The organism is Flavobacterium chungbukense (assembly GCF_020805785.1).
Classification (GTDB): Bacteria; Bacteroidota; Bacteroidia; order Flavobacteriales; family Flavobacteriaceae; genus Flavobacterium; species Flavobacterium chungbukense.
Genome location: NZ_JAJGZV010000003.1, coordinates 57672 through 288357, shown reverse-complemented (window position 1 = coordinate 288357; position 230686 = coordinate 57672). Strand labels below are relative to the sequence as shown.

At 33.5% G+C, this 230686-nt stretch carries 201 protein-coding genes, 4 tRNA genes and 1 pseudogene (2 of these 206 only partly in view); 84 read left to right on the top strand and 122 right to left on the bottom strand.

Annotation, left to right across the window (positions count from 1 at the left end; genetic code table 11):
- Positions 1-679, bottom strand: partial view of an L-threonine 3-dehydrogenase gene (locus tag LL966_RS11530; RefSeq protein ID WP_229353317.1) — the 5' portion only. 260 nt of this gene lie to the left of the window's left edge; 679 of the gene's 939 nt are visible here — the first part of the coding sequence; it begins with the start codon at positions 677-679; its stop codon lies off the left edge, out of view.
- Between the two features lie 310 nt (positions 680-989).
- Between LL966_RS11530 and LL966_RS11525 the strand changes: the two genes are divergently transcribed.
- Together LL966_RS11525 and mfd are read left to right on the top strand one after the other, a co-directional pair.
- On the top strand, positions 990-1604 hold the full coding sequence (locus LL966_RS11525) for a hypothetical protein (RefSeq protein ID WP_229353315.1): 615 nt from the start codon (positions 990-992) through the stop codon (positions 1602-1604).
- Positions 1597-4962: a transcription-repair coupling factor gene (gene mfd, locus LL966_RS11520; protein ID WP_229353313.1), complete on the top strand. Its 3366-nt coding sequence runs from the start codon at positions 1597-1599 to the stop codon at positions 4960-4962. Before LL966_RS11525 ends, mfd begins: the two co-directional genes overlap by 8 nt.
- Before the next feature lie 69 nt (positions 4963-5031).
- Here mfd and LL966_RS11515 read toward each other — a convergent pair whose 3' ends face one another.
- Both LL966_RS11515 and LL966_RS11510 read right to left on the bottom strand, forming a co-directional pair.
- On the bottom strand, positions 5032-5538 hold the full coding sequence (locus tag LL966_RS11515) for a DUF6169 family protein (RefSeq protein ID WP_229353312.1): 507 nt from the start codon (positions 5536-5538) through the stop codon (positions 5032-5034).
- Entirely contained in the window at positions 5522-5671 is a 150-nt protein-coding gene (locus LL966_RS11510) for a hypothetical protein (protein ID WP_229353311.1), read from the bottom strand. The genes LL966_RS11515 and LL966_RS11510 overlap by 17 nt, the downstream gene beginning before the upstream one ends.
- A 180-nt stretch (positions 5672-5851) precedes the next feature.
- Here LL966_RS11510 and LL966_RS11505 point away from each other — a divergent pair, with 180 nt between their 5' ends.
- The gene (locus LL966_RS11505; RefSeq protein ID WP_229353310.1) at positions 5852-6406 is read left to right on the top strand and encodes a DUF5683 domain-containing protein; all 555 of its coding nucleotides are present in this window, start codon (positions 5852-5854) and stop codon (positions 6404-6406) included.
- 94 nt (positions 6407-6500) lie between these two features.
- Here LL966_RS11505 and LL966_RS11500 read toward each other — a convergent pair whose 3' ends face one another.
- From LL966_RS11500 to LL966_RS11455, 10 genes are all read right to left on the bottom strand, one after another.
- On the bottom strand, positions 6501-8648 hold the full coding sequence (locus LL966_RS11500; RefSeq protein ID WP_229354099.1) for a glycoside hydrolase family 97 protein: 2148 nt from the start codon (positions 8646-8648) through the stop codon (positions 6501-6503).
- 80 nt (positions 8649-8728) lie between these two features.
- Positions 8729-10111: an alpha-amylase family glycosyl hydrolase gene (locus LL966_RS11495; protein ID WP_229353309.1), complete on the bottom strand. Its 1383-nt coding sequence runs from the start codon at positions 10109-10111 to the stop codon at positions 8729-8731.
- A gap of 97 nt (positions 10112-10208) precedes the next feature.
- Entirely contained in the window at positions 10209-11288 is a 1080-nt protein-coding gene (locus LL966_RS11490) for a SusE domain-containing protein (RefSeq protein ID WP_229353308.1), read from the bottom strand.
- 13 nt (positions 11289-11301) lie between these two features.
- Positions 11302-12810, bottom strand: a complete 1509-nt coding sequence (locus LL966_RS11485; protein WP_229353306.1) for a RagB/SusD family nutrient uptake outer membrane protein — start codon at positions 12808-12810, stop codon at positions 11302-11304.
- A gap of 8 nt (positions 12811-12818) precedes the next feature.
- Complete coding sequence (locus LL966_RS11480) at positions 12819-16022, bottom strand: TonB-dependent receptor (RefSeq protein WP_229353305.1); 3204 nt, start codon at positions 16020-16022, stop codon at positions 12819-12821.
- A 190-nt stretch (positions 16023-16212) separates the two neighbouring features.
- Positions 16213-17388, bottom strand: coding sequence for a FecR family protein (locus LL966_RS11475; protein WP_229353304.1), 1176 nt, complete (start codon positions 17386-17388; stop codon positions 16213-16215).
- 361 nt (positions 17389-17749) lie between these two features.
- A complete protein-coding gene (locus LL966_RS11470; RefSeq protein WP_229353303.1) occupies positions 17750-18313 on the bottom strand; it encodes an RNA polymerase sigma factor in 564 nt (187 codons plus the stop codon).
- A 363-nt stretch (positions 18314-18676) separates the two neighbouring features.
- Positions 18677-19333, bottom strand: coding sequence for a hypothetical protein (locus tag LL966_RS11465; RefSeq protein WP_008466087.1), 657 nt, complete (start codon positions 19331-19333; stop codon positions 18677-18679).
- 115 nt (positions 19334-19448) lie between these two features.
- On the bottom strand, positions 19449-19820 hold the full coding sequence (locus LL966_RS11460; RefSeq protein WP_229353302.1) for a YraN family protein: 372 nt from the start codon (positions 19818-19820) through the stop codon (positions 19449-19451).
- Between the two features lie 165 nt (positions 19821-19985).
- Complete coding sequence (locus LL966_RS11455) at positions 19986-20885, bottom strand: S66 peptidase family protein (RefSeq protein ID WP_229353300.1); 900 nt, start codon at positions 20883-20885, stop codon at positions 19986-19988.
- 230 nt (positions 20886-21115) lie between these two features.
- Between LL966_RS11455 and LL966_RS11450 the strand changes: the two genes are divergently transcribed.
- The 3 genes from LL966_RS11450 (at position 21116) to LL966_RS11440 (ending at position 23312) form a co-directional block, all read left to right on the top strand.
- Complete coding sequence (locus tag LL966_RS11450) at positions 21116-22210, top strand: endonuclease/exonuclease/phosphatase family protein (protein ID WP_229353298.1); 1095 nt, start codon at positions 21116-21118, stop codon at positions 22208-22210.
- 120 nt (positions 22211-22330) lie between these two features.
- Positions 22331-22870 (top strand): 3-hydroxyanthranilate 3,4-dioxygenase, encoded by a 540-nt coding sequence (locus tag LL966_RS11445; RefSeq protein ID WP_229353296.1) that lies wholly within the window; start codon positions 22331-22333, stop codon positions 22868-22870.
- A gap of 130 nt (positions 22871-23000) precedes the next feature.
- On the top strand, positions 23001-23312 hold the full coding sequence (locus LL966_RS11440) for a hypothetical protein (RefSeq protein WP_229353290.1): 312 nt from the start codon (positions 23001-23003) through the stop codon (positions 23310-23312).
- A 350-nt stretch (positions 23313-23662) separates the two neighbouring features.
- On the opposite strand, the gene LL966_RS11435 is transcribed toward LL966_RS11440, so the two are convergent.
- A complete protein-coding gene (locus LL966_RS11435) occupies positions 23663-24619 on the bottom strand; it encodes an MBL fold metallo-hydrolase (RefSeq protein WP_229353288.1) in 957 nt (318 codons plus the stop codon).
- Positions 24620-24801: 182 nt separating this feature from the next.
- On the opposite strand from LL966_RS11435, the gene amaB reads away from it, so the two are divergent.
- Complete coding sequence (gene amaB / locus LL966_RS11430; protein ID WP_229353286.1) at positions 24802-26355, top strand: L-piperidine-6-carboxylate dehydrogenase; 1554 nt, start codon at positions 24802-24804, stop codon at positions 26353-26355.
- Between the two features lie 52 nt (positions 26356-26407).
- Here the strand turns inward: amaB and LL966_RS11425 are convergent, their stop codons facing one another.
- The 18 genes from LL966_RS11425 to aspS all read right to left on the bottom strand — a co-directional run bounded on the left by LL966_RS11425 (position 26408) and on the right by aspS (position 46454).
- Positions 26408-29260: a pectate lyase family protein gene (locus LL966_RS11425; RefSeq protein ID WP_229353284.1), complete on the bottom strand. Its 2853-nt coding sequence runs from the start codon at positions 29258-29260 to the stop codon at positions 26408-26410.
- A 467-nt stretch (positions 29261-29727) separates the two neighbouring features.
- Positions 29728-30498 carry a Bax inhibitor-1/YccA family protein gene (locus LL966_RS11420; RefSeq protein ID WP_229353282.1) on the bottom strand — a complete coding sequence of 257 codons (771 nt, stop codon included), beginning with the start codon at positions 30496-30498 and terminating at the stop codon, positions 29728-29730.
- A 157-nt stretch (positions 30499-30655) separates the two neighbouring features.
- Positions 30656-32047, bottom strand: coding sequence for an NADH-quinone oxidoreductase subunit N (locus LL966_RS11415; RefSeq protein ID WP_229353279.1), 1392 nt, complete (start codon positions 32045-32047; stop codon positions 30656-30658).
- Positions 32048-32113: 66 nt separating this feature from the next.
- Positions 32114-33553: a complex I subunit 4 family protein gene (locus LL966_RS11410; protein WP_229353277.1), complete on the bottom strand. Its 1440-nt coding sequence runs from the start codon at positions 33551-33553 to the stop codon at positions 32114-32116.
- Between the two features lie 10 nt (positions 33554-33563).
- The gene (gene nuoL, locus LL966_RS11405) at positions 33564-35447 is read right to left on the bottom strand and encodes an NADH-quinone oxidoreductase subunit L (protein ID WP_229353276.1); all 1884 of its coding nucleotides are present in this window, start codon (positions 35445-35447) and stop codon (positions 33564-33566) included.
- A gap of 6 nt (positions 35448-35453) precedes the next feature.
- A complete protein-coding gene (gene nuoK / locus LL966_RS11400) occupies positions 35454-35774 on the bottom strand; it encodes an NADH-quinone oxidoreductase subunit NuoK (protein ID WP_008466103.1) in 321 nt (106 codons plus the stop codon).
- Positions 35774-36313, bottom strand: a complete 540-nt coding sequence (locus LL966_RS11395; RefSeq protein ID WP_091490517.1) for an NADH-quinone oxidoreductase subunit J family protein — start codon at positions 36311-36313, stop codon at positions 35774-35776. The genes nuoK and LL966_RS11395 overlap by 1 nt, the downstream gene beginning before the upstream one ends.
- Positions 36314-36859, bottom strand: a complete 546-nt coding sequence (locus LL966_RS11390; protein ID WP_229353275.1) for a NuoI/complex I 23 kDa subunit family protein — start codon at positions 36857-36859, stop codon at positions 36314-36316.
- An 84-nt stretch (positions 36860-36943) separates the two neighbouring features.
- Positions 36944-37996 carry an NADH-quinone oxidoreductase subunit NuoH gene (gene nuoH, locus LL966_RS11385; RefSeq protein WP_229353269.1) on the bottom strand — a complete coding sequence of 351 codons (1053 nt, stop codon included), beginning with the start codon at positions 37994-37996 and terminating at the stop codon, positions 36944-36946.
- Between the two features lie 3 nt (positions 37997-37999).
- Complete coding sequence (locus LL966_RS11380) at positions 38000-39028, bottom strand: 2Fe-2S iron-sulfur cluster-binding protein (protein ID WP_229353267.1); 1029 nt, start codon at positions 39026-39028, stop codon at positions 38000-38002.
- A 93-nt stretch (positions 39029-39121) separates the two neighbouring features.
- The gene (gene nuoF, locus LL966_RS11375; protein WP_179003261.1) at positions 39122-40492 is read right to left on the bottom strand and encodes an NADH-quinone oxidoreductase subunit NuoF; all 1371 of its coding nucleotides are present in this window, start codon (positions 40490-40492) and stop codon (positions 39122-39124) included.
- Position 40493: 1 nt separating this feature from the next.
- Positions 40494-41024: a complex I 24 kDa subunit family protein gene (locus LL966_RS11370; RefSeq protein ID WP_229353266.1), complete on the bottom strand. Its 531-nt coding sequence runs from the start codon at positions 41022-41024 to the stop codon at positions 40494-40496.
- 79 nt (positions 41025-41103) lie between these two features.
- A complete protein-coding gene (locus LL966_RS11365) occupies positions 41104-42342 on the bottom strand; it encodes an NADH-quinone oxidoreductase subunit D (protein WP_229353263.1) in 1239 nt (412 codons plus the stop codon).
- A gap of 21 nt (positions 42343-42363) precedes the next feature.
- Entirely contained in the window at positions 42364-42885 is a 522-nt protein-coding gene (locus tag LL966_RS11360; protein WP_229353261.1) for an NADH-quinone oxidoreductase subunit C, read from the bottom strand.
- A 1-nt stretch (position 42886) separates the two neighbouring features.
- Positions 42887-43435 (bottom strand): NADH-quinone oxidoreductase subunit B, encoded by a 549-nt coding sequence (locus LL966_RS11355; RefSeq protein ID WP_184158426.1) that lies wholly within the window; start codon positions 43433-43435, stop codon positions 42887-42889.
- Between the two features lie 157 nt (positions 43436-43592).
- Positions 43593-43958, bottom strand: a complete 366-nt coding sequence (locus tag LL966_RS11350; protein WP_229353259.1) for an NADH-quinone oxidoreductase subunit A — start codon at positions 43956-43958, stop codon at positions 43593-43595.
- 242 nt (positions 43959-44200) lie between these two features.
- Entirely contained in the window at positions 44201-44395 is a 195-nt protein-coding gene (locus LL966_RS11345; RefSeq protein WP_007137066.1) for a cold-shock protein, read from the bottom strand.
- Between the two features lie 307 nt (positions 44396-44702).
- Positions 44703-46454: an aspartate--tRNA ligase gene (gene aspS / locus LL966_RS11340; protein ID WP_229353257.1), complete on the bottom strand. Its 1752-nt coding sequence runs from the start codon at positions 46452-46454 to the stop codon at positions 44703-44705.
- Between the two features lie 157 nt (positions 46455-46611).
- On the opposite strand from aspS, the gene LL966_RS11335 reads away from it, so the two are divergent.
- The gene (locus LL966_RS11335) at positions 46612-47607 is read left to right on the top strand and encodes a TlpA family protein disulfide reductase (RefSeq protein WP_229353254.1); all 996 of its coding nucleotides are present in this window, start codon (positions 46612-46614) and stop codon (positions 47605-47607) included.
- A gap of 211 nt (positions 47608-47818) precedes the next feature.
- Positions 47819-48166, top strand: coding sequence for a toxin-antitoxin system YwqK family antitoxin (locus tag LL966_RS11330; RefSeq protein ID WP_229353252.1), 348 nt, complete (start codon positions 47819-47821; stop codon positions 48164-48166).
- Positions 48167-48216: 50 nt separating this feature from the next.
- Here LL966_RS11330 and LL966_RS11325 read toward each other — a convergent pair whose 3' ends face one another.
- The 7 genes from LL966_RS11325 to LL966_RS11295 all read right to left on the bottom strand — a co-directional run bounded on the left by LL966_RS11325 (position 48217) and on the right by LL966_RS11295 (position 58545).
- Positions 48217-49329, bottom strand: coding sequence for a PepSY-associated TM helix domain-containing protein (locus LL966_RS11325; RefSeq protein WP_229353250.1), 1113 nt, complete (start codon positions 49327-49329; stop codon positions 48217-48219).
- A gap of 209 nt (positions 49330-49538) precedes the next feature.
- The gene (locus LL966_RS11320; protein WP_229353249.1) at positions 49539-51089 is read right to left on the bottom strand and encodes a PepSY-associated TM helix domain-containing protein; all 1551 of its coding nucleotides are present in this window, start codon (positions 51087-51089) and stop codon (positions 49539-49541) included.
- Positions 51090-51094: 5 nt separating this feature from the next.
- A complete protein-coding gene (locus LL966_RS11315) occupies positions 51095-51394 on the bottom strand; it encodes a hypothetical protein (RefSeq protein WP_229353247.1) in 300 nt (99 codons plus the stop codon).
- A 20-nt stretch (positions 51395-51414) separates the two neighbouring features.
- Positions 51415-51747, bottom strand: a complete 333-nt coding sequence (locus tag LL966_RS11310; protein WP_229353245.1) for a hypothetical protein — start codon at positions 51745-51747, stop codon at positions 51415-51417.
- Positions 51748-51810: 63 nt separating this feature from the next.
- Complete coding sequence (locus LL966_RS11305; RefSeq protein WP_229353243.1) at positions 51811-54255, bottom strand: TonB-dependent receptor; 2445 nt, start codon at positions 54253-54255, stop codon at positions 51811-51813.
- 189 nt (positions 54256-54444) lie between these two features.
- Positions 54445-55695 carry a 2-oxoglutarate dehydrogenase complex dihydrolipoyllysine-residue succinyltransferase gene (odhB, locus tag LL966_RS11300; RefSeq protein WP_229353241.1) on the bottom strand — a complete coding sequence of 417 codons (1251 nt, stop codon included), beginning with the start codon at positions 55693-55695 and terminating at the stop codon, positions 54445-54447.
- 75 nt (positions 55696-55770) lie between these two features.
- Positions 55771-58545, bottom strand: a complete 2775-nt coding sequence (locus LL966_RS11295) for a 2-oxoglutarate dehydrogenase E1 component (protein WP_229353239.1) — start codon at positions 58543-58545, stop codon at positions 55771-55773.
- A 116-nt stretch (positions 58546-58661) separates the two neighbouring features.
- Between LL966_RS11295 and LL966_RS11290 the strand changes: the two genes are divergently transcribed.
- Both LL966_RS11290 and LL966_RS11285 read left to right on the top strand, forming a co-directional pair.
- Positions 58662-59213 (top strand): hypothetical protein, encoded by a 552-nt coding sequence (locus LL966_RS11290; protein ID WP_229353237.1) that lies wholly within the window; start codon positions 58662-58664, stop codon positions 59211-59213.
- Positions 59214-59264: 51 nt separating this feature from the next.
- Positions 59265-59831, top strand: a complete 567-nt coding sequence (locus tag LL966_RS11285; RefSeq protein ID WP_229353235.1) for a hypothetical protein — start codon at positions 59265-59267, stop codon at positions 59829-59831.
- Between the two features lie 28 nt (positions 59832-59859).
- On the opposite strand, the gene LL966_RS11280 is transcribed toward LL966_RS11285, so the two are convergent.
- Together LL966_RS11280 and LL966_RS11275 are read right to left on the bottom strand one after the other, a co-directional pair.
- Positions 59860-60213, bottom strand: a complete 354-nt coding sequence (locus LL966_RS11280) for a hypothetical protein (protein WP_229353233.1) — start codon at positions 60211-60213, stop codon at positions 59860-59862.
- Positions 60214-60276: 63 nt separating this feature from the next.
- Positions 60277-61251: a polyprenyl synthetase family protein gene (locus LL966_RS11275; RefSeq protein WP_229353231.1), complete on the bottom strand. Its 975-nt coding sequence runs from the start codon at positions 61249-61251 to the stop codon at positions 60277-60279.
- Between the two features lie 266 nt (positions 61252-61517).
- Here LL966_RS11275 and LL966_RS11270 point away from each other — a divergent pair, with 266 nt between their 5' ends.
- The 5 genes from LL966_RS11270 to LL966_RS11250 all read left to right on the top strand — a co-directional run bounded on the left by LL966_RS11270 (position 61518) and on the right by LL966_RS11250 (position 68519).
- Positions 61518-62039 carry a YceI family protein gene (locus tag LL966_RS11270; RefSeq protein WP_229353229.1) on the top strand — a complete coding sequence of 174 codons (522 nt, stop codon included), beginning with the start codon at positions 61518-61520 and terminating at the stop codon, positions 62037-62039.
- 110 nt (positions 62040-62149) lie between these two features.
- Positions 62150-62749 carry a TetR/AcrR family transcriptional regulator gene (locus LL966_RS11265; RefSeq protein WP_229353227.1) on the top strand — a complete coding sequence of 200 codons (600 nt, stop codon included), beginning with the start codon at positions 62150-62152 and terminating at the stop codon, positions 62747-62749.
- A gap of 87 nt (positions 62750-62836) precedes the next feature.
- The gene (locus LL966_RS11260) at positions 62837-64171 is read left to right on the top strand and encodes a TolC family protein (protein WP_229353226.1); all 1335 of its coding nucleotides are present in this window, start codon (positions 62837-62839) and stop codon (positions 64169-64171) included.
- A 12-nt stretch (positions 64172-64183) separates the two neighbouring features.
- The gene (locus LL966_RS11255; RefSeq protein WP_229353222.1) at positions 64184-65251 is read left to right on the top strand and encodes an efflux RND transporter periplasmic adaptor subunit; all 1068 of its coding nucleotides are present in this window, start codon (positions 64184-64186) and stop codon (positions 65249-65251) included.
- 91 nt (positions 65252-65342) lie between these two features.
- Positions 65343-68519, top strand: a complete 3177-nt coding sequence (locus LL966_RS11250; RefSeq protein ID WP_229353221.1) for an efflux RND transporter permease subunit — start codon at positions 65343-65345, stop codon at positions 68517-68519.
- 5 nt (positions 68520-68524) lie between these two features.
- On the opposite strand, the gene LL966_RS11245 is transcribed toward LL966_RS11250, so the two are convergent.
- A complete protein-coding gene (locus tag LL966_RS11245; RefSeq protein ID WP_229353220.1) occupies positions 68525-68812 on the bottom strand; it encodes a hypothetical protein in 288 nt (95 codons plus the stop codon).
- A gap of 555 nt (positions 68813-69367) precedes the next feature.
- On the opposite strand from LL966_RS11245, the gene LL966_RS11240 reads away from it, so the two are divergent.
- Positions 69368-70597 (top strand): TCR/Tet family MFS transporter, encoded by a 1230-nt coding sequence (locus LL966_RS11240; protein ID WP_229353219.1) that lies wholly within the window; start codon positions 69368-69370, stop codon positions 70595-70597.
- A gap of 190 nt (positions 70598-70787) precedes the next feature.
- Here the strand turns inward: LL966_RS11240 and LL966_RS11235 are convergent, their stop codons facing one another.
- The 5 genes from LL966_RS11235 to LL966_RS11215 all read right to left on the bottom strand — a co-directional run bounded on the left by LL966_RS11235 (position 70788) and on the right by LL966_RS11215 (position 77563).
- Positions 70788-71225 carry a retropepsin-like aspartic protease gene (locus LL966_RS11235; RefSeq protein ID WP_229353218.1) on the bottom strand — a complete coding sequence of 146 codons (438 nt, stop codon included), beginning with the start codon at positions 71223-71225 and terminating at the stop codon, positions 70788-70790.
- Positions 71185-73836 (bottom strand): CHAT domain-containing protein, encoded by a 2652-nt coding sequence (locus LL966_RS11230; RefSeq protein ID WP_229353216.1) that lies wholly within the window; start codon positions 73834-73836, stop codon positions 71185-71187. The genes LL966_RS11235 and LL966_RS11230 overlap by 41 nt, the downstream gene beginning before the upstream one ends.
- A gap of 201 nt (positions 73837-74037) precedes the next feature.
- Entirely contained in the window at positions 74038-75990 is a 1953-nt protein-coding gene (locus LL966_RS11225) for a PKD domain-containing protein (protein ID WP_229353214.1), read from the bottom strand.
- Positions 75991-76101: 111 nt separating this feature from the next.
- Entirely contained in the window at positions 76102-77073 is a 972-nt protein-coding gene (locus LL966_RS11220) for a hypothetical protein (RefSeq protein ID WP_229353207.1), read from the bottom strand.
- 190 nt (positions 77074-77263) lie between these two features.
- Complete coding sequence (locus LL966_RS11215) at positions 77264-77563, bottom strand: hypothetical protein (RefSeq protein ID WP_229353205.1); 300 nt, start codon at positions 77561-77563, stop codon at positions 77264-77266.
- A 131-nt stretch (positions 77564-77694) separates the two neighbouring features.
- On the opposite strand from LL966_RS11215, the gene LL966_RS11210 reads away from it, so the two are divergent.
- The 6 genes from LL966_RS11210 to LL966_RS11185 all read left to right on the top strand — a co-directional run bounded on the left by LL966_RS11210 (position 77695) and on the right by LL966_RS11185 (position 82571).
- On the top strand, positions 77695-78279 hold the full coding sequence (locus tag LL966_RS11210; RefSeq protein WP_229353203.1) for an RNA polymerase sigma factor: 585 nt from the start codon (positions 77695-77697) through the stop codon (positions 78277-78279).
- 2 nt (positions 78280-78281) lie between these two features.
- Positions 78282-79007, top strand: coding sequence for a tetratricopeptide repeat protein (locus LL966_RS11205; RefSeq protein WP_229353202.1), 726 nt, complete (start codon positions 78282-78284; stop codon positions 79005-79007).
- Positions 79008-79136: 129 nt separating this feature from the next.
- Entirely contained in the window at positions 79137-79325 is a 189-nt protein-coding gene (locus LL966_RS11200; RefSeq protein WP_229353201.1) for a hypothetical protein, read from the top strand.
- Positions 79326-79573: 248 nt separating this feature from the next.
- On the top strand, positions 79574-80353 hold the full coding sequence (locus LL966_RS11195; protein ID WP_229353199.1) for a TatD family hydrolase: 780 nt from the start codon (positions 79574-79576) through the stop codon (positions 80351-80353).
- A 63-nt stretch (positions 80354-80416) separates the two neighbouring features.
- On the top strand, positions 80417-81553 hold the full coding sequence (locus LL966_RS11190; protein ID WP_229353198.1) for a 1-acyl-sn-glycerol-3-phosphate acyltransferase: 1137 nt from the start codon (positions 80417-80419) through the stop codon (positions 81551-81553).
- A complete protein-coding gene (locus LL966_RS11185) occupies positions 81543-82571 on the top strand; it encodes an asparaginase (RefSeq protein ID WP_229353197.1) in 1029 nt (342 codons plus the stop codon). Before LL966_RS11190 ends, LL966_RS11185 begins: the two co-directional genes overlap by 11 nt.
- 117 nt (positions 82572-82688) lie before the next feature.
- On the opposite strand, the gene LL966_RS11180 is transcribed toward LL966_RS11185, so the two are convergent.
- Positions 82689-83933, bottom strand: coding sequence for an MFS transporter (locus LL966_RS11180; RefSeq protein WP_229353196.1), 1245 nt, complete (start codon positions 83931-83933; stop codon positions 82689-82691).
- Positions 83934-84024: 91 nt separating this feature from the next.
- Here LL966_RS11180 and LL966_RS11175 point away from each other — a divergent pair, with 91 nt between their 5' ends.
- The 10 genes from LL966_RS11175 to LL966_RS11130 all read left to right on the top strand — a co-directional run bounded on the left by LL966_RS11175 (position 84025) and on the right by LL966_RS11130 (position 91842).
- Positions 84025-84903, top strand: a complete 879-nt coding sequence (locus LL966_RS11175; protein ID WP_229353194.1) for a LysR substrate-binding domain-containing protein — start codon at positions 84025-84027, stop codon at positions 84901-84903.
- 51 nt (positions 84904-84954) lie between these two features.
- Positions 84955-85041 (top strand) — tRNA-Ser (locus LL966_RS11170).
- Positions 85042-85178: 137 nt separating this feature from the next.
- On the top strand, positions 85179-85541 hold the full coding sequence (locus LL966_RS11165) for an S-adenosylmethionine decarboxylase family protein (protein WP_229353193.1): 363 nt from the start codon (positions 85179-85181) through the stop codon (positions 85539-85541).
- A 3-nt stretch (positions 85542-85544) separates the two neighbouring features.
- Positions 85545-86777, top strand: a complete 1233-nt coding sequence (locus tag LL966_RS11160; RefSeq protein WP_229353192.1) for a DUF4178 domain-containing protein — start codon at positions 85545-85547, stop codon at positions 86775-86777.
- On the top strand, positions 86770-86949 hold the full coding sequence (locus tag LL966_RS11155; protein ID WP_229353191.1) for a hypothetical protein: 180 nt from the start codon (positions 86770-86772) through the stop codon (positions 86947-86949). The genes LL966_RS11160 and LL966_RS11155 overlap by 8 nt, the downstream gene beginning before the upstream one ends.
- Positions 86950-86962: 13 nt before the next feature.
- Positions 86963-87178 (top strand): DUF350 domain-containing protein, encoded by a 216-nt coding sequence (locus LL966_RS11150; RefSeq protein WP_229353190.1) that lies wholly within the window; start codon positions 86963-86965, stop codon positions 87176-87178.
- Positions 87171-88691: a polyamine aminopropyltransferase gene (locus LL966_RS11145; protein ID WP_229353189.1), complete on the top strand. Its 1521-nt coding sequence runs from the start codon at positions 87171-87173 to the stop codon at positions 88689-88691. Before LL966_RS11150 ends, LL966_RS11145 begins: the two co-directional genes overlap by 8 nt.
- Positions 88666-90294 (top strand): NAD(P)/FAD-dependent oxidoreductase, encoded by a 1629-nt coding sequence (locus LL966_RS11140; protein ID WP_229353188.1) that lies wholly within the window; start codon positions 88666-88668, stop codon positions 90292-90294. The genes LL966_RS11145 and LL966_RS11140 overlap by 26 nt, the downstream gene beginning before the upstream one ends.
- Positions 90272-91291: a hypothetical protein gene (locus LL966_RS11135; protein WP_229353186.1), complete on the top strand. Its 1020-nt coding sequence runs from the start codon at positions 90272-90274 to the stop codon at positions 91289-91291. Before LL966_RS11140 ends, LL966_RS11135 begins: the two co-directional genes overlap by 23 nt.
- 29 nt (positions 91292-91320) lie before the next feature.
- Positions 91321-91842 carry a DUF6438 domain-containing protein gene (locus LL966_RS11130; protein ID WP_229353184.1) on the top strand — a complete coding sequence of 174 codons (522 nt, stop codon included), beginning with the start codon at positions 91321-91323 and terminating at the stop codon, positions 91840-91842.
- A 137-nt stretch (positions 91843-91979) separates the two neighbouring features.
- Here the strand turns inward: LL966_RS11130 and LL966_RS11125 are convergent, their stop codons facing one another.
- From LL966_RS11125 to LL966_RS11115, 3 genes are all read right to left on the bottom strand, one after another.
- On the bottom strand, positions 91980-92741 hold the full coding sequence (locus LL966_RS11125) for an SGNH/GDSL hydrolase family protein (RefSeq protein ID WP_229353183.1): 762 nt from the start codon (positions 92739-92741) through the stop codon (positions 91980-91982).
- A 65-nt stretch (positions 92742-92806) separates the two neighbouring features.
- Positions 92807-93589, bottom strand: coding sequence for a DUF3050 domain-containing protein (locus LL966_RS11120; protein WP_229353181.1), 783 nt, complete (start codon positions 93587-93589; stop codon positions 92807-92809).
- A gap of 88 nt (positions 93590-93677) precedes the next feature.
- Positions 93678-94856, bottom strand: a complete 1179-nt coding sequence (locus tag LL966_RS11115; protein WP_229353179.1) for an acyl-CoA dehydrogenase family protein — start codon at positions 94854-94856, stop codon at positions 93678-93680.
- Positions 94857-95022: 166 nt separating this feature from the next.
- Here LL966_RS11115 and LL966_RS22880 point away from each other — a divergent pair.
- Both LL966_RS22880 and LL966_RS22875 read left to right on the top strand, forming a co-directional pair.
- Positions 95023-95943, top strand: a pseudogene (locus tag LL966_RS22880) (helix-turn-helix domain-containing protein); the annotation flags it as partial.
- Between the two features lie 543 nt (positions 95944-96486).
- Positions 96487-96798 carry a helix-turn-helix domain-containing protein gene (locus LL966_RS22875; protein ID WP_394799462.1) on the top strand — a complete coding sequence of 104 codons (312 nt, stop codon included), beginning with the start codon at positions 96487-96489 and terminating at the stop codon, positions 96796-96798.
- A gap of 180 nt (positions 96799-96978) precedes the next feature.
- Here the strand turns inward: LL966_RS22875 and LL966_RS11105 are convergent, their stop codons facing one another.
- From LL966_RS11105 to LL966_RS11080, 6 genes are all read right to left on the bottom strand, one after another.
- A complete protein-coding gene (locus tag LL966_RS11105; RefSeq protein ID WP_229353175.1) occupies positions 96979-97137 on the bottom strand; it encodes an rSAM-modified peptide in 159 nt (52 codons plus the stop codon).
- Positions 97138-97200: 63 nt separating this feature from the next.
- Entirely contained in the window at positions 97201-97359 is a 159-nt protein-coding gene (locus LL966_RS11100) for a hypothetical protein (protein WP_229353173.1), read from the bottom strand.
- A 65-nt stretch (positions 97360-97424) separates the two neighbouring features.
- Positions 97425-97583, bottom strand: coding sequence for an rSAM-modified peptide (locus LL966_RS11095; protein WP_229353171.1), 159 nt, complete (start codon positions 97581-97583; stop codon positions 97425-97427).
- Between the two features lie 65 nt (positions 97584-97648).
- Positions 97649-97807 (bottom strand): rSAM-modified peptide, encoded by a 159-nt coding sequence (locus tag LL966_RS11090; RefSeq protein WP_229353171.1) that lies wholly within the window; start codon positions 97805-97807, stop codon positions 97649-97651.
- Positions 97808-97870: 63 nt separating this feature from the next.
- Positions 97871-98029, bottom strand: a complete 159-nt coding sequence (locus tag LL966_RS11085; protein ID WP_229353171.1) for an rSAM-modified peptide — start codon at positions 98027-98029, stop codon at positions 97871-97873.
- A 63-nt stretch (positions 98030-98092) separates the two neighbouring features.
- Positions 98093-98251 (bottom strand): rSAM-modified peptide, encoded by a 159-nt coding sequence (locus LL966_RS11080; protein ID WP_229353169.1) that lies wholly within the window; start codon positions 98249-98251, stop codon positions 98093-98095.
- 661 nt (positions 98252-98912) lie between these two features.
- On the opposite strand from LL966_RS11080, the gene LL966_RS11075 reads away from it, so the two are divergent.
- From LL966_RS11075 to LL966_RS11055, 5 genes are all read left to right on the top strand, one after another.
- The gene (locus LL966_RS11075; RefSeq protein ID WP_229353167.1) at positions 98913-100394 is read left to right on the top strand and encodes a vitamin K epoxide reductase family protein; all 1482 of its coding nucleotides are present in this window, start codon (positions 98913-98915) and stop codon (positions 100392-100394) included.
- Positions 100395-100441: 47 nt separating this feature from the next.
- Positions 100442-100624, top strand: a complete 183-nt coding sequence (locus LL966_RS11070) for a hypothetical protein (protein WP_229353165.1) — start codon at positions 100442-100444, stop codon at positions 100622-100624.
- Between the two features lie 770 nt (positions 100625-101394).
- A complete protein-coding gene (locus LL966_RS11065; RefSeq protein WP_229353163.1) occupies positions 101395-103587 on the top strand; it encodes a peptidase domain-containing ABC transporter in 2193 nt (730 codons plus the stop codon).
- Between the two features lie 2 nt (positions 103588-103589).
- Positions 103590-104879, top strand: coding sequence for an HlyD family secretion protein (locus LL966_RS11060; protein WP_229353162.1), 1290 nt, complete (start codon positions 103590-103592; stop codon positions 104877-104879).
- 45 nt (positions 104880-104924) lie between these two features.
- Positions 104925-106562: a S41 family peptidase gene (locus LL966_RS11055; RefSeq protein WP_229353160.1), complete on the top strand. Its 1638-nt coding sequence runs from the start codon at positions 104925-104927 to the stop codon at positions 106560-106562.
- A 43-nt stretch (positions 106563-106605) separates the two neighbouring features.
- Here the strand turns inward: LL966_RS11055 and LL966_RS11050 are convergent, their stop codons facing one another.
- From LL966_RS11050 to LL966_RS11035, 4 genes are all read right to left on the bottom strand, one after another.
- Positions 106606-107313, bottom strand: a complete 708-nt coding sequence (locus tag LL966_RS11050; protein WP_229353159.1) for a tRNA1(Val) (adenine(37)-N6)-methyltransferase — start codon at positions 107311-107313, stop codon at positions 106606-106608.
- Between the two features lie 127 nt (positions 107314-107440).
- On the bottom strand, positions 107441-107794 hold the full coding sequence (locus tag LL966_RS11045; protein ID WP_229353157.1) for a four helix bundle protein: 354 nt from the start codon (positions 107792-107794) through the stop codon (positions 107441-107443).
- Positions 107795-108040: 246 nt separating this feature from the next.
- Positions 108041-108565: a ribosome maturation factor RimM gene (rimM, locus tag LL966_RS11040; protein ID WP_229353156.1), complete on the bottom strand. Its 525-nt coding sequence runs from the start codon at positions 108563-108565 to the stop codon at positions 108041-108043.
- 15 nt (positions 108566-108580) lie between these two features.
- On the bottom strand, positions 108581-109147 hold the full coding sequence (locus tag LL966_RS11035; protein WP_229353155.1) for a 30S ribosomal protein S16: 567 nt from the start codon (positions 109145-109147) through the stop codon (positions 108581-108583).
- A gap of 201 nt (positions 109148-109348) precedes the next feature.
- On the opposite strand from LL966_RS11035, the gene LL966_RS11030 reads away from it, so the two are divergent.
- Together LL966_RS11030 and LL966_RS11025 are read left to right on the top strand one after the other, a co-directional pair.
- Entirely contained in the window at positions 109349-109837 is a 489-nt protein-coding gene (locus LL966_RS11030; protein ID WP_229353154.1) for a DUF6252 family protein, read from the top strand.
- A gap of 113 nt (positions 109838-109950) precedes the next feature.
- Positions 109951-110298, top strand: coding sequence for an RNA recognition motif domain-containing protein (locus LL966_RS11025; RefSeq protein ID WP_229353153.1), 348 nt, complete (start codon positions 109951-109953; stop codon positions 110296-110298).
- Positions 110299-110405: 107 nt separating this feature from the next.
- Here LL966_RS11025 and leuB read toward each other — a convergent pair whose 3' ends face one another.
- From leuB to leuC, 4 genes are all read right to left on the bottom strand, one after another.
- Entirely contained in the window at positions 110406-111461 is a 1056-nt protein-coding gene (leuB, locus tag LL966_RS11020) for a 3-isopropylmalate dehydrogenase (RefSeq protein ID WP_229353152.1), read from the bottom strand.
- Positions 111462-111577: 116 nt separating this feature from the next.
- Positions 111578-113098: an alpha-isopropylmalate synthase regulatory domain-containing protein gene (locus LL966_RS11015; RefSeq protein ID WP_229353151.1), complete on the bottom strand. Its 1521-nt coding sequence runs from the start codon at positions 113096-113098 to the stop codon at positions 111578-111580.
- Positions 113099-113220: 122 nt separating this feature from the next.
- On the bottom strand, positions 113221-113817 hold the full coding sequence (gene leuD / locus LL966_RS11010) for a 3-isopropylmalate dehydratase small subunit (protein WP_095929714.1): 597 nt from the start codon (positions 113815-113817) through the stop codon (positions 113221-113223).
- 150 nt (positions 113818-113967) lie between these two features.
- Positions 113968-115362 carry a 3-isopropylmalate dehydratase large subunit gene (gene leuC, locus LL966_RS11005; RefSeq protein WP_229353150.1) on the bottom strand — a complete coding sequence of 465 codons (1395 nt, stop codon included), beginning with the start codon at positions 115360-115362 and terminating at the stop codon, positions 113968-113970.
- Positions 115363-116027: 665 nt separating this feature from the next.
- Here leuC and dnaE point away from each other — a divergent pair.
- Positions 116028-120563: a DNA polymerase III subunit alpha gene (dnaE, locus tag LL966_RS11000; RefSeq protein WP_229353149.1), complete on the top strand. Its 4536-nt coding sequence runs from the start codon at positions 116028-116030 to the stop codon at positions 120561-120563.
- Between the two features lie 178 nt (positions 120564-120741).
- The gene (locus LL966_RS10995) at positions 120742-121683 is read left to right on the top strand and encodes an outer membrane beta-barrel protein (protein ID WP_229353147.1); all 942 of its coding nucleotides are present in this window, start codon (positions 120742-120744) and stop codon (positions 121681-121683) included.
- 178 nt (positions 121684-121861) lie between these two features.
- Here the strand turns inward: LL966_RS10995 and LL966_RS10990 are convergent, their stop codons facing one another.
- From LL966_RS10990 to LL966_RS10975, 4 genes are all read right to left on the bottom strand, one after another.
- Entirely contained in the window at positions 121862-122857 is a 996-nt protein-coding gene (locus LL966_RS10990) for a Gfo/Idh/MocA family protein (protein ID WP_229353145.1), read from the bottom strand.
- Between the two features lie 252 nt (positions 122858-123109).
- Positions 123110-125212, bottom strand: coding sequence for a prolyl oligopeptidase family serine peptidase (locus LL966_RS10985; protein ID WP_229353144.1), 2103 nt, complete (start codon positions 125210-125212; stop codon positions 123110-123112).
- Between the two features lie 141 nt (positions 125213-125353).
- Positions 125354-127561 carry a TonB-dependent receptor gene (locus tag LL966_RS10980; RefSeq protein WP_229353143.1) on the bottom strand — a complete coding sequence of 736 codons (2208 nt, stop codon included), beginning with the start codon at positions 127559-127561 and terminating at the stop codon, positions 125354-125356.
- Between the two features lie 161 nt (positions 127562-127722).
- A complete protein-coding gene (locus LL966_RS10975; RefSeq protein ID WP_229353142.1) occupies positions 127723-128076 on the bottom strand; it encodes a hypothetical protein in 354 nt (117 codons plus the stop codon).
- A gap of 221 nt (positions 128077-128297) precedes the next feature.
- Here LL966_RS10975 and LL966_RS10970 point away from each other — a divergent pair, with 221 nt between their 5' ends.
- The gene (locus LL966_RS10970; RefSeq protein WP_229353141.1) at positions 128298-129002 is read left to right on the top strand and encodes a porin family protein; all 705 of its coding nucleotides are present in this window, start codon (positions 128298-128300) and stop codon (positions 129000-129002) included.
- On the opposite strand, the gene LL966_RS10965 is transcribed toward LL966_RS10970, so the two are convergent.
- On the bottom strand, positions 128997-129602 hold the full coding sequence (locus LL966_RS10965; RefSeq protein ID WP_229353140.1) for a hypothetical protein: 606 nt from the start codon (positions 129600-129602) through the stop codon (positions 128997-128999). The genes LL966_RS10970 and LL966_RS10965 overlap by 6 nt on opposite strands.
- A gap of 133 nt (positions 129603-129735) precedes the next feature.
- Here LL966_RS10965 and LL966_RS10960 point away from each other — a divergent pair, with 133 nt between their 5' ends.
- The 3 genes from LL966_RS10960 (at position 129736) to LL966_RS10950 (ending at position 133943) form a co-directional block, all read left to right on the top strand.
- Entirely contained in the window at positions 129736-132204 is a 2469-nt protein-coding gene (locus tag LL966_RS10960) for a bifunctional UDP-N-acetylmuramoyl-tripeptide:D-alanyl-D-alanine ligase/alanine racemase (RefSeq protein WP_229353139.1), read from the top strand.
- 190 nt (positions 132205-132394) lie between these two features.
- Positions 132395-132778: a large conductance mechanosensitive channel protein MscL gene (mscL, locus tag LL966_RS10955; RefSeq protein ID WP_229353138.1), complete on the top strand. Its 384-nt coding sequence runs from the start codon at positions 132395-132397 to the stop codon at positions 132776-132778.
- Positions 132779-132953: 175 nt separating this feature from the next.
- A complete protein-coding gene (locus tag LL966_RS10950; RefSeq protein ID WP_229353136.1) occupies positions 132954-133943 on the top strand; it encodes an aspartate-semialdehyde dehydrogenase in 990 nt (329 codons plus the stop codon).
- Positions 133944-134074: 131 nt separating this feature from the next.
- Here the strand turns inward: LL966_RS10950 and LL966_RS10945 are convergent, their stop codons facing one another.
- The 3 genes from LL966_RS10945 to LL966_RS10935 all read right to left on the bottom strand — a co-directional run bounded on the left by LL966_RS10945 (position 134075) and on the right by LL966_RS10935 (position 136050).
- Positions 134075-134392 carry a 2Fe-2S iron-sulfur cluster-binding family protein gene (locus LL966_RS10945; RefSeq protein ID WP_091490641.1) on the bottom strand — a complete coding sequence of 106 codons (318 nt, stop codon included), beginning with the start codon at positions 134390-134392 and terminating at the stop codon, positions 134075-134077.
- A gap of 192 nt (positions 134393-134584) precedes the next feature.
- Positions 134585-134824: a NifU family protein gene (locus LL966_RS10940; RefSeq protein WP_057116000.1), complete on the bottom strand. Its 240-nt coding sequence runs from the start codon at positions 134822-134824 to the stop codon at positions 134585-134587.
- Between the two features lie 95 nt (positions 134825-134919).
- Positions 134920-136050 (bottom strand): Mrp/NBP35 family ATP-binding protein, encoded by a 1131-nt coding sequence (locus LL966_RS10935; protein WP_229353132.1) that lies wholly within the window; start codon positions 136048-136050, stop codon positions 134920-134922.
- Positions 136051-136455: 405 nt separating this feature from the next.
- Here LL966_RS10935 and LL966_RS10930 point away from each other — a divergent pair, with 405 nt between their 5' ends.
- Entirely contained in the window at positions 136456-138045 is a 1590-nt protein-coding gene (locus LL966_RS10930; protein ID WP_229353131.1) for a L,D-transpeptidase family protein, read from the top strand.
- A 66-nt stretch (positions 138046-138111) separates the two neighbouring features.
- On the opposite strand, the gene LL966_RS10925 is transcribed toward LL966_RS10930, so the two are convergent.
- The 3 genes from LL966_RS10925 to LL966_RS10915 form a co-directional block, all read right to left on the bottom strand.
- Positions 138112-140544, bottom strand: coding sequence for an ABC transporter permease (locus tag LL966_RS10925; protein WP_229353130.1), 2433 nt, complete (start codon positions 140542-140544; stop codon positions 138112-138114).
- A 124-nt stretch (positions 140545-140668) separates the two neighbouring features.
- Positions 140669-141376 (bottom strand): ABC transporter ATP-binding protein, encoded by a 708-nt coding sequence (locus LL966_RS10920; protein WP_184158257.1) that lies wholly within the window; start codon positions 141374-141376, stop codon positions 140669-140671.
- A gap of 110 nt (positions 141377-141486) precedes the next feature.
- The gene (locus LL966_RS10915; RefSeq protein ID WP_229353129.1) at positions 141487-142725 is read right to left on the bottom strand and encodes an efflux RND transporter periplasmic adaptor subunit; all 1239 of its coding nucleotides are present in this window, start codon (positions 142723-142725) and stop codon (positions 141487-141489) included.
- A 158-nt stretch (positions 142726-142883) separates the two neighbouring features.
- Between LL966_RS10915 and LL966_RS10910 the strand changes: the two genes are divergently transcribed.
- Both LL966_RS10910 and LL966_RS10905 read left to right on the top strand, forming a co-directional pair.
- On the top strand, positions 142884-144245 hold the full coding sequence (locus tag LL966_RS10910) for a sigma-54-dependent transcriptional regulator (RefSeq protein WP_229353128.1): 1362 nt from the start codon (positions 142884-142886) through the stop codon (positions 144243-144245).
- Between the two features lie 79 nt (positions 144246-144324).
- Complete coding sequence (locus tag LL966_RS10905; RefSeq protein WP_229353126.1) at positions 144325-145650, top strand: sensor histidine kinase; 1326 nt, start codon at positions 144325-144327, stop codon at positions 145648-145650.
- Positions 145651-145832: 182 nt separating this feature from the next.
- Here the strand turns inward: LL966_RS10905 and LL966_RS10900 are convergent, their stop codons facing one another.
- From LL966_RS10900 to LL966_RS10880, 5 genes are all read right to left on the bottom strand, one after another.
- A complete protein-coding gene (locus tag LL966_RS10900) occupies positions 145833-146159 on the bottom strand; it encodes an MGMT family protein (RefSeq protein ID WP_229353124.1) in 327 nt (108 codons plus the stop codon).
- 166 nt (positions 146160-146325) lie between these two features.
- Entirely contained in the window at positions 146326-146964 is a 639-nt protein-coding gene (locus LL966_RS10895) for a LysE family transporter (protein ID WP_229353122.1), read from the bottom strand.
- A gap of 41 nt (positions 146965-147005) precedes the next feature.
- Positions 147006-147683, bottom strand: a complete 678-nt coding sequence (gene trmB, locus LL966_RS10890; protein ID WP_229353120.1) for a tRNA (guanosine(46)-N7)-methyltransferase TrmB — start codon at positions 147681-147683, stop codon at positions 147006-147008.
- Positions 147684-147853: 170 nt separating this feature from the next.
- Complete coding sequence (locus LL966_RS10885) at positions 147854-149236, bottom strand: ammonium transporter (protein WP_229353119.1); 1383 nt, start codon at positions 149234-149236, stop codon at positions 147854-147856.
- A 260-nt stretch (positions 149237-149496) separates the two neighbouring features.
- The gene (locus LL966_RS10880; RefSeq protein ID WP_229353117.1) at positions 149497-149985 is read right to left on the bottom strand and encodes a nuclear transport factor 2 family protein; all 489 of its coding nucleotides are present in this window, start codon (positions 149983-149985) and stop codon (positions 149497-149499) included.
- A 244-nt stretch (positions 149986-150229) separates the two neighbouring features.
- Between LL966_RS10880 and LL966_RS10875 the strand changes: the two genes are divergently transcribed.
- On the top strand, positions 150230-150877 hold the full coding sequence (locus LL966_RS10875; RefSeq protein ID WP_229353115.1) for a hypothetical protein: 648 nt from the start codon (positions 150230-150232) through the stop codon (positions 150875-150877).
- Between the two features lie 155 nt (positions 150878-151032).
- Here the strand turns inward: LL966_RS10875 and LL966_RS10870 are convergent, their stop codons facing one another.
- The 3 genes from LL966_RS10870 to LL966_RS10860 form a co-directional block, all read right to left on the bottom strand.
- Complete coding sequence (locus LL966_RS10870; RefSeq protein ID WP_229353113.1) at positions 151033-151347, bottom strand: HPF/RaiA family ribosome-associated protein; 315 nt, start codon at positions 151345-151347, stop codon at positions 151033-151035.
- Between the two features lie 140 nt (positions 151348-151487).
- Positions 151488-152240, bottom strand: coding sequence for an HNH endonuclease (locus tag LL966_RS10865; RefSeq protein ID WP_229353112.1), 753 nt, complete (start codon positions 152238-152240; stop codon positions 151488-151490).
- A 171-nt stretch (positions 152241-152411) separates the two neighbouring features.
- Complete coding sequence (locus LL966_RS10860) at positions 152412-154886, bottom strand: AsmA family protein (protein ID WP_229353110.1); 2475 nt, start codon at positions 154884-154886, stop codon at positions 152412-152414.
- 244 nt (positions 154887-155130) lie between these two features.
- Between LL966_RS10860 and trxA the strand changes: the two genes are divergently transcribed.
- Entirely contained in the window at positions 155131-155448 is a 318-nt protein-coding gene (trxA, locus tag LL966_RS10855) for a thioredoxin (protein WP_008466289.1), read from the top strand.
- Between the two features lie 238 nt (positions 155449-155686).
- Here trxA and LL966_RS10850 read toward each other — a convergent pair whose 3' ends face one another.
- A complete protein-coding gene (locus LL966_RS10850; RefSeq protein ID WP_229353108.1) occupies positions 155687-157762 on the bottom strand; it encodes a tetratricopeptide repeat-containing sensor histidine kinase in 2076 nt (691 codons plus the stop codon).
- Positions 157759-158463, bottom strand: a complete 705-nt coding sequence (locus tag LL966_RS10845; protein ID WP_229353107.1) for a LytR/AlgR family response regulator transcription factor — start codon at positions 158461-158463, stop codon at positions 157759-157761. The genes LL966_RS10850 and LL966_RS10845 overlap by 4 nt, the downstream gene beginning before the upstream one ends.
- Positions 158464-158682: 219 nt before the next feature.
- Here LL966_RS10845 and LL966_RS10840 point away from each other — a divergent pair, with 219 nt between their 5' ends.
- From LL966_RS10840 to LL966_RS10830, 3 genes are all read left to right on the top strand, one after another.
- Positions 158683-159219, top strand: a complete 537-nt coding sequence (locus LL966_RS10840; protein ID WP_229353106.1) for a hypothetical protein — start codon at positions 158683-158685, stop codon at positions 159217-159219.
- 71 nt (positions 159220-159290) lie between these two features.
- A complete protein-coding gene (locus LL966_RS10835) occupies positions 159291-159869 on the top strand; it encodes a DUF4082 domain-containing protein (protein WP_229353104.1) in 579 nt (192 codons plus the stop codon).
- A gap of 125 nt (positions 159870-159994) precedes the next feature.
- Entirely contained in the window at positions 159995-160468 is a 474-nt protein-coding gene (locus LL966_RS10830; protein WP_229353103.1) for an SgcJ/EcaC family oxidoreductase, read from the top strand.
- Between the two features lie 86 nt (positions 160469-160554).
- Here the strand turns inward: LL966_RS10830 and LL966_RS10825 are convergent, their stop codons facing one another.
- Genes LL966_RS10825 through LL966_RS10810 form a run of 4 tightly spaced genes read right to left on the bottom strand, consistent with a single transcriptional unit; the run spans position 160555 to position 165448 of the window.
- The gene (locus tag LL966_RS10825; protein ID WP_229353101.1) at positions 160555-161775 is read right to left on the bottom strand and encodes a hypothetical protein; all 1221 of its coding nucleotides are present in this window, start codon (positions 161773-161775) and stop codon (positions 160555-160557) included.
- A 50-nt stretch (positions 161776-161825) separates the two neighbouring features.
- A complete protein-coding gene (locus LL966_RS10820; RefSeq protein WP_229353100.1) occupies positions 161826-164033 on the bottom strand; it encodes a TonB-dependent receptor in 2208 nt (735 codons plus the stop codon).
- A gap of 10 nt (positions 164034-164043) precedes the next feature.
- On the bottom strand, positions 164044-164511 hold the full coding sequence (locus tag LL966_RS10815) for a DUF4625 domain-containing protein (protein ID WP_229353098.1): 468 nt from the start codon (positions 164509-164511) through the stop codon (positions 164044-164046).
- 16 nt (positions 164512-164527) lie between these two features.
- Positions 164528-165448, bottom strand: a complete 921-nt coding sequence (locus tag LL966_RS10810; RefSeq protein ID WP_229353096.1) for a DUF4625 domain-containing protein — start codon at positions 165446-165448, stop codon at positions 164528-164530.
- Positions 165449-166415: 967 nt separating this feature from the next.
- Between LL966_RS10810 and LL966_RS10805 the strand changes: the two genes are divergently transcribed.
- The 10 genes from LL966_RS10805 to LL966_RS10760 all read left to right on the top strand — a co-directional run bounded on the left by LL966_RS10805 (position 166416) and on the right by LL966_RS10760 (position 177868).
- On the top strand, positions 166416-168989 hold the full coding sequence (locus LL966_RS10805) for a M1 family metallopeptidase (protein ID WP_229353094.1): 2574 nt from the start codon (positions 166416-166418) through the stop codon (positions 168987-168989).
- A complete protein-coding gene (locus LL966_RS10800; protein ID WP_229353093.1) occupies positions 168986-169912 on the top strand; it encodes a DUF58 domain-containing protein in 927 nt (308 codons plus the stop codon). Before LL966_RS10805 ends, LL966_RS10800 begins: the two co-directional genes overlap by 4 nt.
- Positions 169913-169998: 86 nt before the next feature.
- A tRNA-Asp gene (locus tag LL966_RS10795) sits at positions 169999-170072 on the top strand.
- Positions 170073-170779: 707 nt separating this feature from the next.
- Positions 170780-170853: transfer RNA gene (locus LL966_RS10790), tRNA-Asp, on the top strand.
- A gap of 64 nt (positions 170854-170917) precedes the next feature.
- Entirely contained in the window at positions 170918-171163 is a 246-nt protein-coding gene (locus LL966_RS10785) for a GIY-YIG nuclease family protein (RefSeq protein WP_229353092.1), read from the top strand.
- 300 nt (positions 171164-171463) lie between these two features.
- Complete coding sequence (locus LL966_RS10780; RefSeq protein ID WP_229353091.1) at positions 171464-172288, top strand: helix-turn-helix transcriptional regulator; 825 nt, start codon at positions 171464-171466, stop codon at positions 172286-172288.
- Positions 172289-172706: 418 nt separating this feature from the next.
- The gene (locus LL966_RS10775; protein ID WP_229353090.1) at positions 172707-174011 is read left to right on the top strand and encodes a TolC family protein; all 1305 of its coding nucleotides are present in this window, start codon (positions 172707-172709) and stop codon (positions 174009-174011) included.
- Positions 174012-174247: 236 nt separating this feature from the next.
- The gene (locus tag LL966_RS10770; protein WP_229353088.1) at positions 174248-175300 is read left to right on the top strand and encodes an HlyD family secretion protein; all 1053 of its coding nucleotides are present in this window, start codon (positions 174248-174250) and stop codon (positions 175298-175300) included.
- 1 nt (position 175301) lies between these two features.
- Positions 175302-176885, top strand: a complete 1584-nt coding sequence (locus tag LL966_RS10765) for an MFS transporter (protein ID WP_229353087.1) — start codon at positions 175302-175304, stop codon at positions 176883-176885.
- Between the two features lie 323 nt (positions 176886-177208).
- On the top strand, positions 177209-177868 hold the full coding sequence (locus LL966_RS10760) for an HAD family hydrolase (RefSeq protein WP_229353085.1): 660 nt from the start codon (positions 177209-177211) through the stop codon (positions 177866-177868).
- Between the two features lie 69 nt (positions 177869-177937).
- On the opposite strand, the gene LL966_RS10755 is transcribed toward LL966_RS10760, so the two are convergent.
- From LL966_RS10755 to LL966_RS10745, 3 genes are all read right to left on the bottom strand, one after another.
- Positions 177938-178867, bottom strand: a complete 930-nt coding sequence (locus LL966_RS10755) for a WD40/YVTN/BNR-like repeat-containing protein (RefSeq protein ID WP_229353083.1) — start codon at positions 178865-178867, stop codon at positions 177938-177940.
- A gap of 293 nt (positions 178868-179160) precedes the next feature.
- Complete coding sequence (locus tag LL966_RS10750; RefSeq protein WP_229353082.1) at positions 179161-179469, bottom strand: hypothetical protein; 309 nt, start codon at positions 179467-179469, stop codon at positions 179161-179163.
- 190 nt (positions 179470-179659) lie between these two features.
- The gene (locus LL966_RS10745; protein WP_229353080.1) at positions 179660-180451 is read right to left on the bottom strand and encodes a hypothetical protein; all 792 of its coding nucleotides are present in this window, start codon (positions 180449-180451) and stop codon (positions 179660-179662) included.
- A 411-nt stretch (positions 180452-180862) separates the two neighbouring features.
- Here LL966_RS10745 and LL966_RS10740 point away from each other — a divergent pair, with 411 nt between their 5' ends.
- The 3 genes from LL966_RS10740 to LL966_RS10730 all read left to right on the top strand — a co-directional run bounded on the left by LL966_RS10740 (position 180863) and on the right by LL966_RS10730 (position 182996).
- The gene (locus LL966_RS10740; RefSeq protein WP_229353078.1) at positions 180863-181435 is read left to right on the top strand and encodes a helix-turn-helix domain-containing protein; all 573 of its coding nucleotides are present in this window, start codon (positions 180863-180865) and stop codon (positions 181433-181435) included.
- 483 nt (positions 181436-181918) lie between these two features.
- Positions 181919-182548: a Panacea domain-containing protein gene (locus LL966_RS10735; protein WP_229353077.1), complete on the top strand. Its 630-nt coding sequence runs from the start codon at positions 181919-181921 to the stop codon at positions 182546-182548.
- Positions 182535-182996, top strand: coding sequence for a hypothetical protein (locus LL966_RS10730; protein ID WP_229353075.1), 462 nt, complete (start codon positions 182535-182537; stop codon positions 182994-182996). The genes LL966_RS10735 and LL966_RS10730 overlap by 14 nt, the downstream gene beginning before the upstream one ends.
- A gap of 95 nt (positions 182997-183091) precedes the next feature.
- Here LL966_RS10730 and LL966_RS10725 read toward each other — a convergent pair.
- Positions 183092-183173: transfer RNA gene (locus LL966_RS10725), tRNA-Leu, on the bottom strand.
- Between the two features lie 109 nt (positions 183174-183282).
- Here LL966_RS10725 and LL966_RS10720 point away from each other — a divergent pair.
- The 6 genes from LL966_RS10720 (at position 183283) to LL966_RS10695 (ending at position 189386) form a co-directional block, all read left to right on the top strand.
- Positions 183283-184671 (top strand): dipeptidase, encoded by a 1389-nt coding sequence (locus LL966_RS10720; protein WP_229353074.1) that lies wholly within the window; start codon positions 183283-183285, stop codon positions 184669-184671.
- Between the two features lie 420 nt (positions 184672-185091).
- Positions 185092-186108: a glycosyltransferase 61 family protein gene (locus LL966_RS10715; RefSeq protein WP_229353072.1), complete on the top strand. Its 1017-nt coding sequence runs from the start codon at positions 185092-185094 to the stop codon at positions 186106-186108.
- A 222-nt stretch (positions 186109-186330) separates the two neighbouring features.
- Positions 186331-186753 (top strand): hypothetical protein, encoded by a 423-nt coding sequence (locus LL966_RS10710; protein WP_229353071.1) that lies wholly within the window; start codon positions 186331-186333, stop codon positions 186751-186753.
- A gap of 17 nt (positions 186754-186770) precedes the next feature.
- Positions 186771-187751 carry a DUF6624 domain-containing protein gene (locus tag LL966_RS10705; protein ID WP_229353066.1) on the top strand — a complete coding sequence of 327 codons (981 nt, stop codon included), beginning with the start codon at positions 186771-186773 and terminating at the stop codon, positions 187749-187751.
- A 46-nt stretch (positions 187752-187797) separates the two neighbouring features.
- Positions 187798-188169, top strand: coding sequence for a BlaI/MecI/CopY family transcriptional regulator (locus tag LL966_RS10700; protein ID WP_229353065.1), 372 nt, complete (start codon positions 187798-187800; stop codon positions 188167-188169).
- A complete protein-coding gene (locus tag LL966_RS10695; protein ID WP_229353064.1) occupies positions 188166-189386 on the top strand; it encodes a M56 family metallopeptidase in 1221 nt (406 codons plus the stop codon). The genes LL966_RS10700 and LL966_RS10695 overlap by 4 nt, the downstream gene beginning before the upstream one ends.
- Before the next feature lie 222 nt (positions 189387-189608).
- Here LL966_RS10695 and LL966_RS10690 read toward each other — a convergent pair whose 3' ends face one another.
- On the bottom strand, positions 189609-190973 hold the full coding sequence (locus LL966_RS10690) for a saccharopine dehydrogenase family protein (protein WP_229353063.1): 1365 nt from the start codon (positions 190971-190973) through the stop codon (positions 189609-189611).
- A 185-nt stretch (positions 190974-191158) separates the two neighbouring features.
- Between LL966_RS10690 and LL966_RS10685 the strand changes: the two genes are divergently transcribed.
- Positions 191159-191545, top strand: coding sequence for a DUF423 domain-containing protein (locus LL966_RS10685; RefSeq protein ID WP_229353062.1), 387 nt, complete (start codon positions 191159-191161; stop codon positions 191543-191545).
- 300 nt (positions 191546-191845) lie between these two features.
- Positions 191846-193450 (top strand): phosphoenolpyruvate carboxykinase (ATP), encoded by a 1605-nt coding sequence (gene pckA / locus LL966_RS10680; RefSeq protein WP_229353060.1) that lies wholly within the window; start codon positions 191846-191848, stop codon positions 193448-193450.
- A gap of 142 nt (positions 193451-193592) precedes the next feature.
- Here the strand turns inward: pckA and LL966_RS10675 are convergent, their stop codons facing one another.
- Both LL966_RS10675 and LL966_RS10670 read right to left on the bottom strand, forming a co-directional pair.
- Positions 193593-194651, bottom strand: coding sequence for a phytase (locus tag LL966_RS10675; protein ID WP_229353059.1), 1059 nt, complete (start codon positions 194649-194651; stop codon positions 193593-193595).
- Between the two features lie 76 nt (positions 194652-194727).
- Positions 194728-197538: a TonB-dependent receptor gene (locus LL966_RS10670; protein ID WP_229353058.1), complete on the bottom strand. Its 2811-nt coding sequence runs from the start codon at positions 197536-197538 to the stop codon at positions 194728-194730.
- Positions 197539-197775: 237 nt separating this feature from the next.
- Here LL966_RS10670 and LL966_RS10665 point away from each other — a divergent pair, with 237 nt between their 5' ends.
- The gene (locus LL966_RS10665) at positions 197776-198876 is read left to right on the top strand and encodes a DUF4407 domain-containing protein (RefSeq protein WP_229353057.1); all 1101 of its coding nucleotides are present in this window, start codon (positions 197776-197778) and stop codon (positions 198874-198876) included.
- 145 nt (positions 198877-199021) lie between these two features.
- Here LL966_RS10665 and LL966_RS10660 read toward each other — a convergent pair whose 3' ends face one another.
- From LL966_RS10660 to ruvC, 7 genes are all read right to left on the bottom strand, one after another.
- Positions 199022-199723 carry a PH domain-containing protein gene (locus LL966_RS10660; protein WP_229353056.1) on the bottom strand — a complete coding sequence of 234 codons (702 nt, stop codon included), beginning with the start codon at positions 199721-199723 and terminating at the stop codon, positions 199022-199024.
- 69 nt (positions 199724-199792) lie between these two features.
- Positions 199793-200164 carry an MmcQ/YjbR family DNA-binding protein gene (locus tag LL966_RS10655; protein WP_229353055.1) on the bottom strand — a complete coding sequence of 124 codons (372 nt, stop codon included), beginning with the start codon at positions 200162-200164 and terminating at the stop codon, positions 199793-199795.
- Between the two features lie 6 nt (positions 200165-200170).
- On the bottom strand, positions 200171-200521 hold the full coding sequence (locus LL966_RS10650) for a DUF4260 domain-containing protein (protein ID WP_229353054.1): 351 nt from the start codon (positions 200519-200521) through the stop codon (positions 200171-200173).
- Complete coding sequence (locus LL966_RS10645) at positions 200518-200919, bottom strand: GNAT family N-acetyltransferase (protein WP_229353052.1); 402 nt, start codon at positions 200917-200919, stop codon at positions 200518-200520. Before LL966_RS10645 ends, LL966_RS10650 begins: the two co-directional genes overlap by 4 nt.
- 192 nt (positions 200920-201111) lie before the next feature.
- Entirely contained in the window at positions 201112-201891 is a 780-nt protein-coding gene (locus LL966_RS10640) for a cyclase family protein (protein WP_229353050.1), read from the bottom strand.
- An 80-nt stretch (positions 201892-201971) separates the two neighbouring features.
- Positions 201972-203138: a radical SAM family heme chaperone HemW gene (hemW, locus tag LL966_RS10635; RefSeq protein ID WP_229353048.1), complete on the bottom strand. Its 1167-nt coding sequence runs from the start codon at positions 203136-203138 to the stop codon at positions 201972-201974.
- Positions 203139-203255: 117 nt separating this feature from the next.
- Positions 203256-203810 (bottom strand): crossover junction endodeoxyribonuclease RuvC, encoded by a 555-nt coding sequence (gene ruvC, locus LL966_RS10630; RefSeq protein ID WP_031454255.1) that lies wholly within the window; start codon positions 203808-203810, stop codon positions 203256-203258.
- Between the two features lie 139 nt (positions 203811-203949).
- Here ruvC and LL966_RS10625 point away from each other — a divergent pair, with 139 nt between their 5' ends.
- Positions 203950-204894 (top strand): hypothetical protein, encoded by a 945-nt coding sequence (locus LL966_RS10625; protein WP_229353046.1) that lies wholly within the window; start codon positions 203950-203952, stop codon positions 204892-204894.
- Positions 204891-205994 (top strand): glycosyltransferase family 2 protein, encoded by a 1104-nt coding sequence (locus LL966_RS10620; protein ID WP_229353045.1) that lies wholly within the window; start codon positions 204891-204893, stop codon positions 205992-205994. Before LL966_RS10625 ends, LL966_RS10620 begins: the two co-directional genes overlap by 4 nt.
- Before the next feature lie 2 nt (positions 205995-205996).
- On the opposite strand, the gene LL966_RS10615 is transcribed toward LL966_RS10620, so the two are convergent.
- Positions 205997-206482 carry a hypothetical protein gene (locus LL966_RS10615; protein ID WP_229353043.1) on the bottom strand — a complete coding sequence of 162 codons (486 nt, stop codon included), beginning with the start codon at positions 206480-206482 and terminating at the stop codon, positions 205997-205999.
- 156 nt (positions 206483-206638) lie between these two features.
- On the opposite strand from LL966_RS10615, the gene LL966_RS10610 reads away from it, so the two are divergent.
- The gene (locus LL966_RS10610; RefSeq protein ID WP_229353041.1) at positions 206639-207139 is read left to right on the top strand and encodes a DUF456 domain-containing protein; all 501 of its coding nucleotides are present in this window, start codon (positions 206639-206641) and stop codon (positions 207137-207139) included.
- 266 nt (positions 207140-207405) lie between these two features.
- Complete coding sequence (locus LL966_RS10605; RefSeq protein ID WP_229353040.1) at positions 207406-208008, top strand: DUF937 domain-containing protein; 603 nt, start codon at positions 207406-207408, stop codon at positions 208006-208008.
- Positions 208009-208073: 65 nt separating this feature from the next.
- Here the strand turns inward: LL966_RS10605 and LL966_RS10600 are convergent, their stop codons facing one another.
- The 5 genes from LL966_RS10600 to LL966_RS10580 form a co-directional block, all read right to left on the bottom strand.
- Positions 208074-208982 carry a pseudouridine synthase gene (locus tag LL966_RS10600; protein ID WP_229353038.1) on the bottom strand — a complete coding sequence of 303 codons (909 nt, stop codon included), beginning with the start codon at positions 208980-208982 and terminating at the stop codon, positions 208074-208076.
- A 334-nt stretch (positions 208983-209316) separates the two neighbouring features.
- A complete protein-coding gene (locus LL966_RS10595; RefSeq protein ID WP_229353037.1) occupies positions 209317-210273 on the bottom strand; it encodes a geranylgeranylglycerol-phosphate geranylgeranyltransferase in 957 nt (318 codons plus the stop codon).
- Between the two features lie 61 nt (positions 210274-210334).
- Positions 210335-210925 carry a DUF502 domain-containing protein gene (locus tag LL966_RS10590; protein ID WP_229353036.1) on the bottom strand — a complete coding sequence of 197 codons (591 nt, stop codon included), beginning with the start codon at positions 210923-210925 and terminating at the stop codon, positions 210335-210337.
- Between the two features lie 65 nt (positions 210926-210990).
- A complete protein-coding gene (locus LL966_RS10585; protein WP_229353034.1) occupies positions 210991-211929 on the bottom strand; it encodes a mevalonate kinase family protein in 939 nt (312 codons plus the stop codon).
- Positions 211930-211977: 48 nt separating this feature from the next.
- A complete protein-coding gene (locus tag LL966_RS10580) occupies positions 211978-213090 on the bottom strand; it encodes a diphosphomevalonate/mevalonate 3,5-bisphosphate decarboxylase family protein (protein WP_229353033.1) in 1113 nt (370 codons plus the stop codon).
- A gap of 144 nt (positions 213091-213234) precedes the next feature.
- Between LL966_RS10580 and LL966_RS10575 the strand changes: the two genes are divergently transcribed.
- Positions 213235-213711: a TspO/MBR family protein gene (locus LL966_RS10575; RefSeq protein ID WP_229353032.1), complete on the top strand. Its 477-nt coding sequence runs from the start codon at positions 213235-213237 to the stop codon at positions 213709-213711.
- A 56-nt stretch (positions 213712-213767) separates the two neighbouring features.
- Complete coding sequence (locus LL966_RS10570) at positions 213768-214745, top strand: tetratricopeptide repeat protein (RefSeq protein WP_229353031.1); 978 nt, start codon at positions 213768-213770, stop codon at positions 214743-214745.
- On the opposite strand, the gene LL966_RS10565 is transcribed toward LL966_RS10570, so the two are convergent.
- From LL966_RS10565 to LL966_RS10510, 12 genes are all read right to left on the bottom strand, one after another.
- On the bottom strand, positions 214729-215451 hold the full coding sequence (locus LL966_RS10565) for a hypothetical protein (RefSeq protein WP_229353030.1): 723 nt from the start codon (positions 215449-215451) through the stop codon (positions 214729-214731). The genes LL966_RS10570 and LL966_RS10565 overlap by 17 nt on opposite strands.
- 10 nt (positions 215452-215461) lie before the next feature.
- Positions 215462-216184, bottom strand: coding sequence for a hypothetical protein (locus LL966_RS10560; RefSeq protein ID WP_229353029.1), 723 nt, complete (start codon positions 216182-216184; stop codon positions 215462-215464).
- 92 nt (positions 216185-216276) lie between these two features.
- A complete protein-coding gene (locus tag LL966_RS10555) occupies positions 216277-216924 on the bottom strand; it encodes an HAD family hydrolase (protein ID WP_229353028.1) in 648 nt (215 codons plus the stop codon).
- Between the two features lie 4 nt (positions 216925-216928).
- The gene (locus LL966_RS10550) at positions 216929-218137 is read right to left on the bottom strand and encodes a BaiN/RdsA family NAD(P)/FAD-dependent oxidoreductase (RefSeq protein WP_229353027.1); all 1209 of its coding nucleotides are present in this window, start codon (positions 218135-218137) and stop codon (positions 216929-216931) included.
- Between the two features lie 204 nt (positions 218138-218341).
- Positions 218342-219019 (bottom strand): glycerophosphodiester phosphodiesterase, encoded by a 678-nt coding sequence (locus LL966_RS10545; protein ID WP_229353026.1) that lies wholly within the window; start codon positions 219017-219019, stop codon positions 218342-218344.
- 227 nt (positions 219020-219246) lie between these two features.
- Positions 219247-220914 carry an alpha-amylase family glycosyl hydrolase gene (locus LL966_RS10540; RefSeq protein ID WP_229353024.1) on the bottom strand — a complete coding sequence of 556 codons (1668 nt, stop codon included), beginning with the start codon at positions 220912-220914 and terminating at the stop codon, positions 219247-219249.
- Positions 220915-221189: 275 nt separating this feature from the next.
- Complete coding sequence (locus tag LL966_RS10535) at positions 221190-223052, bottom strand: glycoside hydrolase family 13 protein (protein WP_229353022.1); 1863 nt, start codon at positions 223050-223052, stop codon at positions 221190-221192.
- Positions 223053-223157: 105 nt separating this feature from the next.
- The gene (locus LL966_RS10530) at positions 223158-225272 is read right to left on the bottom strand and encodes a glycoside hydrolase family 97 protein (protein ID WP_229353020.1); all 2115 of its coding nucleotides are present in this window, start codon (positions 225270-225272) and stop codon (positions 223158-223160) included.
- Between the two features lie 28 nt (positions 225273-225300).
- The gene (locus LL966_RS10525; protein ID WP_229353018.1) at positions 225301-227604 is read right to left on the bottom strand and encodes a glycoside hydrolase family 65 protein; all 2304 of its coding nucleotides are present in this window, start codon (positions 227602-227604) and stop codon (positions 225301-225303) included.
- Positions 227605-227744: 140 nt separating this feature from the next.
- Positions 227745-228401 carry a beta-phosphoglucomutase gene (gene pgmB, locus LL966_RS10520; RefSeq protein ID WP_229353017.1) on the bottom strand — a complete coding sequence of 219 codons (657 nt, stop codon included), beginning with the start codon at positions 228399-228401 and terminating at the stop codon, positions 227745-227747.
- The gene (locus tag LL966_RS10515; RefSeq protein ID WP_229353015.1) at positions 228394-229914 is read right to left on the bottom strand and encodes an MFS transporter; all 1521 of its coding nucleotides are present in this window, start codon (positions 229912-229914) and stop codon (positions 228394-228396) included. Before LL966_RS10515 ends, pgmB begins: the two co-directional genes overlap by 8 nt.
- A 177-nt stretch (positions 229915-230091) precedes the next feature.
- Positions 230092-230686, bottom strand: the 3' portion of a protein-coding gene (locus tag LL966_RS10510; protein ID WP_229353014.1) for a LacI family DNA-binding transcriptional regulator. 437 nt of this gene lie beyond the right edge of the window; 595 of the gene's 1032 nt are visible here — the last part of the coding sequence; the start codon falls outside the window, past its right edge — the gene reads right to left on this strand; the stop codon is at positions 230092-230094.

Genomic DNA, 230686 nt, shown 5'->3' with positions numbered 1-230686 from the left:
TAATGTTTATTGTCGCATCAATCGCATCATCCATATACATCATCGGCATTTTAGTTTCTGATGATAAAAAGCATTCGTATTTTTTGTCAGCAATTGCTTTGTAGAAAATATCAACAGCATAATCTGTTGTTCCGCCGCCTGGAGGTGTAGACCAGCTAATTAAACCAGGGTAACGAATACTGCGTACATCAACGCCATAAATATTATGATAGTATTCGCACCATCTTTCTCCTGCTTGTTTACTAATTCCGTAAACAGTTGAAGGTTCCATTACGGTATATTGAGGCGTATTTTCTTTTGGGGTCGTTGGTCCGAAAACGGCAATACTCGATGGCCAGAAGATTTTCTTAATTTTTTTTGCTTTCGCTAAATTCAAGACATGAAAAAGCGAATTCATATTTAAATCCCAAGCAAATGCAGGATTTTTTTCGGCGGTAGCAGACAAAAGTGCCGCCATTAAATAAACATCTGTAATTTGATGTACTTCTACCAGATGTTCGATTTGATTAAAATCTAAAGCATTGACCACTTCAAAAGGTCCTGAGTTTACAACATCAGTATTTAATTTACGAATATCAGAAGCGATAACATTTTCTGTTCCGTATATTTTGCGCAGCTTTTGGGTCAGTTCTGTTCCAATTTGACCGCAAGCGCCAATGATCAATATTTTTGGATTCATTTCTTAATGATTTTTAGAGAAACAAATATAACGTTTTCGCAATTACGTATGCTTTTTTGAATCATAAATTATTAATTCAATAATGAAAAAGTTTGTTTGTTGGATAATTCTCTTTTAAGAGTGTGTCTTTGTGCCTTTTTTAAAATCCTTGAAAAAGCGCATTTTTATTGAGAAACTGCAAAAGAAAATAATTTTTAAAGTGTTTAAATTAAATCAAAAAAATAACAATCATTTACCGAATCTTTAGCAACAATCAGAATTCGTAATTGTAAATTTACTTTGTAACTTTGTAGCTTAATGTTTTTATCAAATGAAATATAAAATATCTCTTTTTCTGCTTTTGACAGCTGTATTGTTTTCTTGCCAAAATGAAGACGAAAAACGCCGTGCAGAAAATGCCAAAGAAGCTAAAAAGAAAGAAGCTATTTTTAATAATATAAATAAAGGCTGGACGTTTATAGATGAGCCGATTAATGAAATTTCAGAATCGCAATTAAATTCATGGACAGAATGGCGTGAATTTATGAAGGAAATCGGAGATAAGCCAAGAAAAACAATTGGAGCTTTTCAGAAGAAATCGGCAGCGATTTCTAAAAAAGCGATGGCTTTAAATAATAGTATTCCAACAGAATTTAGCCAGCCAGCTATAAAAAGCCGTATTTCCATTTTAATTACTAAAATCAAAATGCTGGATTTGTTTATCCATTTGAATAAAATTCCAGATGATAAAGTGGTTTTTTGGGTTCAAGAAATCAATAAAGAACTGATTTCATTAGAACGACAAATGGATAAAATTGTGGAAAGAGCTAAAGTTCCAAAAGAAGAAGGAGAAGAAGATTTTCTTCGAATGTTAGATACGGCACGCGCAATTCCAAATGCTGTTGCGCCGCCTCAAATAGATCAAAAAGTACCTAGACTTGAGTAAAAACGCCTTATATACAACCTACGATAATCTGCCGAAAGCGCAGCAGATTGCTACAAATTTACTGGAAGGAAATCAGATAAAAATGAACATCAGCGGATTGTTAGGATCTGCAGTTTCATTTATAATTCGTTCCGTTTTTAAGAAAACAGAATTGCCTTTTTTAATTGTTTTAGACAATAAAGAAGAGGCTGCCTATTACTTGAACGATTTGGAACAGATGATTGGAGAGCAAGATGTTTTGTTTTATCCTGCCTCATTTCGTCGTCCTTACCAAATTGGTGAAACCGATAATGCTAATGTGCTGCTTCGCGCTGAGGTTTTAAATAGAATCAATTCAAGAAAAAAACCGGCAGTTATTGTTACTTACCCTGAAGCGCTTTTTGAAAAAGTAGTTACCAGAAAAGAACTCGATAAAAACACTTTAAAAGTAGCTTTAAACGACAAAATTTCGATCGATTTTATCAACGAAGTTTTGTTCGAATACGAGTTTAAAAGAGTCGATTTTATTACGGAACCTGGCGAATTTTCGGTTCGTGGAGGAATTGTCGATGTATTCTCGTTTTCAAACGATCATCCTTACAGAATTGAGTTTTTTGGAAATGAAGTGGACAGTATCAGAACTTTTGATGTGGAAACGCAGTTATCGGTTCAGACTCATAAAAAAATTACGATTATTCCCAATGTGGAGAACAAGCTTTTTCAGGAAAATCGAGAGAGTTTTTTAGATTATATTGCCGAAAAAACAGTTGTTTTTATTCAAAATACCGAAGGACTTTTTAGTCAGTTAGACAAACAGTTTGCAAGGGCAGAAGAAGCTTTTGAGAAATTGTCGAAAGAAATAAAACATGCCAGGCCAGAACAATTGTTTTTAAATCAGGCATCATTTATAAAAAGATCTTTAGACTTTTCAGTTGTAGAATTGGCTTCAAGACCAGTTTATAAAACCACTAAAAAGTTTGAATTCCATATTCAGCCTCAGCCTTCTTTCAATAAACAATTTGATTTGCTGCTGAATAATTTAAGCGAAAATCATTTTAACGGATATGTTAATTATCTATTTTGTTCGAATGAAACGCAGGCTAAAAGGTTTCATGATATTTTTGAATCTCTAGACGAAGCAAATTCAGAAAATATTAGAAAACAATATCATACGATTGTATTGCCTCTTTATCAGGGTTTTATTGATGAAGAAAATCAAATAACAGCGTATACCGATCATCAGATTTTTGAACGTTATCATAAATTCAACATCAAAAATGGCTATTCTAAAAAGCAAAATATTACGCTTAAAGAATTAACGGCACTTTCGGTTGGCGATTATGTAACACACATCGATCACGGAATTGGAAAGTTTGGCGGATTGCAGAAAATTCAGGTAGAAGGAAAAATGCAGGAAGCCATAAAATTGGTTTATGCCGATAATGATATTGTGTATGTAAGTATTCACTCGCTTCATAAAATTTCAAAATACAACGGAAAAGACGGAACACCTCCAAAAATATACAAATTAGGATCGAACGCTTGGAAGATTTTAAAACAGAAAACCAAAGCGCGTGTTAAGCATATTGCGTTCAACTTGATTCAGTTGTATGCCAAACGAAGATTGGAAAAAGGTTTTCAATTTGCGCCTGATAGTTATCTTCAAAACGAATTAGAAAGTTCGTTTATTTACGAAGATACTCCCGATCAAACCAAATCGACAGCAGAAGTAAAAGCCGATATGGAAAGCGATCGTCCAATGGATCGTTTGGTTTGTGGCGACGTTGGTTTTGGAAAAACAGAAGTTGCCATTCGTGCCGCGTTTAAAGCGGTTGACAATAGTAAACAAGTTGCGGTTTTAGTTCCGACAACTATTTTGGCTTATCAGCATTATAGAACTTTCTCAGAACGTCTGAAAGATATGCCGGTTACAATTGGCTATTTAAACCGATTTAGGACTGCAAAACAAAAAACACAGACTTTAAAAGATTTAGCCGAAGGAAAACTGGATATTGTCATTGGAACACATCAATTGGTAAACAAAAATGTAGTTTTTAAAGACTTAGGTTTATTGATTGTCGATGAGGAACAAAAGTTTGGTGTTAACGTAAAAGATAAATTGAAAACTATTGCGGCCAATGTCGACACATTGACATTAACAGCAACGCCAATTCCGAGAACGCTTCAGTTTTCGTTAATGGCAGCTCGTGATTTATCTGTAATTACAACACCTCCACCAAACCGTTATCCTATTGAAACAAATGTGGTCGGTTTTAATGAAGAGATTATTCGTGATGCGATTTCGTATGAAATTCAAAGAAACGGACAGGTTTTCTTTATCAATAACCGAATCGAAAATATAAAAGAAGTCGCAGGAATGATTCAGCGTTTGGTTCCAAATGCAAGAGTCGGAATTGGTCACGGACAAATGGACGGTGCCAAACTAGAAGAATTGATGTTAGGTTTTATGAACGGAGATTTTGATGTTTTGGTTGCAACCACAATTATCGAAAGTGGTTTGGATGTTCCAAATGCCAACACGATTTTCATTAATAATGCGAATAATTTCGGACTTTCAGATTTGCACCAAATGCGCGGTCGAGTAGGGCGTAGCAATAAAAAAGCATTCTGTTACTTTATTTGTCCGCCGTATTCATCCATGACCGAAGATGCCAGAAAACGTATTCAGGCTTTGGAGCAATTCAGCGAATTAGGAAGCGGTTTCAACATTGCAATGAAAGATTTGGAGATTCGTGGAGCTGGAGATTTATTAGGTGGAGAACAAAGCGGTTTTATTAATGAAATCGGTTTTGATACGTACCAAAAAATCATGAATGAAGCGATTGAGGAATTGAAGGAAAACGAATTCAAAGATTTATATCCTGAAGAAAATGATATTGATACTAAAGAATACGTAAAAGACATTCAAATCGATGCCGATTTTGAGCTTTTATTCCCAGATGAATATATCAATAATGTTTCTGAACGTTTGGTTTTATACAACGAATTGGGAGCGATAAAAGACGAAGCTGGATTACAAGAATTCGAGAAAAAACTAATTGACCGTTTCGGACCATTACCAAAACAAGCGGTTTCTTTATTAAACAGTATCAGAATAAAATGGATCGCAACCAAAGTCGGAATCGAGAAATTGGTTTTGAAACAAGGTAAAATGATTGGCTATTTTGTATCCGATCAGCAATCTGATTATTACCAATCTTCTAAGTTTAGAAATGTTTTGAGTTTTATTCAAAAACATAGCAATCTTTGCAAAATGAAAGAAAAACAAACTGTAAACGGATTACGTTTGTTATTGACTTTTGAAAATGTGAAGTCGATTAAACGTGCGCTGGAATTGATGGAATTGTTTGAGGAGTAAAATTTATTTAGTTTTTTAAAATAATGAAACCGATATATAGAAGTATATCGGTTTTATCATTAATTGGAACTATGGCTTTTCTCCATCTAATGCATTCCTAATATTATTAAATGCTATTTTTATGTTTTCAATATTGCGATTATCTTTATGAAACATCAAAGAAGTATAAAGCTTAATCTTTTCATTATCAGAATCAAATTCTATAATATTATTAAGCTTTGTTATATGACCTGTCATTGAGCTATTATTGTACCATCTATCAAAAGCAGAAAATCTCTGAAAGGCTTTTTTGTCATTATCATCACAAATATAAATCAATGCATCTTCAATACTTTCAAAAAAAGAAATTATAATATTTTTGATTGTTTCTGAAACCTTTCTATCATAAAAAGCAGGTTTAGTGCCAATTTTATCAATCGTAATTTGATAGATATTTCCGAGTTTTTTGTCATCACTAATACATGATTCTAAAGTGAAATCCTCATAAAAGGCAACTCTGTATTCAATCTCCCTTATTGTAAAAAAACTATAATAACCAGAGTCAGCGTTAAAAGTATAATTATATCGTTTTAACAAGCTTGATACCTTTTGAAGTTAAGGTTTCGATCGATGCTGTTCCTTGTAAAAAAGAACGCACAGCAATTTTATCTTCTCTCATTTTGATAATTGCAGCTTTAATGACTTCTTTATTTACTGTTGTAGATTTCATAATGCAAAGTAACAGATTTAAGTTGAATATTGCAAAAATTGTAGTATTATTTTTATTTTTAATGCATATATGATTGAGTACTAGGCTAATTAAAAATTGGCTTTTATTTATCTATAATTTAAGAAAATTCTTAGAACTAAAAAGTTTTCTTTGAAACAAATATTTAAAAGAAAACTTTATATGCAGAATCAATTCATACTTCTATTATTATTTTTGGGATTAACTTCAGTATTTGCTCAAGAAAAAACACAAATCATTTTAAAAGACACTTTTAAATCGGAAGAAATTGATCCGCTTCGTCCTGCAAAAGCTGCATTTTATTCTGGAGTTCTTCCTGGTTTAGGACAGATTTATAATAAAAAATACTGGAAAGTTCCTTTGGTTTATGGTGCAATTGGTACAAGTGCCTATTTATACATTGATAATCAGAAAAATTATAATGTTTATAGGGATGAATATAAAAACAGATTGGAAGGAATCAAGAGTGATTCTCAATTTTTAGCAAATTTAAGTGAAAGCCAATTAATTTCTGCTCAAAAAATATATCAGAGAAATAGAGATTTATCAGCCTTATTTATCGTTGGATTTTATGTCTTAAATATTATAGATGCCAATATTGATGCGGCACTTTCACAATTTAATGTAGATGAAAAATTGGCATTTAAGCCTGCTGTCATTAAAAACGATATCACATTAAAGAATGATTTTGGGGTTGTGCTCAATTATTCTTTCTAAAAAAAATATTGCCACGAATTTCACGAATTTACACAAATTCATTTTAGAGAATTATAATTGGTGTAAATTAGTAAAATTCGTGGCAAAAAAATATTTATAATTTCTTCATTCCCTTTAACTCGGCAGCACTTCCTTCTTTAATACTAATGGCAACTCCACCGCCATAAGCTAAATACTGTTTCAATTTGCTTTTTGAGTTTACGATAACTTTAGAAACCGTATACTTTTGCGGATTTTGATTCCAATTAGCATCTTTTGCGTCAGCATAAATTGTGGCAACGAAATTTTTTCCTGCAGGTAAATAATCAAAAGAAATGTTGGCAGTTCTTGCATTTTCATCTGTAATTCCGCCAATAAACCATTCGTTTTTACCTTTTGCTTTACGGGCAATCGTGATATAATCTCCAGGTTCTGCTTCTAGAATATAACTATTATCCCAATCAATCGCTACGTCCTTAATGAACTGAAAAGCATCTGGAAAACGCTCGTAATTCCCAGGAATATCAGCCGCCATTTGCAACGGACTGTACATCGTAACATAATATGCCAATTGTTTTACCAAAGTAGTATTTACGCGTTGCGTACTTCCTGTTCCATAATACGAAAGATCAGTTTGGAAAATTCCAGGTGTGTAATCCATCGGACCTCCCATTAATCTTGTAAATGGCAAAATTGTCGTATGATCTGGCGCTAAACCTCCCATAGATTCGAACTCCGTTCCACGAGCAGATTCCTGAGCAATCCAGTTTGGAAAAGTACGGTTTAAACCCGTTGGGCGAACCGCTTCGTGACTATTCACCATAATTTTATAATCAGCAGCACGTTTGGCAACATTGATATAATGATTCACCATCCATTGTCCGTCATGATGTTCACCACGCGGAATAATCTGACCTACATAACCTGTTTTTACGGCATCATAACCATTATCATTCATAAACTGAAAGGCGCGATCTAAACGACGTTCGTAATTGGTTGCAGATCCTGATGTTTCGTGGTGCATAATAATTTTCACTCCTTTTGAAGCCGCATAAGCATGAACCGCTTTAACATCAAAATCTGGGTAAGCTGTTACATAATCAAAAACATCTTCTTTCCAGTTGCCAATCCAGTCTTCCCAGCCAATGTTCCATCCTTCGATAAGAATCGCATCAAAACCATTTTTAGAAGCAAAATCGATGTATTCTTTTGCACGTTCTGTAGTGGCTCCGTGTTTTCCGTTTGGTGTAAGTTTCGTAAAGTCATCCGTCATTTTTACGTTGTTTTCTTTTCCGAAAGCCCATGTGCTTTTTCCAGCAACAAAATATTCCCACCAAATTCCGATGTATTTCACAGGTTTAATCCAAGAAACATCTTTATAACTTGTTGGTTCATTAAGATTCAAAATTAATTTTGAAGCCAAAATATCAGTTGCTTTATCACTTACTACAATAGTTCTCCAAGGTGTTTGCGCATCGGTCTGCATATAACCTTTTGCGCCAACTGCATCTGGCGCTAAATGACTTACCATTTTATTGGTTTTAGCATCAACTTCAAGATACATTGCCGGATAATTGATTAACCCCGCTTCGTGAATGTTGATGTATAAACCGTCATCAGATTTCATCATTGAAGGCGTTTGCACAGAAAGTGCTGCGATTGGCTGCTGTGCATTAATTTCAATTGTTGCCTTTTTCATCAAAGAAGGAATTTCTGAAATCTTTGAAGTCGTATAAGCGTATTCATTAGTGTCATAATCTCCTGGAATCCAGAAAATTTTATGGTTTCCTGCCAATTGAAATTCTGTGCGTTCTTCTTTAATTACAAAATAACTCAGCTCATCTTGTTTTGGGAATTCATATCTAAATCCTAATCCGTCGTTGAATAAACGGAAACGAATACGAATAAATCTATTGTTGTTTTTCGCTTGCGCTAAAGTGACAACCAATTCGTTATAATGATTGCGAATTGTTTTTTCTTCTCCTAAAACCGGATTCCAATTTTCATCAACAGAAGTTTGTTTTGTGTTTGAAACGGTAAAACCATCCATAAACGAAGCTCTGTTTTGAAGTTCTAAACCTAATGAACTTGGCTTAATAACTGCTTTCTGTTTGTATGATAATTGGTAAGACGGAATGCCGCCCTTTTTTAATTCAAATTTTAAAGTTAGATTTTTGTCTGGCGAAGTTATTTCTTGTGCTTTAAGCGAAAATACACTTAGGACTACAAAAAATAAAAGCGCTGTTTTTTTGTTCAAACGCATTTGAAGCAATGATTTTTGGAATTGAAAATTCATGTTATTTTATTTTGTTGCAAATTTAGTCTTTAAAGTTGCTGTGAGAGTTAATTTTTCAATACTAAATATTGAAAAGGTTGAAGTGCTACATCAGAACCTACTGTGACTGTAGCACCTGTAAAAGCATCTTTCCAGTTTCCTTTTAATGTTGAAGGAATCAGATGTTTAACCGTTGAGCCTGTTAAATTAGAAAGAACAAAAACTTTTTCGGCATCTTTTATCATCGTGAAAGCACTTACGGCATTACTGCTGTAACCTGTAAATTCTCCTGTTTTAATTGCGTTGCTTGTGTTTCTGAAAGCAATGATTTTTTTGTATTCCGCCAGCATCGAAGCATCAGCAGTTGACCAATCGATTGGAGTTTTAGCGAAATAATTTAATCTTTTGTCGTAACCAATTTCCTGTCCGTTGTAAATCATTGGAATTGATTTTAAATAAGCCGCTACAACAAACATTGCTACAGATCCTTTTTTTCCTCCAAAAAGTTCTAGTGGAGTTCCGTCCGAAAGATTTACGTCGTGATTGCTTGTATAACGAACCACTTTATTTGATGGATCGTAAACGTTGGCATATTCTGTTGCGTTCGAATCCTGAATCGTTGTTGCAGGTTTATTTTCTTTAAAAAGCTGTTCGATTGTATAAAAGAAATTGAAACCAAAAGTAAAATCAAAACCTGAAGCAAAATGATTGTATTTTGAACCTTCAGCCAGCATTAAAATTTCTTGATTCTTTTTGATTTTTCTTAATTTGGTAATGGCATCTGACCAGAAATTGTTTGGGACAAAATCAGCATAATCGCATCTAAAACCATCAATATTGGCGTTGTAAACCCAATAAGACATAGCGTCGATCATAGCGTCTTTCATTTCAGTATTATTGAAATTTAATTGTGCAACGTCATTATAATTTGTTCCTGGAGGAATAATAATATTTCCGTTTGCATCTTGCTGATACCAGTTTTTATGCTGTGTAATCCAAGCATTATCCCAAGCGGTATGATTGGCAACCCAATCAAGAATAACAGCCATATTTTTTTTGTGCGCTTCTTCAACCAAAGTCTGAAGATCTTGTAAAGTTCCGAAATCTGGATTTACAGCTTTATAATCTTTTACGGCGTAAGGAGATCCTAATTCGCCAGTTGCTCTTTCTTTCCCAACAGGAAAAATAGGCATCAAATAAATGACATTTGCACCCAATTCTTGTATTTGAGTTAATCTATCCTGAACGCCTTTCAAATTTCCTGCTTGACTAAAAGCACGAATGTTTACCTGATAAATTATGGCATCTTCTTTCTTTGGCATTTTATCAAAAGGAGCGCCGTATTGTGTATAAGGAGATGGCGGAGTTTTGTTTTCGTCATCAGAAGAACTGCACGAAACAAAAGCTAAGGCAAGCAATAATCCGTAAACGATTTTTATATTGAATTTCATGATTTTACTTTTTTATGTTTTTAAATGGCTGAAAAGTAACCTGCCTTTCGAAGTAAAAAGGCAGGTAAACTCAAACCAAACTAAACTTAATTTTTATCTATTTTTTTGTGATGGTATACGTTAGCGTTTGAGGATATCCAAGACTTGCAGGATCTACATCATTGATCTTCATTGTGATTTCGTAAGTACCACCTTCACCAATATAGTGCGCTCCTGGATCATCTAAATAAGCGATTCCGTCTGTTGCATTCTTAGATCCGTAATTGATTGTCCAGCTATTGTTCAATCTGAATTTTACGTTTCCAGGAACTAAAACAGCAGTCACTTTCCAAGTTTTGGTCTGATGATCGTAATTCATTGGCGTACTGTTATCCCAGCTTCCAGAAGTTGCGTCACCTACAATTCCCCAAGAATAAGGAGTTGCAGTCCATTTTAAAGTATTTAAATTCACTTTAATCTGATAAGAACCAGTAGCAGGAAGTTGAAAATCAGTATCACTCATGTTTTTCAAGTCACTATTTGTAGCACCTGCGCCATAAAATTGTGCCCAGTTTCTCTCAGTATTCAATTTGAATCCAAGTCCAGCTCCAACAGCAGCCGTCATATAACCTTGGTAAACACCTTTTTGAATTGCAGTTAAAACCGCGGCAGTTTCAATTCCCCAGCCTTGATAACTTCCTGGCATATAAATTTCACCAAAAACAACACTTTTTTCATAAGGCGTAATAGTTAAAGTAATTGGGTTAGAAAACACTTTACGATCCATAGCCGCTTCAACGCGAACGACTAATTTTCCTTCAACATCAATTGGAAGTCCTAAATCGACAGCAATTTTATTTAATTCCTGACCAATTAAAGTTTTGCTTAAAACATCTGTTCCAACTTCAATTCGTTTAGCTTTTTGCCAAGCATTTGCACCGCTTGTATCTCCAACCAAATCAAATTGAAGCGCATACGTTACAGGAGCTTCGATAGGAAAAGTAACTTCAGGCCATGAAACCAGTAAAACTTGATCGTCTGCAGTATCTTCTGTTAGAACAATTTTGCTAGATGAAACAGTAATTTCTGAAGGGAAATTAACAGCCTCTAGCGTTGTTAATTCGGCATCGCTGTCGCAGGATGAACCCAAGAACAGCAAACTGCCTAGTATGAATAATTTATTGATATATTTTTTCATGATAGTTTTGTTTTTAGTAACCAGGGTTTTGTTTTAATCCACGATTAGCATCTAAAGCTGAGGTTGGAATTGGGAACAATTTTCTGAATGCAGGAGACGCAGGTCTGAATTCGTTTGCCAATAAAAATTTGTCAAAACGAATCATATCTTGTCTTCTGTGACCTTCCCAGCTTAATTCAAATCCTCTTTCGTTATAAATCTCATCAAGAGAAGGATTATGATCTAAAGCACTTAATCCAGCACGCTGTCTGATTTGATCTATAAAAGGTTTTGCAGCTGCAGCATTTCCTAAACGAGCGTTACATTCTGCCATCATTAAAATTACATCGGCATATCTAAAAATAGGGAAGTCGTTAGAAGCTCCTCCACCGGTTCTTGGTGCAACTGGATAAAATTTCACATTACGAACTCCCGCCTGCGGATCTGCTCCTGGATTATCAAGTGAAGCCACATCAAGTGTGTAATTGAAACCGCCTGGCTGCTCTCCAAATAGATATTGTTTTCTACGAATATCATTCGCATCATATTTTAAGAAAAATGCTTTAGGAACAATTGTACCATTCCAACCGCTGAAACCAAACAAATTCTGAGCATGCGGACCATATAAACTTCGAACAGCATAAACATTACGGGAAACGATATCTAGTGTTGCATAAATTGGAAGAATAGTTTCATCTTCTGGAAGAACATCTCCGAATAACTCAAAATACTTACTTCCTAACGGATTTGCAGCATCTGTAGCGCCAGAGTGAAGCGTAAATCCGCCTTCGGCAACTTTGTTACAAGCCGCTAAAGCTTCGTTCCATTTTGGAGTTCCAGTATAAACTTGTGCATTCAAATACACTTTTGCTAGCAAAGTATAACCTGCCCATTTATTGAATCTTCCGTAGTAATTTCCGCCTCTTGTTCCTGATAATAAATCAACGTTTTCAGTCAATTCTTTTACAATAAAATCATAAACTTCTTTACGGCTTGATTGTGGAATTTTATCAACTGTAATATTATTATCTGTGAAGAAAGGAACATCTCCATAATCATCAATTAATAAATAATAAAAGAATGCTCTCAAAGTCTTAGCTTCGGCAATTTTTGAAGCATCGGCATTTGCTTTTTGCAATAAATCTACCGCTAAATTGGCATTGAAAATAGATTTGTAAAGCCAGTTCCATGTATTATTAATGATAAAGTCTGTTGGAAGCCATTCGTGTTTGTGCAAACGTGCAAAATCCATTTGCCAGTCACCTGTATTTCTGTGCGGAATAACCTGTTCATCAGAAGACATACAGTTCATGTCGTACCAGCCATTATCTGCACCAGCATAACCAACGCCACTTGCGCCGTCTCTAATAAATTCTCCTGGAACTTGTGCATATACATTTGCAAGGGCAATATCAGCTCCAGCAGGTGTTCCGTAAAAATCTTCTGCGGGATATTTATCGTACACATTTTCTTCGATATCTGTACAACTAAAAAGTGTCAAGAAACAAATGCTTCCTGTCAATACTATATTTTTGATTTTCATTTCTTTTACTATTTAAATTTTACAGTCAAACCAAACGCCACGCTTCTGGTACGAGGGTAAATCCCTCTATCGCCACCGAAGTTATCACCACCACCGCTTACATTCAATTCTGGATCAATACCTGAATAATCTGTTATTAGGAACAAATTATTTCCTGTAAGTGAAAGTCTAATAGTATCAATATATTTATCTGTAAAACGGAAAGTATAACCCGCTGTAAGATTTTCTAAACGAACAAAAGAACCGTCTTCTAACCATAAATCAGAACCGTAAGGAGAAGTATAAATTCCTGTTTCTACAGCGCTCGCTAAAACATTCGATTTACCAATATTTTCCAATCTGCTTAAGTTAGAGCGTAATCCATTATAAATTTTATTTCCTCCAGAACCTCTCACTAACATAGAAGCATCGAAATTTTTATATCGGTAAGACGGATTAAAAGAGAAAGTGTAAGTAGGTAAAGCTGATCCTGCATAATAACGGTCTGGACTTTTAACTCCTTGATCGATTATGCCGTTTCCATCACGATCTAAAACAGTTTCAACATTGTTTTCGTTTTTGCCTGTATGTTCTAAAATATAAAACGCTCCAATTGGTTTTCCTTTTACTAAATAAGAGTTTGCTGCTCCCCACGGAACATAATCTGTATTTAAAGGAACTCCGTTAATGCTTCCGTTTAGATTAAGCACTTCGTTTTTCATAAAAGAAACATTTCCGCCTAAAGTAAGTGTGCTGTTTTGCGATTTAATCACATCATAAGCAAGCGAAACTTCGATACCTTTGTTTGAAATGCTTCCAACATTTGCCTTAATAGTATTGTAAGGATATGGAGGTTGAGGTACTGTATAATCAAACAATAAATCTTCTGTTTTTGAAGTATAAACGTCAACCGTTCCTCTTAGTCTATTGTTTAAAAGAGCGAAATCTAGACCTAAATTGGTTTGTTTTTTTGTTTCCCATTTCAAATCAGCATTTGAGTTTTGGTAAATGCTGTAATTGGTAATCGGCTGACCTCCAAAATATGTAATTCCTGAACTTCCGACCAATGAAAGTGATTGCTGAGGAAGAAGACCTTGCTGATTACCAGTTGCTCCATAACCAACGCGAACTTTTAACTCATTAAATAAATTTTGTTTCTGCATGAAAGGCTCTTTGTCGATTTGCCATGCAACAGATGCTGAAGGGAAATTCCCCCATTTGTTGTTTGCGCCAAATACAGACGAACCGTCACGACGAATACTCGCTGTTACTAAATAACGGTCTAATAAAGAGTAATTTACTCTCGCTAAAAAGGAAACTAACGTTCTGTCATTTTTATATGATTCAATATCTCCAGGTCGAATTTTAGTTAAATCTCCTAACTGAAGTGCATTAAACGTTGCCTGATCATTCATAAAACCTCTAACCTGTGCAAAATTTCCTTGATAAGCCTGATTTTGCCATTCGTACAACCCTAAAACATTTACGTTGTGTACGCCAAATGTCCTTTTGTAGTTTAAACTAAAGTTGGTTAGTTTTTCATTTTGTCTATTGTTTCTAACATTTCCATAACCATTTTGATCAATCGCATAAGCACTAGTAGAAACTACAGGAAGATAGTATCCTTCGGTTGTATTCGTTTTTCTCCAGCTTCCAAACCAGCTTGCCATTAAGCCTTTAGCTAAATCTAAATCTCCTTTTAAACTTGCAAATAAGTTGTCATTTTCACGTTCATTGGAAACTGTTTGTGCAGTTGCATATGGATTTAAATATTGAAATACGTTTGGATCTGTAAAATAAGTTCCATCTGTATTAAAAACTGGATCTGTTGGTCTAACTAAGTATGCATTTGTAATTAAATTTGAGGTATAAGCAGCCGTTCCAATACTTTGAATAATACTCGTTGTATTATTAATCCCTGTATTTAAATTAAAAGTCAATTTTAATTTATCATCCAAAGCCAATTGAGTTGCCTGAATGCGTCCGATATATTTTTTATTGTTTGAATTAATTACAACTCCATCTTGTAAAATTGCACTTAAAGAAGCTCGATAATTAAATTTATCTGTTCCTCCGCCAAAAGATAAAGTATGGGTTTGCGAAATTCCAGTTTGTGTTAAAAGTCCATACCAATCTGTATTTGAACCATGATTGGCAGATGCAGGAACACCAACACTTTGCGCCGCCGCCCACCATTCATCAGCATTTAACATATGTAATTTCTTTGGAATAAAATCTAAAGAAGTAGAACCAATATATTCCATTGTAGTTTTACCCGCTTTATTCTTTTTTGTCGTAATGATAAGCACACCAGGCGCACCGCGAGAACCATAAATTGCAGTTGCGGAAGCATCCTTTAAAATATCAAAACTTTCAATTTCGCTTGGCGGAACTTGATTTAATAAATCCATATTTCCTTGAATTCCATCTACAACTACCAAAGGATCACTTCCTCCAATTAAAGATGAAATTCCACGAATACGAACGCTTGGGCCATTACCTGGCTCACTTCCTAATTGCGTAATGTTAACTCCGGCTGCTTTTCCAGCAATTAATTGCAACGGATTCACAATCGCACCTTGATTCATATCTTTTGAAGCAATAGAAGAAACCGCACCCGTCACATCTCTTTTTGTAGATGTACCGTAACCCACTACTACAATTTCTTGTAAATCAGTCGCGTCTGGAAGAAGCTGAATATTGATTACACTTTGACTAGCGATAACTTTTTTCTCTTTATATCCCACAAAAGAAACTACAATAACAGATTGGCTGCTTTCAACAGTAAGTTTGTATTTACCGTCAAAGTCAGTTACCATTCCATTTTTCGTTCCTTCTTCAATCACAGAAGCTCCAGGCAAAGGCATTCCATTTTCATCCGTAATTACACCGGTTACGGTTTGTTTTTGAAATTCAATTACTTGTGTTTTAAGTTCTGGCTTTTTTAGAATAATTTGTGTATCACGAATTTTAAATTCGGTTGGGGTTCCTTTAAAAATTCGATCCAAAACAACATATATAGACTGATCTTTTACAGAAATTGAAACGGTTCGATCTAAGTCAATATCGTTCAATTTGTAAATAAATCTAAAGTCGGTTTTTTGCTCAATGGTCTCAATAACCTTTTCGATGGTTGAATTGTTTAATTCCAGAGTAACTTTTGTCTTTTGGGCATAAGTATTCCCTCTAATATTAAACATGGCGACCAAAATAAGTAGTGTAGTTAGTTTCAATTTTAGGTCTTTTTGGAACAATGAGTATAGAAACCCATTATTCTTAGATTTTTTTTTCATAATTTTGTTAATTGATTGTAGTTAATTCGTTATATTCAATCACTTAGTTAATCGGAAATTGTTCGCAGCTCTTTCCGATTTTTTTATTTAGCACTCTTTTTTCTTCATAATTTTGGGATGGTTTTAGTGGTTATTTAATTAGTATTTGATTGTTTTTTATGGTGTAATTGATGCCATGAATTTCGTTGAAATAACTCATCACATTGTCGATAGATTCTTCTTTAAAACTTGCGTTGAATTTTTCGTTAGCCAATTTTTCATTTTTATTGATAATCGTAACGTTGTAGCGTCTTTCCAGTTTGGTAATAATGTTTTTGAAAGTCATATTTCTAAAAGTCAATCCGCCATTTATCCATGAAGTATAGATTTCCGTAATAACTGGTTTTGTAAAGATTGAAGCATTTTCTTTGTTGAAACTTCCTCTATAACCGGGTTTCAAAATAGTATTTTTATTAGCATCAAATTCTTCGTTAGAACGGTACATTCCAACAGAACCTTCAACCAAAACAACGTCGGTAAGAGCATCTTCGGGATAATTAGAAACATTAAAATGAGTTCCTAAAACACGAACGTTTAATTCGTCAGCATTTACAATAAAAGGATGTTTTTTGTCTTTTGCGACATCAAAAAAAGCTTCGCCATCAAGAAATACTTGACGATTTTCTCCTGCAATAAATTTGACAGGATATCTCAAAGTGGTTCCAGAATTTAAATGAACCATAGTTCCGTCTGATAATTCTAAGCGAAATTTTTTGCCGTATGGAATTTTAAGTGTGTTGTAAACTAATTGATCAGAACCAGCTTCTTTTTCGTAAACCAATTTGTCTCCGTCTTGATTTCCAACAATATTTCCGTTTTTATCCTGAACTTTAACTTTGCCATTTTCAGAAATGATCTGAACAGTTCCATCCTCCATTTGTAAAACAATATCGGTACTTTTAAAATCGAAAGGAACTTCTGCAGGTTTATTCAAAAACACTTGTTTGTAAGCAAAACCAATTCCAAGTAAAACCAAAAGAGATGCAGCAATAGAAATGTATTTACGTCTATTCGATTTTTTAGGATGAAGTTCGATTACCGTTTCTTCTTTTGCAGTAGCTAAAATATTGTTGAAAATAGAATCTGCTTTTTGAGCCTCCATTTTTGGCATTTCGTTCAACAGCTTTTGAACGTCTTCTACAGTCGGAAAATCCTCCGTAAGATTAGTATTGCGGCAATAAGCAATTACTTGCTCAATTTCTTCGGCAGTACATTGATTGAGAATAAACTTTTGTAAAAGCGTTTTTATTTCAGAATTCGAATTCATTAAGAATGTTTTTAGGTTCTGTGTTTAGATAATACAGTTGAAAGAGATTTGAGTACTACTCAAACGTTGTAAATTTTTAAATTTTAACATTTTAGAAAAACAAAAAGACTTGTTAAGTGTTGATTTTGTGTGGATTAAAGTAAAAATATTGTTCAATTTTTAAACGAATTATTTTGTCATTTCGACCGAAGGGAGAAATCTCACTAGAAACTCCACAAAGAAATTGCCAATCTTTGTAGAAGTACGAGTGAGATTTCTCCCTTCGGTCGAAATGACAAAAATTTTGCGAAATTTAAAATGAGTACTAATCAAAAAAAAATCACTCCGAAGAGTGATTTTAATGGCATTATTGTGGTTTTGGTTAGATAATTTCATCGTGAAGTTGAAAAAAACCGCGCATCGATTCGAGCGCTTTACTCATCTGGTTCCGGACCGTATTTATTGAAATTCCTAGTTCCTTACTTATTTCTTCATAGCTCATTCCTTTTTTCCGGGACATCTTAAAAATCTGCCGTCGTTTTGGAGGAAGCCGCTTTATAGCTTGTTTTTGGAGTTTCTTGCAATCGGCTTCGCGAATGGAATAATCTCCGTATTCATGTGATTTCTGACTTTCATAAAAAACAGCTTCTTTTAAAAGAATTTCGTTTGCTGCTTTGTTCAAAACATTAAAAGCCTGATTTCTTGCAATGGTGAAAATATAGGCTTTAAATGACTGGTCTATATCTAAACTTTCGCGGTTGAGCCAAACCTTCATAAAAACATCCTGCACATTCTCTTCTGCCGCCTCTTTTGATTTTAAAAGACTAATGCTGTAACCATAAATATCTTGGTGGTATAAATCAAAAAGTTTTCGAAAAGCTTTTTCGTTTCCGTTTTTGAGTTCACTCACCAATAATTTTTCACTATGGTTTGCTGCTTCTAACAATTTAATTCGCTTTATTTAATTCTAATGGTATTAAACTATCAAAATAGAGGTCTGGTGTCTGACTTCTTGGCAAATATATAAAAATATTATTCGCAACAAATCATATATAAAAAAACTTAATTCATATTTTTTGTTAGTTTTTTAAATCAAACAGTCAAAAACAACTGGCAAGTGGCTTTTATACAAGTAAGTGTTATTATGACGCTTTACCTCAAGAAAATTTATTAAGAATTTGACTTTTGAGAATATTCTTATGTAAGAAATATGAAATTAAGATTTACGCTGCGTACATTCAAAAAAAAATCCTTTCGTCTTCCTAAAAAGAACAAAAGGATTTCAATATATATAACTCTGATTTTCGAATTAGTTTTTCAAGTCTTTAATTACTTTAAAAGCAACATCAACTTGATCTTCTCCAACTAAAATGGTAAATTCATTTGAAGTAGAAATAACTTCGTTTATAATAATTCCTTCCCAAGCTAAACGTTGGAAAATGAAGTAGTAAATACCAGGAACAACGATATTTTCTTTTGGTAATTTTACTGTAATTGAAGCTAAATTATCTAGTTTCTGAATCAATTTCTCTCTCATAAAATGTTTTTCAACTAAGTGATTCACACTGCTGCTGACAACGATATTAGTTTCGTTTACACCACGAGATGAGGTATAAAAAATGTCAGATAAAGCATTAATATCAGAAATTAAATCTGCTTGTTTGTTTAGAACAGTTTCAGAAGCTGCAAATGTGTAATCTGTAAGCTCAGAACGAACTGTAATTTCGCCGATGTTTTTGATTACTTTATTGATTTTGTGGTTTAATTTAAAATCTAGTTCTTCTGTCAGTCGTTTTAAAGACATTACTACAGCGCCTTGTTTTACTTCTTTTCCAAACTCACTTTCTAATTCGGTCATAATATTTCGCGAAAGTGAAGTCAGATTAATAATTCCGAGCGAGAGGGCATTTAATAAAAATGGTTTTGTTTTAATGTAGTTTTCTACAATAGAAGACACAGTTTTCATAATTTTTTTTTTTTTGTAATTCGGTTGGTTGTTAATTTAACATTGCGATGTTATAATTCTCTGCAAATATAAATAAAAAAACAAATTGTTACAATTATAACAATAGAAAATTATGTTAAAAATGATAAAAAGCATCAGTAAGATGTTCAATTGCAAATGATTCGCCATTTTTATGAATGCCAATGATGTCAAAACGGATTTCTAAATCATCTTTAAAATCCTTTTCCCTATCGTTTATGTAGGCATTTACTGCTTTTATGAGTAATTGAATTTTTTTTGGCTTCACAAAATCCTGCGGAGAACCAAAATCTAGGCTTGAACGTGTCTTTACTTCAACAATTGCTAAAATGGAATCTTTCTGCGCAATTATGTCTATTTCTGCCTTTTGGTAAACAAAGTTTCGATCTCTAATTGTGTATCCATTTTCTTCCAGATGTGCAACAGCCAAATCTTCTCCTAATTTCCCTAAATCATTATGTTCTGCCATGGTTTTTTGTTTCGAGTTTAAAGTTTCAAGTTTCAAGTTGTTCGCTTGATGTTTTTTGCACGCAAAGACGCGAAGTCGCAAAGTTTTAAGTACCCTTTGCGACTTCGCGTCTTTGCGAGATTTTAATATGTGGTATTTTAAGTTTCCTTAAAAAGGATTGTAGTTTTATCTTTTAAAAGTAAGCGTACTTCCAGTAGCAGTAACTTCCATCGTAACGGTATTTCCCATAATTAAAGCTCTGTTATCTCTAATATGACCAGCTGGGAAATTAAAAATTACAGGAATATTGTATTTTTTAGTAACGTCATCGATAATCTCTAAAGCATTTTTGCCCCACGGAACTTCATTGTCTTTCATGCTTGTCATGCCGCCAATAATAATTCCTTTTAGATTTTCGATGCATCCATTTCTTTTCAAATTCATCATCATACGATCAATATGATACAGATATTCATCTAAATCTTCAATAAATAATATTTTATCTCGACAGTCAATTGCAGACGGAGATCCTAATAAACTATATAAAATAGATAAATTACCTCCAACTAATTCGCCCGTAGCATTTCCAAAACGATTCATTGCAGTTGGGCTAATAGAATACGAAACTGGCTCTCCAAACAAACTTGCTTTTAAGGAACTTACAGCATCTGGCGTTGCTCTAGGAACCGTTACGGGCATAATTCCGTGAAGTGATTTGTAACCCATTGTATTCAGATGATTGTGCAAAACGGTAACATCACTAAATCCAATAACCCATTTTGGATGTTGTTTGAATTTAGTAAAATCTAATAAATCTAACATTCTCACCGTTCCATATCCACCCCTAACGCACCAAATTGCTTTAATGTTCGGATTGTCTAATTGCTTTTGAAAATCTGCAGCTCGTTGTTCGTCAGTTCCTGCCAATTGGTGATAATCTAATCCGATTGTTGATCCAACAATGGCTTCTAATCCCCAGCTATGCAATAAGTCAATAGTTGGTTTTAAGTTATCGTCGATATTTTTTCGAGCAGTTGCTAAAAGTGCAACAGTATCTCCTTTTTGTAAATAAGGCGGTGTTATCATGTTTTGTTGAGATTGACAAGTGAACGATTGAAAAGCAAAAATAAGAAATGCGACTTTATAATAGGGAAAGAGTTTTTTATTGAAGAAAGAGTTTTTCATTGCCATAAGTTGTTTGCTTTTTCATTTTGAATGAAAAACAAATATAGAAAATTTAGAGCTTAAAATTATTTGAATTTTCTTACAATTAAATAAAATGCTTAATATTGAAAGTTTTTTTTAAAGTAAAATATATGAAGTCGATTAGAATTAGTTTTTGCATCATAATGCTTGGCGTATTTCAAGCTTATTCGCAATCAAAAAAATACAAAATACATAGTATTGCCTTTTATAATCTTGAAAATTTATACGACACTGTAGATGATGCTTTTACAAACGATGATGAATGGACACCTAATGGAAGTCAGCATTGGACAACAGAAAAATACGAACAAAAATTAAAAAATCTAGCGAGAGTAATTTCTGAAATTGGAACGCCTGAAAATTCTAATGCACCGGTTTTATTAGGCTGTGCTGAAGTAGAAAATCGGGTCGTTTTAGAAGATTTAATTAAAGAACCAAAATTACAGCAATTTGATTTCGGAATTATTCATTTTGATTCGCCAGACAAACGCGGAATTGATGTGGCATTGCTTTATCAGAAAAAGTATTTCCGTCCGACTTCCTTTTCCAATATTCCTTTAATTATTTATAAAAAGAATATTCCAAAAGCAGAAGTACAGTCCGAAATTTTAGACGATGAAATAGAAATTAAAAAAGAAAATAAAAATCGTGTTTTTACACGAGATCAGCTTTTGGTTTCCGGTTTTTTAGAAAATGAAGAAATACATATTATTGTTAATCATTGGCCATCAAGATCTGGTGGCGAAAAAGCGACAACGCTATTTCGGGAAGCGGCTGGAAAATTAAACCGAAAAATTATTGATTCCTTACAGCAGATTAATCCAAAAGCAAAAGTGATGACAATGGGAGATTTTAATGACGGCCCGCTCAATAACAGCATAAAAATAGCTTTAGGAACAGAAGGAAGAAAGAATGAAGTATTAGAATTTGGTGTTTTTAATCCGTTTGAAGAAATGGCCAATAATGGAATGGGAACAATTGCTTTTCGGGATTCGTGGAATATTTTCGATCAAATTATGATGACTAAATCTTTTCTTGAATCAGATTTTTCGAATTTTAGTTTTTGGAAAGCAGGAATTTTTAAGGCTCCATATCTTATTGAGACTTCGGGACAATATAAAGGTTATCCGTTGCGAAATACTTTGGCGAAGGCAGGTTTTAGCGATCACTTTCCCGTTTATGTTTATTTGATAAAAGAATTTTAATGTAGAAACGCACCGCAGTGCGTCTAACTTTTTTCTCGAGATGAAATTAGAAACCTACAGACGCACTGCAGTGCGTCTCTACAAATTCATTACCTTAGCTTTTCATAAATTTTGAATAAAATGGCTATAGCAAAACCTTTCAACCTAACTAAATGGATTGACGAAAACCGTCATTTACTAAAACCACCAGTTGGAAATAAAAACCTTTATGTAGATTCTGGAGATTATATTGTAATGATTGTGGCGGGACCAAACGCTAGAAAAGATTATCATTACAACGAAACAGAAGAGCTTTTTTATCAATTAGAAGGCAGTATAAAAGTCGTTATTCAGGAAGATGGCGAGCGTAAAGAAATGGAACTCAATGCTGGCGATATGTATTTGCATCCGGCTAAAGTGCCACATTCTCCAGTTCGCTCAGAAGGCTCAATAGGTTTAGTTATTGAGCGTAAACGTGCAGGTCAAGGTTTTACAGATGGATTGCTTTGGCATTGCGATAATTGCAATCATAAACTTTACGAAGTATATTTTGAACTTCATAATATAGAAAAGGATTTTCTTCCTCACTTCGAACATTTTTACAATTCAGAAGAATTACGAACTTGCGATAATTGCGGAACCATGATGGAAAGTGATCCTAGGTTTGTGGCTAAAAAGTAATATATAATAACAGTATCGAACCCGACAAGTTTTTAAAACCTGTCGGGTTTACTTTTTTTGTTAAAAGAGATAATTTTGTATCATTTTTGATATATATTTGTATCATAAACGTTATTAAAAAGTAATATAAATGATACAAGAAATTATCGCATACAAAAATATAGTTGAAAATATTGAGAGTCTAATTGATAAATCAACTTATAAGAGAAACTATATTATTGAAAAAGTTGGTATTTCGAGTCCAACGTTTTATAGAAAATTGAAATCACATTCATTTACTCCTGATGAAATGTTTTCAATTGCAAAAATTCTTTCTCCAGAGGAAAATTTTAAAATACAATTAAAAGCCGACATTGCACAGGGGAAACTTGATTATATAAATGGAGATTATATAACTCATGAAGAAATGCTTGCAGAATTAAAAAGTAAAAATCTTATCTAAAAATTTTGCAGATTTAAAAAACTCAAAGGCTTTTGACGATTATTTGAGAAAGCTATTAATATTATGTCATCTTCGTTTATTTCATAATATAATTTAACCTGTTTTGAAAGAACAATTTCTCGGCATTCCAGTTTTGCATTGTATTTGCCCAATTCAGGATTATTTTCGAGTAAATTGATAATATGCAAAGAGTCCTTTATGAATTTTTGTAATATCGCTAAAGTCCAATATTGTTCTAAATAATATTGAATGTTATAAAATGTATAATTCGCTTTTTTTGACCAAACAATTCTCATTATAAAGTTTAGATTATCTGGTAAAAATATAAAAAATAACTTACAAAATAATTTCTATAACTCGAACTTTTTCCCTTGTTCCGGATAAATAATCTTCAACCCTAAATCATTTTGCGTTTTTAACTGATCTTTGATTTTGGCAATATTCTTTGCTGGGGGCTTCAAATGTGTAATAATGATTTTGAAGTTTTCTAAAGAACCTTTTCCTGCCAAATCTTCTAGAACATGAAGTTCTTTCATTAAATAATTTGGAGTTAAATGACCAAATAAAAATTTATCTGGTTGTTCATTTGGAAATGAAACTTCAATAAAAATTCCTTTCAATTGTTTTGCTTTAACTAATGGCGCAATTGCTGTCCATAAATCACGAAGATTATTGCTTTTTTCTACTTCATCTGGACCTGTATCTCCTAAATATAAAGCGTAATTGTTTTCGCTTTTAATTAAAAAAGCAGTACTCTCAAACGGATTGACATGACTTAAAGGAAAAGCTTTAACAGTCATAGTTGTGTTGGTAAGAGGAGTTTCTTCATTTAAATTTAAAGTCTGAAAATGATATTTTTTTAAAGGAAAACCTAGACCTGCATCTCCAAAATTTGCCCAAGTTTGATCGTTGAAATAGTGATTTTCCATCATTTCCATACATTTATTTGTAGCATAAACTGTCTTTGAAGAATCGGCGGGAGAATTAATAATCAAACCCGAAACATGATCTAAATGCGCATGAGAAATCAAATAGCCTTTTATGTATTTTTTTAAAACTTCGCTAACAGAAACTTTAAAAGTTTTCTTTTCGATTGCTTTTTCAATTCCGGCATTTATTGTTCCCGCATCCAAAGAAATAAAATCATTTGTGTTTGAAGGGGCAAGTAAATAAGCCGATAGATTTTTTTCGTCAATTCCGCCTTTTACTCCTAACGGAACTACTTGAAAAGAAGATTTGTCTTTTTGAGAAAAAACATTTGTAGAAATTAAAAGAAAGCAAAGTAGAAGTGAACCAAAAAATTTCATATTTTTTTATTTGAGAATGCAAATTTCATTAAATAAACTGAATAAATAGGAACTTTACTTCTCTTATTAGTATTAAATAACCTTAAATTTACTCTCATTTATGAATTAAGTTTCAATCAAAATTAATTTTAAAACAATATCTTTACAATAAAAATATAACAATTTTAACCAAAAAAGTTACAATGACAACAATAGCATCACAATTTGGAATGACGGAAGCTCTTGAAAAATTGGGCATCAAAACGATAAATGAAGGGACATCAACAGGGATAAATAACTTTTCTTCTGGAGAAATCTTAGAAAGTTATTCGCCAGTTGACGGCAAACTAATTGCTTCTGTAAAAATGTCTACAGCTCAAGATTATGAAAAAACAATCCAAAAGGCTGCTGAAGCTTTCAAGACTTTTAGATTGATTCCAGCGCCACAGCGTGGTGAAATTGTGCGTCAGTTTGGAGAAAAATTGCGTGAGAATAAAGAAGCATTAGGTAAATTGGTTTCTTACGAAATGGGAAAATCATTGCAGGAAGGATATGGAGAAGTTCAGGAAATGATTGATATCTGCGATTTTGCTGTTGGTTTATCTCGTCAATTGCACGGATTAACTATGCATTCTGAAAGACCAGGGCATCGTATGTATGAGCAATACCATTCTTTAGGAATTGTCGGAATTATTTCTGCCTTTAATTTCCCAGTTGCGGTTTGGTCTTGGAATACAGCGCTGGCTTGGATTTCTGGTGACGTTTGTGTTTGGAAACCTTCTGAAAAAACTCCCCTTTGCGGTATTGCATGTCAAAATATAATTGCTCAAGTTATTAAAGAAAATGATCTTCCAGAAGGAATTTCTTGTTTAATAAATGGAGATTTCAAAATCGGAGAATTAATGACTGCAGATACGCGTATTCCGCTTATTTCTGCAACGGGTTCAACTCGAATGGGAAAAATTGTTGCACAAGCCGTTGCCGGTAGATTAGGAAAATCACTTTTAGAATTAGGAGGAAACAATGCTATTATAGTAACTCCAGATGCAGATATAAAAATGACGGTTATTGGTGCTGTTTTTGGAGCTGTAGGAACGGCTGGACAACGCTGTACTTCTACTCGAAGATTGATTATTCATGAAAGTATTTATGATAAAGTGAAAGACGCTTTAGTAGCTGCATATAAACAATTACGAATCGGAAATCCGCTTGACGAAAATAATCACGTTGGACCGCTGATTGATACTCATGCTGTTGAAATGTATGCGGCAGCTTTGAATAAAGTTGTGGCTGAAGGCGGAAAAATTTTAGTTGAAGGCGGAGTGCTTTCGGGAGAAGGTTACGAAAGTGGTTGTTATGTAAAACCAGCAATCGCAGAAGCCGAAAATTCATTTGAAATTGTACAGCATGAAACCTTTGCTCCAGTTTTATATTTGATTAAATATTCTGGTGAAGTTGAAAATGCGATCGAAGTGCAGAATGGTGTTGCGCAAGGTTTATCTTCTGCAATCATGACGAATAATTTACGTGAAGCCGAAAGATTTTTATCTGTTACGGGTTCTGATTGTGGAATTGCAAACGTAAATATTGGAACTTCTGGTGCAGAAATCGGTGGTGCTTTTGGCGGAGAAAAAGAAACTGGAGGCGGACGCGAATCTGGTTCTGATGCATGGAAAATTTATATGAGACGCCAAACAAATACAATCAATTATACAACAAATCTTCCTTTAGCTCAGGGAATTAAATTTGATTTATAGGTTTAGATTATAAGAGAAAAAGGCTTCCAATTTTGGAAGCCTTTTTTAGTTTTTATTTTTTAATTAGTGTTTGGTTAAATGATCCGTCTGCTGTGTAAATTTTGGCTAGATAAGTTCCAGGAATTAGACTGCTGGTATCAATGCTTTCAGATTTTCCAGATGTAATTACCAAATTTCCAGAAATATTGTAAATAAGTATTTTTTCTACTTTTTGATTGGCATCAGATACATGTAAAGTGCTTGAAAAAGGATTTGGATACAATACGATTTTAGTATTTTCAATTACTACAGAATCTGTTACTGGTGCAACTTTTAAAGTAGTTCCTCCGCTGTAAGCTGTACTGATATAAAACAGATTAGCGACAGAACCTTTTGTTATAGTGTGCGAACCAGCAGCAATAGATGCAGTGACAATACCGGCAGAAGCTGTGTATGACACATTATCTACTTTGATAGTTCCTGTAAAATTAGAGTCAAAAACTAAAGTTAAAGTTGATGAACTTGTAGTTGTATATGTTATCGTTGTATTTGATTCAATTTTTAAGCGTTCTGTTAATGTTAATCCGTTATAAGTTACAGATCCAGTCGTAGAATTCATATTTCCAGTGATAGAGTAGAAGCTGCTCGTTTTACCTGAGGTAGTAAAATTATGAATTTCATTTCCTCCACCAGATCCTGTTGTAACTGTTATATTTCCTGATACTGTTACTGGAGAGCCTGCAGTTCCTGAAGTCGTTATAGAATAAGAAACATTTGCTGTTGGCGTACCAGAAATTGTAACCGTTTTTGATGTTGAATTTTTTACAAAAGTTAATCCAGAGGCAGGTAATCCTGTAACGGTTGCGTCAGTTGCATTTCCGCCCCAAGTAAATACAATAGAAGCAATTGCAGTTCCAGAAGAAACAGTTTGATTATTGTTTCCTGTAGAAGTTAAAGTTTGATTTCCAGCTGCAGTAACTGTCACCGTTCCTGAGCCAGAGGCAGGCGCACCACTAGTTCCAGAAGTTGCAATCGAGTACGAAATTGTTGCAGTTGGAGTTCCCGAAATAGTTATGGTCTTAGCTGTTGAATTTTTTACAAAAGTCAATCCAGAAGCTGGTAATCCTGTTACAGTTGCATCTGTTGCGTCTCCTCCCCAAGTAAATACAATTGCAGTAATTGAGGTACCGCTAACAACTGTTTGATTGTTGTTTGAAGAAGATGTTAAAGATAGCGTTTGGGTTCCAGCAGGCGGATTTCCTTCTCCTTGTACAGAAACTACTGTTCCAGTGTAGTTGGTAAGTGCCGATTTTAGTGCTGTAATAACTAATGAAGAAGTATCGTCAGTTGCGTTGTTGAAAGTCCATTGTAAATCTCCTCCAGTAATACGACCCGCATATTGCATGGTTTTGGTTTTAGCTGCAGCAGGCTGATCGATCACCAAGTTTTTTACATATAATGCAGCGTCAGTATCGAAGTTGTTATAAGTATTTGCACCAGATTTAGATTTTACAGTATTGCTAACTACTTCTCCTCTTGTAGCAGCTAGATAAGCATCGAAATCTGTTGTAGAACTAATTTTTCCAGATATATTATATAATGGATTTGTATCATTATAAGCCACAAAACGCATATTGTTTGTTCCATTTGAAGCATCAAATATATTGTTAAAGGCTTTTATGCTTCCGCCTGCTTCGCCAGAAAAAGTTCCCATTGTTCCAGCATTATTGACTTGATTGGTTTCATCCCAAATGTCAGAACCCTGAAGCGATGTTAGCATCGGATGTTTACTATTTCTAAAGTAATTTCCCTCAACAAAAAGAGAAGAACCCATTGTAGATCCTGCTCCGTATTTAGAAACACCATCATAATAATTATTATAAATGTGTGCTGAATAATAGCGAACGCGCGGATGACGAGAATCAGAATGATCAAACCAGTTGTGATGGTAAGTGATATATAATCCAGAAGTTGTTCCTTCACTTAAACACAATAAACTCGCTTTGCCATTATCCCAAAAGTGATTGTAAGAAAGTGTAATATACGTCGAAGTTTTATTGTCTAAAGCGCCATCACCTTTTATCTGGTCGGCATCACTTCCTGCATTTCCATAGAATAAATCACAGTTGTGAACCCAGATATGATCATTATCTTGTTGCATTCCAACATTGTCTCCCGCTGTACTGTCACAATTCATGAATCCGATGTTGTTTACTTCAATATTCGAAGCAGATTTAAGACGTACGCCCCAGCCATTTGCAACGGCATCATTACCAATACCTTCAAAAGTAACATAACTTGAAGCGTTGTTATTATTTTCTATAACGACGTCGCCACCTTCCATAACAGTCATATCGGTTATATTTCCAATTAAGCGAATGATAAACGGTCGAGTATCTTTTCCTTTTTTGATAGCATAAAGAATATTTTGTAAACCAATGCAAGGATTTGAACTTGCCCCATTAATATTCATGGAAATTGTGTTTTTTGTATTTTGCGTAATGTAAAGTATTACCGCATTATCCTTTGGAGTTCCATCGGCTTTATAACCTCCTGGAGTGCGGCCGCCTTCAAAAGCAAAGCCATTTCTATCGTGAGCAGATACTGTTAAAGTTCCTGTAGTAGCGCCAGTTCCTTCTGTTCCATTCACAACTGGTTTTACTTTCACAGTGTAAGATCCTGCTTTAAGACCCGGAATATCAGCACGGAAATAAGAACCATAACTTCTAATAAGCTGATCGTCTATTTTCTTGTCTGTAAATCCGTTACCAGTGTAATACACATTGTAAGTTTGTGCTCCACTGACAGGTTGCCATTTTACAAATGCGGTTTCTAACCAGCCCGATGCTTCATTAATTTGAATAGTTTGTGCCCATAGCTGTACGGTCATGAGAAAGACCGCTACGAAAAGTAGGTTTTTTTTCATAAGTGTTTGTTTAAGATAGTTAATAATAAGTAAGTGGCTTTACTTTCAACTACAAGTGATTTAATTGTAATCGATTACACAAAATTATATAATAATTTTTATTAATATAATTTTTTGTTGAATATTTAAATAATAATTTATTTATAAAGCTATTTGGTTGTTAAAAATGTAATAAATTGCATAAATTGTAATTTATTACATGGTTGTTTTTTTGCTAAAAACGTTATAGTCATTAGCTTTTAAGAATTTTACTGAATTAGGATCAATAATGTATTAAAATGATAATAAATTTTAATTACATAAATTACATTTTAATTTTTATAGGAAAAATATTCTGTTTTGTTTTTGAATAAAAGAATATTCTGAAATTTTTTTAGATAATTTGTATTGAAAATTAAAAATTTGAAAGAAAAAAAGCCTTTTTGATTTACTCAAAAAGGCTTTAGTTTTATTATTAAGAAAGAGTATTAGTCTTTGCTTGAAAGTTTTAATAGAAGTCTTAAGAATTCGATATACAACCAAACTAATGTAATCATTAATCCCATTGCTCCATACCATTCCATAAATTTTGGCATTCTTTCTCTTGCACCTTTTTCAATTAAATCAAAATCTAAGAATAAATTAAGAGCGGCAATAATAATAACAAAGACACTGATACCAATGCTTGCCATAGAATTTCCATAGTGTATAGGTTGAAAATTGAAAACCAATGAAGCAAGCCAAGAAAATAAATAGTAAGTTGCGATTGCTAATGTTGCAGCAACAACGACAGATTTAAATTGTTCTGTAACTTTAACGATTTTGAATTTGTATAATCCAAGACAAACTAAAAAAGTAACCAAAGTTGCTCCAACAGCATTGATAACAATTCCAGGAAATTTTAATTCAAAGATGGCAGAAATTCCTCCAATAAATAAACCTTCAAATAAAGCATATCCTGGTGCTAAATAAGGTGAAGCTTGAGGTTTAAAAGCAGAAACAATAACAAGTATGAAAGCAACAATTGCGCCTCCAATAGTTGGAAGCATTGGATTTATTTCATTGAATGCCATCCACCATGTTACCATAGCAGCTCCACATAAAATTAAAAATAAAATAGCAGTTTTGTTGATTGTTCCTGATACCGTCATTTCTTGATTGTAATCAATAATCTGAGCTTGGTGTACTTCAGTTCTAGGTTCAGCATTAGATGAAAAACGCTTACTGTTTAAGAATGGGTTTTTTGAATTAAAGTTCATAATATAATACATTTAATTGAACTCAAATATATGGAGATTTTTTGAAGTGCAATTCTGAGATAGAATTTTTTAACATGAATTTCTCTTCTTTATTTATCATAAAAAAAAATCCACCAAAATTAATTTGATGGATTTCCTTATAATGTTATATTTTATCTTATTGTAATAAATCTAAAACCAAAGAAGGGAATAAACCTAAAGCAATATTTAAAACAATTGATACTACAGCTGTAGCATAAATAAGGAATGGTCTTCCTGTTCTTTCTTGATTAGGTTCTTTAGAATACATTGCAATGATCAGTTTGAAATAATATCCAACACTAATGATAGAATTGATTACCGCAACGATTACTAAACCAATATATCCTGCTTGAATTGTTTGATTGAATAAGAACAACTTAGCAAAGAATCCAGAGAAAATAGGAATTCCAGCCATTGATAATAATGAAGCCGTTAAAACTGCAGCCAATAGCGGATTTGTTTTTCCTAAACCGTGGAAGTTTGTAATATCTTCATTATCTTGATCTCTGCATACATATAAAATCACACTGAAAGCTGCGATTCCCGCTAATGCATAAGCAGCAGTGTAGTACAATAAAACTCCAGCTGATGCTGAAACAGTTAACAATGTCATTAACATGAAACCTGCGTGAGAGATTCCAGAGAAAGCAAGCATACGTTTTACGTTTACTTGTCTAAGTGCCATAATATTACCAACAGACATTGAAGCAATAGAAATAATAACCACTATAACTTCAAAAGTATGCAATAGATCTTGATTTTCTAATGAAGAAATGAAGTTCATGCCAGCAATCAGTTTAAATAAAGTTGCAATTGCGACTACTTTTGCTAATGTACTCATTAAAGCAGTTGTTAGTGCAGGAGAACCTTCATAAACATCTGGAGCCCAGAAATGGAAAGGAACAGCAGCTACTTTAAATAACATTCCAACAACCATTAAAATCATTCCGATTGGAAACCAGATTGGTAACTCTGCAGACAAAGCACTTTCGTGAATTTCGCTGATATCAAAGCTTCCCATAGCGCCGTAGATCAAACAGATTCCGAATAATATAATTCCTGATGCGAAAGATCCCATTAAGAAATACTTCATACCTGCTTCGTTACTTTTAATATTCAAACGATCACTTGCAGCAAGTACATATAATGCAATAGATAAGATTTCAATTCCTAAAAAGAACATCGCTAAGTTTCCAAAAGAAACCATTGCTACAGCTCCAGCTAATAAGAATACTTTAATTGCAATGAAATCTGAAATTTTCGTTGGGTGATTTTGGTAAAAATTGTGACTTAACGCTACAAGGAAAATCGTCAAAACGATAAACAATGATGAAAAAGCTGTAGAAAACTTACTCACTGCTATCATATTGTTGTAATAACTTTGTTCTGTTCCAAATTCACAGTAATTAAGTGCCAATACGCCTATTAAACCCAAAATGGTAATAGGGACTATGGCCTTTCTTATATTAAGAATTTCAAACAATAGGCAGAAAATACCCAATCCTGTTATAGCTATTAATGTATTCATTTTTATCTTTTTGATTTAGGATTTCAATTTTTAAGTGGAATCCTAATTTATTTTTTGTTTAAAATATTAGTTCTTATTGATAACTTGTAAAATAGTTTCCAAGCTAGGTGTAATCAAATCTGTGATTGGTTTTGGATAGAAACCAAAGAATAATAAAACTGCAATGATTGCCGCAAATGAAACTCCTTCGTTAAGCGTAACATCAGAAAAAGTTTTAGAATTAGTTTCACCTAACATAACATGCTGGAACATTCTTAACATATAGTAAGCTCCTAAAATGATAGTTGTTCCGCCAAGAATAGCAAACCAAATATTGATTTGAGATAAACTGTACAATACGGTAAACTCTCCAACAAAGTTAAATGTACTTGGTAATGCAACAGAAGCTAATACTAAGATTAAAAACATTGATGTGAATTTTGGAGACTGAGTACGGATTCCGCCCATTTCTTCAATTTCTCTAGTTTCATATCTTCTGAAAATTACTTCAGCAGCAAAGAATAATCCCACTACAACGAAACCGTGAGCAATCATTTGCAAAACAGCTCCTCTTAAACCATCAAGAGTTAAGGTGTAAGATCCCGCAGCAATTAAACCAACGTGAGCAAGAGAAGAATAAGCCAATAATTTTTTCAAATCTTTTTGTCTCAATGCAACAATTGATCCGTAGATTACGCCAGCAATTCCTAAAGCAATAAAAATATTCATGTATTCTTTTGCAGCTAAAGGCGCAATTGGCAATTGCCAACGAAGTACACTGTATAATCCCATTTTTAACATGATACCAGATAAAAGCATTGTTCCAACAGTTGGTGCTTTTTGGTATACATTTGCTTGCCAAGTATGGAAAGGAATAATTGGAATTTTGATAGCATAAGCTAAGAAGAAAGCCAAGAAAATCCAGAATTGCTCGCAAGCAGATAAGTTTACTTTATATAAATCTTCGATTAAGAAAGAACCTGCTTTTTGATATAAATAAATAAATGCAGTTAACATGAATAACGAACCAGCAAGTGTGTAAATAAAGAATTTAACCACTGCTTTTCTGCGTTCTTCAGCGTCGCCATTACCCCAGATTAAAGCAATAAAGTAGATTGGAATAAGTGCTAATTCCCAGAAAATATAGTATAAAAGACCATCAGCTGCTAAGAAAGTCCCGACCATAGCAAATGCCATAAACAAGATTAGAGCATAAAAGCCTTTTGCATTTTTATATTCATTTCCGAAAGAAGAAAATATGATTATCGGAGTTAAAGCTGCGGTTAATAAAACCATTGCAAGCCCAAGTCCATCACCGTTTAAAGCGAATGAAATTTTAGGGTGATTAATCCAGCTGTTGATTAGGCTGATATTTTCGCCAGCGTTATAATTATTCAATAATACAATTGAACATCCTAAAGCAGCTAAACTAAAAAGTAAAGCAACTTTTGAAGCTAGTTTGTCACCAGAAAAGTAAGTGGCAAATGCACCAATTAAAAGTATAATTAATATAGTAGAAACGTTCATAGTAATAATATTATTGAGCTAAAAATATATAGGAAACAATTGCACAAAGTCCTAAAACAAAAACAAATAGATATAATCCTATACTTCCGGTTTGTAATTTTTTTCCTTGAAAAGCAATTTCGTTTGCTATTTTGCCTAATCCAAAAACAGCAGCAGATAATCCTGTCTCGATGTAATCTCTAAAGAATTTAGATAGACTATTAACAGGCGCTACAAATACAGCATCGTAAATTTCGTCTACATAATATTTGTTGTATAACACTTTGCTTAAACCAGTAATGTTTTCATTAGATTCTGGAACATTATCTTGTTTGAAGTATTTTACGTAAGCAATTAAAATTCCAAGTAATCCGCCTAATACTGCAACACCCATTAAAGTGTATTCCGTTGTGCCTAAATGATGTTCTTCGCCAGCCACTTTTGTGAAAAGAGGAGCAAGGTATTCATTTAACCAGCTGTTTCCAGGTAAACTAATTAATCCGCCGAAAGTTGCTAAAATAGCTAAGATGATAAGTGGAATAGTAATTAATGAGCCACTTTCGTGTAAATGATGCTTTTGCTCTTCAGTTCCTCTAAATTCTTTGAAGAAAGTCAAGAACATTAAACGGAACATATAGAAAGCTGTCATGATTGAAGCAATCGATCCAACAACGTATAATGGAATACTGTGGTGGAAAGCTGTCAATAAAATTTCATCTTTAGAAAAGAACCCAGAGAAAAATGGAACTCCTGAGATTGCCAATGAAGAAATCAACATGGTCCAGAACGTAATTGGCATTGCTTTACGCAATCCACCCATGTTACGCATATCTTGTTCTCCGTGTAATCCATGAATTACAGATCCAGATCCTAAGAATAAACAAGCTTTAAAGAAAGCGTGAGTTATTACGTGGAAAACCGCTACTTCGTAAGCTCCAAAACCTAATGCTAAGAACATTAAACCTAATTGTGAAACTGTAGAGTAAGCTAATACTTTTTTGATATCTGTTTGAACTAATCCGATTGTTGCTGCAACTAACGAAGTAATTGCTCCAATAATTGCAATTACACTTTGAACATCTGTTGCAAGGTCAAAAACAAAATTTAATCTTGTTACCATAAAGATACCAGCAGTTACCATCGTTGCCGCGTGGATTAATGCTGATACAGGAGTTGGTCCAGCCATCGCATCAGGTAACCAAGTGTATAACGGAATTTGAGCAGATTTACCACAAGCTCCAATAAACAAACATAAAGCTGCTAAAGAAAGTAAAGGTAAATTTAAGTTTGAAGCTCCAGCAATTGCCGTTTTTAAAGTTGCATAATCTAATGTAGAAAACATCGAACCAATGATGAACATTCCGATTAATAAACCTAAATCTCCAATTCTGTTCATGATAAAAGCTTTTTTCGCAGCATCATTGTAGTCTTGGTTTTTGTGCCAGAATCCAATTAATAGGTAAGAACAAAGTCCAACGCCTTCCCATCCGATGAAAAGAACTAATAAGTTGCTTCCAATTACAAGTGTAATCATGAAGAATACGAATAGATTTAAATAGGCAAAAAACTTATGCATATTTTCATCATCATGCATGTAACTGATAGAGTATAAGTGAATCAAAGATCCAATTCCAGTTACAAAAAGTAACCAAAGAACAGATAATTGATCTAATAAAAATCCAAGATTGATTTTTAAGTTGCTGATTTGAATCCAATCAAATAAAGTAACTTCGATTCCTTTTCCAGTTGAAGTTATTTGATTAAAAAGTAGAACAGAAACTACAAAAGAAATTGCTACGGCTATAGTTCCGATTGCGCCAGAAACTGTTTTTCCTAAGCTTTTTCCAAAAAAGACATTTACTAGAAAACCTAGTAAAGGAGTTAAAACTAAAATTAAAGCTAAATTGGTATCCATTTCTGATTATCCTTTTAAATTTTTTAAATTATCGATACTAATTGATCCGATATTTCTAAAGATAGAAACTAAAATGGCCAATCCTACCGCAACTTCGGCTGCAGCAACCGCCATCGAGAAGAATACAAAAACTTGTCCTTGCGCATCTTGATGATAAGTTGAAAAAGCAACAAATAAAAGGTTCACCGCATTCAACATAATTTCGATAGACATGAAAACGATAATTGCATTTCGTCTGTACAATACACCAAAAATACCAATACAGAAAAGTACAACACTTAAAAAGATGTAATTTTCAATACCTATTTGATTTAATATATTACCCATTATTTATTTAATTTTTCTTTTTTAGACAATAGAACTGTTCCAATCATAGCAACCAAAAGTAAGACAGAAGCAAATTCAAACGGAACCATATATTCGTCCAATAATATTTTACCTAAAACTTTAATTGATTGGAAATCTTCTCCAGTAGAATCGTATTCACCTACAATTGGTTTTGAGTTAATAAAGATTGTAATCAAAACGATCAATATTAAACAGAAAGAAACAATAGCTCCTAATCGTGTAATTCTAGGACGGTGAACTTCTCGTTGTTCGTTAAGGTTCATCAACATGATCGTAAATAGGAACAGAATCATAATAGCTCCAGAGTAGACTATTATATGAACAACAGCTAAGAATTGAGAATTTAATAGTAAATAATGACCAGCAATCGAGAAGAAACAAATTACTAAGTAAATCGCTGAGTGAATTGGGTTTCTGCTGAAAATAGTTAAGAAAGCTGTAATAACAGTAATAAACGCTAAAAAGCAAAAGATAACTTGTACAGTTGTTGCGTGTGCAAAATCAGGAATATGTATCATTTAGTTAGCGTTTTTAAGTTGAGCATTTTTCATGGCCATTTCTAAAGGCATTACTAATTTGTCTTTCCCGAAAATAAAATCTTCTCTTTCGTAACTAGCAGGAACTAATACTTTAGAAGTAGTTAAGTAAATAGCGTCTTTTGGACAAGCTTCCTCACATAAACCACAGAAAATACAACGAAGCATATTGATTTCGTAGATTTCTGCATATTTTTCTTCTCTATATAAATGTTTTTCATCAGGTTTGCGTTCAGCAGCTTTCATAGTAATTGCTTCTGCAGGACATGATAAAGCACATAATCCGCAAGCAGTACAGTTTTCACGGCCTTGCTCATCACGTTTCAGCATGTGCTGACCACGGTAAACTGGACTCATTTCGCGAACCTGCTCAGGATAGTGAATGGTAACTTTTTTTCTAAAAAGGTGTTTCACAGTAATAATCAAACCCTTTACAATCGCCACAAGATACAATCGCTCAATAAAAGTCATGTCCTTATTTGACACCACTTTTTTTCTACCCGATAATGATATAGTTTCTATTGACATTTTTACTAGTATAGTTTATGATTCAAAATTTGATTATTCAAATTCAAATCTATTTTGTTTTTTATTTAAAGCTAATTACGGTTCTTAGAATCCTAAGTAAGCTGCAATATCGTGTCTTAATATTACAATTCCAGTAATCATGATATTAATAATAGAAAGCGGAATTAAAATTCTCCAACCTAAGTTCATTAATTGATCATATCTAAATCTTGGAATTGTCCAACGAACCCACATGTAAAAGAATATGAAGAAACATATTTTTACAAATAGCGCTGCAATTCCTAATAAGTTAGCTGTGTTTACACCAACATTGTCTACCATCCATTGCATTCCTGGATAGTTGTATCCACCGAAGAATAAAACAGAAATAATAGTTGAAGAAATAAACATACTTGCGTATTCAGCAAACAAATAGAATCCCATTTTCATAGATGAATATTCTGTATGGTAACCTCCAATTAATTCGTTTTCACATTCTGCTAAGTCAAACGGAGTTCTGTTAGTTTCCGCAAAAGAACAGATTAAGAAAATTAAGAATGATAACGGCTGATAAAAAACATTCCAGTTCATTCCTTGTTGTTGTAATGAAATTTCTTTTAAACTCATTGTTCCAGTCATCATCAATAAAGCAATCATTGATAATCCCATGGCAACTTCATAAGAAACCATTTGAGATGCAGCACGAATAGCTCCCATCAATGAGAATTTATTATTAGAAGCCCATCCACCAATCATGATACCATAAACTCCAACAGATAAAACTCCAAAAATGTATAATAGAGCAATATTTACATCGGTTGCCTGAAGTATAATGTCTCTTCCGAAAAGGTGCAAACGATCTCCCCACGGTATTACAGCACTTGTCATTAAAGCTGTACTCATTGCAATTGCAGGACCTACAAAAAATAAAATTCTATTAGGAGTATTAGGCTCAAATTCTTCTTTAGAGAATAATTTCATACCGTCTGCAAGTGGCTGTAGTAAACCTCCCCATCCAGCGCGGTTTGGTCCAACACGGTCTTGCAAGAAAGCAGCAACTTTACGTTCAGCCCAAGTAGAATACATTGCCATAATCATTGTTACCGCAAAAACGACAACAATAACAACACTTTTTTCTATAATAAATGCACTTTCCATTTCTTATTTTTTATCGTTTGTATTTAATGGAATTGATGCCATACTAATTTTTTTACGGTCAATATCTCTACCTAAAAGGATATTCTTTTCAGTATCGATTTCAACTTTCTCTAATTTTTGAGTATAGTTATTTTGGTTGATAACAGAATCTTTTTCAAATTCTCTTGGTCCTTCAATAACCCAGTCTTTTACATCTTTGTGATCAAAACGACAGCTGTTGCAGATAAATTCTTCTACTTCGTGGTACTCATCTTTACGACCAGTTACACGCTGAATTTCTCCACCAAACATCCAAACAGTAGTTTTACCGCAGCATCCAGGAGTAGTACATTCTCTGTGTGCATTATAAGGTTTGTTAAACCAAACTCTTGATTTAAAACGGAAAGTTTTATCTGTTAAAGCTCCAACCGGACAAACATCAATCATGTTTCCAGAAAATTCATTGTCGATTGCTTTAGAAATACCAGTTGAAATATTAGCGTGATCTCCACGATCTAATACTCCGTGAACTCTATTGTCTGTTAATTGATCTGCAACTTGTACACATCTTTGGCATAAAATACAACGGTTCATATGCAGTTGAATATTTGGACCAATATTTTCTGGCTCAAATGTTCTTTTCTCCTCAATATAACGTGATTTCGGATTTCCGTGCTCAAAACTTAAGTTTTGAAGATCACATTCACCAGCCTGATCACAGATAGGGCAGTCTAATGGGTGGTTGATCAATAAAAATTCTGTTACAGATTTACGCGCTTCGGTAACTCTGGCAGAAGATTTACTATTTACTTCCATTCCGTCCATACATCCTGTTACGCAAGATGCCATTAATTTTGGCATTGGTCTTGGGTCAGCTTCACTACCTTTAGAAACTTCAACTAAACAACAACGGCATTTTCCACCGCTGCCTTTTAATTTTGAGTAATAGCACATGGCTGGCGGCACCAAATCTCCACCAATCATACGTGCAGCCTGCAGGATCGTTGTTCCTGGCTCTACGTCTATACTTTGACCGTCTATGGTTACTTTCATCTCTTTATGATTTGAATGTTGAAAGTCGGAATATTGAAAAGAATTGCTGTCCTTTTTAACATTATGAACTTTATAACTTTCTGCTTTTTATTTTTATACGATTACTTTACCGCCTACTAAATGCTTTACTTGTGAAAAAGGTTCAGCAACAAAGTGATCTCTATTTTTGATTTTTTCTGGGAAACGAACGTGATATTCGAACTCATCTCTAAAGTGACGAATTGCTGCAGCTACTGGCCAAGAAGCAGCGTCACCAAGCGGACAAATTGTGTTTCCTTCAATTTTACTTTGAATGCTCCACAATAATTCGATATCTTCTTCACGGCCTTGACCGTTTTCGATTCTCCATAAGATTTTTTCTAACCATCCTGTTCCTTCACGGCAAGGTGTACATTGTCCGCAAGATTCGTGGTGATAGAAACGAGCAAAGTTCCAAGTGTTTCTAACAACACAAGCTGTATCGTTATAAACAATAAATCCTCCAGAACCTAACATAGATCCAGTAGCAAAACCACCATCACTTAAAGATTCGTAAGTCATTAATCTGTCTTCGCCGTTTGCTGTTTTGAAAATCAATTCAGCTGGTAAAATCGGTACAGAAGAACCTCCTGGTACAAATGCTTTTAATGGACGGCTTGAAGACATTCCTCCTAAATATTCATCAGAATTCATGAATTCGTCAACACTTAAACCTAATTCAATTTCGTAAACACCTGGATTTTTGATGTGACCTGAAGCAGAAATTAATTTAGTTCCAGTAGAACGTCCAATACCAATTTTAGCATAATCATCTCCAGAATTGTTTACAATCCACGGCACAGTCGCAATTGTTTCAACATTGTTTACCACAGTTGGATTTGCCCAAAGACCAGAAACTGCTGGGAAAGGTGGTTTAATACGAGGGTTTCCTCTTTTACCTTCCAATGATTCGATTAATGCTGTCTCTTCTCCACAGATATACGCTCCAGCTCCACAATGAACGTGAAGTTCAAGATCATAACCTGTTCCTAATATATTTTTTCCTAACCATCCGGCAGCTTTTGCTTCGGCGATCGCTCTTTCTAAAATTTTGAAAACCCACATGTATTCTCCACGAATGTAGATGTAAGATAGGTTGGCACCCAAAGCGTAACTTGATGTAATCATTCCTTCGATCAATAAGTGAGGGATGTATTCCATCAAAAATCTATCTTTGAATGTTCCAGGCTCAGATTCGTCTGCGTTACAAACTAAGTGTCTCGGTCTTCCTGATTTTTTATCAATAAAACTCCATTTCATTCCGGCAGGGAAACCTGCACCACCACGACCACGTAATCCTGATTTTTTTACTTCTTCTGTAACTTCGTCTGGAGTAAGTGTTTTTAAAGCTTTTTCTACAGAAGCATATCCGCCATTTTGACGATAAACTTCGTAGGTTTTGATTCCAGGAATATTGATTTTATCTAATAATATTTTTTGTGACATCTTATTTATCGTGTAATATTATTTTATCCTCTTTACAATCAGCGATTAACCGATCGATCTTTTCTTCTGTCAATTTCTCTTTGTAGAAATCGCCCAACTGCATCATTGGAGCGTATCCACAAGCACCTAAGCACTCTACACCAGCAATGGTAAACATTCCGTCTGCGGTTGTTTCGCCCATTTTAATGCCTAATTTTTCAGAAGTGTAATCCATTAAATTTTCGGCTCCGTTTAAACAACAGCAAGAAGTCTGGCAAAATTCAAACATATACTTACCAATTGGCTTCTGGTTGAACATCGTGTAGAAAGTAACCACCTCATAAACCTCGATCGGTTTTATCTGAAGAATCTCGGCAACTTTATCTTGCAATTCAATACTAAGCCAGTTGTTGTGTGCATCCTGAACTTCGTGCAAAACAGGCAATAAAGCCGATTTTTGTTTGCCCTCAGGATAATGACTAATCAATTCATTGATGCGATTCATCAATGCCTCAGTCATGTTTATTTCTTGTTTGTAATGTTTTCTTTCCATTTTATTCTTGTTTTGCCACAAAGGCGCAAAGGCACAAATTTTTTAATCTAAATTTTATCTTCTAAAATCTAAATTTATTTTAGGCGTCTAGTTCTCCTGCAATTACATTCAAACTTGAAAGGATGATAATTGCATCTGAAAGCATCGCGCCTTTAATCATTTCTGGGAATGCTTGATAATAAATAAAGCATGGTCTTCTGAAATGTAATCTATATGGAGTTCTACTTCCGTCTGTTACTAAATAGAAACCGATTTCTCCATTTCCTCCTTCAACTGGGTGGTAGATTTCTGCAACTGGTACAGGAACTTCTCCCATTACAATCTTAAAGTGATAAATTAAAGATTCCATAGAAGTATAAACATCTTCTTTTGGAGGAAGGTAGTAATCTGGAACTTCAGCATGATATTCGTTTCCTGGAGGCATTTTTTCTAATGCCTGACGAATAATGCTTAAACTTTCCCAAACTTCAGCATTACGAACACAGAAACGATCGTAAGTATCTCCTGATTTTCCAACAGGAACAATAAAATCGAAATCTTCGTAAGATGAGTAAGGTTGTGCAACACGTACGTCATAATCAACTCCAGCGGCACGTAAGTTTGGACCTGTAAATCCGTAAGCCATAGCTTTTTCGGCAGTGATTCCACCTACATTTACAGTTCTATCAAGGAAAATTCTATTTCTCTCGAAAAGGTTTTGGAATTCTTCCCAAACTGGAGGGAATTCTTCTAGGAATTTATCTAGTTTTTTGAAAACTTCTGGAGACCAGTCTCTTTCAAAACCACCAATTCTTCCCATATTTGTAGTCAAACGAGCTCCACAAATTTCTTCGTAGATTTCGTAGATTTTTTCTCTAAATTGAAAAACGTATAAGAAACCAGTATACGCACCAGTATCAACACCTAAAATCCCGTTACAGATAATATGGTCGGTAATACGAGCCAGCTCCATAACGATAACTCTTAGATATTGCGCTCTTTTAGGAACTTCAACTCCTAATAGTTTTTCTACTGTCATCCACCATCCCATATTATTAATAGGAGAGGAGCAATAGTTCATACGATCTGTAAGAGGTGTAATTTGATAAAAAGGACGATTTTCGGCAATTTTTTCGAATGCTCTGTGGATGTAACCAATTGTGGGTTCAGCCTCAAGAATTTTCTCACCATCCATTAACAGGATATTTTGGAAAATACCGTGTGTAGCAGGGTGTGTCGGACCTAAATTCAGTACAGAAAGTTCGCTTCCGTCTTCGTTTAGTCTCTCCTTAATTATTTTAGCATAGCGATGCTCTGGTGGTAATAATAGTTCTGACATTTTATAATGTTGAATTATTTTTTAGCAATTTGTTGTTGTTCTTCCAAAGAATCTGTCGTCTTTGTCCGTTCTTCCGCTGTCTTCCATTGGGAATTCTTTTCTCATTGGGTGTGACTGCATTTCATCCATATTCAAAATACGTTTCAATTGAGGATGTCCAATAAAGTTAATCCCAAAAAAATCGAATGTTTCTCTTTCCATCCAGTTAGAAGACAAGAAAATATTTGAAACTGATTTAATTTCTGGTTTTTCACCATTTAAGAAAACTTTGATTTTTAATCTTTTGTTTTCGTACCAGTTATGCAAGTGGTAAACTACTGCAAACTGACGTTCACTCTCATTATCTGGGTAATGAATACCACATAAGTCAGTTAAGAAATGAAATTTTAATTCTGAATCATTTTTAAGAAATAGAATCAATGCTGTAATTTTATCAGCAGAAGCTTCTAAAGAAAAAATATCACTTTCTTGCTGGAAGTTGAAAACATCGTTATTAAATGTTTCAGTAAGTTTATCTTGAATCAGGGTGTTTTCTAAGGCCATCTTATGAGATATTATATGAAGCTAATAATTCTTGGTATTCTGGTGAGCTTCTGCGTCTCACAGATTCGCTTTTCACCAAGTCTTGAAGTCTCATTACTCCGTCTACAATTTGTTCTGGTCTTGGCGGGCAACCTGGTACATATACGTCAACAGGAATTACTTTGTCAATTCCTTGTAAAACAGAATAAGTATCAAAAATACCTCCTGAAGAAGCGCAAGCTCCAACAGCGATAACCCAGCGAGGTTCAGCCATTTGTTCGTAAACTTGTCTTAAAATCGGAGCCATTTTTTTTGAAATAGTTCCCATTACTAATAACATATCTGCCTGACGAGGAGAGAAACTCACACGCTCAGAACCAAATCGAGCTAAATCGTAATGAGATGCCATTGTTGCCATGAATTCGATACCACAGCATGAAGTCGCGAAAGGAAGCGGCCATAATGAGTTAGCTCTTGCTAAACCAACAACATCACTAAGTTTTGTAGCGAAGAAACCTTCACCAGTAACTCCTTCTGGCGGTGCAACCATATTTACTTTTGAATCGCTCATTTTATTTTAGATTTCTGATTTTAGATTTTAGATTTTTTGAAATCTTAAAAAGTAAAATCAATTTTTTAAATCAATTTTTTGTTGAGGATTAAATTTTAAATTTTAATTCTAAATCGGTTAAATCTAAAATCAGAAATCTAAAATCTAAAATCTCTAATTATTCCCACTCTAATGCCTTCTTTTTGATGATGTAGAAAAAACCAATCAAAAGTAAAGACATGAAAACGATCATTTTTAACATTCCTTCAATTCCTAAATCTTTGAAGTTTACTGCCCAAGGATAAAGGAAAATTACCTCTACGTCAAACAATACGAACAAAATGGCAACAAGGAAATATTTTACAGAAAAAGGAATACGGGCGTTACCAACAGATTCGATACCACATTCGAAGTTTTTATCTTTAACTTCAGAGTTTCTTTTAGGGCCTAATTTTCCAGAGATAATGATTGTTCCTACCACAAAACCAACAGCTAGAATAAACTGCATTAAAATAGGAATGTAACTGTATTGATCGGATTGCATAAACTTCGGTTTTATACTTAAAAAATGAGCCACAAAGATAACTTGGAACTCTGTAAAACACAAGCTAAAAAAGGTTTTAAGTAGGGTGCGAAACTGCGTTTATGCCTAATTTTTATTGATTATAAATAACATGAGGGTATTTTAATATTTTTTTAAGATTTGTCCAAAAAAAAACGTCCCGATACTTCGGGACGTCTTCTGAGACCATTCAGAGGCAAAAAAAATAAATTGCTATATTTTTCTTAGATTACTGCTACTTTAGCAGCAACTTTCCCTTTTCTTCCTTCTTCTTCTTCGTAGCTTACACGGTCACCTTCGCGTAATTCTTCCGCGTTAATTCCTGAAGCGTGAACGAAGATGTCCTTTCCTGTTTCTTCGTCTGTAATGAATCCATAACCTTTAGACTCATTGAAAAATTTTACTGTACCTGTACGCATTGTAATTGTAATAATAATTTATAATAAAACAAATGTAACATATAAAATCATACAAAAGACATGTACGTGTTAATTTTTTGTAAAAATTATTGATTTCCAGTGTTTTTACGTGGTTTATTGCATCAAATTTTATATGAAATACGATAATTTAAGAATCATTAATTGTAAGAATATTAAAAAATTTAATTTGTAGGAATTTCATATTGCGAAAAACGAAAATTTTAAGATTATTTCTTCATTTTTTGACAGAAAAAAAGCGACTGAGAATTTTCAGCCGCTTTTTTATACTTTTTTTTAAGATTTTATCTTAAATAGAATCGATTTTAATGTGCAATTCTTTTAATTGAGCATCATCAATTGCAGCTGGTGCATCAATCATAACATCACGCCCAGAATTGTTTTTTGGGAAAGCAATAAAATCTCTGATGGTTTCTTGACCGCCTAGAATAGCAACTAATCTGTCCAATCCAAATGCTAATCCTCCGTGTGGCGGAGCTCCAAATTGAAAAGCGTCCATTAAGAAACCAAATTGTGCTTTTGCTTCTTCTTCGGTAAATCCTAAATATTTGAACATTAATTGTTGTGTTGCTTTATCGTGAATACGAATTGATCCACCACCAATTTCATTTCCATTCAACACCATATCGTAAGCATTTGCACGAACTTTTCCTGGTTCTGTTTCTAACAAAGCCATGTCTTCTGGTTTTGGAGAAGTAAAGGGATGGTGCATAGCGTGATAACGGCCGCTTTCTTCGTCCAATTCCAATAACGGGAAATCTACAACCCATAATGGAGCAAATTCTTCAGGTTTACGTAATCCTAAACGAGTTGCTAATTCCATACGAAGTGCAGAAAGCTGTGCACGAGTTTTATTTGCAGGACCAGAAAGTACAAAAATCATATCGCCAGGATTTGCTTCTGTTGCTTTTGCCCAATTTGTCAAATCATCTTGATCGTAGAATTTATCTACAGATGATTTGTATGTTCCGTCTTCGTTGCATTTTACGTAGACCATTCCAGATGCTCCAACTTGCGGACGTTTTACCCAGTCAATTAATCCGTCAATTTCTTTACGAGTATAATTTCCTGCTCCAGGAACTGCGATTCCGACAACTAATTCTGCTGTATTGAAAACTGGGAATTCTTTGTGCTGTGCAAATTCGTTCAATTCGCCAAACTTCATTCCGAAACGAATGTCCGGTTTGTCATTTCCGTATGTTTTCATAGCATAGTCGTAAGTAATTCTTGGGAATTTATCTACTTCGATACCTTTGATTTCTTTCAATAAATGTCTTGTCAAACCTTCAAAAACATTCAAAATGTCTTCTTGTTCCACAAATGCCATTTCGCAGTCAATTTGAGTAAACTCAGGCTGACGGTCTGCACGCAAATCTTCATCACGGAAACATTTCACGATTTGGAAATATTTATCCATTCCACCAACCATCAAAAGTTGTTTGAAAGTTTGTGGAGATTGCGGTAATGCATAAAACTGACCTTCGTTCATACGACTTGGTACAACGAAATCTCTTGCTCCTTCTGGAGTCGATTTGATTAAATAAGGAGTTTCAACTTCGCAGAAATCTAAATCAGATAAATATTTACGAACTTCCATTGCCACTTTGTGACGGAATAATAAGCTATTTTTTACTGGATTTCTACGGATATCTAAATAACGATATTTCATTCTGATATCTTCACCACCGTCCGTTTCATCTTCAATAGTAAATGGAGGCGTTAAAGCGGTGTTTAGAATAGTCAATTCAGAAACTAAAATTTCGATTTCACCAGTAGAAATGTTTTTGTTTTTTGCTTCACGCTCAATAACAGTTCCTTTTACTTGAATTACAAATTCTCTTCCTAGAGTTTTTGCCAATTCAAAAACAGTTTTATCGGTACGGCTTTCGTCAAAAATAAGTTGTGTAATTCCGTAACGGTCACGTAAGTCAACCCAGTTCATAAATCCTTTATCGCGTGATTTTTGTACCCATCCCGCTAGTGTAACTTCCGTATTAATATTTGAGGCATTTAGTTCGCCGCAATTATGACTTCTATACATGATCTAAATTTTAGACTGCAAAAGTAAACACAAAATTCAAATTAATATAGTAAAGTGATAAGTTGATGCATAATAATTTCAAATAAATTGTTAATTGTGAAATTTCGAAGCTTTAATTTTTTAGTTTTGATTCTCTAAAAAACAAATAATAATATCCATGAAGAAACTTTTTGTTGCTGGTTTGGTAATTTTTAATGCTTTGAACGTTATAGGACAAAGCGCTAATTCGATTAAATTCACTGCTAAAATCGAAAATAGAAATAGTGATACGTTAACTATTAAAGGAAGAGATAATTTTAAACAAGTAATTCCAATTGATAAAAAAGGAATTTTTGCTGCAACTTTTGATGCTCCAAAGGGATTTTATATGTTTTCTGATGGAAAAGAATCTTCAAATCTTTATTTGAAACCAAATTCTGAAGTTAATCTAACAATGAATGCCAAAGAATTTGATGAAACGATTGTATATAAAGGTAAAGGTGTAAATGAAAGTAATTTTTTAGCGCAGCAAGCTTTAAGAGATGAAACTTTTCAGAATGATGCTTTCAAAAAAGAGGAAGGAGAGTTTGCGGTTTTATTGGATACGAAATTAAAAAAGGACACAGAAAGTCTTGAGAAAGGTGATTTCGATCCTGAATTTAAAGCTGCTTTAAAACGTAGCTTTGAAAGTTTCCACCAATATGCAACAGAAGATTATGAGAGAGTTGCTAAAGCAAATAAAATGATTGGAAAACCATCTCCTGGTTTTGACTATGAAAATTTTAAAGGCGGAAAAACAAAGCTTTCTGACTTGAAAGGAAAATATGTTTACATTGATCTTTGGGCTACTTGGTGCGCGCCTTGTAGAGCTGAAATTCCATACTTGCAAAAGATTGAAGAAAAATACCATGGAAAAAATATTGAATTCGTGAGTATTTCTATCGATAAGTTGAAAGACAATGAAAAATGGAAAAAATTTGTAACCGATAAGCATCTTGGCGGAATACAGCTTTTTGCTGATAAAGATTGGGAATCTGAATTTGTTATGAATTATGGCGTAACCGGAATTCCAAGATTTATTTTGATCGATCCACAAGGAAATATTGTTAAATCTGATGCTCCTAGACCATCTGATGCTGAGTTAGATAAACAACTTAGCGCTTTATTGAACTAAAATATTTACGAAATTTACAACGTTATCGTTAATTTCAGTTTTTTATAAAATACCAGTAAAACCAGTGCTTTAGCGCTGGTTTTTTCGTTTTATCTACTTTTCCAATGTTAAGTTTTTACTCAATGTTATCAAATTGTTAAGTAAAAGTTTTTTTAATGTAAACTATTAACTATATTTGATAACAATTTGATAACATTTAATACCTAAAGATATGAAAAAGTGTGTGATTTTAGCGGCTGTGTTATTCTCTGGAATTTTATCAGCACAAGAAGGTAAACCTGAGTTAGAAACTGTTGGAAATAAAGTAAAAGCTACTTATTATTATAACAATGGTAAAATACAACAGGAAGGCTTTTTTAAAGATGGGAAATTGGACGGTGTTTGGGTATCTTATGATGAAAGAGGGAATAAAACTGTAGAAGGTGAATATACTGAGGGATTAAAAACTGGAAAATGGATGTTTTTCAATGAAAAAAATCTTACCGAAGTAGCTTACGCTGACAGTAAAGTGAGTTCAGTTAAGAATATCCAAAAAAATGCTGTTGCCAACAGAAACTAATTAAGAATATTTCTTAGATAAATTAAACCGTTCTTTTAAGGACGGTTTTTTTATGCTTTAATTTTTTTGCTTTTGAAATTTCTTCCATACCAAATTATAAATCCTGTTACAGGAAGTGCCGCAGCAAATAAACTGACGATAAAAGCAATAATTTTTCCCGGTAAATCTAATACTTGACCAGTATGAATTCCATAATTCATTTCTACTACTTGCAAACCGAAACTTTTATTTTCAAAAGGTTGTTTCTGAAGTAGTTTTCCATCATTTGGATGAAAGTAATAATTGCTTTGATGATCATATCGTAACGTATGCGGATATGCGCCTGTACTGATAATATTACCTTTTTGCTGCGGAATTAAAACAAACATCATTTCTGCATTTGGTTGCAGTTTTTTAGTTTGAATAAATGCAAGATCAATTGCTTTTGTAGCATTTATTTTGAATTTTGTGGTGTCAACAACAGGAAGTTTAGTTTCCAAAGCTTTGTCTCCTCCAAAATTAACGGATTTATAAATTCCGTCCCCAACCCATTCGTACGTAAAGGTAAGCCCAGTTATGGCTAAAATTAAGGCAATAATGGAAATGTAAAAGCCAGAAGTATTATGCCAATCATAATTCACGCGACGCCATTTGGCGGACCATTTTATGGTAAAACTTCTTTTTAAATCAGATCTTTTTTTCGGCCACCATTGGACCATTCCAGAAATTAATAAAAGAATAAAAAGGATAGTCGCACCACCAATAATATGTTTTCCAATATAATCTGGAAGCAGTAAGTACAAATGAATGTATTCAACAATAATGAAAAAATCGGTTTTCGGATTTTCTGTTTTTAAATATTTTCCGGAGTACGGATTAAAATACAGATATAAGTTTTCAGAATCAGAATACGTGTAGACAATTGCAGAACGGTTTTTCCCATAATAAGAAACCATACTTACTTTATTCTTCGGAACAATTTCTTTTGCTTTTTCTTCTAAAACGGAAGGAAGAAGAAATGGTTTGTTTTGAGCTTCAACCAAACGCCATTCTTTTCGTGTAATGTCTTTTATTTCATCATGAAAACAGAAAATACAGCCCGTAACACTGATTATAAAAACAATTAGCCCAGAAATTAATCCGAGCCATTTATGCAGAAAACGTATTTTAGTTTTGAAACCCATTTTTTGATTAAAAGCGTAAAAGTATGCTCAAAATCTATATGGGACAAATTATTCTAAATAATTCGTGGGGCAATCATGAGAAAAGATTAAATGTAGAAAAATATAAATCTCGCAAAGACGCAAAGTCTCAAAGTTTTATTTTAAATAGTTCTTTGCGACTTTGCGTCTTTGCGAGATTAAAAAAATGTGCTTAGTGAAGAAAAACTTAATTAAGCAACCGCTTTTTTAGGTTTTAAATGATAGGCAACATATAATGAAATTGAAGCCAAGAAAATCCAAAAAACATCAATAAAGAAAATCTGAATTTTGTTGTTCATAAAAGAATTCCAAAACCAATCTCCAGAAACAATTCCGTTTGTAATTGGAATTAAGAAACCTAAAATACTACCAGAAATCAAGCAAGCTTTGTTGGTAAATGAATCGTTCTTTTTTATAATAAAGAAGATTGTTAGCAATAACCAGCCTCCGAAATAAAGTGTAAATAAATTGGATTGACTTAATGGATAGAAAATTTTGCTTCCGATAAAAGCCAAAGCCGTAATTGGGTACATACTCAAACAGATCGCCAAATAAATACGAACAACAGCTGCATTGAAACGTCTTTTCTTTTCAGGTATATTATTTTTCTGTCTGGCAACTAGCCAAATCATAACTCCAGAAATAATTACAAAACAGGTTATAATTCCTAAAATGAAACTTACGATTTTTAAAGCATAACCACCATAATCCCCAAAATGAATTCGATATAAAACATTTTTTACAACATCTAAATAACTCGTTTGTGCGATTGGATCTTTTTTTGCAATTTCTTTTCCATCAGAAATTCGATAAACTACTTTTCCGATTCCAGTAAATTTTTTATGACTTAATAATTCTCCTTCAACCAAAACGTGCATATTGGCATCGCCGTAGTTTTGAATGAAAACACGGGTAATTTCAAAATCAGACCAATTCTTTTTTGTTTTGGCAACCAGTTCGTCAATATTAAAAGGAGTAGCTAGTTTTTTATTTTCAAATTTAAAATCGGGATCGGTATATTCTAGTTCTTTATATAATTTATCTTGATCTCCATTGTACAAGGCCATTACTGCTGGCGCAACAATAAGAAGTTTTATCATAAAAAAAGCTCCTGTAACTGCGTAAACAAATTGAAAAGGCAGACCAATCATTCCTAATGCAGTGTGCGCATCTGTCCAAAGTGTTTTTAGTTTTTCTTTCGGACGGAAAATGTAAAAGTTTGAAACAATTTTATTCCAGTGCAATAAAACTCCAGTTACAATTGCAAACAAGAAAAACAAAGCAATAAAACCTGATAAATAATATCCAATTGGATAAGGAATTTGTGCCAAGAAATGTAATCGGTATAAAAGTTCACCTAGTGAATAAGATTCTTCGTAAGTAAAAGATTTATAGCTTTTAGGGTTTAAATAGAAAAACTGACCTTCTTTTTGTTTTGCTGGAGCCAAAGTATCTTTTGTTCCCTCCATATAAACGCCAACTCTTTCTTCTATAGAAGGTTTTGAGATGGTAATATTTCGACCGTGCAAAATATATTTTTTATCCAAATGCTGGAGAGCTTTGTCGTAGTCTAATTGAATTTCTCTTGTAATTGCGGTAGATTCACTTCTTTCCCAATTGATGATTTCATCTCTAAAAAAAGAAAAAGATCCAGCAAAGAAAATAACAAAAAGAACCACACTGATGACGATTCCGCTGACAGTATGAGTGTGAAAATAGATATTGTAATGACGGTTGTTCATAAAAATTATTTCGCCGTGTTATAAGTTTGACCCAAATAAATAAAAAGACAGAAAAGCAAAGTAAGAAGTATGTAAATTCCCCATATTTTCCAGCCGCTTTTGGCTAAAAAAGCAATTACCATTAGAGCTACCCAAAGAATAAAACCACTAAAAGCCATTGTTATAAGCACATCTGCACGATTAAACCAAGAAGCTAAAGCCAAATGAAAAGTAACAGAAACAAAGTATCCTCCTAAAATTGCGGCTGTAATTTTAGAAAAGCGTGGCCAAAAAGCAGGATTTAAATATTTTGAATTAGCTGGCATATTGTATTTTGAAAATGATATTAGTTATAGTAAAGTTCTAATAGCGCGACAAAAACAAGCAATGCTAAAAGTGCTTTGCTGTTTACTTTTTTTAATGGTTGAAGAATCACGATCAAACTTCCAATGGTCATTAATTGAATAAAAAACATTAAAGTGCCACAGCCTAGTGATTGTGTCACAAGCCACATTGCATAAGCGGTTACAAGAAGTGATAATCCGATGAGTTTAGTTGGTTTTGGATTATCTTTCATCCATTTTTCAAAACCTAAATCATACGACAATACAGCTCTTTTTGAAGTGTAATAAAGCGTGTAAAAAGCTAAAAAGACAATAAGACTGGCAATTGTAATCATAATCTTTTAAAATTTAAAAAACACCTTTCTTTTATTAGAAAAGTGTTTTTTATTGATTTTTTATTAGAATTTATAAGAGAAACTTGCAGCAAAAGTTCTAGGATCTTTAGGATGTATAGTTGACCATCCGTCATAGATTTCTTTATTTGCGATATTGTTTAGTTTTAATGTAATACCAAATCTTTCCGTATTATAAAATAAAGAAGAATTTAGCACGGTATATTCTGGAATTGTAAATGTCCCTGAAACTTTTCTATTCATGATTTTGTTATCTCCAACATAGTTTCCTCCAAATCCTAAACCAAAACCTCTCAAGGTTCCGCTAGTAAATTTGTAGCTAGCCCATAAGTTTGCCATATTGTAAGCTCCTGAGCTCTCAGGTCTGAATCCTACGAAATCAGCATCACCTTGAGTTAAAGTAGCGTCATTGTAGCTGTATCCAAGAATAATATTTAGACCTGTAACAGGGTTAGCAATAATTTCAGTTTCAAAACCTTTATTGTGCTGACCACCGTCTTGATAGTTTATTACGTCAGTTGCATTAGGTCTAACGCTATAAGCTTGATTAGAAACTTTAATGTCGTAGTAGCTTAAAGTAGCGTATATTTTGTCTCTAAAAATGTTCAATTTTGTTCCGAATTCGATTTGGTTAGCATGTTCAGGATCAAATGTAACAGGAGTTCTCACTGTTCCATTAACATTTTCGCCTGGTGCTACGTTTGAGAAACCATTCATATAGTTTGCGAAAATAGATACCTTATCAATTATAGGTTGATATACCAATCCAAATTTTGGAGAAAAAGAAGTTTGGTTATAATCATCAGCATCTGTCGAAACATCTCCGCTGTTCATGAAACGGTCGGCACGTAAACTTACCATTGCAGAAAAAGCTGGAGTAAAGTTAATTACATCAGAAAAGTAAGCGCTGTAAACTTCTTGTTTCGTTTTAGCGTTGTTTCTTGGAGCATTTCCTACTATTGCGTCAGACCCCGCTTTTGTTAGATCTCCTGTATCACCGTTTGATGGTCCGAAAATGGCATTGAATGATGCTAAATCGTCTCCAATATAAATATAACCATTACCAAAGTATCCTGTACCGCGATCAAGACCAACTCGATTGTAATAATCTAAACCAACAACAAGCCTATTTCTTAAGTTTCCGATTTTAAAATCACCAATAAAGTTTTGTTGAATATCAAATGTTGTGTTTTTGTTGTCTTGGTAATTAAAATATCTTGCCAAAACAATTCCATCTTGAATTGGCGTAGATGCTGTTCCTTCATATAGATAAGCGTAATTTCCAGTTGACTTGGCTTGACTAGTCGAGAAAATCGTTTGAGAAGTCCATTGGCTAGAAAGCTTATAGTTCATTTGTGCCTGAATATTGTAAGAAGGCGTTTTTATTGTTAATTCGTCGCTCGTATAAGAACGTTTGTTGTCGTATTTTAATTCAGCAATATTGTGAACTCTTAACGGATTTGCTCTATCTAAAAACAACATGGTTGGGTTTGTTGTTTCATTGCTCATGAATTCTGTATTAACTAAGAAAGATAATCTATCATTCACTTCATAAGATAAAGATGGCGCGATAAAATAAGATTCTCTAAAACCAGCATCCTGAAAAGTATTTTGTTTGTTGTAGGCAGAGTTAACTCTAAAATTAAGTGTTTTTTTGTCGTTAAGGCCTGTATTAAGATCTGCAGTTACACGGTTTAAGCCATAGCTTCCAACAGTATAATTTACTTCTCCTCCAAAACCTTTATAAGGTCTTTTTGTTGTAGTATTGATTAATCCTCCATAAGAAATTAAACTGCTTCCAAATAAAGTTCCAGATGGTCCTTTAATAATTTCAACTCTGTCAATGTTAGCAGGATCTAGACTACCGTTTGTTAGACCCGGTACACCATTAACGATAGTTGCCTGAACAGGAAATCCTCTTAAAGAGTAATAACTTGCTCCATCTCCTCCACGACCTGTAGCAGTCCAAAGTTGTGTAATTCCTGGAGCATTTTTTAATGCATCATCAAATGTTGTAACTACTTGTTCTTTTAGTACGCCTCCTGTAATGGTAGTATAAACTTGTGGATTTTCAAGATTTTTAAGTGGTAATCTTGAAACTTGTTGGTTGTCTTTGCGTGCAAAACTATTTTTACGGCCATTTACAACTATTTCTGTTAGTTCTTCTGAATTTGAAGTAATATTGAAATTTTCAGTTAATTCTTGTCCTTCAGCAATAGTAATCTTTTTTTCTATTGTGTTGTAACCGACAGCTGAAACTTTTAAGGTGTAAGTTCCAGGTTTAATATTTTTGATTTTATAATTACCTTCTTCGTCAGCAATTGTTCCAAATCTTGTGCCTTTCAATGCTAATGAAATTCCTTCAGGAGATTCGTTAGTATTTAAAGATATTTTACCTTTTACAGTTGCTTTTTCTTGAGCCACAGCAGATACGCAGGTCAATAAAGCAAAACAAAAACTCAAAAGAGAAATCGTAAATTTAAATTTCATTTTTATTTAGAATTGATTTTAATAGCGCAAATGTAATAGTTGAATGTTTATCACGCAAGCTTTATTTTTATTTATTCCAAATTAAATGCCTTAATTTTTGTTTAAAATTAACTTAATAAGAATAGGACTAAAAAAAGAAACCCCTACTCTGGAAAGAGCAGGGGTTTATGTAAGGAAAGTGTTTTAGAATTATAGTTCTAAAGCACGTTTAGCATCTCCATTCATTAATAATTCTACTGGATTTTCTAAAGCTTCTTTTACAGCAACTAAGAAACCAACAGACTCACGTCCGTCGATAATTCTGTGATCATAAGAAAGCGCAACGTACATCATTGGGTGAATTTCAACTTTTCCGTTTACAGCAATTGGACGCTCAATAATGTTGTGCATTCCTAAAATTCCTGATTGAGGAGGGTTGATAATTGGAGTAGATAACATACTTCCGAAAACTCCACCATTTGTAATTGTGAAAGTTCCTCCAGTCATATCGTCAACTGTAATTTGACCATCGCGAGCTCTTAAAGCTAATCTTTTGATTTCAGCTTCAATTCCGCGGAAAGTTAACAATTCAGCATTACGAACAACAGGAACCATTAATCCTTTTGGTCCAGAAACTGCGATTGAGATATCAGCAAAATCGTAAGCGATTTTGTAATCACCATCCATCATTGAGTTTACATCTGGATATAATTCTAAAGCTCTTGTAACTGCTTTTGTAAAGAATGACATGAAACCTAAACCTAAACCACCATGTTTAGCTTTGAAAGCATCTTTGTATTCGTTACGAATTTGGTTGATTGGCGTCATGTTTACTTCGTTGAAAGTAGTAAGCATAGCTGTTTCGTTTTTAGCCGAAACTAATCTTTCTGCTACTTTACGACGTAACATAGATAATTTTGTACGCTCAGTTCCACGGCTTCCACCAGTTGGAGTTCCCATAGAAGGTACTGCATTTACAGCATCGTCTTTAGTGATTCTTCCTCCTTTACCAGTTCCTGAAACTGTTGCCGGAGCTATATTTTTTTCATCTAATATTTTTCTTGCTGCAGGAGATGGAGTTCCAGCTGCATAACTTGTAGCTGCTGGAGCCTCAGCTTTTACTTCTGCCTTTGGAGCTTCAGCTTTCGGTGCTTCCGCTTTCGGTGCTTCCGCTTTTGGAGCCTCAGCTGCTGGAGCTGCTGCTGCGTCACCTGCCGGTTTTGCTGCATCAGTATCAATTAAACAAACTACAGCACCAACTGCTACTGTGTCACCTTCTTCAGCTTTTAGTGTAATTACACCGCTCATTTCAGCAGGTAATTCAAGAGTAGCTTTGTCTGAATCAACTTCAGCAATTGCCTGATCTTTTTCTACATAATCTCCGTCTTTTACTAACCAAGTTGCAATTTCAACTTCTTTTATTGATTCCCCTGGTGATGGGACTTTCATTTCTAAAATCATCTTGTTTTTGTTTAAGGTTTTTATGGTTTCAATCCCGATAGCTATCGGGATTGAAACTTGAAACAATTTTTTTAATTATCTAAATAAATTTTTATCGAATACCATTCTAATTGCATCTGCATGACGACGTTTTGCACGTGTATAACTTCCAGATGCTGGAGCAGCGTATGCTTTTAATGAAGCCAATCTCCATTTTACAAGATCAAAGTTCATTAACATAAAGCTATAAGCTCCCATGTTTTTAGGTTCTTCTTGCGCCCAAACGTAATCATCTGCATTTGGATATTGTGCAATAATTTCTTTGATTTGCTCAACTGGGAAAGGGAATAATTGTTCGATACGAACAACGGCAACATCATTTCTTCCGTTGTTTTCTCTTTCAGCAACAATGTCATAGTAGAATTTACCAGTAACAAAAACTAATGTTTTTACTTTCTTTTTATCTACTGTATTGTCATCAATTGTTTCTTGGAAACTTCCGTTTGCTAATTCTTCAACTGTAGATACGCATCTTGGATCACGTAATAAACTTTTTGGAGAGAAAACGACTAAAGGTTTACGGAAATTAGTTTTCATTTGTCTTCTTAACAAGTGAAAGAAGTTGGCTGGCGTTGTACAATCTGCAACATACATATTTTGTCTTGCACAAAGTTGTAAGTAACGCTCCATTCTTGCAGAAGAGTGTTCTGCACCTTGTCCTTCATATCCGTGAGGTAATAATAAAACAATACCATTTTGATTGTTCCATTTGTCTTCTCCACAAGAAATATATTGGTCAATCATGATTTGGGCTCCGTTAGAGAAATCTCCAAATTGTGCTTCCCAGATTGTTAAGGCTTTTGGATTTGCTAATGCATATCCGTAATCAAAACCAAGAACTCCGTACTCAGATAAAAGTGAATTGAATACGCCGAATTTTCCTTTTTTGTTTTCTATAGCATCTAATAGAATTACTTCTTCTTCAGAATCTTCTACTTTAACAACGGCATGACGGTGAGAGAAAGTTCCTCTTTCAACATCCTGACCAGAAATACGAACATCAAATCCTTCTGTTAAAAGCGAACCGTAAGCTAAAGCTTCTGCAGTTCCCCAATCAACAGTGTTATTATCGTAACCTGTTTTTCTATCGGTAACAATTTTAGTTATTTTATTGATAAACTTTTTGTCTTCTGGTAAAGTTGAGATTGTGTTGATAATAGAATCCAATCCTTCTTTAGCAAAAGTAGTATCCACTTTTTGAAGCATTTGTGTATCTGTTACCTGAACAAATCCGTCCCATTCGTTTTTCATGAATGGAGTAATGATTGTTAAATCTTTTTTACGAGAAGCTTCTAAGTTTTCTTCTAAAGCAGATTTGTATTGTTTTTCTAAACCATTTACATAAGATGCATCGATTACGCCTTCAGAAAGTAATTTTTCTGCGTAAATGTCTCTTGGGTTTTTATGTTTAGCAATGATTTTATATAAAACTGGTTGAGTGAAACGAGGTTCATCACCTTCGTTGTGACCGTATTTTCTGTAACCTAATAAGTCGATAAATACATCACGTCCAAATTGCATTCTGTAATCTAATGCAAAAGATACAGCATGTACAACAGCTTCAGCATCGTCAGCATTTACGTGTAATACTGGAGATAAAGTTACTTTAGCAACATCTGTACAATAAGTAGAAGAACGAGCGTCTAAGTAGTTTGTTGTAAATCCAACTTGGTTGTTGATTACAATATGGATTGTTCCTCCAGTTTTGTAACCATCAAGCTGTGCCATTTGAATGATTTCATATAAAATACCTTGACCTGCGATTGCAGCATCTCCGTGCACCGCGATTGGCAATACTTTAGAGAAATCATCAGCATAATATTTGTCTTGTTTTGCTCTTGTGATACCTTCAATTACAGCTCCAACCGTTTCTAGGTGAGAAGGGTTTGGTGCTAAATTGATGTTGATGCTTTTTCCTGATCTTGTTTTTTTGTCAGCCGTAAGACCTAAGTGGTATTTTACGTCACCGTCAAAATATTCCTGATCGTAATCTTTACCGTCAAACTCACCAAAAATATCTTGAGTTGATTTGTTAAAGATGTTTGCCAAAACGTTCAAACGGCCACGGTGAGCCATTCCCATTACGAATTGTTCAACACCTTTTTCAGCAGCTTGTTCGATTAAAGCATCTAAAGCTGGGATGATAGATTCACCACCTTCTAATGAGAAACGTTTTTGTCCAACATATTTAGTATGAAGGAAGTTCTCAAAAGAAACAGCTTCGTTTAATTTATTTAAGATTGTTTTCTTTTCTTCTGTAGAGAAATTTGGCTGATTTACATTTACAGCCAATTTATCTTGAATCCATTTTACAACGCCAGGATTTCTAATGTACATATACTCAATACCAATATGCTGGCAGTAAATAGCTTTTAGGCGATTTACGATATCTTGTAAAGAAGAAGGCGCTAAACCGATTGTTTGAGCAGCATCAAAAACAGTCGAAAGATCAGCTGAAGATAAACCGAAGTTTTCGATATCCAAAGTCGGAGATGAAGTTCTACGGTCACGAACTGGATTTGTTTTCGTGAATAAATGTCCGCGCGTACGGTATCCGTCAATTAATTTTAAAACGTTGAATTCTTTCTTTAGTTTTTCTGAAACTTGACTGTAATCTGTATTGTCGCTAGTCACGTACTCAACGATCGTTTGCACAGGGTTTTCGTCGTTATAAGTCGTTTGTCCAAAGTCAAAACCTTGAAAGAAACTTCTCCAGCTAGGCTCAACGCTGTCTGGGTTTACTAAATATTGATCGTATAATTGTGCAAAAAACTCGGTATGCGCTGCGTTTAAAAATGAAAACCTATCCATAATATGAGTGAATATACTTTTTGTTATATAGAAAGGCAAAAGTACAACAATCACATTTATTTAAATCTTTTTTTTACGTACTTTTACGTAAAAATTTGTTAAAATAAACGTTAACTATGAATAAAATTCATTTTTCAATCGATTGCAAATATTATTTTGTGATTTTGACCGTCTTTTTCTCAAGTTATTCCTTTGCACAGCAAAATTATGTCATAGACAACAGCAGCCATTTCTGGGATAAAGTTCAGTTTGGAGGTGGATTAGGTCTTGGATTTGGTTCTGGTTATACCGATATTTCTGTAATGCCCAGTGCAATTTACAATGTCAACGAAATAGTTGCGGTTGGTGTCGGTTTACAATTTGGTTACTTAAACTCAAGAAATTATTATGAATCGTACGTTTATGGAGGAAGTTTAATAACGCTTGTAAACCCGATTCCGGAAATTCAATTATCTGCCGAATTAGAGCAGGTTAGAGTGGATACCAGATACGAGTCCAATTTTAATAGACCTTCTTATTCTGATAGTTATTGGAATACTGCATTATATTTAGGTGCAGGTTACAGAACTGGAAGTGTAACAATCGGCGCACGTTACGACGTTTTGTATAATCCGAACAAAAGCCTCTACGGATCTGGATTTATGCCTTTTGTGAGAGTGTATTTCTAAAGATGCTAAGGTGCTGAGATACTAAGATTCTAAGTTTTTAAATTCTGAAAATTGAAGAAATTTATTTTTATACTTATTGGAATTATTGTATTAAGTTGTAATAATTCGGAGAAATCAAAAAACACTAATGAAAAGGTTGTAAAGAAAGAATTACGACCTTTTTTTGATTCTGATAAAATTGATCATTATTATTTGGCTTCTAGAAGCAATTTTGAGCATTCATCTCATGATGACAGTTTAAAGGAAGAAAAGAAAAAAGAATTTTCTAGCTTTTTTTATGGAAATTATCCGGAGACTCTTTCTAATAAAAATTTTGAAAATCTTTTATTGAAATACAATTATAACCAATCAAAACTTTCTGTTAAACAGCAAAAAGAAATTGAAAATGTATTCAGCGAAAAAGATTCATTAAAAAATGATGCTTGTGCTTGTATTGCTGAATATAGAGATATTTTTATCTTTAAAAAGAAAACAAAAACAGTAGGAATAGCAAAGATTTGTTTTAAAAATGCTCGTTTCCAGATTATAGGAAGTAAAATAGATACTGAAGGTTTTGGACTAATTAATGAATTAGATAAATTAGGAAGTATAGTTCGTTTTAATGATAAAAAACCTTAGAATCTTAGCATCTCAGAGCCTTAGAACCTTATTTGTAATAATTTCGAAACCAAACCTTCTGCCATTCTCTTTTTAGTACTAGAAAAGCAACTTGTTCAGCCAAAATAACCAAATCTGATCCGTCAAGTTTTTTAATGTCATTTTCAGGAACATCAATAATGTAAAGCAGATTCAAATATTCAGCAAATTTGTACTGAATCATTCTGTAGATTTTTTCGTGAAGCTGAATTTTTAGTTCTTCTGGCGAAATGCTCAACGGAAAATCAATTCCTTCATTGGCCAAATTAAAATCTTTATTAATTTGTTCAATTAGGTTTAAATATAGAGTCTCTGTTTGCGCTTGCGCTAATAAAGCTTCGGTATTTATGGGTGCTACAAACATGAGATTTTAGATTGCTGATTTATGATTTTAGATTGTTGCTGAAAACTAAACTGCGACTGAAAACTAAACTTTTCTTCCCATTAAATTCTCTCCGAAAGTTCTTAAAATGCCTTTCTTTTCAGAATTAATTTCCATTTTTTCTAAAGTTTCAAAAGCTTTAAAAGTATACATTTCGATAGCTTCTTGTGTCGCTTTTGAAGCGCCAGATTCATTAAAAATGGTTTTTGCAGTTTCTATTTTTTCGATATTATCTTCTAATTGTAAAGTAAATAATTGCTCTAATTCTGAAGCTTTTTCAGCAGAAGAAAATTCTAAAGCTTTTAGATATAAATACGTTTTTTTATTTTCTATAATATCGCCACCAACTTGTTTTCCAAAAGTTTCTGGATCTCCAAAAGCATCAAGATAATCATCTTGCAATTGAAAGGCCAAGCCTAAATTAAGTCCAAAATCGTAAATTAAATCAGCTTCTTTTTCTGAAGTTTTAGCTACAATTGCACCCATTTTCATTGCCGCGGCAACTAATACAGCTGTTTTATATTCAATCATTTTTAAGTACTCAGGAATCGTAACATCTTTGCGGGTTTCGAAATCAACATCCCATTGTTGTCCTTCGCAAACTTCAAGAGCTGTTTTGCTAAATAATTTAGCTAAATTTCTAAAAACAATTGGCTCATATTGTTCAAAATATTGGTAAGCCAAAATCAACATGGCATCTCCAGAAAGAATACCAGTATTTAAATTCCATTTTTCATGAACTGTAATTTGTCCTCTTCTCAAAGGAGCGTCATCCATTATATCATCATGTACAAGAGAAAAATTATGGAAAACTTCAACAGCCATTGCTGCAGGAAGAGCAGTAGTGTAATCAGTGTCAAAAACTTCGGCAGCCATTAAAGTTAAAACCGGACGGATGCGTTTTCCTCCAAGCCCTAAAATATATTCAATCGGCTCATAAAGGTTTACAGGCTCTTTGTGAATATTTTGCTTTTTTAAATAATCAATAAAAAAATCCTGGTACTGACTAATATCGTGCATAAAATGAAATTCTGATTTACGAGCCTCAAAGATACAATTCAATTATGAATTATTTCCTGATAAATATGAAATGCTGACAAACATTTAATCTTTCTTATTAAACCGTCTCAAAATTAAATCGTTAAAAAAATAAAAAAAAACTTGGAAACTTTTTTGGTATTCTTAGTTTCCTGTTTATATTTGCACCGTAAAATGGAAACTAAGAACACGCTAAAAGTTTCCGTATGAGATTGAGTAAATTTTAAACTCATTAAAATCAGTTAATTATGAAAACAACATGGACTTTAGATTCTACACAATCAGATGTTTTAATTAAAATGAGACATTCGATAATTGCTTATTTAGGAGGAACAACAAATAAATTTGGCGGTTATGTAAATATTGAAGACAACGAAATTGAAGATGCATCGGTAGAATTTTCATTTGACATTAATAACAAAAACGAAAGTTTCCAATCGATTGATACCAATTTGCAACTTCAAGATTTTTTTGATGTCGATGAACACCCGATTATCAGTTTTAAATCGACTTCATTTCAAAAAGTAAATAATAACATTAACTTCTTTAAAGGAGATTTAACGATAAAAGACGTTACGAGAGTAGTAGAACTTGATGCTGAATTTCTTGGAGTTAATAATTACAATGGAGAGCAAAAAGTTGCCTTTGAGATTAAAGGTGATATCAAACGCCAGGATTTTGGATTAGATTATAATTCTTTTCAGCATAACGGAGGTTTAGCGCTAGGAAAAGATATTAAATTAATTGCAAATTTAGAATTTAGCATATAATTCTTACTAAATCAATAAATTAATGTAAAATTATTACAAATAAAGCGGAAACTATTTTTTTTGATTTGAGTTTCCGAGGTATATTTGTAATGCAATTTGAGGAATTTAAGATGAAAGAGAAAATAATTTCAAAAGCAAGCGAGTTGTTTTTAAAGCTCGGTTTTAAGAGTGTTACTATGGATGATATTGCAAGTGAAATGTGTATTTCTAAAAAAACGATATATAAATATTTCTGCAATAAAGAAGTTTTGATTGAAGAAAGCACTTCTTTGGTTCATGGACAAGTTCACGAAATTATGGATACCATTATAGCCAAAAATTACAATGCTATCCATGAGAATTTTGAGATTAGAGAAATGTTTCGCGATATGTTTAAAAACAACATTGACACTTCTCCAATTTACCAGTTAAAAAAGCATTATCCTGAGATTTACCAAAATATCCTTTCGTTCGAAATTGAACAATGTACACAGTGTTTTAAAGATAATATTGAAAAAGGAATTCGAGAAGGGCTTTACAGAAATGATTTGAATGTGGAGGTTTATGTGAGGTTTTATTACACACTTGTTTTTCATATTAATGAAAATACAGTTTCTGAAAGTGAAGCGCAGAGAATTGAATTGGAAGCATTAGAATATCATACTCGAGCAATGGCTACTGAAAAAGGTGTCGAGGAATTAGAAAAGCAATTAAAAAGAATTAATAATTAACCATCCAAAATAGCGTCAATTTTCTGTGTGAGGATAAAGAAAAGAGACGGTTTTATCTCAAATTTTAAAAATAAATAATTAACACTTATGAAAAGAATCTTTCTTATAGTTTTGTGTACAATAGGCTTTTCTGCCGTCGCACAAACCACTACTTTAACTCTGAAAGACGCTGTGAACTACGCGCTTGTAAATAAAGCCGATGCGAAAAAGGCAAAACTTCAGGTTGAAAACAGCGAATATAAAATTCAGGAAGTACGTTCAAGAGCGTTACCGCAAATTTCTGCAAACGGAAACTTAACATATAATCCAGTTATTCAGACTACCGTTATCGATGGTGCTGGTTTTGGACAGCCAGGAACTACGATTCAAGCTGCATTTGGTCAAAAATGGACATCAACTGCAGGAGTTTCTTTAACTCAGGCGATCTTTGATCAATCTGTTTTTACTGGATTAAAAGCAGCAAAATCTACACGTGAGTTTTATCAAATTAATGATCAGTTAACTGAAGAACAAGTTATTGAGCGAGTTGCCAATAACTACTATTCCGTATACGTACAAAAAGAGAGACTAATTTTATTAGACAGCAATTACGTAAACACAACAAAAGTTCGTGATATCGTAAAAGGGCAGTTTGATAATGGTTTGGCTAAAAAGATTGACCTAGACCGAATTGTGGTAAAAATGTCAAATATTGATACAGAACGCCAGCAGATCAAAAACCAAATTGCTTTACAAGAAAATGCTCTTAAGTTTTACATGGGAATGCCAATTGAAACTCAAATTGATATGCCAAAAGAAGAATTTGAGGTTGTTCCAGCTGCTTTAACACAAGAGCCAAACATTGAGAATAGAACAGAATATCTGCTTTTGAAAAAGCAAGAAGAGCTTTTAGTATACAATAAAAAAGCAATGGAAGCAGGATATTATCCAACACTTTCATTAACTGCTGGTTACAATTATATCGGACAAGGACCTCAATTTCCTTGGTTTGCAAAACCTTCTTCAGGAGTTTATTGGTCAGATTTCTCTGCAATCGGGTTAAACTTACACGTACCAATCTTTACTGGTTTTGGTACTCGTGCAAAAGTAAGACAAGCTGATGTCGAAATTAGATCACTTCAAGAAGATATTAAAGACACTAAACTTTCTCTTGATTTGGATTATAAAAATGCAATTACGCAAATCAATAATAATCTTGTAACAATCGAGAATCAAAAAGAAAATATGCGTTTGGCAACAGAAATTCTTAGCAATACCAAAAACAATTATCTTCAAGGTCTAGCATCTTTAACCGATTTACTAGACGCAGAAAATGCTTCACTTGAGGCTCAAAATAATTATACTAGAGCAGTTTTAAATTATAAAATTGCCGAAATATCTCTAATCAAATCAAAAGGCGAACTAAAATCTCTTACTAAATAACAAATTATTACAATGAAAAAAATAATTATAACAATCGTAATCATAGTCGTGGCACTTGTCGGGATTAACTTCATTTTAAATAAGAATAAGGCTGAAAACGAAGGCAAAACCGCAATTGTAGCAGAAAAAAATGCGGCAGTTTCTGTAAAAGTAGCTACTGTAAAAACAGAAGATGTTAATCTTGGATTTACTGCAAACGGAAACTTCGCGCCAATTCAGGAATTGACTTTCTCTGCTGAAAAATCTGGAAAAGTAATCAGCGTTTTAGTAAAAGAAGGTGATTACGTAAGAGTAGGACAAACTCTTTTAACAGTAAGAGGTGATGTTATTAATGTAAGTGCACAACAAGCTCAAGCGGTGTATCAAAATGCAAAATCTGATTATGCTAGATACGAAAATGCTTTTAAAACTGGCGGTGTTACTAAGCAACAATTAGATCAGGCAAAATTGGCTATGACAAATGCACAATCTAATTTAACACAAGCTAATATTAATGTTGGAGATACTAAAGTAAAAGCGCCAATTAACGGTTACATCAATAAAAAATATATTGAGCCAGGATCTATTTTAGCTGGAATGCCTGCAACTGCTTTATTTGATATTGTAAACGTTTCTAAATTAAAATTGACAGTTACCGTAAACGAAAGTCAAGTAGCAAGTTTAAAATTAGGAAATACAGTAAACATTACTGCAAGTGTTTATCCTGACAAAACATTCTCTGGAAAAATTACTTTTATCGCTGCAAAAGCAGATGCTTCTTTAAACTTCCCTGTTGAAATCGAAATTACAAACAATGCTAACAATGACTTAAAAGCAGGTATGTACGGAACGGCAAACTTTGGTTCAAACAACCAAAAACAAAACTTAAAAGTGGTTCCTAGAAATGCTTTTGTTGGAAGTGTAAGCAGTAACGAAATTTTCGTAGTGGAGAATAATATTGCAAAATTGAAAAAAGTAGTTGCTGGAAGAATCTTAGGAGACAAAGTTGAAATCATCAATGGTTTGAATGACGGGGATGTAGTAATTACTACAGGTCAAATCAACTTACAAGACGGAAATACAGTAGAAATTATTAAATAATTTTAAGCTTTAAGCCTTAAGCAATAAGCTTTAAGACTTTGAAAAAAGCCTAAAGCCTACAGCGTATAGCCTATAGCAAAAAACAACAAATATGAAATTAGCCGAAATATCCATAAAACGTCCGTCGTTAGTAATTGTATTGTTTACAATTCTAATTCTAGGTGGATTGTTCAGCTACAGCCAGTTAGGCTATGAGCTGATCCCAAAATTCGAAACCAACGTTATTACGGTTTCAACTGTTTATCCAGGAGCTTCTCCAAGTGAGGTTGAAAATACGGTAACAAAGAAAATTGAGGATGCGATTGCGTCTCTTGAAAATATCAAAAAAATTGATTCTAAATCGTACGAGAGTTTATCTGTAGTATCCATCACATTGCTTTCTACTGCAAATGTTGATATTTCGATGAATGATGCTCAGCGTAAAATCAATGCGATTTTGAGTGATTTGCCAGATGATGCTGATCCGCCGTCATTGACTAAATTCTCTTTGAGTGATTTACCAATTATGACGCTTGGTGCGAATGGTAAAATGGACGAAGCCGCTTTTTATGATTTGATCGATAAAAAGATTGCACCAGTTTTATCTCGTGTACAAGGGGTTGCTCAGGTAAATATTATTGGTGGACAAGAGCGTGAAATTCAGGTCAATCTTGATGCAGTAAAAATGCAAGGTTACGGACTTTCAGTTCCTCAAGTTCAACAAACTATTTTGACTTCGAATCTGGATTTCCCAACCGGTAACATTCAAACTCGTAACCAAAAAATCTTAATCCGTTTAGCGGGTAAATATAAAAACGTTGAAGAATTAAGAAACTTAGTGGTTTCTTCTAAAGACGGAATTCAAGTTCGTTTAGGGGAAATTGCAGATGTTCAGGATACACAAAAAATCGCAGAGAAAATTGCGCGTGTAGATCAAAAAAGTGCGATTGTACTTCAAATTGTAAAACAATCAGATGCAAATGCCGTAGCGGTAAGTGAGCAGTTGGTTAAAACAATCAAGACATTAGAGACGGATTACAAATCGGCTCAATTGAAATTGGATGTCGCAAAAGATAGTACAGTATTTACGCTAGAAGCAGCAGATTCTGTTGTACACGATTTATTAATTGCCGTTATTTTGGTGGCATTTGTAATGTTGTTCTTCTTGCATAGTATTAGAAACTCGTTGATTGTAATGGTTTCTATTCCTGCATCTTTGATTGCAACATTTATCGGAATCTATTTATTAGGTTATACACTTAACTTAATGTCTTTACTTGGTTTATCTCTTGTTGTTGGTATTCTTGTGGATGATGCCATCGTTGTATTGGAGAACATTTACCGACACATGGAAATGGGTAAAAGCCGAATCCGTGCGTCTTATGATGGAACTGCCGAAATTGGAGGTACAGTAACTTCGATTACTTTAGTAATTGTGGTGGTGTTCTTGCCAATTGCAATGAGTACTGGGTTAGTATCGAACATTATTACACAATTCTGTGTTACGGTAATTATTTCTACAATGTTCTCTTTATTAGCTTCATTTACTATTATTCCTTGGTTGTCTTCACGTTTTGGAAAATTAGAGCATATTGAAGGTAAAAATTTATTTGGAAGAGTCATTCTTGGATTCGAAAGCTACTTAACTCGTTTTACCGATTGGATTTCAAACTTACTAAACTGGTGCTTAGATCATTATTTCAAAACAATCGGAGTTGTATTAGTATTGTTCTTTGGATCTATCTTCTGGTTAATGGGAGGTGGTTATATTGGAGGAGAGTTCTTCGCATCATCTGATAGTGGTGAGTTCTTAGTACAAATTGAGATGCCAAAAGACGCTTCTTTGGAACAAACGAACTTTATGACGCAAAAAGCAGAAGCTTTCTTAAAAGGAGAGAAATATGTTTTCAGTCAAATTACAACTGTAGGACAAACCAGTGAAGGTTTAGGAGCTGCACAGGCGACAGCTTACAAAGCGGAAATTGACGTTAAAATGATCGAGCAAAAAGATCGTACCGATGACGCCAACGTTTATGCTGCTAAAACAAAACGTAAATTAGAGAAGATTCTAGTTGGTGCTAAAGTAAAAACCGTTCCAGTAGGTATCTTAGGAACAGCAGAAGATGCAACTTTAGGTTTGATCGTAACAGGTCCAAACGTAGAAAGTGCAATGAAATTTGCTAAACTTGCAGAAGCTGAATTACGTACAATTCCTGGGACAACTGAGATTAAATTAACAGTTGAAGACGGAAACCCAGAGATCAACGTTCAGGTTGACAGAGATAAAATGGCGGCGTTAGGTTTAACTTTACAAACAGTAGGTTTAACAATGCAGACAGCTTATAGTGGTAATACTGACGGTAAGTTTAGAGCTGGTGAATACGAATACGACATCAATATCAAATACAACGAATTTGATAGAAAAAACATTACCGATGTTAGTAATTTGATTTTCATCAACAACGCTGGTCAGCAGATTAAATTAAACCAATTCGCGACTATTACAGAAGGTTCTGGACCAAGTAAATTAGAGCGTAGAGATAAAACCGCTTCTGTAACTGTACAAGGTCAGAACGTTGGGGTTCCAGCAGGAACAATCGTTACACAATGGCAAGAAAAATTAGATAAACTGAAAAAACCAGTTGGAGTTAACTACATCTGGGGAGGTGACCAAGAAAACCAATCAGAAGGTTTTGGTACTTTAGGAATCGCATTATTAGCCGCTATTATTTTGGTTTACCTTGTAATGGTTGGTTTGTATGATAGTTTCGTTCACCCGTTTGTTGTATTGTTCGCAATTCCGCTTTCGTTCATTGGGGTTTTATTTGCACTAGCGTTAACAAACAATACCTTAAATATCTTTACCATTTTAGGGGTCATCATGTTGATTGGTCTGGTGTGTAAGAATGCGATCATGCTCGTCGATTATACCAACCAACGTAGAGCTGCCGGAGAATCAATCAGAAATGCCTTGATCCAAGCAAACCACGCTCGTTTACGTCCGATCTTGATGACAACAATTGCGATGGTATTTGGTATGTTCCCGATTGCATTGGCATCTGGAGCTGGAGCAGAATGGAAAAACGGATTGGCTTGGGTAATTATTGGAGGTTTGATTTCTTCATTATTCCTAACGTTAATCGTAGTTCCTGTGATCTATGATATTATGGAGAAAATCATTAGAAAATTCTCTAAAGGAGAAAAAATCGATTACGAAGCTGAAATGGTTGCCGATTATGAACATACAGAATTAAGCGAAGACGGTTTTAATCCAAAACATACCCATTAATAGCTTTAATTTTTGATAGAAATTCCAAAGTCCGAATTTGGAATTTCAAAATGAAAAATCCCAGATTCCTTCAATTGGAATTTGGGATTTTTTTTGATTGAGAATAAATTTTTTTCACGCAGATTTAGCAGATTTAGGCAGATCAAATTAAAAAAATCTGCGTTTATCTGCTTAAATCTTTTTTTTAAATCTGCGTGAAAAATATACATATTAGCAATGCATTTAATATTAAAATAGTAAGTTCCTTCAATTGGAATTTGGGATTTTTTTGATTGAGAATAAATTTTTTTCATGAAGATTTAGCAGATTTAGGCAGATCAAATTAAAAAAAACTGCGTTTATCTGCTTAAATCTTTTTTTTAAATCTGCGTGAAAATATACAGATTAGCAATGCATTTAATATTAAAATAGTGAGTTCCTTCAATTGGAATTTGGGATTTTTTTTGATTGAGAATAAAAATTTTTTTCACGCAGATTTAGCAGATTTAAGCAGGTCAAATTAAAAAAAAATCTGCGTTTATCTGCTTAAATCTTTTTTTTAAATCTGCGTGAAAATATACAGATTAGCAATGCATTTAATATTAAAATAGTAAGTTCCTTCAATTGGAATTTGGGATTCTTTTGATTGAGAATAAATTTTTTTTCACGCAGATTTAGCAGATTTAGGCAGATCAAATTAAAAAAAACTACGCTTATCAGCTTAAATCTTTTTTTAAATCTGCAAGAAAAAAAACAGAAATTTCATTGGAATTTGGAATTTGAACTTTGGAATTTAGGAGTTGAGATTTGGGATTTTTTTATTCTTAATTGAAAAATCAGTTTATTTGTATCTTCTTACAAAAACAATTATGCTACAAAAAGATAAATCTGCAGCCATTGGTTTTATTTTCATAACCATGTTAATTGATATTACAGGATGGGGAATTATTATTCCTGTAATTCCGAAATTAATCGAAGAACTTATTCATGGTGACATCAGCGAAGCGGCAAAAATAGGCGGCTGGTTAACTTTCGCGTATGCGATAACTCAATTTGTTTTTGCTCCAGTAATTGGAAATTTAAGTGATAAATTCGGAAGAAGACCAATCATCTTAATTTCGCTTTTCGGGTTTTCATTAGATTATATTTTATTAGCATTTTCACCGACGATTATGTGGCTTTTTGCAGGAAGAATTATTGCAGGAATAACTGGTGCTAGTATCACAACAGCTTCAGCTTATATTGCCGATGTGAGTACAGCTGAAAATAGAGCAAAAAACTTCGGATTAATCGGCGCCGCTTTCGGATTAGGTTTTATTATTGGACCCGTTATCGGAGGATTATTAGGTCAGTACGGATCTAGAGTTCCGTTTTATGCTGCGGCAGTTTTGTGTATGCTGAACTTTCTATATGGATTTTTTATTTTACCAGAATCACTTAAAAAAGAAAACCGCAGAGCTTTTGACTGGAAACGCGCCAATCCAATAGGAGCGATTTTAGGACTTAGAAAACATCCGACTTTAATTGGATTAATAGCCGCAATATTTTTATTATATGTTGGATCTCATGCTGTACAGAGCAACTGGAGTTTCTTTACAATTTACCAATTTAATTGGGATGAAAGAATGATCGGAATCTCGTTAGGAATAATTGGTCTTTTGGTTGGAGTAGTACAAGGAGGATTAATTCGTTACATTAATCCAAAATTAGGAAACGAAAAAAGTATATACATCGGTTTGGCTTTATACACAATAGGAATGTTGTTATTTGCCTTCGCAACAGAAAGCTGGATGATGTTTGTCTTTTTAATTCCGTATTGCCTTGGCGGAATTGCCGGCCCTGCCTTACAATCTGTTGTAGCAAGCAAAGTAGATCCAACCGAACAAGGAGAAATTCAGGGAACTTTGACGAGTTTAATGAGTGCTTCATCTATTATTGGTCCGCCAATGATGGCGAATACATTTTACTTTTTCACACATAACGATGCGCCTTTTAAATTTGCTGGAGCGCCATTTATTTTGGGTGGAGTTTTAATGTTATTGAGTACTGTTGTGGCTTATTTTTCGTTTAAAAAACATGCTGCTCCTAAACGCAAATAGATAAAGATGAAATGATATAAAGCTAAAAAGTTGTCTGAAATAATTTATATGTCGCTCCGCTGGAGCTTTTAGATGCGGGGACTTTAATTTGCTATAAATATTTTGCTCCGCAGAGCAGTTTCAGAAAAAAAGGCTGTCTAAAATTTTGAGACAGCCTTTTTTGGAATTTGGAATTTTTTAATTGGAATTTCTACTTAAGGTACAAATAATGATTAAAATAGTCAATAATCGCTTTTCCTTCCAATAAAACGTCGGCACCAATAATGCCATGAACAGGTTTTGCTTTAAAAGATTCTAAAGCTTCATTTACATGCGAAAGATCAAAAATGACGATGCTGAAATCTTTATTTTTCCAGCTTCCTAACTGTAATTTATTTTGAGAAGAAATCTGTGTTGTCATTCCAGTTCCACCCGCACCAGAAGCTTTTGTTTTAGAATTTTTTGCAGACAATTCAAAACGTTCAATACTTTCAAAACCTACGCAGGTGTTAGATGCGCCCGTGTCTAAAATAAAATTGCCAGAAATGCCATTGATTTTGGCTTTTATCTGTAAATGCTGTGTTTTAGTGATTTTAAACTTTATTTTTTTATAATTCCCTTTTTTGAGAATTTCGTGAAGATTTTCCATTTCTGTACTGATTGAAACCCAAAAATAAGCCAATTACAATCAATAAACTAACGATATAAAAGATATAATTTGCTGATTTTTCTTCTGTAGAAATAGAACCATAATAAACAAAAGAACTCCAATAATAAGGAGATTTCTTAGCATTCGGAATTGATTTATCGTTTAAATAATCTCGCTTTGCATTTGCATTGGCTTCAAAATAAGAAACATTATTTTTAATGTTTTTATAAAAATCAGCCATAAAAACCGAAGTCGTAAAATCGTTTACTTTCCATAAAGAAAATAGTAAATTCTGCGCTCCAGCAAACTGAAAGCCTCTTGCAATACTCATCGCACCTTCTGCTTTGTACAATTTTCCTATACCAGTTTCGCAAGCACTTAAAACCACTAAATCTGGATTTATATGCAGATTATACAATTCAGAATACAAAATTTCCTGATCGTAAAATTTAATGCTTGCCGGAGTTTCAATATCGCCAGAAGAAGCGTGTGTACTAAAATGTAAAATTGAAAAATTGTGTGCGTTCTTTTTAAAGCTTGTAAAACTCGCTTGGGCATTTTCTAAATATTTCCCTTTAAAATTACTTCGAATCGATTCTAATTCTTTCTTAGAATAACGCAATTCAAAAGCTGATTTTTCGAAGACTGGAAAAACTCCCAAAACCGTTTTCTCTGATTTTGAAACAGGTTTTGAATTCAAATAAATATTTGCCGAAGTATTATAAGCGATTTTAAAATCGTTCATTAAATAATTCATTTTGGCAAAATTTGTAGTATTTGATTCCTGGGTGATCAAAGCTTCAAAAGGAAGAAAATTCAAAATACCGTCAGGAACAATGATGAGGTTTTGATTGACAGAATTGTTAGGTAACTTTAATACATCATAAGCTACTTTTGCATAATGATTATAACCAGAAATGTCATTTGTAATGGTTTCAGAATTATTAAAATAGTCTATAAATTGTACAATTTTTGGAATTGCAATATCTGTAATGTTAATATGATTGAGAGCAATTCGATTGTTTTGTAAAATGAAGAAATAGAGATTTTCAGATCCCATAAGATAATAAACCATCATCGCTTTGTCATTTTCGAGTTTCTTAAATAATGCTTTCAGATCGCATTTTTCAGCAATATAATCTGGATTTTTAGATTGTACTTTTTTAAGTGAAATCACCAATTCATTTTGCATTTTTATGAACTGATTAATTTTTAAAATATCAGCAGAATCTCCTTTTTGCTGTTCTTTTAAAATATTATTGTTTAAATTTTGAAGTTCTTGTAAAAGCTGTTTTTCTTCCGCGGAAGCGTTTTTAATATTCGAACGATAGCTTTTTAATATTCCAGATTTTGTACTTTCTGCCAATTGAAAAGCTTTTTCCAAATAAGCAGTTTTGCCTTCTTTTTTAAATAATCCATTATAAATCGAAATACATTTTTCGGTACGATTTCGAGATTGCAATTGCATTAAGATTTTAGAATTTTCATAAACTAAACCATTCATCACTAAATCTTCTATGTAAAAAGAAAGCTCAAAAGCTGAAATTGCCTTTTTGGGTTGATTGATTCTTAGAATTTCTCCGCACAAATCAAGCGCATCAACTAAAACAGTTTCTGCATACAATTGATTTTGGTTTGGAAGAATATGTTTCGAATTATAATTTGGAATCAATGTTTTAAAAACAACTGAAATTTGCTTCTTGCTTTCGTCATATTTTCTTTCATCAAAGAAAAGCAAAGCTTTTTCGTAATACAGTTTGGCTAGTTTTCGAGGCTGCTGATTTTTAGTTTGCAAAAATAGTTTTTCAGCTTTTTCCAGATAAGAATTTGTGGCTTCAAAATTTTGTCTTTGACGATTTAGCGTTGCCAAATTTCGATACGAATTCGATAAAGTTTCCGACTGACTTTTTTCGTTTTCAAGAATTTTGATAGAAGATTCAAATGCTTTTGTCGCACTTTGATGAGTTTCTGGTCTCATTAAATCTCCTGTTGAACTTAATAAATAATTATTTCCCAAATTATTCCATAAAATTCCCTTTTGTAAATTGGATAATTGCTCTGTTTTTAAAGTCTTTTCTAAAAGTTCCATTGCCAAAGAAACCTTTCCAGAACTCTGATAAACATTAGATAAATTTAGAATTGCGGCAAACTTTTGCTTTTGCGCTTCAGGATAATTTTTGTAAGTATTTACGATGAAAAAGTACTGTTTTATGGTATTTTCAGCGCTGTCATAATCGCCTAAAATAGTATATAAATTGCCTAAAGGTTTTAAACAGAATTCAATAATATCGTAATCGGTAAGTTTATTTTTCTGATAAATTTGCCACGCTTTTTCATAACTCGAAATGGCATTTTGAGTTTGTCCAAACTGGTTTTCATAATACGCTTTATTACAATTTAAAACAACAATCGCCAATAATTCGTCTTTGGTTTTTGGTCTGGCACTTTTCCAAAAATCACTTTCAATATTTCTGAGATTTTGTAATGCTTTCGCGGAAGGATTTGCAATAAAACCATCAACAGCATTATATATTTTATCCTCTTGACTTTGCCCGAAAACATTCAGACTCAGGAAAAGGAAAATAAAACCATATAAGTGATGTAAGTTCATATTAATTTGTTGCGCATATTTAAAGTTAAATTATAAAAGTGATATAAGCTTAATAAGTTGTTTATTCTGTTAATGTCAGTCTGAGCGAAGTCGAAGACCTTTTTCGTTATAAAGCCTTCGACTTCGTTCAGGATGACAGTTGTATTTCATAAGAAAATGTAGGTAATATGAACTTATATCACTTATATGGTGCAAAAAATCTTAAAACTTCCAAATTCCATACACCTGAATATAATTAAAATTCTGTTCAAAATTAATCACATAACGAGCGCCTAAACTCGGACCGATTCTAGCAAAACCAGCCGTCAAATCAAATAAAAGACCCGTGTTTACATTTGTAAAACTATTTTTTACTTTATTGGTAGTGGTGGTCGAACTAATTAAAAAGTTTTCTTTGTCACCTTCAAATAAATCCGTTTGAACGCTTTGATTTTGCTCGGAAGAAACATTAATATTTGCTTGAATTCCCGCGCCAACGCCAATGTAATTATTGATGTTGTAGCGAATTAAAACAGGAACTTCCCAATTGATATTTTTGTTTTCAATATTTGTTGTCGTACGCTGCAGCTGTCTCGTTCCGTTGGCGTTGGTTACAAATTGGTCAGCAACTGTAGTTTCGCTATTATATTGATTTAAAGCATTTACCCATTCAACCTGCCAATAAAAACGATACGATTTAAAAGGCGAAAGCGTTGCACCCACAAAATAACTCGTCGATTTATCTAAATCCGGATAAAAATTGTAACCCGCTTTTGCTCCAATCGAAATTCCGGGCATAAATCGAGTAGTGGCGTAGTTGGTAATTATCGGTTCGTTTTTATCAAAAATAATTGCCGTTCGGCTTTTGGTTTTTACTTTATGAAAATCTTCTCCAAACTTCATCGAGTATTTTACAAAACCTTTTGTCGAATCTTTTTCGTGTACATTTTTCTGTTCGCTTCCAGGCAAATATATATTTTTGAAAGTAAAAATAATTTGTTTTTGTTTGATAATAGTATCAAGACAACTCACAGTTGGTTCTTCGCCTTTTGGACAAATCGGACATTCGGGATACATACTTTCAATCTGGAAAGTTTTCTTGTCAAACATATCCGGAACATCGGTTTCTAAACGAATTTTTCTTGCCGGACCTTCACCATTATTCTGAAAACGGGTTTTAAAATAGACTCTTTTAAAATGCACTAATCTATAATTCATAAAACGTCCGTTTGAGCCCATTTTGTTCGGATCGTGAGACGTTACGATTTCCATTTCCAGATTTTTTACTTTATGATTTTTGTAGCTTCTGTTGGGAACAAAAATACCACGCATCGTAACTGTTGCGCTGGTATCTTTAATCATTTCTGGAGTGGTTTTGAAAGTATAAAAAACATTACGCGTTTCGCCTGGATTAGCATCGTCAAATTCTAAAACAGAAACATTATGATAGGTTTTATTGGCATCTAAAAGCGAAGCGTCAAGATCTTCTTCGGTTGTCGTATTTCGGTATTTTTTGGTTTTGAAATTCCCTTCGGCGGAAGCCAAAAAGGTATTTGAGTCGTTTAAATCGTCAACCGCAGCAACTAAATTTTCTTTCACTTTACGTTCACCTGCGTATGTTCTAAAATCGCTTAATTCAAAATTATTGTGTTTGAATTGCTTTTCATTATAAAACAAATAAAGCTTTCCGCTCGAAACATAACTTTCAAGATTTTGATAACTCACTACGACTACCATTTCTTGTTCTGGAATCGGATCACAGTTTTTAATAATCGCAAAACCATTCTGATCTGCAATCGATGCTATGTCTTTATAATTGTTGTCTGTAATATCGTTTACAGCCACTTTTTTAGGACGTGTTGCAGGCGGTTTTCCGTTGTCGTAATTATTCGTTACGGCAAGTCTTGCGGTATAAGTGCCTTTCTTTTTATAAACGTGTTTTGGTTCGGCTTCTTTGCTGTAATGTCCGTCTCCCAATTCCCATAAATAAGAATAACTAGGTTTTGGCGCACCCGCAATCGGAATTAAAGGAGGCGTTTCTGGTTTATAAGAAACCTGATTTCCGTTTTGAATAAAACTGATGTTGGCTCTTCGGGTTATGGTGTCTTTTACTTTGGTTTGACCTATTGAGAGAATAGAGAATAGAATAAAGAAAATAGACAATTGTGGTTTCATAACTAGATAGTTTTGGGCGTTAAAAGCTTCATAATGAATTTTAAAACAGGATTAAATGTAAAAAAAAGTGATGAGCAAATCATCACTTCTTCTTAAAAAAGCATTTGTAAGTTACTGAATGGCATTAATTGCAGCAACCAATTGAGCTTCGGTACCGACTGTTGTTTCGGCTAGTGTAAAGGTGTAAACGGCATTTGCGGTAGTCGTTACTCCTTTTATTGCATATCTCCAGTTACCATTGTCTTCGGTTGCAAAAATAATGTGGCAAGCAAGACCAACTGGAATTTGACCGTAGTGTTCGCTAAATAATCCTGCTGCAGTGTAAGTGTCTAATTTTGCAAGAGCATTATTTCCTTCACCATCATACGAAAGATATACAGCACTGTTAGTATTGTCATAACCTTCAGGAACATCAACTAAAATGGTTGTTTTTGGTCTTGGATCGCTGTAAAAACGGTCTACGTTTGTCCAACCGAAGTTTCCAAAAGTGACATAATAATTGTTTCCTTCGCCTTGTACGCCACCTTTTCCGTCTGCGCCTCTAGCATCTTTCCAGGCTAGTTCACCATCTTTATCAATAACTCCAGTCCATAAAGTCATTAAATTGTCGTAACCATCCGTTAAAGCTGTTGGAACAATCATGCTTAACGAACAAGATGTCTGCAATTCGACTCCCCCCTGAGTTGCTTTGATGAAGAATTCTCCGCCAGAAATTAAAAGGTTTTTCTTTCCGTCAGGCATAATTCCCATTGTTGGTTTGTTGGTTACCAACATATTTCCTTTGTCAAAAAGTTCTATAAATTCAATATCAACCTGACCTGTTACGGCATTTCCATTTTTAGTTAAACAGTCTCCGTTAATGTAAAGCTTTACACCCTTTGCTGACGTTAGGGTAACTAGACCGTTTCCAGCAGTCATGGTAAAATTTTGAGTGTTTCTTTTTACTCCTTTTTCATTAATACTTTTAAAAGCTGCTGCAGTTGGAGGAGAAAGTTTGATATCATCTCCATCTGTATTGTCGCAGCTTGCGAAAGTTGTCATTGCTAGTATTAAAAGTCCGATTTTTTTAAAATTTGTTTTCATAATTTCTAGTTTTTATAAATCTGGCTTGATTGTTTTCAAGTAGTTTTCAGATTTGGTTAATTACATTTATAGTTAAATCAATTTGGTTTTTATTTTGTTACCCCGTTTTCAAAAAATATTTTTAAAGGCTTTTATATCGTTATATCAATTGGCTTTAAAATTTGTTACCCTTCGTTTTTAATTTTTTTATTTAAGCAGAAAGACATTTATCTTCAAACAGATTTCCGTCTTCGTCAACAGCGACTAGAATGTCTTTTTTGCGGGAGAAATTCAGAATTAGATAAATCCAGACGATAATCCAAAATCCTAAAGTCATAAAACTGATGAATAAATGCAGTGCATGGTTTATTTCTTTCTTTTCTTTAGATAAAACCACATAAGGCAGTTTCTCATTATGTTCTGTTATGGTAAAACCATTTCGGGTTTTGGCAGCAATTATTTCGTAAAATCGATCCAAATTTTTTTCGTTGGTTAAGGAATAACTTTTCATTTCTTTTAATTTTTTATGAGTTTTTAAAAGACTTTTATTTTGATATATACAATTGATTGCAATATTGTTACCCTTTGTTTTTTAAATTTTGTGAGATACTTTTTTTAAATTAGCTGTAAAATGTCTTTTTTATGAGTCAAAATAAAATTCATCCTGATCAGAAATATATCGACGGGCTTGCCGCAAACGACTCGGTTGTTATTGAGATGATATACAAGAAATTTGCTCCAAAAGCAGTATTGTTTATAACCAATAATTCAGGCGATAAAGATCAGGCGCAAGACGTGATTCAAGAAGTCTTAATCTTGCTTTTTAATCAGGCGAAAGCCAAAACACTTCAATTAACTTGTCCGTTTGATGCGTATTTTTTCCTTTTGTGTAAAAGACGCTGGCTAAACGAATTAAAAAAATCATCTAATAAAGGGGTAACAATTTACGAGAATGTAGTATCTATTAATGAATCTGCCCACGAACTGATTGCACAAGCGGAAGAATTTGATGAAAAACAAAAGCTTTTCGATACTATGTTTCTGAAACTGGGAGAAAAATGTCAAGAAGTTTTGAAACTCAGTTTTACGTTAAAATCGATGGAAGAAGTGGCACAAAAACTTAATGTAACTTATGGTTATGTTAGAAAAAAGAAATCGTTGTGCGTAGGACAGCTAACAGAATGGATTCAGGAAGCGAAAAATTTTAACTCTTTAAAAAACAATTAGTCATGAACGAAGAACGCTACATACTATTTGACCAATATCTTCAAGGCGAACTGACCGTTGATGAAAAAAATAATTTTGAGAAACAATTAAATGAAGATGCAGAATTTGCCTCAGCATTTGAAAGTTTCAAAGAAATGCATTTTCAACTGGAGAATAAATTCGGACAAGAAGCAGAAAGAGAAATTTTTGCTGAAAACCTGACTCGAATTTCAGACAAATATTTCAACAATAAGAAAACCAAAGTCGTTTCGCTTAAGCCGTGGTATTTTGCGGTGGCAGCTTCTATCGCCATTATGTTTGGGTTGTTTTTCTTTGATTATAATCATTACCCCAATTTTGAAGATTACAATCATCCAGAAAGCGCTTATTTTACCGAAAGAGGTGTCTCTGAAGAAACTTTGAAAAAAGCCGAAGACAATTTTAACGGAAAAAGATATGAAAAGGCAATTCCGCTTTTTGAAAGTATTTTAAAGGAAAACAATTCACCAGAAATTCGTTATTTCTATGGCATTTCATTGTTGCAGGTTGGGAAATATGTAAAAGCAGAAGACATTTTTAAAGAATTAGAAACTGGAAATTCTGCCTACAAAGAAAAAGCAAAATGGAATCTGGCTTTATCTAAATTGAAACAAGGGAAATACGCGGAATGCAAGGAGATTCTGCAGACTATTTCTCAAGATTACGAAGATTATGATGAAGTAGAACGCCTATTAGAAGAGCTGGAATGATTTAATATTTAAAAAAAATTTTATCCCATTGTGGAAAACCTCAATCGAATTTGGAATTTTAGTTCTAAATTCGATTTTCTTTTTATAAGAATTGTCCCAAAACAATTGAAACTTAACCGAAATAAACTGATGCAAAAAATTATTTTATTAATTCTCATTTTGATGTCTCAAGTGATTTTTAGCGCAGCTAGAAATACCGAAACCCAAAGAATTGGCATCATTCCTGATATAGAAATAAAACCAACAATCAAAGGTATTCAAGAAGGAAAAGATGAGGTTTTAGACCGAGCTTTATTGTTTATTGAAACAGGCAAATAATATATTTTAAGTATGTCATCATAAGGAACGAAGGATCACACTAGCTAATTTGCGGAAAAAATGGGGGTTTTCTTTGCGAAGCTGCTTGTGAGGTTCTTCGTTCCTTAAGAGGACAAAATAAAAAGAAACGAAAAAAAAGTTTTTATCGTTTTCACAAAGTGAAACAATTAAATCTGCTTCGCGTAATCTCTACAAAATTGGTATTCTTTTAATATTGTCGTAATTTTGACAGCTTTAAAATTATATCATTGAATTCAACACCAATTATTACCGATACCCACACGCACTTATATTCTGAAGAATTTGATCAGGATCGTGACGAAATGATACAGCGCGCTATTAATGCTGGAGTAACTCGTTTCTTTATTCCTGCAATCGATGCTGCGGCGACACAATCTATGTATGATTTAGAGAAAAATTATCCCGATAATGTGTTTCTAATGATGGGTTTGCATCCCACTTACGTGAAAGATAATTATTTGGAAGAATTGACGCATGTAGAAACCGAATTGTCAAAGCGAAAATTCTACGCTGTAGGCGAAATCGGAATCGATCTGTATTGGGATAAAACACATTTAAAAGAACAGCAAATTGCTTTTAAAAGACAAATTCAGCTGGCAAAACAATACAAATTACCGATTGTAATTCATTGCCGAGAAGCATTTGATGAAATCTTTGAAGTTTTAGAAGGAGAAAAATCTGAAGATTTATTTGGGATTTTTCATTGTTTTTCAGGAACTTTATTACAAGCGCAGCAAGCCATTTCATATAATATGAAACTAGGAATTGGAGGAGTTGTCACTTTCAAGAACGGAAAAATCGATCAGTTTTTAAATCAGATCGATTTAAAACACATCGTTTTGGAGACAGATTCTCCTTATTTAGCGCCAATTCCGTACAGAGGAAAACGAAATGAAAGCAGTTATTTAGTCAATGTAATAGCTAAATTAAGCGATATTTATGGTGTTTCTGCAGAAGAAATTGCAGCAATAACCACACAGAATTCAAAAGACGTTTTTGGGATTTAACCCTAGCCTTACAAAACTTTAATTTTTTTTTTGTTCTTTTGCCCACTTAAACCCAAATAAATAATGCAGAGATTTGATGCCATTCGACCGTTTTATGATTCCGAAATAAATGAAGCACTTCATGGTGTGGTAAATCATCCTATGATGAAAACCATGATGAACTTTACTTTTCCGGACGTGGAAGATGAGGTTTGGAAGGAACAATTAAAGAAAACACATTCTATTCGTGATTTTCAATGCAATTTTATTTACAACACCATTCAGAAAGTTTTAGAAAAAAGCTCTGAAGGTCTTACAACTTCGGGTTTTGAAAAACTAGAACCTAATACTTCTTATTTGTTTATCTCCAATCATAGAGATATTCTTTTGGATACTACTTTATTAAATGTGTGTTTGTTCGAACATGGTTTAGTAATGACTGCTTCTGCAATTGGAGACAATTTAGTAAAGAAAGCTTTCTTGGCCACTTTAGCAAAATTGAACAGAAACTTTTTGGTTTTAAGAGGATTAACACCTCGTGAAATGCTGCAAAGTTCTAAACTGCTTGCAGAATATATGGGACAATTATTGCTTCGCGAAAATCGTTCGGTTTGGATTGCACAGAGAGAAGGAAGAACAAAAGACGGAAATGACGAAACCAATCCAGGCGTTCTGAAAATGATTGGAATGGGTTCTGATGAAGCTAATTTGATGGATTATTTCAAAAAATTGAAAATCGTCCCAGTTTCTATTTCATATGAATATGATCCAACGGATGTTTTGAAAATGCCACAATTAATGGCAGAAGCTAATAACGAAGTTTACGTAAAAGATAAAAATGAAGATTTCATGACCATTTTAAGTGGTATCATGGGAACTAAAAAAAGAATACACATTTCTGTCGGAGATGTTCTAGATACAGAAATCGATCAAATTGTGGCTGAAAACGACAATGTAAATAAGCAAGTTCAGGCTTTGGCACAAACAATTGATGATGTTGTTTTGAAAAACTATCAATTATGGCCGACTAATTTTATTGCTTACGACATTTTAAACGAAACAGATAAATTTGCTCACAAATACAAAGAAAGCGAAAAATCACTTTTTGAACGTCGTTTAGAGATGAGAATCGGAAGCGATAATCCTGTTACCAGACAAGGATTTTTGGCAATGTATGCTAATCCTGTTGTCAATAAATTGAAATACCAAGATGTCATCTAAAGCTAAAATATTACTGATTTATACCGGAGGAACTATCGGTATGAGCAAAGACTTTGAAACAGGGTCGCTTAAAGCGTTCAACTTTGGTAAATTAATTCAGAAAATTCCAGAAATCAAACAATTGGACTGTGAAATCGAATCGATTTCATTTGAACATCCAATTGATTCTTCTAATATGAATCCCGAAATGTGGACTAAAATTGCCACTATTATCGAGGAAAATTATGCTTCTTACGACGGATTTGTAGTGCTTCACGGATCAGATACCATGTCATATTCGGCTTCGGCATTAAGTTTTATGCTGGAGAATCTAGCTAAACCAGTTGTGTTTACAGGATCGCAATTGCCAATTGGAGATTTGCGTACCGATGCAAAAGAAAATTTAATTACAGCGATTCAGATTGCATCACTTTTAGAAAATGGAAAACCAGTTATCACAGAAGTTTGTTTGTACTTTGAATACAAATTATACCGCGGTAACCGAACTTCTAAAGTAAACGCAGAACATTTTAGAGCTTTTACAGCGCCAAATTATCCTGAATTGGTAGAATCTGGCGTTCATTTAAAATTGAATAAACATTTATTTCTTCCCATAAATAAAGACTCAAAACTCATCGTTCATAAAAACTTAGATAATCATGTTGCGATTATCAAAATGTTTCCAGGAATGAGCGAAATTGTTTTGGCTTCAATACTGGCAACTCAAGGTTTACGAGGAATTGTTCTAGAAACTTATGGTTCTGGAAATGCGCCAACCGAAGATTGGTTTTTAAACTTAATTGAAAAAGCCATCAAATCTGGAATGCATATTGTAAACGTAACACAATGTTCTGGCGGAAGCGTAAATATGGGACAATATGAAACGAGTACAGCTTTAAAATCTCTTGGAGTTATTTCTGGAAAAGACATTACTACAGAAGCCGCAATTACCAAATTAATGTATTTGCTTGGACATGATATTCCACAAAACGAGTTTAAAGATATTTTTGAAACTGCACTTCGAGGGGAAATTTCTTAAATCTAAATCACAATATTTAAAATCCCAAATTCCAATGCTTTGCCGTAAAGAACTTTGTCAAAGTTCAAAACTTTGACAAAGTTGAACACGTTTAGTTGTCATTTTGGAAATTGGAATTTAATTTTTGGAATTTCGATACGGAACCGGACAAGTTTCCAAATCTTCCTCAGTTTCTTTATGTTTTTTATAATATACATAAACCAACACAGAAAGAATACAAATAATTCCTTGAATCGCAACTGTAGTTCTTACGCCAAGCGAATGAGAAACGTAGCCAATTATTAAACTTCCAACAGGAATCATTCCTTGATAAGCCATCATAAAATAACTGATACTTCTAGAACGCATATTGACAGAACTGTGTGTTTGAATATAAATGTTAATAGAAGAAGTTTGTCCCATCATTCCGATTCCGCTTAGAGTCATACAAATCAAAGCAACCGTGATGCTGTTTGAAATGGCTAAAACAATTACACTACAACCAAGAAGTAAGCTGGCTGCAATCATTAATTTGCTCATGTTTTCTGCAGATTTTAGATTTGCTAAATAAATGGCAGATAAAACAGAGCCAATTCCGGCAGCACTTTCGAACCAGCTAAAGGTTTCGGCATTTCCACTAAAGATATCTTTGGCAAAAACAGGCATTAAGGTATTGAAAGAAATAACAAACAAACTGCTGCAAGTAAGCATCATTAGCATTCTTGCCATTTCGGTTTCTTTTTTAACGTAATCCAAACCTTCCAAAAGATCATCCACCATATTAAGTTTATTTTCAGCTTTAATATGTGGAGTCATTTTCATTAACAGTAATGAAATTAAAACAGGAATATAACTCAAGAAATTCCCAATAAAACAAATGTCTTCACCGTATTCGTGCAGAATAATTCCTGCAAGCGCTGGACCTGCAATACGCGCAAAATTGTTCATTGTCGAATTGAGTGCAACAGCATTTGGAAGATCTTCTTTATCGTTTACAATATCAATCATCATAGTTTGACGGCAAGTCATGTCAAAGGCATTGATAATTCCCTGAATAAGGCTCAAAGCCAAAATAAAATTGATATTGTATATTTTAAAATAAATCAGCAAAGCTAAAGTTGCCGCCTGAAGCATAGCAAGAGACTGTAAAAAAAGTAACGTTTTGTGTCTGTCGTATCTTCCGATTATACTTCCTGCCAAAGGAGCTAAAAACAAGGACGGAATCATACTCAAAAAAGTAGCCAATCCCAATAAAAAAACAGAACCCGTTATACTGTAAACCATCCAACTCACGGCTGTTTTCTGCATCCAGGTTCCGATAACTGAAACAGATTGACCATAAAAGAACAGTTTGAAATTTTTTGATTTTAAGGCTTTAAACATAACTCTAAATATTTTAATACAAAGGTCGGGATTATGATTTCATTAGAAAAATTAATAATTTTACTTGTAATAAGTAGTAAAACTTATCAATATGGAGATTTATCAATTACAGTATTTTATTAAAACCGCTGAGGTTTTGCACTTTACCAAAGCAGCAGAGTTGTGTTTTGTAACGCAATCGGGACTTTCGCAGCAAATAAAAAAATTAGAAGAAGAGCTTGGTCTGCCCTTGTTTAAACGAATTGGAAAAAAAGTACAGTTGACAGAAGCGGGTTCTGTGTTTTTAGTTCACGCTAAAAAAGTAGTTGAAAATATAGAAAATGGAAAACAGGCAATCGAAGATTTAAACGAAATGATTGGTGGCGAACTGCGAATTGGCGTTACCTATATTTTCGGATTATTGATTTTACCAATTGTTCATGCGTTTGCCAAACAATATCAAAATCTAAAAATTGTCGTGGAGTACGGAACAACAGAAGCATTAGAACAAAAACTTCTTAATAATGCATTGGATGTTGTTTTGGTTATTTCGTCCCATCCGATTGAACCTCCGATTCAGAAAGTGCCTTTGTTTATTTCGAACATGGTAATGGCAGTTTCCAAAACACATCCTTTGGCACATTTAGACAAAATAGCTTTCAAAAAAATGGATGAGATTGAGTTAGTTTTGCCCGGAAAAGGTTCTAATTCGAGAGAATTTGTAGAAGAGTTGTTTCAGAAATTTAATATGACGCCAAAAATCTCGATTGAACTACATTCTATTCATGCATTATTGCAAATGGTGGAAAATAGTGATTGGGCGACAATTGTTGCAGAAAAAGCTTTAAAAGGTTGGGATCAGCTCAAGGCGATACAAATTACTGGCGTTGCAACCAAAAGAGAATCTTTTATGCTGACAATTGGAGGTTACCAAAAGAAAGCGGTTAAATTATTCATGGAGGAATTTAGAAAAAGCATAAACGAATCTTAAAAGTTTACGTTGTAAAACTCATTTTTTTTATTGTTCTTTGCAGACCAAAATAGAAAGGTGTCCGAGTGGTTTAAGGAGCTAGCCTGGAAAGCTAGTATATGGGTAACTGTATCGAGGGTTCGAATCCCTTCCTTTCTGCAAATAAAACCCAAACCTACTGTACTTTAAGGTTTGGGTTTTTTCTTTCAAAAAACTATATCTAAAATACGGTTTCCCACATTATTTTGTTACAGAAAATATTATATATTTGACTCCTGTGTAATACAAATAATTTGATGGATTTACCTCCTTATTCGCCAGGACTGCATAAACTGGTTACTTTACATGTCGACGAAACTAGAAAGCTTACAGATAGTAAAGGTTTTGTTACGGTTACCAATTCCATTTTAGAAAAATACGAACTTGAGAAAGTTGGTGCTGTCGTACATGATTTTGATAATGATAGTTTTACGATTTCGTACTGTCTTAAAGAATCGCATATTTGTATACATACTTGGCCAGAATACAATCAGCTAACTTTAGATGTTTATTTGTGCAATTACCTTCAAGATAATTCAGAAAAAGTGCGAGCCGTGATGGCAGATTATATTGCTTATTTTGACGCAGAAATTATTAAAGATTTTGAAATTAACCGATAAAATATGAAGATTCCTTGTTACGACTGTAATACAGAAACCGAATTGGAGGTTGGTTTTGAAGTAGTAAATTTTGTTTGTCCGGTATGTCGCAGTTTATATGAGACTGACGATGATGGAAAATTTCGTAGAAAATCAAAGTATAAAGCAGAAACAGACGCATTTCCTTTAGTTATTGGCGATACAGGTTTCTTAAATGGAAGCGAATATAAAGTAACGGGTATTTTAAGAAAAAAAGTGCATCCTGATTACAGATGGACAGAATTTATTTTGCAAAATGAGGCAAAAGAGTTTTTGTATTTATCGGTTTCAAACGGACATTGGATGATGCTTACCAAAATGGAAAAGATTGCCGATCTGAAAAAAGGAGTTAAAGTTCTGGACTATGACGGTCAGGATTATGATCTTTTCGAACATTCTGATGCTGAAATAATCGATGCAAAAGGATTTTTTGATTTTCAGCTACCAAACAAAAAAACGCATTTAGCCGAATTTATAAATCCGCCATACATTGTTTCGGTAGAAAAACTGAATAATGTTCAGACTGCTTTTCATGGCGAATATGTCAGTAAAAGTAAAATCAAGAGAGCATTTCCAAAAATAACGTTGCCTTATCAGTTTGGAACAGGGATGATTCAGCCATCTCTTTTTAACCTTAAAAACACAGCTGTTATTTTCTGTCTTTTTGCTTTACTGATTATAACGGCAAATTGGTATATCTATAGAAATCAGTTTGAACAAACGGTTTTCTCTCAAACCATACAATTCAGTAAATTTGATAGTAAAGAAATTACCAGTCCAACTTTTGTGCTTAACGGAGCTTCGGCGCCGATGACGATTAACGTTTCTACAGACGTTGATAATTCGTGGGCGAATCTTAATATTGCGCTGATTAATGAAGAAACCAGCGATGAAATTTATGCCAATAAAGACATAGAATATTATTCGGGCTACTCTGACGGAGAATATTGGAGAGAAGGAAGCAGTTGTGAAACGTTTAATATCTGTGGTGTAAAGCCAGGAAAATACCATCTTGTAATTACACCTATGAAAGCACCTGAAGATGTTAAAAATAACGCCATGCGTATTAATGTAATTTGGAATGAACCTTCTAGTCGAAACGTCTGGCTGGTTATTATCAGCATGGTTGTGATTTTCTTTATCATACGTTTTTTTAAGAATCAATTTGAAAAAAATAGATGGGCAGATAGTTCCTATTCAACTTACGACTATGAATAAAATTTCTGATTTCTTTAGTAATAACTGGGCTTCATTAGCAATTGGATTCTTTTGCTTTGGAGTGTATATGTATTTTGCTCTTGCAGGAAACCGAATCTGCGATTGCGAAACAACCGAAAAATACAGCACGGCAGGAAGCCGAACATCTTATAACCGTTTTTATCACAAATAAAAAATCAATCAGTATGGAATTAATTCACGCTCAGCCAATAGTAAATTCGATTATTTATTCTCTTTTAGGAATTACAATTTTATTAATCGGTTATTTTATTATTGAAAAACTCACTCCAGAAAATACGTGGAAAGAAGTAGTAGAAAAAAATAACGTTGCTGTTGCGATTGTCCTGGCAGCATTTATCATTGGAATCTCAATGATTATTAGTGCCGCAATTCATGGGTAAAAAGTTTCTTAGGTTCGAATTTCTTTTACTTTTTGCTGTATTTATAATTGCCACTTGCGGACTTATTTATGAATTGGTTGCAGGAACTTTGGCGAGTTATTTATTAGGCGATTCGGTGAAGCAATTTTCATTTATTATTGGAGTGTACCTATTTTCTATGGGAATAGGTTCATTTTTTTCAAAGTTTTTTCACAAAAATCTGCTGAACACTTTCGTAGAAATCGAAATTCTAGTTGGACTTATCGGCGGATTAAGTTCGGTTGTATTATTTCTATTGTTCGAAAATATCGGCTCATTTCAGTTCATTTTATACTTATTTGTTTTTGTAACCGGTTTTTTGGTCGGATTAGAGATTCCGCTTTTAATGAATATTTTAAAAGACAGGGTTGAATTTAAAGATCTGGTTTCAAATGTTTTTACGTTTGATTACATTGGAGCTTTATTGGCTTCAATCTTATTCCCTTTAGTTTTAGTGCCAAAATTAGGCATCATGGGAACGTCGCTTTTCTTCGGAATGATCAATGTAAGTATTGCAATTGTATTGTGTTTTTTGCTTGAAAGAGAATTAAAAAAAGTCTATTTTCTAAAAGTAAAAGCCATTTCCTCTTTTGTAATATTACTGGCTGTTTTTGTTTTTTCGAATGATATTTTAGCATATTCTGAAGGGAAATTATATGGAGAAAACATTATTTATACCAATTCAACTCCTTATCAGCGTATTGTTTTAACGCATAATAAAAGCGATTACAGACTTTATTTAAATAATAATTTACAATTTAGTTCCGCAGACGAATATCGTTATCACGAAGCCTTAGTGCATCCTGCAATGTCTATGGCAAAAAGCGTCAAGAATGTTTTGGTTTTAGGAGGAGGAGACGGCTTAGCAGTTCGTGAAATCTTAAAATATAAAGATGTTGAGAAAGTAACTTTGGTAGATTTAGATCAAGGAATGACGAAGTTGTTTAAAACCAATATAGTTTTAACCAATTTCAATCAGAATTCATTGAATAGCCCTAAAGTTACTGTTATTAATACCGATGCTTATATTTGGGCAAAAAGCTGCGGCGAAAAATACGATGTAGCGATAATCGATTTTCCAGATCCGTCCAATTATAGTTTAGGGAAATTGTATTCGCTTAATTTTTATCAAACCATAAAAACCATTTTACAGCCAGATGCAACGGTTGTTATACAAACCACTTCGCCGTATTTTGCGCCAAAATCTTTTTGGTGTATCAATAAAACCGTAATGCAGGTTTTTCCTCAGGTAGATGCCTATCATGCTTATGTTCCGTCGTTTGGAGAATGGGGTTACACCATTGCAATTAACGGTTTCGGAACTACTTTTAATACTGTAAACCGAAAAGCAGATAAATTGAAATTCTATAATTATCAATTCGATCGTTTTAATTATTTCACCAATGATATGATTTCAAATCAAATTGAAATCAATCGTTTAGATAACCAAATTTTAGTACGCTATTTTGATGAAGAGTGGGGAAAACTGCAATAAATCCAGAAGAAGTTTCTTAAAAGTAGTTGGCGCGGCTTTAATTGCGGTTCCGTTTCTGCAGTTTTGTTCCGATAAAATTTCGGTTTTGATGATTCGTTTATCGGGCACTAAACATTTGCTTGGACATCGTCTATGGATAAAAGATTTTCCTAAACCAACTAAACAAATCCAGATTCCGTATTTGATTGTCGGCGGAGGAATTTCATGTTTAAGCGCAGCACGCCAATTTCATAAAAAAGGAATATCCGATTTTTTAATTGTGGAACTAGAAAATCATTTGGGAGGAAATTCTTCTAACGGAGAAAATAAATATTCGAAATATCCTTTAGGCGCGCATTATTTGCCTTTGCCGAATTTTCAAGACAAAGAATTGCTTCATTTTTTAGAAGAAGAAAAAATAATTTTGAGTTACGATTCAAAAGGATTTCCTGTTTTTGACGAATTGCAATTGACTTTTGCGCCAGACGAACGTTTATTTTATAAAAATAATTGGCAAGAAGGCGTAGTTCCGAAAGAAGGAAATTTGGTTTCTGATGATTTGGAGTTTGATAAATTCTTCAAACAAATGGATGTTTTCAGAACAGGAAAAGGAGAAGATCAGAAATATTTGTTTGATATTCCGCTTTATCTATCTTCTTCAGATCAAAAAACGAGAGCTTTAGATAAAATCACGATGAAAAAATGGTTTCAAGAAAATCATTTTACTTCTGAGCCTTTGTACAATTATATCGATTATTGCTGTAAAGACGATTTTGGTTTAGGAATAGAATACGTTTCGGCTTGGGCTGGAATTCATTATTTTGCGGGTAGAAAACAAGATTGCACGCCCGAAAAACACGACAGCGTTTTAACTTGGGCAGAAGGAAATTCTCGATTAGCCAATCATTTGAAAAAATATACCAAAGACAAGACGCTTAAAAATCATTTGGTTTACGAAGTCAAAGTTGAAAACAATAAAGTAATCGCAAAAGCTTTTGATGATGTCAATAAAACTTCTATCGAAATTATCGCAGATAAAGTTATCATGGCTTCACCGCAATTTGTAAATCAGTATTTGATTAAAGACAGAAAAGCATTTACCAAAGATTTTCATTATACGCCATGGCTTTTGGCAACTTTAGTTGTTAATGATTTGTTTGACAATTTTAGTTTTCCACTTTCGTGGGATAATGTAATTTACGATGCAAAAGGTTTAGGCTATGTTTACGATCAGCATCAGACTGTGAATCAGGTTCAGGACAAAAAGGTGATTACGTATTATTATAGTTTTTCGTCTGCCGATTTGAAGAAAACCAGAAAAGAGCTTTATAAAAAAGATAAAGAATATTGGAAACAGTTTGTTTTGAATGATTTAAAAGTCGCACATCCTGATATTGAAGAATATACAGAAGACATTGAAGTTTTTCTTTTAGGTCACGGAATGATTTCGCCTGCGCCAGGATTTATTTTTGGTGAAGCGAAAAAACAGGCAAAACAAAACATTGAAAGAAAGATTTATTTCGCACACAGCGATTTATCAGGAATCTCAATTTTTGAAGAAGCTTTTCATCAGGGAATTAATATTGTAAATGAAATTGTAGATGGAACAACCTTGGATTCATAAAGCCAAAACCGATTTAGCTTTTATAATTGGTCCGTCATTTTTTGTATTGGCGATAATCTTCTTGTTTCAGGATTATATTAGTGAAATTGAAGATCATTATTCTTTTTACACTTGGCTTTTTCTGATTGTTTTTATTGATGTAGCACACGTTTATGCCACTTTGTTTAAAACCTATTTTGTTGCAGACGAGTTTCAAAAACAAAAAAGAAGATTAATTCTGTTGCCGTTAATTTGTTTTGCAACCGGAATTGTGCTCTTCTCTTTTGGAAGTTTAGTTTTTTGGTCGTTTCTGGCTTATGTGGCTGTTTTTCATTTTATAAGGCAGCAATATGGTTTTATGAGATTGTATGCGAGAAAAGAAACGAAAACGAAGTTCTCGGTTTGGATTGACAATCTTGCGATTTATGCTTCGACTGGATATCCGATGTTATATTGGTTTTTTTCGTCTAAGCGAAAGTTCAACTGGTTTGTAGAAAATGAATTTTTTAGGTTTGAAAACCAGAAAATTCTTGAAATTCTGTTTTGGATTTATATCGGAATTTTGATTTTATATATTATTTATACAGCTATAAAATCGATTCAAAATCGGTTTTTTAATATTCCGAAAAATAGCATTATTCTGGGAACGGCTTTGTCTTGGTATTTCGGAATTGTATATTTTAATGATGATTTGATTTTTACTTTATTGAATGTCGTTTCGCACGGAATTCCCTATATGGCTTTGGTTTATTTTAAAGAAATTGATGGAAAATCAGCATCAGAATTGGGAAGTTTGTCTTTCTTAAAACAATATAAAGGTATTTTGATTTATATTGGAATTCTGCTGTTAATTGCTTTTTCTGAAGAATTTCTATGGGAATTTTTTGTCTGGAATGAAAATATCAGTGTAAGCAGTTTTGATTTTTCGAGCTGGCAGATTCTATTGGTTCCTTTGTTGAGCGTTCCGCAGTTTACGCATTATTTGCTGGATGGTTTTATTTGGAAATCTAAAAAGTAAGGTTGAATTATTTTAATAAATTCGGATAGATGAAAAAACAGATTATAGTGTTTAGTTTTCTTTTTCTATTTCTTTCTTGTGCTAAAAAAGAAAAGATAGAGACATTTCCATTTGATGACTTTGTTTTTGCTGGTGAAGCTTTGCATTCTGTTTTTTGTATAAAATTTACAAAGAGTGACACCGTTTATTATCAAAGAATATTTCCTAAACCTATAGCAACTTCTTATGCCGTTATCAATCTAGAAGAAAAAATAAAATTGAGCAGATTACTTCGGGAAACAAATTTTGAAAAATTTGATACAATTTATGCAAATCAAACTGTTGAAGATGCGCAAGCCTATCTTATCAATATTTCGAATCAAGGGAAAAGAAAATCAATATATCTATATGCAAGAGAAGCTCCAAAGGAATTAGATAGATTTATAAAATCTTTAGGCGAAATAAAAAAAAGGCTACATTTTGTTCCAACAAATAAACGTGTCGATTTTGGAGATCTGAAATCGATTTTGCCTCCGCCACCGCCACCGATGCCTGTTCGAAACATCAATTAAAATACAAAATTTCTAATCTAGCCCCGATAGGAACGATATCCTTTTGTTCTGGGGTTCAGAACAAAAGATATAGTGGATAGCGGGACTAAACGTTCATTTGAAAACGGATTTTTCTGCTTCTAAAAATTAGAAAAAGCTTAATTCTGAAGCGCTATTTTGACTTTCGGCATCATTCTATCTACAAATATTTTATAGGCGGATTCGGAAGGATGTAAACCATCTGAAGCCACAAGATTTGGATTATTAAGTCCTTCGCGTGTGATGTCTGTAATTGAGACAAAAGCGACTTGATTCGTATTACAATAATTTTCTGCAAAAGCATTGTATTTGGTTATTTCTGCTGAAATTTTGGCACTTTGATCGCCCGCAAGATTTTTGCCGTAAGGTGTATAGGCGTAATCTGGAATAGAAATAACGACTACATTTTTTTTATCGCCTTTTGCCAGCATAATGGCTTTGTTAACCAAATCTGGGAATTCTTTTTCGTAAACAGAAAAATCTCTGTGCTGATATTGATTGTTGACTCCGATTAAAAGTGTGACTAAATCGTAATTGGATTCTGGTTTTTGAGTATCGATTGCCGAGATTAGGTTGGAGGTTGTCCATCCGGTGGTAGCAATTATTTTGAGTGAGATCGTACTCGAATACATTGTTCTTAAACTCGATTTGAGTTGTTCTGGAAAACGGCAGGTTTCGCAAACGCTTTGCCCAATGGTATAACTGTCGCCTAAAGCCAAATAATTTATAGAACTTGGAATAGTTGTTGGCGGATTTACAACAGGCGGATTTACAACTGGTGGAGTAGTAGTAATTGGAGTAGAATTGTTTTCTTCGGCAGTACAGCTTAGAAGAAAAACAGAAAATATAACGGTAACTATTTGTTTAAAATGTGGTTTCATAATTTGTTTAAATTAGATTGATGGCTTTAAACAAATAGTTACGTTAAATATGTGGGTTTGGATTTTTAAACCATTTCAGTTTTCATCACGATTTCTTCTTCGATGGCATTCCAAAGTCCGATACGTTTTTCTAAAGCAAGAATAGAAACCTCTTCAACTTCTTTCCATTTTTGAGCATCTTCTTCACATAATTCTGTAATCATTTGCATAGCCATTGGACCGTGTTCGTCCGCGTCCAATTCGATATGTCTTTCAAAGTAATAAAGTAATTTTGTTAAATCGATGTCTGGAAGATTTTTCTGGAAGTTTTTCAGTATTTGTGTAAACATACTCGGAATCAAATCTTCTCTTCCAAAAGTAAATGCTGCCGCAATTTCATGTGGTTTGCCTTCTTCTATTACTCTAAAAGTAAAATCAAGAAAAGATTTTACATTAGGATGCAGGGCACTTTGTTTGATGGCAACAAATATATTATGTAGCGAATGCACTTCTGATAAAAAGCTTAAAATTCCAGTAGTATCAGCTCCGCATGCTTCCATTGCCTCCAAATACATTTCGTAATGGCTTTGTCTTCTTCCGTCTATTGCTAAATCGGTTTCTTCGGCAAGAACGATTTCATTTATTAAATATCGAGTTTCAGGATTTTTAGTCGCGAACCAAGGCGTTGTTGTGCAAGTAAGTTTGGCTTGTAAAGCTTTTAATAAAGACATAAAATCCCAAACAGCAAAAACGTGAGTTTCTAGAAAACTATGCAGGTCATCTATGTTTTGAATCTTATTATATAAGGTGTGATTTAATAGTTGGTCTTTTTGTGGTTGTATGCTTTTGTTTACCGCTTCGATATTCATTTTAAAAAATTTTGATGCAAATATAAAAAGCTTCTTTGTTACAAGAAGCTTTTTAGATTGATTTTGTATATATTTTAATAAATATCAATTATTTAAATGCGGGAATGCCAGTTACATCCATTCCGGTAATTAGTAAATGAATGTCGTGAGTTCCTTCATAAGTAATCACACTTTCAAGATTCATCATATGGCGCATTATGGAGTATTCGCCTGTTATTCCCATTCCTCCAAGCATTTGTCTAGCCTCGCGCGCAATGGTAATCGCCATATTGACATTATTACGTTTTGCCATCGAAATTTGAGCTGTTGTTGCTTTTCCTTCGTTTCTTAAAACACCTAAACGCCAAGTTAATAATTGTGCTTTTGTGATTTCTGTAATCATTTCGGCCAATTTTTTTTGTTGTAATTGCGTTCCTCCAATTGGTTTTCCGAACTGGATTCTCTCTTTAGAATAGCGTAAAGCGGTATCGTAGCAATCCATTGCGGCACCAATTGCACCCCAAGCAATTCCGTAACGAGCAGAATCTAAACAGCCAAGCGGAGCACCAAGACCAGATTTATTAGGAAGAAGATTTTCTTTAGGCACTTTTACATTATCAAAAATTAGTTCTCCTGTTGCAGATGCACGAAGCGACCATTTATTGTGAGTTTCTGGAGTTGAAAAGCCTTCCATACCGCGTTCTACAATTAAACCATGAATTCGGCCTTCTTCATTTTTAGCCCAAACAATAGCAATATCGGCAAAAGGTGCGTTTGAAATCCACATTTTGGCACCATTTAAAAGATAATGGTCACCCATATCTTTAAAGTTAGTAATCATGCTGCCTGGATCAGAACCGTGATCAGGCTCTGTTAAACCAAAACAACCGATAAATTCTCCGGTTGCCAATTTTGGAAGGTATTTCATTCTTTGTTCTTCGTTTCCGTATTTCCAAATAGGATACATTACCAAAGAGGACTGAACAGATGAGGTTGATCTTACGCCAGAGTCGCCTCTTTCAATTTCCTGCATAATTAAGCCATAAGAAATTTGGTCTAAACCAGCACCTCCATATTCAACAGGAATGTAGGGGCCAAAACCGCCAATTTCGCCAAGACCTTTTATAATTTGTTTAGGAAATTCTGCTTTTTGGGCATATTCTTCTATGATAGGAGAAACTTCTCTTTTAACCCATGCACGTGCTGATTCGCGAACTAATTTATGTTCATCGCTAAGCAAATCGTCTAAGTTATAGTAATCTGGAGATTGAAATAGGTCTGGTTTCATGTTTTTTAATTTTTAACAAACAAATTTACGTAATAAAAATATAACAAATGACCGTTAAATTGTTATATTTTTTCATAGTAAAAATAAAATTATTAGGAATTTGGCAAATTAATTGTAGTTTATTGATAATTTAAAGACTATTTTTGAATACCAAAAACTAAATTAAATGAGGCTGATCATCTCTTTTTTATTTTTCTTGATACTTAATACCGGTGTTGCTCAATCTAATAAGGGGCTATCCGAGCAAAAATATTTAGAATTGCAGGATAAGATCCGTTTCAGCATTAATGGGGGCAACTATGATCAAGGTTTAACATTTGTTAAAGAATTATTAAAATCAAATAATGAAGAGTATTTAACTTTTGCCCATGGTGCGGCTTCTTATCTCCATCAATTAAAAGGAGATACGGTTAAATCAGATCAAAGTTATGAAGAAGCCTTACTACATTTAAAAAAAATTCCAGAATCTAATAAAAAAGTAAAGATTCACTCCTATTTATGTAATTATCGCGGTCTTGTTTATTGGAAAAGGCATAATTACAGCCAAGCGTTAAGCGTTTACCAAGAAGGAATCAAACTCTCGTCTAAAATAAACGATGTTATTCAGATCTTAAAGTTCAAGGCCAATATGGCTTTATTAAATGAAAGCGTTGGGAATTTTCAATTGTCAATCAAGATTTTAAAACAAAATGATGCTTTCTTAGATAAAAATGAAAGTATATATGAAAAAGATCAATTTCAAAATGCTAAAAGTAATACCTATACTAATCTAGGAAATTCTTATGAAGGTTATTATGGCAAAAATCGCGATAAAATAAATTTATTAGATTCTGCAGAATACTTTTACAAGAAGGCAATATCTTACTCAGACAAATTTGAAGACAATAAAATTACCTCTAAACTAAGTTTAGGAAATATTTACTTGTTTAAAAAGGATTACAGTAATGCTGAAAAGATTTATTATGATATCTCTTTTTATTCAAAACAAACCAATAATGCTTTTTTATATCAAATTGCCAATTTTAATTTGGGAGATTTATATTTTACTCTAAAGAAATATGATCGTGCACTTATTTTTTTAAAGAAAGTAGATTCACTAAGTATAAAAAATAAAACAATAGACAATAGTTATTTTAAGTCCAATTATATTCAGGCAAAAATTTACAGTATCAAAAATGAACCTGAATTAGCTTACAAACACTCCAAATTATATTTAGATTCTTATGAAAAATATGAAGGGAATCTGAGAGAAGAAGCTCTAGAGGTAAATTATAAACTTGGTACAGCAGATCTTAGCGAAGAAATGTTAGACGTTCAAGAAAAATATAAATACGAGGTTTTTTGGAATAAAGCTTTAAAAGTGTTTTATGTAATTCTGGTAATTGGAATTGTTTTTTTCCTAATTAAAAGTATTAGAGATAAAAATAAAGCACATAAGAAAATGAATGCTTTAATAGAGGAATTTAAAGCTAATTTAGAGAAAAAAGAAATTGAAAATGTTGAAATTGATAAAGCTGAAATTGAAAAAGTCATTATTGAAGAACCAGAATTAGATGAAATTCAGCTGAAGAAAGAAAATGCAAATCTTAGTATTGATGAAGCAAAAGAGAATAAGATTGTAGAAAAATTATTGGCATTGGAAGAAAAACTAGAATATTTAAATGCCGATTTTACTCTTTCGTATGTTGCTAAGAAAATAAAGACCAATACGACTTATCTATCGTATGTAGTAAATAAAAGATTTGGAAAATCTTTCGGAGAATATTCTAACGAATTAAAAATAAATTATGTTATTAATCAAATGATTACCAATCATTTGTATCGAAAATATTCAACTCAAGCAATTGCAGAAAGTGTTGGTTTTAAGAATGCAGTTTCATTTGCAAAATCATTTCGCAAAAGAACTGGAGTATCTCCAGCTCAATTTGCGAGTAATATTTAAGATTGTTTTTGATCCGTTTCCGTTGCCATTACCACTTTAGGAGTTGGCTTCTATTCCCTTCTTTTGGTGGCTGACCACCTTAAATTCTTTTTTACTCTTTTTGGAAATTGTGTCTGACTGAAAATCTTTTATAATTTGGATTTTCACAATTTTTCGCTTTTAAATTCGGCTGTTTTATAATCATGGATTTCCGTTTCCACCTCCTTTTTTAGGATCTACCGGTTCTGTTGGACCTGGATTTACTGGAGGAATTCCATCACCTCCGCGGATCACTTTTAATTCTTTGGCCACTAATTGATCATTCTGGAAATCTTCGAAATTTGATTTATATTTTTTCATGATGTTTCTTTTTAGATGTCTTAATAATTGATTTTATGGATGCTTTTATATAGAAGGAATGATTTATGGATTTCCGTTTCCGCCACCTTTTTTAGGATCTACCTGATCAGTCGGGTCTGGATTAGCAGGAGGAATTCCGTCACCTCCGCGGATTACTTTTAATTCTGTTGCCACTAATTTGTCATTCTGGAAATCTCCGAAATTTGATTTATATTTTTTCATGATGTTTCTATTTTGATATCTTAATAATTGATTTTTATGGATGCTTTTATATAGTGAGGAATGGTTTATGGATTTCCGTTTCCGCCGCCTTTTTTAGGATCTACCTGATCAGTCGGGTCTGGATTAGCAGGAGGAATCCCGTCGCCTCCGCGGATTACTTTTAATTCTGTTGCCACTAATTGATCATTCTGGAAATCTTCGAAATTTGATTTATATTTTTTCATGATGTTTCTATTTTGATGTCTTAATAATTGATTTTTATGGATGCTTTTATATAGTGAGGAATGGTTTATGGATTTCCGTTTCCGCCGCCTTTTTTAGGATCTACCTGATCAGTCGGGTCTGGATTAGCAGGAGGAATCCCGTCTCCTCCTCGGATTACTTTTAATTCTGTTGCCACTAATTGATCATTCTGGAAATCTTCGAAATTTGATTTATATTTTTTCATGATGTTTCTATTTTGATGTCTTAATAATTGATTTATGGATGCTTTTATATAGGAAGGAATGGTTTATGGATTTCCGTTTCCGCCGCCTTTTTTAGGATCTACCTGATCAGTCGGGTCTGGATTTGCAGGAGGAATCCCGTCTCCTCCTCGGATCACTTTTAATTCTGTTGCCACTAATTGATCATTCTGGAAATCTTCGAAATTTGATTTATATTTTTTCATGATGTTTCTATTTTAGATGCCTTAATAATTGATTTATGGATGCTTTTATATAGAAGTAATGGTTTACGGATTTCCGTTTCCGCCTCCTTTTTTAGGATCTACTTGATCTGTTGGGTCTGGATTTGCAGGAGGAATTCCGTCGCCTCCACGAATCACTTTTAGTTCATTTTTAACTAACATTTCACTTTGGAAATCATCGAATTTTGAGTTTGTATTTTTCATTTTTCTTTCTTTTGATTGTTATATTTTAGTACTATAAATCTTTCATAAATATTTTTAAGCGATACTTTTAAAGGCGAAAAAATTCGGGTTTTTTAATTGGCTACGCTAAAAAATTTTGGGTTATTTTGGATAAAAAAAGCAATAAAATTAAACTTCAATGTATAAGTTAAATCGTACGATTCTGCGTTTGATTTTTGCTTTTTTTGAGAGGTAATTTGGTTCAATTGGGGGGACTTTTTTTGATCACTTTTTGAGTCTTTTTTTTACTCTATCTGACCACTTTTTTTCTATAAAATAGCGGCGTTTTTATCTCTTGTTTTTCATGTTTTTTGATGTTTGAATTATTTCTTTTCCAAAACTAGATAAAAACATAAACCGTTAATCGAAAATTGGCTTTTTAAGCTTTATAAAGAAAAATTTTAAGCGTAATATGTTGTTTTGCAATGCTTTAATATATATAGTATACTTGGTATAATTTATAAATTGTATGTGGTATAATTAATAAAATGTATGCGTGTATGCGATATTTATAAATAAAAACACCAATCTTTGCATTGTAATCATGATTTAAAAACGGTCGAAAACGATGTTAAAACTGGTCCAAAAATTTCTTCAAATTAACAAATACTCAGACATAAAAAATGAGTTTAAGGATCTGTTTTTGTCTCATCCAAATTATCCGAGTTTATTTGCGATTACAGACTCGTTCGATTTGCTTTCTGTAGAGAATGCAGCAGTACGAGTTTCAAAAGAACAAATCGTAGATCTGCCATCTAATTTTTTAGCCTATTTTAAAGACGAATTGATATTGGTCGAAAAGATAAAAGATGGTGTTCGAATTACGACAACAAAAAAAGGAAGCCAAAAATTATCATATGATAAATTTCTTTTAGACTGGAATGGAGTAATTGTTGCCATCGAACCAAACAATGTTGTTGCAAGAGAAAATTTGAAAGTAGAATACAATTGGTTAAAATATTTTCTGCCACTTATTCTTTTAATCGGATTATCATTTTTCTACAACAGCTTTGATTTATTTAGTGGCTCGTTTTTAATTACATCGATAATTGGTTTGGTAGTGAGCATATTTATTGTTCAGCAAAAATGGGGTGTTAAAAACACGGTTATTTCAAAATTTTGTAATTTAAGTTCTAACTCTTCTTGTCATTCAGTAATAAGTTTCAACGACGATATTGCAAATAAGTGGTTAAGCTTTTCAGATTTACCACTATTGTTCTTTAGCGCAAGCATTATCGCTATTTTAATACAGCCATTAAATTCTGCCATTTTTGTTGGTTTTTTAAGTCTGTTGTCGATTCCGTTAGTGGTTTGCTCTATTTGGATTCAAAAATTTGAAATTCAAAAATGGTGCGTAATGTGTATAGCAGTGTCATTTTTGATTTTAGTTCAGAGTATTGCATGGTTTTCATCAGACCTTTTTACTTTAAACTTCAGCTTGAATACTATTTTTCCTTATGTATTTTCTTTACTGCTTTTAATTCCAATTTGGGCGGCAGTGAAAGTAATGATTAAAAATATGTTGGATAATGAAAATTCATTAAAAGAGCTTAAAAAATTTAAAAGAAATTATTCTCTATTAAACTTCTTATCTAAAAAAGTAAAATACACTAAAGGATTTGAAGAATTGAGAGGTCTAAATTTTGGAAATAAAAATGCAGTAGTTCGACTTTCAATCATTTTAAGTCCAAGTTGCGGTCATTGTTACAAAACATTTCAAGAAGCTTTTGATTTGGTATTGAAGTTTCCAGACAAAATATATTTGAACGTTCTTTTTAATATTAATCCAGAAAACAACGACAATCCTTATAAAACGGTTGTTGAGAGATTGTTGACTATTAATAGAGTCACTCCCGGAAAAACTGTAGAAGCAATTTCTGATTGGTACATCAAAAGAATGGTACATAAAAAATGGCTGAAAAAATGGGCAGTAGATTCTGTTAGTATGATGATCAGTCAGGAAATTCAAAAACAATACGATTGGTGCTCGATGAATAATTTTAATTATACCCCAGTTAAAATTGTAAATGAGAGATTATTTCCAAATGAGTACGAATTGAATGAATTAAAATATTTCTTGAATGATTTTGTTGATGAAGTTCAAGTTTTAGAAAAAACAGCATAAACAGAAGATTCTGTTCATTAAAATAATAACCCCAAAAACCTGCAGTTATGTTAAAGAATATTTTGAAATTGAAAGGTGCAGTAGAATTGACTGCAAGTGAGCAAAAAACAATAAATGGAGGAAATGCTCCTATTTGTGATGACGGATTTAAAGCTAAAAGATGTACAGAATTTGGAACTGTTCCTGCATATTGGAACTGCTTGCCAAATAGCTATGTCGGAAGCTGTTAGCAGAAAAAACAAGTTTCAAGTTTTTACAGATTTGAAGCTTAAACCCAAAAAACGTAAATAACCAGTTATGTTAGAAAAAATTTTAAAAAGTAAAGAGACAAAGAAGCTGACAAAAAAAGAGCAGAAAAACATTTTAGGTGGCGAATCATCGGAACCAAATTGTTACAATGCCACAGCTGATAAATTTTATGCTTGCTAATTTGAATATTTAAATAGTAACAGAGTTTTTGCTCTGTTACTATTAAAAAACGGTATTAGTTATGTTGAAAGAAATTTTAAGTCTTAAAGATGCTCACAGAATAAATAAAAGTGAACAGAAAAACATGAAGGGAGGAATTCCTGAATGCTGGGTTTATGCCTTAGAAGCGGGATGCATTTTAATATCACCAGGCGAAACTTGTCCGATAAATACAACATCGGGTATTTGTAATACAAGTCGTCTTTGTTGTTAATTTTTTAACTTTTTTAAAGTAATACGATATAGCCTTATTTAGAATTTAGTCATGTTTTTTTTGAATGTATAGGCGCTCGATCGTGGAACATTGAGCATTTTCTTAGTATTGATGATTGGTACTAAGATTCTTAGGAGTTGGTCGCTGGGTTTGATTTTATTTGGTTAGGGTAAAACCGCGACCATGTCCTAAAGAAATTGTGTTGCTAAAAAATTTGTTTATGAATAGCCAAACAGAGAAGATTTATGTCTTCTCTGTTTTTTTATGGATTAACAAGAATTTTTTTTCTTAAATTGCTCTTGAATAAATCAAAATAAATTGAAAAAATTCACCCATTATAGACAAGCCGATAATAAAGATTGTGGGCCTACTTGCTTAAAAATTATAGCTAAATATTACGGTAAAACAATCAATATTCAGGAGTTGAGAGATTTTAGCGAAACAACTCGTGAAGGAAGTAATTTGCTTTTTTTGAGTGATGCCGCCGAAAAAATTGGTTTCAGGACTTTAGGCGTAAAATTGTCTGTAACAAGAATTGAAGAGGCGCCTCTACCTTGCATACTTCATTGGAATAAAGATCATTACGTTGTACTTTATAAAATAAAAAAAGGAAAATTTTATATATCTGATCCAGCTTTTGGACTTTTGGAATATAGTAAAGAAGAATTTGTCAAGTTTTGGATTGGCAATAATGCTGGCGACGAAACAAAAGAAGGAATCGCACTTTTGATTGAAGCGACTCCAAATTTCTTTCAATCCGATTTTGATAAGGAAGAAAATTCGGGTTTAGGTTTTAGATTTCTCTCGCAATATTTATTTCAATATAAATCATTTTTAATTCAGTTGGCAATTGGTCTTTTGGCGAGCAGTTTACTTAATTTAATTTTTCCGTTTTTAACCCAGAGTATTGTCGATGTCGGCATTCAGAATCAGAATATTAATTTTATTTACTTAATTCTTTTTGCAATGCTTTTTATTTTTGCGGGAAGAACAGGTTTAGAATTAATCAGAAGCTGGATTTTACTGCATTTATCTACAAGAATTAATATATCGCTGATTTCAGATTTCTTTATAAAATTAATGAATCTGCCCATTTCTTTTTTTGATGTCCGAATGACCGGAGACATTATGCAGCGAATTAATGATCATCGTCGAATCGAAAAAATTCTTACCACATCTTCTTTAAATGTGCTTTTTTCCGTCATTAATATGTTTGTTATGGGCGCAGTTCTGGCTTATTTCAATCTGCAGATATTTTTAGTCTTTTTTATCGGAAGTTTATTCTATTTCGGATGGATCACCTTGTTCTTAAAAAGAAGAGAAGTTTTAGATTATAAACGCTTTGCCGAAATTTCGAACGAACAGAATAAGGTAATGGAGCTTATAAACGGTATGCAGGAGATAAAACTTCATAATGCAGAAAAACAGAAACGCTGGGGATGGGAATATGTGCAGGCAAGGCTTTTTAGGGTTTCCATAAAAGGTTTGGTTTTAGAACAGTCTCAGACAATCGGTTCTTCTGTTATTAACGAATTAAAAAATATATTCATTATTCTTCTTTCAGCCAAATTAGTGATTGAAGGTTCAATTACGCTTGGTATCATGCTTGCTATCAGTGCCATCGTAGGGAGTTTAAATGGTCCAATTACACAATTAATAGAATTTGTGAGAGAACTTCAGGATGCTAAGATTTCGCTTGCAAGACTATCTGAAATTCATCAGAAAGAAGATGAACTGCAGCAGGAAGTCCATCAGACAAATGAGATACCTCATGACGCTGATATTGAAATTAAAAATCTTTCCTACCGATACTTGGGTGCCGATATCCCAGTTTTGGATAATTTGAATTTAACCATCCCAGCCAATAAAGTAACGGCAATTGTTGGTGTCAGCGGCAGCGGAAAAACTACTTTGATGAAACTGCTCCTAAAATTTTATGAGCCTGAAAAAGGAGAAGTCTGCATAGGAAATGCACAGCTTAAAAACATTTCGCAAAAAGCATGGAGATCAAATATAGGAGCTGTAATGCAGGAAGGATTTATTTTTAGTGATACAATTGCTAATAATATTGCTTTTGGCGCAGACCGAATTGACAAAGAAAGATTGGTCTACGCATCTGATGTCGCAAACATTAAAGAATATATTGCAGGACTGCCTCTAGGATATAATACAAAAATCGGTGCCGAAGGATTAGGAATGAGCACAGGACAAAAACAAAGACTGCTGATTGCAAGGGCCGTTTATAAAAATCCTGAAATTCTGTTTTTTGATGAAGCGACTTCCGCACTAGATGCCAATAATGAGAAGGAAATTATGAAAAAACTAGATGTTTTTTTCAAGGATAAAACAGTAGTTGTCATTGCGCATCGATTGAGTACTGTAATGAATGCCGATCAGATTGTGGTTTTAGATAAAGGAAAAATTATCGAAATGGGAAGCCACTCTGCATTGGTAGCTCAAAAAGGAAATTATTTTGAACTGGTAAGGAATCAATTACAATTAGGAAATTAATAATGAACGAAGATACATTTGAACTAAGAAGTGAAGAGGTTCAGGACATTTTAACCAAAGTACCGCATTGGATGATTCGTTGGGGAACGGTTCTGATATTTGCGATTATTGTCATGCTGTTTTTTGTTTCCTGGTTTGTCAAATATCCAGATGTAGTTAAAACAGAAATTGTAATTACAACCAATATTCCGCCAGAGAAAATCGTTTCAAAATCTTCTGGACGTATAGAAGCTATTTTAGTTAAAGACAAAACACCTGTTGCTAAAAACAGTACTCTGGCTATTATTGAAAATACGGCCAATTACAAAGATGTTTTTCTGCTGAAAAGTATTGTAGATAGTTATGATGTCAATAATTCGAAAAAGGCTTTTCCTTTTGCGTCTCTAAAAAACACGCAGTTAGGAGAAATTGAAAGCGCTTTTGCTGTTTTCCAGAAAGATTATCAAGCTCAGCAGCTCAATGAAAATCTGCATCCTTTTGAAATTGAAAGTAAAGCGCAAAGCTCTGAGAAAATTCAGCTTAAGGAAAGGTTAGACATTCTGCAGCAGCAAAAGGTGCTGAATGAAAGTGAACTGGAATTGCAGAAAAATGAAATTGCACGCTTTGAAACCTTATTCAATAAAGGAATTATTTCTGCGCAGGAAATGGAAGCTAAGAAACTTGGATACCTTCAGGCAATGAAGAGCTATAAGGGACTCTTGACTTCAATTTCTCAAATAAGGTCGTCTTTGATTGACAATACCAAATCGAGTCAGAATTCGCAGATAAACAGCACCAAAGAAGAGGTTAATCTAGGCAGAAGTATGGCGCAGTCTTTTTATCAGTTGAAAAAAGTTATAAAAGACTGGGAACTGGCTTATACACTCAAATCTTCTGTTAGCGGTGTGGTTACTTTTCTGCAGGTTTGGAATGAAAACCAGACTATAAATGTGGGAGATAATGTTTTTTCAATTATTCCTGATGCTAAAAATACATTTATTGGAAAAGTGAAAGCACCGGCTTTAAATTCAGGAAAAATAAAGGTAGGACAACGCGTAAATATTCGTCTAGCAAATTATCCAGATAGAGAATTCGGTGTTTTAAAAGGGGAAATTAAAAATTTATCATTAGTGCCGGATAAAGATGGAAACCTATTAGTAGATGTTGCTCTTCCAAACGGATTAAAAACATCTTATGATAAGCAAATTGTTTTTCAGCAGGAAATGAAAGGAAGCGCTGAAATTGTCACAGAAGATTTACGATTAATTGAAAGAATACTTTATCAGTTCAAAAGTATATTTGAACAGGTTTAAAAAATAATTGCAAATAATTAACCAACTAACTTTGATTTTTTTTTGATGAAAAAACATTTGCTAATTCTTATTCTATTATTATTTCAAAGTTCATTCTCAAAATCAATAACCGAAACTCAAAAGCTTGCCGCGACTTGCAAAGTTTGGGGATTTTTAAAATATTATCATCCAAATGTTGCGGATGGAAATTTTAATTGGGATGAACAGCTTTTTAAAATATTGCCAAAAATAGAAGAAGCAAAAACAGATGTAGAATTTTCAAATGTTCTAGAAAAATGGATCAACTCTTTAGGGAAAGTTAAACCTTATAAAGCCGAAATCTCAAACGATGAAATTGATTATTTTGACAAGAATTTTGATCTTTCATGGACACAGAATTCAGAATTGTTTTCTAAGAGTCTTTCGCAAAAGCTTAAATTTATTGAGCAAAATAAAATTCAAGAAAAACAATATTATGTTGAAAGGGGAACTGAATTTGTAAATGAAGTTGAATATGATCTATTTGATGACAAAGACAAAAACTTTCGACTTTTAGCACTGTTTCGTTTTTGGAATTATGTGGAATATTTTTTTCCATACAAATATCAAATGGATCAAAACTGGGATTTGACTCTAATTGAATTTTTACCAAGAACAATTAATCCTATTTCTGAAAATGATTACTTCTTATCATTAAAAGAAATTAGTGCTAAATTAAATGATACACACGCCTATTTTGGAGCAAATAAACTATTCGAAATTTATGGATGGAATTCCGTTCCTTTCGAATTTAAATTTATTGAGAATAAGGCAATTGTTACCGGTTTTAAAAATGAATCTTTGTCAGCTTTAAATGATATAAAAGTAGGCGATGTTATAACAAAAGTACAAGGTAAGACAATAGATATTCTCATAAAAGAAAATCTGAAATATGCTGAAGGAGCTAATTATCCTGCGCAATTAACTCGTTTAGAATGGCCAGTTTTTAGTCAAAAATCTAATGTTGCAGAAATTGAATTTTTGAGAGACGGCAAAATAGGCGTAAAAGAAATTAATTTTTACGATTATAAAGACTTAAAAATTAATTACGAGAACAAGAGCGAGAAATATAATTTCTTAGAAGATAATATTGGTTACGCTAATTTGGCTGTATTAACTCCAGATGAGGTTCCTGCTATGATGGAGAAGTTTAAAAATGCTAAAGCTATTATTTTCGACATTCGAAACTATTCTCAAGGAACTAATTTTGCAATTGCAGAATATTTAAATCCAGAACCGAGAAATTTTGTCAAATCTATGGATGCCGATTTAAGTTCGCCTGGACGTTATATTTGGAGAAAAGAAGATACGCCTTGCGGAAAAATGAATCCTGATTATTATAAAGGAAACGTTATTCTTTTAGTGAACGAAAAATCAATAAGCCATTCAGAATTTACTGCTATGACATTAAAAGTTGCTCCAAAAGCGACTGTAATTGGCAGTCAGACTGCAGGCTCAGATGGAAGAAGTTATAGATTTCAAATTATAAAAGGTCTTTGGACTTCCTTTACAACTTACGGTGTTTTTTATCCCGATAAAACAGAAGTGCAAAGAATTGGAATTGTTCCAGATATTGAAGTAAAACCAACCATTTTAGGTATTCAACAAGGAAGAGACGAAGTTCTGGAAAGGGCGATTCTTTTTGCTAAAAATGGAAAAAAGTAAATTATAATTCTTTGAAAAAGTTTAAAATTTATCAAAGATATTTTTACATTTTTAAATAAAAATCTTTTGTCAGTTCAATATATTCTGGAGTATAAACGTGTCTGTCAATTTCTATTACAAGTTCATCGATTTCAATTTCAAACTTTTCATTTCGGCTAAAAGCCAATAAACTGCGTTTGATTTCTGATTTTGGAGTTCCTTTTACACGAGTAATTTTGATGGGATAAAGTTCAAATTCTTTTGCTAAAGCAGTAAATTTTTCTTCTTCTTTAAAAGGAATAATAACAGCTAGAATTCCATTTTCTGAAAGGAGTAAATCAGCAGCTTCCACAATTTCTTCAAAAGGCATTGCATCTTGAAAACGTGCTAAATCTCTTTGTTCATTTTCAGTTTTATAATCTTCAGCATAAAAAGGCGGATTCGAAACAATCAAATCATATTCGTCTTCCGGCTCTTCAATAAATTCATCTAAACCAGCATGAAAACAAAATAAACGATCGCCCCAAGGAGAGCTTTCAAAATTTTCTACCGCTTGTTCATAAGCATCTTCATCAATTTCTAAAGCGTCAATTTGTTCTGCATGAGTTCGTTGTGCAAGCATCAAAGCGATAATGCCTGTTCCTGCGCCAATATCTAAAACACTAAAAGGATTATGATGAATCGGAGCCCAAGAACCAAGTAAAACACCATCAGTGCCCACTTTCATAGCGGTTTTATCTTGCTTTACTGAAAATTGCTTAAACTGAAACATAAATTAAAATACCAATTTTTAAAATACCAAATTCCAATCTAAGAGCAGAAATTCCAAAATGAAAATTCCAAATTCCAATTGAAGTTGATAGTTTTGTTGAGTTGCAAAAGTAAGATTAAATATTAATTTACTGCTTAGAAGTTTTGGTAATTATGGCAGAAAGAATTTTTCGTAACTCTTCAATTTCAAATAATAAAGATTCTGAAAGTGAATTTTGATCAGGATTTAAATCGTTTAAGAGCTGAAGCCAAAATTTAGATTCCTTAGCTTCTTTTCTAGCTATTTTAAGACGAAACAATAAATCTTTATCTCCAAGGTTTTCATTTGCTTCAATATAATTTGCTCCAACAGAACCAGATGAACGTACTAATTGTTTTCCGTCTTCAATATTAGATGTAGTTTTAGGTAAAGTACGAATATAAATTCTGCATTCTTTCGCAAACAAAAAGGTTCTTTCTTCTAGATTGTATGGTTTACTCATGGTTATTAAACTCCAATTTATTAAGCATAAATATAAATAAAAAGGTATAAAAAGAAAGTTTTTTCTTTCAAAACAAAAAAACTTTGATTTCCAGAATTTGGAATTTTGAAAAAATTGAAATTTAACCTTGATTAAGGTTTGGAACTTAAAGAATCGGTATTTAACCTAATTTAAGGTTTGGAATTTGGAATTTAAAAAAGTTGGAATTTAACCTTGTTTAAGTTTTCGAATTTGGAATTTCTAACTTTAAAGATACATCTCCACAAGACCTTCAGGAAGATCCATGATTACCTTTTTGTTCTCACGATCGATTTTTACAAGGAAATTATCAATCATTGGAACTAAGATTTCCACTTCGCCATTTAAAACTTCAAAAAGAGGCTGGGCAGTTGAATCGTTTATAGAAGTTATTTTTCCGAAAACACCTAAACGCTTGTCTTCGATTTCGAAGCCAATAACTTCGTGGAAATAAAATTTGTTACCGGTAAGTTTTGGCAACATAGTTAAGGGAAGATAAATGCCGTTTCCAAGTAAAGCATCTGCTTCTTCTTCGGTATTTACATCTTCAAAACGAACTCTAAGAAAATCGTTTTTGTGCAAAGAACTTGTTTCAATAAAAAAAGGAACCAAGTGTTTGTTGTGTTCAACAAACACTGATTCCAGATTTTCGTATAACTCAGGTTCGTCTGTGTCTAAATAGATCAGAACTTCACCTTTGAAACTAAATTTTTTAGCGATTTTACCTAAATAAAAACATTCTTCTTTACGCATTATCGCTAAATAAAATTATGCTTCAGTTGTTTCGTTATTCTCTTCAGCAGCAGGAGCTTCTTCAGTTGCAGCTTCAACTTCAGCAACTTCTTCTTCAACTGCAGGAGTTGCAGCAGCGATAGCGTCAGCTTCAGCTTGTGCAGCAGCAGCTACACGCTTAGCGTTAACTTCTTTCTCAGCTTTTAAAGCGTTAGCTTTAACATCTGCTTTTGCTTTAGATAAACCATCTTTTTTAGCATCAACTTTTCCAGCTTTAGACTCTAACCAAGCTGCTAATTTAGCGTCTGCTTGCTCTTGAGTTAAAGCTCCTTTGCGGATACCTCCATCAAGGTGGTGTTTCAATAAAGCACCTTTGTAAGAAAGGATAGCTCTTGCAGTATCAGTTGGTTGTGCACCATTGTGTAACCATTTAACTGCGCTGTCAAGGTTTAACTCAACAGTTGCTGGGTTAGTGTTTGGATTGTAAGTACCGATTTTCTCTAAGTATCTACCATCTCTTTTTGAGCGTGCATCTGCAGCTACTACCCAGTAAAAAGGTTTTCCTTTTTTACCGTGTCTTTGTAATCTAATTTTTACTGACATAATCTTATTGATTAAATTTTGAGGTACTCGACCTCTGTTAATTAAGGGCGCAAAGATATAATTTTTTTATGAATAATGCGTTTCGAAATGTATTAAATGTAAGCAAGATGAATTTTAGTCTTTTTTTTGGACTATTTGCTTTAATTTTGAAATGCTAATTAGTTGAAAAAACGGTAATTTTGCGTCAAATTCATTTTAAATATGAAAAAATACTTTTACTTTTTATCATTCTTACTGCTCATAACATCTTGTACTGAGGACATAAAATTTAATAATCCTGCTTTTCAAACTCTTAAAGATAATGCTTTTTGGAGAGGAAGCAGTTATCATGCTGAAACAGCAACTAACGGAGTTTTTGATATTGAAGGTTTTCTTGGGTACGAGAAAATAAGTTTTCAGCTTCCTAATCCAGAGGTGAAGACTTATATTTTAGGTGTAGACAATACTTCGAAAGCAACCTACAAAAACACGCTTTCTGGACAAGAATCAGAATTTACTACAGGGGAGGGAAGAGGAAGTGGCCAAATTATCATTACCGAATACAATACTGTTGACAAAACTATCTCTGGAACATTTAAGTTTAAAGCAGTGAATGTTGATGTAAATGCTCAAAAACAGGAAATTAATTTTACAGAAGGTGTTTTTTATAAAATTCCAGTTGGTCCAGGAGCTAAATTTATAATAGAGTAAGTACTTGATTGGTTTTATTTTACCAAATCAAAATAAAAACTTAAATAAATTAATAACATAGTAGATTACATAAAAATAAGATTACATTTGCGTATTATTATAAATAAATATCTATGAATATTTTTGTTGGAAGCCTTCCATTCAGTATTGAGGAAGCAGATTTAAGAGAGTCTTTTGAGGCTTATGGAACAGTTGACTCTGTTAAAGTTATTACTGATAAATTTACTGGAAGAAGTAAAGGCTTTGGTTTTGTTGAAATGCCAAATGATAGCGAAGCACAGAAAGCTATTGACGAATTGAACGGAGCTGTTGTTTCAGGACGTACAATTGTTGTTAACAAATCTGAGCCGAAACCAGAAGGCGAAAGAAGAAGTTTTAATAACAACCGTGGAGGAGATTCTCGCGGAGGTTACGGAAACAGCCGTGGAGGAAATGACCGCGGAAACAGAGGAGGATATTAATATTTTTTTTCTAAAATATAAAAGGGATCAACGAAAGTTGATCCCTTTTTTTATGTGGTAATTTTTCTGTAGAGACGCACTGCAGTGCGCCTCTACGATAAAAATAATTAGATATTTGCAGCTAGCCAGTCGCCAACTTCTTTAGTACCGTATGCTTTGCCTCCATCTGCTAAATCTTCAGTAACTACTCCAGCTTCTAAAGCTTTATTTACTGCATCTCTCATTGTTTTTCCTTCTTCCGTCAATCCGAAGTTTTCGAACATCATAGCGGCAGATAAAACGGTTGCCATTGGGTTTGCGATATTTAATCCAGTAGCTTGTGGGTAAGAACCGTGAATAGGTTCGAATAAAGATACTTCAGCTCCCATAGAGGCAGAAGGCATTAATCCCATTGAGCCTGAAATTACAGAAGCTTCATCTGTTAAGATATCTCCGAATAAATTTTCAGTAATTAATACATCATAAGAATTTGGCCATTGTACCAAACGCATTGCTACAGCATCAACAAATTCGTAGCTAACTTCAACCTCTGGATAATCTTTTTCCATTGCCTGAACTGTTTCTCTCCACAAACGAGACGTTTCCAAAACGTTTGCTTTATCAACACAACATAATTTTTTAGAACGTGTCATTGCTAATTCGAAACCTTTTTTAGCTAAACGCTGTACTTCTGCACGTGTGTAAACACAGTTGTCAAAAGCAGTATCTCCGTTGTCTTTTCTTCCTTTTTCTCCAAAGTAAATCCCACCAGTTAATTCTCTTAAGAAAACTAAATCAGTTCCTTCGATTCTTTCTCTTTTTAAAGGAGATTTATCTAACAAAGAAGGGAATGTAAAAGTTGGTCTTACGTTTGCGAACAAGCCTAATGCTTTACGCATTTTTAATAAACCTTGTTCTGGTCGCACTGGTGCTGAAGGATCGTTATCGTATTTAGGGTGACCAATTGCGCCAAAAAGAACGGCATCAGCATTTTTACAAACTTCATGTGTTGAATCTGGATAAGGTTCACCTACTGCATCAATTGCGGCAGCACCAGTTAAAGCTGGTTTCCAAGTAATTTCATGTCCGAATTTTTGTGCAATAGCATCTGATACTTTTACTGCTTGCTCAATTACTTCTGGTCCGATTCCGTCTCCGGCTAAAAGGGCTATGTTTAATTTCATTCTATATGTGTTATTAAGGTTCAAAGTGACAAAGTGACAAAGTGACAAAGTTTCAAAGTTTTTAAAAGCAGACTAAAATCTTTGTCACTTTGTTACTTTGAAACTTTGCAACTATATTAAGTTATAATATTAAGCATTTTCTGTGTTGCAATTATCGCTGCAACGGTTTGATCTGAGTCTAATCCGCGGGTTTTAAATTCTTTTCCGTTATTAACCCATGTAATAATGGTTTCGCACAATGCATCGGAACTACTTCCAGGAGGGATTCTTACTGCATAATCTATTAATTTTGGAAGCGTCAGTTTCTTGCTTTTGTAAATTTTAGATAAAGCATTCATAAAAGCATCAAATTGACCGTCTCCTTGCGCATTTTCTTCGATTATTTCTCCATTAAGATTTAATGATAAAGTAGTAGATGGACGCATTCCTTTAGAATGAACCAGCATATACGATTGAATAGTAATCTTTTCTTCGTAAGTATGGCTGTCCAAAACATCAGAAATAATGTATGGAAGATCTTCTTTCGTTACGGTTTCTTTTTTATCGCCCAATTCGATAATTCTTTGAGTAACCAATTTCAAATCTTCTTGATTTAGTTGTAAACCTAATTCCTGAAGGTTTTTTTCGATGTTGGCTTTTCCAGAGGTTTTTCCTAAAGCGTATTTTCTTTTTCTTCCAAAACGTTCTGGAAGTAAATCATTAAAATATAAATTATTTTTGTTGTCACCGTCAGCGTGAATTCCAGCTGTCTGTGTAAAAACATTATCACCGACAATTGGTTTGTTGGCAGGAATTCTATAACCTGTAAAAGTTTCAACCAATTTGCTTACAGAATATAAAGACGTTTCTTTGATGTTGATTTTTACTTCTGGAAGATAATCGTTGATTACGGCAACAGTACTTTCAAGAGGTGCATTTCCGGCACGTTCTCCCATTCCGTTTACAGTAACGTGAAGTCCATTTATACCCGCTTTTATAGCTTCCATCACATTGGCAACACTTAAATCGTAATCATTATGAGCATGAAAATCAAAATGAATCTGTGGATATTTTGTTTTAATTTTTGAAATAAATTCAAAAGTCAAAGATGGAATTAAAACGCCTAAAGTGTCAGGAAGTAAGATTCTTTTAATTGGCTGAGTCGATAAAAAATCTAGAAATTGAAAAACATAATCAGGAGAATTTCGCATTCCGTTGCTCCAGTCTTCCAGGTAAACATTCGTCTCAATGTCATTTTCTTTAGCTAAAGTAATGATTTGTGCAATTTCAGAAAAATGCTGTTCTGGAGTTTTTTTTAATTGATGTGTTAAGTGATTCATTGAACCTTTGGTCAATAAATTCTGCACTTTTGCACCAGATCTTTTCATCCAGTCGATTGATACACCACCGTCAACGAAAGTTAAAACTTCAATTCTGTTGGTATATCCTTTTAATTCAGCCCATGAAGTGATGCTTTTTACGGCATTAAATTCTCCTTCACTCACACGTGCCGATGCAATTTCAATTCTATCAATATTTAATTCCTCCAACAACAATTGTGCAATGGTCAGTTTTTCTGCAGCAGAAAATGATACTCCTGAGGTTTGTTCACCATCACGGAGTGTCGTATCCATTATTTCAATTTTTCTTTTTTCCATATTGATATTCTAAATTCCTTTTATAAGGTAAATTTTTGTTGTGTTGTCTTGGTTGTTTAACTTATAAAGACCCGACAAGTTTTAAAAACCTGTCGGGTCTCAAAGGACTAGACCTGATTTTTTTAGTAAGGAAGTTTATCAGCAAAAGCTTTGATATCTTCTTTCATATCTTGTAAATAGTCAATATCATCAAAACCATTGATCATATTGTTCTTTTTGTATCCGTTGATAGCAAAAGATTCTTGCTGACCAGTTGATAATAAAGTAATCGTTTGGTTTGGAAGATTGATTTCTAATTCTGTTTTTGGATCAGCTTCAATCGCTTTGAAAATAGTTTCAGCAAATTCTGGGCTGATTTGTACTGGCAAAACACCAATATTCAAACAGTTTCCTTTGAAGATATCCGCAAAGAAACTAGAAACTACAGCACGGAATCCGTAATCGTAAACTGCCCATGCAGCGTGCTCTCTTGAAGATCCAGAACCGAAGTTTTTTCCTCCAACCAAAATTTTTCCTGAATAAGTTGAATCGTTTAAAACGAAATCAGCTTTTGGAGTATCGTCTCCATTATATCTCCAGTCTCTAAAAAGGTTGTCTCCAAAACCTTCACGTTTTGTAGCTTTTAAGAAACGAGCTGGAATGATTTGATCTGTATCAACGTTCTCAATTGGCAGTGGCACTGCACTGCTGGTAAGTATAGTAAATTTATCGTATGCCATTGTTTTTTGCTTTAGGCTGTAGGCTGTAAGCTTTAGGCTTTTCCTACAGTGTATTATTATTTTTGCTTTAGGCAGTAAGCTATAAGCTCTAAGCCTTTTCAAGTTGCTGTAAAAAGCTTAAAGCCTATTGCTTAAAGCTTACAGCGGGAATTAGAATAATTCCCTAGGATCTGTTAGTTTTCCTGTGACAGCAGCAGCAGCAGCCATAATTGGACTTGCTAAAAGCGTTCTTGAACCAGGACCTTGACGACCTTCAAAGTTTCTGTTTGAAGTACTTACTGCATATTTTCCAGCAGGAACTTTATCATCGTTCATTGCTAAACAAGCTGAACAACCCGGCTGACGTAATACAAAACCAGCTTCAGTCAGGATGTCTAAAATTCCTTCTTCTTTAATCTGCGCTTCAACAACGTGAGAACCTGGAACTAACCAAGCGGTAACATTATCTGCTTTTTTTCTTCCTTTTACAATTTCAGCAAAAGCTCTAAAATCTTCAATACGTCCGTTTGTACAACTTCCCAAGAAAACATAATCGATTTGTTTTCCAATCATTACATCGTCTTCGTTGAAGCCCATGTAAGCTAAAGATTTTTTGTAAGTTTCTTCACCACCTTCAACTTGGTTGGCAGACGGAATATGTTTTGTGATACCAATTCCCATTCCAGGGTTTGTACCATAAGTAATCATTGGTTCGATGTCTTCAGCTTTGATATTTAATTCAGCATCAAAAACAGCATCAGCATCCGTTTTTAGTGTTTTCCAATATTCAACAGCTTTTGTCCAAGCTTCACCTTTTGGAGCGTATAATCTTCCTTCAAGGAAATCGAAAGTAGTTTGGTCAGGAGCAATCATTCCTCCACGAGCACCCATTTCGATACTTAAATTACAAACTGTCATACGACCTTCCATAGTCATGTTTTCAAAAACATCACCAGCATATTCAACAAAATATCCTGTTCCTCCAGAAGTAGTTAATTGCGCAATAATGTAAAGTGCAACGTCTTTTGGACCGACACCTTTACTTAATTGACCGTTTACGTTAATACGCATTTTCTTTGGTTTAGGCTGCATAATACATTGAGTAGACAAAACCATCTCAACCTCAGAAGTTCCTATACCAAAAGCGATAGCTCCAAAAGCACCGTGAGTAGACGTATGTGAATCTCCACATACAATAGTAGCACCTGGCAAAGTAATTCCGTTTTCAGGACCAACTACGTGTACAATTCCATTTTTTTGGTGACCTAATCCCCAGTGCGAAATTCCGTATTCATTTGCATTATCTTCAAGAGCTTGAAGCTGATTAGCAGAAAGCGGATCTTGAACTGGTAAATGTTGGTTTATGGTTGGTGTATTGTGGTCGGCAGTTGCAAAAGTACGCTGTGGGTATAAAACGTTAACGCCTCTTGATTTTAATCCTAAAAAAGCAACAGGACTCGTAACTTCATGAATGAAATGGCGATCAATAAAAAACACATCTGGCCCATCTTCAATTTTACGCACTACATGTGAATCCCATACTTTGTCAAATAATGTCTTACTCATTTTTTATTTTTTTTAATTGTAATTTCTATAACCACAGCAATTCCCTGTTCATTATAATAGCAAAACAAAAGTAAAAAAAGATAAAAAAGCGTCAATTTCGATATTTCATTATATACGATACCCAAACTAATTTACAAATTGCGAAACCGCTTTTGCAGACTAAAATTTGACAGAAAAATGATAAAGAAATTGATTTAATTTTTTCTTTTCGGCTTTAATTTTCCTTGTTTGTTTTTTGTTTTAATAGTTTGCAAATTTATCTCAAAATCACTATAAAATATAGGGTTTTATTTGAAAAAATCTAACAAAATGAATAAAAATAGTAATAATTGTTAGTTTTGGAATTTTTGCAAAAAGAATGCTTTTTCGTTTTTTTAAAGCTTTTAAAGGAGATTTTTGAACGTTATTTAGATTCAATAAAACATCAAAATACTACGACATCCAAGAAGTGTATTTTTATCAAATTTTATGAATTTTAAGAGAAAATCTAACGAATATATAAGAATGTTATTTTAAGAATTTATCCGTTTTCTATCTCCAAAAAAATCGTAAATTTGAATTCCTTCCATTTTTCATTTCGCATTTAGTTATGTTTCATGTTGTCAATGTTTTGCAATGTGAGTGAATTGGGATTTGGGACTTTAAAATTTGACTTTTACAACTCTATGTATTTAATATTCGATACCGAAACAACCGGATTACCAAAACGCTGGGATGCCCCAATAACCGATTCTGATAACTGGCCTCGCTGTATACAGATTGCGTGGCAGCTTCATGACGAAATGGGACAGCTTATTGAGCATCAGGATTATTTGGTAAAACCAGAAGGATTTAATATTCCGTATGATGCCGAACGTATTCACGGAATCTCGACTGAATTGGCTGAAGCCGATGGAATCTCGTTGGCCGAAGTTTTAGAAAAATTCAATATCGCTTTAAGCAAAACCAAATTTATCGTTGGACAGAATTTAGGTTTTGACGTTAATATTATGGGAGCTGAATTCCATAGAATGGGAGTGGAGTCTCAAATGAGTTCAATGCCTGTCTTGGATACTTGTACCGAAGTTACCGCTTCTTTATTACAGCTTCCTGGAGGTCGTGGAGGAAAATTCAAATTGCCAACGCTGACTGAATTACACAGCTATCTTTTCGACCAGCCATTCGCGGAAGCGCACAACGCAACTGCCGACGTTGAGGCAACTACACGTTGCTTTTTGGAATTGGTTAGAAGAGAAGTTTTTACCAAAGAAGAATTAGATGTTCCGAAGGAGTATTTCAAAGATTTTCAAGAAAGAAATGCGGAGCCATTTAAGCTGATTGGTTTAAAACACATCAACTTAAAAGCGGCTTCTGATAAAATCAGAGAACAGCTTAAAGCTTTGGCTGGAGAAGGGCAGCAAAATGTCGTTTCAGAAGAAGATAAAGCTGATTTTAAAGCAGCAAAATTTGCGCATTTACACAATCATACACAGTTTTCGGTACTTCAATCAACTATCGGAATTGGAAATATTGTTGCGGCTGCAGCCAAAAATGGAATGCCGGCCGTAGCCATGACCGATACTGGAAACATGATGGGAGCTTTTCACTTTGTGAGCGCCGTTATGAACCACAACAAAGCAGCTTCTGGAAAAAATAAAGCTTTAGTGGAAGCTGGAGAAGAACCAACTGAAACTGAAGTAAAACCAATTGTTGGCTGTGAATTTAATATCTGTGAAAACCATTTAGATAAAAGCAAAAAAGACAACGGTTATCAGGTTGTTTTAATGGCTAAAAATAAAGCTGGTTATCATAATCTGGCCAAAATGGCTTCGATTGCCTACACCGAAGGATTTTATTATGTACCGAGGATTGACAAAAAGATTGTCGAACAATACAAAGGTGATATTATGGTTTTGTCTGGGAATTTATACGGAGAAATTCCGAGTAAAATCCTGAACATTGGTGAAAACCAAGCCGAAGAAGCTTTAATTTGGTGGAAGGAACAATTTGGTGAAGATTTCTATCTGGAAGTGATGCGCCACAATCAGGAAGATGAAAATCGTGTCAACAAAACCCTGATTGAATTTTCGCAAAAGCACAACGTCAAATTAATTGCTACTAATAATACTTATTATTTAAATAAAGAAGATGCCAATGCGCACGATATTTTACTTTGTGTAAAAGACGGTGAAAAGCAGGCAACACCTATTGGACGTGGACGTGGTTATCGCTACGGACTTCCAAATCAGGAATACTATTTTAAATCGGAAGCAGAGATGAAAAAACTCTTTTCTGATTTACCCGAAGCGATTATCAACATTCAGGAGGTTATTGATAAGGTAGAAGGCTATTCACTTTACAGAGATGTATTGCTTCCGAAGTTTGATATCCCAGAAGAATTTGTTGATCCTGAGGATGAAAAAGACAATGGTGTTCGTGGTGAAAATGCGTATTTGCGTGATCTTACAATGCGAGGAGCTGAAAGAAGATATGGCGTAATAACCGAATCGATTCAGGAACGTTTGGATTTTGAATTGCTGACAATTTCGAATTCTGGATATCCAGGTTACTTTTTGATTGTACAGGATTTCATTGCCGAGGCTAGAAAAATGGACGTATCGGTAGGGCCAGGACGTGGATCTGCAGCGGGTTCTGCTGTTGCCTATTGTTTAGGAATTACCAATATTGACCCGATTAAATACGACTTACTTTTTGAGCGTTTCCTAAATCCTGACCGTGTATCGATGCCCGATATTGATATTGACTTTGATGACGAGGGTCGTGGACGTGTAATGGATTATGTAATCAACAAATATGGTCAAAAACAGGTGGCGCAGATTATCACTTATGGTAAAATGGCAACCAAATCGGCAATTCGTGATACGGCTCGTGTACTGGATTTACCGTTGTTCGAAGCCGATAGAATTGCAAAACTGATTCCAGGAATGATGCCGTCAAAATGGAATTTGGCGCGTTTTATTTCTGAGAGTGAAGATGAGGTTAAAAAAGCGCTTCGTTCTGACGAATTTGATAATGTAAAAGAATTAATCGCAATTGCCAATGAAGATGATTTGGCAGGAGAAACCATTCAGCAGGCAAAAATTCTGGAAGGATCGATGCGTAATACCGGAATTCACGCCTGTGGGGTAATTATTACGCCATCGGATATTACGAATTACGTTCCGGTTACAACTGCGAAAGATTCTGATTTATATGTAACACAGTTTGACAACTCGGTGGCAGAAAGTGCCGGATTGCTGAAAATGGACTTCTTGGGTCTGAAGACCCTTACGCTGATAAAAGACACCGTAAAACTGGTAAAATACAGAACAGGAAAAGATCTGGATCCAGACACTTTTCCAATCGATGATGAAGAAACGTATGCGCTTTTCCAAAGAGGTGAAACCGTTGGAATCTTCCAATACGAGTCACCTGGGATGCAGAAATACATGAAAGATCTGAAGCCAACGGTTTTTGGAGATTTAATTGCCATGAATGCACTGTATCGTCCGGGACCTTTGGAGTATATTCCGTCTTTCGTTCGAAGAAAAAATGGTGATGAAGAAATCAAATACGATTTAGATGCTTGTGCAGAATATTTATCTGAAACGTACGGAATTACGGTTTACCAAGAGCAGGTAATGCTTTTGTCTCAGTCTTTGGCAGGATTTACAAAGGGTGAGGCCGACGTCTTACGTAAAGCGATGGGTAAAAAACAAAAAGACGTACTAGATAAAATGAAACCTAAGTTTGTGGAGCAAGCGGCCGCAAAAGGTCACGATGCCAAAGTTCTGGAGAAAATCTGGAAAGACTGGGAAGCGTTTGCGAGTTATGCCTTCAACAAATCGCACTCGACTTGTTACGCTTGGATTGCCTATCAAACGGCTTATTTGAAAGCACATTACCCTGCAGAATATATGGCAGCAGTACTTTCGAATAACATGAACGATATCAAACAGGTATCTTTCTTCATGGAAGAATGTAAACGTATGGGATTACAGGTTTTGGGTCCAGACGTAAACGAATCCTACTATAAATTTACGGTAAACGATGATTATGCCGTTCGTTTCGGAATGGGCGCCATTAAAGGTGTTGGTTCTGGAGCTGTAGAAACGATTGTAGAAAACAGAAAAGACGGAAGATATAAATCGATTTTTGATTTGGCGAAGCGAATTGATCTTCGTGCTGCCAATAAAAAAGCGATTGAGAATTTAGCTTTGGCAGGAGGTTTTGATTCTTTTGAAGGAACAACCAGAGCACAATATTTCCACGATGATGGTGACGGAATTACATTTTACGAAAAAGCGATGCGTTATGGATCGAAGTTTCAGGAAAATGAAAATTCATCTCAAGTAAGTTTGTTCGGGGAAGCCAGTGAAGTGCAAATCGCGGAACCTGTTGTGCCTCCGTGCGAGGACTGGAGTACGATGGAAAAATTGGCAAAAGAAAAAGAAGTTGTTGGGATTTATATTTCTGGACATCCTTTAGACGATTTTAGATTTGAAATGAAATACTTCTGCAACGCCCGTTTGGAATCATTGAAGAGTATGAATGAGTATGTTGGGAAAAATCTACACTTTGCCGGAATTATCAATAATGTACAGCATCGTGTAGCTAAAAATGGAAAAGGCTGGGCGGCATTCAATTTAGAAGGTTATGATGAAAGTTATGAGTTTAAGATTTTTGGTGAAGAATATTTAAAATTCCGCCATTTCTTAATTCAGAACAATTTTGCCTTTTTAAAGATATTGATCAAAGACGGATGGGTTAATCATGACACTGGCAAAAAAACGGATCCGAGAATGCAGTTTGTTGAGATTCGTCAGCTGCAGGATATTTTAGAAGCTTTCGCTAAAAAATTAGTTGTTTTATTGAATATTAAAGATCTTCATCCTGAATTCATTCATAAATTAAGTCATTTATTTAATGAGAATAAAGGAGATAATTCGGTGACTTTCGAAATCATGGAATTAGAAAAAATAAAACGATTGGTAGAAGTAGAAACACCAGCAGATTTTGAAGCTGAAGATGCTGTTTTTGAAGGCGAAAATGAAAATGAAGACAGTGCTATAGAAGACACTAAGATTCAGGAGGTCAATGAAGTTGAAGAGATAAAAGTGGTTACTAAATTATCGATGCCTAGTCGTCGTTTAAAAATAAGGATTTCAACAGAGTTATTGCAGGAATTAGAAAAAATGCAGATTAATTTTAAATTGAACTAAAAAATTAACAGTTAAAATTTAAACACATGTTAATTTTTTATGTTAAAAATATGCATGCATAATACTTTTTTAGTAATATTGCCCGAAATTACAACGATTTCGTTCCAAGTCTAACTTTGCAAACTGTAAGAATGTGTTTAAATATTCTAAGTTTGTATAAATTAATTAAATCAGAATTATGAAAAAGAACCTATTTTTATTAGGATTATTAGTTTGCTCAATGACCATGATGGCGCAAACTGAACAAGTGGACAAACCAGAAAGCTGGTATTTTAAATTAGGAGGATCATATTTTCTTCAAACAGCAGCAACAGAATTTCCAATTGTAAACGGTCAATTGCCTAATACAGACGTTTATGGTCCTAATGGGACTACTTTAATTTCTAGAAAAACTAATCACGGTTCTTTTGGAGAAGGTTTCCGTTCTGGACTAACTGCTGGTTACCGTTTTTCTACACGTTTAGGTGTTGAAATGGGAATTAACTATTATTCTAGTGCTGATAAATTAATGGTTGAAACCACAAATCGTTTAGTTGCTACAACTCCAACAAATATTTTTGTGAGCGGAGATGCAGTAGGAAAAATTAGAGCTTGGGATTTATCACCATCGCTAGTATTGTTTTTAGGAGAAGCTAAAGGATTTGAACCTTATACAAAAGTAGGTGTTATTGTTCCTATACATGGAGATTTAACTATCGAAACCAATCGTCAATATTCGACTGCGCAAGGAGTATTGGCAACTACGTATTCAGAAGATGTTGTAAAACCTAATCCAACTATTGGATTTATGGCTGCAATAGGATCTTCTTATAAGTTGGGTAAAAAAATTGCTTTATTTGCTGAGATTGAATATAGAAATTTTACAGTTCACGGAAAAACTAAAGAAACTACTATATTTACTGAAAATGGAGTTGATAAATTACACACTCCTTCTACTTTTAGACAAGATGCTTCATATTCTGCAATCCATACTAATTATGTAAGTCAATTAACTACAGATTCTAACAGTAAAGTAACTAACGCTGCAGGTTTTGATGATTCAAGAGCTACTGATGATATTAGTTCTTTTGTGGGAATTTCAGGTATTGGTTTAACAATTGGTTTAAAATACAGCCTATAATTTATTCCATTATTATAGTTTATAAAAAAGAGGATATTCAAAATATATCCTCTTTTTTGTTTTTTGTCATTTCCAATAAAGAATTCTGTTAATCTTTGTAGATTCCCAAGTGAGATTTGTCCTTTCAGTCGAAATGACAAATACTACTTGCTCTTCGACTTCGCTCAGAGTGACAACGCTAAGATTCAGACTCTCTAAATTCTTTTAAAACTTGATCAATAACCCAAGTTGTTCTAGAACCAGAAACTCCTTTTGAAGCCGAAGCGCCTTCTTTTCCTAAAAGTTCTGCCATTACAGTTTCAATAAAAGGCTGTTGGATATGTAACGGGTTTTCTATTGTAATACTTTCTTTTTCTCCATTTGTATATTGAATATGAAGGGGATCATTTCCAAAAGTAGAGAAAGAAATTTTTCCTTTATCACCTACAATTTCGGTATTGTCGTAACGTTCAAAACTGGCGAAATTCCAAATTCCGGATCCGTGAATTCCGTTTTCAAACAAAAATGACATCGAAACTGCATCTTCCGAAGGATAAGCTTTTAACTGAGAAGTTGCATGTCCGCGCACAGATTTTATCGGACCTAAAACAAAATCTAGAAAATCTAAAGTATGACAGGCAAGATCAACAAAAATTCCGCCTCCAGAAATATGTGGAAGAACTGTCCAAGGAAGATTGATTTCATCATCATAACGCTTTTCGAACGGATGATACAAAACGCAATTTACATGTCGAATGTTTCCTAGTTTTCCTTCATCAATTATTTCTTTAATTTTTAAAAATCGAGGCAAAGCTCTTCTGTAATAAGCAACAAATAAAGGAACATTATGTTCTTTGCAGACACTGATCATTTCGTTGCATTCTTCAAAAGTTAAAGCCATCGGTTTTTCTACATAAACTGGTTTTCCGGCTTTCGCGCATAAAATAGTGTATTCTTTATGAGAGGATGGAGGAGTAGCAATGTAAACTGCATCAACTTCTGGATCGTTTATTAAATCTATAGCATTCGAATACCATTTAGGAACATTATGGCGTTTTGCGTAATCTTCGGCAAGCGCTGCATCTCTTCGCATAACAGCAACTAAAGCAGAATTTGGAGCTTTCTGAAAAGCTGGTCCGCTTTTTACTTCGGTTACATTACCGCACCCTATAATTCCCCATTTTATAATTTTCATGGTTTAAGTTTTAAGTTTTTCAAATTTAAAAAAGGTTTGCCACGAATTACACTAATCTCCACGAATTATTTTTTGAAGTTTGCCACAGATTAAAAGAATTTCCACAGATTACAAAAGTAACGCATAGATCTTAAAATCATTTTAAATCATTTTAATCTGTGGCAAAAAAATAACCACGAATTACACATTCCTCGCAATTTAAATTCGTGGAAATTAGTGCAATTCGTGGCTAAAAAAATCTAGTTTAAAATTTTACTTCTTAGGTAAAGCTTTAAAACCCATATTGTAAAGCGTGAAAGCTTGAATGTCTACATTTTCCTGAATTGTAGCCGCAACAGATTTTCCTGCGCCGTGACCTGCTTTAACATCAATTCTAATTAAAACTGGATTTTCTCCAGTTTGTTTTTCTTGCAATTCAGAAGCAAATTTAAAACTGTGTGCTGGGACAACACGATCATCATGATCTCCAGTTGTTACCATCGTAGCAGGATATTTAGTTCCTTTTTTAACATTGTGAACAGGAGAATAACCTTTTAAATATTCAAACATTTCTTTGTTGTCCTGAGCCGTTCCGTAATCAAATGCCCATCCAGCGCCCGCTGTAAAAGCATTGTAACGAAGCATATCCATAACTCCAACTGCTGGTAAAGCTACTTTCATCAAATCAGGACGCTGTGTCATTGTTGCACCAACTAATAAACCTCCATTAGAACCTCCGCGAATCGCTAAATAATCAGATGAAGTATATTTTTGAGCTATTAAATATTCAGCTGCAGCGATAAAATCATCAAAAACATTTTGCTTTTGCAATTTCGTTCCTGCATCATGCCATTTTTTTCCGTATTCACCACCACCTCTTAAATTGGCAACGGCATAAACGCCTCCGTTTTCCATCCAAACTGCATTTGCAATACTAAAACTAGGTGTTAAACTAACATTGAATCCACCGTAGCCATAAAGAATAGTTGGATTTTTGCCATCTAGTTTTGTTCCTTTTTTATAAGTAATAATCATAGGAACTTTCGTGCCGTCTTTTGAAGTATAGAATACTTGTTTAGACTCGTAATCGTCACTTTTGAAATCAACTTTTGGTTTTTGATACACTTCAGATTTACCAGATTTTGGTTCGAAAGAGTATATGCTTCCTGGAGTTGTATAATTTGTAAAACTGTAATACAAGATTTTGTCGTCTTTCTTTCCGCCAAATCCTCCTGCAGAACCAACAGCCGGAAGTTTAATTTCACGAACTAATTTTCCATTGTAATCATATTGTTGTACAAACGAAACAGCATCTTTGGTATAATTAGCAAAGAAATATCCGGCACCAGTTGCTGGAGCTAAAACATTGTCAGTTTCTTTGATAAAATCTTTCCAGTTTTCTACTTTTGGACTTGCCGCATCTACAGTAACAACGCGACCGTTTGGCGCATTATAATCAGTGTGAATGAATAATTTTGTTCCTTCATTTTCAATAATTGAATTCTCAGCATTAAAATTATCTACAATCGTAACAATTGGGCTATTTGGTTTCGTTAAGTCTTTAATGTAAAGTTCGTTTCCGTAAGTAGAGTTCGCCGCAGTAATAATCAAATAACGATCATCTTCAGTAACGTGACCCCCAACATATCTTCTTTTCTGATCTGCTCCAAAAATTACTTTATCGTCTTTTTGAGAAGTTCCTAATTTATGAAAATACAATTTGTGCTGATCTGTTTTAGCAGATAATTCGCTTCCTTTTGGTTTTTCATAACTAGAGTAATAGAAACCTTCATTTCCATGCCATGAAATCCCGCTGAACTTTACATCAACCAAAGTATCTTCTAAAACTTTTTTAGAAACAGCATCAATAATAATTACTTTTCTCCAGTCGCTTCCGCCTTCAGAGATGGCGTATGCAGCTTTGTTACCATCTTTAGAAAAATCTAAACCGCCAAGAGAAGTTGTTCCGTCTTTCGAAAAAGTATTCGGATCTAAGAAAACCTCTTCTTTTCCGTTTTTATCTTTTCTGTAAACAACAGATTGATTTTGAAGACCGTTATTTTTAGAAAAATATGTAAATTGTCCTTCTTTGTATGGAGCACCGATTTTTTCGTAATTCCAAAGTTTTTCCATTCGTTTTTTTAGTTCGTCACGAAATGGGATTTGATTTAAGTAGCCGTACGTTACTTCGTTTTCAGCTTTCACCCAAGCTCCAGTTTCAGCAGATTTGTCGTCTTCAAGCCAGCGGTAAGGATCGCTCACTTTTGTATCAAAATATACATCAACGGTTTCTCCTTTTTTAGTTTCAGGATATTTGATTTGTCCAAATGAAACTCCTGCAGTTGTAAGTGCCATTAATAAAAATGTTTTTTTCATAATTAGTTTTTGTCTGTTGTAACAAAAATAGAACTTTTTGTTGTAAAAGATAAATGATAAAATTAAACCATATAAGTAATATAAGTTCATTTAATATAAACAGATTATATTTACTTATAAGACTTATATGGTTTAAAAATGTTACAGGTTAAAATTAACTCCCAAAACGATGTTTCTTCCAATATTTGGAATTCCGTCTGTTTTCAATCTAGAAAGGTGTGCAATATATTTTTTATCAAATAAATTGTTTCCGTTTAGGTTAATATCGAAAGCCGTTTTCCCAAGTTTTACAGTACCTCCAAAACCTAAATTTACCAAAGTGTAACCTTTAGAAGCTGTTTCAAAACCACTCACATTATCTTGGCTGAAAGTCGAAGAAACGTTTAAGGAGGCAAAACCTTCGCTTAAAAAGTTTTTGATATTAAATTCTGTTCTAAGTGTATTATTCCAGTTGTTTGCAGGAATTAAAGGCAGATAATCGTTGTTGTCTTTTTTACCTGTTACCGTTTCAAAACTAGTTTCAAAATGCAACCAATCTAGGGGATGTGGGTGAAAATGCAGACCAACTTCACCACCATATAATTGTGCATTATCTTGTACATAGGCAAAAACGTCATTATCGTCACGAAGTTCTCCAGTTGGAGATGTGTAGATGTAATTATTTACATGATTGTAAAATCCGTTAACGAAGAACTCAAAATGTGTGTTTTTGTATTCTAAATTTAAATCGGTTTGAACATTTTGCTCTGTTTTCAAATTAGCATTTCCAATTTCATAACGGTTTGTTCCTTCATGAACACCATTTGAAGTCAATTCTGCTAAATTTGGCGCTCTAAATCCTGTAGCAACATTTAGTCGAAGCGTTAATGGTTCTGCCAATTTGGTTTTATAACCTAAAGAAGCATTAAAGCTGTCAAAAGATTTGTCAAGTGGCAAGAAATAACCTTCTTCGCCTTCATTTCCGTGCGCGATTGACGTAACATTTCTGTTGTCAAAACGTAATCCAGCTTGCAAAACGTTGCTGTTCCACTCGTAATTTGCAGTTCCAAAAACACCAAAATCGTTTGTTGTAGCATCTGGAATTAAATATTCTTCTCCAGAATTTTTATTGGTTTGATGCATTCCTTGAACTCCAACAATAGTTTCAATTTTTCCAAATTTTGGGAAATGGTATTTTGCGTTGTAATTGAAAGTGTTCAATTTCATGTGAAGAGAAGCTTCATTGCTGTCTTCAAATTCGCTTCTGTCGTTTGCGATATAACCTAAATCAACATCTAATTTTGAGTTTTCAAAAAAGATAACATTATTCAAACTCAACAAATGATTGAAAATTCCCTGTCTCGGAAATTGGGTGTCTTTGCTTGATGATTGTTCTGCAATTCCGTCTTCTGGAATTCCGATATCCAGTTTATTGTAGTTGTATCTTAAAACACTTGAGAAAGTTGAATTACTGTATCCAATTCCAGTTTTAAAATCGGTTTCATTATAACGTGAATTGGTTACACGGTCGCCGTCAGCAATTTTATAATCAGAGTGTGTGTTATAACTTCCGCGAGCCAAAAATTTCCAGTTTTCGGTAGAAGTTTTTAATCCTATTGAAGAATTGCTTCCTTGAGTATTCGTAAAATATTTTTGACTGAAATTAGCTTTAAAATCTCCAGCATCAGCAAACTTTTCAGGATTAAAATATAAGACTCCTCCCAAAGCATCAGAGCCATATAACAAAGAAGCTGGTCCTTTTATAACTTCAACACTTTCAATACCAGCGTCATTTAAACCTAAACCATGTTCGTCTCCAAACTGCTGATTTTCGATACGAACGCCTTGTGAATACACCAAAACACGATTTCCGCTAAGTCCGCGAATAACAGGTTTTCCGATTGAAGTTCCAGTTGAAATCTGCGAAACTCCAGGAATTGTAGCCAAACCTTCAATCAAAGTCGAGGTTCCTTTTTGCTGTAAAGTTTTAATGCTTTCGTGCTCAATCTTCATTACGTTTTGCGATTGCAATTTGTTGAAAGGCGTCGAAACTACGACTTCATCCATTTCTAAAATAGATTCTTCAAGCGTAACATCTAAAGTGTTTTGTTTTAATAATTTAGCAATTGTTTTGTTTTGATTGGCATATCCAACATAAGTAAAAGCAAGACGTAAAGCTCCGTTTGGAAGATTGTTCAATTCGTACTTTCCATTTGCGTCTGTTGTTGTTCCTTTATGTAATTCTGGTACGTAAACAGAAACGCCAGGTAAAGGTTGATTTTGGTTGTCGGTTACTGTTCCTGAAACCGAATTTTGAGCAGAAAGCATGCCCGAAAACCCTAAAATAAGGGCAATTATAAATTTTTTCATTTGAAAATGATGCTATAGTTAATTTGATTTTTTCTTTAGATGAAAAATCAAAAACCAACAATAAAGCATTCTAATCCTTTTTGATAAAAATAGGATTAGGAAACTCAATGTTATTTGAATTTAAATAAAAAGAAATTTGATTTTTTTCGAATAATCGAAACTTAAGATACTGTAATTGAAGGCGGACCTCGCAGCAAATACGAAGTAGTTGAAATAGAGAAAATCTTCTCTGAAAATGGTAAGAAATAAGGAATTTCTTTTTCAAAAGAATGAAATTGAAATTGAAAAATTTCTGGAACAATATAACTTCCAAGAGCAAAATTACAAACAAAACAAACCTCAAAATCATTATGCTGGTGTGTTATTTCACCACTTGGATCATTATAGTTATGATGGCATTGTTTTTCTGAAAGCTGTTTTACGATATGCTCATAACTATGTATGGACTGAAACAATATGGAAAATAATATTGTGACAGCAAAAGACAAACTTAATATGAGCTGTTTTCTTTTCATACTCCGCAAAGGTATAAAGATTAAATAGAAAATTAATTTATTTTTTGCCTTCTTAAGGTTGTTTATTGAAAAAAACGCAGCAATTAATTTTATACAACATAGAAAAGAGAATATTTTTGTTTCTTGACGCTACTAGAGAAACCATTATATTATATTTGTATTTGAAATAAATATACTTACAAAACGTTTATTTTAAATCTCTCTAAAACCAAACTTACGATATGCGAATTATTTTCAGCTGTTTATTTTTACTTAGTTTTTTAAACTCTTTTGCACAAGAAGAAGTTAAACCTGAAGTAAAACCAATAGTAAAAATAGATTCTTTGTATCGAGAGGATCAGTTTTATTTTTCTGTAACTTATAATATGTTTACCGATATTCCGGTTGATTTTAAACAAAATAAGTTTTCTCTAGGACTTTCGGGAGGCTTTCTTCGTGATATGCCGGTTAATAAATCGAGAACTATTGCAATAGCCACAGGTTTAGGTTTGAGCTATCAAAACTATTTTCAAAATTTAAACATCTCTCAAGATGCTTCAGGAGCAATTATTTATGGCGTAAACGATTCTGGACAATTTGTTTCTAATCGATATAAACAATATTCTATAGATCTTCCGATAGAGTTTAGATGGCGAAATTCAACTTACGAAAGCACCAAATTCTGGCGTATTTATGGTGGTGTCAAACTAAGCTATATATTTTCGAATTCTTCAATTTTAGACGATGGAGAAAAAACATATAGAATAAAAAATAATGCGGCAATCAATAAGTTTCAATATGGTCCATATATCGCTGCTGGATATAATACATGGAATGTTTATTTGTATTATGGCTTAAGTCCATTATTTAATTCGGCAACCACCCTTTCGGGCGAAAAAATCAATATGAAAACCTTAAATGCAGGATTGATTTTTTATATTTTATAACCATAAATATAGAAACAAAAGCTGTGGCATTATCCCAATAAAAAGTCCCATAAGTACTTCTCTTGAAGTGTGCGCATTCATTTCTAAACGAGAAGATGCTACAATTCCAGACAACAAAATCAGTAATGCCGGCCAATACGGATTATGCATTTGAAAGTGAATGTTTAGACCAATTACAAAAATGGCAAAACCACAAATAGCAACCATATGTAAGCTGGCCTTTTTCTTGAAAAGTACCAACAATAAAGCTAAAATAGTACTGAATAAAGCTCCCAAGAAAAAGAAATGAAGTTCAGGATAACGAGTAATTACTATACTTCTTTTTACTAATAAAATTGATAAAAAGCATTGCAGCAAAAGCGGAATCGTTCTTTCAGAAACCTGACTTAGCATTACAGATTTTACATATCCTGTTGATTTTAAAAGCAAATAAAACAAAACAGGAACAATTACATTGATCACTGAGATCTGAATTAAAACAAAATATTTTTCCTGCGTACTGAAAACATCTCCAGCTGCATACAAATAAAATAATGTGGCGTATACCGATATAAAAATCGGATGTAATATGTAAGAGAAAATAGGAAGTAAATTTTTCAAAAGGCTCAATTTTGTGGTATAAAAACAAATATACAGAAATATCAATAAGGAAGAACGGCGACTTTATTTTTTAAGAAAATCACAACTCTTTTCTATCTTTAATGTTTTAATTTTGAAAAAAAGAAATTTCTAAATGAGCATAAATTCAAAAGACCTAATCTCAGTTATAAATGCCAAATGGGCTGGCTCGAAAAGCGCTGTTTTAATTGATCATATTTCTATTGACAGCCGTTCGCTGCAAAATGGATCGCAAACTTTATTTTTTGCTTTGGCAGGCGTAAACAATGATGCTCATTTATTTATTCCTGATTTAATAGAAAAGGGCGTTCAGAATTTTGTGGTGCAGCATATACCCGAAAATTGTGCAGAGAAAGCTAATTTTTTAATTGTTGAAAATACGTTAAATGCGCTTCAGGAATTTGCAGGATATTATAGAAGTCTTTTTCATTTTCCAATTATCGGATTAACAGGAAGTAACGGAAAAACAATTGTAAAAGAATGGCTTAATTTTTTGTTGAGTCCAGATTATAATATTGTACGAAGTCCTAAAAGTTATAACTCTCAAGTCGGGGTTCCGCTTTCGGTAATTTCAATTAATCAAAATCATAATTTAGGGATTTTTGAAGCTGGAATTTCGACAGTAAACGAAATGGCTAAATTGGAGAAAATCATTAAACCTAATATTGGTGTTTTAACAAACATTGGTTCTGCACACGATGAAGGTTTTTTAAATTTAGTTCAGAAAATTGATGAGAAACTGCTATTATTTAAAGACTGTCCCGTTATTATTTATCAAAAGAATGAAATCGTAGATTCTTGTTTGTCTCAATTTGCAGCAGAATATATGATGCATCCGCGAAAACTTTTTTCATGGAGTTTTACAGATAAAAATGCAGATGTTTTTGTTTTAAAAAAAGAAATCAAAAATGATCACACACATATTGAATATCAATACAAAAAAGAAAAATTCCATTTAGAAATTCCATTTAGCGATTCTGCTTCGGTAGAAAATGCTATTTCTTGTTTATTAGTTTTACTGTATTTTAATTACGATCAGACCACGATTCAAAATCGAATCGAGATGCTTTATCCTGTTCAGATGCGTTTAGAAGTAAAGAACGGAATTAATAATTGCAGTATTATTGATGATAGTTACAGTTCTGATTTTCAGTCTTTAAAAATTGCTTTAGACTTTTTAGAAAGCCAGAAAAAGAACGCTTCTAAAACCGTTATTTTGTCGGATATTTTTCAAAGCGGATTTTCAAACGAAGAATTGTATTCAAAAGTTGCCGATTTAATTGCTTCCAATAAAATAAATCGCGTCATCGGAATTGGGGAAACGATTAGCGCTTTTGCAGCTAAATTTTCAAACATCATTATTTTTCAAACAAAAAATGAATTTATCGATGCCATTGAAAGTTTGAATTTCAACAATGAAACTATTTTGATAAAAGGAGCGAGATCATTTCATTTTGAAGAAATTGTGTCATTTCTGGAAGAGAAAACGCATGAAACGGTACTTGAAATAAATCTGGATGCCATTAGCCATAATTTCAATTATTTCAAATCAAAACTGGCTGCCAATGTTAAAATGATGGTTATGGTGAAAGCTTTTGGTTACGGAAATGGCGGTTTAGAAATTGCTAAATTATTAGAACATCATAAAGTTGATTATTTGGGTGTCGCTTTCGCGGATGAAGGAATTTCGTTGAAAAACGGCGGAATAAAATTGCCAATAATGGTCTTAAATCCCGAATCTACAAGTTTTCCATCTATAATTCAATATCAATTAGAACCTGAAATTTATAGCATAAAAGGATTGAATGCCTTTTTGAAAATCGCTCGCGAAAAGAACTTAAAAGATTTCCCAATTCATATTAAGATTGATACCGGAATGCATCGTTTAGGCTTTGAAGAAAATACAATTCAGGAATTAATTGATACTTTAAAAGGAAATTCGGCTGTTCGTGTTCAAAGTGTACTTTCGCATTTAGCAACCAGCGATGATCCGAAACATTATGATTTTGTAAATCATCAAATTGCATTGTTTGAGAAATTGTCTTCCAGATTGATTTCAGAATTACATATTAATCCGATCCGTCATATTTTAAATACTTCTGGAATTAGCAATTTTCCGAACGCACAATATAATATGGTGCGTTTAGGAATTGGTTTATACGGAGTTTCAAATGATCCGTCAGAACAAAAGTATTTGGAAAACGTAGGAACTTTAAAATCGATTATTTCTCAAGTTAGAACTATTCCTGCAGGCGATAGCGTAGGTTACGGAAGACGTTTTATGGCCGAAAAAGAAACTAAAATCGCCACAATTCCAATTGGTTATGCAGACGGAATTGCAAGATTATGGGGAAATGAGGTTGGTTTCGTTGTCATTAAAAATCAAAAAGCAAAAATTGTCGGAAGCGTCTGTATGGATATGCTGATGGTAAACGTAACCGAAATAGATTGCAAAGAAGGTGATTCTGTAATTATTTTCGGCGAAAGCCCAACTGTTATTGAGATGGCTGAGGCATTAAAAACGATTCCATACGAGATAATGACTAGTATTTCGCAACGTGTAAAGCGCGTATTTTTCAGATAATTTTTTAAACCATATAAGTTGTATCAGTTTATTTTAGTTGCACTCTTTTGTAACTATACATTATTAGCTAAGCAGAACTTATAATATCTTTTATGAATTATATGGTTTAAAAGTGAGTTATAATTGAGGTTTTTTAATGAAAATTACGTATTTTCGATATTCATTTATTATAAATATAAACACATCAGGTATGGGATTTTTTTCAGAATTTAAGGCATTTGCAATGAAAGGCAACGTAGTTGATCTTGCTGTTGCAGTAATTATTGGAGCTGCTTTTGGTAAAATTGTAAGTTCATTTATTGAAGATGTAATCACACCTTTAGTATTAAAACCAGCTCTAGATGCAGCTCATTTATCTAAAATTGAGGATTTAACAGCTTTTGGTGGCGTAAAGTACGGAATGTTTCTTTCAGCCGTTATCAACTTTTTGATTGTAGCATTTGTTTTGTTCTTGATTATCAAAGGAATAAATAGTCTTAAAAAGAAAGAAGAGCCAGCTCCAAATCAACCTGCAGCACCAACTCAGGAAGAATTGCTTACACAAATTAGAGATTTGTTGAAAAACAAACAATAAGATATAATACCGCTACACTAAGTCTAACTTAACCGCCTTCTAAAGAGGCGGTTTTTTTACAAAATGTTTGTTTTATAACATTTTGTTATTTTTTGTGAATCGCCTTGCAGAGACTTTTATTATACTTACTTTTGCCTTACTAAATTAGATTATTGAATTATTTAAAAATATAAAAATGAGAATTGCAGTTGTAGGAGCTACCGGAATGGTTGGCGAAGTAATGCTTAAAGTTTTAGCGGAAAGAAATTTTCCTGTTACAGAATTAATTCCTGTTGCGTCTGAGAGATCAGTAGGAAAAGAAATTGAATATAAAGGAACAAAATATAAAGTAGTTGGTTTGCAAACAGCAGTTGATATGAAAGCTGATATTGCTGTATTCTCAGCTGGTGGAGATACTTCATTAGAATGGGCACCAAAATTTGCTGCAGCTGGAACAACAGTTATCGACAACTCTTCTGCATGGAGAATGGATCCAACTAAGAAATTAGTAGTTCCAGAAATCAATGCTTCTGTTTTAACTAAAGAAGACAAAATTATTGCAAATCCAAACTGTTCTACAATTCAGATGGTATTGGCTTTGGCTCCTTTGCACAAAAAATACAACATTAAAAGAGTTATTGTTTCTACGTACCAATCTATCACAGGAACTGGTGTAAAAGCGGTAAAACAATTAGAAAATGAATACGCTGGAATTCAAGGTGAAATGGCGTACAAATATCCAATTCACAGAAATGCAATTCCTCATTGCGATAGTTTTGAAGAAAACGGATACACTAAAGAAGAAATGAAATTAGTTCGTGAAACTCAAAAAATTCTTGGTGATAATACTATCAGAGTTACAGCAACTGCAGTTCGTGTACCAGTTGTAGGCGGACATAGTGAAGCAGTAAATGTTGAGTTTACAAATGATTTTGAAGTAAATGAAGTTCGTGAAATCCTTCACAATACAGACGGAGTAACGGTACAAGATAATTTAGATACCTTTACTTACCCAATGCCATTGTACGCTGAAGGTAAAAATGATGTTTTTGTTGGAAGAATCCGTCGTGACGAAAGCCAGCCAAACACATTAAACCTTTGGATTGTTGCTGACAACTTAAGAAAAGGAGCTGCGACAAACACGATTCAAATCGCTGAATATTTAATTCAGGCAGGTTTGGTATAATTTAGAGATTAAAGAAAATTGTTATAAAGAGAAAGCCGTAATTGCATTTTGTAATTACGGCTTTTTTGATTTTGTTAGAAAATAGAAAACAAAAAAGCGAGAATTTTTAAGTTCTCGCTTTTTCTATATTTTTAGTATTCTGGAGCTAATTCTAACTCCAAACCTTCTAAATCTTCGGTAATTGGAATTTGGCACCCTAAACGACTATTAGATTTTACGTAAAATGCTTCAGAAAGCATTGCTTCTTCATCATCTCCCATTTCTGGTAATGCAACGTCATTCAGAACATAACATTGGCAAGAAGCACACATGGCCATTCCGCCGCAAGTTCCTTCAACAGGAAGTTCGTATGCTTTGCATAACTCCATTATATTCATTGCCATATCAGTAGGAGCCTGTAATTCGTGTATAACTCCTTCTCGATCTTTAATCTTTATTAATACATCCATTTTTAAGTATTGGAATTTTATTGTAGAATTTGAAAACGTGTTCAGATTCTGTAATTAATTTTTAACTTTTCGATTACTGTTTTTAGGCTTTTTAAATAATGCGATGATGATGGTAGAAGACATTTTGATGTGTATCAGAAATTCTTATCGATTCGCTGTAAAAACATTAGTCGAAAAAAACAATTTGGTTTATTACATGATATTTACCACGGTTTCAATTTGTGGAGCATATTTTTTGATTGTTGTTTCAACTCCTGCTTTCAGCGTCATTTGATTCACGCTGCAGCTAATACAAGCCCCTTCCAAACGAACTTTTACATGTTTATCGTCTTCGATAGAAATTAATGAAATATCTCCACCATCAGATTTTAAAAATGGTCTTATCTCGTCTAAGGCCAATAAAACATTATTTGTTAATTCTTCTGTTGTCATAATATAAATGTGTCAATTTAAAACAATGTGACAATTAGAAAATTTGTTAATTAGATAATTATTCAGATTATCTAATTGGCACATTATCTAATTATCTAATTTTTCTTAACTGCTGAACAGCCAGCCATTGTTGTAATTTTGATGGCTTCTGTTGCTGGTAAGCTTTCGTTTCTGTTTACTGTTTCCTGCACTACATTTCTTGTAATCTCTTCAAAAACTTTTTCTATTGGAGAAGCAGTCTGCAATGCAGCTGGACGACCGTAATCTCCTGCTTCACGAATAGACTGTACAATAGGAACTTCTCCTAAAAACGGAACGTCTAAATCTGCTGCCAAGTTTTTAGCGCCTTCTTGTCCAAAAATATAATATTTATTATTAGGCAATTCTTCTGGTGTAAAGTACGCCATATTTTCGATAATTCCCAAAACAGGAACATTGATATTATCCTGCATAAACATTGCAACTCCTTTTTTAGCATCTGCAAGTGCGACAGCTTGTGGAGTACTTACTACGACAGCTCCCGTAATTGGAAGGGACTGCATGATAGATAAGTGAATATCTCCAGTTCCAGGAGGTAAATCAAGTAACATAAAATCTAATTCTCCCCAATCTGCATCAAAAATCATTTGATTTAAAGCTTTTGCAGCCATTGGACCTCTCCAGATTACGGCTTGACTTGGAGCTGTAAAAAATCCGATTGAAAGCATTTTGATTTCATAGCTTTCAATAGGTTTCATTTTCGATTTTCCGTCAACCGTAATAGAAACTGGTTTTTCGTTTTCAACGTCAAACATAATTGGCATCGAAGGACCGTAAATATCGGCATCTAAAACACCAACTTTAAATCCCATTTTTGCAAGTGTAACAGCTAAATTTGCTGTAACAGTAGATTTTCCTACTCCTCCTTTTCCAGAGGCAACTGCAATAATATTTTTGATTCCAGGAATTGCACGACCTTTTATTTCAGGTTTCTCTGGAGATTCTACTTTAATATTTACTTTTACTTTTGCGTCTGGCGATATTAATTCGTGAATTGTCTTTTTAATATCATCTTCAGCTCTTTTTTTGATGTGCATTGCAGGCGTATGCAATACAAGGTCTACAACAGCTTCATCTCCAAATGTAATAACATTGGTTACAGCGCCGCTTTCAACCATATTTTTTCCTTCTCCAGCAATAGTGATTGATTCTAAAGCTTTAAGAATTTCTTTTCTATCTAATTTCATTGTAATGGGCTATTTTTTCTATTCTAAGAAACCGATTTTTAAAACGATGTTTCGTTAAACTGGTTTCAGGGTGCAAAGATAACAGATTAAGTTCGGAATTAAGCGTTTTTAAATTGTAATTATTGATAGAGAGATTATTCAAAATTATGCTGGATGATTTTTAAGGTAAATTTTGATGCTCAATTAATTATCAAATGAACAGTTTTTTAAAAATGAACCGAACCGTTTTGTCAAATTTTTCTATTTTTTAGCACTAAAATCTCACAAAACTTGTGTATATTTGATTGCCCAAATCGATGATTTTCAGATATAAAAAAGAATACGAAAACTTGTTTTTTCTAGAAGTGTTTTTTGGGTTTTCGATATTTTTTTGAAGTTATTTTCTTCCACTTAAACTTTAAAAATATGCGAAATTTTACTTTTTCAACCATTATTATTGCAATTAGCTTTTTTGTATTTTCATTTAAGTCAGTTCCAGACACAATTAAAAGCGAGGAAACGTCTAAATATGTTTCGATTATTACAATAGATGCAACATCTATAAACGCTTTTTTTAAAAAATATCCCAAACTGAAAAAGTACCAGAAAGATGTCGAGGATATTTACAAAAACAAACAGTATAAATCGATTTGGTATGATGATAAAAAAATCACCGAATTTGGAGCTTTGCTGTACCAGAAAGTAAACGTGCTGAAAGATCAGGGAATAGACAGTAAAATGCCTTATAAAGAAACAATCGATCAAGCCTTTAACGAAAGTGATAATATTGAACCTCCGCAAGTTGAGACAGAATTGTTGCTAACCAGTATGTATATTTTTTACGCCAGCAATGTTTATTCTGGTGTTGATTCTGCTACTTTAAAGAAAATTGGTTGGTATTTGCCGGCTAAAAGTATTTCGTATTCTAAAATTCTAGATTCTCTAATTGTAGATACCAATCGATTGAATGAAGATGATAATCTTTTATTCAGTCAATACTATAAATTGAAAGATGCTTTAAAAAAATATCGTAAAATAGAAACGGATAATCTTTGGCAAAAAATTACAATTGACAGTCTTAATTACAAAGATTTAAGACCTGATGATACAGCTGTAGCCATTAAACAAATTAGAAATCGTCTGTTTATTGTAGGAGATCTTAAAAGAGATTCTCAGAGCGATGTTTATGACGAAGAATTAATGGCTGGAGTATTAAATTATAAAAAGAGATACAATCTTAAGTTGAACTATGCCATTACAAGAGATCATATTATCCAAATGAACGAGCCTGTCAGCAAAAGCATTAAAACGATTATGCTTAACATGGAAAGATGCAGATGGATTCCGACCAATTTGTCTAAAGCAAGTGAATATGTGATGGTTAATATTCCGTCGTTTAGAATGTTTTACGTAAAAGATGGAAAATATGCACTTGTTTCGGATATTTTTGTTGGAAATCGACTCAGCGAAACCGTAATTTTTAGCGGAACAATGGATCGAATCGTTTTTAGTCCGTATTGGTATGTGCCGAACAGCATTATTCAAAATGAGTTAAAACTACAGATGGCTAGAGATAAAAATTATTTGGCAGAAAATAATATGGAGTGGAATGGAGGACGTGTGAGACAAAAACCTGGGCCAAAAAATTCATTAGGATTAGTAAAATTTATGTTCCCAAATCCGAATGATATTTATATGCACGATACGCCTGCAAAAAGTTTGTTCGAATTTGAAAAACGTACTTTCAGTCATGGCTGCATAAATGTAAAAGAAGCAAAGAATCTTGCGCTAGCAATTTTAAAAGACGATCCAGATTGGCCAGCAGATAAAATTGACAAAGCGATGAGCGGCGAAAAAGAAACGACTTGTATGCTTAAAAATAAAATTCCGGTTTATATTGGCTACTTTACGGCTTGGGTTCAGGACAATGGTGAAATTAATTTTTTTCCAGATGTTTACGATAGAGACGAAAGTTTAGATAAACTTCTGTATTCTGATGCTGTAACAATGAACTAAAAATAAAAGCCCAGCGGATTAAACTGAAATCTGCCGGGCTTCTTAAAAAAAAAATGGTCTACAAGCTTATTCGTATTTTAAATATTTTAAAACGTCTATTTTAGTTACTTGATATGCCTTTGTTAGTACAATTATTAATGTTAGAATTACTAACGAAATAAGTGCTACAGTAAATGGCACAACAGAAATATTAATTCTGAAAGCAAAATCCTCAAGCCATTTTTGCAATAAAATATAAGCAGGTAGTATTCCGATTGCGAATCCCATAAAACAAAAAATGATATATTGTTTTGATAATTCTTTTAGCAAAATATCAGTTTCTGCGCCCAGCGTTTTTCTAATTGCAATTTCTTTCAATCTTCTCTCCATCGAAAATGATGCCAAAGCGAATAAACCGAACACAGCAATTATAATTACAACCAAATTTAAGATAAAAAATAGGTTTTTTTGTTTGATTTGTTCTTGATAAGTCTTTGCGAATCCTTTATTAACAAATTCATAATCAAAAGGATAGTCTGGGTTTACATTTTTCCCCCAATAAATTTTCAATTTTTCTAACGTTTCTGTTAAATTATTTGGAGAAACCTTTACCAGAATGTTGTTGAAATTATTCCATTTTAAGGTTTTGATGTTTATAAAAACCATTGGTGGAACTTTATTTTGAAGTCCTGTAATATGGAAATCTTTCACAACACCCACAATTTTAAACTTCAAATTATTGCCATCTCCAATACTCCATCCTGAAGTCACAATCGTATTTATTGGTTTTTTCAAATTTAGCGTTTTAGCTAGCGTTTCATTAATAAGCATACTGCTTACGGTATCTGATGCAAATTCAGGTGATAGATCACGCCCTTCGACAATTTTTATTTTCATCATTTCAAGGAAGCCAAAATCGATTTCAGCATTTCTTGGTTGTACAAAAATACCATTGTGTGTAAATCCAGAACTTGAGTTGGTGCTGCCTCCAAAACTTCCTGCAAACGTGGTAACATCTACAACTCCAGGTATTTTTTTGATTTCAGATTTATCAACGCCATATTGTTGCACTCTTTTTTGCCTGTCTGGTTTGTTGTACGGAATTGAAATTACCTGATCGCCAGTGAATCCGAGATCTTTATTCATCATATAATCCACCTGAGAGTTGACAATCAAAGCGCCAATGATAAAAAATGCTGCGATTCCGAATTGAAAAATAAGCATCGAATTTCGAATCCAAATACCGCTTTTACTTCTAGAGAAATTACCTTTTAGAACTTTTAACGTCTCAAAATTTGAGATATAAATGGCAGGGAAAATACCCGCAAGAATGATTACTAATCCAAATATTAAAATGAGCTGCAGGTAAAATTCACTGCCATTCATAGTCAAATTTTTCTTTAAAAAGGTATTGTAATACGGTAAAGAAAGCTCTACAATTGCCAAAGAAAACAAAATAGCCAGTGTAACAATTATAGCTGTTTCAAAAATAAATTGTTTTATAATTTGATTCTTTGAAGCTCCTACAATTTTGCGAACTCCAACTTCTTTTGCTCTTTTTATTGCAGATGCAGTAGCTAAATTGATGTAATTGACCAATGATAAAACAAGAATTAAGATAGACAAGCCGCCCATGATGTAAAGCAATTTTAAATTTCCTACACCTTCTGGAAAATTTTGTCCTGCTGAACTTTTTGTTCCGTGCAAACGAGACATTTGCAATTGGTCAAGAATAACCGTGATTTCTCCATTTTCTTTTACATACTGTTCTACGGTCTGTCCACTTTCTTTAGCATCTTTCAAAGTTCGATTAACAAAATTTACATTTTGCATTTTCTTTAAAACTGCAACCGGATCAGCCCCTTTTTTAATCTTAACTAGCAAACCATAATTAAAGTTTCCCCAACTATTTTCATCACCTTCACGTTTTACACCACTAAAAACATAATTAGGTTCGATAGATGAAGGTTTAATAATACGGTAAACCGATTTTACCGTATAAGCTACCGTGTTGTAGATTATGGCTTTTCCAATAGGATCTTCGTCTTTAAAAATTAATTTTGCTTGTTCTTCAGAAATTGCAACGCTATTTTTCTCTTTTAGAATATTAGTTTTTGCTCCTTGTACAATTTCAAAAGGGAAAAAATCGAAGAAACTTTCATCACTTACAGTAATTTTTTTAGCCATCAATTTTTGACTCTGATATTTGATTATTTCGTCGTCGTACCAAGTATTGAAAAAACAGATTTTTTCGATTTCGGGTATTGATGCTTTACAAGTTTCTCCAAACGGAATAGAATTAGAACCCCAAGTATCTCCAGTAGCGCCAATTTTATTCAATACCATATAAGCATTTTCCTTATTTGGATTCCATTGATCATATGAATGTTCGTTATTCCAATAAAGAATGGCAAAAATGACAGTTGCAATCCCGATGCTTAAACCTAAAACATTTAAAAACGAAAACAATTTGCTTTGTCTTAAATGATAAATAAATATTTTAAACCAGTTAAAAATCATGGTGTTTGTTTTTAGTTAAATGAGTTTCAAATCGTAAAGATTTCTTTAAAGCATTGTAAAAATTTTGCACACAAATTCTACCAGAACTACAAGTGCAGTAACAATAATTTTGATCATGATTTTCTTATTTAGCGTCCATAAAAACATCTACATTTCTCTGATTTAATTTCTCAGAAAATATAACTCCGTCTTTCATATGAATGGTTCTTTGCGAAAAAGAAGCGTCATAATCAGAGTGGGTAACCATCAGGATTGTTGCACCTTTAGCGTGCAAATCTGTTAAAAGTTCCATTACTTCATTACCGTTTTTACTATCTAAGTTTCCGGTTGGCTCATCGGCCAAAATGATTTTCGGATCATTTACTAAAGCTCTTGCAACGGCAACTCTCTGCTGTTGTCCTCCAGAAAGCTGTTGCGGAAAATGTTTCAAACGATGAGAAATATTTAATTTTTCTGCAATAGCTTCAATTTTTTGTTTTCTTTCAGAAGCTTTTACGTTGTTGTAAAGAAGTGGCAATTCGATATTATCATAAACAGAAAGCTCGTCGATTAGGTTGAAGTTTTGAAAAATAAAACCAATGTTTTCTTTTCTCACTTGCGCTCTTCCTTTTTCTTTAAGACCAATCATTTCTTGATCTAACAGTTTGTAACTTCCGTCGTTTGCACTGTCTAAAAGTCCGATGATATTCAATAAAGTCGATTTTCCGCAACCAGAAGGTCCCATGATTGTTAAAAAATCTCCTTTTTTTATTTCTAAATTGATACCGCTCAAAGCAGCAGTTTCTATTTCTTCTGTTCTAAAAACTTTGGTTAAATTCTGAATTGTGATCATAATTTTTTAAGGTTTTGAAATGTTATTAAAAACGTTTTTTGATTGATGATTGAAACGATGATTTTATAATTGTGAATTGTATGAAAACTTTGACTGCGACTGAAAACTAATTATTCAAGCGAAAGCTCTTCAATATCTTTATAATCAGAATAAGAAGAAGTAATTACCGATTCGCCTTCTTTTAAGCCTTCTAGGATTTCATAATAAGAAGGATTTTCGCGTCCTAATTTGATGTTTCTTCTTTCTGCTTTATTTCCCTTTACTACAAAAATCCACTTGCCCGCAGCTTCTTGGTTGAAAGCTCCTCTTGGTATTACTAAAGTTTTATTTTTTTCAGATAAAATCAGTTTTACACCAAAACTAAGTCCGTCTTGCAATACAATGTTTTCTTTAGAAACGAAAGCCAGTTCTACTGTAAAACGGCCACTTTTAACTTCTGGAATTACTTTAGTAACAATTACTTCAAGATTTTTTCCTTTAAATTCAACTTGACCTTTTAAACCTTCTCTGATTTTTTCTAAGTAAAATTCATCAACTTCAGCAGCCAATTTGTAGCCTTTGTTAGAATCAATTTTTCCGATGCTGGCTCCAGCCTGAAAACTTTTTCCTAAAACTGGTTCAAAAGAAGTTAACCTTCCTGTTTCTGGCGCCGTAATTAAGAAGTTCTTTTTGTTATTTCTCAGAATATCCAAACTTTTTTCCATGGTTTGAATGGAGCGGTTAATTTGACCAATTTGAACTTGATTGCTTTGTTTTTCTTTTTGAACACTTTGCTGAATCGTTCTTTTTCGTTCTTCCTGAAAACGAAGACTTTCCTTAAAAGTGTTCCAGTCATTTTTAGAAATTACATCTTTCTCGTAAAGTTTCGCATTCATGTCGTATAATCGCTTAGCGTCGTTATAATCGTGTTCAATTAAAACTAAATCTTTGGTCAAGTTTAATTCTTGATTTCTGATGTTCAATTTCCCTGTATTTAAGTTATTGATTTGCTCAATAATAGCCGTTTCTTGGGTTAAGTAATTCAGCTCTGTATTCGGATTGTACAAACGCGCTAATGATTGTCCTTTGGTTACCATTGCGCCATTTTCTACAAAAATTTCTTTTACAGAGCCGCCTTCCGTAACATTTACCAGCATAACATTTAATGGCTCAACTTTTGCCTGAAAAACTACAAAATCTTCAAAAAAGGCTTTTTCTGCTTTTTGGATTACCAATTCGTTCGCTTTTACATTTAAAGTTCTTTTTGAATTGAAAGCAAAAGCAACGATAACAACCAAAACTAAAAAAACAGCAATTGCTATTGTGAGATATCTAATTTTTTTATTTTTACGAGGAATTATCTTGTCCATTTTTTTAATATTTTACTGATAATCAATAGGTAAATATTGTGCCAGTAAATTTATTATTTGTAAAGTATTGATTTTAAAGAAGCTTTCAAGACCACTATAAAAAAGTAGTGTTCGATAATGAACAGTTGACCGTTCGAAAGCGAACAAAAAAAGACCTCATGAGAAAAAAGCAAGCCCAAATATTAGTTGTTGACGATCAGGAAGAAATTCTTTTTTCGGCAAAAATGATTCTCAAAAAGCATTTTGAAACGATTTTTACAACTAGCAGTCCCAAAAAAATCATTTCAATTTTAAGTGAAAATGAAATAAATGTGGTGCTTTTAGATATGAATTACCGAATTGGTTTTGAAGACGGACGTGAAGGAATTCATTGGCTGAAAGAAATTAAAACACTTTCTCCAAATACAATTGTAATCTTAATGACGGCCTTTGGTAAAATTGAAACGGCAGTTGAAGGCATAAAAATAGGCGCTTTTGATTATGTTTTAAAGCCCTGGCATAATGAGAAACTTCTCGAAATTATTGAAAAAGCAGTTGTAGAAAGCAGAAAAAACAGCAAGAAAGCAGTTGCTGAAGAAGATAAAAACGAAAAAAGATATTTTGTAGGCACTTCAGCCAAAATAAAACAAGCTTATGCAATAGCCGAAAAAGTAGCCAGAACTGATGCAAATGTTCTGATTTTGGGCGAAAATGGAACAGGAAAGTATGTTTTTGCTGAATATATTCATAAACATTCTGAAAGAAAAAATCAGCCTTTTGTGCATGTCGATTTGGGTTCATTAAGTGATAATCTTTTCGAAAGCGAACTTTTTGGTTACGCAAAAGGAGCTTTTACAGATGCTAAAATCGATACTCCAGGGCGTTTTGAAAATGCATCAAACGGAACTATTTTTTTAGATGAAATCGGAAATATTCCGCTGCATCTTCAAGCTAAATTATTGCATGTTTTGCAAACCAAAACCGTAACGCGTTTAGGAGAAAGCAAACCAAGACCTCTGAACGTTCGCGTTATTGCGGCTACAAACAGCGACATTAAAACGGAAGTAAAAAATAAAATCTTTCGAGAAGATTTATTGTATCGAATTAATACAATGGAAATTAACCTGCCCTCTTTACGCGAAAGAAAGGACGATATTGTTCCGATGGCAAACTTTATTTTGGAACAGATTGCTGAAAAATACAATCAGGATCCCGAAGCCTCGGGATGGCATTTTGATAATAATGTGGCTCCTTATCTTGAAAAATATCCATGGAAAGGAAATGTTCGCGAAATGGAAAACAAAATTGAACGCGCTTTAATTTTAGCAGAAAACAACACGATTTCGGTTCTTGATTTAGACATTTTAGATTTTGAAGAAATTCAGGAAAATGACGAAAATCCTTTGTCTGAAATGGAAAAAAGCGCCATTGAAAAAGCATTGTTCAAACACAATGGAAATATCAGTAAAACTGCCGAAGAATTGGGTTTGTCACGTGCCGCTTTGTACCGCAGAATTGAGAAATACGATTTGAAGAATTAAAATCAAATGATAATGTTGCCACAGATTAAATGATTCAAAAGGATTTTTATTCAAATCTGTGGCAAGAAAAAAATAAACAATGAAGAATTGGAAGTTTTATAATGCTTTGTTTGTAAGAGTGGTGTTTGTCATGTCGCTTTTTCTTTGCAGTGCTTTATTGTTTTATAAAGGCTTTGAATACAATGCCATTTTGGTTGCCGCTTTTGTTTTGATTTTCCTTTTTGAAATGTATTTTTTTGTCAAAAATCAATTGCTGTTTTATGATAAAATGATAAATTCCATTTTGCACAACGATTTTTCTGCTCACTTTCCAGAAGAAAATCAAAAAGACAATTTTAATAGCTTGTATCGTTTATACGATACTTTAAAAGTGCAGAAACAGGAGCAAACTTCCAAAGAACTAATATATAGTTCGATATTGAACAGCATTGACACAGCGGCTCTGATTTTAGAAAAAGAAAAGGATACTTGGTCTATTTTTATCATGAATGACTGTTTTTCGGATTTATTTAAAGTGCCAAAAGTGAGTGATTGGAAATACCTTAAAAACTACATTCCCGGACTTTGCGAAGAAATTGAAAATCTTGATTTTGCTGAAGTTAAAACGGCTATTTCAATTAGAATTGAAGAGCAGGATTTGCAGACTTTTATGCTTCAAACTTCACATACACAAACCTACAATAAGGAATATTTTATTATTTTGTTGGATAGTATTCAGAGAGTTATTGAGAAAAAAGAAAAAGAAGCATGGATTAATTTAATGAAAATTATTTCGCATGAATTGATGAATTCTTTAACGCCGATTCGTGCGCTTTCTCAAAATTTGCTTCATATTGTAGATCAGGAACAATTAGAAGAAGATGATTTTGAGGATATTAAAAATAGTATTTCGACTATAATCAACAGAAGTGATCATTTACAATTTTTTGTAGAGAATTATCGAAAGCTGGCCATGTTGCCGACTCCAAACAAACAAATGACGCCAATTAATGCTTTGTTTGAAGATTGTCTTCGTATTATGAGTCCGATTTTGAAAGGAGAAGGAATTGAATTGATTAACGAAATTCATAGTTCACGCTCGATTCTTATTGATAAAAACCAAATGGAACAAGTAATCATTAATTTGATTACCAATAGTATTCATGCTTTAAAAGAGAAAGAAAATAAAAAACTGATTATTTCAAGTTATACGGAAAATGGACGTTTTTTTATTGTGATTTCAGATAACGGAAAAGGGGTAGATCCTGAAATTCGAGATAAAGTTTTCTTGCCTTTTTTCACCACTAGAAAAGATGGAGCAGGAATCGGATTAACGCTTTCTAAAAATATTATCGAAGCGCATGGAGGTTATTTAAGTTATCAGACTGATGAAGATCAAACGAGTTTTGTGATTTGCCTTATTTAAAAGTTTTTACCATATAAGTTATTAAGTTAATATTAAAGATAGCACATAAATCTCTAGCAAAGACGCGAAGTCGCAAAGTTTATTTATTTTTCTTTGCAACTTCGCGTCTTTGCGAGATTAAATTGTAAAGTAAATTATTTAGAATACTTAAAATGAAAATATATAACTTATATGGTAAAAAACTAAAATTCAACCTCAGGTTTCCAAAAGTGTTTTTCTAAATCTACAATCTGATTGTTTACCACTTTAATACCTTCGTTTTCTAAAAGCTGTTGCATTAGATTCGTTCCTTCAAAATGATGTTTTCCGGTCAAAAGCCCTTTTTGATTGACAACTCTATGCGCTGGAACATCATCCATATTATGAGAAGCATTCATTGCCCAGCCCACCATTCTTGCAGAACGAGCTGTTCCCAAAGCTTTTGCAATTGCTCCATAAGAAGTTACTTTTCCGTATGGAATCTGCCTTGCAACCGCATAAACTCTTTCGAAAAAATTTTCCTCAGCCATAATAGATAAAAAAAGAATAAAGCAATTTTACTAATGAAATTTTCACGCAGATTTAAGCAGATAAAATTAAATTAAAAATCTTTTTTAGATCTGTTTAAATCTGCAAAATCTGCGTGAAAAATATTTGCCACAAAGAAAATAATCCTTTTAATCTGCGGCTATAAAATTATCCGAAATAATAATTCAAGATATTAAAAAGCGTTACAAGAGCAACTAAACCAGTAATGCTTCCGATTATCGTATTCATGTTTCGCATGATGTAATCAGTCTTCTTTTCAATTCTTCCAAAGAAAGCGATATAACTGTATAAAACTGCAAATGAGCCCAAAACAGAACCTAAAACGAAAGTAAAAATAACTGTATTTTCAAATACAAAAAGGTTGTACGAAGCTAAAGTCACACTTACGACTACATAATAAGGAATCGGAAAAAAGTTTAGACCAGAAAGTAGCATTCCGAGAAAGAAACGGCTCTTCTTACTGCTTTTTTTAATTTTTGATTTCTTTTTACTTTTAGGCTCTTTAGCAATAAACAAAAAGTAAATCGTTAAAATAGAGAAAATTACAAAACCAATTTCGCGCATTAAAGTTATTACATCTGGTCGATTGTCTATTACGCGCGCAAATAAGACCGCAACATAGACTTGAAGAAAAATAACAAAAATGGCACCGATTACAAACCATAAGGCATTCTTTTTTCCTTCTTTCAGATTTATTTTGGCTGCTGTCATGTTGATTAATCCTGGTGGAATAATCCCAATTGCGGCGGCGATAAAGCCCGAAAGTAATGGAGCAAGATATACCATTCAGTAATTAAATCGGTTAAATAAAAGTTTTAAAATTAAGATTAATCCTTGATTTTAAAACGAATATACGTAATTGCCTTGTTAATTTCTAAATATTGTTTCTCATAAAATGTCTGAATAGAAGTCACCACTTCTGGACTTCCTTCATTTTTGTACACATTATGATTGGCATATAAAACTTCGTGACCTTCTCCGTGAAGTAAACCTAAAGTATACCCATGCATAAATTCGCTGTCGGTTTTTAGATTTACGACACCGTCTTTTTTCAGGATTTTTTTGTACAATTTCAAGAATTCAGAATTGGTCATTCTGTGTTTTGTTCTCTTGTATTTGATCTGCGGATCTGGGAAAGTAATCCAGATTTCGTCTACTTCATTTTCAGCAAAAATGTGATTGATCAATTCGATTTGAGTTCGAACAAAAGCAACATTGTGAAGACCGTCTTCAACAGCAGTTTTAGCACCACGCCAAAAACGCGCACCTTTAATGTCGATTCCAATAAAATTTTTGTCTGGGTATTTTTCAGCTAATCCAACAGAATATTCACCCTTTCCACATCCTAATTCTAAAACTAATGGATTATCATTTTTAAAGAAATCAGAATTCCATTTTCCTTTTAAAGGCATTAAGTCGCCTACAACTTCTTCTCTTGTTGGTTGAAAAACGTTTTGAAATGTTTCGTTTTCTCTGAATCTTTTTAGTTTATTTTTACTTCCCACTTTTACAAAAATTTTCCGCAAAATTAAGGAATATAAACGAATGGATAAGGCGTAAGTGAAGTTTAAATTTTTTTAGCCACGAATTAAACGAATTCTCACGAATCAATTTAACTGCATGGCAGAAAAAATTAGTGAAAATTAGTGTAATTCGTGGCTGAAAAAAATATTTTTTAACCGTAATGAGGTTCAGTAATGGGTTGTGCTTTTGGATCAAGAGATTCATCGTGTTGAGATAAATCCAATCCGATGTGCTCTGATTCTTCAGAAACTCTTAACGGAATAATGAAGTTGGTTACTTTGAATAAGAAATATGCTCCGAAGAAAGTAAATACAGAAACTAAAACCAAAGCCATCATGTGGTGTCCGAAAACACTCCATCCGCCGTGTAATAGACTTGCATTTTCACCATGAGCAAAAATAGCAGTTAGAATCATTCCCATAATTCCACCAACGCCGTGGCAGGCAAAAACGTCAAGCGTATCATCAAATCTTTTTGAATATTTACAATTTACAGCAGTATTTGAAACTAAAGCGGTTACAAAACCAAAAAACATACTTTCTGGCACCGAAACAAATCCTGCGGCTGGCGTAATAGCAACCAAACCTACAACGGCTCCGATACAAGCACCAAGTGCAGACACTTTTCTGCCGTTCATTCTATCAAAGAAAATCCAAGTTAACATGGCAGCAGCAGATGAAGTTGTGGTTGTTGCAAAAGCCATTGCGGCCGTTCCGTTAGCAGCAAGTGCAGAACCAGCGTTAAATCCAAACCATCCAAACCAAAGCATTCCAGTTCCTAATAATACAAAAGGAATATTGGTTGGAATATGCTGACTGTTTTTTCTTTTTCCTAAAACAATAACTCCGGCCAATGCTGCAAAACCAGAACTCATGTGGACTACAGTTCCTCCTGCAAAATCTTTTACTCCAAAGTAACTTCCTAAAACTCCAGTAGGATACCAAACGGCATGACACAAAGGAGCATAAATGAATATTGTAAATAAACTTATGAATACTAAATAAGAGATAAAACGAACACGTTCTGCAAACGAGCCCGTAATAATTGCAGGGCAAATGATAGCAAATTTCATTTGAAACAAAGCAAAAAGCATAAACGGAATCGTGTTTGCCAATTGTTTATGAGGCAGAACGCCTACATAATCCATAAAGGCAAAAGTAGTTGGATTTCCGAAGAAGCTATAAAAATGCTCTCCAGAACCAAAACCAACCGGATCACCAAAAGCCAAACTAAAAGCAACTGTAACCCATAAAAGTGTTACTACACCCAAGCAAATAAAACTTTGAAGCATAGTAGAAATTACATTCTTTTTGCCTACCATTCCACCATAAAAGAAAGATAATCCCGGTGTCATGATTAAAACCAGACAACTTGAAGTAAGCATCCAAGCAACATCGGCAGGAACAATATGATCTGTAGTTCCAAATTCTGATAAAACATAACTATTTTCTGTTACTGTTGGCCAAAATGCACCGATTGTGCAGACGACACTGATCATAATAAAGGAAATAATCCAGCGTTTTTCTATTTTCATTTTAAAATACTTGTTTAACCCTATTTTTTTTGGGGTCAAAGTTAAAAAAAAATAAAGATTCTTGTTTTGAAGGCTGTTAAATTAGAGGTTGTGTTTTTATTTTGGTTGATTTTTTAAAATTAGTCCTGTTTTTTTGAGAGTATTTTATTTTTCATATTCTAAAAGAAGCCGTTTTTGCTAAATATGTTATAATAAAATTGATATCTAAGTCTGTAAACGGCTCTAAAAGTTAGGATTATAAGAATATAATAGAAAAATGTTTATTTTTTTTGAAGCTTCGCAATGAGAGCGTCCTCAATTGGTGCTTTTATTTTAGTAATTGCATCTACTTCATCGTTCGGAATGGTCATTGACAAAACGTAATGCTGAATTTTCCATTCGTTGCCCACTTTTACCAAAACTCCAGAACCGCGGCAAATTTTCATTTGAGTATCCAATAATTCATCAAACCAAGCTATTTTTCCTGATCTATCAAAAAAGATGTGACGCTCTAAAGCTTTAAAGTTCCATGTCGTTTTTTTATCAAAATAAGGTTTTGCCCAAACTTGAAACTCTTTTTTGGTCCAATTTTCTGTTGCATCTGTTCCGATGTAAATCGCATCAGTATTTAATGCATTAAAATACGCGTCAAATTTTACATCGGCAGCCGCTTTGTGCCAAGCATCTAAAGTCTGATTGATTTTGTTTTTGTCGGTTTGTGCATTTGCAAAAGAAGCAACGAGTAAAAGAAGTAAAATTGTTTTTTTCATGAGATATAGTATTTGAGTTTAAAGGTATAAATTTTTTGAGATTTTAAGGTTTCACGCAGATTTGCAGATTTGAGCAGATTTTAATTAAAAAAATATCTGCTAAGATTTGCCTAAATCTGCAAATCTGCGTGAAATAAAGAAATATAGAATTTAAAAATCCTGTCTTTAATTATCATTAACATTCCTTATGTTATTTAATCCCTAAAAAACATTTATATTTGAGAGATTTTAAAATACCTCCCCAATGAATGCAAAAATACTTTTAAGTTCACTAGCTATAACTTCACTACTATTTGTTTCCTGTAAAAAAGAATTAGAACCTCAGGAAAGCACTGCAAATTCAGAATTAGTTAGGTTAGGGCTTGCAAAAGATACTATGAAAACAGCGCCGCCAGTGGTTCAAAATACGGCAGCCAATCAAAATACAGTTTTAGGCGACAGTAAAGGTTTGAATCCGGCGCACGGACAACCAGGGCATCGTTGCGATATTGCGGTTGGAGCACCTTTAAACTCAGCACCAGCACAAGGAAACGCCGCGCCACAGACGGTACAAGTTAATCAAGGTCAGCAGCAAGTGGTAACAACAACTACAACTCCAGTTAAAACAGCAAAAGGAATGAATCCGCCTCACGGACAACCGGGGCATCGTTGCGATATTGCCGTTGGAGCGCCTTTAAATTCTCCAGTAGCAAAAACTACAGCAGCAAACGCACAAAGCGGATCAACTTCTCAGAGTTTTACAGTTACTCCTCCGCCAACATCAAATGCAGTTCCTGCTTTGTTAAGTACAGAGGGTACAGAAGCGACAGTGGCTGACGGTATGAACCCACCACACGGAAAACCAGGCCATCGTTGTGATATTGCGGTAGGAGCGCCATTGCCGAAATCATAAACTTTGGGCAAATAAACCATATAAGTAATATAAGGGAATTTAAGATTTTCACTTCTGATCATATATAAAGAAAGCCGTAAAGTATTACTTTACGGCTTCGCTTTTTTTAAGATGTAAATTCAAAATGAACTTATATCTCTTATATGGTAAAAAAATTAATGTGCTTTTATTTTTTCGAAAGTGGTCGTCAACGATTTTTTGACTTTAGCCAATGCACCACTAAAAGCTTTTTCAAGCGTTTCGGCGTGTTCTATAACGGTTACAGGTTGTAATTTTACAGGACGGACTTCAATCACACATTTTTTGTCATGCAAGCTGAATTTTTCCCCATTTTCATCTCCAAAGTGAACTTCTACACGGGTAATTTTATCTTCAAAACGATCTAAGCTCTTTTCTATTTCTCCAGAAAAATAACTTTCTAATCTTGCGCTGCCTTCAATGTTTTTGTCGGTGTTGATTTGTACTTTCATAACGGATAATATTTAATGATTCATTCTCAAACTTATTTATTTTAAAGGGAAAAGACAAGTGAGTTAAGGAAATATTATGAAAATATTTTGGGGAGATTATAATATTGTGTTTTTGTTGAAAATTGTATCTAAATGATGTTCTAGAAATTCTTTTCTTGGCAAATATTTTTGAGCTTTAAGGATTTCTTGATTTTCAATTGAAGCAAAATATTTTTGAAAGTATTCGCTGTTTTTTTCTTTTTAAACGAATCTGAAAATATGATTTTATGATCAATATTAATTCCAATTAATCCCTTATCAAAAGCTTTGTCATAAAGTGCAGAAAAACAAATTCCGTTTTCAGGTTCTAATCGATATTTTTCATTTGCAGACCAAGGAACTATATGACTAGCAAATAATAATTCTGGAATATCAATTCCTGTGACTGCACATTTGTTTGAATAATTTGCTAAAACTATTTTTCTAAAAACACATTGATTCACCCTAGTTTTTACTTCTCGAACTACAGTTTCTCCCTTAAGATCTTTTAAATCATTAAGAATGTCTTTATATTTATCATTAACAGAAGTGTTTTCTTTTTCAGCTATAATTTCTTCACTTCGAAATAGTAGTTCTTCCTTATTATTGATAAATTCATTCCAAATAGGTTGCACTTGTTTTCTGCCATTTTCTAATCCTTTTACTCCTCTTTGTTTATGAAAAGGATCAATACTTGCAAAATTTGCTAATCTCATAGAAATTGAACCAGGTGTTCTATCTATAAGTTTACCTAACTGAATTACCTCAGGATTTTGATCATGAATTTTTCCATATTCAATTGTGAGGTATAAGTTGAAAGCAACGATTAATTCTTCACGCGTCCATAGTCTGCGTGTTGGTTGAGGTTGTGGCATTTTCGGATAATTTGTTCTTCAGTAAATGTAAAGAATAAATATTTAAGTCTAGTTTGTCATTCCGAGGAACGAGGAATCACACTAGAAACTCTGCAAACAAAATAGCAAATCTTTGTAGAATCCCGTCTGTGATTCCTCGTTCTTCGGAATGACAAAAAAGAAAAATTTTTACTACTCCTTATCCCTCTTCCCCCACTTAACCTTAATCTTCCCCTCATTATCATAAGCAATTAAATGCAGCACAATGCCACGCTCTCTAACAGCTTTACGTTCTTCTTTAGTCGCCAGATTGGCGTCGTTTTTAGAATTTCGAAGCGGAACAGTAAGCGCGAGATTTGTGCCTCGACCGAAAGAGTAAATTCCGTCTATGTCGAAGTTTAATACGCTGGAACTAATGGTTAATTTATTAATGTCTATTTGTTCGCCGCGAAGATTGAGCGAACCTGATAAATCGCTGAAAGTAATATTCTCTACATCGCGAAACGGAAAAGCAAATTTGCCGACTTTCATAATCGGTTCAAAGTCGAGTAAAGCGCCTTGGTTGACATTAAAATCTAGTTTTCCTCGCATCGAATTGACAATCAAATCGCCATTACTGCTCATTAAACCGGTAACATTGGCGTTGCTGCTCAATCGTCCTTTGATGTTTTTTGGACTGAAAGATCGGATTCCGAAATTGTTGAAAGATCTTAAAAAACTCGCAATATCTACTCGGTTTACCTGCGCCGTCGAACTAAAAATATATTGGTTTCCGCTTGGTAAAATAGCACCGTTAAACGCAATGCTTCCGCCAGAAGTTTGCAGCGTTCCGTTTTTGAGCAGTAATTTCGAATTCAGCATTTGCAAAGTTGCTTTGGTATTGGTTGCCGTAAGCGAACCGTAAGTAATTTTATCGGCTTTGAGATTGATTACAGCGGTACATTTCTCAATTACCGATTTCAGCTGATTTGTAAAATTGACATTATTCTTTTTAACTGTTTTTTTCTGAGCCGCTTTTTGAGCTGGCGAATTCTTTAAAACACCTAAAAATTGTTTTACGTCAATATACGGGCAATAAATATTCCAATTTACCACCATTTTTTCGGGTGCATCGTAATACAAATTTAAGAAATTATCTATTTTTCCGTCAATGCGGATGATGTTCTTTTTGTGTTTGTAAGCAATTTTTTTGATGTAAAGTGCTTGTTCTGTAAATGATAATTGTACAGCGGTTTTTTCGGCATGAAGATTCTTCGGAACATAATCAAATGTAGCATCAGAAATATCTACTTCGCCAGTAAAACGTGGTTTGTTGATATACAAATCGACAATATCAAACTGAAATCTTAAATTAGCTTTGGCATGTCCGCTTTCAAAATGCAGTATTTTTTCATTTGTCATTCCGTTTAATTTTGAAACATCAAAATCTGCATTTACAATTCCGGTGGCAATTGGTTTTTCGAGATTATCAATAACGGCTTGTGAAATCGTGAGCGGAATGGTTTCGTATTCGGCTTTAAAATGTGTCAAAACGATTGCCGAGTTCGGATCATTAAAACCTTTTTCGGGTTTAAAATTATTCGTAAAAATACCTTTGAAACTGCAATTGGTAAACAAACCATCAGGAATTGTAAGTTCATTATTTCGAATATCGGCTTGCACCACAATTTTCGGATCGCCTTCTGCATTCAAATCACCTTTAATATCACAATTTACCTTAATCGGTTTTTTCAAATCAAATTGATTCAATTTCGAACTGATATTTCCAGATAATAAATTAGAGGCATTTCGCCATAAAATATCCGTTCCGATATTGATTCCGAAAAGAGAATTGGTTTTTCCGATATTAAAAAAAGCGGTAATATCAAAAGCATCAGAACCAATTTTAAGTTTCTGGGTTTTAATGTCAATCTTTTGAGAAGCTTCGGAATACGAAATATCAAAATTGCCTTCGAGTACTTTTTCTTTCGCAAAACTTCCATGAACGGTATTAAATGCCAAACTGTTTATTTTGGTTTTCAAATACAGATTCGTCTGCCAATTCTCATCGTCATAATCGACTTTTGAATCTAAAGAAGCAACATCAAAATCAAACAATTTATGTCCCAAATGATTGTCAATAATTACGTGAACATTGTTGAGGTTTACTTCGTCGATGGTCGTTTCTGGTTTTTCTGTGCTGGTTTTAGGTTTCTTTTTTTTGGGTTTAAAGATATTTACATTCGAGTAACCGTTCTCTGCTTTGTAAATGTAAATCTGAGCATCATTGATTAAGATTTTATGAATATTGATTTCCTTTTGCAGTAAACTCCAAATATTTAAACGCGCCTCAATTTCTTTGGCTTTCAACAAAGTATGCTTGTGACTTGGCCATTGATTGTCTTTTATTTCTACATCATTTAAGGCCAAAGTGAAGTTTGGAAAACCAGTTAAAAACTTATAATGGAAATCGGTTACATGAAATTTTCCATTTATATTTTCATTGATTTTATGATTGACTTTTGCAATAATTTCGGCTTTATTCTGATTGAAATATACAGACAATGCACCGCAGGCAAGCAGCAGTAAGGCTACTAATCCTAGAATAAAAAATCCAAAACGTTTGGCGTATTTTTTAGAAGGATCAGATTTAAGAAAGTTCTTTATTTGAAGTAAAGTTTGCTGCATTTTAAATTAAATCTTTGGAGTATTAAAGATACTACAAAAAATATTAACATTTTATTGGTTTGGTTTTCAATTGAATATGTTGTAAATTGAGTTATTAAAAGCACTCTATACAGTTGATAATTAATGACAATACATTTATAATGAAAACTAATTTAGTAATCGTGTTTGATTTGTTTTAAATTTTTAAATTTGTACTGTAGTTTGAAAGTTAAACATTCAAACATAATTTTAATCTTAATATATTATGGCATTAGCAATAACAGATGCTACTTTTGATGAAGTAGTTTTGAAATCAGATAAACCAGTAATGGTAGATTTTTGGGCAGCATGGTGTGGTCCTTGTAGAATGGTTGGTCCAATCATTGACCAATTGAGCGAAGAGTACGCTGGTAAAGTAGTTGTTGGTAAAGTAGATGTAGATGCTAACCAAGAATTTGCTGCAAAATACGGTGTGCGTAACATACCAACCGTTTTGGTGTTTCAAAATGGTGAAGTAGTAGGAAAACAAGTAGGAGTAGCTCCGAAACAAGCCTACGCAGATAGCTTAGACGCTTTATTGTAATCTCAGATTACGATTGATATAAAAAAGGTTTGGCGAAAGTCAAGCCTTTTTTATTGGAATAAAATGAGATTAGTTTTTAAACACATAGAATCATAGATTTTGTAAGCTTAATAAAAGGCATTTCATTTATTTAAAACAAACATAGAATGTTTAACGGTATATTTAGACACTAGAAATTATGTTTACTTAAACAAGTAAAACGCCTTTACGCGTAAGGAAAAGCTATGATTTTATGTGTTTAAAAAATTATAGTAAAAGTAGTTCCAACTTCTGGTGTTGAACAGACTTTAATTTTACAATTAATTGCTGTCGCCAAATCACGAATTAGATGCAATCCTAAACCAGATTTGATTCCTATAACATGAGATTCGTCGTATAGCGCTTTAAATTTTTCTTGAGTTCCACCTGGACCATTGTCGGTGATGGAAAGATAATTTTTCTGATTTTCCTGCCACGCTTTCCACACAATTTTGGCATTTGGAGTTTTGCCTAAAGCTTTTATTGCATTTCCAGTAAGATTTCTAATGACGGTTTTTAGATAGTTTTCGTCTGTTTCTAAAATGATATTTTCAGGATTTTCAAAAACAATTTCGATATTTTCTATACTCGAAAAATGCTTTTTTGTTTCTTCAAATAAAACTCCAATTTCGGTTTTTCTAAATTGAGGTTTAAAATTCTCCATTTGTCCTTTGCTCCAAAGCAGAATATCTTCCATAGAAGACAATAAATTTTCGGCTCCAGTTGTAATTTTATGCTGCATTCGGATTGCCGTTTCTTCGTCAATCAACTCTGGATTTTCTTTTTGAAGATGCAGAAAATGAATCAGATTCGAAACGGGACTTCTCAAATCATGATTTAAAATACTAAAAAATCGCGCTTTAATTTTATTGGCTTCGTCCAATTCTTGGTTTAAAGCCTGAAGTTTCAAATTGGTTTTTTTTCTGTTTTGGCTTTGCTTCATCAACAACAATCCGATAATGCAAACCAAAGCAATTCCAGAAATTAAAAAAATACGCTGTATTTTGGCGTCTTCAATTTGGATGTTTTTGATGGTGTTTTCGGTCGAAAGATATTTGATTTTTTGCTGTTTGGTTTTGTTTTGATATCGGGCTTCTGCATTTGCAATACTTTGTTTAGCAGACTGTGCCATCATTTCGTCATTGTTTTTGCTGTAGATTTCGTTATAATAATACGCTTCTTTCCATTGTCCGAGCGCGGCATAACTTTCAGAAAGTTTTTTGTTAATGATCACAAAAGATTCTTTGTCATATTTTAAAGCCTTTTCAGATGCTTTTTTTAATACTTCGATGGCCTTTTTATGTTCGCCTTTTTCATTTAAAACCTTTCCGTAAATGGTATTGGCTTCCATTAAAATATCTGGATCATTTGATTTTTGCGCATATAAAACAGTTTTTTGGGCAAAAACATAAGCTTGATTTATTTTTCCTTCGTCTGCAAAATGCTCAGACATACTTCTATTCGCAAAACTCAAATTGATAAAAAGAGAATCTTTTTTGGTTGGATATGTATATACTAGATTGTAATATTTACGAATACTGTCTTTTTCTTTTAATGCAACATAGCTGTGAAGATAATAATTGCATAAAAAAGCGTTGACGTACGGAGATTTTTTTACATACGGTTTGGCTTCGTTAAAATACTCGATTGCCTTTTTGAACTGCTTCATTTTGGTGTAAGCACTTCCAATTTGAAGATAAGATATTCCTATATTTTCTAAGTTGGCTTTGTCTTTTTTGAGTAATTTTTTGTACGAAATGGCCTTTAATTGATAACCAATAAAAGTTTCATATTCAGCATTATTTTGATGGTATTCGGCCAAACTTCCGTTTAAAACAGCTTTGGTATAATTGCTTTTTGTGGTGTCAACGACTTGTTTAATATATTTCGCCAAAGACTTGCCCTTTGCCGTATCTTGAACTGAATAATACACATAATTAAGGCGCATCAAAATAGTAGTTTCATTTTTTAGATGCTTGGCTTTTCGAGCAAATTTCCATGCTTTTTCATAGTTTTCTAAAGCTTTTTGATATTGATTATTGCTGAATTCAAACGCCAATCCTTTCTGGATATAAAACCGACTTAAATACGCATTGTGATTTTTAGAAATAGAAATTCCTTTTTCTGAAGCCGTTAAAAGTTTGGCATAATCTTCGGCGTCTAAAAGCGTATTGGTATATTTTAGCCAGACTTTAAGTTTTTCTTTTGTAGAATTATAACGCGCTAAATTAGGTTCTTGCTGTGCAAAAGCATTAAAACTTAAAAGTAATAACAACAAGAACTTTACACTTCTCATGCAATTAGATTTAAGTTGTCTTTGTAGCTTCTTCCAATCGGAATTACAGCGTTATTATTCAAGATAATTTCACTCGAATTGATTTTTTGAACATATTGTTTCTGCACGGCAAAACTTCTGTGAATGCGCACAAAGGACTGAAAATGATCTTCTTTTAATAAATTTCCAATACTCGAAAGTACGCAATGCCTCTTACGGTCTGTTACGACCAAAGTATAATCTTTTAAAGCTTCTAAATATAAAATTTCGTGCAGTTTTACTTTCGTTTGTTCGTGTCCTTCTTTTATATAAATCGTATCGCCGCCAATACTCGCTTCAAATAAAGAAGCTTTGAGTTTGATCTCCATAAATTCCTCGATACGATTTACGGTTTGGGTAAAACGATCCAATTTCAAGGGTTTTACAATAAAATCTAACGTCTCGATCTGAAAACTTTCTACCGCATGTTCAGGATGTGCGGTTATAAAAACACAGACCGGAACATCTAAAGCTTGCTTTCTAAATTCGATTCCGTTTAAACCTGGCATATCAATATCTAAAAAAAGAATGTCGATTTTTTCTTTTTCTAAAAAAGGAACAGCATCCTCAGCTGATTCAAAAACGCCCAGAATATCTAAAACAGGAAATTTTTTGGCATACGAAACTGCCGTAAGTCTGTCTATTTCATCATCATCAATTATAATACAACTGTATTTTTTCATCCAAAATTGATTTTTTCAAATATAAAAAGCATAAAAACGGTTGTCTGTCTATTTAAAATGCTGTTCGTCTATTAGCGATTTTTTGCCAGAATTTATTCCGACAACTTTGTCATGTAATTAAATCACAAGGAAAGAAACTGCCTTACTGATAGTTGCAAAAATAATGTTATTGAATTAAATAAGAACCATTTGACCAATTTTTTAAAGACTAGAATTATTATGAAAACTTTTAAAGCCCTTTTTTCAATTTTTTTACTTGCAATTAGTACCATTTCATGCAGCGGTGATGATGGAGCTAACGGAACGGATGGAGTCGACGGTGCACCAGGAGCAGCAGGAACGGCAAATGTTATTTATAGCGCTTGGATTACAGCTCCAACAGCAGTTGCAGAAACTATAGACGGAACTTCAGGATTATCTACAACGATTAATGCTCCACAACTATCAGCAGATATTTTGGCAAAAGGAACCGTATTAGTATATATGTCTTTTAGCGGCACCGTTTATCAATTGCCTTATACATCAACAGCGGGTGGATTTGCGAATACAATCACTGCTATTTCAAGTACCCAGAAAATAAAACTTTTTCGCTTTAAACATGCTAATGACGGTACGACCGTATCTCTTCCGACATCGCTTAGCTGGAGATATATTTTGATTCCAGGCGGTGTTCAGGCAACTGCAAAAACAGCTAAACTGGATTATTCTAAAATGAGTTATGAAGAAGTTTGTGCACGTTTAAATATTCAACCTTAATTTCTAAAACAACCAATTTCAACCAATTTCAACCAATTTCAACCAAATAAAAACTATTAAAATTTTATATCATGAAAAAGTTTAAAACCATTTTTGCCATTTTATTGACTGCCATTTTAGCAATTTCTTGCAGTAGCGATAAAGACGATAAACCAACATATAAAACTGAAAATCCGCTAGAAGCTTATTACACTGCAACAGGTTTTACAACAGTATCTAATTTTATTAATTCTGGAGATTACGAATTCGGATTAGTATTTACGCCAACTGTAAAAGGGAAAATTAAAGCCATTACTTTAAAACTCCCAGCGACAAACCCATCTGTGCGTGTCACGATTTGGGACTATACGGCGAAATCTGTATTGCGTTCTGAAACCTTAAATGTTGCTACAGCTGATGTTCAGGTTGCTAAAGAAATTAGTGAATTGATTTTAGATAAAGACAAAAAATATATGATTACCATGAACTCAAATGATTGGTACAAAAAGAACAAAGCTGATAATTCGAATGTAACGTATCCTATAGTTGCCGGAAACATCACATTCAACGAATACAGATGGATTTCTGGAACTGCACAAATTTTCCCAACCAATGTTTCGGCAAATTACAATGCAGGAGATTTAAGCTTTGATTTTCAACAAACTGAATAATTCTTTTTTTGGATAGCTTTGAATTAGTTAGTGGAAAAGGTTTGGCTTTAGTCAAGCCTTTTTTTAAATCATAATTTCAGAAAAATAATAGTATATTTGATATTAATAAATTTAAATTATTGAAAATGAAAGCATTATATCTGTTTGTCTTCGTGTGCAGTGCCACAATTGGTTTCGCTCAAAATAAAGATGAAGTGTTGCAAAAAATTATCAAGAAGCAAGAAGTAGATTGGAATAAAAATGACATGAAATCTTTTTCGGAAGCATTTAGTGAAGATGCTGTTTTAATCAATTTTTTAGGAATGTACTGGAAAGGGAAAGAAGAAATAATCACGCAGTTTTCTCATATAAACGACTGCTGTATAAAACCCACAACGGTAAAATTGGATTGGATTGATTCTAAATTTTTATCTGAAAATGCAGCGGTTGCACATATTAAGGAAACCTTGACGGCGAAAGAAGATTATGCAGTTCCAGGCGGAATTGTTAAAAAAGGAACCGTCAACAGTAAATTTATTACGGCGGTTTTTGAAAAAAACAATGCGGTTTGGAAAATTGTCAGCATGCAGGTAACGCAGCTCAGCGCACCACCAAAATAATATCTAGAAAGTTTTAAAAACAAAAGACCTTACAGATTTTTAAATCTGTAAGGTCTTCTTTTATAAATCTAAGCTTCAAAAATTAACTAGTGGCTGTGGCTTTCACTATTTTCATACCCAATAACGGTAATCATATAAGGCGTAGCAGAAACTTTTGTTTTTTTAATTTCTGATGAAGAAAGATTAACCTGCAATAATTCTCCTGTTGTTGGCGAAGTAATGTAAGCAAATTTTTCTGTAACCGCCATTTGAGGTTTTAATGTTGCGTCTGTTGCAGTAGCAGAAGTTGCTTTAATTTCTTTCTCTACTTGCTGACTACTGATGTTGAAAATTTTGAAATCTCCTGAATGCAAAAGAACAGCCAGTTTTTTATGATCGTAACTTACTTTGCATTGCATAATTGTAGTGTTCGCAATAATTGGTTTTACTGTACCCGCAACAACATCAATTAAATAAGCGCCTTTTGCTGCAGTGTAACCAATAAATTTTCCAGCCGAAGCCGTTTCTAAAATACTTCCAAACCAAGCTGTTCCAAAATCGTCTGGATGATTGATTAATTTTTGGTTTCCGTTGCTTTCCACAACCAAGATTCCGCTTGCAGAACCGAAAACGGCATAAACACCATCTGAAGCATTTCCGTGAATTCCTTTTGTTGCAATTTTAGCATCGAATAGCGTTTTTCCGGTGTTGTCAATAATTTTTACTTTTTCAGGAAGTGTTCCTGTCACCGAATTATCTTTTACAGTAATCGCATAAGTTCCGTTTGTAAAAGTTGCCATTGCACCGTGATGCGCCAATAAACCTGCATTTATAGTTTTAAAAGTTGATCCAGCTTTATTAATTTCAGATTCTTTACCAACAGAAAGCGTTCCATCTCCGTCATTAAAAGTAAGTACTTCACCAATTTTACTTTTAAAATGCGTTGGTTTTTGAGCAGTTCCACTTAAGAAACCAAATTTCGGCACATCATCAACATCAATATGATCTCCATGTAATTCTAGTCCGCTGTCAAAAGTTTCGATTAAATTATTGTCTCTGTGAATAATTCCTGCGAAACGACCCGATTCTGTTGTGTACAAAGAAGACTTTGGAAATTTAGCCGTAAAAGAACTTATTTTATTCTCTGACGGATCAAAAAGCGTTAACTCGGTAGTTTTTTCGTCAGAAAGTAAAATTCTAACGTAAGTATGTTCTTCAGCATCATGGTCGTGATCGTGATCGTCATGATTGTCATCGTCGTTGCTGCACGAGACCGCAAAAAGCGATAATGTGAATAAAAATAGCACTTTGTAAAAATTGTTTTTCATTGTAATAAAGGATTAAAAATTTGTAAATAATTGATTTTTGAATGTTGGACTTATCGCGAAAACGAAAACGGAATTTTCATAGAAACAATAATATTTCTTCCCGCTTCCGGAAGTTCGATAAGTCGATAAAAGCTGGTGTGATTTAAATATTTAGTATTAAATAAATTCTGGATCTGAATATTGATGCTGATATCCTGTTTTCCTGTTTTTACTTTTGAACCAAAAGCCAGATTGAATACATGACTTTCAGCTGTTTTTTTCTCAGGCGGAACGATATTATTTTGCTGTGCCGTAAAACGATAATCAACAGAAAAATAGGGTTCTTTTAAAAAAGATATTTGTGGTTCATAATTCAATCCGAACAAAACAGAAGGCGGAGGCGAAAACGGAAGCGTATACCCTTTTTTGCTTCCTGATTTTTGTTCAGAATAAAGATATTCGGCACCGATTTCTGCACTTAAAGATTTTAGGAAATAGTATCTCGTCTGCAATTCTGCGCCATAGCGAAAGACTTTACTTTGTTCGTATTCAAAAACCTGATTTCCTGCTCCATAATAAATATCATGAGCTGAGGTTGGATTCAGATAAATGAAATTCGGGAAATAATTGGCAAACGGAGTAAATTGAAAAGTCCAGTTCTGTGTTTTCCATTCCATTCCTAAATCCAATTGATAGGAACGTTCTGCATTTAAATTCGGATTCCCTTTTTCGAATCTGAAATAATGATAATTTACTCCGTTTGAAGCGAGTTCTTTGGCAATCGGCATTCTAAAACTCGAACCCAAATTGGCTTTCAGCGAAAGTTTCCCCGGATTATAATTTGCGCCAATTGACCACGTAAAACTGTCAAAGGTTTTAGTCAAATCTTGAGAACGCTGTAAATATTCCAATTCCGTCTGATTGTTTTCAGAAACTGGACTTTGAAACCAATCGTAATACGATTTCATTTTAATTTTTCCGTAATCGTAACGAATAGCGCCGTTTAAAAACCATTTTTCGTTCAGTTCGATTTTGTCATAAGCAAATAAACCTGCATTAAATTGTGAAAAAGCGGGAATTAAAAAACTCCATCCGCCAATTTCGTTTTGCTGAAAAACTACATTAGAACCAACCGTAATTTGATGATTTTGAATTCTAAATTCGTCTTTAGCAGAAAACGACCAAACATCTTTATCATATTGACGTTCCAAATCTTGCGGAGCGTACATCTCTTCCGGATAAATTGGAGGCATATAACCGTGATTGACATAATGACTATATTCTCTTCTAAAATTATTCTGAAAACCAATCTGCGTCTCAAAAGCATGATTTCCGAATTGAAAAGAAGTCGTATTACTAACCTTTAAATGATTGACTTGCTGATACGGCATCAAAATATCACGACTTGATTTGTCGTGTAATTCGAGATCTACATTTCGGGGTTCGAGTCCGTGCGCATTCGCAAAAAAACCGCTTTTGGTATGCACATTACTGAAATAGAAAACCGATTTAAAATGTTCTTGGGAATAGCCTGTACTCAAGTGGAAATCAAGTTCTCGTCCTGCCGTATTTCGTAAATGATTTTTGTATAATGGAACAGCGTAACTATACACATGAACCACATCGGTCGGAACGCGATAATCGCCGTAATCCATTCTGGTTACTCGGGAATCAAAGAACCAATTTTCGTTTCTTCCAAATAAATTAAAAGAACTTCCAAATTGCGCATTGTTGCTTTTTCCGGTAAGATCTACGCTTCCACCAAAAGTGTTTTGAGAAGGAAGCGGCAAAGGTTTAATATTTACCGCACCGCCCACAGCATCAGATCCGTAAATAAATGAAGAAGGGCCTTTTATAATTTCTACCCTATTAACAGCATATTGATCGATTTCTAATCCGTGATCCGCGCCCCATTGCTGGCCTTCGTGTTTCAAACCGTTTTCGACCACAATAACCTGATTGAAACTCAAACCACGAATAAGTGGTTTTGAACCTCCCGAACCAATCGAAATAGTTTTAACGCCTGGCAATTTCTGTAAAGATTGCATTAGGCTTCCGCCGAGATTACGCTGAATGAAACTGTTGTTTACCGTTTCAACATTTACCGATTCTTCTTTTTTGCGTTTTTCGGTAGAATTTCCGTTCACTAAAACTTCATTAAGTTCTTTGATTTCTGGTTTTTTTTCTGATGGCTTATTTTGAGAAACAGCTTCCGCTGAAATCAATACGCTAATGAGTAAAAAACAATATTTCCAATAAATGGATAGGGCATTCTTCATTAATCTGATCTTATAAAATTTTAATACTTAAACCTTTAAGCGTCTGCCAGCCTTCTTTATCCGTCAAGCGGATCATAAAATGGTAATCTCCAGGATCAACGTCAGCAGGAATGCTGATTTGTGCCGTTGCTTCGTAACTTTTTACACCGTTTGGAATGGTGTAATTGTTGATGAAAAGCATTGGTTTTACAGGCTTTTTTACTGCTTCCATTTCACAGCTCGCTACTTCTGTACTGTGTGTGTGATGATCGAAATTGTGATGAATATCAAGGCTGTAAGAACCAAGCGCGACATTATCATTAAAAATGGCTTTAAAAGTGATAGTTTGACCGCGCTCGATTGTACTACATTGAATCGGAAAAGCATTTTGTGTGATGTCAATTACAGGATATTCGGTGTCGATTTCTGCATTATCGCTGGAGCAAGATGTTATAAAAGCAATTGTAAAAATGCCTAGGAGAAACTTTAAATTTTTCATTCTTTGTTGTTTTTAATTAAAGTGAAAATGGAAGCTCAAGTGACTGCGAAAAGTTGATGTTGTACGTCGTATTTTTATACAAAACCAAGAAAGTATAATTGCCAGTTGCCCATGATTTGTTAGCAACTAAATCTTGCGGAACAGGAATATTATTGTCTTTTGATGCACCAATAGTAAGTTTTGGCGTTTCTCTCAAAAACTTTGTGCCGTCCCACGGAATGTTAGAAAATTGACTAGCATCTGCCACGTTTTTATGTTCGAAAACATCATAAACAATCACTTTGCTGAAATCAATTTGATCCACACTTTCTGGATTGTGTTTCGTGTTTTTATTAATCAAAAGCAAATACATAATTCCATCGCCTTTTACACCTTCAAGAGTTACCTGAGAACTGAAAATATCGTTGTTCTTAAATTTGGCATCAGCATTAGAAAATTTGCCTTTTCGATACATAAAAGCATCATTTATAAAAACCGTAAATACCGAAACCACTGGATTTACTGGAATATTTTCTAATTTATAAATCGTTAGGTTTTTCTTCACTTCCAATGTACTTCCGTTTTGATCGTTTACGATGATGATAAAGTCGTATTTCCCTTCTGCAGCATCTTCAGGTATATCAAAATGTTTGTGTACGGTTGCATTTTTTGCGTCGGCATATTGTGTCCATGTAATTTCATGCGACCAGACTTTTGAGTAGGTTTCGCTGCTTTTTTGCACAATTTTTACCTGTACATTTTTAATTTTATCAGCGGCTGTGATTTCGGCATTAAAATGAAAATCGGCACCAATAGTTGCTGTTTCATTATTGCCAAGACCGAGTTCTATTTTGTCAATAGTTGGAATTGCCTGTTCTTTTTCCGAATCGTCATTGCTGCAGCTTGAAAAAGCAATTGCAGCAAAAAACGAAGCCAGAATGAGTTTTGTTGTTTTCATTTTTTCTGATTTGATTTTGATCATTTTATAAGGGATATTTGGGTTATCAATAAGTTCTGTTGCAGCAATGTTTGTAAGTCCAACAGGGACGAAATACTGGTAGAAATAGATTTGTCATTTTGAGTAAGTTCCAGCGGGACGAAAATATTTATAGAAAAGAATTTGTGACGTATGCAAAAGCCTCAGAGAGGTGACATATATCTTTTCTCTAGTCAAACAGCATAGCAATAACTAGAAACTTGAATAAGGATTTAGTTCTGAATGCGTTGATCGATAAAATGTTGAGGTTTTTTGTGTAGAAAAAGCTATTTCAATAATCAATATCAATATCAATATCAATATCAATATTTTGTATTAAATACTTAAAAGTGAATAAATAGCGGTTTGTTGTTTCAAGATTTTGCAATCATTAAAACAAATAAGCAATCGAATTGCCAAGACAAATCAATACACAAAAAAGACTAAAGTGTAAAAGGCGGTGCTCGAAGAGAAAATAGTGAGCCCTTAAAAAATGCAAAATTCGGTTTGCTGTAAAAACTAATGTGTTTTACAACAGGATTATTCTTGAAAAACTGAAAAACAGTAAATTCAAATGTTCCAAGAGCACTGAACTTAAAATCGCAAATCGAACATTTATGAAACGAATGTAGTTTGGCTTTAAATTGCGGTTTTTCAGAAACAGAAAATTCTAGTTTCTCCTTTGTCGAATGAGTATCTAAAATATGCTCATACGAATGGACAGCCGGAAACAGTATTGCGAACAATACTATTAGGGGCATCAGGAGATTTATAATTTTAAATTTCTTTTTCATTCGTAAAGATAACTTCTAGACGAGGTTTTTGGTATTATTAATGCAATAGTGTTGCAAATATAAAAATCTTATCTTTAAATGCAATGGTGTTGCGATAATTGTTTGTAAAAAATCAATGTATTTGTTATTTTAGCGAATCTTATATCCTCTCAAAAATGAAAATTTTCTACAGCTTTCTTGTCTTTTTAATGACAATTACAATCGGATTTTCCCAATCAAAAACAAAAGTAAATCTTATTGTAGAAAATGGTGTTTCAGAGCAGTTGGCTCAATTTAGAAAACACCAAATCTCAGACGTAACTTATAATCTTTCATTCGAAATTCCGAAACATAAAAGTGAAAATATTAATGCTCAATTGGCGTTAATTCTAACTTTATCCGATTTAAGTCAGTCTGTTTATCTTGATTTTAAAGAGAAATCTCAAAACATAAAATCGGTTTCAGCAAATGGAAAACAAATCGCAATGGTTCATGAAAAAGGACATATTGCGATTCCACCAGGAAGTTTAATTTCAGGAAAAAATACAATCGAAATTTCCTTTATTGCAGGAAATCTGTCTTTAAACAGAAACGACGATTTTCTCTACACATTATTAGTTCCAGACCGCGCAAGCACTTTATTTCCTTGTTTCGATCAGCCAGATATTAAGGCAACTTACAAATTAAGTCTTTCTGTGCCAAAAGAATGGTCGGTTTTGGCTGCAGCCGATGTAAAAGAGAAAGTTGAAAAAGGTGATTTTACGTCTTATACTTTTGGAGAATCTGATAAAATGAGTACGTATTTGTTTTCATTTGTCGCTGGAAAATTTAATAGTGTTACAAAAAAGCCAGGTTTAGAAATGACGTTTCTTTATCGTGAAAATGATAAAAACAAAATAGAAAGCAGCACCGATACTATTTTCAGTTTACATCAGCAATCGTTAGACTTTTTAGAAAAATATACCAATTATAAATTTCCATTTCAGAAATTGGATTTTGCCTCAATTCCAGTTTTTCAGTATGGCGGAATGGAACATGTTGGTGCAATTCAATACAGAGAATCGACCTTGTTTTTGGATAACAGCGCAACTGACAGCGAAAAATTAAACCGAGCAAAACTCATCGCACACGAAACTTCGCACATGTGGTTTGGCGATTTGGTTACAATGAAATGGTTTGACGACGTTTGGATGAAAGAAGTATTTGCCAACTTTATGGCAGACAAAATCATGAATCCGATTTTCCCGAAAGTCAATCATAATCTGCAATTTTTCACTGCGCATTATTCCAGCGCTTACGCGGAAGACCGATCTTTGGGCACGCATCCGATCAGACAGCATTTAGAAAATTTAAAAGATGCAGGATCGCTTTATGGCGCCATGATTTACAATAAGGCACCCATTATGATGCGTCAGTTAGAAGCGTCGATGGGGAAGGAACCGTTTCAAAAGGGAATTCAAAAATACATTCAGAAGTACGCCAACGATAATGCCGATTGGAATAATCTTGTAGAGATTCTAGATGCCGAAACGCCTTTGGATATGAAAAAGTGGAGCGAAGTCTGGGTGAACAAATCGGGAAGAGCCATTTTTACCGATAAAATCGAATACGATGCTAAAAATCGAATCAAGAAATTCGAAATTCAGCAGCAAGCTGAAGACAAATCTAATAATGTATGGCCTCAGATTTTTCAAATTGGACTTGTTTATGCCAACGAAATAAAGGTTTTAACAGCAAACATTACAGCCAAAAATCTAGCTGTAAAAGAAGCTTCTGGTCTTGCAAAACCGCTTGCTGTTGTTTACAATTATAATGGTTTTGGATACGGAGTTTTTCCGCTTGACGGAAATAATTTAGAGTATATTTCAACTTTAAAAGATGAAGTGGCAAGAGCAGCGAGTTATAGTAATCTTTTTGAAAATACATTGATCGGAAATGTTTCGGCAGATAAAGCGTTCAATTGCTTTTTAAAAGGAATTCAATCAGAAGAAAACGAATTGGTTCTACGAATTGTATCGGGAAATTTGAATACAATTTATTGGAGATTTTTTACTGAAGAACAGCAAAATAAGGTTCAAAAACAGCTTTTAGGTATTTTATATGAGCGTTTGCAAGCTAATTTGTCCGCAAATATCAAAAAGACTTTATTCGGATTGTTCAGTTCAGTTGCTTATTCAGATTCAGGAAAAGCAAGTTTGTACAAGATTTGGAATAGGGAAGTTTCTATTTCTGGATTGAAATTAAACGAAGACGATTATACCAATATGGCAATGAATCTGGCTATTTTTAAACATGAAAAAGCAGATGAAATTTTGGAAAAGACAAGAACTTCAATATCAAATCCTGACAAAAAGAAACGATTTGAATTCCTGCTTCCGTCTTTATCAAAAGACGAATCGGTTCGAAATGCTTTTATAGAATCTTTAAAAGATGATGCCAATCGGGAGAAAGAATCTTGGGTTTCCGTAGGTTTAGCAAATGTAAATCATCCGCTTCGTCAGGAAAATGCACAGAAATACATTAGATTTTCACTAGATTTGGTAGACGAAATTCAGCGTACGGGAGATATTTTCTTTCCGAAAGATTGGCTTGATAATACTATCGGGAAATATTCATCTAAATATGCTTTTGATGAGGTACAGCGATTCTTAAAAGAAAACCCTAATTTTAGTCCGATCTTGAAGCGTAAATTGTTTATGGCGACAGATTTGCTTTATAAAGCGCAAAACATAAAAAAAGAAACCGAATGAAAATCGAATCGGAAATAGAGAAAGTCTCCAGTTTTCAGCATCTCGAAATGCTGGCGAATCAGGTTGTGGAAGGTTTTATATCGGGAATGCACAAGAGTCCTTTTCATGGATTTTCAGCCGAATTTGCTGAACATAAAGTGTATAATGCGGGCGAAAGCACCAAACATATCGACTGGAAATTGTTTGCTAAAACCGATCGTTTATATACCAAACGTTTTGAGGAAGAGACCAACTTACGCTGTCATTTAATTGTTGATAATTCGTCTTCAATGCATTACCCGGAATTGAAATCGAATCAGCCTTTTTACGAAAAGAAGATTGGTTTTGCGGTTTTGGCTTCGGCAGTTTTAATGAATATTTTGAAGAAACAGCGCGATGCGGTTGGTTTGAGTGTCTTTTCAGATAAATATGAATATTACGCTCCAGAAAAAGGAAGCGATCGTCATCATAGAATGCTTTTGAACAAACTGGAAGAATTATTAGTGCTGCCAAAAGTCAAAAAAACGACCGATACAATTACGTACCTGCATCAGATAGCAGAGAAAATGCACCGCCGTTCGATGATTATTCTGTTTACAGATATGTTTCAAACGGAAGATGATGAAAAGCTTTTTAACGCTTTACAGCATCTTAAACACAATAAACACAAAGTTGTCTTATTTCATGTTGTTGAAAATCAAACAGAAATGAAATTTGATTTTGATAATACGCCAAGAAAATTTATCGACTTAGAATCGGGAGAAGAAGTTTCAATTTTTGCCGATAATGTAAAACAAGAATATGAAAAAAGGGTAGAAGCGTATTTTAAAAATCTGGCTTTAACCTGCGCAAAGAACCAAATTAAGTACGTTCCGGTAAATGTTGGCGATAATTTTGAAAAAATATTGACTACATATTTGGTTGAAAAACAAAACTTTGGATAATTTTTTAAAGAAATTTTTAATTTTTTTTATAAAAACACTTGCAGAAACGAAATTCTGTTATATCTTTGCAACCGCAATAACGCAGAGGTTTGGTAGTTCAGTTGGTTAGAATACATGCCTGTCACGCATGGGGTCGCGGGTTCGAGTCCCGTCCAGACCGCAATATTGGGAGAAGCCTTTCTTAACAGAAAGGCTTTTTTGCCCAAATACGGTATCTAAGATTAGTTGTGTTGTTTTGCTACGACTTTGTAACTCGTAGCTGGTTTAGTAGTTAGACCAATGAAAAGCTTTCCACTTTTGTGGATGGCTTTTTTGATTTATAACACTTTTGTTTTGTTTAAATCCGAAGAAATTCTACCGCAAAGAGCGCTATCCCGAAGCCTCGGGATACGCAATCCCGATAGCTATCGGGAGCAAAGATATTTTTTAAAGAATGCAAAGTCGCAAAGCTTAATCAATTTTAAGCTTTGCGATTTTTTTTGCGTAATTCTGATTTCAACGAACAGTTTGTCATTCTGAGGGACGAAGAATCTCCGCAAGTAAGTCCACAAAGATTTTCCATTTATATATTAAAATATAGACCTTGGTTTCAACCACGGGAAACGTATTGATTTACATTGTGTACACGTGGTTGAAACCACGGGCTATGTTTAATAAGAATGATAAATGTTTTCGTTCTAAAGGGGCAAAGTTTATTTAAGCTTTGCATCCTTTGTCGTTAAAAAGAAAGAAACTTCTTCTTTTTTGATTTCCTAGCCGATTTTTAAAATATTGGAATTTAACCAATTAAAAAATTCTCAAATTTTATTCGTAAAAACGCTTGCAGAAACGAAATTCTGTTGTATTTTTGCACTCGCAATAACGCAGGGTTTGGTAGTTCAGTTGGTTAGAATACATGCCTGTCACGCATGGGGTCGCGGGTTCGAGTCCCGTCCAGACCGCCTAAGTTGTTTAAAATACCTATCGTAATGATAGGTATTTTTTTTTGCCATTAAGTTTTGATTTATGTTTTACGTTTACATTATTTATTCTAAAACTTTTGATGTTTATTACAAAGGGTTTAGTGAAGATATTACTCAAAGGTTATTGTATCATAATGAAAATAGAAGCAGATATGCTTCGAATAAAGGACCTTGGGAGTTGGTTTATTCGAAAGTATTTGAAACTAAAAAAGAAGCTTTGATTGAAGAATTGAGATTGAAAAAGTTAAATAGAAAATCACTCGAAGCTTTAATTAAGGATCAAAAATAATAAAGGTTGAAATACACGACTGTCATCTCGTCTAGGGACGAGACGGGTTCGAGTCCTCTCGTTTTTAAGAACGAGACCAAGTTGTTAAAAGCCTTTCTTAACAGAAAGGCTTTTTTGTTTTTTGTATTTTAACTGCAAAGTTCGCAAAGTTTTTATTACTCGATTTAATTTGTCATTTCGACGAAGGAGAAATCACACTAGAAACTCCATAACAGTGCTTGAATCCCGCGTGAGATTCCTCGTTCCTCGGAATGACAAACTGTATGGAATCTGAAACTTATTTCTTTCTATCTTTATATTATGGAACCAGGAACTTTTAAAGTAGACAAATATTACATCAAGAAAGTAGATGCGGATAAAAAAAGCATTTACTGCCATCATGATATAATGGGAGAACTGCTTGTTCCGACGCACAAACATGAAAAAGCACAAATGTTATATGCGGAAGGCGATGTGGTTTTTGTAACAACTGAAACGAAATCTTATTTTTTGCCTGCAAGACATTTTATTTGGATTCCGGCTGGATTGGAACACAGCATCGAACCAAAATCGGAACATGTAATGATGCGAAATCTCTATTTTCCGGTTGAAAAAGATGAAAGTGAGTTTTATAAAAAGGAAGGCATTTATCCTGTCAATAATCTACTCTTGCAGATGATGCTTTTTACCAATCAGTGGAATGGAGATTTGAAAAAAGGTTCTCCAAACTTTACCATTGCAAAAGCGATAAAAGCGATTCTTCCTCAAATCTGTCATACTAATTTACCTTTGGAGCTTCCACAGCCAAAAGATGCACGTTTGGGTAAAATTTTGCGTCATGTAGAAAACAATCTTGGAGAAACAATTCTGTTTGCTGATGTGGCGCATGAATTTGGTTACAGCGAACGCTCTTTGTATCGTTTATTTCAAAAAGATCTCAAAATGTCATTCATTCAGTATTATACCATTCGAAGAATTTTAAAAGCAATTGAACTTTTGTTAGAAAGGAAACTTTCTGTAAAAGAGGTAGCTCAAGAAGTTGGTTATAATAGTGTTCCGACTTTTAGTAATACATTTTTCAAAATTTTAGGACAAAGACCTTCTGATTACTTAAATGGAGAAGAAATTTTGGAGCGTGGTAAATAGATATTTTTATTTCACGCAGATTTTAATAGATTTTAGCTGATTTTGCAGATTCTTTTTATTCCGTGCGAAAAAAAAATTCTCGCAGATTTGAGAGATTTTTTTAAATGCTTTATAATCTGCATGATCTGCCAAATCTGCGAGAGTAAAAAGAAAAATCTGCGTGCATCTGCTAAAATCTATTAAAATCTGCGTGAAAAATCACAATCCAAATAAATTTTGTAATAAATTGTTTTACAGTGTTTTAATATAACGTTTTCGGAAAATGGAATTTTAACATTTGTCCGAAATGAATATGTTATTGACTTTTTATAATCATCAGCCATCGAAAAAATGAAGGAACTTTGCAACATAAAATATTTATTTATTCATGTTCCTTAAAACAACAAACTCTAAAGAAGATTGTTTTCTCAAAAACGTATTGATATTTCTAATCCTATTAGCATTCAATAGTTTACAAGCTCAGGAAGTTCATTCGGTTTCTTTACAAGAAGCAATGAAGCTGGCAAAGGAAAACAATAAAAAAGTCCTAAAATCTCAACTTGAGATTACGCTCGCTGAGCAAAACATCAAAGAAAGAAAAGAACTTAGATTGCCAGATGTAGAATTAAACGGCATGTATTCTAGAATTACCAATATTACCGAATTTAAGGGAAATGGTTTTTTGAACGGAAAAGAAGTTACAAAAGCAATTCCTGAGATTTACGAGGTCAATTCTACCTTTAAAATGCCAATTTACGTTGGAAACAAAATCAACAACGCGATTAAAATTGCCAATCAGGAAAACGAAATTGCAAAAATAAAATCGGAAAAAACAGAAAATGATATTGAACTGGAAGTGGTAGCCAACTATCTGGCAATTTATAAAATGATGGAACTTCAGAAGATTTTTGAAGAAAACATCAAAGAAGAAAAAAGCCGATTGAAAGAAGTCCAATCACTTCAGAAACACGGAACGGTAACTAAAAATGAGGTTATACGTGCCGAATTACAGCTCTCAGATCGTGAATTGAATGCGCTTACAAACTCCAAAAACATTAAAATAGCGCTTCACGATCTGAAGACTTTAATTCAGATTCCAGAAAACGAAGAAATTGCAATTGATACAACAAGTAGTCTTGACGAAATGAACGGTTTAGATCCGTATGATTTTTACATGACTAAAGCGCTTCAGAATGAAGAAATGCGCGTTGCAAGCCAAGAATTGGATATTAGTAAGACCGAATTGAAAATGGTAAAAGCAAATTACCTGCCAAGCGTACATTTTTTCGGGAATTATGGATTTTATTATCCAAACTATAAATTCTTCCCGCCAAACCCATATTTGTACACTTTAGGGCAAGTAGGAATTGAAGCTTCTTTTGATCTTTCTTCTTTGTATAAAAACAAAACCAAGATGGATCAGGCAAACACTAAAATCAAATGGCAGGAAATGCAGTCTGAAATTATAAAAGACGAAATTCAAGATAAGCTGTATGCAGAACATACGCAATATCAGGAAATCCTTGAAAAATTTGTTGTAGTAGATAAAGCCTTGGATTTAGCAACTGAAAATTACCGAATCGTGAAGTTGAAATACTTGAATCAATTGGTTTTGATTACCGAAATGGTCGATGCTGATAATGCTTTGCTTCAAGCGAAATACAATAAAATTTCTACCCGATTGGATGCAATTCTTAAACATTATGAGTTGCTTCATACAGCAGGAATTATGCCTCAGAGTTAAAGGTTAGAGGTTAAGAGTTATGTGTTAGTTGTATTAAGAGGCATGAAGCAAGAGAATAGAGTAAAGAATATAGATTGATTTTGAGTTCCGAAGGAACGGTTCATATTGTAGCGCCGGATTTCAATCCGGGGAAGAAATATAAAGAATATAGATTTTCAGTTCCGAAGGAACGATTCATATTGTAGCACGGGATTTTAATCCTGGGGAAAATAGATAAAAGAATTAGAGAAAAAGATATGGTTAAGATAAAAAATGAAACTAGCAGAAATAGAACGTTTCATATACTAATAACAGTAATTGCGAGTGTGCTTGTAGTAAGCGGAGTTATTTTAGGGATTTGGTTTTATGTGTTTAACCGAAATCACGAAGAAACAAATGATGCTCAGATAGAGCAATATGTAACACCAATTATGTCGAGAATTACGGGCTACGTTCAGGAAGTTCGTTTTGAGGAAAATCAGTTTGTACATAAAGGCGATACTTTGGTGATCATTGATAACAGAGAATATCAATCGAAATTGAATGTGGCTCTTGCCGATGTTCAAAACGCGCAGCAAAACAACGTTGTGGCGCAAAAAAATGCAGTTACAACAGCAAGTGCAACGGCAATTAACGAATCGCAATTAGAAGCTGCAAAATCGAATCTTTGGAAAACGAAATTAGAATATGAAAGGTATAAAGCCTTGGTAAAAGACGAAGCGGCAACTTCTCAGCAATTAGAAAAAGTCCGCGCCGATTACGAATCGGCACAGGCGCATTTTCAAGAAATGAAAAACAGAATTCATTCGGCGACTTTAAGTACTTCTGTTGCCGAAGCCAATGTTCCGACTACGCAAACGAATATTGCATCGAAGCAAGCTGTTGCTGATAATGCAGCATTGTTTCTTTCGTACACCATTATTACTGCGCCTTATGACGGCTGGGTTGGAAAAAGAACTTTACAGCCTGGACAATTGGTAAAAGAAGGGCAGTCTTTGCTTTCTATTGTTAGTAAAGAAAAATGGATTACCGCAAATTTTAAAGAAACACAACTGCAGTATTTAACGGTTGGTCAAGAAGTAGAAATAAAAGCAGATGCCGTAAGCGACAAAACCTTTACGGGAACAATTGCTTCTTTATCTCCAGCGAGTGGTGCTAGATTTTCTTTGCTTCCTCCAGATAATGCGACTGGAAACTTCGTGAAAATAGAACAGAGAATTCCTGTTCGAATCCAATTAAAAGAACAAGACAAACAAACCGATTTTTTAAGAGCAGGAATGAACATTACGGTTGTTGCTGCACACAAATAAAATGGAAGATAAAAGTATATTTAAATCGTGGGTTCCAAAATGGGCGATCATTATTATTTTGTTCGTTTGTTTATTGCATTCCATGATTTTATTAGGAGTTTATACGTCAAACGTAACGTACGCAGCAAGTTTTCTGGATATTGAGCCCGAAGATTTGCAGTTTGCGATGTGTGTAACGTACGGAACTTTACTGGCAACCATTTTAATAGAAAGCCGATTTTCGAGTTTTTTCCCTGCAAAAAATTACCTGATGGCAGTTTATTCCTTAATCGGAATTACGATTGTGACATCGGCATATATAACCAATTTTTCGGTTTTTTTATTGATGAGAGTTGCGGAGGGAATTCTGATGGCGCTTCCGGTAATTACGATCAGACAGTTGCTCATCGAGCAGTTTAATTCTAAAAATGCCATTATCATCGGGTTTTCATTTTACTATGGTTCGTTGTTGTTGTCCACGCCCTTTATTATGAATATTGCCGTTTGGTTTCTAGATCATTACGACTGGAAATATATGTTGTATGTATCGGGAGGGCTTCAGGTTCTCAATGTGTTTTTAATCTTAGTTACTTTCAGAGGGCACCGAATTACAAAGAAGATTCCGTTGTATCAGATCGACTGGATGAGTTATTTTTTGGTTTTAATTTCTATTCTTTGCGGTGCCTATTTTTTTGTTTATGCTGAAAAAAAATATTGGTTCGAATCTTCAGAAATGGTTTTAATGTTAATAATTTCGCTAATAACAGGCGGATTATTCATATTTAAAGAACGTCTGGTAAAAAGACCAAGTTTTAATTTTGAAGTAATAAAATATGCCAATCTGCGCATCGGATTTTTATTGTTTTTCCTTTTTTACATCAGTAGAGCAACGCTGAGTTTATGCCATGCTGCGATGTTTTCTATCTGGAATTGGGATCCGTCACGTGTTGCGGGCGTGCAATATCTAAACGGTTTAGGAAATGTAATCGGACTTATTCTAGCCGCTTTTTTTCTGATGAAATCGGTTTCTACTAAAATCATTTTTATGATTGGTTTTACGCTGATTGCCATTTTTCATTTCTGGTTTACTTTTCTTTTTGTGCCTGATGTTGCATTGAGTGATATTATTGTTCCTTATATTTTACAAGGAATTGGTGTCGGATTTTTATTTGTTCCATTAATTTTATTTACCACATCTTCAGTTCCGTCCAAAATGGCTGTTTCTTCTGGAATTGTGGGGGTTTCGGGACGTTTTTGGGGAAGTACAATTGGTTTTTGCGTGATGCAGAATGCAATGGTATTTTTAAACAAAAAACACTTTTTAAAATTAAGTCAGTTTGTAACAGCTGAAAATTCCGAAGCACAGCAAACTATCGCTTCAACTGCACAAGGTTTTATAGCAAAAGGATATTCGGCAGATAATGCGAATGTTCTGGCTATGAAAAAGGTTTTTGGAACCATTAGTAAACAAGCGACTTTATTGGCTGATATGGAAATCTATACAGTCGTTGGCTACGGTTTGGTGGTTTTGATTATTCTGATTGCTTGTAACCAGCACTTAAGACAAACAATGACTTTGGTGAAAAGCAAGATTTGGATCGGCTAGAAAGCAAATTCCAATTTTTTAAATTCCAAATTCCAAAAGTCGCAAGGTTTATTTTAAAGCCATAGATTATTTAGATTAAAAGGATTTTATTTCACGCAGATTCGGCAGATTTTAGCAGATTTAATTTTTAACATTTTGGAAATAAATAATCTGCGCTATCTGCTTAAATCTTTCTAAATCTGCGTGAAATAAACTTTTGCGACTTAGCGTCTTTGCGAGATTAAAAACAAAATCTTAGCGAATCTACTGGAAAAACCTTTGTAAATCTCTGTGTAATGACCGCTTTATACGTTATCTTGCAACCGTTAAAAAACAAATAAAATATGAGCCAGCAATGTGTAATTTTTGATATGGATGGTGTGATTTGCCACACTAATCCGCATCATGTAGTCGCTTTTGAGGAATTTTTCAATAAATATAAAATTCCGTACACGCAGGAAGAATTCGAAGAGCATATGTACGGAAAACATAATAGTTATATCATGACGCATTTCTTCAAGCGTCCAATTACTGGAGACGAATTGATAAAACTGGAAGATGAAAAAGAAGGAATGTTTCGCGAGATTTACAAAGACAAAGTCGAAACAATTCCGAATTATATGGATTTTTTAAATGAATTAAAATCTCGTGGATTTAAAACTGCAGTTGCCACATCGGCGCCCCGTGCTAACTTGGATCTGATTGCTAATTTCCTAAAATTGGACGAAAAAATGGATTCGATGATGTCTAGTGAAGACGTTACCTACCACAAACCAAATCCCGAAGTATATCTAAAATCAGCAGAACGTGTAGGTGTTTCTCCATCTGATTGTGTGGTTTTTGAAGATTCATTTTCTGGCGTTACAGCTGGATTAAATGCGGGAATGAAAGTGGTTGGTGTTTTGAGCACGCATACCAAAGAAGAACTTCCGCCATGCGATTTTTATATTAATGATTACAGCGAAGTAAATGTAGATAAGATAATTGAGTTATTGGGGAGATAAAATCCAATAATTAGATTTCTAGCGATATTACGGACCTTTGTCAAAGTTTTAAACTTTGACAAAGGTTTTTTATCTTTTTCTAAGAAACAATCCGTTGTCTCCTATTGCAAATACAGCATTATCTTTAGTAATAATTTTAAAGATTCGTTCGGCAGGTTCGTTATAAACTATTTTCCAATTTAGGCCTGCGTCTTTTGTTTCTAAAATTTTCCCCTCGTATGTTGAAATGTATCCTATCTTTTCATTAATAAAACAAACAGATGATGGATAAACAGGCAAGGTTACTATTTTTGACCAAGTAGTAGCGCCGTTAATAGTTTTGTGTAATTCCGTTTTATTGTTGACATAATAGCCAATATTGTCAGAAATAAAAGAAACTGAAATAATATTTGAATCTGAATTTAAGGTTGTAACCCAAGTTTGACCACTGTCAGTTGTTTTAAGAATTTGACCATTATCTACCGCGTCAGAAGTATATCCGCCGTAAGCGTAAGCAACTAAATCTGAAGTTATTTCTAAATTACTTGAATTGGCAAGCTTATAGGTTTCGGTCCAATTATTTCCAGAATCGGTAGATCTAAAAATAGAACCACTTCTTATTAGTAATCCTTTGGTAGGATTAAAAAATTTGATTGCAAAAATAGTTAAAGTAACAGGAAGATTTTCATTTTTTTTAAACGTAGCACCAGAATTTGAAGTAGCGAACAGGTCAAGTCTTGCGGTATAGAAATTTTGTGCATTTACCATAAAAGCACTCATAAAGGTTTGGTTATCTCCCACATTTAAATGTGCCCATGTTTTTCCGCCGTTATTTGTTTTGGACAAAAAACCAAGAGAACCGCAAATTATTCCTTGATTTTTATTGATAAAGGAAATATCAGTTAAGCTTTGCGTAGTATTGGTGTTCATTTTCTCAAATGCATTTGCACTATTATCTGCATCAGAAGTGCAACCGAGAATTACTAAAGATAAAAACAGGAAACCAATCATTTTTTTCATAAGTATCTTTTTTTATATAGATATTTGAATATCAAAATGGTTGCGTGAATTTAGTAAGTTTTTTGTGTCTTTTTGTAAAATTCTGTAGTCGCAAGATATTGTCATTTCGAGGAACGAGAAATCACACTCGTATATCTATAAAAAATGGTGTCTTACTTTGCAGAATTTCTAGTGTGATTTCTCGTTCCTCGAAATGACAAACAAGAATGAAAATCAAATTAGTTGAATTGCCTCCTGTTTTAGCTGGAGGTCTTTTATGGCTTTAATAAAAGGCTTTAGCCGAAGTTTTTTCTTTATTCTTCCAACTTCAAATACTCGCGAGGAACATTTAAAAATTCTTGATAACACCAGCTATTTGGGCAATTTTCATTCATTTCAGAATGTTCAGCGATTCTGATTCTTATGGTTTCTTTTTCGTCATCAAGACCTTTAAAGGTTTCTCCGACTTTAAAAGTTCGTTCGCGCGTGCCAACCACGCCGCCAACAGTTATAGTTGTGGTGTACGGAGCGGTGAATTTAAAATTTTTGGTTGGTTTATCATCGTCAGAAGTACAACCAAGAATTCCTAAAGTCAGAATCAAAAAGTAAAAAAATCTTTTCATAACGCCTCTTTTTTTTTAGATATCTGAATATCAGGATGGTTGCGTGAAGTTACGAAGATTTTTTAATATTTCTTTAACAAATAACTAGAAATTATTGTCGTTCTTAACAGATTAAAAATCCATTTTCGAAATCATAATCATCATTTTTGTTAAATCTGCGAAATTCAAGGTTTTCTAAATAGAAAAACTTTCAATACTTCTCATTCAAAAAAGCAATCCAGCCTTTCTCAAATTCTTCAGAAGTAACGTTTAATGTTTTCTGAATATTGCCAAACGAAGCAATTAATTTTGGTAAAATATCTTTTCCCCATTTTTGAGTAAGATATTCTATAATTGTGTAACCAATATTGTAAATCTGATTGCTTTTGTTTAAATCTTCTAAAGTCAAATTTTTGCTTTTGGCGTATTTTACACTTAAAGTATTTACTTCTTTAGCTTCAAAAATACTAATCGATTCCCAGAGCCAGCGCGGATATTCGGCAGCAAATTTTTTATCGAATTCCTTTTCAAAAGTTCGTCTGTCTTGGGTAATAATCGTGTCTTTTGCTTTGTCAATTAAAATGTTCAATTGAACACAATGCGTAAATTCATGTAAAGCCGTTTTTAATGGATCGTCTGGAAAAATAGAATTAAACCAATTGGTATATATAAAATGAAATTCGTTCGGACCGCGACTTGTGCCTTTTGCTTTTTCTTTTAAACCCGTAGCATTCATAAACTTAAATTGCGAACCGTAAATAAAAACCTTTATGATGTCGTGTTTTACATCTTTTAGATTTTCTCTTATTGTAGCATAATTGTCTTCGAGATGTTTACTGACTTTTTCGGCTTCGCTTTTATAAATTCCGCTGTAAGAAACGATAAAATGTTCCGATTGAAGCGTTCGAGTTTCTTGTTTAACCGTAAAGCTTCGAGTTGCTCTTGCAAAATAAAAAAGGGCAATAATTCCTAAAAGAATGACTAATAATCTGTATTTCTTCATGTGTTCTAAATGGTTTTAGAGATTTAAAAACAAAATAAAATATGCAGATTTAGGTTTTTGGTATTTTAAAAATAAGGATTTTTAAAGATTTAAGAGCGAAATATTTAAAGAAATTTCTGAATTGTTTTTTTTGCATCGTAACCATTCAGTTTGTCATTCTGAGGAACGAAGAATCTCCACAAGTAACTCCGCAACGATAATCGCCAATCTTTGTCGAGCTTCTCGCGGAGATTTTCAGCGCCAATTCGTTATCGTTCGTGTATTCGGAATACTTTATATAGTTCAATTCTCGTGCATTAAAATTAATTATATATTAGCGACATTATGAAATGTCGTAGAAATGCCGTAAGAAAACCGTTATCAAAAAATGCTTTTCGAAATAATTTTGGGATAAAATTAAAAATACGAACCATGAGTTTTATAGGAAAAAAAATTAGTGAAACGAGAAAGCAAAAAGGCTTTACGCAAGAAGAACTTGCAGAATTGTCGAAAGTTAATTTGAGGACAATTCAAAGAATCGAAAACAGTAATAATGAACCGCGAGACAAAACGCTGGAATTAATTTGCGAAGTCCTTCAAATTGATAAAGCAGAATTACAAGATTTAAATAAAGTATCAGAAAATAATAAAATTGGAGCTTTCGTTGTCAATGCAATCTTTTTGATTCTTTTAAATCTTGCCGTAACACTTACTTTTAGTTATATGGTGACACCCATAGAAGCTAGTGCGAACAGTAAATTTGGAGCAGTTCTTTTGAGTTTTTTTATGCCCTTTACCATCTTTTATTATACGCAGCATATGAATGCTACTGAACGTATTTTTAAGTTTGGAATTTGCTGGATAATATATCTTTCGACTTTACTATATGCACAAGGTTTTCGTGGTGCGCTTGGTATTGGATTTAGAACATGGATTTTTCCCTGTATTTTAATCTATTTTGGTGTATTGTTTTATGGAAAGGTTTTGTTTAAATCGGAGAAATAAAAATATAAAAGACAATCTTTAAACTTCATTAAAGAATAAATGAATTGCCTCAAATTGGGGATAATTTTATTGGCTGAACAAATTGGCAGAAGTGCTTGATCCTTATTTGGATGCTAATTAATACAAATAAAATCTTCATCTCGACGAAAGGAGAAAGTAAAAGTAAACCGACAAAAATTGAGAGTGATTTCCGCAATTTTTTATGGTGTACAAACTGTTGGTTTTGCTGGAAAAACTCCTTTCGTTAAGGTTATAAAAGAGATAATTACTACAAAGTATTGTCATTTCGACGTAAGGAGAAATCGCACTTGTATATCAACTAGTATTGGCAATTTGCTTTGCATTATTTGTAAGAAAATAAATTGTTTTTTTGCTTTTAAAAATTATTTTTCGATAAATTACACAAGTAATTGTTTGGTTTGTAAGTATTTAGTTGCTTAGTAGTATTTGTTTGAAGTTAATTATATTTTGTATCTTTGCAGAATGGGAATGTATAGAAGCATAAATAACGAAAAAATTGGTAATATTTTAAATTATTTGTCATCAAATATTGAATATTTATCGATGACAAAGGCTTTAAAATTGCTTTACATTATAGATGAAACTTCTATTAAAGAAACAGGTTCTCCTATTACATGGCTTGACTATAAAGTTTGGGAAATGGGACCTGTAGCAGTTGATATTTATAATGAAATTAAAAGAAATGAGATTATTTGTTATCAAGGCAACGAACTAACTGTAGGTGAATATATTGATCTAAATATTATTGATAACGAAGGAAGGCAAGAAATATATTTAAAGCCTAAAACTAATTTTAACGATAAAATATTTAATCAATATGAATTAAATCTTCTTGAAATAACTGTTTTCAAATTTGGAAACTGGAATGCTCAAGATTTAATAAAATATCTTCATGAAGAAAACTCTTTATGGCATAAAACTGTAAAACAACATAATTTAGAAGAGTTTTTTGCCAAAGGACAAAGAAAAACAAATTACTCAATAGAATTTACAGAACTAATTCAAGATGATCCTATTTTGTCTTTGGCAAACAAAGCTGCGCAAGAAGCTCTAGAATTTCAACAACGTTTAGCGGATTATGGCGAAAAATGATACTTTTCAGGAACGCCATCTATTACGCATCGAAGATTATGAATTTCAAGACGGAAATGGTGTAAGGGATAAATATATGATTGTATTAAACAGAAACGAAGATTCTGCCTTTATAATTCATACTTTGACAACAAAACAAGCTCAGGGATTTAATCCGTTAAAAACAGGATGTTCTGCAATAAATAATTTTACATTCTTTTATATTTCAAAAGATGAAGTTATTGGTGAAAACGGTTTTTCTTTTGAATTAGATACTTTTATATTTTTTACCAATAATATAAGAAAGCAGTCTTTGCAATCATTACAAAAATATCCTGAAAAGAATGTAATTCTACAAGATGTTGTCAACAAGAAATTTTTGAAAGAACTTATTGATTGTATGCTCAACTCAATCTTTATAACCTCTGAACAAGCAGATAGTTTGCGAAAGTCCCGAATAAAATTATAGAAAACTCTAGTTAAAACTGGAGTTTTTTTATTTAAATAATGTAAATAGAAGTAAAACAAAAAAGCTTCTGAAAAAATATTCAGAAGCTTTTTTAGTGCGGATAATAGGACTCGAACCTACACGCCTTGCGGCACCAGATCCTAAGTCTGGCATGTCTACCAATTTCACCATATCCGCGGAATTGTGGGTGCAAAGATAAGCATAGTTTCCAATTATCAAAGACTTTTTTCAAAATTTTTTTTAATTCTCTTTTTTGTACATTTGGTTTTCTATAAAAATAATTTAAATGGAAAATATTAAGTCCTACGTTCAACAACATAAAGATCGGTTTATCAACGAATTGATCGAATTATTAAAAATTCCGTCGGTAAGTGCCGACACTGCATATTCTCAAGATGTTATTGACACAGCAGAGGCTGTAAAAGAAAGTTTATCAAAAGCAGGCTGTGATTTAGTTGAAGTTTGCGATACTCCGGGTTATCCAATTATTTATGGAGAAAAAATAATCGACCCAAATCTTCCAACGGTTTTAGTTTACGGACACTACGACGTACAACCGCCAGATCCATTAGAATTATGGACTTCGCCACCTTTTGAACCCGTTATAAAAACTACAGATATTCACCCAGAAGGCGCCATCTTCGCGCGTGGAGCGTGTGACGACAAAGGTCAGATGTACATGCACGTAAAAGCGTTAGAATATATGGTGCAGAACAATAATTTGCCTTGTAACGTAAAATTCATGATTGAAGGTGAAGAAGAAGTAGGTTCAGCAAGTTTGGCTTGGTTCGTTGAACGCAATCAGGAAAAACTGAAAAATGACGTAATCTTGATTTCAGATACAGGAATGATCTCTAACCAACAACCGTCGATCACGACAGGTTTAAGAGGTTTGAGTTATGTTGAAGTAGAAGTTACAGGTCCGAACCGCGATTTGCATTCAGGTTTATACGGTGGAGCAGTGGCGAATCCGATTAATATTTTAGCAAAAATGATTGCTTCGCTTCATGACGAAAACAATCATATCACGATTCCAGGATTCTACGATAAAGTTCAGGAATTATCTGCAGAAGAAAGAGCTGAAATGGCAAAAGCGCCTTTTAGTTTAGAAAAATATAAAAACGCTTTGAACATTGCTGATGTTTACGGCGAAAAAGGATATGTAACCAACGAACGCAATTCCATCCGTCCGACTTTAGACGTAAACGGAATCTGGGGCGGTTATACAGGTGAAGGAGCTAAAACGGTTATTGCAAGCAAAGCTTTTGCAAAAATCTCAATGCGTTTGGTTCCAAATCAGGAATGGGAAGAGATTACAGCGCTTTTTACCAAACATTTTACAAGCATTGCTCCAGCTGGAGTTACGGTAAAAGTAACGCCTCATCACGGTGGTCAAGGTTATGTTACGCCAATTGACAGTATTGGGTATCAGGCGGCAAATAAAGCGTATACAGAAACGTTTGGAGTTCCTGCAATTCCTGTTCGTTCTGGCGGAAGTATTCCGATTGTGGCTTTGTTTGAAAAAGAATTAAAAAGCAAAACGATTTTAATGGGATTTGGTTTGGATTCTGATGCCATTCACTCTCCAAACGAACATTTCGGAATCTTTAATTATTTAAAAGGAATTGAAACTATTCCGTTGTTTTACAAATATTTTGTGGAACTTTCTAAATAGTTTTTTTAATCGCAATCCCGATAGCTATCGGGAGCTAAGATTTTTTAGCAAGATTTATAAAAGTTCGCAAAGCTTGATCCTATAGCTTTGCGAACTTTGCGTTTATATGCTTCTCTTAGAAAATCTTTGCGGTTAAATTCTTCACAATATAAATCTGTTCAGAAATGGGCGGTTTTTTTTTATTTTAAACATTTAATTTTTTAATGTTCAATTTGTTGTTTATTAGATAATTTAAGTTAAATTTGAAATTATTGTCAAATATTATGTTTGTATATTGATAATAATCTTATTGTTTCAAATTTTCTAATGTTATTTTAATGTTGATTTTAATATTCGCCAATGAACATAATTCAAAAAAAAATTAGATTTTCGCCTATAGCTTATACAAGATATCTTAGAGGAATAAAAAAATCCCACGGCATGTTTCGGGAGGGAGAAATTTTACAAAGCCTATCTGTTAAATCATGGCGGATTGCTCCTGGAAATACCACTATTTCACCTAAAGCTTTTTTTTTGGAAGGTCAATTAGATCGAATTACGGGCACAGCTTACACAGATGATCCGTTTAAAGCCATGAATGGAGGCTTCGAGGTTGAGCACCAGGAAACGCGTGCATACAAACTCAAAGATATCTGGATGATTAATGGTTTTATTTATAAAGGACTTCACAATTTTAGACTTCATCCCACTTATCAGCTTTCTAATAAAATGAATTATTTTCCGCATGTCTTAATAGATACGGAAATAGATCATGCGGCACTTTACAGCACTTCTGAAGGCAATCAATATTTTGGTCTTTGGCTTACAGACGATTGTGCAAATTATGCTTTGGCTGCTGCCGAAGGAACTCCTGTAACCTCGAATATTATTCCATATTCTCACATGGCGGAATACGAATCGTTCTTAGAAATGAATCCGTTTCGAACGAATGCAGCGTATCTTAAAAATGCGATTTTATTTGATGATAATTGGGGAAATAACGAAAGCAAACACCTCCGATTTGCAGCAAACAGAGCTAAATTATTGGCTCGATTTCCAGCAAATTCTCATCCCGGCGTTTTTATTTTAAGACGCAATTCGGGAATCTCTCGCGTGATGCTAAATGAAATTGAAATTGCAGAAAAACTCCGCGAAAAATACGGTTTTAAAATCGTAGACGTAACTCAAAATATGGCATCAGAAATACTGTTGGCTTGTTCGGGCGCCAAAGTTCTTATTGGCATAGAAGGAAGTCATTTATTTCATGGTTTAATGATGCTCGAACCTGGATCTTCTGTTTTGGTTCTTCAGCCTCCAACTCGTTTCAGCGCGGTTATTAAAAATACAACAGACATGGAAAATATCAATTACAGTTTTGTTGTTGGAATTCAAAAAGAAGAAAACTTCTCTATTGATTTTGAAGAGGTTGAAAGGACTTTGGAGCTGCTTCCTTTTTAAGAGGTTCAAAGTGGCATAGTGGCAAAGGTTCAGAGGTCTTTATTGATGTTTTTAGGAACAATTTATTTTCTTTAATTTTCATTCTTATCGTTTTATATCAAATAGAAACATTTCTATTTGATTGGTTTTTTGGTTTTTAAATTAAAAAAAGAAAACTTTTTCTTGCTTTTTTGAAATTTAACTCTACATTTGTAGAGTTAAATCTATAATTGTAGAGGCGAAATGATTAAAAAAATACTTTTTGCTATAATCTTACTCTCATTTTTTGGATGTAAATTGAAGGTTATTAATCAGAAAATCGATAAAAAGAAAGAGGGGAAATGGGTTGAGGTTTATGTTCAGGATAGTATAGAATATAAATCTGTTGAATTTTATAAAAAGGATCTTGCAGTTAAAAAATGGAAAACTTTTATAAATGGAAAACTTTACAAATCAGAAAAATATAAAAACGGAATCTGTATTGTAAAAAGTTATTACGAAAACGGAAAACTGGAATCGAAAGGGAAAACCAAATTAGAAATAAACGAGGCAGAAACGCATTGGTTTTATTTTGGAGAATGGAAATTCTATTCGGATAAAGGAAAGCTGAAGGGAATCAAAAACTACGAAAAAGGCGAATTAATCTCAGAACATAATATAAAATAAACCATCAACTTTAATCTATGAAAAAATTACTTGCTTTCTTTTTTATTGTAACAAACTGTGTTTCTGCTCAAGCGCAAACTTATAAAGAATGGATTAAAAAAGGAGATTCCTGTTACAAAGTAGAAAATTATAAACTGTCTGTTGGCTATTACGAAAAAGCCTTTAAAATAGAAAAGAAAGATTCGGGTGATTTATACAATGCCGGATGTGCTGCGTCTTTGGCTTTAGAAAATAAAAAAGCATTCAAATGGCTGAATCTTGCAATTGATAAAGGCTATGAAAATAATACGCACATGCAAATAGACGGCGATTTGAAGCGTTTGCATGCAGAAAAAGAATGGAAAGAAATAATTGATAAATTGCAGAAGAAATTAGATATTCTTGGAGCTCATTACGATAAGCCTTTGCAAAAAGAGCTTTTAGAAATTTATGCAAATGATCAAGACATTCGCGGAATTGCTATGAAAATTTACAAAACAGAAGGAGCTGGCAGTAAATCTTTGGATAGTATTGGTAAAATAATGAGTTATAAAGACAGCATAAATCTAATTAAGGTTGTAAAAATATTAGATGAAAAAGGATGGATTGGGAAAGATGCTGTCGGATCTCAAGCTAGTGAGACATTGTTTTTGGTAATACAACACGCCGATTTAAAATACCAGCAAAAATATTTGCCAATGATGAGAGAAGCGGTTAAAAAAGGAAATGCTAAAGCAAGTTCTCTGGCCTTACTTGAAGACAGAGTTGCGTTAAGAGAAGGCAAAAAACAAATTTATGGAAGCCAGATTTCTAAACATCCCATGACTAAAAAGCCATTTGTATCTCCTCTCGAAGACCCTGATAATGTAGATAAAAGAAGAGCTTCAGTTGGATTAGGAACTTTATCAGATTATCTAAAAAATTGGGACGCAACTTGGGATGTGGAAGTATATAAAAAAGAACTTCCAGAATTTCAAAAATTACTGGACGAGAAAAAAAAGAAAATAGACAAAGGCTAAAAAAACTTAGCATCTTAGTCACTCAGAACCTTAGCACTTAAAAAATATGCAATTATCGAACGCAGAAGAACAATTAATGGAACATTTATGGAAGCTTGAAAAGGCTTTTATGAAAGATTTGCTCGAAGCTTATCCAGATCCAAAGCCGGCAACGACAACCGTGGCAACGCTTTTGAAGCGTATGATCGACAAAAAGTTTGTTGCTTATAATGAATTCGGAAATTCACGCGAATATTATCCGCTAGTTAAAAAAACGACCTATTTTTCTAAGCACGTAAACGGATTAATAAGTAACTTTTTTAATAATTCGGCATCGCAGTTTGCTTCGTTTTTTACAACGGAAACCAATTTGTCGGAATCGGAATTGGAAGATCTTAAAAAAATAATCGACTCAGAAATTCAAAAAAAGAAAAAATGATAACGTATCTTTTAAAATCAGGTTCATTACTTGTTGTGTTTTATTTAGTGTATAAAATGCTTTTGGAAAACGAAAAAATGTTTCGCTTTAATCGCGCTTATTTATTAACCAGTATTGTTTTTAGTTTGATAATTCCGTTGCAATTGTTTTCGATTGGAGCCTTTTTTTCAACTCCAATAAAAACGATTCAACTGGACGAAATTATGATTGTAACCGATAAAGCCGTTTTAAATAAAATAAATTACAGCGAAATTCTAACCTACTTTTTGAGTGTAATTTATCTTTTAATTACTGCAATTTTGATCGTTCGTTTGATCCGAAATATATATTCTTTTACGATTAGAAAGAAAAGAAGTAAAGTCGAATTTGTGAAAGGACAAAAAATTGTTTTGACTAAAGATCGAGTTCTGCCGCATTCTTTCTGGAACGCTATTTTTATCAATCAGGAAGATTTTAAAAATGGTAAAATTCCGCCAGAATTAATAGCGCACGAAAAGGCGCATTTAGAGCAGAGACATACTTTGGATATTTTGTTTGTGGAGGTTTTGCAGATTCTGTTTTGGTTTAATCCATTATTTGCACTATTTGAAAAAGAAATCAAACTCAATCATGAATTTTTGGCCGATGAAGCGGTAAATAAACAATTTGGCGAGATTAGAAATTATCAGAATCTTCTATTAGATTTTGCTTCGCATAAAAGTACCGTTTCTCTTGCCAGCACTATAAATTATTCCATCACTAAAAAACGTTTACTAATGATGACTAAAGAAGAATCTCCGATTAAAATGATTTTGAAAATTGGTTCTGTAACCGTTGTTTTTGTATTACTGCTTTTTGTTTTTAATGCAGAAGCAGTTGCTCAGCCAAGTAAAACAGAAAATCCAAAAGATTTAAGAATTAGTGATGTTAAGACAACTGTAAATGAACCGCAATTTCCTGGTGGAATTGAAAAGTTCTATATGTTCGTTGGTCAGAATTTTAAAATTCCTGCAGAATTTGATAAGCAAAAAATTGACGGAAAAATTTTTATGGAGTTTATGGTTGAGAAAGATGGGAGTTTATCTGAGTTTAAAGTGGTAAAAGATTTAGGATATGGTTTAGGCGATGAAGCAATTCGAGTATTAAAACTTTCTCCAAAATGGATTCCTGCTTCTGAAAATGGAGAAGCTGTTCGTGTAATGTATACGCTGCCAATTACAATTCAATCAGCTAAATAAATTTTTTTGAAAGGAACAAAGGTGCAGAGTAGCAAAGGTGCAAAGGGATTGAGGATTTTCTCTTTGTCAAAATTTTAAACTTTGACAAAGATTGAGTTCTACTCAAAACCTCTGCACCTTGGCACCTCTAAAAGAAAAAAAATCCGCTTCTATATGACTAGAAGCGGATAAAATTAAAAAACTAATTAAATAAAATTCTAAAAATAAAAATGCAGATCCAGCTTAAAATAAGTCTGGATTATATCCAAAATAGGGTACTTTTTGTTCGTTAAATATGACGCCATATTCTTCTAATTCTTTCAAAATAGGTTCGTAAACTTCTTTTTTAATCGGAAGCTGAACGCCAGGAGTTGTAATTTTTCCGTTTAGGATTAACAATGTGGCAATCGCAACTGGAAGTCCAACGGTTTTTGCCATTGCAGTATACGTTTGATCATCTCCAATGCAGACCATTTTTGAATCGATTTGTTTCTTTTCTCCATTCAATTCATAACCAAATTTATGATACATCACAATCATATCTTTATCGTCTGGTTCTAAAGCCCAACTATCGGTTAAGATTTTTTCTAGAATCTGAGCCGGAGTTGCATTCGGAAGATTTACTTTTTTGTTTGGGTTAAATAAATCCAGTTCCAGAAGTTTGTCCCACATAATATCGTCCTGATCGATTTTTAAGATCAATCGAGTTTTGATTTCTACAGAATCTGTTGGATGATAAGGTAGAAAAGAATTGATAAACTGACGGTAACTCATGTCTTCAGAACCTTCAATTACATAACTATCGTCTGTCATTCCGAGTTGCACAAACATATTCCAAGCCCGAGAATAACCAACTCTTCTGATTGTTCCTCTATATAAAGTCAGAATATCATCTAAACCATAAATAGAGCGGTATTTAAGAGAATCACGATTGGAATACGCTTCGAATTTTCCGTAACCTTCTACTTCCAGAAATTCTGTTCTGCGAAATAAAGCGCTATAGGGAATGTATTTATAAGTGCCTTCTTGAATAAATTTTGCTGCGCCGCCTTGTCCCGCCAGAACCACATTACGAGGTGCCCAAGTAAATTTATAATTCCATAAATTATTATCAGATTCAGGAGCTACAAGTCCGCCGCAAAAAGATTCAAACAAAAGCATTTTACCGCCTTTTGCCCGTATTTCATCAATAACTTTCATGGCGCTCATGTGATCAATTCCAGGATCAAGACCAATTTCGTTCATGAAGATTAGGTTGTTTTGTTTTGCATCTGTATCCATTGCCTGCATCGCATCACTTATATAGGAAGCGGTTACAAGATGTTTCTTGAATTCAATACAATCTTTTGCAATTTCGATGTGAAGATGCGCAGGAAGCATGGAAATTACGATTGAAGCACTTTCAATAGCATTACGTCTTTCATCCGTATCAAAAATATTTAAGGCAAGTGGAGTTGCATGAGGATGATGCTGTGTTTTAGCTTCCGCTAAAGACAAAGAGAGATCAGCTACAGTAATATGTAGATTCTCTTCAGTAGATTTAGATAATAAATATCGAATCAAAGACGATGCAGATCTTCCTGCTCCAATTATTAAAACGTTTCTCATGTTTTAAATATTTAACACAAATATATTTAAATGTTATAAATGTAACAATATAAATTAAATAAAAGAGAATTTATTTTTAGAATTGAAAGAAAAAATGGTTTGATTTTATTCTAAATAATATGGAAAGTTAAGCGATTTTTTAGATGCTTTGAAGTATTTTTGTGTCAAATTTCAAAAGATAAATCATGAAAAGAAAACTTGTTCTTACTGGAGCTTTTATAGGTATGTTAGCTATTATTTTGGGTGCTTTTGGAGCTCATTTATTAAAAAAATATCTTTCCGTTGATCAATTAAATACTTTTGAAGTAGGTGTTCGATACCAAATGTATCACGCTCTTTTTCTACTCTTTTTAGCTACTCAAAAAGATCTTGCAGAAAAGACCTTAAAAGCAATCTATAATTTTATAGTTGCCGGTGTTGTTCTTTTTAGCGGTTCAATCTATTTAGTGGCCACAAAAGACTATACTTTGTTTTATTCTAAAATTATAGTATTCGCAACTCCAATAGGTGGTTTTCTATTAATTATAGGTTGGGCGCTATTATTCTTTACGATTTTGAAGCGAAAATCATAAAATCCCGAAAAAAAAATTCTGTCTAAGAATTAATTTTTAATTTTGTCACATAAATAACATATAGCTTTATTTATGTGATTTTTTGTTGTTTTATGTTTTTAAATAAAAATAATATAACAAATATTGCGTATCAGGCTGAAAACAAACAAATTAAAGGCGCTTATTTTTTTGTTTTTATTTTTTTTAAAGTGAAATTTTACTTTTTTGATATAAATCAGAGTGAAATTTAAGTATTTTGAGTCAAATAAAAATTAATCTGTAATTTTGCTTTAAACAAAAACCACAACATAACTTAAATTTATGGACACTAACACAGTTTTCGCGCAATCGATTTCGTTAAAAGACTTAGGAATTGAAAATGCAAAAGTTCGTTACCAACTATCAGCAGATGAATTACATGCTATTACGTTGCAGTCAGGACAAGGTGTTGAGAATTCTACCGGAGCGTTAGCAATTAATACAGGTGAATTTACAGGTCGTTCTCCGCAGGATCGTTTTATCGTAAAAGACGATGTAACAAACGATCAAGTTTGGTGGGGAAATGTAAATATCCCGTTTGAACCTCAAGCTTTTGATAAGCTTTATAACAAGGTAACAGCATTTTTATCAGACAAAGAAGTTTTTGTTCGTGATTCTTATGTGTGTTCTGATGCAAATTATAGATTGAATGTACGTGTTGTAACCGAAACAGCTTGGTCAAATTTGTTTTGCTACAATATGTTCTTACGTCCAGAAGAATCGGAATTAGCTAATTTTTCTCCAGAATGGACAGTAGTTTGTGCTCCAAGTTTTATGGCAGATCCTGCAGTAGACGGAACACGCCAATCTAATTTTGCTATTTTAAATTTCACTAGAAAAATCGCTTTAATTGGCGGAACTGGTTATACAGGAGAAATGAAAAAAGGAATTTTTTCTGCATTGAACTTTATCCTTCCAGTTTTCAAAAATACGCTTCCAATGCACTGTAGTGCGAATGTTGGAGAAGAAGGAGATACAGCGATTTTCTTTGGTTTATCTGGAACAGGAAAAACAACTTTATCAGCAGATCCAGAACGTAAATTAATCGGAGACGATGAACACGGATGGACAAACGAAAATACGGTTTTCAATTTTGAAGGTGGATGTTACGCTAAAGTAATTAACTTAACTGAAGAGAACGAACCAGACATTTTTAGAGCAATCAAAAAAGGAGCGCTTTTAGAAAATGTAGTTTTCAAGGCTGGAACAAACGAAGTAGATTACGATGATGTTTCGATCACGCAAAATACTCGTGTAAGTTACCCAATAACACATATTGATAATGTTCAGCCAGGTTTGGTGGGACATAATCCTAAAAATATATTTTTCTTAACGGCTGATTCTTTCGGAATTCTGCCTCCAATTTCAAAATTAACTCCAGGTCAGGCAGCGTATCACTTTATTTCTGGATATACGGCAAAAGTTGCTGGAACAGAAGCAGGAGTTACAGAACCACAGCCTAATTTCTCTGCTTGTTTTGGAGCGCCATTTATGCCTTTGCACCCAACGCGTTATGCTGAAATGTTAAGCAAAAAAATGAAAGATGCGGGAGTGAAAGTTTGGTTAATCAACACAGGATGGACTGGTGGACCTTACGGAACAGGAAGCCGTATGAAATTGAAATATACTCGTGCGATGATTACCGCTGCATTAAAAGGAGAATTGGATAATGTAGAATATGTTAATCATACCGTTTTCGGAATTGCAAAACCACAATCTTGCCCGAATGTTCCAGAGGAAATTTTAAATCCTAGAAATACTTGGGAAGACAAAGATTTATACGATAAAAAAGCGTTAGAATTGGCTGGAAAATTCAAAGCTAATTTTGCGAAATTTGAAGAGTTTGCAAATGCTGAAATCTTAGCAGGAGCACCGATTACAGAATAAAAGGAATTCATTAATTCAAATAAAAAAAAGCTGTTCAGTTAATGAACAGCTTTTTTTGTTTGGTTTTCAATCGCAGTAAAAAAAATAAAAAAAAATAAATAGAACACTGAAAAACTGCGACTGAAAAACCTCAAAAAATAAATTACTTTTTCGCTTCGTTGATGCGTTTTTGCATTAAATCCCAAGCATAATAATGGAAAGTCATCCCGTTGCTCATCGCTACGAAAAGTCCGTTTTTGTATGCGCCGCCTAAGTTTATACTTGTTACATCTGCACCGTCGCATTCTACCGTAGAAGTCGGAATTTCAGCCAATAACGGATAACTGTTTGGATTTCCTTTTGCACCTTCTCTTGGGTAAACCATAAAAGTATTTGCTTGCTGATTGGAAACTAAGATATATCCTGTAGAATCGGTTTTTTTGTAGATGGCGATTCCTTCATTATCTGCTTTAAAATCTTTTTGCCCAAAAAGAGCCAATTCTTTATTATCGTTTAAAGCTGGATCTGCTTTGTATTTTCTAATTCCGAATTGTTCGTCACAATATAAAACTGTTCCTAATTCGTTGTCAACAGCAATGGCTTCGATTTCTTTTTTACCACTGTAATTACCGAATTTACGAACCACTTTTGCTGCAGCAAATTTTCCGTTTCCAGAAAGTTTATATTGCCATAAATAACTTCCTGAAGGTCCAGTTTTTCTTCCCACAATAGCAAAAATCTTTCCGTCAGTTTTACGCGTATATAAGGCAATTCCCATTGGATCGCGTTGTGCTTCTCCTTCAAAAACAGGAATTCCGCCGTTGTCGATTGGTTCTAAATCTGGTAAACTGAAAATTCTGATTTTATTTTCTTCACGTTCTGTAGTTACGGCAATGTCTACTTTTTTTCCGTCAATAATTAATCCATAAGCGATATCAACATTGTTTGGACGTTTTAAGGTAATTGATTTTTTAAGGATTTTTCCATTCAAATCAAAAGCATACAAACCTCCGTCTGTGTCTTTGTCTGTTCCAACAATAATACTTTTTGTAGCGTCTGTTGGATTAATCCAGATTGAAGGATCGTCTGTATCATGAGGCAAAGCTTCTGTAACCGCAGTTGGTTTAACAGCATTGGGCTGAACTGGTGCTAATTTGTCGTCTTTACAAGCTGTAAAAGAAATACTTAAAAGTAAAAGAGCAACTAAAGATTTATTTTTCATTTGTGTAATATATTTTAATGCAATTAGACAGAGCGGTTAAACTCTGTCTAATGTAAGAATTTTTAAAAGGGGTATGTTACAAGTCTAATTTCAATCCGAAGTTGTAACGCGCTTGGTAATATTCAGCTTGTTTTGTGTGAGCTGCAACTCCTTGGTAGTAACGTAACGGTTGATTTGTTAAGTTATTCGCTTCAGCAAAAACTCGTAATTGTTTTGTGATTTTATAAGAAGCATTTGCATCTAAGAAAAATTGCTTGTCGTAAAAACTATCTTTATAAGACTCAGAACCTAATTCATCTAAATAATCAGATGTAAAGTTGGTTGAGATTCTAGCAGAGAAACGTTTGTTTTCCCAAGATAAAGATCCGTTAAACATGTGTGGTGCAGTACCTGGAAGACTAATGTTGTTTCTTTCGTTTCCATCCTCATCAGCAATTCCACTTGCTTTAGATTTTGTGTACGTATAGTTCAAGTAGATACCAAAACCTTTTAGGAATTTACCAGGCAAGAAATCTAACTGGCGTTGTAATGCAACCTCAAATCCGTAAACATTAACATTGTCTCCGTTTCTTGACTGTAAGAAAGACCAGTTTTCTCCAGCTGGAATTGGATTTATTTGATTTGGGAAATCTGCAGCAAATTTCGCATCAGTATATTGATTGTCGCTGTAGTTATAAATGAAATCATTTAATCTTTTGTAGAAAACACCTCCCGAAATTAAACCAACAGATTTGAAATAGTTTTCTGCCATGAAATCATAGTTGTATGCATATGTAGCTTTAAGACCTGGATTTCCAGCTGTAATTTCTTTATCTGCAGCAATATTGTTTACATAAGGCGCAAGTGCATAATAGTTTGGTCTAGCCAAAGCTGTTGTAGCTGCAGCTCTTAAGATTAAATCTTTTGTTGCGTTGTATTGAAATGAAATACTTGGCAATACATTTGTGTATGAGTTTGTATTGTTGATTTTGCTTTCTAATTCTTCCTCGTCTAATACGCGGTTTCCTGTATAGTCAATATGAGTGTTTTCAACACGGATACCCATTACCATTGAAAGTTTGTCATTAAAATCCTGATCCCATCTTACGTATGCAGCAGAAATTCTTTCTTTAGCGTTATAGTTAACAGCCAAATATTCAGCTGGATCTGTTTCTTTTTCAAATAAAGTAGCGTTGTTTAAATCTAAACTTCCTAAATAATTTGCAGAAGCAAAAGTTCCTGGCACATATTTACTTCCTGGATTAAATCCTTGTCCATCAAAATAAGATGTAGGAACATCAGATAGTAGTTCCATATCATTATTTAATGGAGTATAAGAGTAAAACATATTGTTTCTTTCTTTCTCTTTCAAACGAAGTCTAAGACCTGTTCTCAATCTTCCTTTTTCTCCTGCAATTACAGAGAATGGAAAACGGATATTTACTTTTGCGCCAAATTCACTTTCGCTTGTTTCGTCTGTGTTTTCAGTAACAGAATCAAATTCAAATTGGTCATTTGCTTCACCAGCTGTTGTCATCAAAGGAAATCTTGGATCAGTTAAGTCTTGAAACATTTCTAAGCCTTTTTGACGGTATTCGATATAACGCTCACCTGGACGGTATTCTCTAGCTTTTGCATAGTTTGCAGACCAATCTAAATCTAACGTAGAATTGATTAAGTGCTCCCCGCGAAGAGAGTAATTTTGAACTCTTTGATCTTCTAATCTTCTGTTTTTGTTTCTATTATTGTCTAAACCACCTTTTGTCTGACGTTTTACACGACCTTCAAATCCTGTAATAGTTTCTCCATCATAAATAGCTTCGATATCATCATAAGTAGTTCTGAAACGGTTTTCTCTGTCATCTCTCCAGTTGTAGATGGCATTAGCAAAAATGGTGTTGTTTTCGTTAAATTTATAATCTAAAGCTACAGATCCGCTACGACGAATACGTTGTACATCGTATTTTCTGATTTCTGCTGCTTGTAAATAATCATTTCCAAATTCATCTCTTACCCATTCGTTTTCGATGTTATCAGAACCATAATCCACATTGTTGTAAGAACCACTCACAACAACTCCGAGTTTGTTGTCAACAAAACGATTACCATAAACGAAACCAGCCGTATAAGAAGCGTGGTCACGAATTGGCAAATATCCTCCAGCAAGTGTTGCAGAAATTCTTTCTCCGTTTGGAGTTGCTCTTGTAATTAAGTTTACAGAACCTCCAATTGCATCAGCATCCATATCTGATGTAAGGGTTTTGTTTACTTCGATTGTAGAAATCATATCAGACGGAATTAAATCCATTTGTACGTTTCTGTTATCACCTTCGGCAGACGGAATTCTATCTCCATTTAAAGTAACAGAGTTCAAAGACGGAGCCAAACCTCTAATAATAATATTACGAGCTTCACCTTGGTCATTTTGCATTGTGATACCAGGAACACGTTTCAAAGCGTCTCCTACGTTAGCATCTGGAAAACGTCCCATTTGATCAGAAGAAATAACGTTTCCGATATTTTTATTGTTTTTTTGCTGATTTAAAGCTTTTGCCTGACCTTTTAAGATGTCTCCAACAATAACTTCTTTCAATTCATTTTCAGAAGCTTTCAAGGTAAAATCAATTACGTTGTTTTTTCCTTGTTCAACTTTTATTTCTTGAGTTAAAGCGGTATATCCAATATATTTTACTTCAACTTTATAAGTTCCTTCGTTAATATTTAATAATTCAAAACGACCGTTGTAATCAGAAACGGTGTATTTTTTCTCTCCTACAATTTGAACCATAGCTCCAGGCAGAGGAAGTTTGTCATCAGCGTCTAATATCTTTCCAGATATAATCGCTTTCTGGGCAAAACCTGTAAAGGCGAATAAAAAGAATGCGGTTAATAAATAAAATTTTTTCATTGTGTGTGTTTAGTTTGATTTTTCGTTTGCGAAGCTAGAACCCTATTATTACTAAACTCTTGAAAAAAAATTAAGATAGTGTTACGATTGATATGCTGTTGTTGGAATTTATTAATCTTTAAATAACATCAAAAACATCAAATAATTGATTTACAATTAAAAAGAAAAAAATAATTTAATCGTAATTGAAAATTTGGCGTTAAATTTGCCGTATCAATCAATCAAAAATCATCAATCATGTTAAAACAATTTTTTATCCTATGTTCAGGAGTCGACCGAGATCTCTTGAAAGACTGCTCAGAAGGCGAACAAACCAAATATGTTGGTATTGGCGCCACAGTATTCTTTACAGCAGTTATGGCTTTCTTAGCCAGTGCTTATGCGCTTTTTACCGTTTTCGATTCTATTTATCCAGCTTTAATTTTCGGATTTGTTTGGAGTTTACTGATTTTTAATCTAGACCGTTTTATTGTTTCTACGATTAAGAAAAGAGATCGTTTTATGGACGAATTTCTGCAGGCAACTCCGCGTATTATATTGGCGGTTATTATTGCGATTGTAATTTCGAAACCTTTAGAGATTAAAATTTTCGAAAAAGAAATCAATACTGTTTTGTTGAAAGAGAAAAACGAAATGGAATTGGCGAATAAAAAACAAATTGGAACGTATTTCAAAACAGATTTAGATAAAAACAAAGCCGAAGTAGTCGCTTTAAAAGCTGATATTGTAAAGAAAGAAAAAGAGGTAAACGATTTGTATTCGACTTATATTACAGAAGCTGAAGGAACTGCAGGAACTAAAAAACTTGGAAAAGGTCCAGTTTACAAAGAAAAGCGAGAGAAACACGATGCCGCTTTAAAAGAATACGAAACGCTGAAAAAAGCAAACGAAGCTAAAATCGCCGAAAAAGAAAAAGCAGGCGTACAGCTTCAAGCCGATTTAGACAAAAAAGTTTCGCAAACACAGCCCATCATCGAAGGTTTCGACGGATTAATGGCGCGTATCAATGCATTAAATAAACTGCCTTGGCTTCCGTCATTTTTTATCATGCTGTTGTTTCTTGCCATTGAAACTTCTCCAATTATTGCCAAATTATTAGCTCCAAAAGGAGAATTCGATTTCAAACAAGAAGAAGCCGAAACCGCCATGAAAGCTACTTTGTCACAGAACAAATACCAACGCGAGTTATTGGTTAAAACCAGCGCCGAAATGCACGATAAAGTCTACGCTGACATTGCAGAAGACAAAAGTTTATTTGATTTACAGCGAAAAAATGCAAAGGAGTTATTGGAGTTGCAATCGCATAAATTTGTAGAAAAACAGAAAGCGACGCTTTAGTCTGAAAGTCGAAAGTCAAAAGTCTCAAAGTCAAATTGCAGACTTAAAAAGATAAAGCCAGAAATAGAATTTCTATTTCTGGCTTTTTTATTTTGACAAAGTAAAAAGACTTTATGACTTTCGACTTTCCAACTTTAAGACTAATTTACATGTAACTTAAAATCTCTTTTTTGTAAGCATCATATTCTCCTTGCATGATCAAACCATTATCAAGAAGTTTTTTGTAATTCTGTAATTTATCAAAAAGTTCTTCTTTAGATAAATCGCTTAATTTACGTTCTCCAGCTGGCTGCGTTGGAAGCGGTTCAAAAGTCTCCGTGTAAGTTGGTGCAGCAGGTAAAATTTCAGCAAAACTTGTTACTTCTTCCGTTTCTACTTCTTCAACTTCTTCTGCTTCTTCTTCATATTCTGGTTCAACAACTTCTTGGATTGGAGTTGCAGTTTGAACAGGATTTTTCAATAAATCCAATTGCTCTTTAGCGTAAGTATAAATTTTTCTAGCCTGAATTTTTGGAATATAATCTATAGAAACCGCTAAATCTGTTTTAGTGCCAAATGAAAATTCAGAACCTAAAATATTTTCTTTTACAAAAGTACTTGCAATATCATCCCAAGTATAATCTGTGAAATCCATCGAAAGACCTAAATTTTTAGGCTTGCAGATAATAATTCTTTTATTAGTTAATACAATACTATCTGGAAAAACAGTAATGGCAGGTTTTTTTTGTACTGCGATATATCCAACTTCTTCGCCTTTCATTAATAAATCAGTGAGTTTCGAAGTGATTTTTTCAATCGCTTTTGGATCTTGTTCTTCGTTCAGAAATTTTTTAAATTGTTCTTTCATTTTTTTAAGGTTCTAAGTTGCTAAGCTACTAAGTCGCTGAGTTTTTTACTGATGCTACAAATGTAATGCCTAATTTTCTAATTCGATAATTTCATTTTGAATTTTCTTTGTCAAACTTTTGAAAACCAATTCATAGGAATGATCAATCAGTTCTTTGACAAATTTCGCAGGTAAATTTCCATTTAATGCGACAGTATTCCAATGCACTTTGCTCATATGAAAACCTGGTTTTATTTCGTCATATTCGGCTCTGAGTTCCTCTGCACGGTCTGGATCACATTTTAAATTAACAGATTGTTCGTTTTTTTCCCATTGCGATAAAGAAGACAAAGCAAACATTTTGCCTCCTACTTTAAAAACCAAAGTATCTTCATCAAAAGGGAAATGTTCGCTGACACCTTTTTTAGAAAGACAATATTCGTAAAACGTTTCTAAATTCATAATTGTTTATTTACCAATTTCACCTAAATGTGTGTATTTAAAGCCTTTTTCATATTTTAATCCATAACCAAAAATACGATCCATTGCCGAATGTGAAAATAAAATAATTCCAGCTAACTGAATACTTTCAATGTTTAAATAACATCCTAAACCATAAATTAAAAGCGCAATTCCTTTATGATGAAAGATATTGTATAAAAATGCACCAGTTTTATTGCCAAAAGCATATCCAATCATAGATAAATCTGGAGCTAAAATTAAAACCAAAAACCACCACCAATCATAATTTAAACGATTAAAGAAAAATATTCCGAGAATAAATAAAGCTGTTTCTTCGAGTTTTAAGACTGTTTTCATTTTACTATTTTTTCCATCATCTTTTCAGGATGATTCAGTTTTGTAAATCCGAATTTTTCGTATAAAAAGTGAGCGTCGGTTGTGGCCAATCGCCAAATTTTTACTTCTTGGAGTTCTGGTTCTTTCATCATGGCATCAATTAAAATGGAGGAATATCCTTTTCCGCGATATTTTTCATCAATAAAAACATCCATTAAATAAGCAAAAACGACATAATCGGTTATGACACGTGCAAAACCAATTTGCTTGTCATCTAAATAAATTCCAAAACAAATCGAAGCGTCGATCGTTCTTTGGACTTCTTCAATAGTTCTTCCCGCGGCCCAATAAATATCTTTTAAAAAGTTCTGTATAAACGGAACGTCAAGTTTGGTTTTATCTGTTGAAACACTAATCATAGGATATTGTTTTTTTGCCACGAATTTCACGAATTTTCACTAATTTCTTTTTTTATCTGCCACAGATTAAAAAAAATTACACAGATTTAATCATTTTTAATCCTTTAATCTGTGGCAAAAAAGCAGGATTAATTCGTGAAAATTCGTGTAATTGCTTCGCCTGTTCGCTATCGCTCGGGTAGTGGCAAACTTTTAAATCTTATATAAAATAGGTTTTGATGGACTTGCATCATTTTCAAACGAAGCGATTTGAATATTTAGTATATAATTTCCATCTTCAATTTCGTCTGAAACATAAATCATTTCTGTAATTGTCGCATTGAACCGTGCATCTTGATTTAGATTGTGCGTGTCTTTTACATTCCAGAATGCTTTATGCGCCAATAATTTACCTTCGTCATGTTCTTTGTCAACGCTTGGCAAATCAATCAATAAATGTTGAATTTCGCTTTCGCGGATGAAAATCGCCGCTTCTTCAGACAAATAGGGCGGATTTGTGTTGGAATATTTTCTTGACTTTTTTTCTAGCTGATTTGGAAGAGTCCGAACTATTAAGGTTTCGTTTGTCACGCTGAGCGATCCCGAACCTTCGGGAGAAGCGCTCAATGTTTTTTGAACTTGTTCTTTTGTAATCACAAAATCATCACCAATTTTCTCAGGCTCAATCGTAATCAATTTGGCAAAAAAGAAAAACTGTTTCAGCGATTGATTAATGCTATAAAAATCATTCGTAATATGTCCTAAACATTCCGTGTGTGTTCCATGCCCATGTGGATTGAAGAATATATTATTAAAATTTGTAGAAGATTTTCCTTCCGAGACTTTCCCAATCCAATCACCAAAAACTACAGGTTCAATAACTGGTTTTTCGATATACCAAGCAATCGGATTTTCTTCTGTATTGGTTAATGGAATAGAGATATCAATGGGTTTTGATAAGTCGATTTCGAAGTTGTTGATTTTTGCTAACACAAATTTGGATTTTTATGCCGCAAAGACGCTAAGTCACAAAGTTTAATAAATTTGAGTCTTTGTGCCTTCGTGGCTAATTTTTATTCATCCAAATTTAGATAAAATAAATCTGAAGCAATTCCATCCGTTAAAAATTTTCCTTTTGGAGTTGGTTTAAGAATGTTTTTTTCGATGGAAAGTAAATCATCGTTTAAAAACTTTTGAGATTGTTTTTTCAAATAATTCAAATATTCCAAACCAAATTCCTTTTCAATTCTTTCTAAAGAAACGCCCCAAATCGTTCGTAAACCCGTCATAATATATTCATTATAACGATCTGAAACAGTTAGAGTTTCCGTTTCAATTGGAAGTTCATCGTTTTGAATTGCTTTTAAATACAAAGAATTATTGGCTATATTCCAGCCTCTTTTTTCGCCGTCATAACTATGCGCCGAAGGTCCGATTCCGATATATTTTTTGCCTAACCAATAAGCCGAATTGTTTTTGGAGAAATAATTTTCTTTCCCGAAATTGGATAATTCGTAATGAATAAAACCATTTTTCTGAAGCGTTTCAACCAAAATGATAAAATGATTGGAAGCCACTTCATCTTGCGGTTCAGCAATTTTTCCTGTTTGAATTAATTTGCTTAAAGCTGTTTTGGGTTCGACCGTCAAGGCATAACTTGAAATATGTGGAATGCCAAAATCTAAAGCAGTCTGAATGTTTTGTTTCCACATTTCATCGCTCATTCCAGGAATTCCATAAATCAAATCAAGCGAGATATTGTCAAAGTATTTGGTCGCTTCCTGCAAACATTTTATGGCTTCCGCCGAATTATGAGCGCGATTCATCATCCTTAAATCTTCTTCATAAAAAGACTGAATTCCGATACTTAATCGATTTATTGGACTTTTAGATAATTCCAGAATTCGTTCAGTAGATAAATCATCAGGATTAGCTTCGAGTGTAATTTCTGGATTTTCTACAACTTTATAATTTTTATAAACTTCAGAAATTAAAAAGTTTATTTCATCGTTCGATAAAACCGAAGGGGTTCCGCCACCAAAATAAATGGTTTCTATAACCTCATTGTCACTTCGAGCGGTCCCGAAACTTTGGGAGAGAAGCTCATTTTTACGCATGCCAATTTCTTTAGCCAAAGCCAAAACCATTTCGTCTTTCTTTTTCATTGAAGTAGAAAAATGAAAGTCGCAATAATGGCAAGCCTGCTTGCAAAAAGGAATATGGATGTAGATACCTGACATTTTTAATTAGATAATTAGTCAATTTGATAATGAGATAATTAATATGAAATGTTGAAAATTATACAATTAGTTATTCTCAATTCAAGAATTATCTAATTTTCTAATTGACACATTTTCTCATTTACGAATTTTGTCTTCATTCTGTTTTACAAAAGCATCCCAACCAGAATAACTTTTTCCTGCAACAACTTTCCCTGAATTAAAGTGATGACAAACCGCTGCTGCCAAGCCATCTGTAGAATCTAGATTTTTTGGTAATTCTTTTAAACCCAAAAGCTGTTGCAACATTTTGGCAACCTGCTCTTTACTGGCATTTCCGTTTCCGGTAATCGCCATTTTTATCTTTTTAGGTTCGTATTCTGTAATCGGAATATCTCTTGAAAGTCCTGCAGCCATTGCAACGCCTTGTGCGCGACCCAATTTCAGCATCGATTGAACGTTTTTCCCAAAGAAAGGCGCTTCAATCGCGATTTCATCAGGATGATGTGTTTCTATTAATTCGATGGTTCTTTCAAAAATGATTTTTAGTTTTTGGTAATGATTGTCGTATTTGGACAATTGCAATTCGTTTAACTGCAAAAACTCCATTTTTTTGTTGGTTACTTTAATCAAACCAAAACCCATAATTGTGGTTCCAGGGTCAATACCTAATATGATGCGTTCTTTTGTCAATTTTCAAGTTATTACGCCAAGTCGCACTAAGATTACACAGAGATTCACAAAGTTTTTTTTAAGATTCTCTGCGTGTCTTTGTGTTTGCTTTGAGAATCTTTGTGAAACATTATTACATACTTTATGTTACTTTTGCGGCATGATTTCAATTCCTCACAAAGCTAAGCAATTACTTGTTCTTCTGGTCAAACTTTTGATTGTTGCAGGCGCATTTTATTTTATTTACAATCAGCTGGCAAACAACGATAAGTTAGATTGGAAAAAATTCCTTGTTTTGTTTCAAAAGAATCAATCGGTTTTAGGAATTGGTTTTATCCTCCTTTTGAGTGTTTTAAATCGTTATTTTGAGATTTTAAAATGGCAAAATTTAGCGCAGGTTATTCACAAAATTTCAGGTTACGAAGCCACAAAGCAAGTTTTAGCGGCTTTAACTGCCGGAATTTTTACACCAAATGGAGTAGGAGAGTATGCCGGAAAAGCCTTGTATTATCCGAAATCGGAAGCTAAAAAAGTTGTTTTTTTAAACTTAATCTGCAACGGAATCCAGATGATTTTAACCATCATTTTTGGGATCTTCGGATTGCTTTATTTCAACGCTCAATTTAATGTTATTACAACCAAAACAGTTTTACTATTATTTGGCGGTTTTTTACTCATTCTGATTGTATTATTTTCAATCAAAAAAATAAAAGTAAAAGGCTATTCGATTGAAAAACTGATTCATAAAATCAATGAAATTCCGAAATCGGTTCACCAGAAAAATATCTTTTTAGGAATTTGCCGTTATTTGGTTTTTTCGCATCAGTATTATTTTCTGTTTTTAGGTTTTGATGTCGATTTGCCTTATTTAACATTGATGGCGGCAATTACTTCGGTTTACTTTTTGGCTTCGTCATTACCGACTTTTCAATTTTTAGATTTTGCAGTAAAAGGAAGTGTAGCCATTTATTTCTTCGGAATTTTGGGCGTAAACGAATGGATTGTCATTTTTATCAGCACTTTAATGTGGTTCCTAAATGTTGTTTTACCCGTAGTTTTGGGAAGTTATTTTGTGCTGAATTTTAAAACTAAAGCAACAGAATGATTTTTGGATTGTTTGCCATATTAGTAGTTTATGTTATTAGTATTGAGTTGCTTATTTATGGATTTTTCAAAGTAAAAAACTATCAAATTAAAGAGTTAGATCCAAAGACAAGTTTTACTATTATAGTTCCATTTCGCAACGAAAAAGAAAATCTTCCGATACTTTTAGAAAGTTTTTCAAATCTAAATTATCCTACTCATTTGTTTGAAGTTATTTTAGTTGATGATAATTCTATAGAAAAATTCCAAAGTTTAATTTCCAAATTCCAAATATCTGTAATTGATAATATTAGGAAATCCAGTTCGCCTAAAAAAGATGCGATTACAACCGCAATGCAACACGTAAAAACCGATTGGGTAATTACTACAGATGCTGATTGTATTGTTCCGCAAAACTGGCTTTTGACATTTGATAATTATATTCAAGAGAATAATGTTTCAATGCTTGCGGGCGCTGTAACTTATCAATACAAAAATTCATTTCTAGATCATTTTCAGCAGTTAGATTTAACAAGTTTGCAAGGCGGAACAATTGGAAGTTTCGGAATTCATAAGGGATTTATGTGCAACGGAGCCAATTTTGCCTATAAAAAAACATTATTTGAACGCTTAAATGGTTTTGATGGAAACGACAAAATTGCGAGCGGCGACGATGTTTTTCTGCTTCAAAAAGCAATCGAAAAATTCCCAGATAAAGTTCATTATTTAAAAGCTCAAGAAGCAATTGTAACAACAAAACCAACAGAAAACTGGAAATTATTATTTTATCAAAGAGTACGTTGGGCAGCAAAAACAAGTTCGTACAAAAGCACTTTCGGAAAATTATTAGGCTTGATTGTTTTCTTTGGAAATTTGAGTTTCGTAATTGGATTTCTCTTTCTTCTCTTCGGAATTTGGTCTTATCCAATTTTTGTGATTTTTGCTTTTTCTAAGTTTTTAGTGGATTATGTTTTACTCTATTTTACCAATAAATTTTTAACTCAAAGTAAAATTAAAAGCCTTTTGCTGAGTAGTTTACTGTATCCGTTTTTTAGTTCTACGGTGGCTTTGTACAGTTTATTTGGTTCTTATAAATGGAAAGATCGTCAGTTTAAAAAATAAACCTACTTTTCGTCTTTAGCTTTAAGAATAACCGGAAGAATAAATTGTGTTTTTACTGGAATTCCACGTTTTATAGCTGGATTAATTTTCGGAAAATCAACCAAACGTGCGTGCAGAATGCTATCAATTTTTATAGTATCATAAGCCACAGAATCTTTCGGAAACTGCGGTTCAAACTTCATAGTCGCATTTGGAAAAACCGTTACTTTTACTTCAATGGTGTCCAATTCTGGATATAAAATAGACAAAGTGTCAACGTTTAGTTTTTCTTCTATAAGGGTCGACATTACTTCAAAAAAACATTGCTGGCGGAGTTTACGATCAGTGATTTTCTCACAATTAGGCAACGACGGATATTCGTCAACTTCTTTCCAGTTGATTGATTTTAATTCCTTTTGAAGTAACTCTTTTTCAGACGGCACTTGCTTCTCAAAATATTGACAAGAATGGAAAAGGATACAGATAAAAAAAGGGAAAAACTGCCTCAAGATTTTAATATTGAATGAATAAACAAAAATACAATTATTTTTTTTGAGAAACTTTCTATTGCTTTGAATCTTCGCACTTTCAAGACCACATTTTTGAAAATTTGCGCAATAGAGATTAAAATGGTAATTTGTAATAACAAATTTATCAAAAATTATATGGATTTACTATTAGTTTTGCTAGGATTTATCTGCATGATTGTCGGGGTATTTGGCAGTTTTCTTCCGGTTTTGCCAGGATTGTCAAGTTGCTGGGTGGGTTTGCTTTTGCTATATCTCACAAAAGCAGTAGAAAATAATTATTGGGTTTTGGGAATTACTTTTGTTTTAATGGTCATTATCACCATTTTAGATTATGTGATTCCGTCTCAAGGAACTAAAAAATTTGGAGGGAGTTCTTATGGGGTCTGGGGAACAAACATTGGATTAATTATCGGCATTTTATCTCCTATTCCATTTGGAGTAATAATTGGCCCTTTTGTTGGAGCGTTTTTCGGTGAGCTATTGTATGATTCTAAAAATCATAAAAGAGCTCTAAAAGCAGCCACAGGATCAGTACTTGGATTTTTAGCTTCTAGTTTTATTAATTTTCTGTTTTCAATTGTCTATCTGGGTATTTTTATAAATGTTTTGTGGGAATATCGAAACATTTTATTTTAATTATGTAACAATTTTTGACTCGGATTATTGTCTTTCCAAAAAAAAATTGATTTTTTTTTAATTTTAATTTGATAATGAAAGGGTTGTGTTTACAGGCGCTCACAGATTTTCCTTGTTAAGAGACGGTTATTAATGGTCTATTTTTTTAACTTAATTTTTGGAAATGTTAAAATTTTTTATATTTTTATCACGATAAACGATAAAAAGCCTCACTTTGTCGATTATTTTAAACGAGTATAAATAATCATTTTTTTTAAGTTATGAGTATGACCCCCAACCTACAGATTGAACTTAGACGCTTTATTTCTTCAAATGTGGTCTCCAAGTTAAACAAGTTTTATTTTGAGAACGATGCACTTTTAATTAAAGGAATTGACGTTTCGATAGGAACAATTTTAATGGGACTCTATAACAAAGCCGAAGAATCTGATTTTTACTCCGAAATAGTGGCAATGGTAGAAGAAGATTCTACTTTTTATCAGGAAGTAGATTTTAATGCAGGCAGAATTTTATCAGTAGACGATTGTTATCGATTAGAAGGAAATGATTTACTGAAAGAATTGTTTTCAAATAAAAAAGGAAGAATTTCGGAGATGGTTTCCAACGAAGTCGGAATCAAAAGCGAAACAGCCAGAGAAATACTTAACTTTTCGGCACTTCTTGTTGTCTCTTATTTAAGATCTAATCTTCAGTTATTAGAGAGTTTAAAGCTTCTTCTAGAAGATCAAAAAAGAGATATTCTAAACAGTATTCCTCCTGGAATTAAAATTATCCTAGGCTTTTCAAACTACGAAACAGTAGAAGAAAAAAACCAATCAATCGGAAGATCAATCTTTACACTTTTCGGACATAACTTCTTTAGTTTCTAAAACAAAAAAAATCCCATTTTCAGAGAAAACAGGATTTACTATAATTTTAAATTTGAAAAAACGAACTAGATGTTTTTCAAATTGATAACTTCTTGATCGGTCAAAAAGCGCCAGTTTCCTCTCGGAAGATTCTTTTTGGTTAATCCAGCAAAAGCAACACGGTCAATACGTAATACGTTATATTCCAAGGATTCAAAAATAGAACGTACCACTTTTACATTTGCTGTACGCAATTTAAGACCCACTTCGCTTTTCGGTTCATTATCAATATAGCTTACTTCTTCAACAGAAACGCGGTGTCCGTCAAGAACTAAACCTTTGCTGATTTTTTCTAAATCCTCAAATTTCAAGTTTTTGTCTAAAGAAACCTGATAAATCTTAGACGATTTCTGATTCGGTAAAGTAAATTTACGAATCATATCGGTATCGTTTGTAAACAATAATAAACCAGTTGTATTTTTGTCCATTCTTCCGATAGCTCCAATTTTTGCATTTGTAGCACCACGAACAAGTTCTAGAACGTTACGAAATTCTTGACCTTCGTCAAATGCAGTCGTAAAGTTTTTAGGTTTATTCAATAAAATATATTCTTTCTTTTCTGGGTTCAAAGTAACACCATCAAAGTTTACAACATCATTAATTTTTACCAAATAACCCATTTCGGTAATCACATTTCCGTTAACTTTTACGTTTCCAGATTGGATATAAATGTCAGCATCGCGACGAGAACAAACACCAGAATTAGAGATGTATTTGTTCAAACGCATTTCATCAGCAGCTTTTTGTCTCTTCGGAGCCTGATTTTGTTTCTTTATTTTTTGTTCAGCAGCTTCCTTCGCCGCTTTAACCTCTGGCTTTTCTTTTTTCGGCCCTTGCGCGCGTTTTGCCATTGGTGGTTTTGGCTTGCTAGAGTTTGATCTTGAGCTATTTGGTCTCGATCCGCCTCTTTTATTATTGCCTTCCTTGTTGTTCATAAAATCATTAATTTGTGCAAAGATAGTTTTTTCCTGCTAATAAAAGGTAAGTTCAATGTGCTTAGATTGATAGCCATAACTTTTTGATGAATTTGAAGCATCACAATAGGCTTTTTTTCAGGCATGGATTCCCGTTTTCCGTTCCCAATTTTTTATTTTTTTAAAGAAAAAATAAAAAGATTTCCACTTCAAGCGGGGCTAAATTACAAACAATTGGCTTCTTTTAAAAAATTAGTTATTGCAAAAAGTTTTCAAAGTTTACGCAGAGCTCCACAGAATCAAAAATCTTAGCACATCTTCGCGTAGTCTTCGTGAATCTCTGCGGAATAAAGTGTTAATAATTAGAAATCAATTCTCTACCATGCCACAAAACACTTGGATTAATCAAAACGATACAGAAAACGCCCGAAACAATCAGAAATTTCAAAAGATTATGAAGTTTTAAAAACTGTTCTTTTGAGTTAGATTTCCATAAAAAAATCAAGAAAAAAAGTAAAACTCCAAAACAAACATAAAAGTAAATATCCATATATCCGACATCGTAAACATTAACCAAAATGTAAACTGGAAATATAGTAGAAACCGTCAAAGCAGTAATAATTTGCTTCGAGATATTTTCTCCGTAAATAACCGGAATTGTTCTATAATTGGTCACTAAATCGCCTTTTAGATTCTCTAAATCTTTGATCATCTCCCGAATCAGCAAAAGCAAAAATAAGAAAACAGCGTGAGCAGAAATCACCACAAAATGACTCATATGATTTTCTATATCTTCAAACGAAACCTTATTATAAAAATACAGCAAAATTGCAAAAAACGGAGTTACAGCAAGCAATGCCGACATTAGATTTCCGATAATCGGATACTTTTTAATTTTATGAGAATAAAACCAAATCAAGAAAATATAAGCAGAAAAGAATAAAAACGCACGCCAAGAAACAATTGAAGCCATTAAAACGGCTAAAAAGTTTAGGCTGAAATAAACCGTCAACTTCGTTTTCTGACTAATTAAACGATCCAACATCGATTTATTAGGTCTATTAATTAAATCTTTCTGGCTGTCATAAAAATTATTGATGATATAACCCGAAGCAATGGTAATTGCAGAAGCAAAAACAATTAAAAATAAGTAAAAATCAAGCAGAATATCTAAAGCTCTAATTTCTGGAGCCAGAATAAAAATTGCCGATAAATACTGAGCTAAAACAATGATTGGAATGTTGTAACCTCTAACCACAGAAAACAGACTTACAATTTTCATTATCAAAAGTTTGTGCTGTCTGCTTAACATAAATAGTGTTTTGTAAAGGTTTAGATAAGGGAAGTTAAAAGATATTTTTGGTTTTAAAAATTTAGAGTTTGTTTTTTAACAATTCTTTAGAGCCAAATCCTAATTTTCTAATGCATGCTAAAGCTTGTTTTTGAGTCATTTCGATTTCTTTAATATCCTTTTTCTCCACAAAAACCACAGACCCGCTCCACGGATTTGGAGCATCTGGAACAAAAACCGTAAAGTTATTATCGTCGATTTCTTCTATCAGAAAAGCAAATTGCCAGCCCGCATCGGTAGGAACTAAAATTACTTTTAAGTCTTCTTTAGATTCGAGTCCCATAATGTTTTCATTCATACTTTTCATAAACGAATAACCAGGAACGAAACTTAAAATACCGTCTTCTAATTTCTGAATAAGTTGTTGTGCTTTTGGAGTTCTTGCCAGTAAACCTGCCGCAAAACAAATAATAATGATAATTAATATTCCAATGAGTTCTTGAAGCGCGACTCCTAAAACATGAACCTTAGGCAGATTACTAACCAGCGGAAGCGTGATTTTTTGAATAATGCCAAATCCTTTTTCCAGAATAACAAGCAATACGACCAAAGGTGCTAAAAATAGAATTCCTCCTAAAAAAGTTGCTTTAATTATTTTTAAAATACTTTTCATAATAAAATGCTTTTAGGATGAAAAACTTATGAAAATCTACTCCATAATTTAGGCTTTTAAGAGAATTAAAACTGATAAACTACTTCTAATTTATAGTCTTTTAAAGCTGCTTTTGCACGTTCTAAATCTTCGGTAAAACCAAGAATATAACCGCCTCCGCCAGAACCGCAAAGTTTTAGGTAATAATCGTTAGTATCGATTCCGTGTTGCCAGATTCCGTGAAATTGTTCTGGAATCATTGGTTTAAAATGGTTTAAAACAACTTTAGAGAGTTTTTTGGTATTACCAATCAAAGATTTCATGTCTCCATGCAAAAAGTTGTCGATGCAGATATCTGTATATTTTACAAATTGATTTTTAAGCATTGAACGGAAACCTTTATCTTTTAAGCTTTCCATAAAAATGCTAATCATTGGGGCTGTTTCGCCGACAATTCCAGAATCTAACAAAAATACAGCGCCTTTTCCGTCAACACTTTGAGTAGGAATACCGGTTGTTTGAATATTATCTTTAGAATTGATTAAAATCGGAATGCTCAAATAGCTGTTTAAAGGATCTAAACCAGAACTTTTCCCGTGGAAAAAGCTTTCCATTTGAGAAAATATATTTTTTAGATGTAAAAGTTTTTCTCGGGTTAAATTTTCTAAAACCGTTATTTTGTTGTCTGCATATTTATCATAAATAGCTGCAACAAGCGCACCGCTGCTTCCAACACCGTACCCTTGCGGAATACTAGAATCGAAATACATTCCGGTTTCAACATCATTTTTTAAATTATCTAAATCAAAAGTAACCAATTCTGGCTGCTGTGTTTGTAAAACTTCAAGGTAAGAAGCAAAACTTCTTAAGCTTTTATTTGATGCAATGGCTTCATCAGAAGGTTCTTCGGATTTTTTCAAAGCGCCATTATAAAAGTTATAAGGAATAGCAAGCCCTTTTGAATCGCGGATAATTCCGTACTCTCCAAAAAGCAATATTTTTGAATAAAATAATGGTCCTTTCATGATTTATTTTATGTCTTTTTTCAAAATTTTAACTAAAGATACGGAAAATTATAATGCAATCGCGCCCGCTCCGATTTTGTCGCAAATGTACTGACGATTCTCACAAAATACAACTAATTCGTCCTGAATAAATTGTAATACTTTTTCGCTAACGTTTTCGGGATAAAGAACATGCACATTTGCCCCTGCATCAAGTGTAAAACAAACTGGAATTTGTGTTTCTTGTCTAAATTTCCAGATGGCATTTATGATTTGCAGCGTGTTTGGTTTCATTAAAATAAAGTACGGCATCGAAGTCATCATCATGGCGTGCAAAGTCAATGCTTCACTTTCTACAACTTTGATGAATTCGTCTAAATTTCCGCTTTCAAAAATGGCGATTAATTGATCCAAATTTTCATGCGCTTGTGCAAAACGTCTTTCTGCATATGGATGATTGTGCATTAAATCATGCCCAACTGTGCTCGAAACTTGTTTTTCGCCTTTATCAACTAATAAAATAGTGTCTTGGTAATTCTTGAAATTTTCATGAATTGTATACGGATATTCAACTCCAAACAAATCAGAACTTCCCTCAATGTTTGCCTGATTTCCCCAAACAACAACATTACCTTTTACACTTCTGCAAGCGCTTCCAGAACCTAAACGAGCTAAAAATGATGCTTTCTGATAGAAATAATCATCCGTCATGGCTGGATTTAACTTTTTTTCTAAACTCATAAAATTCATCGCCAAAGCCGCCATTCCAGACGCTGAAGAAGCAATTCCAGAACTGTGCGGAAAAGTATTTTGAGTGTCAATCGTAAAATGATACTCTTTTAGAAATGGCAGATAAATTTCAACTCTTTCTAAAAATTTCTGAATTTTCGGTTTGAAATCTTCCTTTGGTTTTCCTTCAAAAAGCAAATCAAATGAAAAACCATTTGTCACATTGTGCGATCCCGAGGCTTCTGGAGAAGCGTCTCTTTTTTCGAAACCTAATTTCGTGATCGTTTTACAATTATTCAAAGTAAAACTTACCGAAGGATTTGCCGGAATCTGGTTGTCTTTTTTTCCCCAATATTTTACTAAGGCAATATTGCTTGGAGCGCTCCACTCAAAGTTTCCGTTTTCGATTGTTGAATTATATGATGTTGGAATAAAATCAGCTGCTGTAAACATGAATTATAAAATTTTGGCAAAGATAGTTTTTTAACCATATAAGTAATATATGATAATATAAAATGGTTTTGCTAAAATGAACTTACATCACTTTTATGGTTTAAATTTTTCTTTTGACTATTTTTGAATTCAAATTTTAAAAAAATGAATAAATTCGTAAAAATCGCCATAGCTTTAATTATTTGTTTAACAGTAGGATATTCTGCAAGTTTGGTAACAAGGCCAAGTATTGAGACTTGGTATGTAGATTTAGAAAAACCAGTTTTTAATCCGCCAAACTGGATCTTTATGCCAGTTTGGACCCTTCTTTACATCTTTATGGCAATTGCGGCGGCTTTGGTTTGGGATAAAATTAAAGTACAAACAGAAAAAGTAAAAACAGCGCTTCTTTTCTTTTTAATTCAATTGACTTTAAATGCAATTTGGTCTTATTTATTCTTTGGTTTAAAGAATCCGATGCTGGCTTTAATTGAAATTGTGCTTTTATGGCTAATGATTTACGAAACGTATTTGAAATTCATTAAAATCAATAAAATTTCAGGTTATTTATTGATCCCTTATTTGGCTTGGGTTGGATTTGCAACAGTTTTAAATGCAAGTATTTGGTGGCTAAATAAGTAGATTTTTTAGTTTCCTTTGTTTCAGGTTTCAAGTTTAATTTTTTATGCATATACATTATGAGTAAATTTAAGGTTCTTGTTATTTTGGTTTTAATTTCATTTAAAACTTTTGCTTGTTTAAACGGTGAAACGAAGATTCTGAAAAATGAATTTATAGCCTATATGGATTATCGAGGACTTGTTCCTCATGGTCATAATTTTTTTCCTAAAGAATATCCAGCAGTAATAAAACAACTCGATAGTTTATATAAAAAGACAAAGGATCTTGATTATTTATCTGATAAAGGTTATCTCTTAATTGTACTGGGAAATTACAATGAAGCTGAGAATCTATACTTGAATATTGAAAGAATTGAACCTAATCGTTATTCGACAGCATCCAATCTAGGAACTCTTTATGAGTTGATGGGAGAAAACCAAAAAGCCTATAAATGGATTAAAAAATCAATAGAAATAAATCCAGAATCGCACAATAGTTCAGAATGGCTACATTTGAAAATTTTGGAAGCTAAAATTAAAAATTTGCAAAATGTTACTGGGCAGTTTTTAATAGGCACTAATTTTGGAACTGCGGGTAAGCCTAAGACGAAATTCTCAAAAGAAGAAATTGATAAACTAGCAAAAGCTATTTATTTTCAGGTAAATGAACGAATTTCGTTTATTGAACCTAAAGATAAGATTATCGCGATTTTGCTTTTTGAATTAGGAAATCTTGTACAGTTGAAAGGGGAACATGAAAATGCGCTTCAAATTTATAGAAGTGCCAGGACTTATGGTTACGATGGCGATTTGATCGTTGCAAGAATGGTAAATAGCGCACAAGGCAAAGGAGAATATTACAGAGAAAAAACCATAGAATTTGGCAGTAAGCTCCAGACATTAAGAGCAACCAAAAAAGGAATTGATTTGGATTATGTGTATCAAATTGAAACGGGTTTGATTATTTTGTCTGTAACTGCAATCATTTTGTTTCTTACATGTATTGTCTTTTTCTTTAAATGGAGAAAATTTAAAAGAGTTAATTCAAAGTCTTAAACTCTTCACTTTTAATATAAAGGAAATCCATTATTTCGAAATCATTTGATTTCTCTAAAAGGGTTTTAGATTTTGGATCGGCATTACAAAAGTTCAAGAAAATTTCTTTTTCTTCAGGTTTAAGGTTTAAATTTTTAATAAAAAAATCTGGAGGAAAAGAAGCGACGACAAGTTTTTTAAAGCGATCATCACGAGGCTCAATTTTTTTCTTCGGTTTATCAAAAATGGGATAACTGAAATCTAATCCATTTTTAATTCTACCGTCATAAACATTCACTCTTGAAGTTACTTCATCAAATTTCTTTCGAATTATAATCTTATTTATTTCTTCCTTATTATTGCCGATATTTTTAATTTCATTTTTATTAAAAACAGATCTAGAGACTACAACATTATCCAACTCTTCGGCTTTTGGAGTCATTTCAACAACCAGATTGTTTTTTTCTAAATCTTTCAACGTTACTTTTAATCTTGTAAATAAGTAATCCTTTGAAAAAAATAACAGACTGTCTTTCTGTTTTACTAAAATTGAAAACTCTCCCAATTCATTCGTTCTCGTGCTAATTTTGGCAGTTTTATTAATTACTTCAACTTTGTCAAGAGGAATGTATTGTGAAAGAACTTTTCCGTTCAATACTTTTTCGGTTTGAGAAATACTTAATTGATAAGTGAAAAAAGAAATTGTAGTGAGTAATTTTGCTTTCATTTAATAACTTTTAGTTTTGAACTCCAGAACTTAATTTTTTGAATTCTTTGTTTTTAGTATGTAAAAAATCCATAGTGTAAAGTAAGTTTTTCTGCTTTACCAAGATTTCAGCCTGAGGATCGGCGTCACAAAATTGTAGAAACAAATCTTTTTCTTCTGGTTTGATTTTTAAGTCATTAGTAAAGAAATCTAATGGAACTGTTGCTTCCGCTAATTTTTTGAAGTCCAACTCATTAAATTTAACTTTCTTGGCTTTTTTATCTTTTTTCATAAACAAACTTAAAATAGCGAACAGATCTGCCCCGTTAGTAATGCCTCCTGTGTATACGCCAGGATTAGATATGGCAGGTCTTGGTACTACAGTTGAATTTTCATCGGCTGCTTTAACCTTAGGAAATGAAATTTTGGTAATTAAAACTTCATCCAATTCTTCGGGTTTCAAAATCATATTGACAATGATATTGTTTTGGTCGATATTTTCGTGAGAAATTTTTAATCGTTTAAAGAAGTAATCTTTAGAGAAGAAAAGCAAACTATCTTTTGGACGGACCAGAATTGAGAATTCTCCCAGCTCATTTGTTCTCGTACTAGTTTTTGCCGTTTTATTAATTACTTCGACTTTACTAAGTGGTATATTTTGCGAAAGAACTTTTCCGTTTAATAATTTCTCAGATTGAAAAATGCTAAGCTGGTAAGTGAAAATAGAAATTGTGGTAAGTAATTTTACTCTCATACAGGATTAATTAGTTGAGAGTAAAATTATTAGAATACTCTTAATGAAAACTTACAGAATCTGTAAATTCTTGTTAATAAAATAGTTGAGTTTTATAAAATATCAATTAATTCCGAAGCATTATTAATAATTGCTTTTGCACCACTATTTTTTAATTCATCTTCGGTTCTGTAACCCCAAGTAACGCCAACTGGAAACATATTAGCATTAATTGCCGTTTTCATATCAATATCAGAATCTCCGACAAAAAGGATTTCTTCTGGTTTTAAATTCCAATTTTTACTGATTTCCACAGCTTCAAACGGATTTGGTTTTTTTAATTCTTCTGTGCTTAAACCAACCGCTGTGTCAAAAGAATTTGGAAATATTTCTGATGCTATTTTCTTAGTCAATTCATCGGCTTTATTCGAGAAAACAGCCATTTTGATGTTTTGTGAATTCAGGTTTTCCAACAATTCTAGAATACCTTCGTACGGTTTTGTTTTTACAGTACACATTTCACGATATTCGTTAACCATGCATTCAAAACAAATTTCAATCTGATCGTCTGAATTGTTTGTTGCAGGAAGTGCTTTGCTGACTAGATTTCGCAAACCGCTTCCTATAAAATATTGATACGTATCGTAAGTATGAGTTGGGTAATTTAGACCTTTCAGCACAGTGTTCATTGCATCTGAAATGTCTTCTAATGAATTGACTAGCGTTCCGTCTAAATCAAAAATAATTCCTTTAAATTTCATTCTATTAAATATTATTGGCTAAAATAAACCCGCTTGTCCAGGCATTTTGAAAATTAAAACCTCCAGTTATGGCATCGATATTGACAATTTCGCCAGCAAAATAAAGGTTTTCATGAATTTTACTTTGCATCGTTTTGAAGTTAATTTCTTTTAAATCGATTCCGCCAGCCGTTACAAATTCTTCCTTAAAAGTACTTTTTCCGTTTACTTTAAATTCTGCTTTGGTTAATTGTAAAGTCAGATTCTGCAATTGAATTTTAGATAAATCTGCCCACTTGGTCTCCGTTTCAATTCCAGAAGCTAAAACAAGACTTTCCCATAAACGATTCGGAAAGTCGAAAGGAGATTTTTTAGAAACGGCTTTTTTTGCGTGTTCTTGTTTTAGGTCTTTTAGAATTTTTTCGGCATCTTCAAAATCAACATCATTTAACCAATTGACAAAAATGGTAAACTGATAATTTTTATCGTGTAAAATACGTGCACCCCAAGCCGAAAGTTTCAGGATTGCGGGTCCACTCATTCCCCAATGTGTAATTAATAAAGGTCCTGTCGATTCTAATTTGGTGTCTTTGATATTAACAGTAACTTTTGCAGCAACGCCTGGTAATTCCTTAATTCGAGCATCTTTGATATTGAAAGTAAATAGGGAAGGAACGGGGCTCACGATAGCATGTCCGTGTTCCTGAAGCATTTCCCAAATTTTTGGATTGCTCCCTGTTGCCATTACCAATTTTTCCGTAGCGAAATTGTCGCTTTGTGTGTCAATTTTCCAGTGATTTTCTTTTTTGAAAATCGATTGTACGCTTTGTCCTGTAAGTACTTTTATGCCTAATTTTTCAGTTGCTTTTAGAAAACAATCAATTATCGTTTGGGAAGAATTAGAAACGGGAAACATTCTGCCGTCTTCTTCAATTTTTAATTCTACACCGTGTTTTTCAAACCATTCGATGGTGTCTCCCGAACAAAATTGATGGAAAGGTCCGCGAAGTTCTTTTTCGCCGCGAGGATAAAATTTTACTAATTCGTTGGGTTCAAAACAGGCGTGTGTTACGTTGCAACGTCCGCCACCAGAAACACGCACTTTAGAAAGCACTTCTTTTCCTCTTTCTAAAATGGCAATTTTAAGTTTCGGATTTTTCTCTGCAATATTAATTGCGGTAAAAAATCCTGCAGCGCCTCCGCCAACGATGATTATGTCGAAATTTTTGATCATATTTTTTTTGGTTTGGCACGAATTTGCTTCGCCTGTTCGCTATCGCTCGGGTCACGAATTGGCACTAATTTTTTTGCCACAGATTATACTGATTAAAAGGATTCTTTCTTTCGCCACGAATTTCACTAATCTCCACGAATTATTTATAATATTAAAATTTGTGTCAATTCGTGTAATTCGTGGCAAACAAATCTGTGGCTATATTTATATTTTGTCTGGATTATCAGAGATAATTCCGTTTACGTTGTAACTTTTTACCTTTTGAATGTCTTTTTCGGAGTTTACTGTCCAAGGTAAAACTAGAAAACCTTTTTCCTGAATTTGATGAACATTTTCTTCATTCAATAAATTAAAATCAGGATGAATGGCTTTTGCTTTTATTTTTTCGGCGAAAGCCAAAGGGGTATCCAGATTTTCTTCTGTTAAAACACCAATTGGAATATTTGGATTTAAATTGGATGTTTCCTGCAGCATATTCCAATCAAAACTTGAAATGATGAAATGATTGTAATTCCAGTTTTTTTCTGAAATATATTCCTCAATTAACGTCACAACTTTACTTGGAGTTCCTAAACCTTTTAATTCGATATTGATCAGACATTTTTTGTCAACCAAATCAAAAACTTCGTTTAAAGTTGGGATTTGGAATTTCCCATCAATCAAAAACGATTTTAATTCTGCTAAAGTAAAATCATTTACAAGACCTTTTCCATTGGTTGTTCGGTCTATGGTTTCGTCGTGAATTACGATAATATCTTCGTCAGCGCTTAAGTGAACATCAAGTTCAATTCCGTCTGAATTTAGGTCTAAGGCTTTTTGAAAAGCTTGTAAAGTATTTTCAGGTTCGTAGGCTTTGGCGCCTCGATGTGCAATCTTGAGCATGTGTTCTTTGTTTAACCGCAAAGGTCGCAAAGTTTTACGCAAAGGTCGCAAGGATTATAAAAAAAGTTAGCCACAGATTAAAGGATTAAAAGGATTTTTTCTTTCGCCACGAATTGCAAGAATTTTCACAAATTTAAATATGATAAATTAATTCGTGGAAATTCGTGGAATTTGTGGCAGACAAATCTGTGTTAATCTTAATAATCTGTGGCTAAAAAACTTTGCAGTTAAATCTTTTCCAGTAAAACAATATCAAAATCACTCTCAATAATCACTTTTCCATCAATTACTTCGACTTCTTGATTCGAGTATGTGTCTTTTAGTTTTGTTCCGTTTGGGAAGATATCGCCAATTGGAAGTTCTTTTCTGCCTTTTGGCAAATCTACTCCCATAACGACTTTATCTGTAAAAGAGCCTTTTGTAAATGTTCTGGAGAAAGTATAAGGATACGGATTAATCAGTTGGTGAACGCCCGCTCCAACTGCAGGGTGATTTCTTCTAAATTGCCCTAATTTCTGCCAATGCAAAAGTGTTTTCTGTGTTTCAGAATTGTTCTGAATATCATCCCAATTCATATTCGAACGTAGAGTGGCATCTCCATTTGTTCCTTCAATTACCAAAGAACGATTCGATTCATCACCATAATAAACTTGCGACATTCCCGGCGAAAGCAATAATTTGGTTCCAGCTTCAATACCTTTTACTCTAGTTGCATCAAAAGGCTGGCCGTCATCGTGCGAAGACATATAATTAAGGACAGAATATCCTTTTAATTCATTATTTAAAGCATTGGAATATTTAGAAAATAAACCTTCGTGATCGCTTTGAGCAGCATTCCATTTAAATTCAAAATTGATCATGCTGTTAAAACCGTTTTGGAAATAATTTACTTTTCTATCTCCAAAATCATAATCCTGACCGCCGCTGATTCCGTAACCGTAAACTTCTGCAATAGTGTAAAACGGATTTTGATCTAAAACCTGCATTGGATGGTGTTTTTTCCAAGTTTCAAATGCATAGTCACATTCTTTCTTGAAATCGGCCCAAACGCTTTCTTCGGTATGTTTTACGGTATCGGCACGATAACCGTCAATTCCGAATTCAAGAATATAATCGGTAAGCCATTTTATGATATAATATTTTGGACTTCTTGGATATCCTGTTCTTTTGAAGAATTCATCCAATGAAGCAATTTCTTTTTCATAACGGCCTTCTTTTTTCCATTTTTCGATTAAAAAAGGAGGCAATTCTACATTTTGAGTACTTTCGGTTTTTACATCTGGAAGATTTTCTACCAAAGTACACATTGTAGTATTTTCAAATGACTTGTAATCGCAGACAACGCCTGTTCTTACCCAGTCTGAAGGCCAAACGGGATCTTCTGGAGTTACGGGTCCTGTATGATTGATTACGCCGTCTAGAACTATTCTGATGCCTTTTTCGTGTGCCTTTTTAACCAAATTGGCTAAGTCTTCTTTGGTTCCGAAGTTTGGATCGAGAGCCGTCCAGTCTTTTGCCCAATAACCGTGAAAGCCATAACTCAATCCTGTTCCTTCGTCAACTCCATCGTGAATTTGCTCGACAATCGGCGTAAGCCAAATGGCATTTATTCCTAGTTTTTCAAAATATCCTGATTCTATTTTTTTGGTTATTCCGATGATATCTCCGCCTTCAAATCCACGTAGTTTTCCAGGAGTTTTGGTACGGTTAAAATTGACATCGTTTGAAGTATCTCCATTGTAAAAACGATCTGTAAGTAAAAAATAAACATTTGCCCCTTCCCAAACGAAAGGTGTTTTCGAAGTATTGTCTTTATTCATTGAAACTGATTTTGAGCCAGAACAACTCATTGTTAAGTATACTAAAGATAAAAAAAGGAAAGTGTATTTTTTCATTATTTTAGAATATTTTAGGATGCATTGTGTTGAAAAAAATAGCCACAGATTAAAAGATTTAAAAGGATTTTTTTCGTTTGCCACGAATTGCACAAATTTCCACGAATTATTATATACAAAATAAATTAGTGAAAATTCGGAAAATTGCTTCGCCAGTTCGCTTTCGCTCGTGTCGTGGAGAATAAAATCTGTGTTAATCGTATTAATCTGTGGCTAAAATCCTTTGCGTAGACGCACTGCAGTGCGCCTCTACGTTATATGCTGTGTGTTTAAAATTATTCCAATTCTAAAACCAAAGCTGATTTTGGTTCTAAAGTGATTTCGGTAGCTAAATCGAATGTTTTTCCTGTGATAACATCTTTTCCTGATTTAAAGTTTTTGATGCTTTCTTTAAAACGGTTTGTTTTTACAACCTGCTCTTTTGCATTGTTATTGAAAACTACCATTACCGTTTTAGTATCTGTATATCTGAAATACACATAAGTATTGTTTTCAGGAATATAATGCGTCATTTTTCCGAAATGAACTGCTTCATTCGATTTTCTCCAGTTGAATAATTTTGAACTGAAATCAAAGAAAGCTGCTTGTTCTTTAGTTCTTCCTTCTTTTGTAAAAGCGTTGTTTTTATCTCCAGCCCATCCTCCTGGGAAATCCTGACGAATATCAGCATCACCGCCTTTTCCTTTATCACCGCCCATTCCGATTTCTGAACCGTAATAGATTTGTGGAATTCCACGAACTGTTGCCAACAAAGTCATTGCTAGTTTATATTTTGGTAAATCATATTTAAACTTATCGTTCATACGATCGGTATCATGATTTTCGGAAAAAACCAAAATGTTATTGGTATTTGGATATAAAAAATCCATCGCAAAATTGTTGTAGAATTTGATCAATCCGTTGTCCCAGCTTGGTTCATTTTCGTTGAAAGCAGAAGTAATCTGACTTTGAAGTGTAAAATCCATTACACTTGGAAGATTTGAATTGTAGTTTTCAATCGCACCAACTTTACTGTCTTTTTGCCAAAAAGCTAAATTCGCCTGGTTGTGCATCCAGATTTCACCCACAATATTAAAATTTGGATATTCGTTTGTAATTGATTTTGCCCAATTTGCCATTGCCGTTTTATCCGAATAATTATAAGTATCAACTCTAAATCCGTCAAGATTCGCAAATTCAATCCACCAAATAGCGTTTTGAGTTAAGTATTTTGCAACCAAAGGATTTCTAAGATTTAAGTCTGGCATTGAAGGTACAAACCAACCGTCAACACAAACTTCCTGATCTATTTTAGAAGCGTGAATATCTGTAATTACTTCACGACGGTGATGTGTTTGTGTAAAAGTTTCGAATTGATTGAACCATGTTTTGGTTGGAATATCCTTCATCATCCAGTGTGTAATTCCCCAGTGATTCGTAACATAATCCATAACCAATTTCATATTCTTTTTGTGCATTTCTGACGATAGACGAGCGTAATCGTCGTTTGTTCCGTAACGTGGATCGATTTTGTAAACATCCGATTGTCCGTACGTATGATACGAATGCTGTTTGTCGTTGTCTTCACATAAAGGTGTACTCCAGATTGTAGTCGCACCAAGAGAAGAAATATAATCTAAGTTTTTAATAATTCCTTCGATATCGCCGCCGTGACGTCCGCTTGGATCTTGACGGTTTCCTTTTTCAGTTAAAGAAGCATCGCTGTCGTTTTTAGGATTTCCGTTAGCAAAACGATCTGGCATGATTAAGTACATCAAATCAGATGCGTCGTAACTCTTTCTGTCTGCCGAATTTGCTCTTCTTTCTTTTAGAGCATATTTTTGTTTAAAGGCAATTTTATTATTGTTTTTGAAAGAGAAAACCAATTCAGAAGCTTTTATGTCTTTTGTATCAATTGTTACGAATAGATAGTTTGGATTTTCTGTTTTTTCTACATTTTTAATCACAACATTATTCGAAACCGAAGCTTCATATTGTGCAATATTTTTTCCGTAGAACATAATCTGCAGTTCTGAATTTTTCATTCCAGCGTACCAAAATGGCGGTTCTACTTTTTGGATTTGCGCTTTCGCGGAAGCGGAAAACAACAAAACCAATAGAACTAATTTATAGATAAGTGATGTTTTTTGGGTTTTCATAGTAAAAATGAATTTAAACCATATAAGAAATGTAAGAACATTTAAGACAAAAATTGGGGGAGATTTCTATTTAAATGGACTTACATTTCTTATATGGTTTATTAATTATTTGTTTTCAATAATGCTTATCGCATAACCTCCTCCAGGAGCAGAAAACTGAGATAATTTTGATTTGTTTGTTACAGCAATTTTCTTGATTGTGTAAGCTTGCGGATTCGTTTTGTAATGCGCATCTTTTGCATCAGCATAAATGGTTGCTGTATATTTTTTACCTTTTTCAAGGAAACTGAAATCGATGTTTGAAGTACGTGGCGTTTCTCCGTTTACGTTTCCAACAAACCAGTTATTTGTTCCCTTTGCTTTACGAGCAACAGTGATAAAATCTCCTGGCTCAGCCTCAATATATTTACTTTCTGACCAATCTACAGCCACATCTTTAATAAATTGAAATGCATCTGGAAAACGGTTGTAGTTTTCTGGAGTATCAGCAGCCATTTGTAACGGACTGTACATCGTAACATATAATGCCAATTGATTTGCAATTGTACTGTTTACATGCGATTTGTTGTCTGGATTCATTTTACTGATATCCATTTCGAAGATTCCAGGCGTGTAATCCATTGGGCCACCAATTAAACGTGTAAATGGCAATACCGTTACGTGATTTGGTTTAGAACCTCCAAAAGCTTGGTATTCTGTTCCTCTTGCAGCTTCGTTTCCAATTAAGTTAGGATACGTTCTTGCAATTCCTGTTGGGCGAACTGCTTCATGAGCGTTCACCATAATTTTATAATCAGCTGCTTTTTCGATAGCGTATTGATAGTGGTTTACAATCCATTGGCTGTAGTGGTTTTCGCCTCTTGGCAAAATATCACCTACATAACCGCTTTTTACAGCATCGTATCCATTATCATTCATGAATTTGTAAGCAGCATCCATGTGACGCTCGTAGTTACGAACAGAACCTGAAGTTTCGTGGTGCATGATGATTTTTACACCTTTAGATTTTGCATATTCATGCAGACCTTTTACATCGAAATCTGGGTATGGAGTCAAGAAATCAAAAACATAATCTTTAGAATGTCCAAACCAGTCTTCCCAGCCTTCGTTCCAGCCTTCAACTAAAACAGCGTCGAAACCATGTTGTGCAGCAAAATCAATGTATTTTTTCACATTAGCATTGTTTGCTCCGTGCGTTCCGTTTGGTTTTGCTTTCGCGAAATCAGTAACTCCCAATTGTACTGTTGGGTAATCATTAGTATATGACCAAGAGCTTTTTCCTGTAATCATTTCCCACCAAACACCAATATATTTTACAGGTTTAATCCAAGAAGTATTGTCAATTTTTGATGGATCGTTTAAGTTATAAGTCATTTTTGAAGCTAAGATTTCTCTAGCATCATCGCTTACAATAATCGTTCTCCAAGGTGAATGATTTGGTGCTTGCATATGACCTTTGTCTCCTTTTGCATCTGGAGTTAACCAAGAGGTAAAAGTCATGTTTTTATCATCTAAATTCAAGTGCATACAAGAATAGTCAATTAAAGCCGCTTCGTGTAAGTTGATGTAGATTTCTTCATTTGTTTTTAACATCAAAGAAGTCTGAACTCCTGTTGGAGAAAAAGATTTTTGTGAAACGTTTGCTGTGTATGCTTTTTCAGATAAACCTCTAATTTCAGATAGTTTCGATTTTGTGTAATCGTATTCCTGAGTGTCATAATCTCCTGGAATCCAGAAAGCAGTATGATCTCCAGTCATGGCAAATTGAGATCTTTCTTCTTTAATAGTAAAGTAAGTAAGATTTTTTTGCGCTGGGAATTCATATCTAAATCCTAATCCATCATCAAATAAACGGAAACGAATTACGATTTGTCTGTCTGTTCCTTTTTGGTTTAAAGTGACAGCCAATTCATTATAATGATTTCTGATGTGATCTACTTCTCCCCAAACTGGTTTCCAAGTTTCATCAAAAGTCGAAGTTTTCGTATCAGCAATTGTAAAGTCATTTAATAAAGATTTTTTGTCATCTTTAAGTTCAAGACCCAATTTACTGGTTTTTACAACTTCTTTGTTTTTGTATTTTAAATTGTACGTTGGAGTTCCGTCGTTTTGAAGAGAAAATTCCATTACGAACTTGCCTTCGGGTGATTTTAATTGCTGCGCTTTTGCAACAGTGCTGAACGCAAACAAAATTAAACTTGCGAAAAATAAGTTTTTCATGTTTTTTAGATTTTTAGTGTATTGTAATTTAATTTATTTGTACAAATTTACTTGCAATTTCAGGTTTTCCGTTAACGATAATTGTTAAATCTTGATCGCCATCTACAGTAAATGTTGTTTCATTGTGATTTACAGCTACTTTTAAAATTTGATTTCTGAAATTAATTTTAAAAGAATACCCTTTCCATTCTTTTGGGATTTTTGGTGAGAAATGAAGCTGATCGTTTTTAACACGCATTCCTCCAAAGCCTTCCACGATACTCATCCATGTACCGGCCATTGACGTGATATGACAACCTTCTTCTACTTCTTTATTGTAATCGTCCAAATCCAAACGAGATGTTCTTAAATAAAATGTATATGCCATGTCCATTTTATCTAATGCCGCTGCCTGAATAGAGTGTACGCAAGGCGAAAGTGAACTTTCGTGAACAGTAAACGATTCGTAAAACTCGAAATTTCGTTTTAATTCGTCTTTCGAGAAATGATCTTCAAAGAAATAGAAACCTTGTAAAACGTCGGCTTGTTTAATATATGGCGAACGTAAAACACGATCCCAAGACCATTTTTGATTAATTGGACGCTGTGAACGATCCAAATCTTTTACGGGAACTAAATCTTTGTCTAAGAAACCGTCTTGCTGTAAATAGATTCCAAGTTCTTTTGAAATGGGGAAATACATATCATCGGCCACCTTTCTCCATTCTTTAATTTCTTCAGATGAAAGATTTACTTTGTCTAAAACGCGTTTGTGATCTGCAGGATATTCTGTAGCTACTTTTTCAATTTGTTCAGCCGCAAAATCGATACACCATTTTGCAATATAATTGGTGTAGAAATTATTGTTGATGTTGTTCTCGTATTCATTTGGACCTGTAACTCCTAAAATCACATATTGATTTTTATCTTTAGAAAATGAAGCTCTCTGATGCCAGAAACGTGCAATACCAATTAAAACTTCTAAACCTTTTTCTGGAATATAAGAGTAATCGCCCGTGAAACGGTAATAGTTGTAAATTGCAAAAGCAATCGCACCATTTCTATGGATTTCTTCGTGTGTGATTTCCCATTCGTTGTGACATTCTTCGCCATTCATGGTTACCATTGGATACAACGCCGCGCCGTTTTTGAAACCTAAATTATCCTTAGCATTTTCAATCGCTTTATCTAATTGATTGTAACGATACGTCAATAAGTTTCTTGCAACCTGCTGATCTTTTGTTGCCATGTAAAACGGAATACAATATGCCTCAGTGTCCCAATAAGTCGATCCACCATATTTTTCTCCAGTGAAACCTTTTGGTCCAATATTCAAACGAGAATCTTTTCCTGAATACGTTTGGTTTAATTGGAAAATGTTGAAACGAATTCCCTGTTGTGCCTTAACATCACCTTCAATGGTAATATCTGACATTTCCCAGATTTTAGCCCAAGCTTCAATTTGATTTTGAAGTAAAGCGTCATATCCTAAAGCAACAGCAGATTTTATTACTTTTTCGGCTCCAGCCAAAGTATTTTCATGGTTTAAAGAAACGGTATAGCCTCCAATTTTTTGGATTGATGAGGTTTGTCCTTTTGCGATAATCGTTCCGTATGTGTACTGAACTTTATCTGTTGTTGAATCGATTGTAGATGGCGAAACATGAATGTCTTCACCATTTGCCAAAATCGTATTGTGCATAAAAGTTGTAACTTTAAAATGCGTTTTAAACGTTTGAGCCGTTACAAAAGCTTCGTTTGTACCTTTTTTTACTTCAAGCGGTTCCCAGAATTTTTCTTCCCAGTTCGCATCTTCATTCGTTACACCAGCGTCCACGTAAGGTTTGTAAACGATTTTTGCATCTTTGTTTAAAGGTGTAATATCGTATTTAATGATTCCCGCTTCGTCTAAATCTAATGAAAGAAAACGACGAACGTTAACGGCAATTTCGGTTCCGTTTTTTAGAATTGCTTGAAAAGAACGATTGTACCATCCTTCTTTCATATTCAATTCTCTGCGGAAGTTTCTAACTTCGGTACACGTATTTAAATCAAGATTTTCTTCGTTGATTTCAATGTCAATTCCAATCCAGTTTGGAGCGTTAAGTACTTTGGCAAAATATTTCGGATAACCGTTTTTCCACCAGCCCACTTTTGTTTTGTCTGGATAGTAAATTCCAGCGATATAACTTCCTTGGAAAGTTTCTGCTGAATAGGATTCTTCAAAATTGGCGCGTTGTCCCATAGCACCGTTTCCGATACTAAATAGACTTTCAGACGATTTTACTCTTTCGACATCAAATCCTTCTTCAATTATGGACCAATTGTCTGGTTTTATATAATCTTGGTTCATCTCTTTTTAATTAGATAGTACGGCAATTTGATAATTAGATAATTGCCTTGGTTTTTAATAACTTTTTTACATTCATTAAGTAATTAAATAATTAGAAAATTTGCCAATTAGAGTAATTATCTCATTGACACATTTTCTAATTATCCAATTAACTTCTCAATAAAGCTTGGTTCGATTTGGGTAAAATCTTTAAAAATATGATCAGCCTCATGTAAAATTGTTTCCTCACCAATTCCCACACTTACCATTTCTGCAATATTTGCTGCTTGAATTCCGGCAACAGAATCTTCAAATACAATTGAATTTTTTGGATCAATATGTAATAATTGAGCCGCTTTTAAGAATACTTCAGGGTCTGGTTTTGCATTCGTAACGTCATTTCCGTCAACAATAACGTCGAAGTAAGACAGAACCCCTGTTTTTTCTAAAATTGGTCTTGCATTTTTACTGGCAGATCCTAATGCAATTCCTTGATTTTTCTCTTTTAATAGTTTTAGAATTTTTAAAACTCCTGGAAGAACCTCACTTTCGTCCATGTCAACTAGATAAGATAAATAATCTTCGTTTTTTTGAATCAGCCATTTGTCTTTGTCTTCTTGAGAAGCCTCAACATTTCCTAATCCAAGTATTATATCAAGAGAACGAACGCGGCTTACGCCTTTTAAAAGTTCATTGTCTTCATGCGTAAAATTTATGTTTAGAGATTGTGCAATTTTCTGCCAAGCTAAAAAGTGATATTTGGCGGTATCAACGATCACTCCGTCAAGATCGAAGATGAATGCTTTTTTATTATTCATGAATTTCAATTTTAGTTCTGCTATTTACTCTAAGTGTAAGTAATCCGGCAAATATCATCGATACACCTCCAATTATTAAGGCGTAAATAGGTTCATTGTGAAAGAATTGTTTAATTACAAATCCTAATATCGTAGCCGCTACAATTTGTGGTATTACAACAAAAAAGTTGAAAACTCCCATGTAATAACCCATTTTTGCAGCTGGTAAAGCTCCGGAAAGCATAGCGTAAGGCATGGATAAAATACTTGCCCATGCAATACCAACTCCTAACATCGGCAGAATCAGCATTTGCTTATCACCGATAAAATAAATCGAAATTAAACCAATACCTCCAGCACATAATGCTAATAAATGTGTAGCTCTAACGCCTACTTTTTTTGCAATGATTGGCAATAAGAAAGCTACTGCAGCAGCGATTCCGTTGTAAACTGTAAATAAAACAGAAACCCAATCGGCAGCATCATTATATACTTTTGAAGTTGTGTCTGTTGTGCCAAAAATGTGCTGCGTAACGGCTTGTGTGGTGTAAATCCACATGGAAAAAAGCGCAAACCAAGAGAAAAACTGAACCCATGCTAGTTTTTGCATTGTTTTTGGCATATTCAATAAATCGGTCATGATTATGGTAAAGCCATTTTGGACTTTCTTAGTTCGTAATTGAGATGCAATTACAAACAAAACACCCATAAAAATTAGTCCGATGAATAAAATATACAGCTCTTTAGCTAGACTGTTTTCAAAAATTAAAAATGAAATTAGTCCTCCAATAGCGGCAAAAACTAATCCTAAAAACAATTGTTTTTTTGTCGTAACACCAATTTCCGTATCAGGATTTAGGGCATCTTTATCTAAATCTTTTTTGCTGTTAGCTTCAAATGCATGAAGTTCTTCAGGAGTATATTCAGTTGATTTAAAAACAGTCCATAAAACTGAAAGCAGAAAAACAATTCCGCCAATATAAAAAGACCATTTTACCGCATCCGGAATAATTCCTTTTGGAGCAACGTTGCTAACATCGAAAACATTTGTAAAAAGATAAGGTAAAACAGAACCGACTACGGCTCCGGTACCAATAAAGAAACTCTGCATAACAAAACCTAGCGCACGCTGATGGTCGGGTAATTTATCACCAACAAAAGCGCGAAAAGGTTCCATTGAAACATTGATCGATGCATCCATTATCCATAAAGTTCCTGCTGCAATCCACAAAGTTGGAGAGTTCGGCATAACGAACAATGCGATGGAAGATAAAATAGCTCCAATCAAAAAATAGGGGCGACGCCTGCCTAAACGAGTCCAGGTTCTATCGCTGAAATAACCAATAACGGGCTGAATAATTAAACCTGAAACAGGTGCAGCAATCCATAAAATTGGAATATCATCTATTTTAGCACCAAGGGTTTCAAAAATTCTTGAAGTATTTGCGTTTTGCAGTGCAAAACCAAACTGTATTCCTAAAAAACCGAAACTCATGTTCCAAATTTCCCAGAAACTTAATTTACGCTTTTCCATTATCGTAATTTGAAAAAATTATACGATAAGCGCTTTGCTTATCAAAACTTACTGTTTTTTTCGAAGTAAAAGTAAAAGCCTTGACGGGCGTAAAAGTATAAATTATTTTTTTATTTAAGCTAATAAAAAAGCCATAAATATTTTCTATGGCTTTAGAAAAGGTTGATTTTAAGATTTTTAGTCAGTAGATTCTCTTTTTATAAGATGTGTTTCTATGACTTCTGTAGTATAGTTTTCGTTTTCTTCTTCATCGTCGTCGTGTTCGGCTTCGAGTCTTTCAATAAGCATTTTAGCTGCTTTATTTCCCATTTTTTCGCCACTCTGACTTACCGTTGTAATACTTGGAGTTGAGTATTTTGAAATAATTCCATCCGTAAATGCAATTACAGCCAAATCTTCTGGAACTTTTAATCCCATTTTAGAGGCAGTTTTGATAATTGTTACTGCAAAAAGTTCATTTACAGCAAAAACAGCGTCAAAAGCACGATCATGTAAAAGCTGGCTGATGGTTATTTCACAGGTTTCTACATCTTCAATTTTGATTATTAAATCTTCATTGAAAGGAATTCCGTTATCTAAAAGTGCTTTTTCGTAGCCATCGGTTCTAAGTTTTCCAACACTTACATAATCGACAGTTGTTACAAGAGCGATTTTTTTTCTTCCATTATCAATTAAGCTCTGAACGGCTTCATAAGCAGCTGCTTTATCATCAATAATCACTTTATCGCATAAAATATCATTGGTAACACGATCAAACATTACAACCGGCATT

Coding starts and splice junctions, on each gene's coding strand:
- LL966_RS11525 (WP_229353315.1), top strand. CDS start 990: ATGAAATATAAAATATCTCTTTTTCTGCTTTTGACAGCTGTATTGTTT.
- LL966_RS11510 (WP_229353311.1), bottom strand. CDS start 5,671: ATGAAATCTACAACAGTAAATAAAGAAGTCATTAAAGCTGCAATTATC.
- LL966_RS11505 (WP_229353310.1), top strand. CDS start 5,852: ATGCAGAATCAATTCATACTTCTATTATTATTTTTGGGATTAACTTCA.
- LL966_RS11500 (WP_229354099.1), bottom strand. CDS start 8,648: ATGCGTTTGAACAAAAAAACAGCGCTTTTATTTTTTGTAGTCCTAAGT.
- LL966_RS11495 (WP_229353309.1), bottom strand. CDS start 10,111: ATGAAATTCAATATAAAAATCGTTTACGGATTATTGCTTGCCTTAGCT.
- LL966_RS11490 (WP_229353308.1), bottom strand. CDS start 11,288: ATGAAAAAATATATCAATAAATTATTCATACTAGGCAGTTTGCTGTTC.
- LL966_RS11485 (WP_229353306.1), bottom strand. CDS start 12,810: ATGAAAATCAAAAATATAGTATTGACAGGAAGCATTTGTTTCTTGACA.
- LL966_RS11475 (WP_229353304.1), bottom strand. CDS start 17,388: ATGAATTCGAATTCTGAAATAAAAACGCTTTTACAAAAGTTTATTCTC.
- LL966_RS11465 (WP_008466087.1), bottom strand. CDS start 19,333: ATGAAAACTGTGTCTTCTATTGTAGAAAACTACATTAAAACAAAACCA.
- LL966_RS11460 (WP_229353302.1), bottom strand. CDS start 19,820: ATGGCAGAACATAATGATTTAGGGAAATTAGGAGAAGATTTGGCTGTT.
- LL966_RS11455 (WP_229353300.1), bottom strand. CDS start 20,885: ATGATAACACCGCCTTATTTACAAAAAGGAGATACTGTTGCACTTTTA.
- LL966_RS11450 (WP_229353298.1), top strand. CDS start 21,116: ATGAAGTCGATTAGAATTAGTTTTTGCATCATAATGCTTGGCGTATTT.
- LL966_RS11445 (WP_229353296.1), top strand. CDS start 22,331: ATGGCTATAGCAAAACCTTTCAACCTAACTAAATGGATTGACGAAAAC.
- LL966_RS11440 (WP_229353290.1), top strand. CDS start 23,001: ATGATACAAGAAATTATCGCATACAAAAATATAGTTGAAAATATTGAG.
- LL966_RS11435 (WP_229353288.1), bottom strand. CDS start 24,619: ATGAAATTTTTTGGTTCACTTCTACTTTGCTTTCTTTTAATTTCTACA.
- amaB (WP_229353286.1), top strand. CDS start 24,802: ATGACAACAATAGCATCACAATTTGGAATGACGGAAGCTCTTGAAAAA.
- LL966_RS11425 (WP_229353284.1), bottom strand. CDS start 29,260: ATGAAAAAAAACCTACTTTTCGTAGCGGTCTTTCTCATGACCGTACAG.
- LL966_RS11420 (WP_229353282.1), bottom strand. CDS start 30,498: ATGAACTTTAATTCAAAAAACCCATTCTTAAACAGTAAGCGTTTTTCA.
- LL966_RS11415 (WP_229353279.1), bottom strand. CDS start 32,047: ATGAATACATTAATAGCTATAACAGGATTGGGTATTTTCTGCCTATTG.
- LL966_RS11410 (WP_229353277.1), bottom strand. CDS start 33,553: ATGAACGTTTCTACTATATTAATTATACTTTTAATTGGTGCATTTGCC.
- nuoL (WP_229353276.1), bottom strand. CDS start 35,447: ATGGATACCAATTTAGCTTTAATTTTAGTTTTAACTCCTTTACTAGGT.
- nuoK (WP_008466103.1), bottom strand. CDS start 35,774: ATGGGTAATATATTAAATCAAATAGGTATTGAAAATTACATCTTTTTA.
- LL966_RS11395 (WP_091490517.1), bottom strand. CDS start 36,313: ATGATACATATTCCTGATTTTGCACACGCAACAACTGTACAAGTTATC.
- LL966_RS11390 (WP_229353275.1), bottom strand. CDS start 36,859: ATGTCAATAGAAACTATATCATTATCGGGTAGAAAAAAAGTGGTGTCA.
- nuoH (WP_229353269.1), bottom strand. CDS start 37,996: ATGGAAAGTGCATTTATTATAGAAAAAAGTGTTGTTATTGTTGTCGTT.
- LL966_RS11380 (WP_229353267.1), bottom strand. CDS start 39,028: ATGAAAGTAACCATAGACGGTCAAAGTATAGACGTAGAGCCAGGAACA.
- nuoF (WP_179003261.1), bottom strand. CDS start 40,492: ATGTCACAAAAAATATTATTAGATAAAATCAATATTCCTGGAATCAAA.
- LL966_RS11370 (WP_229353266.1), bottom strand. CDS start 41,024: ATGGAAAGAAAACATTACAAACAAGAAATAAACATGACTGAGGCATTG.
- LL966_RS11365 (WP_229353263.1), bottom strand. CDS start 42,342: ATGTCAGAACTATTATTACCACCAGAGCATCGCTATGCTAAAATAATT.
- LL966_RS11360 (WP_229353261.1), bottom strand. CDS start 42,885: ATGGCCTTAGAAAACACCCTGATTCAAGATAAACTTACTGAAACATTT.
- LL966_RS11355 (WP_184158426.1), bottom strand. CDS start 43,435: ATGAGCGATTCAAAAGTAAATATGGTTGCACCGCCAGAAGGAGTTACT.
- LL966_RS11350 (WP_229353259.1), bottom strand. CDS start 43,958: ATGCAATCCGATCAATACAGTTACATTCCTATTTTAATGCAGTTTATT.
- LL966_RS11345 (WP_007137066.1), bottom strand. CDS start 44,395: ATGCGTACAGGTACAGTAAAATTTTTCAATGAGTCTAAAGGTTATGGA.
- aspS (WP_229353257.1), bottom strand. CDS start 46,454: ATGTATAGAAGTCATAATTGCGGCGAACTAAATGCCTCAAATATTAAT.
- LL966_RS11335 (WP_229353254.1), top strand. CDS start 46,612: ATGAAGAAACTTTTTGTTGCTGGTTTGGTAATTTTTAATGCTTTGAAC.
- LL966_RS11330 (WP_229353252.1), top strand. CDS start 47,819: ATGAAAAAGTGTGTGATTTTAGCGGCTGTGTTATTCTCTGGAATTTTA.
- LL966_RS11325 (WP_229353250.1), bottom strand. CDS start 49,329: ATGGGTTTCAAAACTAAAATACGTTTTCTGCATAAATGGCTCGGATTA.
- LL966_RS11320 (WP_229353249.1), bottom strand. CDS start 51,089: ATGAACAACCGTCATTACAATATCTATTTTCACACTCATACTGTCAGC.
- LL966_RS11315 (WP_229353247.1), bottom strand. CDS start 51,394: ATGCCAGCTAATTCAAAATATTTAAATCCTGCTTTTTGGCCACGCTTT.
- LL966_RS11310 (WP_229353245.1), bottom strand. CDS start 51,747: ATGATTACAATTGCCAGTCTTATTGTCTTTTTAGCTTTTTACACGCTT.
- LL966_RS11305 (WP_229353243.1), bottom strand. CDS start 54,255: ATGAAATTTAAATTTACGATTTCTCTTTTGAGTTTTTGTTTTGCTTTA.
- odhB (WP_229353241.1), bottom strand. CDS start 55,695: ATGATTTTAGAAATGAAAGTCCCATCACCAGGGGAATCAATAAAAGAA.
- LL966_RS11295 (WP_229353239.1), bottom strand. CDS start 58,545: ATGGATAGGTTTTCATTTTTAAACGCAGCGCATACCGAGTTTTTTGCA.
- LL966_RS11290 (WP_229353237.1), top strand. CDS start 58,662: ATGAATAAAATTCATTTTTCAATCGATTGCAAATATTATTTTGTGATT.
- LL966_RS11280 (WP_229353233.1), bottom strand. CDS start 60,213: ATGTTTGTAGCACCCATAAATACCGAAGCTTTATTAGCGCAAGCGCAA.
- LL966_RS11275 (WP_229353231.1), bottom strand. CDS start 61,251: ATGCACGATATTAGTCAGTACCAGGATTTTTTTATTGATTATTTAAAA.
- LL966_RS11270 (WP_229353229.1), top strand. CDS start 61,518: ATGAAAACAACATGGACTTTAGATTCTACACAATCAGATGTTTTAATT.
- LL966_RS11265 (WP_229353227.1), top strand. CDS start 62,150: ATGAAAGAGAAAATAATTTCAAAAGCAAGCGAGTTGTTTTTAAAGCTC.
- LL966_RS11260 (WP_229353226.1), top strand. CDS start 62,837: ATGAAAAGAATCTTTCTTATAGTTTTGTGTACAATAGGCTTTTCTGCC.
- LL966_RS11255 (WP_229353222.1), top strand. CDS start 64,184: ATGAAAAAAATAATTATAACAATCGTAATCATAGTCGTGGCACTTGTC.
- LL966_RS11250 (WP_229353221.1), top strand. CDS start 65,343: ATGAAATTAGCCGAAATATCCATAAAACGTCCGTCGTTAGTAATTGTA.
- LL966_RS11245 (WP_229353220.1), bottom strand. CDS start 68,812: ATGAAAAAAATTTATTCTCAATCAAAAAAATCCCAAATTCCAATTGAA.
- LL966_RS11240 (WP_229353219.1), top strand. CDS start 69,368: ATGCTACAAAAAGATAAATCTGCAGCCATTGGTTTTATTTTCATAACC.
- LL966_RS11235 (WP_229353218.1), bottom strand. CDS start 71,225: ATGGAAAATCTTCACGAAATTCTCAAAAAAGGGAATTATAAAAAAATA.
- LL966_RS11230 (WP_229353216.1), bottom strand. CDS start 73,836: ATGAACTTACATCACTTATATGGTTTTATTTTCCTTTTCCTGAGTCTG.
- LL966_RS11225 (WP_229353214.1), bottom strand. CDS start 75,990: ATGAAACCACAATTGTCTATTTTCTTTATTCTATTCTCTATTCTCTCA.
- LL966_RS11220 (WP_229353207.1), bottom strand. CDS start 77,073: ATGAAAACAAATTTTAAAAAAATCGGACTTTTAATACTAGCAATGACA.
- LL966_RS11215 (WP_229353205.1), bottom strand. CDS start 77,563: ATGAAAAGTTATTCCTTAACCAACGAAAAAAATTTGGATCGATTTTAC.
- LL966_RS11210 (WP_229353203.1), top strand. CDS start 77,695: ATGAGTCAAAATAAAATTCATCCTGATCAGAAATATATCGACGGGCTT.
- LL966_RS11205 (WP_229353202.1), top strand. CDS start 78,282: ATGAACGAAGAACGCTACATACTATTTGACCAATATCTTCAAGGCGAA.
- LL966_RS11200 (WP_229353201.1), top strand. CDS start 79,137: ATGCAAAAAATTATTTTATTAATTCTCATTTTGATGTCTCAAGTGATT.
- LL966_RS11190 (WP_229353198.1), top strand. CDS start 80,417: ATGCAGAGATTTGATGCCATTCGACCGTTTTATGATTCCGAAATAAAT.
- LL966_RS11185 (WP_229353197.1), top strand. CDS start 81,543: ATGTCATCTAAAGCTAAAATATTACTGATTTATACCGGAGGAACTATC.
- LL966_RS11180 (WP_229353196.1), bottom strand. CDS start 83,933: ATGTTTAAAGCCTTAAAATCAAAAAATTTCAAACTGTTCTTTTATGGT.
- LL966_RS11175 (WP_229353194.1), top strand. CDS start 84,025: ATGGAGATTTATCAATTACAGTATTTTATTAAAACCGCTGAGGTTTTG.
- LL966_RS11165 (WP_229353193.1), top strand. CDS start 85,179: ATGGATTTACCTCCTTATTCGCCAGGACTGCATAAACTGGTTACTTTA.
- LL966_RS11160 (WP_229353192.1), top strand. CDS start 85,545: ATGAAGATTCCTTGTTACGACTGTAATACAGAAACCGAATTGGAGGTT.
- LL966_RS11155 (WP_229353191.1), top strand. CDS start 86,770: ATGAATAAAATTTCTGATTTCTTTAGTAATAACTGGGCTTCATTAGCA.
- LL966_RS11150 (WP_229353190.1), top strand. CDS start 86,963: ATGGAATTAATTCACGCTCAGCCAATAGTAAATTCGATTATTTATTCT.
- LL966_RS11145 (WP_229353189.1), top strand. CDS start 87,171: ATGGGTAAAAAGTTTCTTAGGTTCGAATTTCTTTTACTTTTTGCTGTA.
- LL966_RS11140 (WP_229353188.1), top strand. CDS start 88,666: ATGAAGAGTGGGGAAAACTGCAATAAATCCAGAAGAAGTTTCTTAAAA.
- LL966_RS11135 (WP_229353186.1), top strand. CDS start 90,272: ATGGAACAACCTTGGATTCATAAAGCCAAAACCGATTTAGCTTTTATA.
- LL966_RS11130 (WP_229353184.1), top strand. CDS start 91,321: ATGAAAAAACAGATTATAGTGTTTAGTTTTCTTTTTCTATTTCTTTCT.
- LL966_RS11125 (WP_229353183.1), bottom strand. CDS start 92,741: ATGAAACCACATTTTAAACAAATAGTTACCGTTATATTTTCTGTTTTT.
- LL966_RS11120 (WP_229353181.1), bottom strand. CDS start 93,589: ATGAATATCGAAGCGGTAAACAAAAGCATACAACCACAAAAAGACCAA.
- LL966_RS11115 (WP_229353179.1), bottom strand. CDS start 94,856: ATGAAACCAGACCTATTTCAATCTCCAGATTACTATAACTTAGACGAT.
- LL966_RS11105 (WP_229353175.1), bottom strand. CDS start 97,137: ATGAAAAAATATAAATCAAATTTCGAAGATTTCCAGAATGATCAATTA.
- LL966_RS11100 (WP_229353173.1), bottom strand. CDS start 97,359: ATGAAAAAATATAAATCAAATTTCGGAGATTTCCAGAATGACAAATTA.
- LL966_RS11095 (WP_229353171.1), bottom strand. CDS start 97,583: ATGAAAAAATATAAATCAAATTTCGAAGATTTCCAGAATGATCAATTA.
- LL966_RS11090 (WP_229353171.1), bottom strand. CDS start 97,807: ATGAAAAAATATAAATCAAATTTCGAAGATTTCCAGAATGATCAATTA.
- LL966_RS11085 (WP_229353171.1), bottom strand. CDS start 98,029: ATGAAAAAATATAAATCAAATTTCGAAGATTTCCAGAATGATCAATTA.
- LL966_RS11080 (WP_229353169.1), bottom strand. CDS start 98,251: ATGAAAAATACAAACTCAAAATTCGATGATTTCCAAAGTGAAATGTTA.
- LL966_RS11070 (WP_229353165.1), top strand. CDS start 100,442: ATGTTAAAGAATATTTTGAAATTGAAAGGTGCAGTAGAATTGACTGCA.
- LL966_RS11060 (WP_229353162.1), top strand. CDS start 103,590: ATGAACGAAGATACATTTGAACTAAGAAGTGAAGAGGTTCAGGACATT.
- LL966_RS11055 (WP_229353160.1), top strand. CDS start 104,925: ATGAAAAAACATTTGCTAATTCTTATTCTATTATTATTTCAAAGTTCA.
- LL966_RS11050 (WP_229353159.1), bottom strand. CDS start 107,313: ATGTTTCAGTTTAAGCAATTTTCAGTAAAGCAAGATAAAACCGCTATG.
- LL966_RS11045 (WP_229353157.1), bottom strand. CDS start 107,794: ATGAGTAAACCATACAATCTAGAAGAAAGAACCTTTTTGTTTGCGAAA.
- rimM (WP_229353156.1), bottom strand. CDS start 108,565: ATGCGTAAAGAAGAATGTTTTTATTTAGGTAAAATCGCTAAAAAATTT.
- LL966_RS11035 (WP_229353155.1), bottom strand. CDS start 109,147: ATGTCAGTAAAAATTAGATTACAAAGACACGGTAAAAAAGGAAAACCT.
- LL966_RS11030 (WP_229353154.1), top strand. CDS start 109,349: ATGAAAAAATACTTTTACTTTTTATCATTCTTACTGCTCATAACATCT.
- LL966_RS11025 (WP_229353153.1), top strand. CDS start 109,951: ATGAATATTTTTGTTGGAAGCCTTCCATTCAGTATTGAGGAAGCAGAT.
- leuB (WP_229353152.1), bottom strand. CDS start 111,461: ATGAAATTAAACATAGCCCTTTTAGCCGGAGACGGAATCGGACCAGAA.
- LL966_RS11015 (WP_229353151.1), bottom strand. CDS start 113,098: ATGGAAAAAAGAAAAATTGAAATAATGGATACGACACTCCGTGATGGT.
- leuD (WP_095929714.1), bottom strand. CDS start 113,817: ATGGCATACGATAAATTTACTATACTTACCAGCAGTGCAGTGCCACTG.
- leuC (WP_229353150.1), bottom strand. CDS start 115,362: ATGAGTAAGACATTATTTGACAAAGTATGGGATTCACATGTAGTGCGT.
- dnaE (WP_229353149.1), top strand. CDS start 116,028: ATGTATTTAATATTCGATACCGAAACAACCGGATTACCAAAACGCTGG.
- LL966_RS10995 (WP_229353147.1), top strand. CDS start 120,742: ATGAAAAAGAACCTATTTTTATTAGGATTATTAGTTTGCTCAATGACC.
- LL966_RS10990 (WP_229353145.1), bottom strand. CDS start 122,857: ATGAAAATTATAAAATGGGGAATTATAGGGTGCGGTAATGTAACCGAA.
- LL966_RS10985 (WP_229353144.1), bottom strand. CDS start 125,212: ATGAAAAAAACATTTTTATTAATGGCACTTACAACTGCAGGAGTTTCA.
- LL966_RS10980 (WP_229353143.1), bottom strand. CDS start 127,561: ATGAAAAAATTTATAATTGCCCTTATTTTAGGGTTTTCGGGCATGCTT.
- LL966_RS10975 (WP_229353142.1), bottom strand. CDS start 128,076: ATGAAAAGAAAACAGCTCATATTAAGTTTGTCTTTTGCTGTCACAATA.
- LL966_RS10970 (WP_229353141.1), top strand. CDS start 128,298: ATGCGAATTATTTTCAGCTGTTTATTTTTACTTAGTTTTTTAAACTCT.
- LL966_RS10960 (WP_229353139.1), top strand. CDS start 129,736: ATGAGCATAAATTCAAAAGACCTAATCTCAGTTATAAATGCCAAATGG.
- mscL (WP_229353138.1), top strand. CDS start 132,395: ATGGGATTTTTTTCAGAATTTAAGGCATTTGCAATGAAAGGCAACGTA.
- LL966_RS10950 (WP_229353136.1), top strand. CDS start 132,954: ATGAGAATTGCAGTTGTAGGAGCTACCGGAATGGTTGGCGAAGTAATG.
- LL966_RS10945 (WP_091490641.1), bottom strand. CDS start 134,392: ATGGATGTATTAATAAAGATTAAAGATCGAGAAGGAGTTATACACGAA.
- LL966_RS10940 (WP_057116000.1), bottom strand. CDS start 134,824: ATGACAACAGAAGAATTAACAAATAATGTTTTATTGGCCTTAGACGAG.
- LL966_RS10935 (WP_229353132.1), bottom strand. CDS start 136,050: ATGAAATTAGATAGAAAAGAAATTCTTAAAGCTTTAGAATCAATCACT.
- LL966_RS10930 (WP_229353131.1), top strand. CDS start 136,456: ATGCGAAATTTTACTTTTTCAACCATTATTATTGCAATTAGCTTTTTT.
- LL966_RS10925 (WP_229353130.1), bottom strand. CDS start 140,544: ATGATTTTTAACTGGTTTAAAATATTTATTTATCATTTAAGACAAAGC.
- LL966_RS10920 (WP_184158257.1), bottom strand. CDS start 141,376: ATGATCACAATTCAGAATTTAACCAAAGTTTTTAGAACAGAAGAAATA.
- LL966_RS10915 (WP_229353129.1), bottom strand. CDS start 142,725: ATGGACAAGATAATTCCTCGTAAAAATAAAAAAATTAGATATCTCACA.
- LL966_RS10910 (WP_229353128.1), top strand. CDS start 142,884: ATGAGAAAAAAGCAAGCCCAAATATTAGTTGTTGACGATCAGGAAGAA.
- LL966_RS10905 (WP_229353126.1), top strand. CDS start 144,325: ATGAAGAATTGGAAGTTTTATAATGCTTTGTTTGTAAGAGTGGTGTTT.
- LL966_RS10900 (WP_229353124.1), bottom strand. CDS start 146,159: ATGGCTGAGGAAAATTTTTTCGAAAGAGTTTATGCGGTTGCAAGGCAG.
- LL966_RS10895 (WP_229353122.1), bottom strand. CDS start 146,964: ATGGTATATCTTGCTCCATTACTTTCGGGCTTTATCGCCGCCGCAATT.
- LL966_RS10885 (WP_229353119.1), bottom strand. CDS start 149,236: ATGAAAATAGAAAAACGCTGGATTATTTCCTTTATTATGATCAGTGTC.
- LL966_RS10880 (WP_229353117.1), bottom strand. CDS start 149,985: ATGAAAAAAACAATTTTACTTCTTTTACTCGTTGCTTCTTTTGCAAAT.
- LL966_RS10875 (WP_229353115.1), top strand. CDS start 150,230: ATGAATGCAAAAATACTTTTAAGTTCACTAGCTATAACTTCACTACTA.
- LL966_RS10870 (WP_229353113.1), bottom strand. CDS start 151,347: ATGAAAGTACAAATCAACACCGACAAAAACATTGAAGGCAGCGCAAGA.
- LL966_RS10865 (WP_229353112.1), bottom strand. CDS start 152,240: ATGCCACAACCTCAACCAACACGCAGACTATGGACGCGTGAAGAATTA.
- LL966_RS10860 (WP_229353110.1), bottom strand. CDS start 154,886: ATGCAGCAAACTTTACTTCAAATAAAGAACTTTCTTAAATCTGATCCT.
- trxA (WP_008466289.1), top strand. CDS start 155,131: ATGGCATTAGCAATAACAGATGCTACTTTTGATGAAGTAGTTTTGAAA.
- LL966_RS10850 (WP_229353108.1), bottom strand. CDS start 157,762: ATGAGAAGTGTAAAGTTCTTGTTGTTATTACTTTTAAGTTTTAATGCT.
- LL966_RS10845 (WP_229353107.1), bottom strand. CDS start 158,463: ATGAAAAAATACAGTTGTATTATAATTGATGATGATGAAATAGACAGA.
- LL966_RS10840 (WP_229353106.1), top strand. CDS start 158,683: ATGAAAACTTTTAAAGCCCTTTTTTCAATTTTTTTACTTGCAATTAGT.
- LL966_RS10835 (WP_229353104.1), top strand. CDS start 159,291: ATGAAAAAGTTTAAAACCATTTTTGCCATTTTATTGACTGCCATTTTA.
- LL966_RS10830 (WP_229353103.1), top strand. CDS start 159,995: ATGAAAGCATTATATCTGTTTGTCTTCGTGTGCAGTGCCACAATTGGT.
- LL966_RS10825 (WP_229353101.1), bottom strand. CDS start 161,775: ATGAAAAACAATTTTTACAAAGTGCTATTTTTATTCACATTATCGCTT.
- LL966_RS10820 (WP_229353100.1), bottom strand. CDS start 164,033: ATGAAGAATGCCCTATCCATTTATTGGAAATATTGTTTTTTACTCATT.
- LL966_RS10815 (WP_229353098.1), bottom strand. CDS start 164,511: ATGAAAAATTTAAAGTTTCTCCTAGGCATTTTTACAATTGCTTTTATA.
- LL966_RS10810 (WP_229353096.1), bottom strand. CDS start 165,448: ATGAAAACAACAAAACTCATTCTGGCTTCGTTTTTTGCTGCAATTGCT.
- LL966_RS10805 (WP_229353094.1), top strand. CDS start 166,416: ATGAAAATTTTCTACAGCTTTCTTGTCTTTTTAATGACAATTACAATC.
- LL966_RS10800 (WP_229353093.1), top strand. CDS start 168,986: ATGAAAATCGAATCGGAAATAGAGAAAGTCTCCAGTTTTCAGCATCTC.
- LL966_RS10785 (WP_229353092.1), top strand. CDS start 170,918: ATGTTTTACGTTTACATTATTTATTCTAAAACTTTTGATGTTTATTAC.
- LL966_RS10780 (WP_229353091.1), top strand. CDS start 171,464: ATGGAACCAGGAACTTTTAAAGTAGACAAATATTACATCAAGAAAGTA.
- LL966_RS10770 (WP_229353088.1), top strand. CDS start 174,248: ATGGTTAAGATAAAAAATGAAACTAGCAGAAATAGAACGTTTCATATA.
- LL966_RS10765 (WP_229353087.1), top strand. CDS start 175,302: ATGGAAGATAAAAGTATATTTAAATCGTGGGTTCCAAAATGGGCGATC.
- LL966_RS10760 (WP_229353085.1), top strand. CDS start 177,209: ATGAGCCAGCAATGTGTAATTTTTGATATGGATGGTGTGATTTGCCAC.
- LL966_RS10755 (WP_229353083.1), bottom strand. CDS start 178,867: ATGAAAAAAATGATTGGTTTCCTGTTTTTATCTTTAGTAATTCTCGGT.
- LL966_RS10750 (WP_229353082.1), bottom strand. CDS start 179,469: ATGAAAAGATTTTTTTACTTTTTGATTCTGACTTTAGGAATTCTTGGT.
- LL966_RS10745 (WP_229353080.1), bottom strand. CDS start 180,451: ATGAAGAAATACAGATTATTAGTCATTCTTTTAGGAATTATTGCCCTT.
- LL966_RS10740 (WP_229353078.1), top strand. CDS start 180,863: ATGAGTTTTATAGGAAAAAAAATTAGTGAAACGAGAAAGCAAAAAGGC.
- LL966_RS10735 (WP_229353077.1), top strand. CDS start 181,919: ATGGGAATGTATAGAAGCATAAATAACGAAAAAATTGGTAATATTTTA.
- LL966_RS10730 (WP_229353075.1), top strand. CDS start 182,535: ATGGCGAAAAATGATACTTTTCAGGAACGCCATCTATTACGCATCGAA.
- LL966_RS10720 (WP_229353074.1), top strand. CDS start 183,283: ATGGAAAATATTAAGTCCTACGTTCAACAACATAAAGATCGGTTTATC.
- LL966_RS10715 (WP_229353072.1), top strand. CDS start 185,092: ATGTTTCGGGAGGGAGAAATTTTACAAAGCCTATCTGTTAAATCATGG.
- LL966_RS10710 (WP_229353071.1), top strand. CDS start 186,331: ATGATTAAAAAAATACTTTTTGCTATAATCTTACTCTCATTTTTTGGA.
- LL966_RS10705 (WP_229353066.1), top strand. CDS start 186,771: ATGAAAAAATTACTTGCTTTCTTTTTTATTGTAACAAACTGTGTTTCT.
- LL966_RS10700 (WP_229353065.1), top strand. CDS start 187,798: ATGCAATTATCGAACGCAGAAGAACAATTAATGGAACATTTATGGAAG.
- LL966_RS10695 (WP_229353064.1), top strand. CDS start 188,166: ATGATAACGTATCTTTTAAAATCAGGTTCATTACTTGTTGTGTTTTAT.
- LL966_RS10690 (WP_229353063.1), bottom strand. CDS start 190,973: ATGAGAAACGTTTTAATAATTGGAGCAGGAAGATCTGCATCGTCTTTG.
- LL966_RS10685 (WP_229353062.1), top strand. CDS start 191,159: ATGAAAAGAAAACTTGTTCTTACTGGAGCTTTTATAGGTATGTTAGCT.
- pckA (WP_229353060.1), top strand. CDS start 191,846: ATGGACACTAACACAGTTTTCGCGCAATCGATTTCGTTAAAAGACTTA.
- LL966_RS10675 (WP_229353059.1), bottom strand. CDS start 194,651: ATGAAAAATAAATCTTTAGTTGCTCTTTTACTTTTAAGTATTTCTTTT.
- LL966_RS10670 (WP_229353058.1), bottom strand. CDS start 197,538: ATGAAAAAATTTTATTTATTAACCGCATTCTTTTTATTCGCCTTTACA.
- LL966_RS10665 (WP_229353057.1), top strand. CDS start 197,776: ATGTTAAAACAATTTTTTATCCTATGTTCAGGAGTCGACCGAGATCTC.
- LL966_RS10660 (WP_229353056.1), bottom strand. CDS start 199,723: ATGAAAGAACAATTTAAAAAATTTCTGAACGAAGAACAAGATCCAAAA.
- LL966_RS10655 (WP_229353055.1), bottom strand. CDS start 200,164: ATGAATTTAGAAACGTTTTACGAATATTGTCTTTCTAAAAAAGGTGTC.
- LL966_RS10650 (WP_229353054.1), bottom strand. CDS start 200,521: ATGAAAACAGTCTTAAAACTCGAAGAAACAGCTTTATTTATTCTCGGA.
- LL966_RS10645 (WP_229353052.1), bottom strand. CDS start 200,919: ATGATTAGTGTTTCAACAGATAAAACCAAACTTGACGTTCCGTTTATA.
- hemW (WP_229353048.1), bottom strand. CDS start 203,138: ATGTCAGGTATCTACATCCATATTCCTTTTTGCAAGCAGGCTTGCCAT.
- LL966_RS10625 (WP_229353046.1), top strand. CDS start 203,950: ATGATTTCAATTCCTCACAAAGCTAAGCAATTACTTGTTCTTCTGGTC.
- LL966_RS10620 (WP_229353045.1), top strand. CDS start 204,891: ATGATTTTTGGATTGTTTGCCATATTAGTAGTTTATGTTATTAGTATT.
- LL966_RS10610 (WP_229353041.1), top strand. CDS start 206,639: ATGGATTTACTATTAGTTTTGCTAGGATTTATCTGCATGATTGTCGGG.
- LL966_RS10605 (WP_229353040.1), top strand. CDS start 207,406: ATGACCCCCAACCTACAGATTGAACTTAGACGCTTTATTTCTTCAAAT.
- LL966_RS10600 (WP_229353038.1), bottom strand. CDS start 208,982: ATGAACAACAAGGAAGGCAATAATAAAAGAGGCGGATCGAGACCAAAT.
- LL966_RS10595 (WP_229353037.1), bottom strand. CDS start 210,273: ATGTTAAGCAGACAGCACAAACTTTTGATAATGAAAATTGTAAGTCTG.
- LL966_RS10590 (WP_229353036.1), bottom strand. CDS start 210,925: ATGAAAAGTATTTTAAAAATAATTAAAGCAACTTTTTTAGGAGGAATT.
- LL966_RS10585 (WP_229353034.1), bottom strand. CDS start 211,929: ATGAAAGGACCATTATTTTATTCAAAAATATTGCTTTTTGGAGAGTAC.
- LL966_RS10580 (WP_229353033.1), bottom strand. CDS start 213,090: ATGTTTACAGCAGCTGATTTTATTCCAACATCATATAATTCAACAATC.
- LL966_RS10575 (WP_229353032.1), top strand. CDS start 213,235: ATGAATAAATTCGTAAAAATCGCCATAGCTTTAATTATTTGTTTAACA.
- LL966_RS10570 (WP_229353031.1), top strand. CDS start 213,768: ATGAGTAAATTTAAGGTTCTTGTTATTTTGGTTTTAATTTCATTTAAA.
- LL966_RS10565 (WP_229353030.1), bottom strand. CDS start 215,451: ATGAAAGCAAAATTACTCACTACAATTTCTTTTTTCACTTATCAATTA.
- LL966_RS10560 (WP_229353029.1), bottom strand. CDS start 216,184: ATGAGAGTAAAATTACTTACCACAATTTCTATTTTCACTTACCAGCTT.
- LL966_RS10555 (WP_229353028.1), bottom strand. CDS start 216,924: ATGAAATTTAAAGGAATTATTTTTGATTTAGACGGAACGCTAGTCAAT.
- LL966_RS10550 (WP_229353027.1), bottom strand. CDS start 218,137: ATGATCAAAAATTTCGACATAATCATCGTTGGCGGAGGCGCTGCAGGA.
- LL966_RS10545 (WP_229353026.1), bottom strand. CDS start 219,019: ATGCTCAAGATTGCACATCGAGGCGCCAAAGCCTACGAACCTGAAAAT.
- LL966_RS10540 (WP_229353024.1), bottom strand. CDS start 220,914: ATGAAAAAATACACTTTCCTTTTTTTATCTTTAGTATACTTAACAATG.
- LL966_RS10535 (WP_229353022.1), bottom strand. CDS start 223,052: ATGAAAACCCAAAAAACATCACTTATCTATAAATTAGTTCTATTGGTT.
- LL966_RS10530 (WP_229353020.1), bottom strand. CDS start 225,272: ATGAAAAACTTATTTTTCGCAAGTTTAATTTTGTTTGCGTTCAGCACT.
- LL966_RS10525 (WP_229353018.1), bottom strand. CDS start 227,604: ATGAACCAAGATTATATAAAACCAGACAATTGGTCCATAATTGAAGAA.
- pgmB (WP_229353017.1), bottom strand. CDS start 228,401: ATGAATAATAAAAAAGCATTCATCTTCGATCTTGACGGAGTGATCGTT.
- LL966_RS10515 (WP_229353015.1), bottom strand. CDS start 229,914: ATGGAAAAGCGTAAATTAAGTTTCTGGGAAATTTGGAACATGAGTTTC.